The organism is Vibrio mediterranei, assembly GCF_013364395.1.
Lineage (GTDB): Bacteria > Pseudomonadota > Gammaproteobacteria > Enterobacterales > Vibrionaceae > Vibrio > Vibrio mediterranei.
The window spans coordinates 1091738-1322423 of sequence record NZ_JABXGK010000001.1 but is presented as its reverse complement, the minus strand read 5'-3'; the positions used below and the strand labels follow the sequence as shown (position 1 = coordinate 1322423).

Annotated in this window: 199 protein-coding genes, 1 tRNA gene, 1 pseudogene and 1 other annotated feature (2 of these 202 cut by a window edge); of the genes and pseudogenes, 63 read left to right on the top strand and 138 right to left on the bottom strand. The window is 44.3% G+C overall.

The features are described from left to right. Window positions 1–395: the 5' portion of a PfkB family carbohydrate kinase gene (locus tag HOP38_RS06260; RefSeq protein WP_088877095.1), read on the bottom strand. The gene continues 697 nt to the left of window position 1, outside the view; the window shows 395 of its 1092 coding nt (coding positions 1–395); it begins with the start codon at window positions 393–395; the stop codon falls past the left edge of the window. A gap of 231 nt (window positions 396–626) precedes the next feature. Here HOP38_RS06260 and HOP38_RS06255 point away from each other — a divergent pair, with 231 nt between their 5' ends. Beyond that, on the top strand, window positions 627–1769 hold the full coding sequence (locus tag HOP38_RS06255) for an HD-GYP domain-containing protein (protein ID WP_006072246.1): 1143 nt from the start codon (window positions 627–629) through the stop codon (window positions 1767–1769). Here the strand turns inward: HOP38_RS06255 and HOP38_RS06250 are convergent. Both HOP38_RS06250 and HOP38_RS06245 read right to left on the bottom strand, forming a co-directional pair. Next, window positions 1766–2530, bottom strand: coding sequence for a DeoR/GlpR family DNA-binding transcription regulator (locus tag HOP38_RS06250; protein ID WP_031493606.1), 765 nt, complete (start codon window positions 2528–2530; stop codon window positions 1766–1768). The two genes, HOP38_RS06255 and HOP38_RS06250, sit on opposite strands and share 4 nt — an antisense overlap. Before the next feature lie 63 nt (window positions 2531–2593). Further along, window positions 2594–3328 (bottom strand): glycerophosphoryl diester phosphodiesterase, encoded by a 735-nt coding sequence (locus tag HOP38_RS06245; protein ID WP_062461069.1) that lies wholly within the window; start codon window positions 3326–3328, stop codon window positions 2594–2596. A 241-nt stretch (window positions 3329–3569) separates the two neighbouring features. On the opposite strand from HOP38_RS06245, the gene ugpB reads away from it, so the two are divergent. Genes ugpB through HOP38_RS06220 form a run of 5 tightly spaced genes read left to right on the top strand, consistent with a single transcriptional unit; the run spans window position 3570 to window position 8579 of the window. Continuing rightward, entirely contained in the window at window positions 3570–4877 is a 1308-nt protein-coding gene (gene ugpB, locus HOP38_RS06240) for a sn-glycerol-3-phosphate ABC transporter substrate-binding protein UgpB (RefSeq protein WP_198557678.1), read from the top strand. Between the two features lie 60 nt (window positions 4878–4937). After that, window positions 4938–5819 carry a sn-glycerol-3-phosphate ABC transporter permease UgpA gene (gene ugpA / locus HOP38_RS06235; protein ID WP_006072238.1) on the top strand — a complete coding sequence of 294 codons (882 nt, stop codon included), beginning with the start codon at window positions 4938–4940 and terminating at the stop codon, window positions 5817–5819. Next, on the top strand, window positions 5819–6667 hold the full coding sequence (gene ugpE, locus HOP38_RS06230; protein WP_006072237.1) for a sn-glycerol-3-phosphate ABC transporter permease UgpE: 849 nt from the start codon (window positions 5819–5821) through the stop codon (window positions 6665–6667). The genes ugpA and ugpE overlap by 1 nt, the downstream gene beginning before the upstream one ends. Beyond that, window positions 6668–7774 (top strand): sn-glycerol-3-phosphate import ATP-binding protein UgpC, encoded by a 1107-nt coding sequence (locus HOP38_RS06225; protein WP_198557677.1) that lies wholly within the window; start codon window positions 6668–6670, stop codon window positions 7772–7774. Then, complete coding sequence (locus HOP38_RS06220; RefSeq protein ID WP_198557676.1) at window positions 7767–8579, top strand: HAD-IIB family hydrolase; 813 nt, start codon at window positions 7767–7769, stop codon at window positions 8577–8579. The genes HOP38_RS06225 and HOP38_RS06220 overlap by 8 nt, the downstream gene beginning before the upstream one ends. A gap of 84 nt (window positions 8580–8663) precedes the next feature. Here the strand turns inward: HOP38_RS06220 and HOP38_RS06215 are convergent, their stop codons facing one another. Further along, window positions 8664–10046, bottom strand: a complete 1383-nt coding sequence (locus HOP38_RS06215; protein ID WP_198557675.1) for a nucleobase:cation symporter-2 family protein — start codon at window positions 10044–10046, stop codon at window positions 8664–8666. A gap of 249 nt (window positions 10047–10295) precedes the next feature. Between HOP38_RS06215 and HOP38_RS06210 the strand changes: the two genes are divergently transcribed. Both HOP38_RS06210 and HOP38_RS06205 read left to right on the top strand, forming a co-directional pair. Next, window positions 10296–11435, top strand: a complete 1140-nt coding sequence (locus HOP38_RS06210) for an acyl-CoA desaturase (RefSeq protein WP_198557674.1) — start codon at window positions 10296–10298, stop codon at window positions 11433–11435. 90 nt (window positions 11436–11525) lie between these two features. Then, on the top strand, window positions 11526–12749 hold the full coding sequence (locus HOP38_RS06205) for an MFS transporter (protein WP_198557673.1): 1224 nt from the start codon (window positions 11526–11528) through the stop codon (window positions 12747–12749). Here the strand turns inward: HOP38_RS06205 and HOP38_RS06200 are convergent. From HOP38_RS06200 to HOP38_RS06190, 3 genes are all read right to left on the bottom strand, one after another. After that, complete coding sequence (locus HOP38_RS06200; RefSeq protein WP_006072227.1) at window positions 12746–13699, bottom strand: sensor domain-containing diguanylate cyclase; 954 nt, start codon at window positions 13697–13699, stop codon at window positions 12746–12748. The genes HOP38_RS06205 and HOP38_RS06200 overlap by 4 nt on opposite strands. Beyond that, entirely contained in the window at window positions 13696–14658 is a 963-nt protein-coding gene (locus HOP38_RS06195) for a response regulator (RefSeq protein WP_198557672.1), read from the bottom strand. The genes HOP38_RS06200 and HOP38_RS06195 overlap by 4 nt, the downstream gene beginning before the upstream one ends. Window positions 14659–14868: 210 nt before the next feature. Continuing rightward, window positions 14869–15123 carry a DUF1289 domain-containing protein gene (locus HOP38_RS06190; protein WP_006072224.1) on the bottom strand — a complete coding sequence of 85 codons (255 nt, stop codon included), beginning with the start codon at window positions 15121–15123 and terminating at the stop codon, window positions 14869–14871. Window positions 15124–15352: 229 nt separating this feature from the next. On the opposite strand from HOP38_RS06190, the gene HOP38_RS06185 reads away from it, so the two are divergent. Continuing rightward, a complete protein-coding gene (locus tag HOP38_RS06185) occupies window positions 15353–15808 on the top strand; it encodes an META domain-containing protein (protein WP_198557671.1) in 456 nt (151 codons plus the stop codon). A gap of 59 nt (window positions 15809–15867) precedes the next feature. Here HOP38_RS06185 and HOP38_RS06180 read toward each other — a convergent pair whose 3' ends face one another. The 3 genes from HOP38_RS06180 to HOP38_RS06170 all read right to left on the bottom strand — a co-directional run bounded on the left by HOP38_RS06180 (window position 15868) and on the right by HOP38_RS06170 (window position 18949). Then, a complete protein-coding gene (locus HOP38_RS06180) occupies window positions 15868–16800 on the bottom strand; it encodes a class I SAM-dependent methyltransferase (protein ID WP_038222543.1) in 933 nt (310 codons plus the stop codon). A gap of 26 nt (window positions 16801–16826) precedes the next feature. Beyond that, window positions 16827–17513, bottom strand: a complete 687-nt coding sequence (locus tag HOP38_RS06175; protein WP_006072220.1) for a TIGR01621 family pseudouridine synthase — start codon at window positions 17511–17513, stop codon at window positions 16827–16829. Between the two features lie 92 nt (window positions 17514–17605). Next, window positions 17606–18949 carry a sodium-dependent transporter gene (locus tag HOP38_RS06170; RefSeq protein WP_198557670.1) on the bottom strand — a complete coding sequence of 448 codons (1344 nt, stop codon included), beginning with the start codon at window positions 18947–18949 and terminating at the stop codon, window positions 17606–17608. A 509-nt stretch (window positions 18950–19458) separates the two neighbouring features. Here HOP38_RS06170 and cls point away from each other — a divergent pair. The 3 genes from cls (at window position 19459) to HOP38_RS06155 (ending at window position 22635) form a co-directional block, all read left to right on the top strand. Continuing rightward, entirely contained in the window at window positions 19459–20916 is a 1458-nt protein-coding gene (cls, locus tag HOP38_RS06165) for a cardiolipin synthase (protein ID WP_038228207.1), read from the top strand. Window positions 20917–21058: 142 nt separating this feature from the next. Further along, window positions 21059–22264 (top strand): cystathionine beta-lyase, encoded by a 1206-nt coding sequence (locus HOP38_RS06160; RefSeq protein ID WP_198557669.1) that lies wholly within the window; start codon window positions 21059–21061, stop codon window positions 22262–22264. Between the two features lie 56 nt (window positions 22265–22320). Next, window positions 22321–22635: a DUF6693 family protein gene (locus HOP38_RS06155; RefSeq protein ID WP_006072214.1), complete on the top strand. Its 315-nt coding sequence runs from the start codon at window positions 22321–22323 to the stop codon at window positions 22633–22635. A 69-nt stretch (window positions 22636–22704) separates the two neighbouring features. Here the strand turns inward: HOP38_RS06155 and HOP38_RS06150 are convergent, their stop codons facing one another. Continuing rightward, entirely contained in the window at window positions 22705–23340 is a 636-nt protein-coding gene (locus HOP38_RS06150) for an SDR family NAD(P)-dependent oxidoreductase (protein WP_198557668.1), read from the bottom strand. A gap of 150 nt (window positions 23341–23490) precedes the next feature. Between HOP38_RS06150 and HOP38_RS06145 the strand changes: the two genes are divergently transcribed. Beyond that, window positions 23491–24105 carry a DsbA family protein gene (locus HOP38_RS06145; protein WP_198557667.1) on the top strand — a complete coding sequence of 205 codons (615 nt, stop codon included), beginning with the start codon at window positions 23491–23493 and terminating at the stop codon, window positions 24103–24105. A gap of 61 nt (window positions 24106–24166) precedes the next feature. Here HOP38_RS06145 and gyrA read toward each other — a convergent pair whose 3' ends face one another. Continuing rightward, window positions 24167–26809 (bottom strand): DNA topoisomerase (ATP-hydrolyzing) subunit A, encoded by a 2643-nt coding sequence (gene gyrA / locus HOP38_RS06140; RefSeq protein WP_031494648.1) that lies wholly within the window; start codon window positions 26807–26809, stop codon window positions 24167–24169. Between the two features lie 312 nt (window positions 26810–27121). Between gyrA and ubiG the strand changes: the two genes are divergently transcribed. From ubiG to HOP38_RS06110, 6 genes are all read left to right on the top strand, one after another. Further along, window positions 27122–27832, top strand: coding sequence for a bifunctional 2-polyprenyl-6-hydroxyphenol methylase/3-demethylubiquinol 3-O-methyltransferase UbiG (ubiG, locus tag HOP38_RS06135; RefSeq protein ID WP_198557666.1), 711 nt, complete (start codon window positions 27122–27124; stop codon window positions 27830–27832). A gap of 488 nt (window positions 27833–28320) precedes the next feature. After that, the gene (gene nrdA / locus HOP38_RS06130) at window positions 28321–30612 is read left to right on the top strand and encodes a class 1a ribonucleoside-diphosphate reductase subunit alpha (RefSeq protein ID WP_006073933.1); all 2292 of its coding nucleotides are present in this window, start codon (window positions 28321–28323) and stop codon (window positions 30610–30612) included. A 74-nt stretch (window positions 30613–30686) separates the two neighbouring features. Then, on the top strand, window positions 30687–31820 hold the full coding sequence (gene nrdB, locus HOP38_RS06125) for a class Ia ribonucleoside-diphosphate reductase subunit beta (protein ID WP_006073932.1): 1134 nt from the start codon (window positions 30687–30689) through the stop codon (window positions 31818–31820). After that, window positions 31820–32095, top strand: coding sequence for a class I ribonucleotide reductase maintenance protein YfaE (gene yfaE, locus HOP38_RS06120; RefSeq protein WP_006073928.1), 276 nt, complete (start codon window positions 31820–31822; stop codon window positions 32093–32095). The genes nrdB and yfaE overlap by 1 nt, the downstream gene beginning before the upstream one ends. Before the next feature lie 325 nt (window positions 32096–32420). Then, on the top strand, window positions 32421–32633 hold the full coding sequence (cspE, locus tag HOP38_RS06115) for a transcription antiterminator/RNA stability regulator CspE (protein ID WP_006073927.1): 213 nt from the start codon (window positions 32421–32423) through the stop codon (window positions 32631–32633). A 282-nt stretch (window positions 32634–32915) separates the two neighbouring features. Continuing rightward, window positions 32916–33125 (top strand): hypothetical protein, encoded by a 210-nt coding sequence (locus HOP38_RS06110; protein ID WP_038222859.1) that lies wholly within the window; start codon window positions 32916–32918, stop codon window positions 33123–33125. Between the two features lie 193 nt (window positions 33126–33318). Here the strand turns inward: HOP38_RS06110 and HOP38_RS06105 are convergent, their stop codons facing one another. From HOP38_RS06105 to HOP38_RS06090, 4 genes are all read right to left on the bottom strand, one after another. Then, window positions 33319–34170 carry a sterol desaturase family protein gene (locus HOP38_RS06105; RefSeq protein WP_006073924.1) on the bottom strand — a complete coding sequence of 284 codons (852 nt, stop codon included), beginning with the start codon at window positions 34168–34170 and terminating at the stop codon, window positions 33319–33321. A gap of 24 nt (window positions 34171–34194) precedes the next feature. Further along, window positions 34195–35214: a DUF2804 domain-containing protein gene (locus tag HOP38_RS06100; RefSeq protein ID WP_198557665.1), complete on the bottom strand. Its 1020-nt coding sequence runs from the start codon at window positions 35212–35214 to the stop codon at window positions 34195–34197. Window positions 35215–35420: 206 nt separating this feature from the next. Next, the gene (locus HOP38_RS06095; RefSeq protein WP_006073920.1) at window positions 35421–35660 is read right to left on the bottom strand and encodes a hypothetical protein; all 240 of its coding nucleotides are present in this window, start codon (window positions 35658–35660) and stop codon (window positions 35421–35423) included. A gap of 193 nt (window positions 35661–35853) precedes the next feature. Beyond that, window positions 35854–37095, bottom strand: a complete 1242-nt coding sequence (locus HOP38_RS06090; RefSeq protein WP_124940975.1) for a CinA family nicotinamide mononucleotide deamidase-related protein — start codon at window positions 37093–37095, stop codon at window positions 35854–35856. 162 nt (window positions 37096–37257) lie between these two features. Here HOP38_RS06090 and HOP38_RS06085 point away from each other — a divergent pair, with 162 nt between their 5' ends. Then, a complete protein-coding gene (locus HOP38_RS06085) occupies window positions 37258–37827 on the top strand; it encodes a TetR/AcrR family transcriptional regulator (protein ID WP_006073917.1) in 570 nt (189 codons plus the stop codon). 45 nt (window positions 37828–37872) lie between these two features. On the opposite strand, the gene HOP38_RS06080 is transcribed toward HOP38_RS06085, so the two are convergent. From HOP38_RS06080 to HOP38_RS06040, 9 genes are all read right to left on the bottom strand, one after another. Then, window positions 37873–39375, bottom strand: a complete 1503-nt coding sequence (locus HOP38_RS06080; protein ID WP_423250082.1) for an arylsulfatase — start codon at window positions 39373–39375, stop codon at window positions 37873–37875. A gap of 17 nt (window positions 39376–39392) precedes the next feature. Beyond that, on the bottom strand, window positions 39393–39794 hold the full coding sequence (locus tag HOP38_RS06075; protein WP_198557664.1) for a DUF4345 domain-containing protein: 402 nt from the start codon (window positions 39792–39794) through the stop codon (window positions 39393–39395). 80 nt (window positions 39795–39874) lie between these two features. After that, on the bottom strand, window positions 39875–40342 hold the full coding sequence (locus tag HOP38_RS06070; protein WP_124940973.1) for a hypothetical protein: 468 nt from the start codon (window positions 40340–40342) through the stop codon (window positions 39875–39877). A gap of 4 nt (window positions 40343–40346) precedes the next feature. Beyond that, complete coding sequence (locus HOP38_RS06065; RefSeq protein ID WP_198557663.1) at window positions 40347–41588, bottom strand: anaerobic sulfatase maturase; 1242 nt, start codon at window positions 41586–41588, stop codon at window positions 40347–40349. A gap of 100 nt (window positions 41589–41688) precedes the next feature. Further along, complete coding sequence (locus HOP38_RS06060) at window positions 41689–43431, bottom strand: arylsulfatase (protein ID WP_198557662.1); 1743 nt, start codon at window positions 43429–43431, stop codon at window positions 41689–41691. Window positions 43432–43444: 13 nt separating this feature from the next. Further along, on the bottom strand, window positions 43445–43867 hold the full coding sequence (locus HOP38_RS06055) for a tetratricopeptide repeat protein (protein ID WP_006073907.1): 423 nt from the start codon (window positions 43865–43867) through the stop codon (window positions 43445–43447). A gap of 9 nt (window positions 43868–43876) precedes the next feature. Beyond that, window positions 43877–44284: a hypothetical protein gene (locus HOP38_RS06050; RefSeq protein WP_006073906.1), complete on the bottom strand. Its 408-nt coding sequence runs from the start codon at window positions 44282–44284 to the stop codon at window positions 43877–43879. A 63-nt stretch (window positions 44285–44347) separates the two neighbouring features. Then, a complete protein-coding gene (locus tag HOP38_RS06045; protein WP_198557661.1) occupies window positions 44348–45523 on the bottom strand; it encodes an iron-containing alcohol dehydrogenase in 1176 nt (391 codons plus the stop codon). 22 nt (window positions 45524–45545) lie between these two features. Next, on the bottom strand, window positions 45546–46961 hold the full coding sequence (locus HOP38_RS06040) for a coniferyl aldehyde dehydrogenase (RefSeq protein ID WP_198557660.1): 1416 nt from the start codon (window positions 46959–46961) through the stop codon (window positions 45546–45548). A 290-nt stretch (window positions 46962–47251) separates the two neighbouring features. On the opposite strand from HOP38_RS06040, the gene HOP38_RS06035 reads away from it, so the two are divergent. Next, window positions 47252–47767: a glycine cleavage system transcriptional repressor gene (locus tag HOP38_RS06035; protein WP_006073901.1), complete on the top strand. Its 516-nt coding sequence runs from the start codon at window positions 47252–47254 to the stop codon at window positions 47765–47767. A gap of 101 nt (window positions 47768–47868) precedes the next feature. Here HOP38_RS06035 and HOP38_RS06030 read toward each other — a convergent pair whose 3' ends face one another. Further along, window positions 47869–48549 carry a DNA-3-methyladenine glycosylase I gene (locus HOP38_RS06030; protein WP_031493125.1) on the bottom strand — a complete coding sequence of 227 codons (681 nt, stop codon included), beginning with the start codon at window positions 48547–48549 and terminating at the stop codon, window positions 47869–47871. 128 nt (window positions 48550–48677) lie between these two features. On the opposite strand from HOP38_RS06030, the gene HOP38_RS06025 reads away from it, so the two are divergent. Beyond that, a complete protein-coding gene (locus HOP38_RS06025; protein WP_198557659.1) occupies window positions 48678–49472 on the top strand; it encodes a fumarylacetoacetate hydrolase family protein in 795 nt (264 codons plus the stop codon). Between the two features lie 3 nt (window positions 49473–49475). Here the strand turns inward: HOP38_RS06025 and HOP38_RS06020 are convergent, their stop codons facing one another. The 6 genes from HOP38_RS06020 to HOP38_RS05995 form a co-directional block, all read right to left on the bottom strand. After that, window positions 49476–50081: a DNA-3-methyladenine glycosylase I gene (locus HOP38_RS06020; RefSeq protein WP_124941238.1), complete on the bottom strand. Its 606-nt coding sequence runs from the start codon at window positions 50079–50081 to the stop codon at window positions 49476–49478. 60 nt (window positions 50082–50141) lie between these two features. After that, on the bottom strand, window positions 50142–53243 hold the full coding sequence (locus HOP38_RS06015; protein WP_062460970.1) for an efflux RND transporter permease subunit: 3102 nt from the start codon (window positions 53241–53243) through the stop codon (window positions 50142–50144). After that, on the bottom strand, window positions 53243–54319 hold the full coding sequence (locus tag HOP38_RS06010) for an efflux RND transporter periplasmic adaptor subunit (protein WP_038222853.1): 1077 nt from the start codon (window positions 54317–54319) through the stop codon (window positions 53243–53245). The genes HOP38_RS06015 and HOP38_RS06010 overlap by 1 nt, the downstream gene beginning before the upstream one ends. A 1-nt stretch (window position 54320) precedes the next feature. After that, a complete protein-coding gene (locus HOP38_RS06005) occupies window positions 54321–55355 on the bottom strand; it encodes an efflux RND transporter periplasmic adaptor subunit (RefSeq protein ID WP_006073890.1) in 1035 nt (344 codons plus the stop codon). A gap of 167 nt (window positions 55356–55522) precedes the next feature. Then, a complete protein-coding gene (locus tag HOP38_RS06000) occupies window positions 55523–56290 on the bottom strand; it encodes a carbohydrate deacetylase (RefSeq protein WP_124940963.1) in 768 nt (255 codons plus the stop codon). Between the two features lie 21 nt (window positions 56291–56311). Continuing rightward, window positions 56312–57637, bottom strand: coding sequence for a 6-phospho-beta-glucosidase (locus tag HOP38_RS05995; RefSeq protein WP_198557658.1), 1326 nt, complete (start codon window positions 57635–57637; stop codon window positions 56312–56314). Window positions 57638–57739: 102 nt separating this feature from the next. Between HOP38_RS05995 and HOP38_RS05990 the strand changes: the two genes are divergently transcribed. Further along, entirely contained in the window at window positions 57740–58636 is an 897-nt protein-coding gene (locus tag HOP38_RS05990; protein ID WP_124940961.1) for a LysR substrate-binding domain-containing protein, read from the top strand. 82 nt (window positions 58637–58718) lie between these two features. On the opposite strand, the gene pspC is transcribed toward HOP38_RS05990, so the two are convergent. From pspC to pspA, 3 genes are read right to left on the bottom strand one after another with little or no spacing between them, the layout of a single operon-like run. Further along, complete coding sequence (gene pspC, locus HOP38_RS05985) at window positions 58719–59138, bottom strand: envelope stress response membrane protein PspC (RefSeq protein WP_198557657.1); 420 nt, start codon at window positions 59136–59138, stop codon at window positions 58719–58721. Continuing rightward, on the bottom strand, window positions 59098–59334 hold the full coding sequence (pspB, locus tag HOP38_RS05980; RefSeq protein ID WP_063605518.1) for an envelope stress response membrane protein PspB: 237 nt from the start codon (window positions 59332–59334) through the stop codon (window positions 59098–59100). Before pspB ends, pspC begins: the two co-directional genes overlap by 41 nt. 19 nt (window positions 59335–59353) lie before the next feature. Continuing rightward, window positions 59354–60022, bottom strand: coding sequence for a phage shock protein PspA (pspA, locus tag HOP38_RS05975; RefSeq protein ID WP_006073881.1), 669 nt, complete (start codon window positions 60020–60022; stop codon window positions 59354–59356). A 190-nt stretch (window positions 60023–60212) separates the two neighbouring features. On the opposite strand from pspA, the gene pspF reads away from it, so the two are divergent. The 6 genes from pspF (at window position 60213) to HOP38_RS05945 (ending at window position 66606) form a co-directional block, all read left to right on the top strand. Further along, complete coding sequence (pspF, locus tag HOP38_RS05970) at window positions 60213–61232, top strand: phage shock protein operon transcriptional activator (RefSeq protein ID WP_198557656.1); 1020 nt, start codon at window positions 60213–60215, stop codon at window positions 61230–61232. A 140-nt stretch (window positions 61233–61372) separates the two neighbouring features. Beyond that, window positions 61373–62992, top strand: coding sequence for an ABC transporter substrate-binding protein (locus tag HOP38_RS05965; RefSeq protein ID WP_006073878.1), 1620 nt, complete (start codon window positions 61373–61375; stop codon window positions 62990–62992). Then, entirely contained in the window at window positions 62993–63955 is a 963-nt protein-coding gene (locus tag HOP38_RS05960; protein ID WP_006073876.1) for an ABC transporter permease, read from the top strand. It abuts the gene before it with no gap. Beyond that, on the top strand, window positions 63942–64829 hold the full coding sequence (locus HOP38_RS05955; RefSeq protein ID WP_006073874.1) for an ABC transporter permease subunit: 888 nt from the start codon (window positions 63942–63944) through the stop codon (window positions 64827–64829). The genes HOP38_RS05960 and HOP38_RS05955 overlap by 14 nt, the downstream gene beginning before the upstream one ends. After that, window positions 64829–65824: a peptide ABC transporter ATP-binding protein gene (locus HOP38_RS05950; protein WP_006073871.1), complete on the top strand. Its 996-nt coding sequence runs from the start codon at window positions 64829–64831 to the stop codon at window positions 65822–65824. Before HOP38_RS05955 ends, HOP38_RS05950 begins: the two co-directional genes overlap by 1 nt. Then, window positions 65821–66606 (top strand): peptide ABC transporter ATP-binding protein, encoded by a 786-nt coding sequence (locus tag HOP38_RS05945; RefSeq protein ID WP_006073870.1) that lies wholly within the window; start codon window positions 65821–65823, stop codon window positions 66604–66606. The genes HOP38_RS05950 and HOP38_RS05945 overlap by 4 nt, the downstream gene beginning before the upstream one ends. A 97-nt stretch (window positions 66607–66703) precedes the next feature. On the opposite strand, the gene rluB is transcribed toward HOP38_RS05945, so the two are convergent. The 3 genes from rluB to rnm all read right to left on the bottom strand — a co-directional run bounded on the left by rluB (window position 66704) and on the right by rnm (window position 69361). Beyond that, a complete protein-coding gene (rluB, locus tag HOP38_RS05940) occupies window positions 66704–67636 on the bottom strand; it encodes a 23S rRNA pseudouridine(2605) synthase RluB (RefSeq protein WP_006073868.1) in 933 nt (310 codons plus the stop codon). 139 nt (window positions 67637–67775) lie between these two features. After that, complete coding sequence (locus HOP38_RS05935; protein ID WP_062460921.1) at window positions 67776–68396, bottom strand: L-threonylcarbamoyladenylate synthase; 621 nt, start codon at window positions 68394–68396, stop codon at window positions 67776–67778. A gap of 71 nt (window positions 68397–68467) precedes the next feature. Further along, a complete protein-coding gene (gene rnm / locus HOP38_RS05930; RefSeq protein ID WP_198557655.1) occupies window positions 68468–69361 on the bottom strand; it encodes an RNase RNM in 894 nt (297 codons plus the stop codon). Window positions 69362–69496: 135 nt separating this feature from the next. Next, window positions 69497–69599: a sequence feature (Trp leader region), on the top strand. Window positions 69600–69725: 126 nt separating this feature from the next. On the opposite strand from rnm, the gene HOP38_RS05925 reads away from it, so the two are divergent. The 12 genes from HOP38_RS05925 (at window position 69726) to HOP38_RS05870 (ending at window position 80794) form a co-directional block, all read left to right on the top strand. Beyond that, on the top strand, window positions 69726–71291 hold the full coding sequence (locus tag HOP38_RS05925; RefSeq protein ID WP_107306758.1) for an anthranilate synthase component 1: 1566 nt from the start codon (window positions 69726–69728) through the stop codon (window positions 71289–71291). 5 nt (window positions 71292–71296) lie between these two features. Beyond that, entirely contained in the window at window positions 71297–71902 is a 606-nt protein-coding gene (locus HOP38_RS05920; RefSeq protein ID WP_006073861.1) for an aminodeoxychorismate/anthranilate synthase component II, read from the top strand. Window positions 71903–71941: 39 nt separating this feature from the next. After that, entirely contained in the window at window positions 71942–72940 is a 999-nt protein-coding gene (gene trpD, locus HOP38_RS05915) for an anthranilate phosphoribosyltransferase (protein WP_006073858.1), read from the top strand. Between the two features lie 28 nt (window positions 72941–72968). Continuing rightward, complete coding sequence (gene trpCF, locus HOP38_RS05910) at window positions 72969–74333, top strand: bifunctional indole-3-glycerol-phosphate synthase TrpC/phosphoribosylanthranilate isomerase TrpF (protein WP_006073855.1); 1365 nt, start codon at window positions 72969–72971, stop codon at window positions 74331–74333. 46 nt (window positions 74334–74379) lie between these two features. Continuing rightward, the gene (trpB, locus tag HOP38_RS05905) at window positions 74380–75570 is read left to right on the top strand and encodes a tryptophan synthase subunit beta (RefSeq protein WP_006073854.1); all 1191 of its coding nucleotides are present in this window, start codon (window positions 74380–74382) and stop codon (window positions 75568–75570) included. Beyond that, window positions 75570–76388: a tryptophan synthase subunit alpha gene (gene trpA, locus HOP38_RS05900; protein ID WP_006073853.1), complete on the top strand. Its 819-nt coding sequence runs from the start codon at window positions 75570–75572 to the stop codon at window positions 76386–76388. The genes trpB and trpA overlap by 1 nt, the downstream gene beginning before the upstream one ends. Before the next feature lie 351 nt (window positions 76389–76739). After that, window positions 76740–77975 (top strand): dicarboxylate/amino acid:cation symporter, encoded by a 1236-nt coding sequence (locus HOP38_RS05895; protein WP_124941237.1) that lies wholly within the window; start codon window positions 76740–76742, stop codon window positions 77973–77975. A gap of 130 nt (window positions 77976–78105) precedes the next feature. Further along, window positions 78106–78771, top strand: coding sequence for a hypothetical protein (locus tag HOP38_RS05890; RefSeq protein WP_051647683.1), 666 nt, complete (start codon window positions 78106–78108; stop codon window positions 78769–78771). Between the two features lie 179 nt (window positions 78772–78950). After that, a complete protein-coding gene (locus tag HOP38_RS05885) occupies window positions 78951–79523 on the top strand; it encodes a septation protein A (RefSeq protein WP_038222399.1) in 573 nt (190 codons plus the stop codon). Window positions 79524–79608: 85 nt separating this feature from the next. After that, window positions 79609–80010, top strand: coding sequence for an acyl-CoA thioester hydrolase YciA (gene yciA / locus HOP38_RS05880; protein ID WP_006071599.1), 402 nt, complete (start codon window positions 79609–79611; stop codon window positions 80008–80010). A 73-nt stretch (window positions 80011–80083) separates the two neighbouring features. Then, window positions 80084–80380 (top strand): YciI family protein, encoded by a 297-nt coding sequence (locus HOP38_RS05875; protein WP_006071598.1) that lies wholly within the window; start codon window positions 80084–80086, stop codon window positions 80378–80380. Between the two features lie 9 nt (window positions 80381–80389). Then, the gene (locus HOP38_RS05870) at window positions 80390–80794 is read left to right on the top strand and encodes a GspS/AspS pilotin family protein (protein ID WP_124940956.1); all 405 of its coding nucleotides are present in this window, start codon (window positions 80390–80392) and stop codon (window positions 80792–80794) included. A 55-nt stretch (window positions 80795–80849) separates the two neighbouring features. On the opposite strand, the gene metE is transcribed toward HOP38_RS05870, so the two are convergent. Next, complete coding sequence (gene metE, locus HOP38_RS05865) at window positions 80850–83129, bottom strand: 5-methyltetrahydropteroyltriglutamate--homocysteine S-methyltransferase (protein ID WP_198557654.1); 2280 nt, start codon at window positions 83127–83129, stop codon at window positions 80850–80852. Between the two features lie 197 nt (window positions 83130–83326). On the opposite strand from metE, the gene metR reads away from it, so the two are divergent. Beyond that, entirely contained in the window at window positions 83327–84238 is a 912-nt protein-coding gene (gene metR, locus HOP38_RS05860) for an HTH-type transcriptional regulator MetR (RefSeq protein WP_006071594.1), read from the top strand. A gap of 75 nt (window positions 84239–84313) precedes the next feature. On the opposite strand, the gene HOP38_RS05855 is transcribed toward metR, so the two are convergent. From HOP38_RS05855 to HOP38_RS05845, 3 genes are all read right to left on the bottom strand, one after another. Then, window positions 84314–85810: an ArnT family glycosyltransferase gene (locus HOP38_RS05855; protein WP_198557653.1), complete on the bottom strand. Its 1497-nt coding sequence runs from the start codon at window positions 85808–85810 to the stop codon at window positions 84314–84316. 341 nt (window positions 85811–86151) lie between these two features. Next, window positions 86152–87525 carry a melibiose:sodium transporter MelB gene (melB, locus tag HOP38_RS05850; RefSeq protein WP_006071592.1) on the bottom strand — a complete coding sequence of 458 codons (1374 nt, stop codon included), beginning with the start codon at window positions 87523–87525 and terminating at the stop codon, window positions 86152–86154. 278 nt (window positions 87526–87803) lie between these two features. Next, the gene (locus tag HOP38_RS05845) at window positions 87804–89918 is read right to left on the bottom strand and encodes an alpha-galactosidase (RefSeq protein WP_198557652.1); all 2115 of its coding nucleotides are present in this window, start codon (window positions 89916–89918) and stop codon (window positions 87804–87806) included. A 319-nt stretch (window positions 89919–90237) separates the two neighbouring features. Here HOP38_RS05845 and HOP38_RS05840 point away from each other — a divergent pair, with 319 nt between their 5' ends. Beyond that, complete coding sequence (locus HOP38_RS05840; protein ID WP_198557651.1) at window positions 90238–91236, top strand: substrate-binding domain-containing protein; 999 nt, start codon at window positions 90238–90240, stop codon at window positions 91234–91236. Window positions 91237–91262: 26 nt separating this feature from the next. Here HOP38_RS05840 and HOP38_RS05835 read toward each other — a convergent pair whose 3' ends face one another. Then, complete coding sequence (locus tag HOP38_RS05835; RefSeq protein ID WP_198557650.1) at window positions 91263–91793, bottom strand: GNAT family N-acetyltransferase; 531 nt, start codon at window positions 91791–91793, stop codon at window positions 91263–91265. A gap of 194 nt (window positions 91794–91987) precedes the next feature. Between HOP38_RS05835 and HOP38_RS05830 the strand changes: the two genes are divergently transcribed. Beyond that, the gene (locus HOP38_RS05830) at window positions 91988–92227 is read left to right on the top strand and encodes an RNA recognition motif domain-containing protein (RefSeq protein ID WP_031495002.1); all 240 of its coding nucleotides are present in this window, start codon (window positions 91988–91990) and stop codon (window positions 92225–92227) included. 53 nt (window positions 92228–92280) lie between these two features. Here the strand turns inward: HOP38_RS05830 and HOP38_RS05825 are convergent, their stop codons facing one another. Further along, window positions 92281–92499 (bottom strand): VF530 family protein, encoded by a 219-nt coding sequence (locus tag HOP38_RS05825; protein WP_006071586.1) that lies wholly within the window; start codon window positions 92497–92499, stop codon window positions 92281–92283. Between the two features lie 185 nt (window positions 92500–92684). On the opposite strand from HOP38_RS05825, the gene HOP38_RS05820 reads away from it, so the two are divergent. Beyond that, window positions 92685–93182, top strand: coding sequence for a peptidylprolyl isomerase (locus HOP38_RS05820; protein ID WP_124940951.1), 498 nt, complete (start codon window positions 92685–92687; stop codon window positions 93180–93182). Window positions 93183–93269: 87 nt separating this feature from the next. Here the strand turns inward: HOP38_RS05820 and HOP38_RS05815 are convergent, their stop codons facing one another. The 13 genes from HOP38_RS05815 to HOP38_RS05755 all read right to left on the bottom strand — a co-directional run bounded on the left by HOP38_RS05815 (window position 93270) and on the right by HOP38_RS05755 (window position 107068). After that, window positions 93270–94487, bottom strand: a complete 1218-nt coding sequence (locus HOP38_RS05815) for a phosphopentomutase (RefSeq protein WP_198557649.1) — start codon at window positions 94485–94487, stop codon at window positions 93270–93272. Further along, complete coding sequence (locus HOP38_RS05810; protein WP_198557648.1) at window positions 94480–95619, bottom strand: YhfX family PLP-dependent enzyme; 1140 nt, start codon at window positions 95617–95619, stop codon at window positions 94480–94482. The genes HOP38_RS05815 and HOP38_RS05810 overlap by 8 nt, the downstream gene beginning before the upstream one ends. Before the next feature lie 63 nt (window positions 95620–95682). Beyond that, window positions 95683–96042: a hypothetical protein gene (locus HOP38_RS05805; RefSeq protein WP_006071582.1), complete on the bottom strand. Its 360-nt coding sequence runs from the start codon at window positions 96040–96042 to the stop codon at window positions 95683–95685. A 51-nt stretch (window positions 96043–96093) separates the two neighbouring features. Beyond that, window positions 96094–97398, bottom strand: a complete 1305-nt coding sequence (locus HOP38_RS05800; RefSeq protein ID WP_006071581.1) for a YhfT family protein — start codon at window positions 97396–97398, stop codon at window positions 96094–96096. Window positions 97399–97400: 2 nt separating this feature from the next. Next, window positions 97401–97763 carry a DUF2620 domain-containing protein gene (locus HOP38_RS05795; RefSeq protein ID WP_031494231.1) on the bottom strand — a complete coding sequence of 121 codons (363 nt, stop codon included), beginning with the start codon at window positions 97761–97763 and terminating at the stop codon, window positions 97401–97403. 18 nt (window positions 97764–97781) lie between these two features. Further along, a complete protein-coding gene (locus HOP38_RS05790) occupies window positions 97782–98666 on the bottom strand; it encodes a phosphotriesterase family protein (RefSeq protein WP_198557647.1) in 885 nt (294 codons plus the stop codon). A gap of 26 nt (window positions 98667–98692) precedes the next feature. Further along, window positions 98693–99601 carry a GntR family transcriptional regulator YhfZ gene (gene yhfZ, locus HOP38_RS05785; protein ID WP_198557646.1) on the bottom strand — a complete coding sequence of 303 codons (909 nt, stop codon included), beginning with the start codon at window positions 99599–99601 and terminating at the stop codon, window positions 98693–98695. A 197-nt stretch (window positions 99602–99798) separates the two neighbouring features. Then, window positions 99799–100530, bottom strand: coding sequence for a DUF3726 domain-containing protein (locus HOP38_RS05780; RefSeq protein WP_198557645.1), 732 nt, complete (start codon window positions 100528–100530; stop codon window positions 99799–99801). 10 nt (window positions 100531–100540) lie between these two features. Continuing rightward, window positions 100541–102259, bottom strand: a complete 1719-nt coding sequence (locus HOP38_RS05775; protein WP_242456512.1) for a hypothetical protein — start codon at window positions 102257–102259, stop codon at window positions 100541–100543. A 98-nt stretch (window positions 102260–102357) separates the two neighbouring features. Continuing rightward, window positions 102358–103926: a BCCT family transporter gene (locus HOP38_RS05770; protein ID WP_423250089.1), complete on the bottom strand. Its 1569-nt coding sequence runs from the start codon at window positions 103924–103926 to the stop codon at window positions 102358–102360. A 132-nt stretch (window positions 103927–104058) separates the two neighbouring features. Then, window positions 104059–105048 carry a membrane dipeptidase gene (locus HOP38_RS05765; protein ID WP_006071574.1) on the bottom strand — a complete coding sequence of 330 codons (990 nt, stop codon included), beginning with the start codon at window positions 105046–105048 and terminating at the stop codon, window positions 104059–104061. A gap of 82 nt (window positions 105049–105130) precedes the next feature. Continuing rightward, complete coding sequence (locus HOP38_RS05760; RefSeq protein ID WP_107306770.1) at window positions 105131–106591, bottom strand: aldehyde dehydrogenase family protein; 1461 nt, start codon at window positions 106589–106591, stop codon at window positions 105131–105133. Window positions 106592–106669: 78 nt separating this feature from the next. After that, window positions 106670–107068: a RidA family protein gene (locus HOP38_RS05755; RefSeq protein ID WP_006071572.1), complete on the bottom strand. Its 399-nt coding sequence runs from the start codon at window positions 107066–107068 to the stop codon at window positions 106670–106672. 155 nt (window positions 107069–107223) lie between these two features. Here HOP38_RS05755 and HOP38_RS05750 point away from each other — a divergent pair, with 155 nt between their 5' ends. Then, entirely contained in the window at window positions 107224–108105 is an 882-nt protein-coding gene (locus HOP38_RS05750) for a LysR family transcriptional regulator (protein ID WP_198557642.1), read from the top strand. Window positions 108106–108180: 75 nt separating this feature from the next. Here the strand turns inward: HOP38_RS05750 and fucO are convergent, their stop codons facing one another. The 7 genes from fucO to HOP38_RS05715 all read right to left on the bottom strand — a co-directional run bounded on the left by fucO (window position 108181) and on the right by HOP38_RS05715 (window position 115880). Further along, window positions 108181–109329 (bottom strand): lactaldehyde reductase, encoded by a 1149-nt coding sequence (fucO, locus tag HOP38_RS05745; RefSeq protein WP_006071570.1) that lies wholly within the window; start codon window positions 109327–109329, stop codon window positions 108181–108183. 39 nt (window positions 109330–109368) lie between these two features. Further along, window positions 109369–110016 (bottom strand): L-fuculose-phosphate aldolase, encoded by a 648-nt coding sequence (gene fucA, locus HOP38_RS05740; protein ID WP_006071569.1) that lies wholly within the window; start codon window positions 110014–110016, stop codon window positions 109369–109371. Between the two features lie 2 nt (window positions 110017–110018). Next, the gene (gene fucU, locus HOP38_RS05735; RefSeq protein WP_006071568.1) at window positions 110019–110459 is read right to left on the bottom strand and encodes an L-fucose mutarotase; all 441 of its coding nucleotides are present in this window, start codon (window positions 110457–110459) and stop codon (window positions 110019–110021) included. Further along, the gene (gene fucK, locus HOP38_RS05730; protein ID WP_198557641.1) at window positions 110452–111900 is read right to left on the bottom strand and encodes an L-fuculokinase; all 1449 of its coding nucleotides are present in this window, start codon (window positions 111898–111900) and stop codon (window positions 110452–110454) included. Before fucK ends, fucU begins: the two co-directional genes overlap by 8 nt. A 38-nt stretch (window positions 111901–111938) precedes the next feature. Then, complete coding sequence (gene fucI / locus HOP38_RS05725) at window positions 111939–113690, bottom strand: L-fucose isomerase (RefSeq protein WP_198557640.1); 1752 nt, start codon at window positions 113688–113690, stop codon at window positions 111939–111941. 29 nt (window positions 113691–113719) lie between these two features. Then, on the bottom strand, window positions 113720–115030 hold the full coding sequence (gene fucP, locus HOP38_RS05720; RefSeq protein ID WP_006071565.1) for an L-fucose:H+ symporter permease: 1311 nt from the start codon (window positions 115028–115030) through the stop codon (window positions 113720–113722). Window positions 115031–115109: 79 nt separating this feature from the next. Next, window positions 115110–115880 (bottom strand): DeoR/GlpR family DNA-binding transcription regulator, encoded by a 771-nt coding sequence (locus HOP38_RS05715; protein WP_198557639.1) that lies wholly within the window; start codon window positions 115878–115880, stop codon window positions 115110–115112. A gap of 306 nt (window positions 115881–116186) precedes the next feature. Here HOP38_RS05715 and HOP38_RS05710 point away from each other — a divergent pair, with 306 nt between their 5' ends. After that, complete coding sequence (locus tag HOP38_RS05710; protein WP_198558260.1) at window positions 116187–116978, top strand: HAD-IIB family hydrolase; 792 nt, start codon at window positions 116187–116189, stop codon at window positions 116976–116978. Window positions 116979–117061: 83 nt separating this feature from the next. Here the strand turns inward: HOP38_RS05710 and phnE (HOP38_RS05705) are convergent, their stop codons facing one another. From phnE (HOP38_RS05705) to HOP38_RS05675, 7 genes are all read right to left on the bottom strand, one after another. After that, on the bottom strand, window positions 117062–117865 hold the full coding sequence (gene phnE, locus HOP38_RS05705) for a phosphonate ABC transporter, permease protein PhnE (RefSeq protein WP_198557638.1): 804 nt from the start codon (window positions 117863–117865) through the stop codon (window positions 117062–117064). Beyond that, window positions 117865–118662 (bottom strand): phosphonate ABC transporter, permease protein PhnE, encoded by a 798-nt coding sequence (gene phnE / locus HOP38_RS05700; protein ID WP_006071561.1) that lies wholly within the window; start codon window positions 118660–118662, stop codon window positions 117865–117867. Before phnE (HOP38_RS05700) ends, phnE (HOP38_RS05705) begins: the two co-directional genes overlap by 1 nt. Continuing rightward, on the bottom strand, window positions 118650–119420 hold the full coding sequence (phnC, locus tag HOP38_RS05695) for a phosphonate ABC transporter ATP-binding protein (protein WP_006071560.1): 771 nt from the start codon (window positions 119418–119420) through the stop codon (window positions 118650–118652). Before phnC ends, phnE (HOP38_RS05700) begins: the two co-directional genes overlap by 13 nt. 127 nt (window positions 119421–119547) lie before the next feature. Continuing rightward, a complete protein-coding gene (gene phnD, locus HOP38_RS05690) occupies window positions 119548–120588 on the bottom strand; it encodes a phosphate/phosphite/phosphonate ABC transporter substrate-binding protein (protein ID WP_006071559.1) in 1041 nt (346 codons plus the stop codon). A gap of 240 nt (window positions 120589–120828) precedes the next feature. Then, window positions 120829–122046, bottom strand: a complete 1218-nt coding sequence (locus tag HOP38_RS05685) for a glycerophosphodiester phosphodiesterase family protein (protein WP_198557637.1) — start codon at window positions 122044–122046, stop codon at window positions 120829–120831. A 287-nt stretch (window positions 122047–122333) separates the two neighbouring features. Beyond that, entirely contained in the window at window positions 122334–123689 is a 1356-nt protein-coding gene (locus HOP38_RS05680; protein ID WP_107306778.1) for a sigma-54-dependent transcriptional regulator, read from the bottom strand. After that, complete coding sequence (locus HOP38_RS05675) at window positions 123686–125653, bottom strand: sensor histidine kinase (RefSeq protein ID WP_423250088.1); 1968 nt, start codon at window positions 125651–125653, stop codon at window positions 123686–123688. The genes HOP38_RS05680 and HOP38_RS05675 overlap by 4 nt, the downstream gene beginning before the upstream one ends. A gap of 225 nt (window positions 125654–125878) precedes the next feature. Here HOP38_RS05675 and HOP38_RS05670 point away from each other — a divergent pair, with 225 nt between their 5' ends. Next, window positions 125879–126922 carry an AraC family transcriptional regulator gene (locus HOP38_RS05670; protein WP_198557635.1) on the top strand — a complete coding sequence of 348 codons (1044 nt, stop codon included), beginning with the start codon at window positions 125879–125881 and terminating at the stop codon, window positions 126920–126922. On the opposite strand, the gene HOP38_RS05665 is transcribed toward HOP38_RS05670, so the two are convergent. The 4 genes from HOP38_RS05665 to HOP38_RS05650 all read right to left on the bottom strand — a co-directional run bounded on the left by HOP38_RS05665 (window position 126900) and on the right by HOP38_RS05650 (window position 132774). Further along, on the bottom strand, window positions 126900–127811 hold the full coding sequence (locus HOP38_RS05665) for an alpha/beta fold hydrolase (protein ID WP_198557634.1): 912 nt from the start codon (window positions 127809–127811) through the stop codon (window positions 126900–126902). The two genes, HOP38_RS05670 and HOP38_RS05665, sit on opposite strands and share 23 nt — an antisense overlap. Before the next feature lie 204 nt (window positions 127812–128015). Next, window positions 128016–129650 carry a GMC family oxidoreductase gene (locus HOP38_RS05660; RefSeq protein WP_198557633.1) on the bottom strand — a complete coding sequence of 545 codons (1635 nt, stop codon included), beginning with the start codon at window positions 129648–129650 and terminating at the stop codon, window positions 128016–128018. Next, window positions 129637–131199 (bottom strand): long-chain-fatty-acid--CoA ligase, encoded by a 1563-nt coding sequence (locus tag HOP38_RS05655; RefSeq protein ID WP_198557632.1) that lies wholly within the window; start codon window positions 131197–131199, stop codon window positions 129637–129639. The genes HOP38_RS05660 and HOP38_RS05655 overlap by 14 nt, the downstream gene beginning before the upstream one ends. A 93-nt stretch (window positions 131200–131292) precedes the next feature. After that, window positions 131293–132774, bottom strand: coding sequence for a coniferyl aldehyde dehydrogenase (locus HOP38_RS05650; protein ID WP_198557631.1), 1482 nt, complete (start codon window positions 132772–132774; stop codon window positions 131293–131295). A gap of 167 nt (window positions 132775–132941) precedes the next feature. Between HOP38_RS05650 and HOP38_RS05645 the strand changes: the two genes are divergently transcribed. Beyond that, window positions 132942–133970, top strand: a complete 1029-nt coding sequence (locus HOP38_RS05645; RefSeq protein ID WP_198557630.1) for an AraC family transcriptional regulator — start codon at window positions 132942–132944, stop codon at window positions 133968–133970. Window positions 133971–133989: 19 nt separating this feature from the next. Here the strand turns inward: HOP38_RS05645 and HOP38_RS05640 are convergent, their stop codons facing one another. The 13 genes from HOP38_RS05640 to HOP38_RS05575 all read right to left on the bottom strand — a co-directional run bounded on the left by HOP38_RS05640 (window position 133990) and on the right by HOP38_RS05575 (window position 145391). After that, entirely contained in the window at window positions 133990–134163 is a 174-nt protein-coding gene (locus HOP38_RS05640) for an RHS domain-containing protein (RefSeq protein ID WP_198557629.1), read from the bottom strand. A gap of 268 nt (window positions 134164–134431) precedes the next feature. Then, complete coding sequence (locus tag HOP38_RS05635) at window positions 134432–134572, bottom strand: RHS repeat-associated core domain-containing protein (protein ID WP_198558259.1); 141 nt, start codon at window positions 134570–134572, stop codon at window positions 134432–134434. 29 nt (window positions 134573–134601) lie between these two features. After that, complete coding sequence (locus HOP38_RS05630; RefSeq protein ID WP_198557628.1) at window positions 134602–134994, bottom strand: hypothetical protein; 393 nt, start codon at window positions 134992–134994, stop codon at window positions 134602–134604. A 141-nt stretch (window positions 134995–135135) separates the two neighbouring features. Next, a complete protein-coding gene (locus HOP38_RS05625) occupies window positions 135136–135921 on the bottom strand; it encodes an RHS repeat-associated core domain-containing protein (protein ID WP_198557627.1) in 786 nt (261 codons plus the stop codon). Between the two features lie 68 nt (window positions 135922–135989). Beyond that, the gene (locus HOP38_RS05620; RefSeq protein ID WP_198557626.1) at window positions 135990–136421 is read right to left on the bottom strand and encodes a hypothetical protein; all 432 of its coding nucleotides are present in this window, start codon (window positions 136419–136421) and stop codon (window positions 135990–135992) included. Continuing rightward, on the bottom strand, window positions 136399–137241 hold the full coding sequence (locus HOP38_RS05615; protein WP_242456511.1) for an RHS repeat domain-containing protein: 843 nt from the start codon (window positions 137239–137241) through the stop codon (window positions 136399–136401). The genes HOP38_RS05620 and HOP38_RS05615 overlap by 23 nt, the downstream gene beginning before the upstream one ends. Window positions 137242–137365: 124 nt before the next feature. Next, window positions 137366–137554, bottom strand: coding sequence for a hypothetical protein (locus HOP38_RS26070; RefSeq protein WP_242456510.1), 189 nt, complete (start codon window positions 137552–137554; stop codon window positions 137366–137368). Between the two features lie 97 nt (window positions 137555–137651). Continuing rightward, entirely contained in the window at window positions 137652–138011 is a 360-nt protein-coding gene (locus HOP38_RS05605; protein WP_198557625.1) for a hypothetical protein, read from the bottom strand. A gap of 42 nt (window positions 138012–138053) precedes the next feature. Beyond that, window positions 138054–138440 (bottom strand): RHS repeat-associated core domain-containing protein, encoded by a 387-nt coding sequence (locus HOP38_RS05600; protein ID WP_277950881.1) that lies wholly within the window; start codon window positions 138438–138440, stop codon window positions 138054–138056. Between the two features lie 284 nt (window positions 138441–138724). Continuing rightward, window positions 138725–139594 carry an RHS repeat-associated core domain-containing protein gene (locus tag HOP38_RS26140; protein ID WP_277950880.1) on the bottom strand — a complete coding sequence of 290 codons (870 nt, stop codon included), beginning with the start codon at window positions 139592–139594 and terminating at the stop codon, window positions 138725–138727. A gap of 392 nt (window positions 139595–139986) precedes the next feature. Then, a complete protein-coding gene (locus HOP38_RS26205) occupies window positions 139987–140724 on the bottom strand; it encodes an RHS repeat-associated core domain-containing protein (RefSeq protein WP_423250081.1) in 738 nt (245 codons plus the stop codon). A 54-nt stretch (window positions 140725–140778) separates the two neighbouring features. Beyond that, complete coding sequence (locus tag HOP38_RS05580) at window positions 140779–141027, bottom strand: hypothetical protein (protein ID WP_198557623.1); 249 nt, start codon at window positions 141025–141027, stop codon at window positions 140779–140781. Window positions 141028–141116: 89 nt separating this feature from the next. Then, window positions 141117–145391 (bottom strand): RHS repeat-associated core domain-containing protein, encoded by a 4275-nt coding sequence (locus HOP38_RS05575; protein WP_198557622.1) that lies wholly within the window; start codon window positions 145389–145391, stop codon window positions 141117–141119. Window positions 145392–145951: 560 nt separating this feature from the next. Between HOP38_RS05575 and HOP38_RS05570 the strand changes: the two genes are divergently transcribed. The 7 genes from HOP38_RS05570 (at window position 145952) to HOP38_RS05540 (ending at window position 151549) form a co-directional block, all read left to right on the top strand. Next, window positions 145952–146617: an amino acid ABC transporter permease gene (locus HOP38_RS05570; RefSeq protein WP_110165287.1), complete on the top strand. Its 666-nt coding sequence runs from the start codon at window positions 145952–145954 to the stop codon at window positions 146615–146617. 2 nt (window positions 146618–146619) lie between these two features. After that, window positions 146620–147291: an amino acid ABC transporter permease gene (locus HOP38_RS05565; protein ID WP_038228041.1), complete on the top strand. Its 672-nt coding sequence runs from the start codon at window positions 146620–146622 to the stop codon at window positions 147289–147291. Window positions 147292–147301: 10 nt separating this feature from the next. Next, window positions 147302–148036, top strand: coding sequence for an amino acid ABC transporter ATP-binding protein (locus HOP38_RS05560; protein ID WP_006071547.1), 735 nt, complete (start codon window positions 147302–147304; stop codon window positions 148034–148036). Continuing rightward, a complete protein-coding gene (locus HOP38_RS05555; protein WP_124940932.1) occupies window positions 148036–148992 on the top strand; it encodes a glycosylasparaginase in 957 nt (318 codons plus the stop codon). Before HOP38_RS05560 ends, HOP38_RS05555 begins: the two co-directional genes overlap by 1 nt. Beyond that, entirely contained in the window at window positions 148982–149776 is a 795-nt protein-coding gene (locus HOP38_RS05550) for a transporter substrate-binding domain-containing protein (RefSeq protein ID WP_006071545.1), read from the top strand. Before HOP38_RS05555 ends, HOP38_RS05550 begins: the two co-directional genes overlap by 11 nt. A 77-nt stretch (window positions 149777–149853) precedes the next feature. Beyond that, window positions 149854–150588 carry a copper homeostasis protein CutC gene (locus HOP38_RS05545; protein ID WP_063605575.1) on the top strand — a complete coding sequence of 245 codons (735 nt, stop codon included), beginning with the start codon at window positions 149854–149856 and terminating at the stop codon, window positions 150586–150588. Further along, the gene (locus tag HOP38_RS05540) at window positions 150578–151549 is read left to right on the top strand and encodes a LacI family DNA-binding transcriptional regulator (protein WP_006071543.1); all 972 of its coding nucleotides are present in this window, start codon (window positions 150578–150580) and stop codon (window positions 151547–151549) included. Before HOP38_RS05545 ends, HOP38_RS05540 begins: the two co-directional genes overlap by 11 nt. A gap of 157 nt (window positions 151550–151706) precedes the next feature. On the opposite strand, the gene aphA is transcribed toward HOP38_RS05540, so the two are convergent. From aphA to HOP38_RS05510, 6 genes are all read right to left on the bottom strand, one after another. Beyond that, window positions 151707–152414, bottom strand: a complete 708-nt coding sequence (aphA, locus tag HOP38_RS05535) for an acid phosphatase AphA (RefSeq protein ID WP_198557621.1) — start codon at window positions 152412–152414, stop codon at window positions 151707–151709. 198 nt (window positions 152415–152612) lie between these two features. Further along, window positions 152613–153464 carry an ABC transporter permease gene (locus HOP38_RS05530; RefSeq protein ID WP_006071541.1) on the bottom strand — a complete coding sequence of 284 codons (852 nt, stop codon included), beginning with the start codon at window positions 153462–153464 and terminating at the stop codon, window positions 152613–152615. Between the two features lie 4 nt (window positions 153465–153468). Next, window positions 153469–154713, bottom strand: coding sequence for an ABC transporter permease (locus HOP38_RS05525; protein ID WP_198557620.1), 1245 nt, complete (start codon window positions 154711–154713; stop codon window positions 153469–153471). A gap of 95 nt (window positions 154714–154808) precedes the next feature. Continuing rightward, a complete protein-coding gene (locus tag HOP38_RS05520; RefSeq protein ID WP_242456509.1) occupies window positions 154809–155864 on the bottom strand; it encodes an ABC transporter substrate-binding protein in 1056 nt (351 codons plus the stop codon). 22 nt (window positions 155865–155886) lie between these two features. After that, entirely contained in the window at window positions 155887–156972 is a 1086-nt protein-coding gene (locus HOP38_RS05515; protein WP_006071538.1) for an ABC transporter ATP-binding protein, read from the bottom strand. A 565-nt stretch (window positions 156973–157537) separates the two neighbouring features. After that, window positions 157538–158914, bottom strand: coding sequence for an aldehyde dehydrogenase EutE (locus HOP38_RS05510; RefSeq protein ID WP_038228030.1), 1377 nt, complete (start codon window positions 158912–158914; stop codon window positions 157538–157540). Window positions 158915–159352: 438 nt separating this feature from the next. On the opposite strand from HOP38_RS05510, the gene HOP38_RS05505 reads away from it, so the two are divergent. Beyond that, the gene (locus tag HOP38_RS05505; protein ID WP_198557619.1) at window positions 159353–160933 is read left to right on the top strand and encodes a diaminopimelate decarboxylase family protein; all 1581 of its coding nucleotides are present in this window, start codon (window positions 159353–159355) and stop codon (window positions 160931–160933) included. A 91-nt stretch (window positions 160934–161024) separates the two neighbouring features. On the opposite strand, the gene HOP38_RS05500 is transcribed toward HOP38_RS05505, so the two are convergent. Continuing rightward, window positions 161025–162728, bottom strand: coding sequence for a class I SAM-dependent methyltransferase (locus HOP38_RS05500; RefSeq protein ID WP_198557618.1), 1704 nt, complete (start codon window positions 162726–162728; stop codon window positions 161025–161027). Between the two features lie 527 nt (window positions 162729–163255). Further along, on the bottom strand, window positions 163256–163783 hold the full coding sequence (locus tag HOP38_RS05495) for an opioid growth factor receptor-related protein (RefSeq protein WP_198557617.1): 528 nt from the start codon (window positions 163781–163783) through the stop codon (window positions 163256–163258). Window positions 163784–164168: 385 nt separating this feature from the next. Here HOP38_RS05495 and HOP38_RS05490 point away from each other — a divergent pair, with 385 nt between their 5' ends. After that, entirely contained in the window at window positions 164169–165227 is a 1059-nt protein-coding gene (locus HOP38_RS05490; protein ID WP_198557616.1) for a hypothetical protein, read from the top strand. 111 nt (window positions 165228–165338) lie between these two features. Here the strand turns inward: HOP38_RS05490 and HOP38_RS05485 are convergent, their stop codons facing one another. The 20 genes and pseudogenes from HOP38_RS05485 to HOP38_RS05390 form a co-directional block, all read right to left on the bottom strand. Continuing rightward, the gene (locus HOP38_RS05485; RefSeq protein ID WP_198557615.1) at window positions 165339–171596 is read right to left on the bottom strand and encodes a DEAD/DEAH box helicase; all 6258 of its coding nucleotides are present in this window, start codon (window positions 171594–171596) and stop codon (window positions 165339–165341) included. Window positions 171597–171605: 9 nt separating this feature from the next. Further along, complete coding sequence (locus tag HOP38_RS05480; RefSeq protein ID WP_198557614.1) at window positions 171606–174980, bottom strand: STY4851/ECs_5259 family protein; 3375 nt, start codon at window positions 174978–174980, stop codon at window positions 171606–171608. 77 nt (window positions 174981–175057) lie between these two features. Then, complete coding sequence (locus tag HOP38_RS05475; RefSeq protein WP_198557613.1) at window positions 175058–175396, bottom strand: hypothetical protein; 339 nt, start codon at window positions 175394–175396, stop codon at window positions 175058–175060. Window positions 175397–175449: 53 nt separating this feature from the next. After that, complete coding sequence (locus tag HOP38_RS05470) at window positions 175450–176865, bottom strand: McrC family protein (RefSeq protein WP_198557612.1); 1416 nt, start codon at window positions 176863–176865, stop codon at window positions 175450–175452. Between the two features lie 2 nt (window positions 176866–176867). Continuing rightward, complete coding sequence (locus HOP38_RS05465) at window positions 176868–179375, bottom strand: McrB family protein (RefSeq protein ID WP_198557611.1); 2508 nt, start codon at window positions 179373–179375, stop codon at window positions 176868–176870. A gap of 54 nt (window positions 179376–179429) precedes the next feature. Continuing rightward, a complete protein-coding gene (locus tag HOP38_RS05460) occupies window positions 179430–180836 on the bottom strand; it encodes a restriction endonuclease subunit S (RefSeq protein ID WP_198557610.1) in 1407 nt (468 codons plus the stop codon). Next, window positions 180836–182422 carry an N-6 DNA methylase gene (locus tag HOP38_RS05455; protein ID WP_198557609.1) on the bottom strand — a complete coding sequence of 529 codons (1587 nt, stop codon included), beginning with the start codon at window positions 182420–182422 and terminating at the stop codon, window positions 180836–180838. Before HOP38_RS05455 ends, HOP38_RS05460 begins: the two co-directional genes overlap by 1 nt. A gap of 177 nt (window positions 182423–182599) precedes the next feature. Further along, a complete protein-coding gene (gene hsdR / locus HOP38_RS05450; protein ID WP_198557608.1) occupies window positions 182600–186163 on the bottom strand; it encodes a type I restriction-modification system endonuclease in 3564 nt (1187 codons plus the stop codon). Window positions 186164–186175: 12 nt separating this feature from the next. Beyond that, entirely contained in the window at window positions 186176–187324 is a 1149-nt protein-coding gene (gene csm6 / locus HOP38_RS05445) for a CRISPR-associated ring nuclease Csm6 (RefSeq protein WP_198557607.1), read from the bottom strand. A 107-nt stretch (window positions 187325–187431) separates the two neighbouring features. Continuing rightward, window positions 187432–189186, bottom strand: coding sequence for an EH signature domain-containing protein (locus tag HOP38_RS05440; protein WP_242456508.1), 1755 nt, complete (start codon window positions 189184–189186; stop codon window positions 187432–187434). After that, window positions 189179–189835: an OmpA/MotB family protein gene (locus HOP38_RS05435; protein WP_198557606.1), complete on the bottom strand. Its 657-nt coding sequence runs from the start codon at window positions 189833–189835 to the stop codon at window positions 189179–189181. Before HOP38_RS05435 ends, HOP38_RS05440 begins: the two co-directional genes overlap by 8 nt. Next, window positions 189835–191901 (bottom strand): chemotaxis protein, encoded by a 2067-nt coding sequence (locus tag HOP38_RS05430; RefSeq protein WP_198557605.1) that lies wholly within the window; start codon window positions 191899–191901, stop codon window positions 189835–189837. Before HOP38_RS05430 ends, HOP38_RS05435 begins: the two co-directional genes overlap by 1 nt. Window positions 191902–191903: 2 nt before the next feature. Continuing rightward, a complete protein-coding gene (locus HOP38_RS05425; protein WP_242456507.1) occupies window positions 191904–192248 on the bottom strand; it encodes a hypothetical protein in 345 nt (114 codons plus the stop codon). Then, entirely contained in the window at window positions 192248–193333 is a 1086-nt protein-coding gene (locus HOP38_RS05420; protein ID WP_198557604.1) for an HNH endonuclease, read from the bottom strand. Before HOP38_RS05420 ends, HOP38_RS05425 begins: the two co-directional genes overlap by 1 nt. Beyond that, the gene (locus HOP38_RS05415) at window positions 193330–194040 is read right to left on the bottom strand and encodes an OmpA family protein (RefSeq protein WP_198557603.1); all 711 of its coding nucleotides are present in this window, start codon (window positions 194038–194040) and stop codon (window positions 193330–193332) included. Before HOP38_RS05415 ends, HOP38_RS05420 begins: the two co-directional genes overlap by 4 nt. A gap of 2 nt (window positions 194041–194042) precedes the next feature. Then, entirely contained in the window at window positions 194043–195815 is a 1773-nt protein-coding gene (locus HOP38_RS05410) for a hypothetical protein (RefSeq protein WP_198557602.1), read from the bottom strand. A 551-nt stretch (window positions 195816–196366) separates the two neighbouring features. After that, window positions 196367–196615, bottom strand: a pseudogene (locus HOP38_RS05405) (IS5/IS1182 family transposase); the annotation flags it as partial. 464 nt (window positions 196616–197079) lie between these two features. Then, the gene (locus tag HOP38_RS05400; protein ID WP_198557601.1) at window positions 197080–197526 is read right to left on the bottom strand and encodes a hypothetical protein; all 447 of its coding nucleotides are present in this window, start codon (window positions 197524–197526) and stop codon (window positions 197080–197082) included. Window positions 197527–197915: 389 nt separating this feature from the next. Then, window positions 197916–198845 carry an integrase domain-containing protein gene (locus HOP38_RS05395; RefSeq protein WP_242456506.1) on the bottom strand — a complete coding sequence of 310 codons (930 nt, stop codon included), beginning with the start codon at window positions 198843–198845 and terminating at the stop codon, window positions 197916–197918. A 910-nt stretch (window positions 198846–199755) separates the two neighbouring features. Beyond that, window positions 199756–200463, bottom strand: coding sequence for a 4'-phosphopantetheinyl transferase family protein (locus HOP38_RS05390; RefSeq protein WP_198557599.1), 708 nt, complete (start codon window positions 200461–200463; stop codon window positions 199756–199758). Window positions 200464–200576: 113 nt separating this feature from the next. Between HOP38_RS05390 and HOP38_RS05385 the strand changes: the two genes are divergently transcribed. Beyond that, window positions 200577–201389 (top strand): AraC family transcriptional regulator, encoded by an 813-nt coding sequence (locus tag HOP38_RS05385; protein ID WP_198557598.1) that lies wholly within the window; start codon window positions 200577–200579, stop codon window positions 201387–201389. Here the strand turns inward: HOP38_RS05385 and HOP38_RS05380 are convergent. The 8 genes from HOP38_RS05380 to leuA all read right to left on the bottom strand — a co-directional run bounded on the left by HOP38_RS05380 (window position 201341) and on the right by leuA (window position 210929). Next, a complete protein-coding gene (locus tag HOP38_RS05380) occupies window positions 201341–202393 on the bottom strand; it encodes an iron-sulfur cluster-binding domain-containing protein (protein ID WP_198557597.1) in 1053 nt (350 codons plus the stop codon). The genes HOP38_RS05385 and HOP38_RS05380 overlap by 49 nt on opposite strands. Window positions 202394–202454: 61 nt before the next feature. Beyond that, window positions 202455–203345 carry a DMT family transporter gene (locus tag HOP38_RS05375; protein ID WP_198557596.1) on the bottom strand — a complete coding sequence of 297 codons (891 nt, stop codon included), beginning with the start codon at window positions 203343–203345 and terminating at the stop codon, window positions 202455–202457. Next, complete coding sequence (locus HOP38_RS05370) at window positions 203342–203830, bottom strand: SRPBCC family protein (protein WP_198557595.1); 489 nt, start codon at window positions 203828–203830, stop codon at window positions 203342–203344. Before HOP38_RS05370 ends, HOP38_RS05375 begins: the two co-directional genes overlap by 4 nt. Before the next feature lie 58 nt (window positions 203831–203888). Continuing rightward, window positions 203889–204371 (bottom strand): SRPBCC family protein, encoded by a 483-nt coding sequence (locus HOP38_RS05365; protein WP_198557594.1) that lies wholly within the window; start codon window positions 204369–204371, stop codon window positions 203889–203891. Window positions 204372–204430: 59 nt separating this feature from the next. Continuing rightward, the gene (locus tag HOP38_RS05360) at window positions 204431–207877 is read right to left on the bottom strand and encodes an amino acid adenylation domain-containing protein (RefSeq protein ID WP_198557593.1); all 3447 of its coding nucleotides are present in this window, start codon (window positions 207875–207877) and stop codon (window positions 204431–204433) included. A gap of 14 nt (window positions 207878–207891) precedes the next feature. Beyond that, the gene (locus HOP38_RS05355; RefSeq protein ID WP_198557592.1) at window positions 207892–208809 is read right to left on the bottom strand and encodes a diiron oxygenase; all 918 of its coding nucleotides are present in this window, start codon (window positions 208807–208809) and stop codon (window positions 207892–207894) included. Between the two features lie 38 nt (window positions 208810–208847). Next, window positions 208848–209198 (bottom strand): cupin domain-containing protein, encoded by a 351-nt coding sequence (locus HOP38_RS05350; protein WP_198557591.1) that lies wholly within the window; start codon window positions 209196–209198, stop codon window positions 208848–208850. Between the two features lie 39 nt (window positions 209199–209237). Beyond that, the gene (leuA, locus tag HOP38_RS05345) at window positions 209238–210929 is read right to left on the bottom strand and encodes a 2-isopropylmalate synthase (protein WP_198557590.1); all 1692 of its coding nucleotides are present in this window, start codon (window positions 210927–210929) and stop codon (window positions 209238–209240) included. Window positions 210930–212435: 1506 nt separating this feature from the next. Here leuA and HOP38_RS05340 point away from each other — a divergent pair. The 3 genes from HOP38_RS05340 (at window position 212436) to HOP38_RS26175 (ending at window position 215536) form a co-directional block, all read left to right on the top strand. Further along, a complete protein-coding gene (locus HOP38_RS05340; RefSeq protein ID WP_198557589.1) occupies window positions 212436–213686 on the top strand; it encodes a tyrosine-type recombinase/integrase in 1251 nt (416 codons plus the stop codon). A gap of 145 nt (window positions 213687–213831) precedes the next feature. Continuing rightward, on the top strand, window positions 213832–214737 hold the full coding sequence (locus HOP38_RS05335; RefSeq protein ID WP_198557588.1) for a hypothetical protein: 906 nt from the start codon (window positions 213832–213834) through the stop codon (window positions 214735–214737). Window positions 214738–214942: 205 nt separating this feature from the next. Beyond that, entirely contained in the window at window positions 214943–215536 is a 594-nt protein-coding gene (locus HOP38_RS26175) for a helix-turn-helix transcriptional regulator (RefSeq protein WP_340138496.1), read from the top strand. Window positions 215537–215592: 56 nt separating this feature from the next. Here HOP38_RS26175 and HOP38_RS05325 read toward each other — a convergent pair whose 3' ends face one another. From HOP38_RS05325 to HOP38_RS05310, 4 genes are all read right to left on the bottom strand, one after another. Further along, complete coding sequence (locus HOP38_RS05325; protein ID WP_198557587.1) at window positions 215593–216816, bottom strand: tyrosine-type recombinase/integrase; 1224 nt, start codon at window positions 216814–216816, stop codon at window positions 215593–215595. A gap of 313 nt (window positions 216817–217129) precedes the next feature. Beyond that, window positions 217130–217217 (bottom strand) — tRNA-Ser (locus tag HOP38_RS05320). 141 nt (window positions 217218–217358) lie between these two features. Continuing rightward, a complete protein-coding gene (locus tag HOP38_RS05315; protein ID WP_038223284.1) occupies window positions 217359–217808 on the bottom strand; it encodes an L-alanine exporter AlaE in 450 nt (149 codons plus the stop codon). Window positions 217809–218223: 415 nt separating this feature from the next. Beyond that, complete coding sequence (locus HOP38_RS05310; RefSeq protein ID WP_062463640.1) at window positions 218224–220428, bottom strand: hybrid sensor histidine kinase/response regulator; 2205 nt, start codon at window positions 220426–220428, stop codon at window positions 218224–218226. A gap of 111 nt (window positions 220429–220539) precedes the next feature. On the opposite strand from HOP38_RS05310, the gene HOP38_RS05305 reads away from it, so the two are divergent. After that, complete coding sequence (locus HOP38_RS05305; RefSeq protein WP_198557586.1) at window positions 220540–221109, top strand: UPF0149 family protein; 570 nt, start codon at window positions 220540–220542, stop codon at window positions 221107–221109. A gap of 39 nt (window positions 221110–221148) precedes the next feature. Here HOP38_RS05305 and HOP38_RS05300 read toward each other — a convergent pair whose 3' ends face one another. From HOP38_RS05300 to tolQ, 10 genes are all read right to left on the bottom strand, one after another. Beyond that, entirely contained in the window at window positions 221149–222093 is a 945-nt protein-coding gene (locus tag HOP38_RS05300; protein ID WP_242456505.1) for a hypothetical protein, read from the bottom strand. Window positions 222094–222103: 10 nt separating this feature from the next. Further along, entirely contained in the window at window positions 222104–223405 is a 1302-nt protein-coding gene (locus HOP38_RS05295) for a BamA/TamA family outer membrane protein (RefSeq protein WP_161493951.1), read from the bottom strand. 161 nt (window positions 223406–223566) lie between these two features. After that, on the bottom strand, window positions 223567–224598 hold the full coding sequence (locus HOP38_RS05290) for a potassium channel family protein (RefSeq protein WP_198557585.1): 1032 nt from the start codon (window positions 224596–224598) through the stop codon (window positions 223567–223569). Window positions 224599–224714: 116 nt separating this feature from the next. Further along, window positions 224715–225776 (bottom strand): quinolinate synthase NadA, encoded by a 1062-nt coding sequence (gene nadA, locus HOP38_RS05285; protein WP_006075300.1) that lies wholly within the window; start codon window positions 225774–225776, stop codon window positions 224715–224717. 371 nt (window positions 225777–226147) lie between these two features. Beyond that, entirely contained in the window at window positions 226148–226936 is a 789-nt protein-coding gene (gene ybgF, locus HOP38_RS05280) for a tol-pal system protein YbgF (RefSeq protein ID WP_107306187.1), read from the bottom strand. An 84-nt stretch (window positions 226937–227020) separates the two neighbouring features. Then, complete coding sequence (pal, locus tag HOP38_RS05275) at window positions 227021–227545, bottom strand: peptidoglycan-associated lipoprotein Pal (protein ID WP_006075298.1); 525 nt, start codon at window positions 227543–227545, stop codon at window positions 227021–227023. 30 nt (window positions 227546–227575) lie between these two features. Further along, a complete protein-coding gene (gene tolB, locus HOP38_RS05270) occupies window positions 227576–228904 on the bottom strand; it encodes a Tol-Pal system beta propeller repeat protein TolB (protein ID WP_006075297.1) in 1329 nt (442 codons plus the stop codon). A gap of 37 nt (window positions 228905–228941) precedes the next feature. Next, the gene (tolA, locus tag HOP38_RS05265) at window positions 228942–229964 is read right to left on the bottom strand and encodes a cell envelope integrity protein TolA (protein WP_124940909.1); all 1023 of its coding nucleotides are present in this window, start codon (window positions 229962–229964) and stop codon (window positions 228942–228944) included. Window positions 229965–229977: 13 nt separating this feature from the next. Then, the gene (locus HOP38_RS05260) at window positions 229978–230421 is read right to left on the bottom strand and encodes an ExbD/TolR family protein (protein WP_006075295.1); all 444 of its coding nucleotides are present in this window, start codon (window positions 230419–230421) and stop codon (window positions 229978–229980) included. Continuing rightward, window positions 230421–230686, bottom strand: the end of a protein-coding gene (gene tolQ / locus HOP38_RS05255) for a protein TolQ (protein ID WP_006075294.1). The gene runs 421 nt beyond the window's last position; only the last 266 of its 687 coding nucleotides appear in the window; its start codon lies beyond the right edge, outside the window — the gene reads right to left on this strand; it ends in the stop codon at window positions 230421–230423. The genes HOP38_RS05260 and tolQ overlap by 1 nt, the downstream gene beginning before the upstream one ends.

The following is a 230686-nucleotide window of genomic DNA, read 5'->3' as shown; positions in this document are numbered from 1 at the left end:
GCGTTTCGGCAAGAATCTAACAGCTGCTCGCCCCAAAGATCATCACCGATTGCACCAATAAACTGCACCTTACTGCCTAGTCGAGACAAGTTATCAGCAATGTTACGTGCAACACCTCCAGCTCCTGAAGTTAGTACACCAGGGTTAGAATCCCCCATCACCAAATCAGAACTTGAACGGCCACAAAGATCCATATTGGCACCGCCTATGACAGCGCTGAATCGTTCTGGAGCAATGACATAACCTTTGCCCTCAATGAAGCCTTTTTTAGTCAGGTTCATTATGTGGCCTGCAACGGCACTTCGACTTAAATCCAACATATCCGCAAGAGTATGCTGGGCTATCATTGGGTCTTGTTTGATTAACTCTAAAATCTGCTGCTCACGCTCAGTCATAAACACTTGTCCGGTTGTTCAAACTTTTGTTTGGATAGTAATTTGTCAAATTACTCGAAGCAAACGTTTTCCACGCTCAAAGATTCAACTTGATAACGTGATCACAGATCATTGCCACTAGGCGCATATTCACTCCTTTACACTTTCAATCGTGAAATCCGTCACTTGAAGAAGTCTCCTAGTAGTGGCTAATATTACAATAACCATATAAAAATTAATGATAAGAAACGTATGGATTATATTGATTGTATTGCCAGCACCAACCGAGCGTTAAGTTGTCGAAACGGCATTGATGAGCTCTTCAAAAGCCTCAGAAAAAAACACCCTTTTCTGTCGAGATTGTGTGTGTCCGTTACCAGTCACGACCATCTCGAAAACTTCCATGTCATTGACCATCAAGACACCAGCGATTACTTCGATGTCATTTCAATCCATGCAGAGCATTGCCAACCACTGACAAAAATCATAGATAATCAAGAAATTCGAGTAGTTGCAGACCTCAACGAGCTTAGCCCAAACACGAGAAATGAGCGGCTAAGGAAACTAGGACACCGAAGTAGCTTCACGATGGGATTAAAAATAGATGAGCGCCATGGGGCGGTGCTTTTCTTTAATGCTACTAAAGCCGACTATTTTAGCGACGGCGAGCTGCATGCGGACTTATTGTTTGTAAAAGAGGTGATCACAAGCTTACTTTGTCATGATAGGTACAAACATCAAATGTTTTTGCAGGCGTTGCAATTGGCACTTCGCATTAGTCATAAACGCGACCCCGAAACTGCAGACCATCTGCAACGTATGAGCCTTTACAGCAAGCTGCTGGCCGAATTATTAGCAGTAAAGTTACCTGTCGATCACCGTTTTATTCAATGGATTGAGCTCTATTCCCCTTTTCATGATATCGGCAAATATCGTATTCCTGACCATATTTTGTTTAGCCCTCATCGTTACACCCCTGAAGAAAAAGCCATCATGGATAAACACGTCGATTATGGTGTCGATATTATTGATGAAGTGTTGAACAACATTGATGTCATGACCGCCTCCAGCGCGGAGGTCGCATTTCTTAAGAATATTATTTACTGCCACCACGAACGATTCGATGGCAATGGTTATCCTTGCAAAATTATGGGGAATGACATTCCACTCGAAGCTCGCATCATCACTATCGCAGACGTGTTTGACGCCTTATTAAGCAAGCGTAGCTATAAGCACGCTTGGACAATGGACGATACTCAAAACTATATTCGCCAAGAAGCAGGAAGCTTGTTTGACCCTATCATTGTGCAAATGTTAATGGATAACATCGATAAGTTTAGAGCTATCTATGAGCGATTTCCGCCAGAGCCTTTGACATCAGGTCAAGTGGCTTAACTTACTCCTGAAGCCGAACCGAATATACGGTCAAAATAGCTAAGTGGCGCAACGCGGGCTCCGGCCTTCCGTTGCCATTTAGTACTGTTAGCCACTAGCCATTTTTGCTGCGAGCCGGCAATAATCGCTTGGCTGACAGAGGCTTCACGAAGCTGATGTTCCATGGCGTACTCTTCTTGTTTTAACTCTAGTGGTGAAATGTCGGCGCTCAATGAGACACTGGATGCGAGACTCACCGACGCACAACTCACTATCCCGATATCCGCGGAAAATTGGCCAAAGAAATGACCGATACTGTCACCCACAACATCACCATCGTTGGTTCTCAGTCGACCGCCTGGTATCCAAGTCTCTATATGGTCGTACTGAGACAATATATGAGCAGCCTGGAAGTTATTGGTCACAACTCTTAGCTCTTTCTGATTACCTAACTTTTCCGCGATGGCAGCTATGGTGGTGCCAATACCAAGAAACAAGGTACAGCCGTCCGGTATTAACTCAACCACTTGTTTTGCAATAATCTGCTTTTCACTCAAATTCGTTGCGCTGCGAGAGGCAAAGCTTCGGTTCGTTAATGTTGTGGGTAAACTGACGCCACCGTGATGACGTCTTGCCAGACCTAACGCACAAAGTTCGTTGATATCACGCCGAATGGTTTGTGTCGTGACATTAAAGTGAGCCGAAAGCTCTTCAATTGTGCAATATTCCTGATGCTGAATAAGTTCGATAACGTTTTGCTGCCGCAGGCTTAAATTATGCATTGTTTTTGGTTCTACTTTTTCAATATGTGTTATTCGATTTTAACAACTGAGTGTTAGCTACCACTACGAGAAAACCGTTTCAGCTTGCATCAAATAAGAATGAGGTTCGTCAGTGATCATCATATCAACCCCCCATTTCCAGTGCGCTTCCACCAATTCAGGGAAATTAGGGGTGTAACAATACAATTGGTATCCGGCAGTTTTTACATGTTTGGCGAGCTTTTCCGTCAAAAAACGATAATCACAATGCACACTAAACGCCTCTAGTTCATTTAATACACTTAAAGCATTCTCTGGGATTGATTGCCACAACTGTCCACGGCGAATACTAGGTATTTTAGCTTTCATTTCCATAAGTGCTTGGGTATTAAAGCTAGAAAACAACAATTGCTCATAGGAAACGCCAACCTCCGCTACGACTGCAGCTATCTGTTGACATAGCAATTCAATATCATCACCTGAGTAGACCTTTAACTCGATATTTAAGCTAATGTTATGTTGCTGTACAAAACACAATGTCTCTGACAAGGAAGGAATACGTTCATTTCTATATTGTTCTCCGAACCATAACCCAGCGTCCAACTCTTGCAGCTTTTTCAGTGACAGATCAGCTACCTTGCCACTGCCGTCAGTACAGCGGTTTACCGTTTGGTCATGAATAACCACAGGCACTTTGTCAGCACTCAATTGAACATCAATTTCAATCCACTCGACACCCTGTTGAGCAGCAAGTTGAAATGCTACTAATGTGTTTTCTGGTGCCAGACTCGATACACCGCGATGCGCTGTTGTTTTCATGTTTACCTCATATGTTCATTTATTTTCACATGCAGCATCCCAGCCTTTTATGACAAGCGTATTGCAGTTAAAACCATCTTTGATGAAAACAAAACCTTTCAAATAAGTTCATTTAACTGTCACCTAAGCGTCATTTTCGTCGTTTAACTTTCACTTGAACAAATGGAGCAGATAAAACAACACAAGCGAACATTCGCTCTTGTCTTGTTGAACAGATACTTAAAATCATAAGGGAAAAGATATGTCTATTAAGCACCTCACGGCAATTGCGGCAACAATGGCAGTTATCAGTGTTCAAGCACACGCGAAAACCGAGGTTGAATGGTGGCACGCCATGGGTGGCGCTTTAGGTCAAAAGGTCAATGAAATTGCAGCCGACTTTAACGCTAGCCAATCCGAATACGAGATTAAGCCAGTGTACAAAGGTAGCTACGCAGAAACCATGACCAGTGCCATTGCTGCTTTCAGAGCAAAAGAGCAACCAGCAATCGTACAGGTATTCGAAGTAGGTACCGCAACCATGATGGGTGCTAAGCAAGCTATCTACCCTGTTTATGAGCTAATGGCTGATACTAAAGAACCATTTAACGCAGATAACTACCTTGCCGCGGTAACGGGCTATTACACTACGAACGATGGACAGATGCTGTCTATGCCGTTTAACAGCTCAACACCTGTGATGTACTACAACAAAGACATGTTTAAAAAAGCAGGTATCAAAGAGGCACCAAAAACCTGGAAGGAAATGGAAGCGGTCTCGCGTAAGCTGTTAGCGTCAGGAGCGAAATGTGGCTTCACAACCACATGGCAATCTTGGACTCAAATAGAGAACTTCGGTGCACGTAACAACATTCCTGTGGCGACTGAGAATAATGGCTTCGGTGGTTTTGATACTGAGTTTAAATTCAATGACGCGCCTTATGTAAAACACATCCAACAAATGGGCGATTGGTCAAAAGAAGGCATCTTCAAATATGGCGGCCGTCAATCAGATGGCATGCCTCTTTTTTACACACAAGAGTGTGCAATGACTATGGGCTCTTCTGCTGGTCTAGCGGGGATTAAAGAGAACATGAAGGGCATTGATGTAGGCGTTGCGCAGCTTCCGTACGATGATGACCTAATTGCAAAGCCACAAAATACCATCATTGGCGGTGCATCACTTTGGGTACTTAGAGGCCATACGTCAGAAGAATACAAAGGTGTAGCTAAGTTCTTCACGTATTTGTCGAGCCCTGAAGTTCAAGCAGATTGGCACCAGTTCACTGGCTACCTACCTATCACCAAACAAGCCTACGAGCTGACTAAACAACAAGGCTTCTACCAAGCGAATCCAGGAACGGATACTGCGGTATTGCAAATGACATCAACAACACCAACAGCGAACTCAAAAGGCATTCGCTTTGGTAACTTCCTACAAACCCGCGACATCATTAATGAAGAGTTAGAAGCCGTGTGGGCAGGTAAAGCGTCCGCTAAGTCTGCACTTAACAATGCCGTTCGTCGTGGTGACGAGCAGTTGCGCCGCTTTGAACGCACACAAAAATAATTGTCTTTGTCTTTTCGCCGTCATTTTCTAATTGAGAATGACGGCTCTTTGGTACACCGTATGTCATCACAAGTTGTTTTTAAAAATAAATGGCTGCCCTATGCGTTAATTGCACCTCAGCTAATTATTACCCTTGTCTTCTTTATTTGGCCCGCAGGTCAGGCTGTATTTCAGTCTTCTCAGTTGGAGGATGCGTTTGGCATCAGCCGTGAGTTTGTTGGTCTGGAGAACTTTACTAAGCTTCTCAACGATAGCTATTACCTTGATTCCTTTTTCACTACGATCCAATTTAGTATCAGCGTTGCACTGCTGGCATTAGTCAGTGCGCTCATTCTCTCTGCTTTTGCTGAGCATATCGTTAGAGGTGCCACGGTATATCGCACATTTCTCATCTGGCCATACGCGGTAGCACCCGTTGTTGCAGGATCTCTATGGCTATTTTTGTTTGACCCAACCATTGGGGTTGTTACCGATATTTTGAATTGGTTTGGGGTTAATTGGAATCCAACATTAAACGGAAGTCATGCCATGTGGATGGTAGTAATAACTTCAACCTGGAAACAGATCAGTTACAACTTCCTCTTCTTCTTAGCTGCCTTGCAATCGGTTCCTAAATCGTTGCACGAAGCTGCTGCAATTGATGGTAGTGGTCCGGTGAAGCGCTTTCTAACGATTAGCTTTCCGCTTATTTCCCCAACCAGCTTCTTCTTACTCGTGGTTAACTTTGTTTACGCTTTCTTCGACACCTTCGCCATTATTCATGCAATGACACAAGGCGGTCCAAGTAACAGTACATCGACGCTGGTATACAAAGTGTATAACGATGGCTTTATCGGACTCGATCTTGGTTCATCAGCAGCACAGTCGGTAATTCTTATGGTTTTGGTAGCAATGCTGACCGTTATTCAATTCAAATACGTTGAGAAAAAGGTAGCGTACTAATGGTAGAAAGAAGACCTCTTTTCAATGTGTTTTGTCACATTATTCTTGTACTAGGCATTGTTTCTATTGCTTTACCGGTGTGGATCGCTTTGGTAGCGACGACACATGAGAACACAGAGTTTGCAACAGGCACACCGTTATGGTTTGGCGATCTGGGATTTAGTGTGTTCTCAGACCTGCTGAGCAATGAAAGTACATTTAATAACAACGCGCTTCCAATCACACACATGCTGACCAACTCTCTTATCATGGCGCTGTGTATCACCATAGGAAAACTGACTATTTCAATAACATCGGCTTATGCTGTGGTCTTTTTCCGCTTTCCTGGACGAATGATTGCGTTTTGGATGATCTTTTTCACGTTAATGTTACCGGTCGAAGTGAGAATCATGCCGACGTTCGAAGTCATCACTAATTTGAACATGCTTAACTCGTTTTCGGGATTAACCATTCCTCTCATCGCGAGTGCAACGGCAACATTCTTATTCAGGCAGTTTTTTATGACCGTGCCGAATGAGCTAGTCGAAGCGGCACGCATTGATGGCGCAGGTCCGATTAAGTTCTTTTTCGATATTCTGCTTCCTCTCTCACGCACCAATATTGCAGCGCTATTCGTGATCACTTTCATTTATGGTTGGAATCAATACCTCTGGCCATTACTCATTACCACTGATGCCCAGTACTACACCATAGTGATGGGTATTAAACAAATGCTTGGCGTCGTCGACGGCGTGATCGAATGGAACAAGATTATGGCCACCACCATCATCGCCATGTTACCGCCAGTCATCGTAGTTATTGCTATGCAAAAAGTATTCGTCAAAGGCTTGGTAGATTCGGAGAAATAAATGTCAACGCTTACTCTTTCAAATATCGCTAAATGCTACCCAAATGGTTACCAAGCGATCCCTAATATCAACCTCGACATCGATGACGGTGAGATGGTTGTCCTTGTTGGCCCAAGTGGCTGTGGCAAATCCACCTTGCTACGTATGCTAGCCGGATTGGAAGAAATCAGTTCAGGTACTCTGCGTATCGACGATAACATCGTGAACGAGCTAGAACCCGGTGAACGCGATATTGCAATGGTATTCCAAAACTATGCGTTATACCCGCATATGACGGTATACGACAATATGGCCTATGGACTACGCAATCGCAAAACGCCAAAAGCGGAAATACAGCGCCTTGTCAGCCAAGCTGCGGAAATGCTCGAGCTCGATGGTTTATTAGACCGAAAACCGAAGCAGCTTTCCGGAGGTCAGCGTCAGAGGGTGGCTATGGGCCGCGCCATTGTGCGCGAACCAAAAGTCTTTTTATTTGACGAGCCCTTATCCAACTTGGATGCCAAGCTAAGAGTTCAAATGCGGCTTGAGATAAAACGCCTACAGCGTCGCCTTGGCACTACATCGGTATATGTTACGCACGACCAAGTCGAAGCCATGACACTAGCCGATAAGTTAGTGGTACTCAATAAAGGTAATATTGAGCAAGTGGGCACTCCTTTAGATATTTATGACTATCCAGAATCTCTGTTTGTGGCAACCTTTATTGGTTCACCATCCATGAACATTCTCGACGCCAAAATATCCGCTGAAGGTATAGAACTAGGTTCATCGCTATTCAAGATGGATACCAAAGCTCTTAACCTTGGCTCAGTCAAACTAGGGCTAAGGCCTGAACATTTGACGCTAAACGACATTGACCCTTGGTTTCATGTAGAAGTTGAGCTCATCGAAGCATTAGGGGCTGATCTATTGCTCTATTGCATCACATCCGGAAGTGAGCCTCAAAAACTGGTCGTCCGTGTCGAAGGTCACTCTAAAATAGCCATTGGTGACCAACTTGGTATTGATGTTGATCGACAGCATCTTCATCTTTTCAGCAGTGAAACCTCAAAGCGCCTTCATTTCAACGATCACACTACTCTTCAGCAAGAGGTCATTAATGCCTAAGTCGTTATCTGCGTTATCGCCACATCAAGCGAGAAAGATCGAATGGCTGTTCACCGATGTGGACGATACATTGACTTGGGAAGGAGCATTGCCTCCCGAGACATTACTCGCCCTCAATAAACTAAGGTCGAGTGGGGTTAAAGTCGTTGCTGTCACTGGAGCTTGCGCTGGGTGGTGTGACCAAATCGCCAAGCTGTGGCCAGTTCATGGTGTCATTGGGGAAAATGGTGCATTTTGGATGATGAAAAACCAACAAGGGTTTCACGTCCATTCACTACAACCGATGGACGAGATGAGAAGCAACCAGAAAATACTGTTACAGCGTCTAGAAACGTTACTTATTCACTACCCTGGGATCGAGTTTGCTAATGACCAGAGCTTCAGATTTTGCGACGTTGCCATTAACCTCGGGCAAGACCGAGAACCTGTCGCAGACGATGTTAGCGCACGGCTACTCAATGAGATTCGCTCACTAGTCATTAACGGACAAAAAGTGAAAGCCACTCAGAGTTCCATTCACATCAATGTTTGGCTCGGTGAACACAGTAAACGGTTCAGCAGCGAAGAGTACCTTAAAGTAAGCGGTAACCAGAACGTATTTGCATTGGAAACACTGACCTACATTGGTGATTCACTCAATGACGAGTCGATGTTTGATTGGCTACCCATTACATTTGGCGTAAATAACCTAACGCCTTTGCTGTCAAAGCTGCGGGCGAAACCCAGTTATATAACTAGTGCTAATGGTGGATACGGATTTGCTGAATTGGCTCAGCAACTGGTCGAAGCTCGTCACAGTGCTTAATTTAACGATAACCAAAAGGCCGTCTATTAACGACGGCCTTTCTATCTCGACTAAATACCTGATTATGTTCGTTGCAGAAAGGTATTACGCCTCAGGTAAAGACTGAGATTTCAACACAGTCTCTTGCGGCTTATCTTTCACCAATGACAGCAATCCAGTAATCACTAACGCCGCGATGCCCGACATTGTCACTGGTGACCCCAATATAGTTTGTACCAGTTTGGGGGCTTCTTTTAGCAAATCCGGTACCAGCATAACGCCTAACCCTAGCCCCAGTGAAATAGCGATAGTCATAATTCGGCGTCTATCTAGTGTTTCGCTTGCGATGATTTTGATGCCTGCTGCAGCCACAGTACCAAACATTACCAAGGTTGCCCCGCCTAACACAGGCTTCGGTATCGTCATCAAGATAGCTCCAAGTATTGGAAACAGACCAAGTAAGAATAAGATGCCAGCAATGAAGTATCCAATGTAACGACTGGCAATTCCAGTCAGGTGAATCACCCCATTGTTTTGACTAAAGGTGGTATTCGGGAAGGTATTAAACACCGCTGCAATCATTGAATTTATGCCATCTGCCAACACGCCCGCTTTTACTCGTTTTATGTACTGCTTACCTTCAATCTTCTGCCTTGAAAACAGACAGTTGGCAGTTAGGTCACCCGTCGATTCAATAGCGGTAATCAGATAGATAAAAGCAATCGGTAGAAAAGCTTGCCAATCAAACGCGAATCCGTACTTGAAAGGGATAGGAATACTCAGAAATGGTTGCGATGAAAAGTCTGGCATGGTGACTTTTCCCAACATCATCGCCACTAACCACCCTATCAATAACCCAACTAGAATCGAAGATAATCTCACCATGGTATTGCGGCTCAAATTTAAAATCACTATGGTTGCCAAAACTACACCGCCTAGTGCTAAGTTAGATGCAGAGCCAAAGTCCTCGGCGCCGAAACCACCAGCGATGTCAGTAATACCCACTTTGATCAGCGAAATACCAATAGTCGTAATCACAATGCCCGTGACAACAGGAGTGATGACCGCTTTAAGTTTATCGATAAATCTCGACAAGATAATTTCAACAAAAGCACCGAAAAAACACACACCAAAAATGGTCGCGAGCATTTCATCCGGTCCTCCTCCGTTAGCCTTAACAAGAAAGCCTGCCCCCAAGACAGAGCCTAAAAAAGCAAAGCTTGTCCCTTGAACGCAAATCATGCCAGCACCAATTGGGCCAATTCGCTTCGCTTGTATAAAAGTGCCTACTCCTGAGACCATCAACGCCATACTAATAAGGTATGGGATATGGTCACCAAGTCCTAACACTCCTCCAATAATTAATGTCGGGGTAATAATGCCGACAAAACTCGCCAAAACATGTTGAAGTGCGGCGTAACTCGCGGCTTTGACCGAAGGTTTATCATCCAGTCCGTAGATTAAGTCACTGCTATGTTGCTGTTCCATGTGATTCCCTATGTATTTTTGATTGTATACAACTAAGACCACAAAGATTAAGCAATATGCATACCATTAATTAACCTTCTGTTTTCAAAAGATTTAGTCAAATTACATGCATCATATCGCACCACTTTCACCCGTCGATAGCTAGTATTGGTGCAATTTTCCGTTAAACACTGTAACAACTTATTCTTTGACTTACACGTGTACGCTGATATTCTAGCGAACAGTTGTAAGCTTAAATGGAGTTATTGTATGAACACGGCTCACAAGCCCCCGATAATTTGGTTAAATGTCACGATTTTTCTTGGCACTTTTATCCTAGCCACAGTAGGCACCACATGGTATGGCGTGACACACGGTTATACCCTTGCACACTGGGTTTGGTTACTCATTGCCTTTGTATTTTGTGGTATGTCCATTACAGCGGGCTATCACAGGCTGTGGTCACACAAGGCATACGAAGCACACAATTCACTGAAATACCTATATGCTATTGGTGGTGCCTTTGCTCTTCAAAATAGCGCATTGCACTGGTCTTCAGACCATCGTGTTCATCACAAACACGTCGACAATAACGACAAAGACCCATACTCAGCGAAGCGAGGCTTTTGGTACTCACATATCGGATGGATGCTTAGGGAGTATCAAGCCGCACGATACGATGATTATCGTAACTGCCGAGATCTTCAAAAAGACAAGGTGGTGATGTGGCAACACAAACATTATGTCGCCCTTGCCCTACACACCAATTTCGGTATCCCAATTGCTCTGGGAGCAATTTATGGCGATCTGATCGGTTTCATACTAATTGTTGGTGCACTACGATTGGTACTCAGTCATCACACGACCTTTTTTATTAACTCATTAGCTCATGTTTGGGGCTCTCAGCCGTACACCAGCAAAAACACGGCACGGGACAACGGGATTTTAGCGTTTGTTACGTTTGGTGAGGGTTACCACAACTTCCACCATATCTTTGAGCATGACTATCGAAATGGCATTCGTTGGTGGCAGTTTGATCCGACTAAATGGTTAATACGCTCTTGCGCTTATCTTGGGCTAGCTAAGGGACTAAAACGCGTGTCACCTTATCGCATTGAGAAAGCACGTCTGTTGCAAACCATGCAAACGGCCAAGGGCAAAATCTTCCAACTTCCCAACGCAGAGCAAATTCATTCGGTGATTGAACAAGAATTGCAACATTTGATCAGCAAACTGAATGAATGCGACGAACTAAAGACTCAACTTATCAAGTCGGCAAAATCCAATGTCAAAGAAAAGTATGAGCAAGCTTTATTGCGAGTGCGAATAGAGCAATTAGATTTAACGTTAAAAGAACAAAGACGTCGTTGGTACAGTATGGTTAATAACCCTAGGCTAGCGATCAGCTAATGTGGTAGTCAATTAAGTTGACACTGGGCGAGCATCATTGATGCTCGCTTTTTTTTATACTTTCTGCCGTATTTATCACATGGTTTTGCTATGAAAAAAAGCAACTTATGGCAGCTAAGCCAAGCGTCAATGGGCATTGTTCAATGGATAGGTCTCGCGATCATTGTTGCTCCTCTCATCCTATCCCGGACCAACAGCGCGCTACTCGTTGGTCAAGTGATGTTGATTTTAGGTTTAAGTGGCTTAACTGCTCCTTTGCTTGGTTCTATCGCCGATAAATACACGCTTCATAAACCTATGCACCTACTAGCACTCATATGTCATGCCAGCGCATTACTGCTATTACTTTTCGTTTCTACAACTCAATGGCATTACTGGGGTATTGCCTGTTTGATTGGTCTTGGCAGTAACCTCCTGCTTATTCTCAATCCAACGCTTGCTTTACGCTTAAATAGTTCGCCAGAAAGCCAGTCAAACGCACTGAAACACCTTTTCCAAATTCAAATGCTTGGGGTAGCCGTGGCTGGCGTAACCATTGCTTGTCTTGACTATTTGCAGCTACCCGTGAATATACAGTTGGGCACACTCTTTGCCTTCGACCTGTTGTTGGTCGTCGTTACAGCACTTTATCCACCGAAGACCCTGGTCTTTATTACTGAACCTCATGAATTAAACACGAATTCGGATCGTAGCCATTCTAAAGTTGTTTGGTTTGGATTCGTCGTTTGCGTATTGATGTCTATGTTTGTGGGTTCAAATATGGTGGAGATGGGACCAGTCATTATTGATAAAGGGTTTGGCGTTAACGTATCGAGTTCCGCATTCGGAATGGCTATCGCAGCACTTGTCACCCTCGTCGCACTTACACCCGCAGGAACTTGGATGGCAACTCATGGAGCCCACTCTCTTTGGTTCATCACCGTGATAGTAAACCTAATTGTAGGCATCAGTATCTGGTTTATGTTCGGCCACAATATTATGGCGCTTTTACCGCTCTCTCTGATATTAATCTCCATTATCAATGGTGCGTGGAACGACATTTCTATTGCCGCTCTTGCGGACGAAATTAGCCCTTATCGACCTGCAACAGCGCAAGGGTTTATGGCAGCCGCCGTATCCTTAGGGTTCTCTATTGGTACTTACATCGTGGGGGTTCTGTTAGATCACGATAAGATTGCCAACGTGATGGGCTTTTTGGCGTTAAGCGGTCTTGTTGTTGCCATGCTTGCAAGTTGGGTACTAGTTAAACTGCCAAAAACCAAAACGCTGCCTATTGAACAGCAGCGCTTTGAGTCAAAAGATAAACAGTGCTAGAGGATGGACGTGGCGTTACGACCAGCTTCTTTGGATTGGTAAAGGGCTTTATCCGCGCGCTTTAGCCAATCTACATGATTATTATCTTCAGCGCTGCACTCGGTGATACCTAAGCTAATGGTGTATTGGAGTGACTGACCATCGAACTCTAAACAGAGCTCCTCTACTCGTTTACGCAACCTTTCTGCAAAATACGACGCTTGATCTGCTGTCGTGTCGGTGAGTAAAACGGCAAATTCCTCTCCGCCGTAGCGACCACACACATCACTACCTCTCGCAGCCTTTAACAGCTGCTGAGCTGTCTCTTTGATCACGTTATCGCCAGTGGCGTGGCCATAGTTGTCATTGACACGTTTAAAATGATCAATATCGAACATTACCAGCGTTGACGTACGTCCCGTGGTCTGTACCGAATTAAATTCCTCAATAAACTGTGATTCCCAGTAAGCCCGGTTAAACAGTCCAGTAAGTCCATCTGTGCGACCTAACTCCGTCAACTTCTCATTGGAGCGCTTGAGGTGCATTTTACTCTTAGCAATATCCGACACATCTTGCAGCATAATAGCAAAATGCGTGACATCTCCTTGGGGAGACTTAAGTGGCGTAATCACCATGTTCTGGTACATGTTGAGCAAGCCTTGTGAAACAGGTGAGAAGTTTTTGAATTCAAAGATAATTGGACGATCTTCCCAGTTTGAAAAGCCCCGAGTTTTTAGAGTTCCAGTCGATTCCAGTTTCGCTCTTAACCACTTTTCAGGAAGATTGGGATAACTTTCAAACAAGCACTTGCCCATAATGCTGTCTGCATTAATACCGCTATAGTTTTGCATGAAACTATTCCATGCACAGACATTGTATTCACGATCTACCACAATAAGACCCGCATCTAGCGTATCCAGCAACTGCATCGTCCAATGAAAGTCGGAAAGCTCGAGTGTCATAGTGGTCATTGTAAAAGCTCCATTTGACGGTGGATAATCTCCACGGATTCCACATCAAACATAAACAACACGGAGCAGAATAAGTCTAATGCTTCTGCATCATAGGTATATTCAATCGTAAATACGTTTTCATTAGCATTGAGCATCGAGTTTTCGGGACTGAAATCTTCTATTCTTAACGGTTCACGTAACGAGAACTCTAACCCTAGTTGCTCCGATAACGATACTAAGAAAGAAGAAACGAGGACATTCACTAAATTGACAACAATTTCATCGTGGGAAATTTCACCATCGTCATACCCTAAACGTCGTCCCACTTGTGCAACCGACTCACCCTCGATACAAACTAGTGCCTCACCATGTAAACCTCCACCTACAAACCGCTGTGCCGCAGCGCAGCTATTGTCACGGTTTAGGGTATCTTGAATCATCATGGTGAGCTCACTAAACGTCAGCTCGCCGACTCTAGGAACCGGGAGTAGAATGAACTCTTTAAGCTGTTCTGAAATCGTTGCAGCACCTGCCCCCAAAGCGATATTCGACGTTTCTTGGAAACGTTCAAACATCTGCTGTTTGCTAAATGACTGCTTTGAAGAATGCACATGATGAATTGGGATCTGCAGATCATGAAATAGAGGGACTGCCGATTCTGCTTTTAACGGCTTCTCTATGAATGCATAAGCACCAAGATCGAAACAGCGTTGTTGAGCAATTTCTTGGATGTCGCCAGACACTACGACCACTTTGGTCTGATGGCTGAATTCTTGAAGAGCTGTGAGTACTTCAAAGCCATCCATTTCGGGCATCGTTAAATCAAGAAATAAAATATCAATGGTATCGCACTGCATTGTTTCAAGTGCTTGGCGGCCATTTTCCGCAAATATGATCTCACCATCAAAAGAGCTTGCGATAAAACCCGCTAGACTTCTTCTTGCTACCTTTGAATCGTCACATATAAGTATCCGCATGAATCCATTAATATTATTGATAATTGACTAACCTATAATAAACAGAATTCCATCTGGGATACCAGTATCAATTTGAACTAAGATCACATTTTCATTTTAAATACATCATACTGTTAAAGCATACAAAAACTAACTGAGCCAATGCGGAAGGTGCTGCGGTTTAGAGTTGGTCAACAGGGGAATATAATTAATCACGAGCATCAACAGTTATTAAAACAAATCTTGTTGAGGGCTGTCGTCGTCTTCCAGTATTGCGTTTGTCACCGGTATTTTGCCTTGCATTAGCTTGCGGCGATAACGTTGACGACATAATTTAATGATATGAAGTTGCTGTGCGGTGGTAAAGCTCAACCAATTAAAACGCTCATCACGCTTACGCATGCATCCTTGACAATACCCTTTCTCATCAACTGTGCATACACGTACGCATGGACTTGGTACGGTGAAAAACTCTAGTTGCTCCATCGACATCCTTTATTCATATATTTGGACTACACTCTTTGAGCGAAAACAAACTTGGATAGTAAGAATAGTCTGATTTATGTGGCTTTTGCGAATCCAATATCACTGTTACGCAATGGTTTACACTTATCCAATTAAAAAACCACTATACTAAACATAACCTACTCCTGACAAAAAACAGTGTTTTATTAGTTAGGCTTGTCAATAATTTCATTCAGTTGGAGCAAATTATATGAAGATTTTTTCTAAGAAGTTACTTGCCGCAGTTGCACTTCCAGTATTAATGACGGCTTGTGCCGCAAACGACACTAAAGAGGAAGCGATGAAAGCTGTAACCGCACAAGATCTTCAACACCACAATTGGAACTTGGTTCAAATTGACGGCAACGCTATTCAAGTTGATGAACAGAACCAAACACCTCGCCTAGAGTTCGGTGAAAAGATGACGGCAAACGGCAATGCTGGTTGTAACAACTTCTTCGGTCAAGGTGAGCTTAAAGATGGTCAATTCCGCATCGAAAAAATGGGGATGACTATGAAGATGTGTGCCGGCACAGCGATGGATATTGAACAAACGATGTCTAAGACGTTGTCAGATTGGAGCGATATCACCGTCACTAAAAACGGTCTTGAGCTAAAAGGCGCGGAGCACACACTTACGTTCGAATTGAAAGATTGGATGAACTAATTCCAATTACTTCCTACAGAAAACGGCACGCAACGTGCCGTTTTTTATTTTAAGTTTATTTAGCGAAAGAGTAATACCTTCAAACTGGCATCGTCATCTTTATCAGCAAACTCTGATGGATTAGCTAATCGCTCAATATAAGCAAGTGTTGGTGCTTCTTCTTTCATGCTGTCAATCAGAAAGCTTGGTGTAACACTAGGAGAGTTCACACACGCCATCACCTCACCTTGCTTATTCAACAGTTCAGGCAAACGTCGTAAGATCTTTTTGTAATCCTTAGTCAAGGCAAAACTCCCTTTTTGGAACGACGGAGGATCGATAACAATGATGTCATAGGGTCCGTGCTTTTTGATCTTCCCCCACGACTTAAAGATATCGTGCGCCATAAAGGTTACTTTAGACGTGTCATGGTCATTTAATCGGTGATTATCGCGTCCTTTATTTAACGACGCGCGCGCCATATCAACGTTAACCACATGTTCTGCCCCACCTTCAATTGCTGCAACGGAGAATCCACATGTGTAGGCAAAAAGGTTAAGGACTCGCTTTCCAGCAGCACGGTCTTTGACCCACTCCCGACCATTTCTCATATCAAGGAAAAGTCCAAAGTTTTGGTTGCGACCAATATCGAGTTGATATTTACAACCTAGCTCTGAGACAACTGGTCTTTGGTCAAGCTCACCCCATAAGACTTCTGTTGGTGCGCCATCACTGTACCGGTGCTGTAAGACAATCGACTTGCCTTGCACTTGTTGCCAAAGTTCGCTAGTTGATAAATCCTCAAGCCCTTGCGTGAGCACAGCCATAAACGTCTCATCAACGGGCTTGAACAAATTCACCAGCAACTGATTAGATGCCCAATCACAAGTTAATTGCTCCAAACCTGGCCAGCACTTTCCTCTACCGTGAAAAAGACGTCTTACCTCTGCATTGGATTGAGACAGCCCAATTGAGATTTGCTCAAAGAATACACCTAACTGGCTAGCTTGCATCGCCTCGTTTTCGCTGTTTGTCTGTTCTATTTTTTCGGCCATGCTAACTCCCACGGTTGTGACCATTTATCGATAGCGTCCTCAACTTCTGCTGAGCGCCATTTTTCCCCAAGAGAACCCTCTCGCGGGTCACACCTAAACTGAAACAACTCACCACTTAGCTCAAAGCGCAGCGCATAGGCATGTAAATAGCCACGATCAGAACTGTCACTCGTGTTATAGATAGCATCGCCTTTAATTGGAGAACCAATCGACTTCAATGCAACACGAATTTGGTGTGTTTTGCCGGACAGCGGCTTACACAAAAAGACCCGTTCACCGTTTTCTGCTGCAGCAGAAAAAAACTGTGTCACCGCTGGATTATTCTTTGAATTAACCAACTTCCAAGACGAGCGTCTTGAGCGCTCCATATCGCCAATTATCGTCCCTTGCTTTTTCTTTGGCTTTTTACTGCCTATAGCTAGGTAATACTTGTCTATGTCGCGTTGCTCAAATAAGCGTGAAAACTGTGCCGCGACTTCAGCTCGTTTGGCTAATATCAGTAATCCCGATGTCATTTTATCGAGTCGATGGACCAGATGAAGTGACGATGCGCCAATAGCAATTGCAACGTCCGACACCAACATAGTGTCGCCATCATCTTTATGAACGCTCACTCCTGGATATTTGTTGATGACAACAAAGTCCTCATTTTCATAATGAATATCGAACATACGATGCCTTATCGCTAAGGAATAATGGGCAGGGATAATACACAAAAGCTGCTCAATGAGCAGCTTCTAGTTTGCGATAATGTGTAGATTGCTTACAAGAATGGGTAAGCAAACACCATTATGATGGCGATAGGACAAACCACTTTGACGTAAACAGGCCAAATACGCCAAAACCAAGTTTTCTCGATCTCTGGGTTGCCTTGTTGAATTTCTTTAAGCAGAGCATTCCGACTCCAAACCCAACCAATAACCACAGCCCAAACCACTCCCAACAATGGCTGCATATACATGGTTGACGCTGTAGCTACCCAATCAAATAGCGTATCGAAATTCGCAGCGATGAGCACGCTGAACAAAAGAATAGCAGCACCCAGAATAATGGCTGACTTCTCTCGCTTGATTTTTAATTCTTCTTGCAAACACGATACTGGTACTTCCAACATAGCGATAGATGACGTCAAGGCAGCGATCACCATTAAAGCGAAGAAGGCGACACCAACCACCTCTCCCACTAATCCCATTGAGTCAAACAAACTTGGTAAGACCGTAAATACAAGATTTCCTGAACTGATCAGCTGACCTGTTTCACTGAAGATCTGCACACCATTTGCTTTTGCAACGAACATTGCAGGAAGAATTAGTAAACCAGCAAAAAACGCTACACCAGTATCAATTATGGCGACTTGACCCGCCGTTTTGGGAATATTGACATCTTTACTTAGATAAGAACCATAAACCATCATCGCACCAACGCCGAGCGACAGGGAGAAAAATGCTTGCCCCATAGCGTTAACGACCAATCCCCCATTTACATGCTCCCAGTTAGGAACGAGGTACATTCTTAACCCATCGAGAGCACCGTCTTGAGTGAAAATGTAGATAATGAGAACCAAAAACAGTGCAAACAAAACTGGCATCAATCGTGATGACCATTTTTCGATACCATCTGCGACACCACGGCGTACCACAAACACTGTCATCAACATAAATATGACGGTCAAGAGGACGTTGCGTCCTGTTCCAAAGGTGATTAACCATTCAGAAAACTGCTGTAAGCCAATTAACTTCATAATTGGAGAGATTCCAAAGCCAATTAACCAGCCAGCTAAGATGGCGTAAAAGCTCAAGATCATTGATGCAGTTAGCATAGCAGTGGTACCAAAAAACACCGCTAATAAACGATTATTTGTCCAAATCTTTCGTAGTGATCCGATGGGGTTAGATTGCCCATATCGACCAATTGTAAGCTCAGCGACAAGCATTGGGAAAGCAAGTAGAGCCATCATCAAAAGATAGATAAGGAGGAATGCGGCCCCGCCATTACTGGCTGTTTGTGTCGGGAACCCCCAAACATTACCTAAACCCACTGCTGAACCAGCAGCAGCCATAATAAAACCAAAGCGAGAAGAGAATTGGCCTCTATCGGAACTTGCCATCAGTATGTACCATATGTGTCTATTAACTAGACGAGTTTGCGGCTGTCCATGAGATGATTTTGGCGCACAAAAAAGCTGCCTTTGATTGGCAGCCTATCCCTGTGCTCACGATCTTTTGCTTTTAAACATATGAAGTGTAATCTTTAGTTTACACTTCATATGGAATTTATATCCAAGAGCGATATAGCAAGTAAAACAGCTTATCTTTAAAATTGGAAGCGCCAAACTTCCAACTGGCCATTTTCCATTCGCTTTGCCGATAGTTTGCGGTTTATTCCATCAACTGTAAACCCCTCAACTAAGCAACTCTCCTATTCTCTTACGACTTGGTATGCCGTGCTTCGATATTAATAACATCGTCATCAAAACAACGCCGATTTGTATAGAAATTACCTATTTCATTAATTTTTATGGCTTGTGTAACAGGTTGTATTTGACAGGCAACTAACTATTCCAAATACTTGATTCTGAGCTTATTATTTGCGAAAGCGTCTTTCTATCGAGGCATAATGGACAAGGTATACCACTTTCTTACTCTCGCAGGCATCGGACTTTATTGGGTTCTAGTGGCTGGTGTCACTTTGCGCGTTGTACTAAAACGCCGCGCCGTCAGCGTTTCTCTCGCTTGGTTAATGGTGATATACATCATCCCAGTCGTTGGGGTCTTATGTTACTTCATGTTTGGTGAGCTTAACCTAGGTAGAAAGCGAGCAGATCGAGCTAGGGAAATGTTCCATCCATTTGGTGACTGGTTTTATCAACTGAATGACTGCAACGCACATGTTACCGATGGGTTAGGCACTCATATTTCGAAAATCGACCATCTGTGTAACAACAGAATGGGCATTCCAGCTCTATGTGGTAATCAACTTCAGCTACAAACTACACCACAAGAGATCCTGTTATCAGTGATCAAAGATATTGAGCAAGCCAAAGAGAGCATTCGTATGGTGTTCTACATTTGGTATCCAGGTGGATTAGCGGATTCGGTTGCATCAGCGCTCATACAAGCCGCCAAACGCGGTGTAGACGTTAAAGTCCTTCTTGACTCCGCCGGTAGCCCCACGTTCTTCAAAAAGAGTCATTGGGCACAAATGATGCGTGATGCGGGTATTGAACTGGTCGAAGGGCTAGAAGTGTCTCCTTGGCGTATTTTCCTACGTCGCTTAGATCTCCGTCAGCACAGAAAAATCATCGTTATAGACGATGAAGTCGCTTACACCGGCTCAATGAACATGGTCGACCCCGCTTACTTCAAGCAAAACTCCGGCGTGGGCCAATGGATTGATATTATGGTCCGTATCGAAGGTCCTACAGTCAATGTGCTGTCTGCAATACATTGTTGGGACTGGGAAGTAGAAACAGGCGATCGACAGCTACCAGCTCAACCCGAATGCGCTATAGAGATCCCTAAAGACTCTAAACCAGTTCAGGTCGTACCGTCTGGGCCAGGTATGCCAGACCAGTTAATTGGGCAAGTCCTCACCCTCGCAATGCATCAGGCAGAAGAGTCGGTAAGAATCACCACACCTTATTTTGTACCTAGTGCTGATTTGTTGGAAACGATCAAAACAACCGCACAACGAGGGGTCAACGTTGAGCTCATTATCCCGAAGAATAACGACTCGATTATGGTGAAATGGGCATCACGCGCATTTTACACTGACTTACTTTCCGCTGGTGTCAAAATCTACGAGTTTGATGGCGGTTTACTGCATACTAAGTCGGTTGTTATCGACGAGCTCTTTTGCTTAGTGGGAACCGTCAATATGGACATGCGCAGCTTGTGGCTTAACTTTGAAGTGACCCTTGCTGTGGAAGATCCAAGCTTCACCAAAGAGATGCACCAGCTACAATCGAGCTATATTCAGCGCTCGGAGTTAGTCGACTACAGCGTGTGGAAGCAAAGAAGTATTTATCATAGATTTTTTGAAAGACTATTTTATCTCTTCAACCCACTGCTCTGACCTTAGATTTCACTCCTACCCGACAACGTTTTATGAAGGCTAAAGACTTGAAACTCTTTAGCCTTCGTGTTTTATTGCGTCTATCCTCTTTTAAAAACTCGCCTTCCTACACGAAAGTTCAAGGCTAAGACAGGGAATCTAAATGTCAGAAAGCAAGACCACCAAATTTGTAACTGCTGGCCGCAGTAAGAAATGGACTAACGGCGTAGTTAACCCGCCTGTACAACGAGCTTCTACCGTTGTCTTTGACACCGTGGCGGAAAAAAAGCACGCCACCATCAACCGAGCCAACAAGACACTGTTCTACGGACGCAGAGGCACTAACACACACTTTGCCTTTCAAGATGCTATGACTGAAATTGAAGGTGGTGTTGGATGCGCGCTCTACCCATGTGGCACGGCCGCTATCTCTAACGCCATTTTGTCGTTTGTTGAGACTGGTGATCATATCCTGATGGTGGATACTTGCTACGAACCAACGCGCGATTTTTGTGATTCAATCATGAAGAAAATGGGGGTAGAAACGACCTACTATGATCCGATGATTGGTGAAGGCATTCGTGAACTGATTCAGCCCAATACCAAAATTCTATTTTTGGAATCACCTGGCTCTATCACAATGGAAGTTCAAGATGTTCCTTTGATGGCTAAGATCGCACACGAAACCGATATTATCGTCATGCTTGATAATACTTGGGGCGCTGGTGTGAATTTCTCACCTTTTGAACACGGGGTCGATGTTTCTATTCAAGCAGCTACTAAATACATCGTTGGTCACTCCGACGTTATGCTGGGTACGGCAGTGACTCACGAAAAGTACTGGGATCAATTGCGTGAACAAAGCTATCTGATGGGACAATGTGTTTCTCCAGATGATGCCTACTTAGGACTTCGTGGCATTCGCACGCTTGATGTGCGGCTGCGCCAACATGCAGAGAACAGTTTGCAAGTTGCGAAGTGGTTAGCAACGCGTGCCGAAGTCGACCATGTGCGTCACCCTGCCCTAGATACATGCCCTGGCAGTGAATATTTCCACCGAGATTTCACCGGCGGCAATGGGCTATTTAGCTTTATCCTTCAGACCAGTAATACCAAAGCAACAACGGCATTTTTGGATGGTATGAAGCACTTTAGTATGGGTTATTCTTGGGGTGGATTCGAAAGCTTAGTGTTGGCAAATGAACCAAGTAGCTTCAATTCATTACGAACGGTAGCCAACCCTAATTTTGAAGGGACGCTAATTAGACTTCACATTGGGCTGGAAAGCATTGATGATCTGATTAACGATCTCAAGCAGGGCTTTGAGCGCTATAATTCCGTTATACAAGAACAAACTCTCACCCAATAAACCTCAAATGGCTTTCAGTGTTGAAAGCCATATTTAATTTACGATAAGGTACTCTTATGAGATTACGAGCAGATGTCGCTATCTTTGACATTCTAGGCCACTTGCTCATCTGGTTAATTCTCAGCATTGTCACGTTTGGCATCGCGCTGTTTTTCTTCCCTTATTCATTTTCCAAGTTCATCATTAATCGCACTTACGTCATTGATGAATCCGGCAGAGAGCGAAGAATGGACTGTGATATCGATCTATTTAGCGACTTAGGTCATGTATTGCTCTGGTTTGTTATTTCAATACTGACATTAGGGATCGGCTATGTATTTTACTTTTATCGTGTTTGGAATTACGCACTCAATCACACCCGAGTAGAGTAGCATTACAGATAATCAATGAAGCTCATCGACATGTTGATGAGCCTCGTGTATTTCTGTAGAAAATTTCCTTTAGTTATAATTCACCGTCGGATCAACACACTGGTATATCTGACCAATTGACGCCTCGTTCAACAAAATTTGATGTGCAAGGCGAGCGACTTCACTTCGAGTGATTGCACCATGTACTTCAACTCCTTGCGATAACTCCCCACAATTTGTCACCTCCCCGTCTTTCAATCCACCGGGTCTCAATACTGTGTATTCCAGTTGACTGCTGGCTAACCAAGCTTCAGCTAAGGACTTCTCCCTTACCGCTGCCCCAAAGCCTACCTTCGCTCGCTCCGAAAGAAACTTCCATGAATCTCCACATCCTAATGAAGTAACCAACAGGAAGCGTTCAATACCTTTTGTCTCCAGTGCGTCTATCAAGTGACGGTGTCCGAGATAATCGACAGGTACTTCGGCTCTAAAGCTGCCCATGGTTGACAACACTACGGTGTCTTTCGGAAGACATTCCACCGCTGCCTCGACATCCGGCTGTTTAGTTGCATCACAAGCAATTAATTGAACGCACAAGCTGGCCAGTTCGTCGGTCTTTTTCGGGTCTCTTGCAACGCCAATAACTTCCACTCCTTGACTTGCAAAATAGCGAACAGCAGCCAAGCCAAGGCCACTGCTTGCACCAAAAATAGTAATACTCTTCATTTCAACACCTCACATTGATAATGAGAATAATTTACACTATCAAAAATACCAGTCTAGGTGTTAAATCAAACAAGTGTGGGTTATAAGACAATTTTTCATGATAAGGTGAACAATTACACTCTTCGTTTAGCGAGAGACAAGGATGATCTTATGAGTAAAGCTGCGAAACTGTATTATGTTTATGACCCGATGTGCTCATGGTGCTGGGGTTATGCACCTACTTGGAATTTGATTAAGACACAGCTGGATGACCAACTAGACATTCAATACGTACTCGGAGGCTTAGCCCCCGACTCCAACGTACCAATGCCATCAGAAATGCAAACTCAAATCGCCTCTTATTGGCGCAAAATCGAAAGTTATTTAGGCACTGAGTTTAATCATGATTTTTGGACCTTAAATACGCCTAAACGCTCCACTTACCCAGCCTGCCGCGCGGTGCTGGCTGCACGTAAGCAGCAGTCCGAACAAGACATGTATCGTGCTATACAGCAGGCGTATTATCTTGAAGCAAAGAATCCGAGTGAGTCAGAAGTACTTTTCGACTTAGCTATACAGGTTGGACTAGATATTGAAGCATTTAGACATGACTTTCTTTCAGCTGAGATAAGTCAGCAGCTTTCGGAAGAGATAAGATTTGCTCGTAGCATTGGCGGTAACAGCTTTCCTTCTTTATTTTTAGCCCATGATGACATCCTTGTTGAGCTACCCATTGATTATAAAAATCCCAACACAACAATCGATTTAGTCAAACAGCAACTCTGAACGTTCTAGAGACGAAAAAAAACCTGTCTCATTGAGACAGGTTTTTCACTACAAATGTTGATTACTCTTCAGTAGCAGAATCGTCAGCCGCTGAGTCGTCAGCAGCTAAATCTCCAGATTCTGGCGCTTGAGTCTCTGCATTTGCTTCAACTTCTTCGCCCTCTGGCAACTCTAACTCTTCGACTTCATCAATACGCTGCAAACCAACGACTGACTCGTCAGACGCGGTGCGGATAAGCGTAACACCTTGAGTATTACGACCAACTTGACTCACTTCAGCAACGCGAGTACGAACTAGCGTTCCTGCGTCAGTGATCATCATCATTTCGTCGCCTTCTTCAACTTGAATCGCGCCAACGACTGGACCGTTTCGCTCAGAAACTTTGATAGATACAACACCTTGTGTTGCACGACCTTTCGTTGGGTATTCTTCAAGTTCAGTACGCTTGCCGTAACCATTTTGTGTCACGGTTAGAATGTCACCTTGGTTAGAAGGAACAATCAACGACACCACTTGGTCTTCATCTGCCAGTTTCATACCACGGACACCTGCCGCAGTACGACCCATAGCACGTACTTTGTCTTCGCTGAATCGAACTACTTTACCTTGCTTCGAGAACAGCATGATGTCACTTTGACCATCGGTAATATCAACGCCGATTAGCGAATCATCATCACGTAGGTTTACAGCAATTAGGCCGTTTGCACGAACGTTAGAGAATTGGTCTAGAGAAGTCTTCTTAACGGTACCGTCACCAGTCGCCATAAAGATAAATTTCTCTGGGCTAAATTCACTTACAGGAAGAATCGCCGTAATACGCTCACCTTCTTCTAGTGGAAGAATGTTAACGATAGGCTTACCACGAGCAGTACGACTTGCGAGTGGCAATTGATACACTTTCAGACGGTAAGTCTTACCGCGCGTAGAGAAGCACAAGATATTGTCGTGAGTATTTGCAACAAGCAGACGCTCGATGTAATCCTCTTCCTTCATCTTAGTCGCACTCTTACCTTTACCACCACGACGCTGTGCTTCGTAGTCGCTTAGGATTTGATACTTCACATAACCTTCGTGAGACAAAGTGACCACTACATCTTCACGAGCGATTAGCTCTTCCATATCAATGTCGTGAACCGCCGCTGTGATTTCACTACGACGCTCATCACCGTATGTTGCTTGAACTAGTTCAAGTTCTTCGGTGATCACTTCCATCAAGCGCTCTGTGCTTGCAAGAATGTGCATCAGTTCTGCAATTTCTTCTAGAAGTGCTTTGTACTCATCAAGAATCTTCTCGTGCTCTAGACCAGTTAAACGGTGTAGGCGAAGTTCGAGAATCGCTTGAGCTTGTTGCTCCGTTAGGTAGTACAGACCGTCACGAATACCGTATTGGTCTTCTAGCCAATCTGGACGAGCTGCATCGGTACCAGCACGCTCTAGCATAGAAGCTACGCTACCTAGCTCCCAACCGCGAGAAACCAGGCCTACTTTTGCTTCAGCTGGTGTTGGTGCGTTCTTGATAAGTTCAATAACTTCATCAATGTTCGCAAGTGCTAGAGATAGCGCTTCTAGAATGTGAGCACGGTCTCTTGCTTTACGAAGTTCGAAGATAGTACGACGAGTTACAACCTCACGGCGGTGATCAACGAAGCACTTCAGCATGTCCTTAAGATTGAACAGCTGTGGCTGGCCATTGTTTAGGGCAACCATGTTGATGCCGAATGTCGTTTGCAGCTGAGTCTGTGAGTACAGGTTGTTTAGAACCACTTCACCTACTGCATCACGCTTACATTCGATCACAATGCGCATACCATCTTTATCAGACTCATCACGTAGTGCGCTAATGCCTTCTACTTTCTTATCTTTAACTAGCTCTGCAATCTTTTCGATTAAGCGAGCTTTGTTCACCTGATAAGGGATCTCGGTAACAATGATGGTTTCTTTACCATTCTTGTCTTCTTCGATCTCTGCTTTAGAACGCATGTAGACCTTACCACGACCCGTCTTGTAAGCATCGATGATGCCTTTACGACCACTGATCAGTGCCGCTGTCGGGAAATCTGGGCCCGGGATGTAATCCATGAGCTCGTCAATCGTGATGTCTTCATTCTTGATGTATGCCAAACAGCCATCAATAACTTCGTTTAAGTTATGTGGTGGAATGTTTGTCGCCATACCTACAGCGATACCTGACGCACCATTAACCAAAAGGTTTGGAATTTTTGTCGGTAGTACGGCTGGAATTTGTTCCGTTCCATCATAGTTAGGAACGTAGTCAACCGTCTCTTTGTCTAGATCCGCTAGCAACTCATGAGCGATTTTCGCCATGCGGACTTCGGTATAACGCATTGCCGCCGCAGAGTCGCCGTCAATCGAGCCGAAGTTACCTTGACCATCGACCAACATGTAGCGAAGTGAGAAAGGCTGCGCCATACGAACGATGGTGTCGTATACCGCACTATCACCGTGTGGGTGATACTTACCGATTACATCGCCGACCACACGGGCAGACTTTTTATATGGTTTATTCCAATCATTACCTAGAACATTCATCGCGAACAAAACGCGGCGGTGAACAGGTTTTAGACCATCACGCACATCTGGAAGAGCACGACCCACGATAACTGACATCGCGTAGTCGAGATAAGAGCCTCTCAGCTCATCTTCAATGTTTACGGGCGTGATCTCTTTAGCTAGATCGCTCATAGAGCCAATATCCCTCTATATTTTGATCGTATACTCGATACGTATAAGGTGACAAAATATAACACATTAATACCGTGTTCGGCATCACTTTCCCTTCGCTTTTATCATGTTGTGACCTTGGTTGCGATTCAAACGTCCACAATTTGCACATTTCCAATCTATGACTCTGAAAATCGGCGAAAAAACCGTCAATTAATCAGATAAATAGTGTGCTGGATAAAGAATTCTGAGGATTCTGCCTACGAGAAGATATTTCCCAATCCAATTTGCGGTATACTGCGTCGCAACCTTGGAACAAAACTCTTGGCATATATGGATAAGCAACAAAACGTAGACCTCAACGAAATTAAGAAATTTGAAGAGATGGCAAGTCGCTGGTGGGATCTTGAAGGTGAGTTCAAACCACTACATCAAATCAACCCTCTCAGACTCAATTATGTTTTAGAAAAGGCCAATTGCTTGTTTGGTAAAACCGTTCTTGATGTAGGTTGTGGCGGCGGTATCCTTGCAGAAAGTATGGCGAAACAAGGTGCTGAAGTTACAGGGTTAGACATGGGTAAAGAGCCGCTTGAAGTCGCCAGGCTGCATGCATTAGAAACAGGCACCAAACTGACCTATGTGCAAAGTACAGTAGAACAGCACGCCGCTGAAAACGCAGGCAAATATGATGTCGTAACGTGTATGGAAATGCTAGAACACGTGCCAGATCCTGCATCAGTCATCGCATCATGTTCAAAACTGGTTAAGCCTGGTGGCCAAGTGTTCTTCTCCACCCTTAACCGCAACTTGCAGTCTTACTTATTTGCTATCGTTGGTGCAGAGAAGCTGCTTAAAATAGTTCCAGATGGCACACACTCACATGACAAATTCATCAAGCCTTCAGAACTTATCAAGATGATCGATAAAACTGACCTTACGGAGAAAGGGATTACAGGACTTCTCTATAATCCACTAACCGATAGCTATAAACTGGGTAATCGTGTCGATGTGAACTACATCGTGTTCACCGAAAAGTCGCTTTAAGTTCCTCTATATCTAGTGCCAATTTCCTTCGGTTAATTGGCACTCAGCTTCGTTAATTTTCACACACAAATCATTTACAAAAACAAGACACTTTCGCTGATTTTGTGTGCCGATATCGCAGTTTTATTGAGCTAAAGAATAACAACCAAAATTTGGCAAAGATCAAGGAATTTTTTTTCGTCTTTGTTTAAAACAAAACCAATCTGCTAGCACGCAAATTTCACTACTAAGTCAGGTCTATCTTCAGTGGTAAGTATCTACTAACTGAAATTTTTCTTTCCCCTAGTTATCCACAAGACATTCAATTTCTCAAACTTGAAAATCTCCCGCTATAGCACTATCTTGTAACTCGTAGTTAAGATGACCCCTATATCTTGTGTTGGAAGCCGAAACGTATAGGGTGACATTGATCACGAAGCTATCGCTAAGACTCAACAAAATTTCATAAAAGCGAAGCTTCATATTGTTTTGTTAGGGAACACCTCAGAATGAACCAACAACTTACCGTTACTAAGCGTAATGGCCGCAAAGAAAGTATCGATCTCGAAAAAATCCATCGCGTCATCGCATGGGCTGCAGAAGGGCTTAACAACGTTTCTGTATCTCAGGTAGAACTCAAGGCTCACATCCAGTTTTATGATGGTATTACTACGTCAGATATCCACGAAACTATTATCAAGTCTGCTGCAGATTTGATTTCAGAAGATGCACCAGACTATCAATATCTAGCTGCGCGTTTAGCTATCTTCCACCTTCGTAAAAAAGCTTATGGCCAATATGAGCCACCAGCGCTATTTGACCATGTTTCTAAAATGGTAGAGATGGGCAAGTACGATGCACATCTATTGGAAGATTACACTAAGTCTGAATTAGATGAGTTGGATAGCTATATCGACCACACTCGAGATCACGACTTCTCATATGCTGCCGTAAAACAGCTTGAAGGTAAGTACTTCGTTCAAAACCGTGTTTCTGGTCAGATTTACGAAAGTGCACAGTTCCTCTACATCCTGGTAGCGGCTTGCCTATTCGCTAAGTATCCAAAAGCGACTCGTCTTGACTATATCAAGCGCTTTTATGATGCAACATCAACATTCAAGATTTCTCTACCAACACCTATTATGTCAGGTGTTCGTACTCCTACGCGCCAATTTAGCTCGTGCGTACTGATTGAATGTGGCGATAGCCTAGATTCTATTAACGCAACAGCAAGCTCAATTGTTCGTTACGTTTCGCAACGTGCTGGTATCGGCATCAATGCCGGTCGTATTCGCGCGCTGGGTTCTGAAATCCGTGGAGGCGAAGCATTCCATACTGGTTGTATCCCATTCTACAAGTACTTCCAAACAGCGGTTAAATGCTGCTCGCAAGGTGGTGTTCGTGGTGGCGCAGCAACTGTGTTCTACCCTATGTGGCATGGCGAAGTACAATCACTACTTGTTCTTAAGAACAACCGTGGTGTAGAAGAAAACCGTGTACGTCACATGGATTACGGCGTTCAGCTGAACAAACTCATGTATGCTCGACTAGTTCAAGGTGGCAACATCACTCTATTCTCGCCTTCAGACGTACCAGGTCTATATGACGCGTTCTTTGAAGATCAAGATGAGTTTGAGCGTCTATACGTTAAGTACGAAAACGATCCATCAATTAAGAAAGAAACCGTTAAAGCGGTAGAGCTATTCTCTCTACTGATGCAAGAGCGTGCTTCTACAGGTCGTATCTACATTCAAAACGTAGACCATTGTAATACGCACAGCCCATTCGATTCGAAAGTTGCGCCAGTTCGCCAATCTAACCTATGTTTAGAAATCGCACTGCCAACTAAGCCATTGTCAAACGTAGAAGACGACTCAGGTGAAATCGCGCTATGTACACTTTCGGCATTTAACCTTGGTGCAATCAACGAGCTCGATGACCTAAAAGATCTATCGGACCTAGTGGTTCGTGCTCTTGATGCTCTACTTGATTATCAAGACTATCCATTACCAGCGGCTTATAAGTCTACGATGAATCGTCGTACGCTGGGTGTCGGTGTCATTAACTATGCTTACTACCTTGCGAAAAATGGTGTTAAGTACTCTGACGGTTCTGCAAATAACCTTACTCACCGTACATTTGAAGCGATTCAATACCACTTGCTAAAAGCGTCTGTCGAACTGGCGAAAGAGCAAGGTCGTTGCCCATCGTTCCATGAGACAAACTATGCGAAAGGTCTATTACCTATCGACACTTACAAGAATGATGTCGATTTAGTATGTGACGAGCCACTGCACTATGATTGGGATGCACTACGTTCTGAAATCATGGAATTTGGTCTACGTAACTCAACACTGACGGCGCTAATGCCATCTGAGACTTCCTCTCAGATTTCTAACGCGACTAATGGTATTGAACCACCTCGTGGCTACGTTTCAGTGAAAGCATCAAAAGACGGTATCCTGAAACAGGTTGTTCCAGACTTCGCTAATCTAAAAGAGAACTACGAACTACTTTGGAACATCGGCAACAACGACGGTTACTTGCATCTAGTAGGTATCATGCAGAAATTCGTTGACCAAGCGATCTCTGCAAATACTAACTATGACCCTAGCGTTTACGAAAGCGGCAAAGTGCCGATGAAGAAATTGCTTCAAGACCTGCTTACTGCGTATAAATATGGCGTGAAGACACTTTACTACCATAACACTCGCGACGGTGCGAAAGACGACCAAAGCGACAAATCTGTAGTAGTAGTTGAGCAAGATGACGATTGCGCAGGCGGCGGCTGTAAGATTTAATATCTCGCAGTAAACAAGTTAAGATTTTCTCGCCCTTCCCTTAAACGGAGGGGCTTAAAAAGGATTGCAGCACAATGGCTTACAGTACTTTTACCCAAACAAAGAATAACGCATTAAAAGAACCAATGTTCCTAGGTCAACCAGTGAACGTTGCGCGTTATGACCAACAAAAATTTGAGATTTTTGAAAAGCTGATTGAGAAACAGCTTTCCTTCTTTTGGCGTCCAGAAGAAGTAGATGTATCAAGCGATCGAATTGACTACAACAAATTGCCAGAGCATGAAAAACACATTTTCATCAGTAACCTGAAGTACCAAACGCTTCTAGACTCGATTCAAGGTCGTAGCCCGAACGTTGCTCTGCTACCGCTCGTGTCACTTCCAGAGCTAGAAACATGGATCGAGACATGGTCATTCTCTGAGACTATCCACTCTCGTTCTTACACGCACATCATCCGTAACATAGTGAACGATCCAGGTGTGGTTTTTGACGATATCGTTGAAAACGAACACATCCTAAAGCGTGCGAAGGACATCGCACACTACTACGATGATCTGATTCAAGCGACAAACGACTACCACCGCTTCGGTGAAGGTACGCACAACATCAAAGGCGAAGAAGTTAAAGTTAACTTGTACGACCTGAAGAAGAAGCTGTACCTATGTCTGATGTCAGTAAACGCACTAGAAGCGATTCGTTTCTACGTGAGTTTCGCTTGTTCGTTTGCGTTCGCAGAGCGTGAACTGATGGAAGGTAACGCGAAAATCATCAAGCTGATTGCTCGTGATGAAGCGCTGCACTTAACCGGTACTCAGCACATGATTAACCTGCTTCGTAACGGGCAAGACGATTTCTCATTCATGCAAATCGCTGAAGAATGTAAGCAAGACTGTTTCGACCTATTCAAAGAAGCGGCAGAGCAAGAAAAAGAGTGGGCAGAATACCTATTCAAAGACGGCTCTATGATCGGTCTTAACAAAGATATCCTGTGCCAATACGTTGAATATATCTCGAACGTTCGTATGCAGGCAGTTGGTCTTGATGCAGCTTATCCAGAAGCTACATCGAATCCAATTCCTTGGATTAACGCTTGGTTATCATCTGATAATGTACAGGTTGCACCACAAGAAGCAGAGATCAGTTCTTACCTTGTCGGTCAAATCGACAATGAAGTAAACGCAGACGACTTCGAGGGCTTCGAACTTTAATGCCAACCATTAAGATAAACTCTATCACCACTATAGAGTCTAACCCTTCAAACACAGTCTTAGAGACTATGGAGCAAGCAGGGTTAGAACCTGAATACAACTGTCGAGACGGGCACTGTGGCGCTTGCCGCTGTACACTGGTTTCGGGAGAAGTGGAATATGTAGGGTTTGCAATGGCATATACACAAGGTAATGAAATCCTGCCTTGTATTTGTCGAGCGAAAACTGATATCGAGCTCGACAATATTGCGCATCAAGTTAAGAAGCGAGCATAGCTCAAGTCATTCCCAAAACGGCTCTCCAGAGCCGTTTTTTATTGCTGCGGGTTTGAGCAGGTGTAGTCAGCGAGTGTGCAATTCCCTTCACTAAATCGTACAACATTAAAAATAACCCTTTACAAGGTGTTTTATAAGCCCCATACTGGCGCCGCTCTGTTGTTCAGAGTTATTAAATGAAATATCCAGTTGTAAAAGTAAAACTCTCAGAATCTCTTCGTTATTGTCGTCATCCTCAGTGTTTCCCTAAGCTTCATCGATACATTAAATAATTCCAGCCCATCAGCGCATCGCAACAATTTTAAATTTATATAAGGGACACATCATGTCTAACAAAGTAAACGGCACAGTAAAATGGTTTAACGAAGAGAAAGGCTTCGGCTTCCTAGCTCAAGAAAATGGTGGTGCTGACGTATTCGTTCATTTCCGTGCTATCGCATCTGAAGGTTTCAAAACTCTAGCAGAAGGCCAAAAAGTGTCTTTTGAAGTAGAGCAAGGCCAGAAAGGCCTTCAAGCTGCAAACGTTGTAGCTCTATAAGATTTTATTGATGAAAGCGGCATCATTAACCGCTTTCATCTTATCTTTTCACTTTGGATTTTAGAAAAAACTAGCAATAACCTCTCCTCTCAACGTTCTCGCTATACATTTCTCTATCAAGCAACACGCTCAAACATCCATCACTCTCTGATGGTATTAAATCTACAATTAGCATCATTATATTTAGGTAAATTATGTCTCGATCTATCGGCAGAAAACGCTTTTGGTTTTACCAAAACCGTGAATCCACTAAAAACACACAAAAATCCAAATAGGAGAAATATGAAAGTAACGTTTAAATCAATCAAAGATAATGTAACTTGGGTCTCTGAACCGCACCAACTAAACAGCGATATTTTGCTTAGACACTTTCTCACCAGAGCAAAAACCAAAGACCTAAATTTGGCGTTTAGTTACTGTGAATCTACTCATACTGGCACCATTACCAACGTCCATGACGAGCTAATCGGAAAGTTCTCACTACAGGCTTGATAATCAGTACCTTCACTACTAAGGCCAGTATCCATTGACCATCACTATAACTAATCATAAACACTATCCATCAACGTGCTTACCGCCTTCAGCACCTTGATAATATTGCGACTTTTATAGTGACTCTCTCGCCTTACTCTCTCTCGTCACAACACTCAACCTTTATCACAGCAGTAATTTGATCAATCTTAGGTTAATGCGTATCCGTTGGCGGAGATAAAATCATTTTGATTTTCGCTCTTAACGTCAGATCTTTGCGTGATAAGTCATTTAGCATATCTTTCCATTCGGCAAAAGTAACCGTGATTGGATTGAAGCTATTAACTGGCTTGCTGATTCCATAACGAACTTCTTCTACTTCGGGCTCAAAAGTCCCAAACATTCGATCCCAGATAATCAGAATTCCCGCGTAGTTTTTGTCTATGTATTGCGCGTTGACACCATGATGAACCCGATGGTGCGATGGGGTATTAATCACCCATTCAAGGGGCCCCAAGCGACGTATCCATTGTGTATGAACAAAGAACTGTAGACCTAGATTCAGCAGCACTACAAATACCACCCATTTAGGGTCGAAACCTATAATGACCAGTGGCATCCAAAACAGCCACATTCCCGCTAGCGGGTACATTAAGCTCTGTCTAAATGCGGTACTGAAGTTCATATTCTCGGAACTATGGTGGACAACGTGAGCAGCCCACATCCAGCGAATGCGATGACTCGCTCGATGGAACCAATAGTAGAAAAAGTCTTGTAATACCATTAACGCCAAAAACATGCTTAATGACATCTTAATATCAAAAAGTTTCCAGCCAAACACTAGCAGGTATAGTTTGGCGATAAACAGCCCCGCAACGAGATCGGTAAGTTGATGAAGCCCAGCCAACGAGAAGTTACATGCCAATTCCTTTAGAGAGTACTGGGCTGAGCTTGGCAGGCGGTTTCCCCGTTGACCAAGCCAATACTCGAGCACCATCATAATGACAAATAAAGGAGCTAATACAATTAACAACCACTCCGGGTTTTGAACAAGTTTATCCATCATATTCCATTGATTCTTTGTTTGTATTTACCACTTTGCAAAGTGGTCTTCGGTTAATCCCATTACTTGCGAAAGTTGATACTCGCGACCTTCTTCATCCTTTACAACACCAGAAAAGTGGCCAATGAACTGGCGAAAATTACTTTTAAGTACCCAAAGATTGAGTTTCTCTTTACGAGCATTAAGCGGTTGAAAGGTCAATTCAACTCGCCCTTGCTCATCATAAATGCGCCAGTCAGAGTCTGGTACTTGTCGGTCAAAATCAAACATTACACCCGCTAATAGACTACGCTTACCATTAACCCAAAGTACATTTTCAGTTACCCCCGTCTCGTTAACTCCAGCCGCGAGATTAAGACCAATTGTCACACCTTGAGCTTTGCCGTTAATACTCGCCCAGCGCCAACTTGTTTCACGCCTCATAAAACCTGCTGAAAAGTCATACCCCCCTAGACAACTTACCATCGGTTGCGTTTGACCACCTACCTTGAACTCTCCCCTCACATTCAATGCATTATGCTTTTGCGTATAAGTCCATCCGTTGTAGCCTGTAGGCGATGAAACCATTAGCGGTGTACTTTCTGCGTCTCCGGCATCAAGCAATACGTCCAATTCGAACGCTTTACACTTAGCTCGAACCCGCCACTCTCCCTCTTCAATATCAAAACAAATCTGCCCTTGATTGAACTGTGCTTTCCCTTTCCAAGGCGACGCTGTGAGTGAATACCCTAATCCTACGGGACGCATCCAACTCTCTTCGACGAGTTGTTTTTTTTCAATGTCATAGAGATAGCAAAAACTGGTTCCAAGGTAACGAATATCAGCGATCGCTATGCCTAAAACGTATTTGGGAGTAAAAATACTGACAAACTGAAACTGCTTGTAATGGAAATATTTAGCGAGTGAACTGCGTTCCCTATCCATTGTGGAATAGTAGCGAAAGCTGGCAATGTCTAGTGCTTCTGGAATGGATAAAAGATGACCGTAGTTAGGTTTACCATCTACTCCCATTAGCGATTTAATTTGTTGAACAGAAGGCGTGTTCATTCTAATACTGTCTCTTCTCATAGCCTTATTTAGGCCTTATTTTTGTTGGTTCACAAAGTGTGGGTTCGCAAAGTATGAGACAAGAATCAGCAACTGTGGACAAATTAGAGCAAAAGCACAAAATGGATCACAGAATCGTACAAATAAACATCAGAAAAAGAAAAGGCTGATCAAATTGATCAGCCTAAAGTAACTTGAATTGGGTCTCAGTCGACAGTCGACAATATGGAGTCTGCTGTACCCATAGAAACATGTTTGTCTGCAATGCGACGTCCACCATCATCGTAGAGCGAGATTCTAAAACCGTCATCAGACAGGATCTCTTCCATAGGAGCCTTCAACCACATAGCCGCTATATCACCGCATTTTTTGCTGAGTGCTTCGCCAAGCATAATCTGCTCATTGGCGATCTGATAAAACACTCTTATTCTTGATTGCTGGATCATATTTACCCCTCCTACACACCACCATTTTCAGGGTGAACATTGATTTTAATCAAATAAAAAGAAAGGGCTACTCTCAAAAATGAGAATTTGAAATTCCTGTTAGAGATCAGCTTATTGTGAGCTAGATCTAATTTTCATATATACATAACAAAATAGAATATAGGCACTGTGTTGAATATTTATCTTAGTAGGATCAAGTTAACTGATCCGTTGGTAGAAATATCTCTTCGGTACGAGTAAGAAAGCCATAATCAGGGAACATTGGCTTATTATCTAGGTAACGTCTAAGCATATCTCCCGCCACCGTACTAATGACAGTTTTTACACTTTGAGAGCTGTAGCTTCGTTGCAGTTTTAGCGTCTGCCCCCATTCACCTTTGGGCGTTGAAAGCGCCACGGAGAACTCTCCACCTTCAAGCTTTCCTGTGGACAAGGCAATATCTGAACTGCAGTTGCTTTTTGTCGCTCCTGCAAGCGCTAGAGTGGCCCCCAACCTTTCACTGTCTCTATCAAGCGGCGATGCCGTTTTAGAGCCAAGTACCCATGTTGCCCCGCAATATTGCTCAATCTGTTCATTGTCTTGAAGCCAAGAGGCTAGGTAACCCTTGGTACCATGTTCAGATATAGCAATGGTTGGTTTATGTAACTCAACCAAATGACCAATTCTGTCCAGCATAGGTTGATCGACACTGACAACATTACTATGCAAGAGCTTCTCTATCATCGAGAGCACTCTTGACCCTATTTCTAAATCGTCTGAAGGACCAAACAGTTTGACTTCGATAAAAGGAAGATAAGAACGATAGCCCAACTCATATTCCGGCGGTAGATTAAGACTTGAAAGCGTGTCTGCAATACCAGATTCCGATAGGCCAAACGTATATAAACGTCGGCATACCCTACCTTGTTGATTAGGGAATTCATGTTTTAAGTCAGGCAAAATCTGCTCAAGCGTCATTTTTTTGAATTCGCTTGGGACACCTGGAGTGAAGTAAAACAAGCAATCATTGATCATCATTTTGAAACCACATGCGGTGCCAATTGGGTTATCGACCACCACCGCGCCCTCTGGCAACATTGCTTGTTTGATGTTGCTGTCAGGCATGGATTTACCGCGTTGAGCATAGAAGGCTTTAAGTGTTTCCAACCAACCTTGGTTCAACACTAAAGATTGATCCGCGGCTTCCGCTGCTACTTCAGCAGTGAGATCATCAGACGTAGGCCCCAAGCCACCATTGACGATCACCACATCCAGATTCAAACTCAGCATGATCATTTCTTGTAGCAACTCAGCTCGCTGATCACCTACTGTAGAGCGCTTCGACATGGAAAACCCATGCTCATAAAATACACGGCTGAGCCACGCGGCATTGGTATCAACAATATCGCCATACAATACCTCTTCACCAGTACTCAACATTGCAATTTTAGGCATGATCTCTCCTTGTAGGTTTTTTCATAAGGATGACATGAGTTATTGAAATAGCAATAGCGATTTTGTGGCAAATCATCCGATTAACGATGTTAACGCTGCTAGACTGTACGGTCTGTTTGTTCAGAGTTACAATAGTCGCCGATTTCAACAAATGGCGGACTTATGGCTGATTTAAAACAAACACTTCTCGACGCTGGGTTTGACCTCATTAGCGAACATGGATTCGCTGGCATTGGTATTATGAAGATCATTCAGCAAGCGAACGCAACGAAGGGCTCGTTTTACCATCATTTCAAATCGAAGGAAGATTTCGGCCGCCAGTTATTAGAAGACTATTTTGAAGACCATCTAAACACGCTCAGTCAATATCTAGAAGACAGCTCCATTGCCTTTGAACAGCGCGCGTTACATTACTTCGAGTTTTGGTCAGATTCAAAGGTGACAGAAGATTTTCGGATTAAATGTTTAGTCGTGAAATTGTCTGGTGAAATATCTGGGACATCATCAAGTATGCAAGTCGAACTGGATAACGGCGCTGAAAAAGTCATTAATCGCATGGCGGATTATTTCGCATCTGGTAACGAGCAAGGTCTGCTAGCTATAGAAAATCCATACATGGTCTCGCGAACGCTTTATGCCAAGTGGTTAGGTGCCACATTACTTTGCGCGATGCAAAAAGACCGAACGCATTTAGAGCAAGCCATGATGGAAACCAAGTTACTGATAAAATAAGGGCTGCAAGCAGCCCTTTAGTAAATTGAGTTAATGAACCACCATTTAGCGCCCTATTCCGGACGCATCCACCGCATCCGGCTCAAAAGTGACAGGAGGCCACTCTTTAAAGGTTTCTAAGTGTTGTTGTACCGCTGCCTGAGCTGGGCCAAATGCCCACATTTTCTTGCCCATCCAGTTGATGTACATACCAGACTCCTCGGCAGCACGCTCATAAGGATCCCGGCGTAGGTTGAAGAGCAGCGGTGCATTAAGCTCTTCCTTCGGTCCACTCCAGCCATGATTTTGCACCACAAAATGAGCTTTCCAATCACCAACGCGAACCGCTTGAAGTCTGTCACGTTCGTAGTAAATGATTTCTTTACGATTTGACGGTGCTAGTTCAGTGAGCATCGATATTTGATTGTAACCATCTAAATGCGCTTTAAAGCCTTCATACCCTGTCAGCATTTGTTGTTTGAGATCGCTTGGTCCACCTGCGGCTTCAACCAGCGTAGGTAACCAGTCCATACCATCAAACATCCCGTTGTGTATTTTTCCTGCTGGAATTTTACCTGGCCAGCTCACCAACAGAGGCGCACGGACACCACCTTCCCAAGTTGAGCCTTTTTCACCATGGAAAGGCGTCATTCCGCCATCAGGCCAAGTCATGATTTCTGGCCCATTATCCGCCGTAAAGATCACAATCGTGTTATCCGCTACACCCAACTCTTCTAATTTGGCAAGCATCTCACCGACATGATCATCGAGGTCTTTCATCACGACTTCTTGCAAGCCCCAACCGTTTTGTCCGAGCATAGCTTCGTACTCTGGAGACAAGTGAGTCCAAACATGGCCTCTTGAAGGGCAATACCAGGTGAAGAAAGGCTTGTCTTGTTTCACCGCATTTTCGATGAAGTTGATGGCATGTTTATTAACCTCATCATCTAAAGTACGCATGCGTTCGATGGTCAAAGGCCCGTCATCTTTGATGGTTTGTCCACCCTTGCCATCTGACTTGGAATGAATCACATTTCTTGGTGCGAATTTCTGGAACGCTTCGCCTTTTGGCCAATCAGGATCTTCAGTGTATTCCATCGCATTAAGATGGTATAACCAACCCCAATATTCATCGAAACCATTCATTGTTGGTAGCACTTCATCTCGGTCACCTAAATGGTTCTTACCAAACTGGCCAGTTGTATAACCTAAGGTTTTCAGTATTTCCGGTAGTGTCGGTGTTTCAGCATTCAGTCCTACTGGGCTACCTGGAAGACCAACAGTATGCATGCCGGTACGAACGGGGAACTGTCCGGTAATAAACGCAGAGCGTCCTGCTGTGCAAGAAGGCTGTGCATAATAGTCCGTCAGCAACATTCCTTTTTCAGCAATACTATCAATATTGGGCGTCTCACTACTCATTAACCCTCGATGGTAAGCACTTAGGTTAGAGATACCAATATCATCAGTAAAAATAACAAAAATGTTTGGTGGCTTTTCATTCGCATTCGCAAGTGAACTCAAGCCTAATAAACTCAGCACTAACCATTTCATTAATATACGGTGCATCCTGCCTCCTAATATATTCACGCGACTCGTTTGGTTCCAAAATCATCTTTTTTGAGAAGCACAATCCCTACTACTCCAAACCCTATTTCGAGGAGAAGATAAACGACTAACAGCCCATTTGGTATCCCATCGACGACCATGCTAATAGCACGACCTAAACCCAGCCCCCACATAAACACAACCAGACTTTGTAGTGCAGAACGCGCCATTTGCTGCGTCCCGAAAGCCCCCATAAGCCAATAAACCGCCAATGCAAGATAAAGCCCCATTACAGCGCGAAAGATATGACTCACATTAATCGGTGATGCATCAATATCAAACAGGAAAGGTAAGGTAATGCTAGGAACCAAGCCATACATTAAGGCAATAGGGATTAATCCAAGGACCGCCAATAACAAGAACTTTTGTGTATGCGTCATGTTGCTTCTCCTGTTTATTCTTACAGACTAGTTGCTGGTATCTATAAAGCAAATTTTCAGATTTAATAGAGTAAGTTAGCTCAAAGCCCTATCTGACTAAGTAAGCCTTGTAAATTGAGATGTGTACTAAGATTTAATGCATTGACTAGGCTATAACTCAAACCGCTCCAACACAAAATAGACAATGAAAGTAAAATAAAGGTAGTAATGTGACTTTGTCTGAGGCGCCTAGCGATTAAGGTGTAGAGTGGAATGCCAACCAGAACAGGAGCAAGTGTGGCCATAGTCTTATTACCGTACCTTTTCCATGCGGTTACGAATCGCCTCAACTTAGGCCTGTAGGGCTGAAAATTCTTTCTCGCATAAAGGTAAAAGGAATATCGTCCTATAAACCAGCCGAAATAGCCTGCGATTAATGCCGGAACCACATTAAACAGCAACATCTCTGGATAACTAAAACCAACAAAACCTGCTAATGCGGGACCAGAATAGGTTTTCCAAATACTGAGCAGCGCCATGACCAAGCCGAGTAGTAAATAACTATCCATATTCTCACCCAATAGCTTTACATGTTATTTTCGCAATTCCATTTAGCTCAAGTATATGCGTAATCACTGGATCAACATGATGAAATATTTGTTGCCAACCTTGGCATAAGTAATTAAGTCCAGGGTTACCGTACTTATCTTTTATGATTCGGTTCTTTGGACACTCACCATGACAAGCAAACCTCATCTTGCACTCCAAACATTGTTTGGGCAACGCTCTTTGTTTCGCAAAACCAAAGGTCATTTGCTGTTTTGATAAAGCGATTGCCGCCAATGGCGTCTGCTCAATATTGCCAATTTTGTGTTCAGGATGAACATAGTGATCGCAGGCATAAACATCGCCATTAGGTTCGACAGCAATGCCCTTGCCGCATATATCGCTTAGCGTACACATCGAACTCGGTTTACCCATCCAAATTCCGAAAAAGTTTTCAAAGTAAGGAATATGAACTTTGCCAAAATCCTGCTTCATCCATTCATCAAAAATGGTCGTTAAGAAGTCTCCCCATTGAGTCGGAGCGACACTCCAACTTGTTGTTTGAGCGGATATAGGGATGATTGCAGCTTCAGAACACTGAGCCCATTTTATCTCTTCATCTCGGTCAACAACTGGGATAAATTGAATTTGTGATGGTTGAATCTCATCTCTTAAGAAGCGATACACCTCTAAAGGGTAATTTCCATTGACGTTGTTGACACAAGTCAGCGTCGCAAAGTGGATACCATGACGCTTTAGATGTTCGGCGGCTTCAATCACCTTGCTAAACGTCCCCTGCCCGCAGCGGTTCTTGCGATATGTATTGTGAAGCTGTTCTGGGCCATCAATACTCAAACCTACACTAAACGCGTGTTTCGCCAAAAATTGACACCATTTGTCATTGATTAACAGCCCATTGGTCTGAATATCATTCACTATCTTCACATAGGGTTTGGCGTATTTCGTTTGAAGCTCTACTATTCGTTCAAAATAACTAAGACCTAGCAGCGTTGGCTCGCCACCATGCCAAGAGAAGACGATCTCTGGCGTGTTTTGACCTTGAATGTACTGGTGAATATAACGCTCTAGCATCTCATCACTCATCTTGTACGAGCGATTCTTGGGATACTCTAGTAGCTGTTTTTTATCCAGATAATAGCAATAGTCACAGTTAATATTACACACCGCTCCAATTGGTTTCGCCAACGCCTGAAACTTAGCATGAGGCTGACCTTGGTACTGAGGTACATTAAGATGATAGTGGGACATGGTGTGTTCCTCTTAAGAAAGTATCCAAACTGTTCAACATTTTTAAATGGATGAACTCGCCTCAATACAAACCGGTCAGTTTGCATTGAGGCGAAATTTTTTACTTCACGTTTTCAAATGGATTCCATTGTTCATCCACTGGTACGATACCCATTGTTTTTTCGTACTCTTTGTAAGCAGCTAACATTTGTTGGAACTGCTCAGGACGTTGGTGTTTCAGGTCTATCATTTCAGCAGGGTCTAACTTGGTGTTGTACATATGCCACTCACTGTCCCCTCCCATCCCCTTCGAAATTCGAATGATCTTAAAGTCCCCTTGAAGAAGAATGCCGCTGCCGAATAACTCGAACGCGATAGCATTGTCTTCGCTATGGACAGTCTCTTGCTCACCTTGTAGATAAGGCATAATGCTTTGACCGCTCATTGGGGCCACTTTTCTGCCTTTATATTCACCGCCAGCGGGTTCAACATCGGCCACATCCAATATTGTGGCAGCGAGGTCTTTTACTTGTGCCAATTCATTAGTTTGAGTTCCGGCCTCCAGTGACTCCTTCTCTCCAAGCACACCTTTGGCAGGTTTGATGATCAGAGGAACACGTACTCCCCCTTCTGCTGTATACGCTTTAAACCAAGACAATCCACCAGTGGATGCACTTGCCCATTCTGGGCCCAATGAGACACTTGAGTCTGCGTTACCCAGATTTTCGGTACTATTGTCAAAGTGATAATCGGTCCAAGTACGAATCAGATCACTTACATTTTTCCCCGTAATATCCGTCGCTTCCGGACCGTTGTCTGCGAGATAGATAATATACGTATTGTCGTACTCACCTATCTTCTTCAAATAATCTGTTACCTGACCTATCTGCTGGTCTTGAAGCTCCATCATTCCCATAGCAATGGCCATTTTTTTGCCATACCATTGCTTTTGTTCATCTGACAGATCATCCCATGGTCTACTCAGTGAATTTCTATCGGACATCGTAGCGCTCTTTGGAATTACGCCCATCTGTTGCATTCGTTTAAAGCGGTCTTCTCGAACAGAGTCCCATCCGTGCTCTACGTAATAAGCAATCTTATCTTCAAACGATGCTTTAGGTGCTTGTAGTGGCAAGTGAATCGCTGTGAATGGTAAATAGGCAAAAAAAGGTTTTCCGGAGTCCTTATTACTATCAATCATGCTGATTAACTCTTCGGTATAACCTTGGTCTGAATACTCTCCCGGATACTTATCTTTTACTTGTTGACCATTTTGATAAGTCGGCTCGACCTCTACGCCGGGCATTTCACCTTTTTGCAACGCTTTTGCTGTTGCTTCATTTTTCGCCGGGAACATCATATCTCTATTGAAATGATTCGAACCGCCAGCCAAAATCCCGTAGCTCTGTTCAAAGCCACGATCATCCGGCAGGAAACCATCATCATGACCCAAGTGCCATTTCCCAGAAAGGTAAGTATGATAGCCATTATCACGAAGTAACGTCGCTACGGTTACGCCATCTTTAGTGAGGTAGCCTTCATAACCTGGCTTGCCAATAGCTGGCGGATAGACGGCATAGTCGAACGTGCCTAGCCCAACCTCATGACTGTTGGCACCCGTTAACATCATAGAGCGAGTAACAGATGACGTGGGTGAAGCGTGGAAGTTGGTAAATTTCACCCCCTCTTCAGCCAGTTGCATCAGGTTTGGTGTTGACACTTCAGAGCCATAAGGTTGCGTATCAGCAAATCCGACATCATCACCAACGATGAGTAAAATATTAGGTTTTTCCTGCGTAGCAAATGCATTTGGTGCACAAGAGGCTGCTATGGCCGTGCATAGGATAGTTTTGGAATTATTCATGGTTCACCCTTGTTTAGTGAGCACTTTGTGACATCCAATGGAGCATATCCAGTGCTCTAGGATGATTCTGTTCAGCGGCTTTGCCTATCCAGCTAACCGCTAGAGAATGATCTTTCTCGCCACCAGTCCCTGCTGCGTACATAAGACCAAGCTGTAATTGAGCGTCTGCATTCCCCTGAGTCGCTGCTCGTAATATCCATTTGCGTGCTTTTTCTTGAGTAGATTCAAGATATTCACCCTCAGATTCGACACCTTGCAGATAAAACATACCAATCTCGTACTGCGCCGCAGCGTCACCCGCATAACCGTTTTGAAACGTAGTACCAACATCACTAGATAAGGTATTTGGTGTGTCTGTTACGTACCCCAGGCATGTCGTCCCAATAAAAAGCAAACAGAGAAAGCTAAGCGACCAATTTTGAATGCGTTTATTCATAGTTTGACGCTAGTGTTGCAAGGTTGAGGCTTGTAAACGTATGGTTTTCTGCTCTTTCCAGTATGCTAACGTCCAAATCACAACGAACGTATCCATGGCTCCTGCAAGTAAAAAACCGGTAATATGCGGGCTGTTGTAGTTAAGCAGAAGAAGAATCACCATAAAGCCTTTCTCAACCGCAGAATAAAGCATGATGCTCTCTCTCCACTGAGGTTTGAAAGCCGCACCCACCATCATCACTCCCATCATGCCTACCATGACACCCCAGTGTTGATAGAACACAAAATCCTGATCCAAATAAGGTAATTGCCCGATGTGAGTAATGGCCCATTGTGGGAAAAATGCATAAGCGAAAGCCGCCGCGGTCCCAATACCGGTAACCAATAGCATCTTGTTGACGTGTTGAGTAAAAAACATAGTTGCCTCCTAGTATTCAAAAAGTGAGGCACATCCCTATGCCGCAATGAGTAAGTTGGAAAATTAACAAGTAGTCTCGAGTATTGCGGTGACCTTTTCTTGAGCAATCGGGTAGAACTGGAAACTGATGTCTTTTTCTATCCCAGAGACAATCTGCGCTTTTTTGTTGTCATCTAGGTTCCATTTGGCAAAGCTCTGCGTCGCATTCACTAACGCCTGGAAAGCACGTAATGAATGTACAACCTCTTGGTGTTTTTCAGCGTCTGTTAAGCTAGGTGATATACCAAACACCGCTGCTAATTTGTTAATGCTTGGGAGGTAAAACTCTGGAAGCGCCTCAATCACCACTGGTAGTAAGACACTATTGGCATCACCATGTGGGATATGCGCTACCGCGCCGAATGCGTGCGCGCAGTTATGGATCGGTATGCCACCTAAAGACGAATAGAAAGCAGAAATAGCCATGGTACTTGCTTGCAGGAGCTCACAACGAGCCGCTACATTTTGCGGAGACTGAAGTACTTGCGGTAGGTTATTCAGTATCAAGCGACACGCCTGCGTCGCATAAGCATCAGTGAAGGTATTACTTAAAGGCGATGCCAGTGCTTCAATAGCATGGGTCAATGCGTCCATACCTGTCGATACTGTTAACGCTGCTGGCAAATTCACTGTCAGCTCAGGGTCTAAAACAGCAATATCGCACTCAAGTCCAGAGACGACTAAACTCGCTTTAACCTGCTCTCTGTCATTATAAAAAACCGCGATAGGCGATGCTTCTGCACCTGTCCCCGCCGTTGTCGGTACGCCTATATGAGGAATTGAAAACGGTTTTACATCAGGACCAACTTCAAGACGCCCACCACCTTGAATCGCATCACGGATATCATCAAGCTTATGTTCTAAACCATATTTGATACCTTTTGATGCATCGATAACGCTCCCCCCGCCAAGCGCCAAAATACTGTCTGCATTCACCTGTTTTGCAAATTCCAGAGCGCGATTAATATCCAAACAGCTCGCGTCCGCTTCAATATCGGTGTAAATCCCCGCAAGCTTCACCTTCTCTTCTGTCGAAAGCAGCGATGCCAAACGCTCTACGAAACCCAATGATTCAAGGCCTTTATCGCTGACCAACAACACTCGCTGCGCCCCTTTCGCTTTAAACAGGGTTGGGATCGCTTCTATGGATGATGCACCAGAGTGAACGACGGTTCTAAGGTTGAAAGTAAAGTTATTCATAGTTGAATCTCCAATTAGTCAGTTATGCGCACAGTGTTTTTAGTACTGCACGTTTGAATTCGTTATCTTCAGGACCAAGTAATAAGCTGACATTGTGTTGCTCTGCATCGGTCGTCATCACCGTCTTGGCGTGAGAGAAAGTTAGGAAGCCTTCTTTACCGTGGTAAGCACCTTTTCCAGACTCACCAATACCTCCAAATGGCGCATCATCGACCGCTAGGTGGAAAACGCAGTCATTAATACACATACCACCAGAGTGCACCTGATTAGCAACTTTGAGTTGCAATGAGTCATCTTCGCTCATCAGATAAAGTGCTAGGGGCCTCGGTCTCTCAGTAATAAAGTTAATTGCACCATCAATGGTGGAATAGGTGATGATCGGCAATAAGGGACCAAAAATTTCTTGAGTCATAACCGCTGATTGCAGAGATGGATTAACAATTAAGTGTGTCGCCATCAGTTGTCTTTCAACATCGAGCGCTTCTTTATGACAGGCAGTAACAAGAGACTCTGCCGCCAATTCACTGGAGAGCAAATCATGAAGACGTTGGAATTGACGCTGATTAATCAGACTAGTCATCGAGTCGCTGTTTACCCCTTGGGGAAACAGTTTTTGATAATGTTCGACATATGCCTTAACAAAAGCGTGCTGCTTGCCGTCGGGAATCAATACATAATCAGGAGCTACACATACCTGACCATTATTCAAACTCTTGCCATAAATAATGCGTTCCACAGCCATCTCAATATCAGCGTCATCCGCGACAAGAACTGGCGACTTGCCGCCAAGTTCTAAGGTGATTGGCGTTAGGTTTTCTGACGCAGCTTTCATGACCTTACGACCAACTTCTGTCGAGCCAGTAAAGAGCAAATGGTCGAATGGTAAAGAGGTGAACTGAGCAGCAATATCGGCCTCACCTTCAATGACGACAACCTCAGTATCGCTAAAGCAGCTTGCAAGCATTTCACGAATGACCGAATTGGTGGCAGGGGTGAACTCACTCAGTTTGATCATCGCCCTGTTACCCGCAGCAATCGCAGATATCAAAGGACCAATAGAAAGCATGACAGGGAAGTTCCAAGGAGTAACAATGCCGACAACTCCTTTAGGTTGATACACCACCTCTACAGTTGAGCTTGAAAGTAATGGGCCCGCGTCTCTCGGACATGGACTCATCCATTGCGCTAACTGGGATAAGGTGTGGTCAATATTGCCAATACATGGCAAGACGTCAGCAACTAATGTGTCCTGTCGGCTTCTCTTTCCATAGTCTTTATCCAGAGCATCACAAAGCGCGTCACTGAATTGTTGCAACGACACTTTTAACGACGTAAGCACGGCAACACGAGCCTCATAGCTTGGCATTGGTTCACTTTGATAGTGCTTTTTTAATCGCTTGTGAATGAGTTTCAAATCATCAAAAGTCGTGTTTTGCATGGTTGTCCTCCTAAGAAAGTGATCACACAATAATCAAAACAAACCGGTCGGTCTAGCGATTAAATGTCAGAGAACTGTAAATTAGATCTGCGAAAGGGAGAGGTATTATGGCTAACTCTTTGTTGACCAAATAAAAACCATGAAAATTGTGCGCCTAACTACAGTTCAATAATCTTGTTTTGTTTTTAGAGTGAATACTTGACGTTCATCATGCGACCGACCTTTTTTAGATCTAAACTGGAGTTAACTATTCAAATAGTTGTTGGTTTTAAACCTGTGGAGGGAATCGTATGAGCAGCAGTACTTTCATTGTCAACTTTGTTGGCCAAGCTAGCCCAGCCACCATTAAAAACCTTGCATCAGTTACCCACGAAAACGGCGGTAAATGGCTGGTGAGCAAAGTGAATTTTATCGAAGACCATGTGGCCGCCGTCATAAAGGTCGAACTTCCTACGGACAATGTTCAAGCAGTCAAAAGCGCTTTCAGTGAACAGCAAGGATTATTAGTTCAAATCACCGATACCGAAGAGCATCGTCATGATCAAGAAAAGGTATTCCAGTTACGATTAGATGCTAACGACCGAGCCGGTATCGTTAACGAAATTACCCAGTTCTTAGATGGGCAAGATATCCGTATTCTAGATATGGACTGCCAGCGTGTATTTATCGCGGGGGGCGGTGGTATTGGTTCAAGCCTATTTACAGCAACAATGGCGCTCAAAATACCTGCAGCAATGCAAATTAAAGATGTGGCAAGTGAGTTAGAATCGTTGAGTGAAGATACGCGAGTGATTCTGGAATCATAAATAGATTTACTTAAGAGTTTGCCCTACTAAATCTTCCCCCCTGCGCAGCAGGGGGAACTTATGTCTCAAAGACATTGGAAGAGAAAGTCTCCCTTACCTAGCTAAACTCGATTATCGCCAAAACCATAAGCAATGATTTGGCTGATTTCTGAAAGTGACCGACCCGACTCTTGGTGCCATTCCATAAATGCTTTGTTTGCAGCATTCATCGCACGTTTTGTGCCTCTACCCGAGTCAATGATATTGGTATTACGTAAATAGCCTTCTACATCATTTGATAAAATAAAGGTGTCTACACCCAATTGTCTTAGCGCATAAGGTCCAGTATTTCCGCCGAGCCTTGCACCATGTTTTTTAAGGTGTGCCCAGAGTTCGACGATCGATTCTTTCGGCCAATCGGCAACCATTTGCGAAAAGGATTCGTGCTCGTAGCGAGCAGATTGGATCATCGAGGCATTAACTGGTATCGACATGACTTTAGTCATGTGACGAATGATTTTTGGGTCTTGGGCTTTTTGTTCCCACTGTTCTTCAGACAGCATCAGTAGCGGATCGATTCTGAACTGGAAAAAATGTTCCTCGAAGTTTGGCCATTTGTTTCTTACCACTTTCCACGATATTCCACTTTGGAACACTTTCATTGAAAACGCAGACAACCAACGATCTTCAGGAATAGCTGCCACTTCATCTCGGCTCAGAGGTTTGGAGACAATCGACTCAAGTCCTTGCTCACCACCTTTTCTATCTGCCGCTCTGGCGTAAATCGAATCGAATTTTTCCATATCTTTCCACTACCTACTAAGTTCTATTGAACCAGACATCTATTTTCACGTAATTAATAACTCAACACTATACTCTGTTGAGCACACTTTCATAGATGTATTCAGGAACCTATTCTAGGACGGCGGCAATGAGACTCTTACTGTTACTGATTTTTCTACCATTTCAATCGCTAGCGGCGCAATATGGACTCGTCGAGTATCAAAACAAACAACACTGGATACGCGTCTCACAACAAAACCCAAACCACTATGATCTGTTGTCTTCAAGACCATTTGATAATCCTTCTACCGTAAAAGTCATCACAGCCGATGAAGCAACGTTACTAGCCCCTATTACTCACGGTAGCGTTTACGCTGTCGGCCTCAATTTTCGCAGTCATGCAGGCAACTCTGGAGCTGCAAAGCCGGAGATTTTCTTCAAGTCTATCGACGCTGTTAGGTTGAGCGGTGCATTGTCATTTCCCGATGAGGCAAATAATGTTCATTTTGAGGGAGAGCTTGTCATTGTGATCGGCAAGACATGTCACGACACAAGCAATCAAAATGCGTTGAGTTGCGTCTTTGGGTACTTAGCGGGCAACGATTTGACGGAACGCAGTTGGCAAGGTCAAGATCTGCAGTGGTGGCGTGCTAAAGGTGCAACAGGTTTTGGTCCTGTATCTAACTTCATTACAACTAATGTCGATATCGGCAACCAACAAATCGTTACGCGTCTTAATGGCAAAATCATGCAACAAGAAACACTGGCAAACATGATTCACAATGTCCCAACAATCGTTAGTTATATCAGTAAATACATTACGCTACGACCTGGTGATATGATTTTTGCTGGTACACCAGGTCGAACAAGAGCACTTAGGTCGGGTGATAACGTGTCGGTCTCAATTGAAGGGATCGGACAGGTTTCCAACACCATAGAGTAGTCTCTAAACTAACTGGTATTCTAGGCCAAGCTTCTGATAGCTATCGATAACCTCTTGGCGTCGATAGCAAGAAACACTGTGATCATTGATTAGTCCCGCCGCTTGAAGGTGAGCGTAGATAATGGTCGACCCAACAAACTTAAAGCCGCGCTTCTTAAGGTCTTTACTTAACCGATCCGAGACCTCAGACGTGGCTGGATAATCTTCTAGCGTCTTAGGACTAGTTACTAATACCTTATTGTCGACAAACGACCAGATATAATTACAAAAGCTACCAAATTCTTCTTGTATCTCAATGAAATGCTGAGCGTTGGTGATAGTTGAGCTGATTTTCAATTTATTGCGAATAATCCCACTATCCTCCCGTAAACGACGTTCATCTTCTTGGGTAAAACGGGCTACTTTCTCTACATCAAAGTTAGCAAATGCGTTTCGATACCCTTCGCGACGTTTTAAGATGGTATACCAACTCAATCCTGCTTGAGCGGATTCCAACACTAGATACTCAAACATAGTTTGGTCGTCTAGTACGGGGACACCCCACTCCTTATCGTGATATTCCACATAATCTGGCTTGGTTTCATCAAGCCATGGGCATCGTTTGCACATCGAATTCATTTCTCCTTAATGGATAGAGGTATTTGGGAGCATTACGCTGCTCCCAAATATCTAGATTGGTTTAACTCTGTGGAAGATACGATACAGCACTGGAACGACAATTAACGTCAATACAGTCGCAAATCCTAAACCAAACATAATTGTTACCGCCATCGGCTTGAAAAAGATATCCGGTAATAACGGAATCATCCCCAAGATAGTAGTGATCGCTGCCATACACACTGGTCTCACTCGACTTAACGCCGCATCAACAACCGCTAAATACGGCTCTTTTCCGGTTTTAATTTCTATCTCAATCTGGTCAAGTAAAACGATACCGTTTTTTAATAACATCCCTGACAGACTTAGAAAACCCAATAATGCCATAAAACCAAATGGAGTATTTAAGGCAAGTAGTCCGGTGGTAACACCAATGACGGCCAGAGGCACAGTTAGCCAGACGATAAGTGCTTCCTTCACCGCATTAAACAAGAAGATAGTAATTAAGAACATGAACAGATAGCCCATAGGCATTGTTTGGAACAGAGACTCTTGCGCGTCCCCAGAAGACTCATATTCTCCCCCCCACTCTAATGAATAACCTGGCGGTAGGTCTATCGCCTCAATTTTAGACTGGATACGCTTTTGGAGCGTAGCAGCAGTTTCTTCGCCCAGTAGATCTGGATCTGCCATCACCGTCAGCATCCGTTTGCGATTCTTGCGGACAATGATCGGGTCTTCCCAGCGAGTATCATATCCCTGTGTGACCTGTTGGAATGGAATAAACTCACTCAGTGCGGGACTCCAAATCATCATCCCTTCTATGTTACGAATATCCACTCGCTCTTCGTCTGGTAGCCTTGCCACAATAGGCATCAAGGTTGTTCCATCTCGGTACAAACCAACAGACTTACCGGAGAAGGACATCATTAGCACATCATCCACATCAGATTTTGTAATACCGTAACGTCTAGCCTGACTCTCATTAAACACAGGCTCAAGAACTTTAGTGCGTTCGCGCCAATCGTGTCGAATGTTGTAAGCACCTGGGTCGGCATACAAAATATCCATAACTTGCGACGCAATACTTCTAAGTACCGTCGGGTCAGAGCCAATGATTCTCGCCTCAATCTTTGCACCACCTCCAGGACCGAGTTCAATTTGCTTAAGCTTGTAGTTGATCTCAGGGAAAGTTGCGTCTAGATAATCTCGGAACCGAGCCATTAGTGGCTGCAATGCCTCATAGCTAGTGACCCTAGTGGTAATTTCTCCATAAGCGGCATAACTCTTTTCCGGTGCATAAGTCAGCATAAATCGCTGCAACCCTTTACCCGCCGTTGTCGTGATATGGTCAGCTTCTGGTTGCTCAGAGATCCAAGTTTCAATTGCTTTAAGCTTGGTATTGGTCGCTCTAATGTCGGTTCCTTCTGGTAGCCAAACATCCACTTGGAACATCGGCGTTGTAGAGGCTGGAAAGAATGACTGTTTAACTTGAGTAAATCCATATAAGGCCGCCACTAGTGCCATAATTAATACGACCACCGTCGACCAAGCTCGATGCATACAAAACTCAAGGAACTTTCGGTAAGCAACAAAAACAAATCCGTTATAAGGATCATTGCCTTCCTCTCCCTCCTTCACCTTCATACCTCGGAAAAACAGATCGGCGAAGAAAGGCGTAAGAGATATAGCAGTAAACCAACTTAGCATGAGTGAAATTAATAGTACGGAAAATAATGTGCCGCAATATTCGCCTGTTGAGTCTTCGGACAAGCCAATGGGCGCAAAAGCAGTAACCGCAATCACAGTCGCCCCCAGCAACGGCCATTTCGTTTGCGTCACAATATCGGTTGCGGCTTGAAGCCGAGTCCTCCCTTTTTGTGTTCCTATTAATATCCCTTCAACGACCACGATGGCATTATCCACCAGCATCCCCAACGCTATGACTAGGGCTCCCAGAGAAATCCTTTGAAGATCGATAGCCATGTACTGCATGAAAATGAAAGTCCCAAGGACCGTAAGCAGTAAAATCAGTCCAATCAATAAGCCCGAGCGTAGTCCCATAAAGAACAGCAACACCACTATTACAATGGCAACGGCTTGCCCCAAGCTAACTACGAACCCACGAACTGATTTATCCACTTCCTTTGGTTGACTATAAACTTCGTTAATTTCGATACCAACTGGCTGTTGATATTTTAGCTCCGCTAATCGTCTGTATAACCTGTCACCAACTTCGACTACATTGACGCCACTAGCAAACGAGATTCCTACGTTGAGTGCAGTATCGCCATTATAAGTAATGATGTTCGATGGGACTTCGATAAACCCTCGCTTTATCTCTGCGACATCTTTCAAGAAGATCAGACCTTGAGCTCCACCTTCCGTAAGGATAAGGTCACCGAGCTCCGACACATCCGTAAACTCTCCGGTTGGTTGAATACGAATGTATTCATCACCAATTCGGGTTGCACCTGCGTTAGAAACAATGTTCTGAGTTTGAAGCAAATTGAAAATCGTGCTTGGCGCAATACCAAGAGCGCTGATCCGTTTTATCGAAATCTCAATAAATACTTGTTCTTGTTGGTCACCTGTTACCGAGACCTTACTGACTCCGTCTACCAGTTCTAATTCACGTCGCAGATAGTCGACATAATCTAGAAGTTCTTTGTAGTTGTATCCTTCTCCCGTTAAGGCAAACAACACGCCATATACATCACCAAAGTCATCAATTACCGATGGCTCATTCACCCCTGGAGGCAACGAGCCTTTCACGTCATTTACTTTACGACGCAGTTCGTCCCATATTTGAGGTAAGTCATCAGGGCCATAGTTGTTCTTCATAGTCACAGTTATCTGAGACAGACCACGGCTCGATATCGAGTTGATCTCATCCACATAAGTGAGTTGCTGAATAGCTTTCTCTATCGGATACGTAACTTCCTCTTCCACTTGTTGAGGCGTCGCACCAGGGTACGAGGTCACGACCATCGCATCTTTTATCGTAAATGCCGGGTCTTCCAATCGACCCAGTCCAAAGAATGCCGAAACACCACCTATCAGGAATATTAACGACACCATCCAACTGATGACTTTATTGCGAATAAAATACGCGGCAACGCCAGTAACCTCGTCATCCGATTGAGGCAATGACTGTTGTTTTTCTTGGTTCATCACTTCGCCTCCTGCGAGAGTACTTCCACTTTAATGCCGTCTCTGAGCCTTGCAATACCAGCAATCACTATCTGTTGCGTTTGCTCCAAGCCATCAACTATTTGAATCGTGGTTTGAGAAACTTTACCCGTCGTCACTTTCTGTTTAGTTACCGTACTGTCTTCGTTTAGCAGCCAAACGAACTTCTCATTGTCATTGAGCGAATCGCCATCTTGATTAAAGACAGCCTCTATTGGAACACTCACTCCTCGGGTCAAATTCAGACCAACATCTTTAGCTTTGGATGTCACGTCCACCGCCATACCATCTAGAATGTATTCGTTTTTCGGCATAGGCAGTACTAATGTAGCGGTAAAAGTACCCAAGGAGGGGTCAGGCTCGGTGGTAAACTCTTTCAGCCGTGCGGTATATTCATTACCAGAAGGCACGCGGACGAGAGTTTCAATGCTAGCTAGATCGCGATTCGTAGGTTGGTTTAGTGAAAAGCTGTCAGGGAGTTGAACAATCACCTCTACTTCATCAACGCTATGGATATTGACCACTTGCTGACCGATTTGAACGTTCTCAAATTGTTCTGCTGACACTCGCGATATTACACCATCCACCGGAGCAAGAAGCTCTGTAAAAGATAGTCGTAACTTAGCAAGCTCTAGTTCCGCTTTGGCATAGGCTCTTTGTGCTGCAATTTCATCGAATTGTGATTGCGCTAATAGTCCCTTTTTAACCAAAGGGCTTGAGCGACGAAATTGACTGTCAATGACGCCAAACCGTGCTTGCGCATTATCTACCGCCAATTGGTAATCTGTGGGTTCAAGCACTGCCAACACATCACCTTTTTTCACAAAATCACCTTCTTTAAGATCGATAGAGCTGATTTCTCCTGCGACTCTAAAGCTGAGGTGAGAGCGGTCCGCCGCCATAGCAAGAGCAGGAAAATAAAGACTATTTTTCAGCTCGGTTTTGCCAATCTCCGTGACTCTCACCTTAGGAACTTCCTCTCTCGTTCCCACTTCGGGTTTGCTACATCCTGATATTATTGCAGCAAGAACTAGAATACTTACTAAGCGACTATGCATATCAAAGCCCTCTTTCCTTGACCCACTCACGGACCTTAATACCTGATTCAATCCCTTGCACCCCAGAAACTACTATTTGATCGCCATCGTTTAGCCCACTAATAACCTGTCGCTTGTCGTTAAGCTCCACTGCTACTTTCTCGACAATTCCTTGTTCACTAACCCGCCAAACACACTTAGTATCCCCTTCCATAAACAGTGCTGACTGAGGGATTACCGTAGCGCCAGTGCTGCGAGTGACTACGCTTACCTGACCAGCCATTCCAGGTAGGATCCCCACGTCTGTCGGTCTCTCCATGATCATGGTCACTTTGTAACTGCCCGTCTTTGGGTCAGCCTCAGTATCAATTTCTTGAAAAGTTAGTTCGAAAGCACGTGATGGATAAGCATCAAAGACCATGGAAGCATCTACTTGATTTTTCGATTGGAATCGATTCAACAATAGATCAGGCAGCTGAAAAATAACCTTAATAAGTTGATTCGATTGGATATTCATAACCCCTTCTTTGGCTTGAATGTACTCGTAATTGTCTGCAGGGATTATGGAAATAGTACCGTCATACGGGGCAAGCAATTTGGTATAGCGTAAATTGGCCTTAGCTTGAGACCAATTGGCTTGAGCGGAATTCATGTTTGCCTTTGCTTGGTCAAAGTCTTGTTCGGACACGACTTTATCCTTGCGTAACTTAAGAGCCCTTTGATATTGAACATCCGCCAATTGGAAATTCGCCTTGGCTTGCTTCTCTAATAATTGATATTCGTCGGGATTGAGCTGAGCAAGTAATTGTCCCTTAGAAACGGGTTGGCCTGCGCGGACTACTATTTGCTCTAATTGCCCGGGAACACGGAAAGCGAGAACGGCTTTATCACCCGCTTCTGAAGTAGCAGGGAATGTGCGCTCAAATTTACTATTGCCGACAGCGACGTTAAACAGTTTGGCTGGACGAGAGTCCGGTTCAGGAATTGGCGGTGGTTCTTGTCCACAGCCACTTATAAGACTGGCGACTATCGCCAAAAAGGAAAGCTTGCTCTTCATTCTCAACTGCCTTGTTCTTAATGTACTTTAAAACATAGTCGAGAGAATCGTGCCTTGCCAGCAACTCATTAATTAATAATAGATTTATGCTAATTTTCTTAAATTTCACAAGCTAATGAGCAAGGTGAATATCCTCACCTTGCTCTATTGAATTTTCGTAAATGATTTTATACGTTCAATGCATCAAAGCCGACACACTCAATTCCTTGTTGCTGCAACCACAATGACATCTCTAAGTTGGTGAGAATTCGCCATTCTTCAACCCTTGAGTCGGTGTAACTTGAGAGTGCGACAAGCTCCTCACTAACCTTTCGAGCGGGATGGCACATGAGCTCTATCGTACCGCTCGGCTTTTGCTCTTGGTAAGCAAGAAGCATCGCTTTTAAGTGGTCGATCGTTGCTCCCTCAGCATAGAACCCCATGTCAAATACATCCGGTGTAGGGACAGCTAACAACTCTTGCCCTTGGATGATGTTATCGATTCTCCGCACAGGAAGTCCAACCTTGTTCACCGCTTGAGTAAAACCTTGTTTTAGGGGTCGATAGACGCCTCCGAAATGATGACTATCGATGTGATTAATATTGAATCCCATATCTAACGCAGCGCGGTACTGAGCCTTCAGCTCAACTTCGACCTCGTCACTCGAAACATCTGATTTGTTAAACAGTATCGTCTTATCAAAGAATTCTCCGTCATCATTCACCAAGCTAGGGATAAGATCAGGATCGGAGATCGGTCTACCTGCGGTAACGGTAAAGTGTAAGCCAACCTCCGATATAAGCCCTCGTCGATACAATTCAGCGGCATGCTCTACAGCAGGCTGATTCATCATAATCGTCGTCGACTTCACCATTCCAGCATGGAAGCAATCTGCTATCGCTAAGTTCACCGATTCAGTCAGCCCAAAGTCATCTGCGTTCAAAATAAGTTTCATAACTACTAACCTTGATTATTCTTATAAGAAGTGCGTAAACGCTGGCATAAAGTCTATATTCTCTCGAATCGTTTCTCTTAGCGCTTCGTCAATGTGTTGGCCACTATCAACAATTGGGTTAAGCATGAGCGCACGCTTGGCAAGATTAATATCGCCCGTGATTGCTGCTTCCACCGTTAACGTTTCGAACTCTTTCATCAGTTGAATTAGCCGTAATGTTCCGGTTTCAAATGGCGCGACGTTTAACGGAATAATCTCACTACTGGTAATAATAGAGCTCACCTCAACCGCACAGTCATCAGGCAAGCCTTGAATCGCACCATTATTACGAGTATTAACATGCATGATTGAACGTTTGTTGTTGTGAATACTGCTCATCAGTTCACAGGCTGCTTCAGAGTAATAAGCACCACCGCGCTCTTCAAGCAGTTTAGGCTTGGTATCCAACGTAGGATCTTTGTAGATTTCCAACAGCTCGGCTTCTACTTTTGCCACTAGATCAGCTCGATTACTCTTACTCGCTGAAGCAGCATACTCTTTATCAAGGATGTCACGCGATTGATAGTAGTAGCGAAGGTATGCGCAAGGCACCATACCTAAACTTTTAATGATACCTTCATCCCATTTAAAAGGAGGGATGTTCTTAGGCGTCATTCGGTCGTTACCAGCAAGTAGTTCATTGATGACCTGCTCACGCTTATCTTTGCCATCATGAAGAATTTTTCGAGCCCACACCAAGTGATTCAGTCCAGCGATTTGCATAGTGATATCTTTACGATCAACACCCAGCATTTCAGCAGCACCGCGCTCCATATTCACAGGGACGTTACACAGTCCGACGGTTTTTATTGTCGAGTACTTTGTCAACGCTTCAGTAACCATACCCGAAGGGTTGGTGAAATTAAGCAACCATGCGTTAGGACATAGCGCTTCCATCTCCTTCGCAATTTCTAACGCGATAGGGATCGTTCGACACGCGTTGGAGAACCCCCCAAGGCCATTAGTCTCTTGCCCAATAACTCGATATTTTAGCGCTATTCTCTCATCACGTAGTCGGGCTTCAATCCGGCCAGCCCGAAATTGAGAACAAACGAAATCCGCATCAACCAGAGCTTGTTGACGATTTGTTGTCAGGTGCACAGTGATGTCGCACTCGGCTTTAGCGATCATTCTTTTGGTCAAATCAGCAATCACTGTTGCTTTTTCCATTCCTTCGTCAATATCTACTAACCAAAGATCCGATATTGGAAGCTCTTGGTATCGAGCCAACAATCCTTCTACCAACTCTGGCGTATAGCTCGAACCACCACCAATTACGACTACTTTTAGCTTTTTAGTCTGCTTCATCACGTTTGCCCTTCCGATTTAAGATTACGTGTTGTAATTTATAGTCAAGAAAAACGTTAAACAAACCAATAAATCGAACCAACGCATTAGCTGGAGTAATCCATGAATCTAAACCACAATCGACAGCAGTTGTTATCACTCTTGCATACGTTTAATGTGGCGGCTCGACATCTTAGTTTCACTCACGCCGCACAAGAATTATTTCTTACTCAAGGAGGCGTAAGCCAACGCATTAAAAAGCTTGAAACACTGCTTAACTTTAACTTGTTCATTAGGAAAACGAGGAAACTCGAACTTACCCCAGAAGGACAGCGGGTTTTCAGTATTCTGAATACCTCATTTGAATCTATATTTTCCGAACTGTCAGACATTCAAACAGGTGAGTTAACGGGTGAGCTGTACATCGCGACCTCCCCCTATTTCGCATCATCGTGGTTAATGCCAAGACTGCCGGATTTTCGTCATCTATATCCGAATCTAAGCATCAAACTGGACACCAAACAAAATCAAAGTGATTTTCAGTTCGAACCATACGATGCTGCTATTTTTTACAGCGAAGGTCTTTATCCTAACCACTTTAGCCGGCGACTCTTTGCTGGTCAGCGTATACCGGTTTGCAGCCCAGAGTACGCTGAAAAACACCAACTTCACCTTGATGATGCTCGATTAAAAGATATCCGCTTTATTCACAACAGTGACAGCATTGCTTGGCAGCACTGGCTCAATGAGATGCAGCTCGACATCAACTGCCAGGTTAAGTGTGACTATTATAGCGATAACAGGATTGCCATTGATGCGGCCCAGCTCTCCTTGGGAGTCGCTCTCGGCAGAAAGGAGTTTATTGCACCGTTAATTAAGCAGGGAAAGTTAGTAGCTCCATTTGCCAGCGTGGAATCAGGTAAAGGCTATGATTTAGTCTGTCCAAAAGGAATGGAACAGCGGGCAAAATTTCAAGCGTTGTCAAACTGGTTAACAGAACAACTGCGCGACACGCATTAACAACAACTGTTTCTCATCTATTCTCCAGCAAATATAAAAAAGAGGTGCCACTGCACCTCTTTATTCATTACGCTATAAGATATTAAAGCTTGCTGAACTCTCGATTCACTTTGTATGCCTCTGACGTGACATACGCTTCCATATCTCTCACTTTATGCTCCATCGAGTCAAAATCGCGCTCTAACGTATTCAGCAAGTCTTTCGCGTTTTGCCCTTGTTGCCAAGGTTTACTCTTCAATGAATGCTCTTTCTTGGTTTTCATAGCTTCAACAAAGTTGTCAGGTTGCTTTTCTAGCATCAAGCTCATTGCCACGTACGCCAACAAGACTAAAAAGCTCCCCCCTAACAGCGCCGCCGAAATTACAAGAATTCGTATCAGCCAAACCTCAACACCGAAATAATTGGCTAAACCTGCGCACACCCCTGTCAACTTACCATTGACCGGATCTTTATACAGCTCTCTATGAGTCATAGGTTTGCCTCCAGTTTGGGGATTCCGCATCCAGAATTCGCTCTAGGTTATCCACACGTAGCTGCATTTTTTCTGCACGTTGAGACAGCGATTGCAGCTTTTGGAAGTCTTGCTGCGACAGACCACTCTCTGATTTACGCTTGCTGCGGTAGTGGAGAAAAAGCCACAGCGGTGCAACAAAAATCAAAAAGACAATTAATGGACCCGCAATTAAAAATGACGACATACTTTTCTCCTAATCCGCATTATTTTTCGTTATTCATTTGCTCTTTAAGCTTAGCGAGCTCTTTATCAATTTCGTCCTGTGCTTGCAGCTCAGCAAACTCTTGATCTAAAGACTTCGCGTTACCTGTTTTCGAATACAGATCCGCTTCCGCTTCTAGTTCATCAATTTTGCGAGAGTATTGTTCAAACTTCGCCATCGCTTCATGAGTGCGGCTGGTATGCAAGTGCTTCTGCACATCACGACGATTACTTGCTGCTTCCGAACGAATGATCAGTGCCTGCTGCTTCGCACGTGTCTCGGTAATTTTGGCTTCTAATTTAGCAATTTCATTAGTGAGCTTGTCGATGGTTTCTTCCACCAAAGTTTGCTCATCGTGCAGCCCTTTCACCACATTTTCAAGCTTCTGCTTTTCAATCAGTGCTGCTCGCGCTAAATCTTCACGCTGTTTTGTTAACGCGAGTGTCGCTTTTTGCTGCCACTCTATAATTTGCTCTTCAATCGCTTTCACTTTGCGAGCTAACTCTTTTTTGTCGGCAATCGCTTTTGCTGAGTTAGTGCGAACTTCAACTAATGTATCTTCCATTTCTTGAATGATCAGACGAATCATTTTCTCTGGATCTTCTGCCTTATCAAGTAAAGCGCTCACGTTTGAATTTACAATATCTGCAAAACGAGAAAAAATACCCATACTACTTCTCCTAATTGGATGAGCTCGCCAATGAACTCTGAATCGTTGCTACAGCTAATCCAATTACCGTGCCAATTTGTTAAACCCATAATATTCAATAAGATAGATATTACACTCGCTTAATCAGATTGACATGCTATGATGACTCTAGCCAACTATTGGTAATATTTACCAACCTAGAGGACTCACTATGGCGCAAAACTTAATTGGCGAATCTCCTGCTTTTCTAGCTGTACTCGATAAAGTATCTCGGCTCGCTCCCATTGACCGTCCTGTACTGGTTATCGGTGAGCGTGGTACAGGTAAAGAACTGATTGCTCAGCGTTTACACTACTTGTCTAAACGTTGGGATCAACCTTTGGTTTCTCTTAATTGTTCAACCTTGAGTGAAGGGCTAATCGACTCTGAGCTGTTCGGGCATGAATCTGGCGCTTTTACCGGTGCAAAAGGTCGTCACCAAGGACGATTCGAGCGAGCAGAAAATGGCACACTGTTCTTAGATGAGCTCGCTACTACCCCTTTATCTGTGCAAGAGAAGCTCCTTAGAGTGATTGAATACGGGCAGTATGAACGTGTAGGCGGAGCAAAAGCGTTGGAAGCAGACGTTCGACTGGTTTGTGCCACCAACGAAGATTTACCAAAACTCGCAGAGCAAGGAAAGTTCCGTCCTGACCTTCTTGATAGGTTAGCATTTGACGTGATCCATCTACCGCCTCTGCGCCATCGTCCCGAAGATATTCCACTATTAGCCGAGTTCTTTGCGATAAAAATGTGTCGAGAGTTGGGTCTACCGTTCTTTGTTGGGTTCACCGAACAAGCTTGGCAAAGCATGGCTGACTACCCTTGGCCAGGTAACATTCGTGAATTAAAAAACGTAGTTGAGCGTGCTGTGTATCAACAAGGGACCAATGAACAGGCCATTGAGTCATTAATATTCAATCCATTTGAAGGTCAATTCGGTGCACTCCCATCAATGAGAGCGGAACATAGTGAGAAGCCTTCTGAACAAGAGTCTCAGTCCTCTCAACCTTCAACTGAAGAAGCGTTCACCTTTCCACTCGATTTTAAAACATGGCAGGATGAACAAAATATAAAGTTGATTAATGAAGCACTTAAGCAAGCTCAATACAATCAACGCGGTGCTGCTAAGCTGCTAAGCTTGAGCTATGATCAGCTAAGAGGTTTAGTGCGAAAGTACAAACTGGTTTGAGCAGGGTCAGACAGTTGCCACACTTTTTAACCAATTGCACGATAAGTACTTGTGATTATTGGTTTAGCTGACGATTTAGTGGTAAATTACCCTGATCTCAATACAGATATTACGTTCGCTAAAATGAATGTAGCGTGTTTATGAAGGCATTAATCAATTTATCGCTTGGACTTTGCGGTCTCATCCTATTGACAGGTTGCGAAGAAAAAGTCGATCACTCGAAAGTTAGACAAGACGGATTCGTCTATTGCGACCAAGGTCGTCCTAGTACTTTTAACCCGCAATTAGTAGACGGTGGCATCACTGTCGAATCTATTGCGCCGCAGTTATTCGATACGCTACTGACGCTAAACCCGGGCACTCACCAACCCGTTCCAAACTTAGCGAAATCCTGGCAAGTTAACGAGGAAGGCACAGAGTACACGTTCACTCTGCGCAAAGGTGTAGAGTTCCAAACCACTGAATGGTTTACTCCCACACGTCCGATGAATGCGGACGATGTTGTATTTAGCTTCACGCGTATTATCGACCCTAACAATCCGTTCCACGACGTAGGCGGCAGTGTCTATCCGTGGTTCGCAGGCATTGACTTCGCAAATTTGGTCGAGAAAGTTGAAGCATTGGATGACAATACGGTCAAGTTTACTCTATCGAGGCCAGACAACTCGTTCCTTTCCAACATTTCGACGGCACACGCACCAATCTATTCTGCTGAATATGCTGATCAACTCGTCTTTTCCGATCATAAACTCGATATTGATATTTACCCTGTTGGTACTGGGCCTTTCTACCTAGACGAATACCAAGTCGCAGATTTAGTTCGCCTAAAGCGTCACGAAAACTACTGGCGTGGCAAAGTAGATATGGAACAAGTCGTATTTGATATATCTCATCGCGGAGCTGGCGCCTTAGCTAAGCTATTAAGAAATGAGTGCGATGTCCTGAACTCGCCTATTTCGAGCCAAATCCCTGTGATATTGAATGAAGAGTCCATCGTTCTACAAGCCAAACCAGCCATGAACGTGGCTTTTGTGGCTATCAATACTCAGCATAAAGCACTTAGTGACCCCAGAGTTCGTAAAGCCCTGAATCTCGCGATAAACCGCGACAACATTCTCGAAGCGGTTTATTTTGGCACCGGAGAGAAAGCTTATAGCCTTCTTCCACCAAGTTCTTGGGCACATCAGAAAGATGCCACTCAAATTCGCTACGACCGTAATTATTCAATGGCGCTGCTAAAAGAGGCTGGCTATGAGAAAGGTCTAGAGCTCACTATGGCAGTACCTCTTGAGCCACGAGTGTACAACCCGAGTCCACGTAAAACGGCAGAACTTATCCAAGCTAACTTAGCCGATGTGGGGATTACCCTTAACCTACTCACCGATGATCGAGTCGATCGCCAAGAGCTATCGAATATTGAGTCCGTTGATCTACTGCTCACAGGTTGGGTGGGAAATACTGGCGACCCAGATAACTACTTACGTCCTTTGTTATCTTGCACGTCAAAACGTGAAGGTTTGAATCTATCTATGTGGTGTAATGATGACTTTGACTTTCTGTTAGATCTGGCGCTTGAAGTGAGTCAACCAAGATATCGACTCAATCTATATCGACAAGCACAAAATATTTTGAATGAGGAAGTTCCTGTGTTGCCTATTGCACACGGTCAAAAATATCAAGCACATAGCGATAGCCTGACAGGTTTTAGAACCAGTCCATTCAACGCCCAACCGTTTGATCAAGTTGTGAGGTTGAAGTAGATGTTTTGGTATTCTGTCCGCAGACTAAATCTATTTGTCATTACGTTATTGATCCTGACTTTCGTCGGCTATAGCTTAGTCAGACTTGACCCTGATTCTTTCTGGACTACTCAAGCGTTTTTCCCTGGCTGGCTTGATTATGTCGCTCAATTGTCTCGTCTAGATTTTGGACTGACTAAAGCTGGTGTACCCATTACCCAAGAGCTTTCAGCTGTACTTCCTGCAACTCTAGAGCTGTGTTTTGCCGCGTTTATGATATCTGTGTTTGTGGGTATTCCAGCTGGCACCATCGCGGGTATGAGACAGGGTAAATGGTTGGATAACATCATTTCGTTCTCATCCATGGTGGGTTATGCCGCCCCATTATTCTGGATTGCGTTATTGATGATTATGTACTTCTCGCTGAATTATCAATGGTTCCCTGTTGCAGGACGCTATGACCTACTTTATGAAATTGATCATGTCACAGGGTTTGCACTTATTGATGCTCTGCTGTCGGACGCACCTTATCGCAAAGAGGCGTTACAAAGCGTTATTGAACATATGATTTTGCCGTGTTTAGTGCTAGCACTCTCACCAACAATGCAAGTTATCCGTATGATGCGTACTTCAGTAACCGAAGTAATGGGACAAAACTACATTCGAGCTGCTCGAATTAAAGGTTTGTCGAATTATGAAATCGTCATTGAGCATGTGCTACGAAATGCCATTCCACCTATTATTCCTAAACTTGGAGTTCAGCTCTCAAGTATGATCACACTTGCCATTATGACCGAGTCTATTTTTAACTGGCCGGGTATTGGACGTTGGCTGCTGGATGCGCTCTCCAATCAGGATTACGCATCAATTCAAGCAGGCGTCTTGGTCGTGGCTTCTATCGTCTTAGCAGCAAGCATTTTGTCAGATTTGTTGGGTGCGATGATCAACCCTCTAGTAAGGAAGGAATGGTATGCTGTCAGATAACGTCTACCAAGAAGAGCGCATTCCTACTCAGCTTGAGCGATTCTGGCGTAGTTACCGCTCGAATAGCCTATCAATGTTTGGCCTTTGGTGTTTGGTCTTTGTCATTATCATCACTATTGCATCGCCATTTATCACTCCCTACGACCCAATGGCGCAGAGCTCCTATTTGTTGATTCCACCATCTTGGGATCCTCAAGGTACCGTCGATTTCTTCTTTGGAACTGACGACTTAGGTCGCGATATTTTGTCGCGCATTATCGATGGCTCTCGCCTCTCTTTTGGCGCAGCAATTATCATTACCGCGATTGCAGCAGCAGTAGGATGCTTGATTGGTATATTAGCAGGAATGACACGTGGCCTGCTCTCGAGTACGCTGAACCACCTTCTTGATACCGTAATGTCTATCCCATCGCTACTACTAGCGATCATTTTCGTAGCATTTTTAGGTCCCGGTGAGTTCAACATTCTATTAGCGATATGTTTAGCGCTCATTCCTAGATTCATTCGCTCAATCTATGTTGCGGTTCATACCGAAGTTGAAAAAGACTACATCATGGCTGCTCGTTTAGACGGTGCGAACGACTTTTATCTGCTGTGGAACTCTATATTGCCTAATATACTAACGGTCATTGCAGCCGAAGTAACATTTGCATTATCCATCGCCATTTTAGACATTACCGCACTTGGTTTCCTTGGCCTTGGCGCACAAGCCCCAAGCAGCGAATGGGGAGCAGTGTTAGGTGATGCCGCCGAGTTGCTCTATTTAGCACCATGGACCGTTATCCTTCCAGGTTTAGCTATTCTGTTTACCGTTGTCGTGGTGAATATTGTTGGTGAAGGTGTGCGCAGCGCACTAAACGCGGGGATCGAATAATGCCAGTTTTAGATATTCGACACTTAACCATCGAAATCGAGACACCACAAGGTCTCGTCAAAGCGGTGGATCGCATGAGCTTCACCATTAATGAAGGTGAAATTCGAGGTTTGGTTGGCGAATCCGGTTCAGGAAAAAGCCTTGTTGCCAAAGCCATTGTTGGTGTCTGTAAGGACAACTGGCGCGTGACTGCCGATAGAATGCGGTTAGGTAATATCGATCTACTACAACTCACGCCTCGTGAGCGCAGACGTGTTATTGCTCGCGATGTGGCAATGATCTTCCAGGAACCTTCAACCTGTCTAGACCCGTCTGACGAAGTGGGCAAGCAGCTTATAGAGTCGATCCCTTCTCGTTCCTTTGAAGGCAAATGGTGGGAGCGATTTAAGTGGCGTAAAAAGCAAGCTATCGCGTTACTTCATAAGGTTGGCATTAAAGACCATACCCGTATCATGAACAGCTACCCCTACGAGCTCACTGATGGCGAATGTCAAAAAATCATGATCGCTATGGCAATTGCAACCAAGCCAAAGCTGCTGATTGCCGATGAACCAACCAACGACTTGGATCCAATTACTCAATCGCAAATATTGCGTCTTTTAAGTCGTATGAATCAGTTAAATAACACCACCATCATCCTGATTGGTCACGACTTAACAACGATTACTCAGTGGGCGACTCGAATTACGGTGATGTACTGTGGTCAATCTGTCGAATCGGCGGATACCGCAAAACTACTCGCGAAACCCAAGCATCCCTATACAGTGGCGCTGCTCAAGGCAATGCCGGATTTTGGCGATTGGATTCCGCACAAAGAGAAGCTGCAATCTTTACCAGGTTCTATTCCACCATTGCAGCACTTACCGATTGGTTGCCGCCTTGGGCCTCGTTGCCCCTATGCGCAAAGACAATGCGTGGAAATCCCTAGCGCTAAACGCATTAAGAATCATAAATACAGTTGTCACTTCCCTCTTAATACGGAGAAAAAAGCATGAGTGCGTTGTTAGAAGTCTCCGGATTAAAAAAGGACTTTGTAACTCGATCTAAGCTATTTAAGAAGAAAGTTCAGCACGCAGTTAAACCGGTGAGTTTTGACCTAGAGGCTGGGCAAACTATCGGCTTTATTGGCAAGAATGGCTCTGGTAAATCCACACTAGCTCGTATGCTTGCGGGTGTAGTTGAACCAACCGCGGGAGAAATTCGAGTCAATGGCGATTTACTTGAACACGAAGATTACTCAACCCGTTGCAAACTGATTCGCATGATCTTTCAAGACCCAAACACGTCTTTGAATCCAAGAATTCAGATTGGTCGTATTTTGGAAGGCCCGCTAAAACGGAATACCAATATGCCTCCAGAAGCGCGTATGCGACGAGTAAAAGATACTTTGGTTCGCGTCGGTTTACTTCCAGAGCACGCCTACTTCTACCCTCAGATGCTGGCAACCGGTCAAAAGCAGCGTGTCTGCCTTGCTCGTGCTTTGATTCTTCAACCTTCCATTATTGTCGCAGATGAAGCACTTAACGGGCTTGATATGGCGATGCGCTCGCAAATTATTAACCTATTCTTAGAGCTTCAAGAAGAGATGGGGGTTGCGTTCGTTTACGTGTCACAACACTTAGGCATCATCAAACATATTACCGACAAGGTCATGGTGATGCACGAAGGCGATGTAGTGGAATATGGCAACACGAACGAGATCATGACCAACCCACAACATATTGTGACTCAGCGTATGGTGGAAAGCCATTTCCGTAAAACCCCAATGCACAGGTAGAAGTTGTGTAGGTAAGACTTTGCACCGTTATAAGATACACGTTCTTAAGACGAAAAAAAGCCAGCTGTTTGAGCTGGCTTTTTGCTAACTGGAACGCTTAGCGTCGAGTCTTAGAACGAGCGCTTTGCTCGCCAGCAGACTTTTTGTTACGACGCTGCTGGTTGCTGCGACCTTTAGGTGCATTAGCACGTTCTTCATGACGACGTACCGCACGACGAATTTTCTGGCTACGAGAACGTTCACGTTGACGTGACGTGTTCTGGCTAAGGTCTAGCATGGTTTCTTTTTCAGGACGTAATTCAACGAGCTCACGAAGATAGTTCACCTCTTTCAGTGTCAGCTCCATCCATCCGCCACGTGGCAGTTTCTTATCAAGATAGATGTCACCATAGCGAACACGTTTCAAGCGGCTAACTGTCGTTTCTTGTGATTCCCAAAGGCGACGAACTTCACGGTTACGACCTTCGTTGATAACTACGTAGAAAGTATGGTTCATACCTTCACCACCAGCATAAACTACATCTTCGAAACGAGCCATACCGTCTTCAAGTTCTACGCCGTTTACCACATTGCGAACTTTCTTCTCGTTAATTTCACCAAATACACGTACCAAGTACTCACGTTCAACTTGACGGCTTGGGTGCATTAGACGGTTTGCTAGCTCACCATCAGTAGTGAAAAGAAGTAGACCTGATGTGTTGGCATCAAGACGACCAACAGAAATCCAGCGCGATCCGCGGATCTTAGGTAGGCGATCAAATACTGTGCGACGACCTTCAGGATCGTGACGAGTACACAACTCACCTTCCGGCTTATAATAGGCCAGCACTCGACAAACCACTTCTTCTTGTGCTTTGGCGGAAACAGTATGACCATCAATACGGATAACCGCATTTTCGTCTTCTAGACGTTCACCCAGTCTTGCTACCTGACCATTAACACTCACGCGCCCAGATTTAATTAGGGCTTCAAGTTCACGACGTGAACCATGGCCTGCGCGAGCAAGCACCTTTTGTAATTTTTCGCTCATTTACCTACCTATAATGTCGTCTTCACAGACGTCGAAACCAGATAATGCGACCTTAAAAATCGCGGTCGCACATTATCGCAAAGAATTCTGTTAGACGCACCAAGTTTCTTACCTTTATTAGTAAGAAAACATTGACCTATTATTGGAATGGCGTTGGGTCACCAGCCCCGGTTCTTAGGACCTTCGCGTCATCATCGCTGAAGTCGATAACTGTGGTTGGTTGCTCACCCAAATAACCACCATTCAATATACAGTCAACAGCATGTTCCAGTTGGTCACGAATCTCTTCTGGATCCGATTCTGTCACTTCGTTGCCTGGTAAAATCAATGACGTTGACATTAAAGGCTCGCCTAAAGCTTCTAACAGATCCAAAGCGATTTGGTTGTCAGGAACACGAATACCTATTGTCTTACGTTTAGGATTCATCAAACGACGAGGAACTTCTTTAGTCCCTTTAAAAATAAAAGTATAAGGGCCAGGAGTATTGTTCTTCAACAAACGGAAAGCTGTGTTGTCTACTCGAGCATAGAGAGATAGCTCGGACAAATCTCGACATAGTAAAGTGAAGTTGTGTTTGTCATCCAAACGACGAATTTGACAGATACGCTCTAGCGCCTGTTTGTTCTCAAGCTGACACCCCAATGCATAACCAGAATCGGTTGGATAAATAATCACACCACCATTTCGAACAATGGCAACAGCCTGATTGATCAAGCGTGCTTGTGGGTTTTCTGGGTGTACGTAAAAAAATTGACTCATTGTTATTCCTTCAAGCTTTTAGGATGCTCTCGGTACAACCTTCCATGTTGTTCGACTTCAAGAGCGATCTCTTAACTACTGCGTGCAGCATCCCCACTATCTAGTGTAGCGTTGTCCAGAGAGGTTGCTGTCTTTAATGATAATTGGTCCCATACTGGTTCTACTCCAGATGGAAGCCATAAATTCCTGCCTAACTCCATCCAGGGTGACGGGTAATGGAAATCCGACCCTTGTGAAGCTAATAGATTGTATTGTATCGCATAATCGGCAAGGTTGCGTCTTTCTTGAAGACTTTGTTGTGGCTGTGCTACTTCCATTGCATCACCGTTGGCCTCACAAAATGCAGCGAGCAGTCGCTTGAGCCACTTTGCGGTTAATTGGTAGCGCCCTGGATGAGCGAGAACTGCCATTCCTCCCGCACTATGGATCGCCGCAACAGCTTCTTGCATTGAACACCAGTTGGGCGGCACATAACCGGTATTATTGCGCGTCATATATTTCTTAAACACTTGTTGCATGGTTTTAGCATAGCCATTATCCACCAACCACTTTGCAAAGTGTGCTCGAGTGATTGGGGCATCTCCCGCGATAAGCTTTACTTCTTCGAGAACACCTTCACGAGTAGCCTTTTCTAACCTATGTGCAATGAGTTCGGAGCGCTCAACACGTCTTGCTTGCTGAGCTTCAATAAGCGCTAACAGTTCAGGAGAATCAAGTGACACACCCAGCCCCACAATATGAATGTCTTTGTTCTGCCAGACGGTCGAGATTTCAATGCCATTAACCAACTCAATCGGCAGTGACTGTTGCTCAATAAGTTCAAGCGCTTCGGGAATCGCATCCAAAGTATCATGGTCAGTAATAGCAAGAACCTTGACATCAAAACCAATAGCTCTGTCTAAAAGTTCGGCAACCGATAGTCGGCCATCTGAGGCTGTGGTATGGCTATGTAAATCTATCTTCATTTTTTCACAATTTCGGTTGACTTTCGCACCACGAACTAGTTAACTAGTACGCAGATACATTATTTGAGTTAAGCACGTATGTTACTAGATATTCATACAATCAAAAAACCTTTAAACCGTATGGTTAATTCTCTACAAGGTTGGTGGCGCACTTGGACACAATCCGAGTGGGCTTTTTTGCGTGCATAATCAAAACCTAATTTGATTAAAGCCCACTCAAACGAGTGGGCTTTTTTGTTTTTCGATTTAACTGATTAATTAAGCAACAAATTGAACCTATTCAACGTTGGGCAAACGTTTTAATTATGCGAGTATGTATCAAGATTGTTGCAAAAGCAGATTCAAAGAATTTAGAGGAGGTTTTGTGAACAAAGCCATTACCATCAAAAAGCAAGGTCGTTTGGAAGTACTGTCATTGCAAGTACCTTATACCCAAGATCCGACTCGACTGTTTCATACGCTATGTGAAAACAAAACAGACAGTCTGTTGCTTGAGTCTGCTGAGATTGACTCTAAACAAGATCTCCAAAGTCTGCTTATCGTTGATTCAGCGGTAAGAATTGTTTGTGAGGGTCACAAAGTTCGCTACGAAGCCCTAACCACAAACGGCGTTAACTTGCTCAATATCATTGCTCAGAATCTTGCTGAAGGCATTGAATTTACCCTACAAGAACGTGAGTTGGTCGTTCAGTTTGAGATGCCTGATGATACGCTTGACGAAGATTCTAGACTTCGTGAAGCCTCTTCTTTTGATGCACTTCGTCTTGTACAACACAGTTTCGACCTGACAGGCCAAGATAAAAATGCATTATTTATGGGTGGGCTTTTCGCTTATGACATCGTTGCCAACTTCGAACCACTAGGTGATGCTAAACAATCAAACCAATGTCCAGACTTCGTATTTTACGTTGCAGAGAGCCTACTTGTTGTTGACCACCAAAAAGAATCCTGCGACTTGCATACAACGTTGTTCAATCATGATGAAGATGAATTAGCTCGTATCCGAGGAAGGATTCTACAAATCAGTCAGCAATGCGATGACCTAAAACTTGTTCCAGAGGCGAAGAAAGTTGAAGGTATCGAAGAGAGCGTTAGTATCTCTGATGAAGATTTCTGCCAGATAGTAAGAGATTTAAAAGAGTACGTCGTTCGTGGCGACATTTTCCAAGTCGTTCCATCACGCCGTTTCACTCTGCCATGCCCTTCTCCGCTTGCAGCATACAAAGAGCTGAAGCAAAGCAACCCAAGTCCATACATGTTCTATATGCAGGACGAGTTGTTCACCCTCTTTGGTGCATCACCAGAAAGTGCACTCAAATACGGTTCTGACTCCAATCAAATTGAAATCTACCCTATTGCCGGCACACGACGTCGCGGTAAAAACGCCGATGGCTCCATCAACAAAGATCTCGACAGCCGCATTGAACTGGAACTGCGTAGCGACATGAAAGAGAACGCTGAGCACATGATGCTGGTCGACTTAGCTCGTAACGATGTTGCGCGTATCGCAGAACCCGGCACTAGGCATGTCGCCGATCTGCTTCAAACCGACCGTTATAGCCACGTCATGCATTTAGTGTCCCGTGTTGTTGGTCAGCTCCGTGGTGATCTTGATGCCCTTCATGGCTATCAAGCATGTATGAACATGGGAACACTTACAGGCGCACCAAAGATTCGTGCGATGCAGCTCATTCGTCAATTTGAAGGACAAACACGTGGTAGCTATGGTGGAGCAGTTGGTTACATGAATGGTGCTGGTGATCTTGATACGTGTATCGTAATCCGCTCCGCCTATGTGGAGGATGGTATTGCTCAGGTTCAAGCCGGCGCAGGTGTTGTATTTGATTCCGACCCGCAGTCTGAGGCAGACGAAACACGAGGCAAAGCACAAGCTGTTATTTCTGCAATCAAAACGGCGCACAAGGGGTAATCACGATGTCTACTACTATTTCCAGCAAAGCCAACATTGTGTTTGTCGACAACTTCGATTCATTTACCTACAACCTTGTCGACCAATTCCGTAGTTTAGGCCACAACGTAAAAATCTATCGTAATCATATTGCCGCAGACGTCATAGCTAACGCGGTGCTTGAATTGGACAATCCGGTGGTTGTACTTTCTCCTGGCCCAGGCGCGCCAGCAGATGCCGGGTGCATGCCAGAACTCATCAAAACACTGCGTGGCAAAGTCCCCATGATCGGTATTTGTCTAGGTCACCAAGCGATTGTAGAAGCTTACGGTGGTGTGGTAGCTGGTGCTGGAGAAATCATTCACGGCAAAGTCTCGATGATGGCTCACGATAACCACAGCATTTATCAAGGACTGCCGTCACCAATGGCCATCGCACGTTATCACTCCTTGGTCGCAACAACAGTGCCTGACAGCTTAAATATCACGGCAGAGGTCGATGGTTTGGTTATGTCTGTAGCGCATGAACAAGACCGCGTCTGCGGTTTTCAGTATCACCCAGAGTCGATCATGACGACGTATGGTGCAACGCTGTTAAGTAACGCTATTGCGTGGGCAACGAAACAGCTTTAATCATTCAAACAACTGAAACAAATTCAAGGAATCGTAATCATGGAAACTATTATTAATAAACTTTACGACCAACAAGACCTGTCTCAACAAGAGAGCCAGCAGTTGTTTGACACTATCATTAAAGGGGAACTTGACCCTATTTTGATGTCTGCCGCGTTAACCGCTCTGAAAATCAAAGGGGAAACCCCAGAGGAGATCGCAGGTGCAGCCAAAGCGCTATTAGCCAATGCTAATCCCTTCCCCCGTCCTGACTATGACTTCGCAGATATCGTGGGTACTGGCGGCGATGGAGCCAACACTATCAACATTTCCACAACCGCGGCATTTGTTGCCGCAGCTTGTGGTCTAAAAGTAGCGAAGCATGGTAACCGCGGTGTGTCGAGCAAATCTGGTTCTTCTGACCTGCTCGACTCTTTTGGTATCAACCTAGCGATGTCTGCCGAGGACACACGCAAAGCCGTTGATGATATTGGTGTTGCGTTCCTATTTGCACCGCAATATCACGGTGGTGTTCGTCATGCAATGCCGGTTCGCCAAACCATGAAAACTCGTACTATCTTCAATATTTTGGGTCCACTGATTAACCCAGCAAGACCAAACATCGAATTGATGGGCGTTTATGACGCGAAACTGGTTCGTCCTATCGCAGAAACCATGCTACAAATGGGGATGAAACGTGCAGCTGTAGTACACGGTAGCGGTCTAGACGAAGTAGCAATTCATGGCGAAACGCTAGTAGCAGAAATCAAAGACGGGAAAATTACCGAGTACACGTTAACACCAGAAGATTTTGGCTTAGATGCTCATCCACTTGAGGCTATCAAAGGTGGTGAGCCAGAAGAAAACCGCGCAATCATCACCAATATGCTGACCGGAAAAGGGACTGACGCTCAACTTGGCGCTGTTGCTGTCAACGTTGCATTATTGATGAAACTGTTTGGGCATGACGACCTTAAGTCCAATGCTCAACAAGCGATAGACGCAATGAATTCAGGTAAAGCGTATCAACTCGTCCAGCAACTCGCTGAGCGCGGATAAACCATCGACGACAACATAGGAAAAGAAAATGGAAACGGTATTAGCAAAAATCGTCGAAGACAAAAAAATCTGGGTTGCGGCTCGTAAAGAGTCTCAACCGCTAGAAAGCTTTAAGGCCGATCTAGTGCCATCAGATCGCAGCTTTTATGGAGCGCTGTCTACAGGAAAAGCTGCCTTCATTCTTGAGTGCAAAAAAGCGTCCCCATCTAAAGGGTTAATCCGCGACGATTTCGACTTGGACTACATAGCCTCGGTATACAACAACCACGCAAGCGCGATCTCTGTTTTGACCGATGAGAAGTATTTCCAAGGTAACTTTGACTTCCTACCCCAAGTTCGTCGTCAGGTTAAACAGCCAGTGCTGTGTAAAGACTTTATGATTGACACTTATCAGGTCTATCTTGCTCGCCACTACAATGCTGACGCTATTCTTTTGATGCTTTCAGTACTTAATGATGACGAATATCGTGAGCTTGCAGCCGTTGCAGAGTCTCTCGACCTTGGTATTCTCACCGAAGTAAGTAACGAAGAAGAACTAGAGCGAGCTATTGCGCTTAAGGCGAAAGTTGTCGGTATCAACAACCGCAACCTTCGTGACCTGTCGGTGAATCTTGAACGCACTAAGGAGCTTGCTCCAAAACTTCCTGAAGGAACCATCATCATTTCTGAATCTGGTATTTATAACCACCAGCAAGTTCGAGATCTTTGTCCGTTTGCTAATGGCTTCCTAATCGGTAGTTCGCTCATGGCAGAAGACAACTTAGAACTTGCCGTTCGTAAAGTGCTGTTCGGAGAAAACAAAGTGTGTGGCCTAACCCAAGCGGACGATGCGGCAAAAGCTTATCAAGCTGGCGCAGTAAAAGGTGGTTTGATTTTCGTTGAAAAGTCTCCGCGTTACGTCGATTTAGAATCAGCTCGCATGGTCATGAGTGGCGCTCCACTTGAGTTTGTTGGCGTATTCCAAAACCATAACCCTGAGTTTGTCGCAAATACAGCAAATCAACTGAAACTGTCTGCGGTACAGCTGCACGGTAACGAAGACCAAGCTTACGTAGATACACTCAAACCTCTTCTTAATGATGATATCAAAGTGTGGAAAGCACACGGTGTCACCGATGAACTGCCAGACCTAAACAGCATCAATGTCGACCGCCACTTATTGGATGCCAAGGTGGGTGAACAATCAGGCGGTACCGGAAAGAGCTTTGACTGGCAATTATTAAATAACACCACTGACATTATGCTAGCTGGAGGACTGTCTCCTGAGAATGTTAAGCAAGCTAGTGAGCTTGGGTGCATCGGCTTAGATCTCAATTCGGGCGTTGAGTCCGCACCGGGTAAGAAAGATGCCGAAAAACTCAACCAAGCCTTCGCATTAATTCGAGATTACTAAAACTTGCTCTAGTACGAGTAACAAGTTTCAACTTAAGGAATTTACCATGTCTAAATTAGATGCCTATTTTGGCGAATACGGTGGACAATTTGTTCCACAGATCCTTGTCCCAGCACTGGATCAATTAGAGCAAGCCTTTATCGACGCTCAGGACGACCCTGAATTTCGTTCAGAGTTTATGTCCCTACTGCAAGAATACGCAGGGCGTCCAACGGCGCTAACACTAACTCGCAACCTCACCAAAGGCACCAAAACGAAGCTTTACCTTAAACGTGAAGATTTACTTCACGGTGGTGCTCACAAAACCAACCAAGTACTTGGCCAAGCTTTGCTTGCCAAACGTATGGGTAAAAACGAAATTATTGCCGAAACAGGCGCTGGTCAGCATGGGGTTGCAACAGCACTTGCTTGTGCGTTGCTTGGACTAAAATGTCGAGTATATATGGGTGCAAAAGACGTAGAACGTCAAAGCCCTAACGTTTTCCGCATGCGTCTGATGGGTGCTGAGGTAATTCCTGTTCATTCTGGTTCAGCAACACTAAAAGATGCCTGTAATGAAGCTCTACGTGACTGGTCAGCCAGCTACGAAGATGCGCACTACTTACTAGGTACAGCGGCAGGCCCTCACCCGTTCCCAACAATTGTACGTGAATTCCAACGTATGATTGGTGAAGAAACCAAAAATCAAATCCTAGCACGTGAAGGGGTTCTTCCTGACGCTGTTATTGCGTGTGTCGGCGGTGGCTCAAATGCCATTGGCATGTTTGCAGACTTTATTGAAGAAGAGAGCGTTCGCCTAATCGGTGTAGAGCCAGCTGGACTAGGGATTGATACAGACCAACACGGCGCGCCATTAAAGCATGGTACTACTGGTATCTTCTTCGGCATGAAAGCACCACTTATGCAAGATCCACATGGCCAAATAGAAGAGTCTTATTCCGTATCTGCAGGTCTCGATTTCCCATCCGTTGGACCACAGCACGCTTATCTAAATAGTATTGGTCGAGCAGAATACGAGTCTATTTCTGACGACGAAGCGCTCGAATCATTCCAAGAGCTAGCGCGCGGAGAAGGTATTATCCCAGCTCTTGAGTCTTCACACGCACTGGCTTACGCGTTAAAGATGGCACGCGAAAACCCAGAGAAGGAACAACTTCTCGTTGTTAACCTATCAGGGCGCGGAGACAAAGATATATTCACCGTTCACGATATCTTAAAAGAAAAAGGAGTTATGTAATGAGCCTGAATCAAGATCGCTACAAAGAAATGTTTCAACGCCTAGGCGAGAAGAATCAAGGCGCTTTCGTTCCTTTCGTGACAATGGGAGATCCGAATCCAGAGCTGTCTCTGAAAATCATCGAAACCTTAGTTGAGTCTGGCGCTGATGCGCTAGAACTTGGCATGCCGTTTTCAGACCCTCAAGCTGACGGTCCTACTATTCAAGGCGCAAACATTCGTGCCTTGGACTCAAAAACCACACCGACTATATGTTTTGAGCTACTGGCAAAAATACGCTCAAAATACCCAGAGCTTCCAATTGGATTGCTCATGTACGCAAACCTCGTCTATTCAGGTGGCGTTGACACTTTCTATAAGAAATGCGCGGAAGTGGGCGTCGACTCAGTACTAATCGCTGACGTTCCAACTAACGAAAGCAAAGAGTTTGTTGAAGCGGCTCATAAGCACGGTATTCATCCTATCTTTATTGCGCCACCAACAGCGAGTGAAGAAACCATTCAGCAAGTGGCAAAACTAGGCGGCGGCTATACCTACCTGCTTTCGAGAGCTGGGGTAACTGGTACTGAAACTAAAGCTAATATGCCTATGAATACACAGCTAGATAAACTCACTAAACATGATGCTCCGCCATCATTACTTGGTTTTGGTATTTCTGAGCCGAAGCAAGTCTCTGAAGCATTGGCTGCTGGTGCTGCAGGAGCTATTTCTGGCTCTGCGGTCGTTAAAATCATCGAAAACAACTTGGCAGAGCCAGAAAAAATGCTAAACAAACTTGCTGAATTTGTTAAAGCGATGAAAGCAGCGACACAAAAATAGGCGTTTTTTTAGACAGTTTATTTTGCCCTTTCATAACAAAAAAGTTGCGCCAATTGCGCAACTTTTTTGTTACATCTCAACCTTCACAACTATTATCAATATCTTTCAATCCGTAAGTAATTATTAACCAAATTCAAAGCAAACGTTTGCTATCGGTCAATAGAACAGCATTCCTTCTAATATTCTTATCTAAATCACCTCTAATTGATTTCTATCTATTGCTAACAGTGCTAATAAAGTGTAAAAACTCCAACGAACATTAGTCTAACATTTGCCGTTCATCTGGAAGACTATGCTAGGATTTTATAATTTATTAGCACAGGAGTTAAGGAAGTGTTAAAAGAAAAGTTGATGCTAAACAATATTGGCGTCCAAGTCGTGATTGCAATGATCCTAGGTACCCTAATCGGGGCCGTAATGGGTGAATCTGCGTCTATGTTTGCCCCATTGGGTACTATCTTTATTAATTTAATTAAGATGTTAGTCATTCCTTTGGTTGCTGTAGCTCTGATTTCAGGTGCTGCAGGTCTTGGCAACAGTAGTAACGCAGGTAAAGTTGGTGTCACCACACTAGCTTATTTTGGACTAACTTCAGCTCTTGCAGTGGCGTTAGCGCTTGTTATGGGTGAAGTGTTCCAACCAGGTATTAATATCGATACAGCAGGCATCGAGGGCATGTTCTCTGCTGAATACGCTTCTAAGGGCGACCTACCTTCTTTCTGGGCAACCATTACAGGTATGATCCCGACCAACGTTTTTCAGTCCTTAAATGAAGCAAACATCCTACAGATCTTGGTGTTCTGCCTATTCTTTGGTATCGGCCTTTCTAAACTAGAAGAAACCCGTCGCAACCCTCTTCTTAATGGCGTGAACGCAATTGTTGATGTTATGGTGTGGATGATCAACAAAGTGATGATTATCGCTCCTATCGGCGTATTCGGCCTAATGGCAGAAGCCGTTGGCACCTTTGGTTTTGGTGCGCTAATGGTTGTGTTCAAGCTGTTCGTCGTCTACATCGCAGCCATTCTTATCTTCGGCTTTGTTGTATACCCTCTAATGATTCAAGTGTTTACAAAGACCTCAGCGAAGAAGTTCATTAGTGCCATGAAAAAGCCTCAAGCAGTTGCGCTTTCGACGGCTTCTTCAATGGCGACACTGCCTGTGACTATGGACACAGTAGAAAAAGAGTTAGGTGTTAAGAACTCGACAGCATCGTTCGTACTGCCACTTGGTGCGACCATCAATATGTCTGGTAACGCAATTTACTATGGTTTGGTAGCTATCTTCTTTGCACAGTTATTCAATATCGATCTTTCAATGGGCGCATACATTGCTATCATCGTGACATCGACATTGGGTGCGGTTGGTCAAGCCGGTGTTCCTGGTCCGTCATTCCTTGTCGTAGCGGTACTACTGGCGGCAGGCATTCCTATTGAAGGCCTACCTCTGTTATTCGCTCTAGACCGTATCTTCGACATGATTCGTACTGCTCTAAACATCACTGGTGATGCAGCTTGTGCGGTCATCGTTGATGCTCTGGTTGAAGAAGAAACACAAGAGGCTGAGTTACAAAAACAACAAGCGTAACTTTAGTCATTAAACAGATTTCAAGGGTTGTCACTTTATAGTGACAACCCTTTTTTATATAAAACTGTTTTAATATGTGTTTTTCTACTAGGTTATTTATGGTTACAAACAAAAGGAGTTTGACGTACCCATGGGAAAGATAATCTTTTATATGCCGACACCAACCTCTGACGCTCGAGCTTGGATGGAGTATGGTGAAATGACCGACGAGGATGGCAATTTCTCTGACAACATAATGCATCGCAAAAACCATCGCTGGATACAACATCTTGCTACGACCAAAGATAAAGAAGCCATTCAGATCTGGTATCAAAAAGGCGTTACCATTAATGAGCTAGTCAATATTTCTAATGATGATCAAATATATATCCGTGGACATGGATTCCCGGGGAAAGAACATATCACCATGGCTAAATGCTGGGGCACTGTCGTAGGCCACAGGTTTGTCGTCGACCGACTAAAAGAAAATGGCCTTCCAAAGACTTTTACAGGCAAAATCAAATGCTATAACTGTAACAGTGCCTCCTGGGTAAATGGTCAGCGAAGCTTCGCTCAAGCTCTTGCTGATTATATGTATGGCTGGGGCTACGATAAATGTACTTACTACGGTTACAGAGGAAAGCTCGACTCCTACTATAAAAACGGATTTGATGGCATACACAAGTACATCCGTGGCGGCAATTTCACCGATGGTGTGTGCCGAGCCAGTGATGCCAGGGTGCAAATAAAACCGCAGGATCTTAATCCCCCTCAGTACGCATCGATCTCTGGTTTAAAAAAACCTATCACCGAATAGTGTATTAGGAATAGAAGATTAACAAAGGCCCGACTTTTCGGGTCTTTCTAACTCGTCTCGTCACTGGCACACCTCCCTTGGTCCCGAGCATCTTCATCACCAATTTGTTCAAATTGTTTTGTATTGGCAAAGTTTTGGTTACACTGTCGTGAATCATCACTGAAAGGTTTGCGATAAACATGAAGCAACTACTTGATTTTATTCCACTGATTATCTTTTTCGCTCTATATAAAATGCAAGATATCTACGTGGCAACGGGCGCATTAATCGTCGCAACCGCAGTTCAAATCGTCATCACCTATTTCCTATATAAGAAAGTCGAAAAAATGCAGGTCATTACATTCTTAATGGTCGCTGTGTTTGGTGGCATGACGATATTCTTGCACGATGACAACTTCATAAAATGGAAAGTAACTATTGTTTACGTGATATTTGCGATAGGTCTAGCGGTTAGTCATGCGATGGGGCGAAGCGCTATTAAAGGTATGCTGGGTAAAGAAATCACCTTACCTGACGCGGTTTGGACCAAAGTAAACTATGCGTGGGTCGGCTTCTTTTCTTTCTGCGCGGGTTTGAACATTTACGTCGCTTACTCCCTTCCACTCGACGTTTGGGTCAACTTTAAAGTCTTCGGCCTATTGGCAGCTACCCTGCTCTTCACCATTCTCACTGGCGTGTATATCTACAAACACATTCCGAAAGATGAAGAAGGCAAACCTGCCAAAAATGAGAACCAAGATCATACATCTTGATTCAAGGCGGAAGTTTTGTATACTCCGCAGATAATTGAAAACAGCGACCTACGGGTCGCTGTCTTGTTTCAGGAAGACTATAACCATGACCAATACAACATCAAACACACCTAAAGGCCAACCTATAATTCGCACTCTAGCTATGCCTGAGAATACCAACGCGAATGGCGATATATTTGGTGGTTGGATTATGTCTCAATTGGACTTAGCCGGCGGTATCCTGGCGAAAGAGATCTCTCATGGCCGTATCGTGACGGTTTCAGTTTCAGGAATCACGTTCAAACACCCTGTAAAAGTTGGTGATGTAGTTTGCTGCTACGGTGAATGCACCAAAATTGGTAACACCTCAATGACTATCAATCTAGAAGTATGGGTTAAACCAGTAAGTCTAGAGGGTGTCGGTGACCGTTACCAAGTATGTGAAGCTACCTTCCATTACGTTGCCATTGATGCAAATGGACGCCCTCGTCCAATTAATCCAAATTAAAGCGGTTCTAGCGATGACTTTTCCGTGAAAAAATGACATCTTAAGAGGACATGACTATTTGAAGGAAACAAATATGTGGTACGTTATTTTTTCACAAGACGTTGAGAACTCGCTAGAAAAACGTCTCAGCGTTCGCCCACAACATCTGGAAAGACTTCAAACACTCCAAGATGAAGGTCGATTGCTCACCGCAGGCCCAATGCCAGCCATTGACAGTGATAATCCGGGAGATGCTGGGTTTACAGGCTCAACCGTTATTGCTGAGTTCGAGTCGTTAGCGGCAGCGCAACAATGGGCAGATGCCGACCCGTACATTGAAGCTGGTGTTTATGCTAACGTTATCGTTAAACCATTTAAGAAAGTATTCTAAAGGCGAACGATGAAAAAATCTCTTTGGATGGCTCTCACGGCAGTGACCGTGTTAGCGGGCTGTTCTAGCGCCAATGATGACCAACAGCGTCAGATAGAAATGCTAGCTCAAAGCCGCGCTAGCGTGTTGTCTTCTGGTTTGCCTATTGAACAAGGCCCGTTGTCCATCATGAAGGCCTCAGCCAACAAAGGCACGGTTGAAATTATGATGATCTACAATACCGATGCCAAAGGCGCTAAACCGCTTGATACGGTATTGCGTAACAGCATGAACTATTACTGTACCGATCGTGAAGTGAAATCAAATCTGGATATGGGTTTGGCCTACCGGATCAAAATTCGCAACTCGCGCGGTCAACTTATGGTAGACCAGCTTGTCACCAAAGACTATTGCGACAAGCCGCCTGCCAACTAACTCGAATCATCGAAAAAAGGCTTGCATCTGCAAGCCTTTTCTATTTTTCTACCGATTAACTTAGCTTTTTACGCAAGTTACTCGCAGCTTTCACCAAGTTGTTTAATGATGCTTCCGTTTCTTCCCAGTTACGTGTTTTTAAACCGCAGTCTGGGTTCACCCATAGTCTCTCTACAGGAATGCGCTCAGCCGCTTTCTCAATCAATTGCTCAATCCATTCAACGGTCGGGATGTTTGGAGAGTGAATATCGTAAACCCCCGGCCCAATCTCATTTGGATAGTTAAACTCTTCAAACGCATTTAGCAGTTCCATATTTGAACGAGAAGTTTCAATGGTAATCACGTCTGCATCTAACGCAGCCACAGATTCAATGATTTCATTGAACTCGCTGTAACACATATGAGTGTGTATTTGAGTTTCTGGTTTAGCACTTGCCGCGGACACTTTGAACGCTTTCACCGCCCACTCTAAATATGCTTTATGGTCACGCTGTTTTAACGGTAAACCCTCGCGAATTGCAGGTTCGTCAATCTGAATGATATTAATTCCAGCGTTCTGCAAATCATTAACTTCATCTTGAAGTGCTAATGCAAGCTGATTGGCTATCGTTTCTCGCGTCACATCCTCACGAGGGAACGTCCAGCATAAGATGGTCACAGGCCCCGTTAACATACCTTTCATTGGTTTTGAGGTTAACGACTGAGCATAGGTTGACCACTCGACTGTCATTGGCTTGTCACGTTCGATATCAGCAACCACGATGGCAGGTTTAACACAGCGCGATCCATAACTCTGTACCCAACCAAATTGAGTAGTTTGAAAGCCTGAAAGATTCTCTGCAAAATACTCCACCATATCATTACGTTCAGCTTCACCGTGCACCAAAACATCTAATCCGGTGGCTTCCTGTCGCTCTACCGTATCTTTGATAAACGCATGCATAGCAGTTTGATAACTTGGGAAATCAATGTCATTACGTTTGTACGCCGCACGTGTTTGTCGAACTTCAGAGGTTTGCGGGAACGAACCTATCGTCGTAGTTGGCAATAAAGGAAGCTTCAATACTTCTTTCTGATGATGGGCTCGCTCATCATAAGGTGCGCAGCGGTCACCGTTGGTATGGCCCAAAGCGGCAACACGCTTTTGAACCTCAGGCTTATTTACCCAAGTCGATAGCTCACGCTCTATAATGGGTTGACTGTATTGAGCACAATACTGTTTTGCATCTTCATCGCCATCTAATGCCTTAGCCAACCATTGCACTTCACTAACCTTCTGTTTGGCAAAAGAGAACCAGTTTTTTGTCCCTTCTGGAAGTTTGGTTTCCAGTTCTAAATCAACCGGACTGTGTAGCAAAGAGCATGAGGTGGCCACCCACAAGCGTTCACCAAGCTTTTCTTTTACTGGCTGCAATTGTTGGAGCTTACTGTGTAAATTTGCGCGCCATACATTTCGACCATTGATAGTACCGACAGATAACACCCAATCTTCTGGTAATTGATCAACCACGATATCTAGCTGTTCAGGAGCCGCAGCCACATCAATGTGCAGGCCATCAACACTTAGTTGCTTAATCACATCTAACGATTCAACAACCGAGTCAAAATAGGTTGTCAGTAGCACCTTCACATCACTTCTAATTACCTGATAAGCCAGCTTAAAACTACTTAGCCATGGCTTTGGAAGCTCAAGAGATAGTATTGGCTCATCAATTTGTACCCACTCTACACCCAGTTTTTCTAGCTTCGCTAAGATAGCTTGGTAGGCTGTCAAAAGACGTGGCAACAGCGTGAGTCTATCAAAACCGTCTTCGACTTCTTTACCAAGGTAAAGGTAACTCAAAGGGCCTAGAAGCACAGGTTTCACATTACTGCTGTTTTGCTGAGCTTCATTTATTTCATCAAATAACTGGGTCCAACTTACTTGAAAACTATCTTGAGAGGAAAACTCAGGAACAATGTAGTGATAGTTTGTGTTAAACCACTTCGTCATGTCTGACGCTGCTTCGCCACTGCAACCGCACTGAGCCTGTGACTGACCTCGCCCTACACGAAAAAGCGTATCAAGGTCAGGAAAGCCTTTAGCATGTCGCTTTGGCACATGGCCTAGTAGTAGGCTGGTACTAAGTACATGGTCATACCAAGCAAAATCACCCGCTGTCACGAAAGATAGTTCATTGTCGCGTTGCAGCGCCCAGTTATTCTGTTTGATGTTACTTGCAGTTTGCTTGAGAGCAGCTTGGTCGCTCTCCCCTTTCCAGTATTTTTCTAGAGCAAATTTGAGTTCGCGTTTTTCACCGATGCGTGGATAGCCAAGAATGTGCGTTACTGTCATGTTGATGTCCTTTATCTGAAGCAGTCTGGATGGCTAAACTATCCCCCAGCCAATAAATATGAACAATCTCAAATTATTCACATTGAATATGAAATTAATTCAACAACAGATAGAAAACACTTTTGGACGTCTAGATGTTTACACATCTTATAAATCACGTTAAGTTAATAGTTAAGGGAACAGGATGAGGGATATTCATGATAGAGCTAAAGCACTTAAAAACATTGGCATCGCTACGAGATACAGGATCACTAACTGCGACCGCCACATCGCTACACCTAACTCAGTCCGCCCTCTCTCATCAACTAAAGGACTTAGAAGCGCGTATCGGCTCACCGTTGTTTATTCGCAAGACACGCCCAGTTCGATTTACCTCAGAAGGTGAGATACTGCTCAACCTCGCGAACGAAATTCTTCCACGCATCGCGCAAGCAGAAGGTGATTTAGCGGGTCTCAAGGAAGACATCAACGGTCGTTTACACATGGCCATAGACTGTCATTCTTGCTTTCAGTGGCTGATGCCCGCTTTGAAAGAGTACCAACTCGCTTGGCCACATGTAGAGCTTGATTTTTCCTCTGGCTTTGGCTTTGAGCCTATTCCTGCTTTGGTTGCTGGAGAGCTAGATCTGGTGATTACCTCTGATATTCAGCCGCGATCTGAAATTCATTATGAACCCCTGTTCGATTTCGAGATGCGTTTAGTCACGTCCATCTCTCACCCATTAGCAGAAAAATCTGTAATTGAACCCGAAGATCTATCAGAGCAGACCTTATTGACGTATCCGGTTCAAAAGCAACGTCTTGATATAGTCAAACATTTCTTAACCCCAGCAGGGATAGAACCAAAGAAATGGAAGCAAGCTGACAACACCTTAATGTTGGTACAAATGGTTTCGGCGGGTTTAGGGGTCGCGGCTTTACCTAACTGGGCAGTGAGTGAGTTTTCTCGTCAAGGATTAATTACCAGCAAGCCACTGGGACAAGGGCTTTGGCGAAGACTCTTTGCTGCGGTGAGAAATGGAGAAAAGGATAAACACTATCTGCAGGCATTTTTCGGCACAGCAAGAACGCAATGTCAGCAACATCTGGAAGGTATCAAGATAGCTTAAGTTCTATTGTGATAGTCCAATTAAAAAGTAAGCCCTCCATAGTGGAGGGCTTACTTCGTTATAACGCAGTACTGCTTAAGAACGTGGACTCACGATTCCCAAACATACTGCTTGCTGTTTGTCCTGAGGAGACTCTTGATAAATCACTTCTTGCTGGATATCTGGTACAAACTGCGGCCATTCATTAGTAAAGCGAGCAAATACCCCTTCTTTACATCCTGCCCCCACATTACCCATCAACAACACACCTTGCTGCTCAATCGCCTCGGCTGTGATATGGCGGTTGTAAACATTGGGTAGCGTCTCATTGCTCCACCGATTCGTCATTTTTGGATGAGGTGCAATATAGAAGGTAAACCATTGAGAAAGCGGTGTTCCACCAACTAATGTCAACGGCTTCTCATTATGTTGATACCAAAACTGCTCTGCTTGGCTGCTTAACGTCTTAATCCCGCTAAAGTTCTGTCCCGCATTACGAACGTTAAAGAGCATCACCGAGGCATAGCCAGCAATCATAACCAATGCCATGACTGACAACACTTTAAATGGTCTCGATAGTTTACCTACCACATCTTTTGCTAGATAAGCGACCAACACAGCTGGCGCAGGCATGAAGAACGGGTGCAACCATTCTACAAGGCGATTACCTTTATGGAAGGTAAACCAAGCCATGATAAGTACCAGAGGAGCCAATAAAACAAACGTTGTTAACCATACTTTTTCAGGCACATCTTTAGTCAGTTTCAGCGCTCGTTTTCCCAGCAGCGCCGCTAACAAAACAAACGGATAGAATACCGACAACAGCGCTAACCAACTGCCAGGACTCAACTGCGCCGATACTTGACCACTCACCCACTTCACTGACGAGAAGTTGTTGGCGAACATCCAAAAGAAATTTGGCGTTACTAAAGCTAAAAATGCAACAATACCGGCATAGAAATACGGTTCTTTCCAAAAGCGACGCACGCTTGGCACCGTAAGGCTAAGTATAAATACCATCGCAACTGGTGCGAAGGTCGTGTATTTAGCCATTGCAGAGCAACCAGCTAACACACCAAACGGCAACCACCACTTCGCGTTTTCATAAACAGCTTTGACAAAAAACAATAAAATCCATGACCAAGAACCGAACAACAAATAGTTGTCGTTATATGGAATGGCTTCAAAGTTGATAACGCCTGATAAGTTCAGAGTTAGCAGCCCCAACCAAGCTAAGGCTATTGAGTCTGTGAGTTTGTAAGCGAGTCTGTAGCAACCCAGCATACCCAATGCGATAACAAAGAAGTGTCCTACGTACCAAAATGCTGACGCAAACTCTGTGGTATCTGAGACCAGTAAAATACGAGCAAAAAAGCCTACAAACCACGGATTGTTCGGACTTCCCCATTCACCATTACTGGCCCAGTTCAACGCTTCCACTGCGTCATAAGGTACGGTTGGATCTAGGTGATAAGACACCAAAGACCAAGCGACGGCATAGAAAAAACACCACATAAATGCAAAGCGATGCGAACGCTGCACATCTGTTGAACTCGTGGATGCTCGGTCAAAACTGAGAATAGTTGAAAACATTGGCTAAAAAGGGCTCCCCTAAAAAGTCAAAATAGAAGGTTTTGGCGATAGACTTTACTCACTTGAAGTGCATCACAAAATGGCTTCAAGTCATTTTTCTGTAAATATCTTAGTTATTAATAAGTTATATAAATTAATGATACTTATAATATGAATAGTCTATATGGATAGATAGTCAAGAGCTGTAATGAAATGTCAGCATCGAAGGGACAGAAGAGTACCTTCAGATCGGAAGAGTAAAACGAGAAGTGACTGATTCTATTTATGAATCACACCATTCAATACATTCTGTACAAACTGCATTAAACCGTGTGATTCATAATAATTAGAGAGATGTTGAATTATTGCGCGTTAACCGTTTGAGGTTCCACCTGTTCGATGTGCTTAACCGCACTCTCAGAAAACCCGTCGTGCAGATGATAATAGCGTTTATAAACAATGCCACTAATCGCCATTAAGATTGCAGGTAAGCCCACCATCATGAACTCAATGCCAAAAATTGTATCCGCAGTTTGTTCTACGTTCGGTACATAGCCGACTAATGACAGCCCCACACCAACGATGAAGCCACCAGCTGCACCCGCGAATTTTACCAACATGGTTTGAACTGAGAAAATAACGCTCTCGCTGCGACGACCAGTTTTATATTCACCATAGTCCACAACATCAGCAAGCATTACTGTTTGTAGTGCATTCGCAATACCGATACCAAATTTGATAGCTGCACCTGATAGACCGATAAGCACCACGTTACCCGGAGCCAAGCCACTCATCGCAAGTAACAGGCCACATGAGAGTATCGGGAAACCACAGGCGATAAACCACAAGTTCTTTCTAGGCAACTTAGCAGCAATGCGTGGGAACAAGAAAACACCCGCGACTTCCGCAGCACCAGCAACCATCATATAGATTGGGAAAAGTTCAGGATTTCCTAGCGCATAAGAAAAGTAGTAGATAGCAAATCCGCCCACTAACAAGTTAGCGATTTGGAAAGATAATACCGTGCCAATCAGTGCTTTTAGTTGGTCATTTTGACCAATAATTACCATGACATCTTTGAAATTAAACTTCTCCGCTGCATTTGCTTTGATGTTGGTATCTTCTTTTACGTTGCGAGCTACCAAGAAAGCACTTAACACAAATAGAATCGCGATTAGGATTGATAGATTGAAGAAACCGTCTCCTTGATTACCGTCTCCTAACGTACCAACAATATGCAAGCCGTAAGTACCGATGATAAACCATGCCAAGCTAGCGAATAGACGAGGCCATACGACCAACTTCTCTCGTTCTTGTCTAGAGCTAGACAGCGCTGGAATCATTGACCAATAAGGAATATCCATAATGGTATAGGTCAGTCCCCATAAGATGTACGCTGCCGCAGCATAGACATATAAGGTTGTACCCTCAAACATATGAGTACTAAACAACGCAATCAGCACAACCGCATTTAGAATCGTCCCAACAACAATCCACGGACGAAACTTACCCATTTTTGAACGAGTGTTGTCAACGATCACGCCCATAAGAGGGTCAGTCACAGCATCGAAAATTCGGGCCACAAGGAAGATTGAACCGACAAACGCAGCGGACAATCCTGCGACGTCTGTAAAGTAGAACATAAGGAAGATGTAGATAGGCGCACAGGCAAAGTCTTTACCTAAAGCACCTAGGCCATATGAGAGTTTGGTTTTAAGAGTCAGTTGTTCAGACATAGGTTACACTTAGTTTCTTTAATTTATTGGTCTGAGCGCAATCCTACTGACAGAAGCGTCGCCTTTCTGTGATCCATAACCACAACTGGAAACGTTTACACTGGCATATTTAAAAATGAGATCTAAAACAGTAAAAAATAACAATATGTAAATTAAATGTGATCAAATACATCTATTACTAGTTTTAAGGAGTGAAAATAATCCGGAAACGATTACAACCAAACCAATAAAAAAGGCTGCAAGATAAAGTCATGCAGCCTTATTGCAATCAGTACAGTTTAGAGTCGCTGTAACACCACTAGAACCGCAGATTCTGAGTCTAGTATCGGCATCGTCAGCCCAATCTCTTCGCACCATTCTCCGGTTAACTCACATCCTTCTTCCATCCAAGGCGGTTGGTAGTTAACGATGTCATCAAACAAAGCAGGTTTATCAATCACGGAAACTTTGTACCTTGCTTTAGGATCCAATCCTGGTATCCGTAGATGCCCACTTAACGAATTCGTTGGCATGGCCAACTGAGCGATCTGGATAACCGCTTGAGACTGGTCCTTGGCAATAACAGCTGAGATCTGATGAGCGTTATCATCGGTTTCAAGACGCCATGAATTCCCGCTGTGTAGCAACGATCGCAATGATTTATGCAACTTGATGTAGCGCTCAAATCCTTGCTTTTCAATGTCACTTTCTTTGACTGGATCAAGTTCGATTCCCATATGACCGAACAAGGCGGTGAGGCCCCTAAATTCAATAGAGTGACGGCGTCTGGTACTATGGCAATGGCTCGCTCCGATATGGCTCCCCATGACTTCCGGTGGGAAGAAATAGCTCATACCTCGTTGTATAGACTGTCGCTCCAGCGCATCATTATTATCTGATGCCCAGAAGCGATGGGTACGCTTCAACACTTCAAAATCGATTCTCCCACCACCTGCTGCACACGATTCAATTTCTACGTTAGGATGTTTTTCTCGCACTTTATCAACCAGCTGATAATAGCGAACCACTTGTTGATGACCGGCCGCTTTACCTCTGTGTCCGGGTTGCACCACTTCACGATTCATATCCCACTTGATATAGCCGATATTGTATGTGGATAGGAAATAATCCAAGCGCTCAAACAAGAATTCAAACGCTGCATCATTTTGAAGATCGATGACATATTGGTTGCGCCCAGTAGGCTGTTGATAGCCATCAACTGCCAGCAGCCAGTCAGGGTGACTACGATAAAGATCAGAATTCTTGTTGATCATTTCCGGCTCAAACCATAAGCCAAACTCCATTCCGAGACTGTTTACATGCTCAACAACAGGCTGCAAACCTTTAGGATATTTCGATTCATCTAAAAACCAATCCCCTAACGCAGCCTTGTCACCATCGCGGCCCTTAAACCACCCGTCGTCGATAATAAAGCGCTCAACACCCATCTGTGCTGCTTGTGTCGCCATAGACATAATGTAGTCAGGATCGTGATCGAAATAGATACCTTCCCATGTATTTAGGTGAATTGGACGAGGTTTATTCACAAACTCAGAAGGCAAAATTGAGTGACGGACGTGTTCATGGAATTGCTGGCTCATGCCATTCAACCCTTTATCGCTGTAACTGGCATACAGCCAAGGAGTAGTTAGACTTTCACCTTGTTCAAGAGTCACTTCCCCAGGCAGGTAGATAACTTCAGCCTGAGCATAACGGCGGCCATCAGCTTTCACATCAACTCTTAACCTGTGGTTCCCACTCCACGCAAAATGGAAACCCCACACATCACCAGACATTTCATCAAAATGGCTGGTACCCGCAATAATTGCTGGATAATGCTCATGAGAGGTCCGCCCACGACGGTTCTCTTGTTGGAAGCCTCCTTGCAATAATGGCTGGCGTACCGTTTGGAATTCATGGACCCAGCGCCCGAAGAAGCTCATCAACTCTTTGGCTCGTTCTGGCAACATCAAAGTATTGGCTAATCGGTTTACTTGATACGCACCCGCCTTGTTATTCGTGAGTGTATGGCGAACCTTAACCACATCGTACTTATCCAGATGCAGTTCACTGGTTAACGTTAGCCCCGCCGATGCATCTTCACTGACCAAAGTAAGCTGACCACCTTTGTGGAGTGTCTCTGAAATGGTAAAAACCGGAGCCCAATCTAAGCCATTGCGGTGTCCTTCTATCGCCGGACTGCTAAATAACCCGCGAGCTAATTCCGGAGTTAAAGACATAGCAATATCATCATCCAAGCGCCCATAAGGAACTGGACGATGCAACGCCAACCGTGATTGAGGGTGAGATACATCGATGTTCTTACCCCAGTGCAAAATCTCGGCTAACTCCCCGACTTCAAGAAGCATCTGTGTGCTGGTGCCCTTAAGTTCAATCAGCGTTTTATTTATCATTCACTCTAACCTCAGAAACGATTTGCTCTACATAATAGCTTCAAATCATAGAAATTCTGTGAGGCACTGCATAATCATGGAAACGTTTACAATTATAGTATGTTCAAAGCTCGTTTTCTGAGCGTAGGAGGATAAAGCGACGAAACGTAAAATTGTGTTCAAACAAGACGGTCAGATAGAGTTAAACTTTATTCACAGTGACATTTTTGGAAACGATTACTCTAATCGTTAAAAATGGGGGTTCACGCACACTAATAGCGTTTGTCATATTTGCTTAAGCATTGTTTAATAAAATGATTAATAAGATGTAGAGAGCGTCATGGCCACAATCAAAGAAGTCGCAAAAGAAGCTGGCGTTTCAATCGCGACCACATCCAGAGTCATAAACAACGCGCCCCACACCAGTGAGGCCGCTATCGTTGCAGTTCAAGCTGCTATGAAAAAACTTGGCTATCGACCAAATGCAAACGCGCGCGCGCTGGTTAGCAAATCGTCCAATACTGTAGGGATTCTGGTACACGACGTATCTGCTCCGTTCTTTGGGGCTATGGTTAAAGCCATAGATACTATTGCTGCAGAACAAGGCAAACAAATTCTTATTGGTAGCGGATACCACGATCCAGTCAAAGAGCGAAATGCCATCAACCTGCTCATTAGCAGTCGCTGTGAGTCACTTGTCATCCACAGTAAAGGACTGTCAGATGAAGAGCTCACCGAACTGGCCGACGAAATACCCGGAATGATGCTCATTAATCGCTCTGTTCCGGCAATCGCAGATCGCTGCATTGCACTCGATAATTTCAAAGGTTCGTATTTGGCCACTGAGTTTTTGATTAAAAACGGCCACGAGAAAATAGGTTATATCGCCTCCAGCCACGACATCGATGATGCTCATGATCGTAGAGATGGTTACCTAGCGGCACTCAAAGATCACAACATCGAACCCAATGAAGAATTTGTTGAGTATGGTGAACCGGATGAGATTGGCGGTGAACAGGCCATGGTGAACCTACTCGCCAAGAATCTATCGATTACAGCCGTTGCTACTTATAACGATGATATGGCGGCAGGCTGCTTAGCATTAATCCAAGAAAATGGTATTCGAATTCCGGAAGATATGTCGGTTATTGGATTCGATGATGGATTGATCGCTCGTTTTATCTACCCTCGACTGACAACTATTCGTTACCCAATTCAGGTGATGGCTAAACAAGCTGTATTAGAAGCATTGCAAAGAGCCAGCGGGAAAGACGTTGAAAGAGCACAAAACCTTTTTGCGCCAATATTAGTAAAACGCTCTTCGGTAAGCAGAAGATAACTAGAGTTAGCTCGGTGCTGCGCGACTCAAGAGCGCAGCAATCCGTAGACAGCGTGGTCAACAACCCTACCATTTAAGTTCTCGTTGCGCGTAATTATCCCTTCCAGCGAGAAGCCCAAACGCTCCGCCACATTTCTACTAGCCGAATTTTCCGTCGCAGCACACAGCTGAACCTTCTCCATACCAAGCTCGTTAAATGCATAATCGATAAGCTTACCGACGCTGCGCGTTACAATCCCGTTACCTTGTGCCTTTGATGACAGCCAGTAACCTAACTCCACCTTCTTTAGCGACAGGTTGATAGCGTTAAAACTAATGTTTCCTACCAACTCGCTACGATAGATCATGGCACACACCAAAGATTTACCATCCGCGTAATCGTGCAGTGACTGGCTAATAAATCGCTGGAAAAAAGCTTCTGAGTCGGCATGAGGTGGCCACGCTAACCATTGCGCTAAGTAGTCACGTTGCTCGTTAACAATCTCCAGATACTGTCTTGCAAAAGAAGGTTGTACCAACGCAAGCTCAATTTCGTTATCAACTTTTAGAGTGAACACCACAAGTCTCCCTTCAAGGTCTAACTAACAGATTAATCAGAATCTTTTCTTTTAGTCGTGGTCTAGTTATACCTGATTAATGAGATTTCACAATTATCAGATTTTTGCGCGACTGATATTTCCACAGAATCACTTGGTTTACACCGCATAACCTGAGACAATCCGCCGGTAATTCTTATATCAAATGGCTCATTATGAAAATCTTAGTTCGAAACCTTGACCGTGACACAATTGAACACGACGTACGAAAACTGTTTCTAGGCTACGGCCGCGTTGTTGAATGTACACTGGTGTTGGATAAGGAAACGGGTAAGTCCAAAGGCTTTGCGTTCGTAGATATGCCAAACGAAGATGAAGCGAAAGTGGCGATCAAAGAACTGAACCTTACCATGTTCAATGGCAGCAAGATTCGCGTGAAATTTGCAGGTCACTAATGTGCAGGTCACCAAGACCAATAAGGCCAGTCTATGACTGGCCTTAACATTTTCTAGCAAAACGTTTCAATATACAGACGCTCTACTTTGTCTCTTGCCCATTGCGTTTTACGTAGAAACTTGAGCGATGATTTAATAGAAGGGTCATTCGCAAAACAGTTCACTCGAATGATATCGTGTAACCCAGACCACCCGTAATGTTCCACCAATTGAGTAAGAATTTTCTCTAGCTTTAGGCCATGTAACGGGTTGTTTGGTTGTTCAGTGCTCATTAAAAGTTCCAAATAGTGTGTGGGTGGAATGCGGCGCTATTTCATCATAGGCTCTAACCAGAAAGCAATCGCATTTACTGTTGTCGCTCAATACATCGTCTTATGTCACTACTAGACTCAGTATTACAGCTACATTATCAATAGCAAACTTCTTACTTTTTAGAATGAAAACGCAGGACTTAACCATGACTACTATTACTTTGGAAACGAACGTCGGCAATATCGACATTGAGCTCAATATCGAAAAAGCCCCTGTTAGTGCCAAAAATTTTCTTAAATATTGCCAAGAAGGTTTTTACCAAGGAACAGTATTTCATCGTGTCATTGACGGGTTCATGATACAAGCTGGCGGTTACAACCAAAATCTCGAAGAAAAGCCGGGGCGCGCACCTATCGTCAACGAGGCCAATCGAGGACTTAAAAATGTGACAGGATCTATAGCGATGGCTCGTACCGAAGCTCCTCATTCTGCAACATCGGAATTTTTCATTAATTTAGCCGACAACGACTTCCTTAATCACACTGCCACCACAAACCGTGGCTGGGGCTATTCAGTTTTCGGCAAAGTGACCGCTGGCATGGATGTGGTCAACGCCATTGGAAAAGTAGCAACGCATTCCTACAAAGGGCATGATGACGTACCTTGTAAGTCAATTATAATTACTGATGTAGTAGTGAAATAACTACTGACGATTCAGTTTTTTTTGAATGGAAAGATTACTAGAGCGCCAACCAGTTTCAGCTCTCTAGCACACTTCATCTATACCACTTCAATCAAACGGCTTAAGCAATTCAATAAACGATTCTCCGCTCTCGGGTAAATCTGCCCCGAAATACTCCGCGACACTCGCCCCTATGTCGGCGAGCGTCGCACGCTCACTCAAACACGCGCCATTGATGCCGTTTTTATGAAGCAATAACGGCACTTTTTCCCTAGTGTGTTGCCCATGACCAATATAAGGGTCATTCCCGTGGTCGGCCGTGACCACCAAAACATCCTCATCGTTCATCAATTGCATAATTTTAGCGATTCCAACGTCGCTTTTTTCCAACACTTTCCAATATAAATCTGGATCTTGTCGATGCCCTGACAAATCGGTTTCCTGTACATTGATACAAATAAACCCATGTTTTCGCTTATCAACTTCCTGATAAGCAATAGATAAGATCTGCTCCGTATCCACTAATCCTTTGAAACTCACACCATGGTTGTTTTCTACAATGTCGGCCACCTTACCAACCAAAACAGTTTCACAATCAACATTGGCGAGTAAATGGGGAACTTGCACTAAATGGTTAACCCCGTACCCTAAGTGAGCGACCTGAAACCCTCTTTCATACACTTTAGATTTAGGTGCATTAACTCCAACGCACTCTCCACGGACTTCTATCGAATTAATAAGCTGTTCGGTCGCATCAAGTCGCCCTCCAAATACAATGTTTCTTGCTACATCATTATTTGCACGAACAATTCGACCGATATTCAATAAACTATCAAATTCAATACGATTTAAATCCGCAGCAACGTTATACACCTCACCTAATTCAGCTTCCAGATTGTCGCCAATCACTACAGATTGCTCGACCAAAAGTACAGCAAGCTCTCCTCTCTTTACCCGCTCAACGAAATACCCAGCCTCTTCAAGGGACTCTTGAATCGTATCAATGGAGTTATGAAATGGATTTACCCTTGGTAATTTAGGTAGCGCTCCCATAAGCTCTTGATGTCCAGCAAATGTGTCGCATCCTTGGTGTCGCAGTTTGATGGTACCGGTGTTGGCGTTAGGGTTTTGTCTAAGGCGCGATACGTTGCAATCAACAACATTATTAAGTCCCAATAACGCTAGAGTTGGTAAATCTCGATTGGGATAAGAGGCCAGTAGTTTGTATGCGGTATTCGCTCCAATATCTTTGGTTCGGCTTTCATAGACATCATCCATGGCACCAACACCGAATCCGTCCAAGACAATAACGATAAATCTACCCATCTATCGCCCCTCCCAATGAATCATAGCGCCCGATAACCCTTGGGTTCCCAGATTGAATACCATCAACTAAAACCACATCGGAACGAGTGACAAAGACCTGAGTTCGAAATGCCATGATTATCGGTGTACCTATTTTATGGATCCCAGATACTTTTAGGTGATAATCGATAGCGTTCACATCCTCATTGCTAACAGGGAACACCGAACCATCAATCAATGCATGTTCAAGTTGACCACGACGGTAGTAACCACCGCCATAACAATACGATGCACCTTGAAACTGATGAGAAATCTCTGATAAATACAGCATCGCAACTTTTTCAGGCTGACTGCCATCAATGTTAGCTGGGAATGTACCAGTCAAAGCATGACCCGGTTCACCATGAGTTCCCCCTAGCCGTTTAATCATGGTTAAAGTGTTAAAACATGTCGCTGAAGGCATATTGACTTGGTGAGGCCCCCCCTCCTCTGGCCAATGTTCGATGACTTGATGCAGCGTGTCGACATTCTCTGTTGCGGCAAGCTGCTCACCATCAAACAAAAAGCAAGGGAAATGAGTCACTCCTTCTAGGCGAATTCCCTTCATTTGACCAAGTGCCTCTAACACAGAGTCGAGTTCAGCAATCGGAAATCCTGCCTCTTGGTTGACATAAAGCCTGTCCTCGTCACCATAAAACTTCACTAGCACAGGTTGCACTCTGCCGCACTTGCACGCTGCATCTGAGATTTGACGTGCTTTATCTAGCGAATAGACGGTCATAACTTCTGGCTTCATCTCTGCCACGATTTGTTCCACCATAGCCGTCGGAGGCTGGACTAAATGACCCACGTGTTGAACCTGGACTCCCGCTAAATGCAGAGCTCGCGCTTCTTTGAAATCCACAGCAACAATACCGTCATAGCCTAATTCGAGAAGAAGCTGCGCTAAATATGGGTTACGCCCAAATTGTTTGGTCATGCCATACAGCTTTAACCCAAGGTCGCTAGCACGCTGCCTTATGACTTTGGCGTTTGCTGTAAATTGTTCGACATCAATGACGTACGAATCCGGTAACAGGTTCCCCTGCTCATAAAGAGCAAGGGTAGCCTGAATCAGTGCGTCGTTTTGATGTTGCAAAGCATTTAAATACATATACTTTTCAATCCACTCAATTTATTTTCATTTTTTTGAAGATTAATTTCCAAAAAAATCCAGTTACGACACACTCAGTTTGATTGCGTACAGATTGCTCAAAAGAAAACTGATTTCCGTCTCAGGCATCTCTGGTACGCCAGACGCCGAACATAACTGATTGTTCATACTGACAATGTCTGAAAATACGTCGTCATCTTGCATTTCTTTTAGAATCTCAGAGTCCAAGCCTTCTACAATAGGATTGCTTTGTAGTACTCGATCAATAGCACGTGCAAAATGAGTCATCGCCATCTGAAATTGTTCTGAATCCTCTTTCACATTCCATTCAATCATCAAGATTCCGACAGCCCTCATGGTCGCATCAAACGCGATTTGACTGATTACGTTATGCTCCAAAAGAAGAGACATTCGTTGTTTCATAATTTCTCCAAATCTCTGTACAGATAGGTATGAAAAAAGCTGTACACGTAATTATGCAGGAACAAAAAGCCCAAAGACGTAAAGTAGGTTTAACACCACACCGGTAAGTATTGCCGCTACTGCAGGCGCTGCAATTTTCAAAATTGGACGACCCATTACTTCGTTCAAGTAATACAACATTGCAAAGATCGTGAACCCGGTCGTGCTACCCATTTTCATCACTGCAAGCACACCCCCAATAAGCAAAGCAAATTCCATTAGCGTGTTCATGCTATTACGAATATTGTCTGAAGCATTTCGAATTGAAGGGAACTGCTCTAAGAAGCGACCAATACCACGAAGCAAGAAAATCTCGATGCAAATTGTAATCGCGCCAAGTACTGCTGCCACAGGTACATTTGGTGAGAGATAACCCACTACAAACACAAACGTAAAGCCAACAACGCCATAAACCCCAGTAGCAAGTGCCGTAGTGGCAATCAGTGGAATAAAGCCTAAACCACGCATCATTTCAGACAAAGCGACTTGGTTTAATGCTTCTTTTTGAGCAACAGGGTCTTCTATTTTGTAGGCATCTGCTAACGAGTAAATAGAGACTTCTGAACCCGCAAAGATCCCCGACGCAGCGGCGGCGGCTATCAGTGCACCGACAACAGCTAAGTAAGGCATGTTCTTGAAAATTCGCTTAGTTCGCTCTTCAAACAAGCTTCGCATACCACTCATATCTGGAGGGGTAATACCGTTCGCTTTATCTTGAACATCTTTACGAATCGCTATAGCCACAAGCATCACCATACCAACAAAGATCTGAATCGACTCAGGATAGATACCCGTAAACTTCATAACAAACAGTCGTGATAGAAGTATCACAACACCTGCAACAGCCCCTGCTTTCCATCCAAACTGGTAGAAAATAGCTAACAGTGGGAATAACGCAAACGCCGACATAACAGGTGTACCCAACTCACCCAAAGCACCCAGCGCATCAATTGGAAGACCTGTCAGAACCGCATTAACACCAGCCAGACTGGTAACCACTAATACGCCCCAAATGCCGCCCCCAAGCACCGCCATAATGCGGCTCGTTGCCATAACACCTATGATGTCCGTCGGTAAGAAAAGCAGCCACGGGTTAAGAAGGCCTGTCGATAAGGTAAAAGAAATACCCACAGACGCGACAAAACCGATAGACAAGCCAAAAGCAACGGAACCAGCATCTCGGCGTGTCATGTTGCCTTCAATCAACTGCGGCAATATGGGTCGTATCCCGTCGTGAAATACGGCGGCCGACATATGTGCGACTAAAGCAGTCATTGCACACAAGGTCGCAATTAGAGCAATGTTGGTGATATCCATAACTACACCTCTCTCGCTAGCAATGTCGCTAACATAGGAACGGCGTGGTCTACGTGCTCAATTGATAATCCAAATGCCTTTTTGCCTTCGGTAATAAATTGAGCAATTTGCTCTTCCTTAGCTTGAATAGCAGGCTTCGCAATCGTGCACGACTCATTGAAGCCAATAATAGCAATAGCCATGCTAAGTGCAGCGCCCGCACCTGTATTGCAAGCCCCGACGTAGTAATCAAGTTCTCCTGCTTTTACTTTCATCGCGGCATCCATGTCGTTGAGAATGTGGCACTCAAACTTTCCTGGTGCCGCCTCTTCTATCTGCGCTTTAATTTGTTCGCGTTGTAAACCCGCGATTGCGATCGTTTTCATTCTGCTTTCCTTTTATGTTTATCCGTTATTGAAAAATCGGTTTGGATTGTGTTTGAGCATAATTTCGACATCATTTTCGCTTACACCAGAAGCTGACAGTCGAGGAACAAACTCCTCCGTCAAGTAGCTAAAACCTAACCCGCCATTCGCTTTTAAATGCGAACGTCGAGTTATATCCATCGACAACATAAGTTGCTCGACGTATCCCCTATCGATCAGGGTATTAATCACTTCAATTCTCTTTTCATCTGGGTAGTAACTGTTCTTACCAATTGTATCGAGCTGCACGTAACACCCGTGATCCAACAAGTAGAGCAAGTCATCAAGGTTATCTCGAAGGTCGCAGTGTCCTATCGTCACCTTCCTAAGGTCGATACCTTCACCACCAAGTAACTGGATCTGTTGCTTCGCCATCGTGCTAAATGAGGTGTGCGTTGAAATAGGCGCGCCTGTTTCTTTGTGAGCAATGACCGCAGCCAAGAAGACGTTCTTTTCTAGTGGGGAGAATTGGTTTTCGCTGCTCCCAATCTCACCAATCACAGACGCCTTTAGAGAGGTGCCATCCAGAGGCTGTTCAATTTCGTCAATCATGGTTTGGGCAATATCTCGAATCGACAGATTCGCTAAGAAATCCGGAAAGAAACCCTCGATGTAATAGCCAGTCGACAAAACAACATTCATCTCTGACGCCTTAATTAAATCCTCAATAAATTGAGGATTTCTACCCATAAAACGATTAGTCACCTCAACGATATTCCGTACTCCAAGTTTCCTAAGCGAGATAAGCTCCTGTTTAATCAATTCAAATTGATCAAGTTTGCAATCAATATCTCCCTTCTGAGGAGATAAATCGATATGCAGATGCTCATGGCAATAGGTAAAACCGGTTGTGTCGAATGACATCTCATTTTCTCCTTGTTAGCTAGAACCTAATAAGTTGGAATCACTTTACCGGATATCACGTCCGTTTGATGCGCTAGTAACTTCTCGTTATTGACGAATTTCTTTAGCATGGCCTTTAGATAGTCCGAACCTTTTCTAACCATCAACACTGCAATCGACGCCTTTTCAAAATCCGGAATAGACGTGAGCGGCTCTTCGCTAAGGCCCATCGCCTCAATAGAATCTTCTCGTGAGGCATACCAGATTGCAGCATCGATCTCCCCTTTGACAATCTGTTTGAGACATTCGTTATAAGGTACTGGAACCACCTCAATTTCTTGATCTTTAAAGTAGATTTCAGTAAGCAGTTTTTGGTCTGGCGATTCAGCATCAACACCGATTCGTTTAATGTTATTACGCTCCGACTGCCTGTAAATCAATCGATGTTCTGGTACATAACTGTGCGCATCCAACTCTACTGCAATCTCCAAGTCGCCTTCTGCAACATACTTTTCTGACGCCAGTTTGGACATGATAGCGATATCGTAGATACCGTCACTAAGACATTCCGCCCTAACCCCTGCGCCTCTCATATGAGCAAAATACAGGGGCACGTTGTCTATCTGTTGCTTAAGACCAGAGGCCAATCCCTCGTAATGCTTTGTATACGGCAGCGGCATCGCACAAACGATATTACCAATCTCGGATATACCCACCAGCTTATTAAAATTTAGTGAAGAGATAATGGTGCCATTACGCCCTTGACGGCTTAGGTAGATCGCTTCTTCCTTTTCGATAAATTTAATCGCGTTTGCTACATATCCAACGGAACAACCGATGTCGATCGACAGCTCATCAATCGTCTTGAGTCTATCTCCAGCCTCAGTCGTTAATAAATAACGGGCGATATGAATAATGGCCGCTCCGTTTTTCTTTATATAGTTTTGACTACTCATTTTTTATTCTTCATTTTTTTGAGGATTTAATTTAACCATACCAGAACAATAAAAAAAGCAAAGCGCGTCACACTCTTATTAACTACTGACAAAAAGCATTAAAACTGGATTGCCAGTCACCAAAAATGAAAAAAGTGCCGGATTACTCGGCACTTTCATCTATTGCTAACTTTATAAGATCAGTGTGGGCTTGATTATCACTCCACTAATTCACCCGCTCCTTGCAGTGAGCGCTGACTGTTTTCTACTAAGAATCTCGTTGCCGTCTGCTTTAACATTGCCCACTCGGCATCATCAACAAAAATGCCTTCTACCCAAGCGGCTTGCTGCGAGCTAGAAAGTTCAGTGCTATCGATATGGGTGTTGTATTGGCCCGCTAATGCTGTCTGGTTAAAGTCCTCAATCGACAGTTCAATCGTCATCGAGTGAAGGTCGTCTTCAACAAGGTCGGTGTCAGAAAAATAGAGCTCAGGTGCAACACATCCTCGGTTGAGTACATAAAGAGTGCGTTTGGGCTGACTACCATTGCTCCAATATGCTCTACAAGCAATACCCTTCGCTGCCAGTTTTACCAATTCACTATACGCCAACCAGCGATTGTGACAGTTCAATAATGTCATTTTGAGCTGCTTCTGCCCAACCATCGACTCGAGTGCGAAATCTAAGATCACAGGCAGATGGCACGCTACGCTATTTTGGTGGAGGTCCACCTCCAGTAAACCTGGTTCAACCTTATTGATTTGAACTGCGCAGTCTTGTTCGAGACCTAGGTAGTTACATGCATTGTTAAAATGGCGAATCCCATTAAGCCCAACCATTTGCAGGTCCGCAACCATATTAGCAATCACGTCCGCTTCGCCACAGGAACGTTTCATTCCCAAAAAAGCTTTGTTTACTGCAGCGACTAATTCATTGTGAGATACGATCATACCAACGTCCTTATGGCGTAATAGAGTTAATGGAAGTCATAGATTGCTCACTAGGCAACAATGGAAAGATCCAATTATCTTGGTAATTCTCATCGCCGATTTCGTCTAGCAATGGGGCACCTTGGAAAAAGGTGACTCGGACCCAGCGGTCAGATCGAGGATCAAACTTCGTCGCCCCAAAGATGGCGAGTTTGCAACGCAATAAATGCATAGGTAGTGACTGTTTATGGAGAACATTCATTTGAATGTCTCCCATCACGCGATTACCTAGCGTCCATATCCTTCTTGCAATAGCTCGATATTGAGGAGAATGCAGCAGAAATTGCGCAATCGACATCTCTTGAGATTGTTGCTCTAACGCTCTGTACAGGTAATACGCTTGTCTACCAATATCAAGCGGTAGTTCTTTATCTGCACCTTGTTCTTCCTCACGAACACCTAAGCGTGGCTCTTCTTTGTCCTGTGACCGATACCAGAACCAATAGTTGTTTTCTGGCATCGAAAAGTTAGTACTAACTGCCCACTGATAACGAGTTTCCAATAACGAAATCAAATCACTGACTTTTTTACCCGTTGGCAGGTACAGCGTTTCATCCGTATTCATCTGATCTGCAAATACATCAACTTGTTCTGGGTAGAGCTCCATCAGACACGCAATGAGGATTTCTTGGGCTTCCATATTCATTAACTGATTTTGTTCGAGCAAATCACCCCAAGTTGAAGCATTTTCAAGATGTGTAGCTAGGTCGTCTACTAGTAAAGACAATTCATCAAGCGCCTGCTGATTTAAGCTGTTTTGCACCTCATTAATCGTTATTACTTGCGCCAAGTGCATAGTCGCTTTGCTAAGCAGAACTTTAAGTTGCGGCAACTTATCTTTATTAGTTTGCTGCGCCAACACCATCGCGAGTGCTTTTTCTCGTGACGTCATCCACTGGTCAACGATGCATGGGTGATTAATCAAATATGGCGCCATACCAAGCCCAGTCGCATTTCCAACACCCAAGTATCGCTGCAAACCGCGATCTAATGATATCGCTTTATCACCGCCTTGTTGCGTCGCCAAGTAATGCACCCAATCCAAACTGAATTCGCGTAGCAGATACACCGCGCACATTTGGGCGCTGAATGACTGACTAAAGTCATCGTTATCTTCCAGTAACTTAAAGTCAGCAATGCCGAACTTACCATTACCGTAAACTGCCGTTGTACGCAGAATATAACCAACCTCAGCAAGCTCTTTCGCGTCTGGTTGAGTGCCCTTGGCAAGGTGAGAAACAATATGTTCGAAGACTCGAACACTCTTATTGGCGCGAGCCAATACAAGAACATCGTTGGTATTGCGCCCCGCTTCTTGAAGCGGCACATTGGCACGCAGCTTTTCCAACAGAGACACATCAACATCTCCATACACTAGGGCGAATGTCACATCCCATTTCTCTGCAATCACGCGATCATTGCGCTCTTCATCAGCAATCTGGTCACAAAATACCACTAGATGATAAACGTGCTTAGGTGTTGCGAGACGGTAAATGACGTGTCCATACCCTTGTGGCGACAACTGCCATTCATGCTTATTCACCTGCCAATTTTGCTGTGCCATTTTGCGGATTAAGCTGCGCACAAAACTGATTCGATTTTGATGCATAGCGCCAAGTCGTTGTGGATTCATTACCACATCAACGCTACGAAGCGGAGTCTCAGTGTAAGTTGAACGATGTACATCCATTTTGCTCACCTGTTTTAATTATAAGAATGATTGGAGCTGCGTGGGGTGTGAACCTAAGCCCACACAGCATTCACGTTATTGAAGAACTATTGTTGTGTTTATAAGCCTTGTTCTTTCGCCAGTTTCATCGCGATTTGCGGAGCGTTCCATAGTGAGGGCAACAGCACTAAGGATACTGGTACCGCGGTTATCACGATAAAGGACTGCAGTGCCGAAATACCGCCCGATCCCAGTGATATTAAGATGATTGCCGTCACCCCCATCATTACTCCCCAAAAGGTACGGACGATGGCATTTGGCTCCGTTTCACCACTGATGACAACACTGATGGTGTAAGTCATCGAATCTCCCGTAGTGACGATGAATATGGTGGTAAGCACTAAGAACAAAATGGAAACTAGCATTGGCATAGGTAGCTGTTGTGTTACTGCGAGTAACGCTCCCGGAAGGTTAAACCCTTCGAATGCTTTACTAACACTACCAGGGTCAGCAATCTCGAACGCAAGTCCAGTCCCACCAACAATGGTGAACCAAAAACAGGTCGCAAATGGCGCCGCAATACTAATGATAGAAATGATTTGGCGAATGCTTCGACCACGTGAGATACGAGCAATAAAGATAGCCATTAATGGCCCATAACCTAAGAACCAACCCCAGAAGAATACCGTCCACCAGCTCAGCCATCCCTCATCGCCTCGATATGTCGCCATTGGAATAAAGTTATCCAACATGGTACCCATACCCTGGATATAGCCATTGAAGATAAAGTTAGTTGGACCAAACAATAGGATGTAAACCATCAGCGCAATAGCTAAGATGACGTTATAACGGCTCAACATCTGCATGCCGCGATTAAGGCCGCTGAGTGCTGATAGCGTGTATAGCACTATCGCAAACAGAATAATGATCAGCTGAGTGGTAAAGCCATCTGGAATATCAAACAGTGCGTTCAATGCATAGCTCACTTGCAGCCCCAGAAAACCAATAGGTCCGATGGTTCCTGCAGCAACTGCTACAATACAACATGCGTCAATCAGAGCACCGGTATGACCTTTCAACGCACGCTCTCCCAACACTGGATACAGTAAGGTTCGAGGTTTTAAAGGTAAGCCTTTGTCATAGTGCAAATGCATCATAACAATAGAGGTTAAGCTACCTACAATTGCCCATGACAAGAAGCTCCAGTGCATAAATGACTGCGATAAAGCATTAATCGCTGTTTGCATAACGCTGTCTTGGGGACCGTACAGAGGAGGAGGACTCACATAGTGCGCAATAGGCTCAGCTGCTGCCCAAAATACACCGCCCCCTGCCAGTAAGGTACAGAATAGAATAGCCATCCAGCGAAATGAGTCTAGCTCTGGTTTCACGTTACCGCCCAAAATCACTTTGCCTGTTCGCCCTGCTGCGAGACCAAGACCAATAAGAAAAGTGAGTAGTAGTAATATTTGCCAGTAAGGACCAAAAACTTTTACTGACCAGCTAAAACCAGCATTGACTAGAGAAGAAAGCAGCTCGCCATCATAAAGCGCAAGTGCAACAAACAGAGCGATAAAGCCACCACTGTACCAAAATGCAGGGTTACTCAACCCCAACTTATCCGATGAAGAGAGTTTACTTTGATGTTCTATCTCCGCGCTTGCAGAAGACGGTGGTGCTGTGTTCATGCTATTGGTTAGATCAGACATACTCTGACTCCAGAAGTTTGTGTTGCTCGCCTTGGGGAAAGCAACCTATGTTGTGTTTAACGCTCACCTATTGTTTTTGTATTGGCGAGCTCTTCCATGTTCGGGTGTACGCTATAGATTTGGCTCCAATCCTTGTTGTAAGAAGTCAAACCAATTAACACCCATAATTTTCCCCGCCTCGACTTCACTAAAGCCATGACGGACTAATCCGTTGTAGATGTTTTCCATTCCTTTGCTGCCGCTGAACCAAGGAAGAGCATCAGGCCAACCTGAGTTAGCAGCCGAGCCTTCGCCATAATCCATGGTTTTTGACCAGCGTCCGTTGCGCATCCACTCCAAAACTTGTTGAGGTTGATTCAGGCAAAGGTCGCTACCGATACCAATGTGGTCGATACCTGCAATATCCGCAGTTTTCTCTACCATTTGGCAGAAATCCTCTAATGAACACTCACTGCCATTGGGTAGATGAAATGGATAAAGGCTAAATCCAATCAGGCCGCCACGCTCGGTAAGGGATTTGATCACCGTGTTCGACTTGTTTCGCAGTGCATCATGAGCGAACGTTGGATTGGCATGACTGATACAAATTGGACGAGCAGAAAGGTCTATCGCCTCCAGCGTTGAACGTTCGGCGCTGTGTGACATATCGATGATCATGCCGACACGGTTCATCTCTTCGATGACTTGCTTACCAAAACGGGTGATGCCTGTGTCGTGCTTTTCGTAACACCCTGTCGCTAATAGGCTTTGGTTGTTGTAGGTCAGTTGCATGATGAGCAGCCCTTGACGGCGCATGACTTCAATTAAGCCAATTTCGTCATCAATCGGAGAACAGTTCTGCGCCCCCATAAAAATGCCAACCTTGCCCGATGCCTTTGCAAGCTCGACATCTGCCATGGAATAAACCGGCATAATGAGGTCGTCGTTTTGCTCGAAACGAAGGTTCCATTCGGCAAATCGAGTCAGTGTCTCACGTGCATTCTCGTGATAAGCGATAGTAACGTGAACAGCGGTAATGCCGCTGGCTTTGAGCGTTTGAAAATACTCTCTGTCCCAATTGCAGTATTGCAATCCGTCTATGACAATCCCTTGCTGGTACATACCCCACCTCTTGCTGTACTCATTGAATTGGTGTTCAAAATGAGTGACGTCACAACGTCACTCTCTCGGCGTCGTGTGATTATTAGTAAGGGCGTTGGTACGCTGTTTTTACTACGGTATAAAACTCTTTTGCATATTGACCTTGCTCACGAGGACCAAAGCTAGACTCTTTACGACCACCAAACGGCACGTGATAATCTGTGCCTGCTGTTGGCAAGTTCACCATGGCACAACCGGTTTGGATCTGTTGTTTGAAGATGGCACTGTTTCGCAGGCTTTGTGTGATGATGCCACCCGTTAATCCAAATCGTGTGTCGTTCGCTGTTGCGATTGCTTCGTCAAGGTCGGCAACTCGAATAACGCTCGCCATAGGCGCAAACACCTCTTCTTGGTTCACTTCCCACTCATTCTTAGTGTTCAAGAACAGTGTTGGTGACATGTAGTAACCCTCATGCGCAAGATTCAGACGTTCTCCGCCAAATGCTAGCTCTGCTCCACTTTGACGAGCTTTTTCAATCCACCCAAAGTTTGCCTCTAACTGGTTGCCATCGACGACAGGTCCCATAAAGATGCCTTCTTCAAGTGCGTGGCCTACTTTTAGTTCGCTCATGCGCTTAATGAGTGCCTCAACATATTGATCATGAATGCCGTCCATCACCACAAGACGAGAAGACGCAGTACACTTTTGGCCTGCGCCAGAGAAAGATCCAGCAATCGTCGCCTCTACTGCAATCTGAATATCAGCATCATCAGCAATGACCAGAGCATTTTTGCTACCCATTTCCAACTGGCAACGAACAAAATTCGGGGCGGTTGCGGCTGCCACTTTACGTCCCGTTTCTACAGAACCCGTGAAGCTGACGCCGTTCACGTCTGTAGAATTGATCAAAGTGTTACCCACTTCAGAACCACTACCTAACACCAAGTTAAACGTGCCAGCAGGTATGCCTTGACGATGGATAATTTCCGTTAAAGCCACTGCACTCGCTGGAGTAAGATTCGCAGGTTTCCAAATGACGCTGTTACCAAAAGCCAATGCAGGTGCAATCTTCCAAGCCGCCGTTGCTGTTGGGAAGTTCCAAGGGGAAATAATCGCAATCACACCAACGGCTTCACGAGTCACTTCCACCGAAACGCCCGGACGCACTGAATCAGCACTGTCACCTATCTGACGTAACACCTCAGCCGCGAAGTATTGGAAGAATTGACCAGCTCGATAGATTTCACCACGACCTTCTAAAAATGGCTTGCCCTCCTCGCGAGAAAGCAAGGTACCAAGTTCATCGCAGCGTGCTATCAGTTCGTCTCCAATTGCTTGAAGTACCGCTTGCTTGCGTTCAATAGGCGTTTTTTCCCACTCTGGCTGTGCATGTTTAGCTGCGGATATGGCTTGCTGAACCTGCACTTGGCTTGCTTGAGCAAAGTGACCTAGATTTTCAGAAATATCTGATGGGTTAATGTTGGCGATGGTGCTCACACCAGACTGCCACTCCCCTGCGATGTACAAGGCATTTTCAGTTGGAATAGTAAGTTGTTGAGTCATTTGTGCTTTCCTTGTTCTGTAGCTCGCTAGATGAGATCTAGCCGCCAATATTCTGCTTAGTTGATTAGTAAACTGTTGTTACTCTGGTTGCGGCGCGGCTGCGTACACAACAAACTCCACCAGCATTTCTTCTCTCGCTAACCCCGCCACGACCATAGCTGCGCGATTTGGATAAGGTGCTTCAAAATACTCTGCATAAACTTCGTTGACGGTTTTGAGGTACTCTCGGTCTGTCACGTAGATCAACACTTGCAGAACTGAATCTAGAGATGAACCTGCACATTCCAGTGTGTGAGAAAGGTTGCTAAATGTCTGACGGGTTTGTGCTTCAATGCCACCATCAACAACAGCTCCAGTATCATCGATAGGGATCTGCGCGGTATATAATGTGCCATTGTTGACGATCGCCCATTCAAGTGGCGCCTTTGAAGCAAATAGAGAAGTTTTAACTGGAGACTTTTGGGTTTGAAAATTCACGAGCAATCCACCATTTGTAACAACTATGTTTCTTAGTGGTTAAATAATGCTACTTGATATTTGATAAATCTAACGGTAAATTTTTTACATTTGATAAGTAAAATCTATCACCTTACAAAAGATACGGTGACAAAAGGGCTTAAGGAAGTGGTCTAATGAGTATCAAACTTCAACAATTGCGGCATTTTGTGATGGTGGTCGAAGAAGGTGGATTCAGAGCGGCCTCAAATAGAGCCAACCGCTCGCAAGCAGCATTATCCACATCAATAAAAGAACTTGAAAAGAACTTAGGTCAGGCGCTGTTTGAATCCGGGAACAAATCTAAACTCACACCATTTGGCGAGATATGTCTGCCCAAAGTAATCCAGTTCCTTAACGTCTATAGTGCATTAGATAATGATTTACGAGCCGCTGCCGCGGGACAACAGGGACGAGTCAGAATCGCCAGTGTCCCCTCTGTCGCTGCTAAGCTGATTCCCAGTGTATTGGGTGCTTTTTGCGAACAATTTCCCAATGTGGAGGTAAGTCTGATTGATGATAACGCCGCTGGTGTCGAAGCACGACTATTGTCAGGGGAAGTCGACTTGGCCCTAGGTAACAGCTCACACCTTGAGGATGGCGCTATCGAGTTTACACCGCTTATCTCAGATCCTATTGGTGTCGTCTGTTTGAAAGACAACCCTATTGCTTCTCAAAGCGAAGGCATCGAATGGCAAACTCTGTTACAACAGCCGTTTATCAGAAATGGTACTTGTAAACTCCTAGACCCAACACCAGCCAGAGCCCTCAGCGAGCAAGCTTTGTATTCCGTCGAAAATATCACCTCTCTTTTCTCTGTATTGGAGCTTGGTATTGGCATTACCACACTGCCAAAACTTGCCTTTCCCACTAATGAAACTCGATTAGTCTGGCTTCCTCTGATCGACCCACCTTTACAAAGGCAAATCGGGATATTTCGCCTTACTGAGCGAACGATTTCCCCTCAAGCACAAGCATTCCATGACTTATGTGTGACTTATTTGAATTATGACGAATAGCGGACATCAAGCACCTACGCAACATTCAAAAGGATGTTCAGAAAAACCTAGCATTGCGCTAGGTTTTTCATTACGTTACATAGCTTGAGCAAATAGCTTAAGGATTTCTTCTCGCGTCGGAACTCTAGGGTTGCCTCCAAGACATGGGTCAGCCAGAGTCTTATCTAACCAAAGAGCAAAATCACTTTCTTGAATGCCTAGCTCTGCTAAGCCATTTGGAATTTGCACGCGCTGTGAAAGCTGACGAATTCTCGCTATCGCAGCTTTCGCCGCAGATTCATCATCTAAGTCCGCAGTACTCGAACCCATAGCTTCGGCAATCGCTCTAAACGGTTGCGGACGTGTTTGAGCATTGAACTCACACACTTCCGGTAACAAGATAGCATTACAAACACCATGAGGAAGGTTATGCGTAGCACCTGGTTGATGAGCCATGGCGTGAACCAAACCTAAACCTGCGCTGTTAAACGCCATACCCGCAAGAAACTGAGCACAAGCTAATTGTTCACGCGCCTCTAGATTCTGGCCATCATCTACCGCAACAGGTAACCATTTATTGATGAGGCGAATTGCTTCTAAAGCCGTCGGTTTAGTTAGTGTATGTGCACCGGGTGTAACATAAGCTTCAATGGCATGGGTGAGCGCATCCATACCCGTGCTAGCGGTTACGCTGCTTGGTAATCCCAACATAAGCTCAGGGTCATTAACCGCCAAATCAGGGATCTGTTTGGCATCGATAATCACCATTTTCACTTGCCGTTCTTCGTCAGTAATAACCGAATTAGAGGTCATTTCTGCCGCTGTCCCTGCTGTCGTATTAACCGCGACAAAGTAGTCACCTACAACTCGCACTTTGCCTACACCTTCATAATCACAGATGTCACCGCCATTTGAGGTCACTATGCGTATAGCTTTAGCACAATCTACAGGGCTACCTCCACCTACAGCAATGAAACAGTCACACTGTTCCTTTTGGTACAGCTCGACCCCTTCTCTTACTAGTGCAGCCGTTGGGTTTGGTGTCACTTTATCGAACAACACATAATCAATGCTGAGCTGCTCCAATTGAGCCAGTAATGAATCAAGAATTCCCAGTTTAACCAGATTCGCATCTGTCACAATAAGCGCAGTGTTAATCGATTGAGCTTGGATCTCTTGTACCGCATCATTAATAGCGCCAGCCCCAGCTAAACTCAACTTGGGTAAATTTAAAGAAAAAGCCATGGTCATTTCCCTCTACATCTTCAATTAGGTTATTGGTAACTACTGCTCAACTCTCAGTCCATATGACTTGAACTTGCCCAAGACCTTTTGCATTTCAGCATCGTCAAGCACAGGGACATCTGGTGTAATCGCCATTGTTTTCAGATAGAGGTCAGCCAATACTTCGACTTCATGTGCTAGCCACAGTGCTTTTTCTAAATTAGCCTCACCCGCAATAAGTCCATGGTGTTGCAGCAAAATGGCTTTGCTGTTTGCCATCCCTTCTTTGACATAATCGGCTAGTTCGTGACTGCCAAAAGTAGCGTAAGGGACACAAGGGATCTCTGTCGCACCCGACGCAGCAACCATATAATGAATCGCTGGGATTGGTTTGTTCAGAATGGATACCGCCGCACAATTAATGGCGTGATTGTGAACTACCGCGTTAACGTCTTCACGAGTTTGATAACAAGTCAGATGGAAGTGCCACTCTGATGACGGTAACTTGCCTTCCTCAAAGAACCCATCATGAGTGACATACACAATATGATCGGGGGTGAGTTTGTCGTATGCGATGCCCGTTGGTGTGATCAACATACCGTTATCAAAACGAACACTGACATTTCCAGCAGTGCCTTGGTTCAACCCAAGTCTTGTCATTTCAAGGCAAGTGTCGATGATTTGTTGCGAAAGTTGTTGTCTGTTCATGCTTATAGTTCCTTAAATTCTGTTACGCCTTTCTTAAGAATGATGTTGCCGTATTTTGCCGTTTCGCCAGTAACGACGACGGCGGCGCAACTTCTCACGCGTTCATAAAAAGCAAATCGTTCGATACGCTCAATCATGGTTGCATCAATGTTGTTAGTGTTTATCGCGGTTAGATAGCGATCCTCAACCGAAGGATCTAACGTATCGCCTTCAACAGCCTGCATCATCGCCAAGGGCTGCTGAACATATTGGTCCAATTCAAATAGTGGGATGATGCCGCTTAGTAGCGTGCTAACTCGAATACCATCAGCCCTAATAACGTTGGAATTAAAGCTCGCAGCCGGAAAATGTGCGTCTGCAAGTAAGATTTCGTCTCCGTGTCCCATGCCTGCTAATGTTGCAATTAACTGCGGAGATAGCGCCGGATGAATTCCTTTAAGCATATTCTGGCTCCTTCTTTGTGCTCATTACGTGATTACGTGGTTCGACTCTCGTTGTCGGCGATTTCATGGCATTTTGAGCCTCAGATAACGAGTTAAAATGACCAACACCGTAAAACGCCACCATTGCAGCTCCAGTTACCGTCGCCTCTGCTTGGTCGACGATTAATAGTGGCTTTTGAATGGCATCGGCACGCAATTGGTTCCAGAGCGTATTCTTTGTCCCTCCACCTACGGCAATAACGGGTAAACTTCCTAAATGGCAACGCTCTGCAAGGTAATCAAAGTTACGTTTGAACTGCAGACTTAATCCTTCAAAAACAGCTCGGGTAATTTGTCCTCTCGTGGTGTGAATAGACAAACCTTCAATGGCACCGTTACCTTGCCCTCCAGCGTCGACAGAAAAATCTGGATTAAAGCGAACATTCCCTGCTCCAGGGCCGGCGGACTCAGCTTCTGAAATCATGATCTGATAAAGTTCGCTGCTGTCTTTTTCCGCTTGATAAAAGTGGTTAACAACCCACTCAATAACAGCACTGGACAACCATTGGATAGCCGGGTTGTATACCCCTTGAACCGCATCCAATTCGACTGTTAATCCTTTTTCAAGAGAGTCTCTATCCACCTTGGGCTTCGACGAACGAGCCATGAGAATTTCCCATGTACCTGAACTTAAAAACGCTTGGTCTTGTTCAGCACCAGAACCAATTAACGCAAACTGAGTATCATGTCCGGTAGAAACGACGGGAGTCGACTTTGGTAATCCCAACAGCTCAGCCACCTCATCGAGTACCAACCCAACCTGACAACCGGCATCTATTAGGTTCGGAAAGTGCTCAGCACTTAAATCTAGGTATGACAATGTCTTATCATCCCAATTACCATCACCTAGACTTGTTAGCATTGAGGTACCAGCCATGGTTCGATCTGTGGTCAGTTCTCCGGTTAACTTGTGAGTTAGCATCGAGGAAATGAACACAAACTTGTCCATCGATTGATAGATCTTCGGCTCGTTATCTTTAAGCCAACGAAGCTTGTAGAGCGTATTGAAGCTGTAGTCGCCAACCCCATTACTTTGGTAGAGGGCGAGTCTGTCGGTCTCTGTCTCTACTTGCGACATCACAGGTACCGTTCTCGGACATTTCCAAGAAATAATTGGATAGATTTGTTGAGCGCTTTTCGAATACGGTGCACCATCAACCCCGAACGTGGTTACTGTCACCGCCACTATCTGCTCTGCATTCAGTTGGCTAGTAACCGCGGCGCAGCACCTGACCAGCTTGCTCCATATCTCTGCAAAATCCCACACATGGTATTGGTTTTCAGAACCCGATAACTGAGTGTTGTTTTTGATGTAGTGCGACGCGAGTATTTGTCCGTTATCGGAGACGGCAATGGCTCTAATATTGGTAGCGCCACAATCCAAAACTATTACTACTGACATAACGCGATCCTATAGGCGGGTTTCCCCGCCTTACCTAGTTACTTATATAGAGGGCCAAAGTTGGCACAAGCTCGGTAGTCTTGACCTTCCGCATCCTGACCAAATGCGCTCCAAGTATGCGGGCGGAAAATCTCGCTCGACTCAACGTTATGCATAGACACCGGAATACGTAGCATGGAAGCTAAGGTAATGAGATCCGCCCCGATATGACCATGAGTGATAACGCAGTGGTTCGCACCCCAATTAGCCATGACCGAGTACACGTCTCTAAATGCACCAGTGCCAGTGAGTCTTGGAACAAACCACGTCGTTGGCCATGTTGGGTTGGTACGCTCATTCAACGTATTGTGAACATTTTCAGGAAGCGTGATGGACTGCCCTTCAGCAATTTGTAACACAGGGCCAACACCCTTAATGAGATTGATTCTGTGCATAGTGAATGGCATGTCACCATGTGTTAGGAAGTTCGAAGAGAAACCTCCTCCACGGAAGTATTCACTTATTGCAGGCGGCCATTGAGTAGCATCTAGGCATTGTTGCGCATCTTCAACCGTCATATCCCAATGAGGCTTGATAACAGGTTTGCCTTGCTCATCTTTTGCTTCGCCACTGCCGTCTAACGCAGCGGAACCGGAGTTAACAAGGTGAATGAAACCAGATTCTGGTTTGTAGCCACTCACTCGTTCTACCGCACTATCAGACCAATAGGTTCGAACATCGCAAAAAACCTGAGCTTGACCGGTAAGCATCTTGCCAAACAGCATGTTTACGCCGTTTAAACTGTCGTTCTCTGTAGCTAGAGCAAACGGTTCACGAAGTCCATTCCAGTCAAAAGACGAGTTAAGGATCGCTTCGCTAAAGTCACCGTTTGGCAAATGATCAGTCCAGTGGCGTTGACCTTGGAAGCCGCCCACTACGGCGTTGTGTCCCATTGCTTCTTCGCCAAAGCCTAACTGCGCTAGTTTAGGGTTACCTATCATGAGGTCGCGCATGATCATCGTCATCTTAACGACTGTTTCCCAATCTTGCTGCTTTTGCTCTTCAAGCAACGCTTCGCCGTTATAATCTTTGCCTTCTTTACAGTTTTCTTTTGTCCATGCTAATGCCAACTCAAACTCATCTTTATCGTAGACTTCACGATCCAAGCGTCGCTTAATTTCAGTCATGTCGACATATTCATTTCTCATTCCCAAATAACGTTGGAAGAAATCTGGATCGACCACCGAACCTGCAATACCCATCGAGACCGAGCCCATGGACAGGTATGACTTGCCTTTGATGGCTGCTACTGTTAAGCCAGCACGGCAGAAACGTAAAATCTTATCCTGAACATCTTGAGGAATAGATGTGTCATCAGCGTCTTGCACCTCTTGCCCATAGATAGAAAAAGCGGGTAAACCAAGCTGAGAATGCCCAGCCATGGCCGCGGCTAAGTACACTGCTCCTGGGCGTTCTGTGCCATTAAAGCCCCAAATCGCTTTTGGCATATGTGGGTCCATATCAATAGTTTCTGTACCATAGCACCAGCAAGGTGTAACAGTAATTGAAACCCCTACATTCTCGCGACGAAACTTATCTGCACACGCCGCTGCTTCCGCAACACCGCCTATCGTGCTGTCAGCGATAACACATTCAACCGCAGTGCCACATACATGCTTAATGTTTTCTTCAATGAAAGCAGCGAGGTTCTTCGCCATATTCATAGTTTGAACTTCTAGAGACTCGCGAACGCCCATTTGGCGACCATCAATGGTTGGACGAATACCAATTCTTGTTAGGGTTGTAGTCATAATTTTGTTCTCGTTTCCGTTAAATTGAATTACTGCTTAATTTTGTAGCCGTTAAGGCCGAAGTAGATAAGGTATGCAAAGCCAATTAGAGGGATAATGAAGGCAGCTTGAATACCCATCGAATCTGAAATCTGTCCCATAATGGCGGTGAGTACTGCGCCACCTAAGATAGCCATAATCAGACAGCTACCTCCGAATTTTGAATCACTGCCAAGGTCACGAAGTGATAGACCGAAGATGGTTGGGAACATCAATGACATACATGCTGAGATACCAACTAAAGCGTAAGCACCAACCACGCCACCAACAGTCATCAGCATTAGCACTAGAACAGAGGCTACCAATGCGAGTGCTGCTAATAGTTTCTCCGGTGCGATGTACTTCATTAAACCAACGCATACGAATCTAAAGACACTAAAAGTAATGATTGATACCAACAGGTAAGTGGATGCTTCCGCTTCAGTGCCGCCGACTTGAGTCATCACATAACGAATCGTCCACGACCAACAGCCAATCTGACAACCAACATAAAAGAACTGACCGATCACGCCTTTGACAAAGTGTTTTTTCTGCATCAGGCGACCAAATGTGGCGCGGATAGACATGTCTAAGTCGCTCTCAGCAACCGTGTCTTTTGCTGCCGGCATCTTAGTGAACGCAATCGCTAACCAAACAAAGACAATCACCGCCGCCACCATGAGATATGGCATCATTACTGCGTTCAGCTCAGATGTTTGAATCGCAGACAACTCTGCTGAACTCATAGCGGCGCGTTCAACATCCGTTGCCGGGTTCAATTGAGATAAGATATACACCTTACCGATCACTACCCCAGTAATAGAGCCCACAGGGTTAAAGGCTTGAGCAATGTTTAAACGTCGTGTTGCCGTCTCTTCCGGTCCCATCGCGATAATGTAAGGATTGGCACTGGTCTCAAGGATGGATAGACCACCCGCAAGCACAAACAGCGCCATTAGAAATGGTAGGTATTGCATTGCTTGGGCTGCCGGGTAGAACAGGATAGCTCCGCAAGCGAATAGACCTAATCCCAGTAGCACTCCCGCTTTATAACTATAACGTTGAATAAAAAGAGCAGCAGGAAGAGCCAGTACAAAATAGGCTCCGTAAAAGGCGGTTTGTACCAAGCCTGATTGCATATCGGTTAATGTAAAGACCTTTCTAAATTGAGCGATCAATACGTCGGTCATATTGTTTGCCAGTCCCCATAAAGCAAAACATGAGGTAAGCAAGATAAACGGTATTAAAATACTCTTAGGTATGACTTCAGAGTTTCCTTTCTTTGATCCACGGTCCGTGGTGGATATTAGTACGTCGGTCATTTTCTTTTCCTTTAGATATACTGTACCCTCCAAATTAATGTTGGATACTGTTTCACGTTATTGGATTAAACTAATTATTTTATATTGGTGTTATCGTGTGTTTATTTGGATTTGAAATTGAATTCATATCACCATGAATATCATTTTCAATTTCCGCATTGGAAATCAATATATCGATTTCACAAAAATCACATATTTTTAATAAACTTCGTTTCTTGTATTTATTTTTATCCGCAATAAGAATATTCTTGCTCGACACTTGGATGAGCGTCTTTTTTATCTCGTAATTGTATTCATTCGAATCCCACACACCACTATGTTCATCAAAGCCCACACACGAGATTACACTCAGGTCAAGCGCCATTTCCTGCAAAGTATTTTTGGCAATCAAACCATAGAATGATTTATATTTTTCTGAGTAGTGACCACCTAAGCTAATAATCGTTATATTCTTTTTCCCAGATAGGACACTAATATTATTCAACGAGTTGGTTACAATCGTACAACGAATATCAGGTAATGCTTGAGCAACTAGCCAACTTGAAGAACTAGCGTCTAAACCGATAACGGCACCTTCATAAATATGCTCAATAACCTGTTTAGCCAAATCTTGTTTGTCTTGCATATTGCTTGAGGCTCGATTAGTAAACGACGTTCCTTCATCAATATAACGCTTACTTATAGCGCCACCATGAGTACGAATTAATTCACCTTTTTTATCTAGCGTTTTAAGGTCTCGACGAATTGTTTCCACCGACACATTTAATTCCGATGCCAAGTCTTGAACTGAAACTTGACCAACCTTTGAAATTAAACCCAAGATAAAATTCGCTCTGGTAATTGCTTGCATCGTTTCCTACTACCAACTGCTTTGCTGTTATTAACAGATTAATCGAAAAGGCCAAAAAAACTACGACCCAGCTCACACTAGATTTTTCAGTGACCACTTTTGCCCGATTGTTTGGTTTACCACACAAAAAAACGGGCATTGACTGTGGGAAACGGGCATAAGCGGCGGAAACCAGACATACATTGTGACATTTGAGTGTGTTCCAACGCTTCAAACGTCATATAGGCATAGCTAAATCTACCTACGTCACTGCATAATTTTGCCGTTTTGGTACTATTGAAAACACGATAAAAAGTACAATTGAGAATAGAAAGTATGACCAATCCACTCTCTTCAGAATGGAAGCAGATCAACTGGGTTCTGACCGATGTTGATGACACCTTAACGTGGGATGGCTCCTTGCCTCCTGACACTCTCATCGCCCTACAGTCTCTGCGAGATAATGGCATCAAAGTGGTGGCGGTGACTGGTGCTTGTGCAGGATGGTGTGACCATATTGCTCAGTTGTGGCCAGTGGATGCGGTACTCGGTGAAAATGGTGCATTCTTGTTGGAAAAGAAAGATGGCGCGTTGCAAATAACCACCGAGCGACCTTTGAATCAGATTCGCGCAGATCAAGCCAAACTCAAACAGCAAGTGCTGGATATATTGAGCGGCTTTCCTGATTTAGCGTTAACTCTCGACCAATCCTATCGACTATGCGAAGTTGCCATTGATATTGGTCAGAACCGTGAGTCTGTGGATCCGAACATTGTTCAACAGGTACTGGCTCGGATCCATGCTTTAGGTGCGCATGCTACTGCAAGTTCTATTCATATTAATGCTTGGTATGGTGACCACTCTAAACGCCACTCATCTCTTAGCTTCCTGAAAGGCAAAGGCATTGAGGGCCATAAAGTTGACGAACATTGCTGCTACGTAGGGGACTCTCTTAATGATCAATTGATGTTTGAGCGCTTACCTCTCACCGTGGGTGTGGCCAACATTACGCACTATTGGGATAAGCTAGAACATAAGCCTAGCCTTGTGATGACTAAGCCGGGTGGCTTCGGATTTGCAGAGTTTGCCGAGAAACTGATTGCGCTCAAGCAAAGTTAATAGCAATAAAAACTAGTAGCGATAAATAGTTAATAGCAATAAAAAACGGCCATAACGGCCGTTTTTTATTGGGTATAAATCAACTAGATTAACTTGTTTCGAATGTGAATGACTAAGGCTTCAGCAATAATAACGACTGCGAAAATCGTCACTAACACCATAGAGACTTTCTGCCATTCGAATAGGTTTTGAGCATCGTTAAGAACTACGCCGATCCCCCCAGCCCCAACTAAGCCAAGCACTGCAGATTCACGTACGTTGATGTCCCAACGGAACAACACAATCGAATAAAAAGCGGGCATTACTTGAGGCCAATAGCCTTTGACAATCACGCTCATCCAAGACGCACCTGTCGCTCGTAATGCCTCGATAGGCCCCATGTTCACTTCAGCAATGGCTTCCGACAGCAGTTTCCCTACAAAACCGACGCTGCGAATCGCAATCGCCATAATGCCAGCCAGAACACCGGGGCCAAACAGCGCAATAAACAATAGCGCCCAAACCAATGAGTTCACTGAGCGCGAAGATACCAAGAAGAACTGAGCAATCCAGTTTAATGTTTTGCTTGGTGTAATATTCGGTGCATTAAGCAGCGCGAGAGGTATTGCAAAAATCAAAGTAAATAGTGTACCCAGTGTTGCGATATGCAGCGTTTCTATCATCGCCGCATGAATGGTTTGCGGGTAGAAAGCGTAATCCAAAGGCAGCATACGCTGAAACATGTCGGCAAATTGCGCTGGCGCGTCATACAAAAACTCTGGAATCACTTCCACCGTTTGCCATGACCAAACGATGGCAGATACGAGGCACAAATACACGGCGAAACGCGCAATTCGCTCATTGGGCGTAAAGCGTTGCCACTCTTTATCAATAGCTGCTGTGGTCATTAGAAGATTCTCCTCACGATATTAGACAAGAACTCGCCAACCAAAATGAGTGCAATAATGGTGATGAGAATGGCAGCAACGAAATCATAATCAAAGCGTTGGAATGCAGAGAACAAGGTACCACCAAGTCCACCAGCACCAACGATCCCGACCATGGTTGAGTTACGTAAGTTGGAGTCAAGCTGATAACTGGCAAAGCCGATGAAGCGAGTAAACACTTGTGGCATTACCGCGTATAGAATCACGCTGGCAAAACTTGCTCCGGTTGCTCTAATCGCCTCTACAGGCTTAAAGGAAATCTCTTCAATCGCCTCAGCAAATAGCTTGGCAATGAACCCTATTGACGCGAACACCAGCGTCAAAATACCCGCCAATGCGCCAAACCCAACCGCTTTAACAAACAAGATGGCAATAATGACTGGGTGGAACGAACGGCATAATGCGATAAAGCCTCGCACCGGAGTGGACACAATTAAAGGCATCAGGTTTCGTGCAGCTAGTAGACCCAAAAAGAGCGAAATAACGATGCCGAAAAAGCTCGAAATGATAGCTATCTGCAAGCTCTCCGCTAAACCACTCAATAACAAGTTAGTGCGAGAAAAATCAGGTGGAATCATACGAGAGATCAGTCGTTCACTCTCACCAAAACCTATGATTAATCGGTCAAATGTCAGACCCAACGTCGAGACGCTGTAAAACAGATACGCCACGACCGCAACAACAATCGCGCGACTTGTCCACGACGGTTTGAATGGGTTTTCAACATTGATTTTTGCATTCGGAGTTAGTCCAGCCATGACTCACCTCCGTAAATGATCTTCAGATCTTCTTCGGTAATTCCCTCAGGGCTGCCGTCATAATGTACCTTGCCGTTACACATGCCGATAATGCGTTTTGCAAATCGCTTCGCTAGGTTCACATCGTGGATATTAACCAGCACCGGAATATTCTTCTGCTCAGCAAAGGTCTCCATCAGCTCCATGATTTCCACAGCGGTTTTTGGATCCAAAGACGAAGTCGGTTCATCGGCAAGCAGAATATAAGGGTCTTGCATCACAGCTCTTGCAATACCAACGCGTTGACGCTGACCACCAGACAGGCTATCAGCTCGCTGGTTAGCAAAATCTTGTAAACCAACAAAATTGAGCAGTTCAAATGCTTTAGCAAGATCTTCTGAAGAGTATTTACGTCGCCACGCATTCCAAGCACTCATGTACCCCAAACGGCCGCTTAGTACGTTCTCAATAACCGTTAAACGTTCAACTAAATTGTACTCTTGGAACACCATACCTATGTGTCGGCGCTGCTTTCTCAACTCTTGACCCTTTAGCTTAGTTAGGTCTTCTCCTTCAAACAGGATTTCACCGGATGTTGGGTCGTTGAGACGATTGATGCATCGAAGTAAGGTACTTTTACCAGTACCAGATGGGCCAATGATCGCGATAATCCCCGGTTCATCGATATCAATATCGATCCCTTTTAGGATTGGCTTACCTGCGACATATTCATGGAATAGGTTATTGATTTTGATTCCGTCGTAGCTTGCTACAGCCATACTGCTTTCCTTGTGCTTACCCTAATTCGCTCTCGATTGTTCAGCGTCTTAGGCAAATTTTGAATGAACTATGCCCTACCCTTGAGGGCATAGTTAACAAAGATCTAATGGTTTAAATTAGGGGGAGTTATTGAGTGCTAGCTTGCTTTGCTAGTTCCGCAGCTTTCTTCTTAGCACGCTTCGCCGCATCTTTCTCAGCCAACTTCTTCAGACCCGCCTTGGTGTAAGCCGTACCCGTGGCATGTGCGATATCACGAATCACGCCCCACTCCTCTTGATAAGTGATTGGTGAGAAACGGTCAGCGCCTTTAAACGAAGCGCTCATTTCTGGGGTAAAGCGGTAACTAAAGAATGCCTCTTTGATTTTCTCAACCAGTTCTGGTTTCAGGTTATAAGAGTAACCAAATGCTGAAGTTGGGAAGCGAGGACTGCGGTAGATGATTTTTAGTTCTGAATCGTCAACACGACCCGCTGCAACCATGCGGTCATAGACGTCTGACGCGACTGGCGCGGCATCATAGTCGCCGTTGTAGACGCCAAGAATAGATTGGTCATGTTTACCTGAATAAAGCACTTTGTAGTCTTGGTCAGGTACAAGTCCTTCAGCAGGGAAAAGTGCGCGTGGTGCTAGGTTACCAGAGTTGGATGAAGCAGAAGTGTGAGCAACCTTTTTACCCTTTAAGTCAGACATGTCGTTAATACCGCTGTCTTTGCGAACAATAGTAATCAGGTTGTAGCCTTGGAAGCCAGCTTCGTCACCTTTTACTGCAATCGGGACATAGCCTGCCAAGTTTACTGCATAACCTGTAGGACCTGTCGAAAAGCCTGCGACGTGAAGTCGGCCAGAACGCATCGCTTCAACCTGAGCAGAGTTTGAGTGCACCGTGTAGTAAATTACGCGTTTACCAGTAATCTTGCTCAAATGTGCTTGGAAGTCAGCAAACGCATCTTTGTACAATGCCGGGTCTTCTACTGGAGTGTAGGTAAATACTAAGGTACTTGGGTCAATCCACTCATCGGCATTTTTCGGAGAGTCAGCGACCAAATCGTTGTTTTCATCACAGTATCTATCGTCAAGTACGCCGCGGCTAGAGCATTCATTTGCTAGAGCGAGGGAAGGTGCAAGCAGCGAGGTGGCGATTAACAGTCCTTTAACACTGATTTTCATATTCAAACCTTATTTTCACGTTGTTGTTGTAATCACGTCACATATTGCATGCGACGTGCCAACAATTTTATTCTTATTATTCAATTAGTTAAATTACACCATTCAAACACGTTAGCTAAATGGGTCAAAAGTGTCCATTAAACAAACCGTCATTTGAGTCAGTTTTGTCCCAACTTTTTTTTTGCAAAGATTAACGCCACTAAAAAAGGGCCCGAAGGCCCTTACTATACCTTCAAAAATCTACGATTCGATGTCCATACAGTTAGCGTAATAGGTCACTGTTGCCGGCCAATCACTAAACACACCCAACACACCTACATCTTTGGCTAGTACATCTAGCATGACCATCATGTCACCATCTTTCGTGATAGCTGGTTTGACTGATTGATAGTACCATCCACCGCCATTGTTCAATGGTCCAGAACGTTCCAGCGTCCAAGCGATAATGTCTAAATCAGCTTGCTTGGCCAGTTTGGCATAATCAGATGCCACTATTTGTCCTTTGTCATCAAGTTGCACTAACGCGAACAACGGTGGGGCGATAATATTGACGCCCTGCTTATGCAGATCTTTCATGTTCTCTAGAGAAGCAACAAAGTCTTTCTGCTCATAGACACGGTCATCAAGATACACTGCTTGCTCGCCAAACTCCGGAGTCTCGGCAATCCAATATTTCACGTCATCTAGGTTAAATGACTGAACGTAGGTATCGGAAGGCGCAAAACCCGCGGCTTTGAGTTCATCAATCAATTTTTGCGCGTACATTTCTTGGCTAAAGCCATCAAACGGCATTTCAACCGCTGCAGATTTTAGCTCCGGCGTCACTTTGACCCCATGCTTCTTAAACAGAGCAGCGCTCTCTGCATGGGTCATTAACGTACCACTTTGTGCATACAGATCCGTTCTCCAACTTGGCGTTCCCTGCATGTATTCTTCGATAGTGGTCGCTTTCGGGTTAGCGCCATCCATTTTGCCTTTCAAACGCTTAAACTCCGCCAGAGTAAAGTCTGATGTGCGGCACTCAACTTGTGCGTCTTTACCGGTAGATGGATCAGCTGGCTGGAACGGTATGGTGCATTTTTTTGCAAGATCTGGGTGTGCCAATACATCGGTTGTTGTGTGCAAATCACTTTGAGAGTGACGACAAACCAGTTGCTTGTCTTTGGTGAAGGTAACATCACACTCCAGTACACCCGCTCCCATCTCAATCGCCGCTAGATAAGACTCTTTAGTATGTTCAGGAAACTGCATCGCTGCACCACGGTGTCCGATAGAGAAATCACTGCGCTCAAACGCGCCATTACTGCAACTCAGTAGCTTATCTTTAAGAGGGCTATCATCCATGCTATTCACCAGATACGCCGGTCTTGGCCCCAAGTTGGCGGGCTCTTCAGCCCAAACACTTGTTGAGCTTACCGCCATCAGGACGCCTGCCACTGCTGTGAGTATGTGCTTCATTTAGTTCTCCTTTCATCTCGTTACTCTACGAGAATCAATCCTTGTTAGTGGTCACGGTTTATCGTTTATAGGAACGAAAACGTTGGTTTTCTACACCCTATTTTACCGTGAAGGATGTGACAAAATTATCACAAGCACGTGATTTGCACCCTTCATGCCAAAACAATAAAACTATTTAATTTCAGTTAATTAGAACTTCCACTTACAAAAATCACTGGCTATTGGGTCACTATTGTCCTTCACCACTCACTAAGCGACTTGCCATTATCTCGATCACTCTTCAAGCCTTAGGTCACTTTAAAATCGTCCTTATCCAAGTGGTGCTTTTTCATTTTCCGATAGAGCGTCTTACGCGGTAAGTTCAATTTGCTAGAGACATCATTTATGTTGCCAGCCGATTCAATTAACGCCTCAGTCAATACATTGCGTTCGTATTGTTCCATCTGTTTTTCAAATGCAAACTCAGTCTCACTGGCGTCTTGTATTGGCGTTTGCAAATCAAAGCCATCACCAACGATGCCTAATACAAAACGGTCCGCAACGTTACGTAGTTCCCTCACGTTACCCGGCCACTCATGACGCGATAGCTGTTGAATCTGTTCCGAATAAATCGTGGAAGGTCGAGTCTTGTATTTCTGACTCGCCTGGCCAACAAAATGCCTAAATAGACTCTGGATATCTTCTTTACGTTGACGCAATGGCGGCAGATTAAGACTGGCGATATTAAGGCGATAGAAAAGATCCGAGCGGAACTCGCCAGTATCACTTAATGCTGCAAGATCTGCCTTACTGGCCGCTACGACAACAATGTCCACTGGTATTAACTCATTCCCGCCCACACGCTCAATGACTCGCTCTTGAATAACGCGCAGTAGTTTTATCTGTACCGCTATGGGCATACTCTCTATTTCATCAAGAAACAACGTACCACCATTAGCCTGCTCAATTTTGCCAATGCGCTTTTTATTGGCACTGGTAAACGACCCCGCTTCATGACCAAACAGCTCACTTTCAATAATACTCTCGGTCATTCCACCACAGTTGATAGCGACAAATGGTTTGGCTTGTCGGCGACTAAACTTGTGAAGCGCTCTTGCTACGACTTCTTTTCCTGTTCCTGTCTCACCATTAATGATGGTATCCACCCCTGTGTTAGCGAGCGCGAGCACTTGCTTACGTATGGTTTCCATCGCTTTAGATTGACCAATAATCACGGATTCAATCGCTTCGCTGTCGGTCGACTCCAGAGATTGGGTACTAACGAGAGTTTGTTGCGCTTGTAACTGAGCTAAATCGAGCTTGGCGATCACCTCATCGGCATTAAGCGGCTTTTCGATAAAGTCGAACGCCCCCAACTTCATTGCTTCGATAGCCATCGGAATATCCCCATGACCACTCATCAATAAAACCGGCACTTGTGGCGCGCGATGTTGAATTGAGCTCAACAATGTCAGTCCGTCGACCGAGGGCATCCTGACGTCACACAACACAACCGAGCGACTGTTATTGGTAAGTGATCGTAGCGCTTTTCTTGGGTCAGTGAACGCCGTAACTGCGAAACCTTCAAGTTCTAGCATTTCACTTACTGCTTCTACTACGTCGTGTTCGTCGTCAATGAGGACGATGTGTTTTTGTTGTGTCATGATAGATTGCCTTGTTGCAGAGTCACAATAAACTCAGTGCCCTGATCAATCTCGGAATGGACGTGAATCGTCCCTCCAAAATCTTGAATAATATTATATGCAATAGAGAGCCCAAGTCCGAGCCCCTTACCTGAACGCTTAGTGGAGTAAAATGGGTCAAAAAGATAGGGTAACTCATCGGCAGGTATGCCTTTCCCATTGTCTTGGACGGAAACTGAAACTGTTTTGGTGTCGCTCCAAATGGAAACCACTAATTGTGGTTCGGCGCTCCCTTCCACAGCGTCTAAGGCGTTGCTGACCAAATTCACCAAAACTTGTTCCAATCTAATGCTGTTGGCTCGAACCAAACAGTCCGGCTGCTGTTCGAACACAATCGATACCCCCTCTCTTCGGTTATCAAAGAGTTCAAGAGAATCCTCCACTACCTTGTTTAACGGTACGTTTTCTAGCCTACCGTCACTTTTCCCAGCAAATGCTTTAAGGTGTCTGGTGATTGCTGCCACTTTCTCCAATAGCACTTCGATTTTTTGAAGGTTGGTTATAGCTTTATCGGGGCGCTCTTTTTCAAGCCACCGCTGTGCACTTCGGACATGGCTATTAACCGCAGTTAATGGCTGATTGATTTCATGAGTAATCCCGACACTGAGCTGTCCCAACGCCGCGAGCTTCCCTGCTTGAATCAATTCGTTTTGGGTGATACGTAATTTTTCCTCTGCGGCCGTACGCTCCACCACTTCCGCTTCCAAGCGTCGGTTGGTCTGCGTCACTACTTTCGCCGTTGACTGAAACACTTTGAGGTATTTAGCCATTTGCGTCACTTCATCATTTCCACGAATCGCCACTTCAGTATCTAAATGTCCCGTCGAGATAGCGAACATGTTGTGTTTCAGCTGCGTAAGTCGTTCAAGAATGTTTTTACGTACATAAAACCATGAGATACCCACCGCCGCTAACACACTAAACAGAGACAGCGCTAACGATAACTGTTGGTTTGAAAGCAATGACTGTTGAACTACAGCGATGGAGTTGTCGATGTTACGATTAACCTTATTGGTATTAGATTCAATTTGCACCGTTAACTGGTTCAAATGGTCGCGACTGTTCTGCAAGAAATACTGCTCTTGATATCGGTGATCCAGTGCTTTGTTTTTTAGGGTATACAGGCGGCTCGAGCTAGAAGACAAGTCGTAAATAATCGAGAGTTTTTGGTCGATCTCAGGAAACTGTAACTTCACGCCACTTTGTTGCCATAACGTCCACCACTCTTGACCAATTTGCTCAATTCGGTAAGTGGTGTAATCAAGCTCGTTAAAGCTAGCATCGCTATAGAGCTTTTCCACCAGCCCAAGTTGGTAGTACAGCAACGACTTCATCTGTGTGTATTGAATTTGAGCTTTGGCCGCAGTTGGCAACTGGTCCAGTGACTGAGTGGCTTGTTTCAATAGCGGGTAGAAGCCTTCCAGCAAATCTCGCAGCTCTAGATTGAGTTGCTGTGATTCGTTTTCGCTTTGATGCAATAAGCTCAAGCTATTACTGACCTGAGCAATCATTTCTTTGTAATACGAGTGATAATCCGGAAACTGGATCATAATCTGATCCATCTCATCAATGGCACGATCTATCTTCTGCATGGCCTGCTTTCGCTCTAAATTCGAGTCCGCTTCACTAAGCTGAGAAGAGGTGGTAATGATCGATCGAACTTTGTCATTGAGCAGAGCGGCCTGCTCCAAGGCTGGGATCTTGTTCTCTTTCAGAACAATAAGACGTTGGTTAAGGTCATTGAACGTATAAGTGGTAACCACAGATAGGATTAATGTAGTGAACGCGAGCATAGCGAGTGCCAGAATCAGGCGTAGTTCTATACCTCGCAATCTCATCCAGCGTTGTTGGCGCATCAAAGAAACCACACGACGAAATCTCGCCGCCACGCTTTGGTTAGAGTGTTCACGTAACTCACGTATCATTTCCATTGACTGATTTGCCCTCTACACCACCAAATCATTAACAATCCATATAAAACACCATAACAATAATTAAATAAAGGACATAGTCCGCTTTTTGAGAGAATGGTTGATAGGCACAATTAGCTAACATCTTATGAACTAACCATTTTTTACAAGCACTCTAGATTGATAGACGAGGAAAATTGCGATATTAGTTAGCTATAACTTAAAATTTTGGTAACACTCATGGCAGATAACTCTATCGAAAAATCCGTTTCATTCGCCTCTGTCATTGATTTGGTAAATGCCTATCCACTGTTGCCAGCCTCTTTGCGCGAACAGGTAGAAACATCCAATCACCTTGACGCTATTACGCTAAAGGCTATTCAAAATAGCGCCAAGCTATCGCCATCGGACCGGCTTCCAGAAAGCCAAATGGTTGCCTTGTGGTCACTGCTCGAACAGCACCATCCATCGCCCGACATTGGACTCATCATTGGGCGAACCATTTCCCCTGAATCAAAAGGTGTACTAGCAAGTTGGGTGAGTCAATGCGCGACGTTAAGAGGTGCCTTTAACACGTTTCAAAGTAATATTTTGCTGATGAATGCTTCGGAGAGTTGGCAAGTAGAAGACGATGGGCAGCAGTGCCGCTTAACCCTCTCCATTGAATCACTGCATAACTACCCTAGAGCCGCCATCGAACGTAGTATGAGTGCGATGGTGACGTGGGCGAGAATGCTGAGTGCCCAATCCTTCCCGCTAACCAAAGCTAAGTTTGGGTATTTGGCTCCGAACTATGTGGATAAATATCAACCAATCTTTGGAGAAGCCATTGAATTTAACTGTGCTGAACACCAGTTGATATTTGAATCGAAATGGCTCAACCTTCCCATTGTGACAAGTAGTGAGTATCTGAAAACGATGATGGCAAAAACCGCACAAAGTCATCTTGAGACGCTAACGAAAACTCAACCTGTCCAGCAGCAAGTCAGAACCATAGTAGTAAACGGACTAGAAAATGGAGAACTATTCAGCGTAGACAAGGTTGCGCAGCAATTACACATCAGCCGACAAACGCTCTACCGCAAACTGGAAAAGGAGCATACCTCCTTCCAGAGTATTCTTGATGATACTAGAAAGCAGCTAGCAGCCCGTTGGCTAACTCAAACCCCGCCTCCAAGCGTGACCGAGTTGAGCTATCGTCTTGGTTTTAAAGATACCAGCAGCTTCTACAAAGCGTTCAAGCGCTGGTATCAGGTTAGTCCTAAGGCTTACCTTTCGAGATAAACTGTTTAAATGCCTGTGCTGATCGTTCTGGGACCTCTTCCATCGGTAAGTGTCCCACGTCGTCATACACCACAGCATAAGAGCCCCGAATATCACGCTCAAACTTTCGCGCATTTTCAGCTGGAAAGTAACGGTCTTCCTTCCCCCACAGAATAAGAGTCGGCTTAGCAACTTGCGTTATCTTATCCGAGTCCTCATCCAGCGATGCCTTGACCCGACGTGTGAATCCCTGTCGATTTTGTTGGTAGGTGGTCAGTTCGTAGTATCGATCAATCAACGCCGCATCCACGAGCAGCGGGTCGAAGTAAACCTCTTTAAGCCCATCCTCGAACATAAACCTTGGAGTGACATGTTCCATTATTTTATCGATGACTGGCCACTGGGCCATTTCAATGCCTGGCGGCCACGATTGTTGCGGATACCCTAACGCGTTTATCAACGTAAGGGTTTTAACCTGCTCTGGAAGTTGCAAACTGTACTCCCACACGATGCGCCCTCCTAAAGAGCTACCAACAAAATGTGCCTGTTCGATGTCGAGTTCTCTAATAAAAGCGCTCAAAAAAGCAATATCGTCAGCTATTTCGTACTGGTTCTGAGGCAGATGCCCGGTCAAGCCAAAACCCGGTAAGTCCATACGTACGACGCGATAGTCTTGTTTGAGGATTTTCGTCCATTGTTCCCACGCGTGAAGTGACGATGAAGTGCCATGCAGTAAAATCACCACCTCACCCTGTCCTTCATCTCGATAATGCACTCGTTTACCTTCCACAGTGGTAAATTTCGAGGCGTGATTTGTGTATTTCTGTTCAATGGCTTGTGAGCTATTTTGTGCGCCACATCCTTGCAGCAACATGACCAAAGCCATCATTGGTGCCACATTCCAATTCATACTTCCTTCTCCCTACTTACTGCGCTTTCCATTCTAGAAGCTTGAGTGTAGAGACTATGGTGGTGAGAAATAGGTCGTAAGGTTGCAACATCGCGTTCTTAGGACTCATTTGACTTTAGTGAGAGAACAACAACGAAGGAGGTCAAAGGAAAGCGCGTTTTGATACACAGACCAAGCCATGACGGCTTGGTCTACGCTCACTGGTTAGCTGACTTTTGAAGCATCAGCAGGATGACAAATCGAGTATTTTGCTTTGATCACGTCAGCTATTTTTTCGGCGATCATGATGGTGGGTGCATTGGTATTGCCACCCACCAACGTCGGCATCACAGATGCGTCGACCACCCGCAGATTATCCATCCCATATACGGACAGTTCACTATCTACCACCGCTTTAGGATCATCCGAAGTCCCCATCTTACAGGTACCAATCGGGTGATACTGAGTATCGGCGCGATTGCGGATATCTTGCTCAATCGCGGCGTCATCGTCCGGGTCAACAGGATAGAAACTCGCTCCGCGAACGTCATCAAACGCCTCGCTTTGCAGCATCTGATACTGTTTTTTCCAACCTTTGATCATCACTCTCATGTCATCAGGTTCTTGGAAGAAAGCAGGGTCAATGCTTGGAACGTCGTAAGGATCGGCGCTGTTTAGGGTTACCGTGCCGGTACTTTTCGGTCTAAGTAGCGTTACGTGAGAACTGAATCCATGGCTCATGTGGATTTTTCGAGCATGATCGTCCACCACCGCTACGACGAAGACAAACTCTAAGTCAGGCACATCGACGTCGATATCGGAGTACAAAAACCCGATACCTTCGGCGAAATTACTACTCAGCTTGCCTTGACGCTGTTTGAACCATTGAGGCACTGCTTTACTGGCCTCCGACGCCATTTTTAGTGATACACCAAAGGTGTCAAGTTTGGCCGTAGTTCGGTATGAGTGCACCAAGTCGATATGGTCTTGCAGGTTCTTACCTACTCCCGCCAAGTCATGCACTTGGTCGATACCATGTTTGTCTAGCTCTTGCTTAGGACCGACTCCTGATAGCAACAGCACTTGCGGAGTACCAAACGCACCAGCGCTTAGAATGACTTCTTTATTGCAGTAAATTTGGAAACGCTGCCCTTTCATTCCATACTCTACACCAATCGCTCGCTTTCCATCGAACAACACCTTATGCGTGGTGGCTTTGGTGAGCACGGTTAAGTTCGGACGATTAAGGTTTGGCGTTAAGTAAGCTTTTGCCGCACTGCACCTCTCACCGTTTAATTGTGTCACCTGCGTTTGCATAGCACCGAACTGTTCAGCACCGTTCACGTCATGGTTGGTCGGCACGCCAATTGACTCGCACGCTGATAGGTATCTTTCCACCATTGGGCTAGGTGATCGCAAGTCGGCGACGTTCAGCGGCCCACCTTGACCATGAAATTCATCGTGATGAACTTCATTATTTTCTGCTTTTTTGAAATACGGTAGACACTCATCGTAGCTCCAGCCTTCATTCCCCAATGATGCCCAAAGATCATAGTCATAACGGTGACCACGTGCGTACATCATGGCATTGATTGAGCTCGAACCACCCAAGGTCTTCCCTCTGGGTTGATAACCCTTACGACCATTGAGTCCCGGCTGAGGAACGGTTTCAAACCCCCAGTTGTTGATTTTGGTTGGCATCATCACAACACAGCCAACGGGCGTGTGAATAAACGGACTGGTATCTTTACCTCCGGCTTCGAGCAAACAAACATTCACAGTAGGATCTTCCGATAGCCTTGAAGCAAGCACGCAACCTGCTGAACCACCACCGACAATAATGAAATCATAGCTGTCCATCGACTACCTCCATCACATCCAATGGATGCAGTTCGCGTTTCAAGATCTTTCCTGTTGCCGTCATTGGCAGTGATGCTCGAATAAATACACGGCGTGGATATTTGTAATCAGCAAGTTGACTACGGCACCACGCTACCAAGGTTTCGCTATCACTGGTGCAGTTTTCATGCAACACAACGTGAGCATGAATTTCCTCACCAAGTCGCTCATCATGCTCACCGACAACAGCCACCATTTCTACATCCGGATGACACATCAGTACTTCTTCAATCTCACGTGGATAGACGTTATAGCCACCGCGAATGATCATATCTTTCACTCTATCGACAATGAATAAGTTGCCGTGCTCATCAAGTCGTCCAATATCACCACTCCAGAACCAACCATCACGTAACGCTTCTGCACTGGCTTCGGCTCTGCCGTAATAGCCTTTCATAACACTCGGGCTCTTAATGCACACTTCACCCAACTCGCCAACAGGCAGCGCATTACCTTGAACATCAGATATCTTAATCATATGACCGCATAACGGCTGACCTACACTACCTGGTAAGCGGTCACCGTCGATATGATTGAAAGTAGCAACGGGCGCCGTTTCCGATAAGCCATAGCCTTCCAAGACAGGTAACTCAAAGCGCGATTCGAACTGACGAATCACCTCTACTGGCATGGACGCCCCACCAGAAACGCCCAGTCTCAAACTATGTTTAACCTGTTCAGATTGCTCTGGTAATTGCTCGCCCACCGTCAACAGAGCGATATACATGGTGGGTACCCCTGCAAAGACACTGACTTTGTGGTCGATGATTTGTTGAATAACCAACTTAGGGTCAAAGCGAGGAATGAGCACAATCGACGAGCCCGTAAGCACACTGGCGTTCATCATGACGGTTTGACCAAAACTGTGAAATAAAGGTAGGGTCGCCATCGTGGTATCGCTGTACTCTAGTCGCATTAAATACTGAGAGGACATTGCGTTTGCCAGCATATTTGAGTGAGAAAGCTCTGCGCCTTTCGGTTGTCCTGTCGTACCCGACGTATAAAGAATGACTGCAGTATCGTCCCCTTGCATTGCTGCAGATTCAAACACTTGCGGCGGTTGTTGCAACCACTGCTCTAATGAGTGTTCACTCTCATCAACTGTCATCATGGGTATGAAGTGTTCACAGCTGTCCACTTGAGAAAAGCCCAAACGTCCGTATTGCTCACTTGGATCCATGTCTTGATTTTCAAAACAGAAATACGCTTTAGCATCAGAGTCTTGCAGATGGTAGGCGATCTCCCGGTTCTTAAACAGCGTGTTGAGCGGCACGACCACGCAGCCTGCCTTTAAAATTCCGTAATAAGCGATGGGGAAGTAGGTAACATTCGGACACGAAAGCGCCACTTTGTCCCCTTGTTCCAAACCAAGTTGCTTGAGGTTGTGAGCAACAGTGCTAGCCGCACTCTCCAGTTGTTGATAGCTGATCTCCTCTGCGCCCATTCTGAGAGCAGTTTTGTCCGGGAAGAGCGCAGCACTGCGCTCAAGATTAACAGCAAGGTTATGCATCCTAGGTCTCCTTGTAGGTGTACCACGCCAGTAAATACTGGCGCGCCGAAGATTCTTAAAATGGTCCGTTGTTAGTGGATTAGGTTATTAGTGTTATTTTGAGGAATGGGTTTTGAGGTCTGGGTCTGGCTTACCAACAAATACGCGCAGCACCAACTTCTGAACAAGATTGCCGTAAGGCGGAGAAAAGATCTGGATAGGAAACCACTCTCTCATTTGCAACACTGTGCGTGCATGGCTCAACTCACGAAAACCTTCTTCGCCGTGGTAGTTACCAATACCAGAGTTACCCACACCACCAAATGGCACCGAATGGTTAAGTACATGCCAGCCCCAATCGTTTATGGTGACACCGCCACTATGAGTTTGATTTAGCAGCGCTTCTCGTTGCTGCGTGTTATGGCTAAATAGGTAACAAGCTAACGGTCTGGGGCGCTCAATAATGTATTGCACCACATCATCAATTGACCGATAACTATGAACTGGCAATAACGGCCCAAAGATTTCTTCTTGGCAAATACGCATACTAGGATTGAGGTTGGTGGCGACAAAAAGCGGCATTTTTCGGCCTTCTCCCAGCGATAAGCACTGAGTAATATTTGCCCCTTTGAGTCTTGCGTCTTCCAACAGAGCAATAAATCTTTGGTATTGTGCATCGTCCACTAATGACGTGTAGTCTGCGTTGTCTTTAATCTCCCCGTACATCTTGATGTGAGCTTGTTTTAGCGCTTCTACAAATGCATCGACCTTGCCTTCTGGAACAAACGCATAATCCGGAGCGATACAAATCTGTCCTGAGTTAAAGCCTTTGCCATGAGCAATACGGCTTGCTGCTTTCTCAATATCGTAGTCATCAAAAACCACCACCGGAGACTTTCCGCCCAACTCTAACGTCACGGGCGTTAGGTTAGCCGCCGCATTGGCCATTATGGTTTTGCCGCTATTTGGTGACCCGGTAAAGACCAGATGGTCAAACGGCAAGTGAGAGATTTCCATCGCTTCTGGATGCGTACCATCAACAATTCTGACGAGATCTGGCGCGTATATCTCGGCCAACATTTTTCGCAGAGCCTTTGTGGTTGCCGGACAGTTAGGCGGCATCTTAATCATGCAGCGATTACCTGCTGCCAACGCGGTAATCATCGGGCCAATAGAAAGATAAAGCGGAAAGTTCCAAGGACAGATAATCCCCACCACACCTTTTGGTTGATAGCGAACCTGTAACTTATTGCCTTTAAACAACCATTCCGTTGGGCGACTTTTCGATTTCATCCAGCTTTTCAAGTGGCGATTAACATGGTTGATATCGAGAATAGGTGCTAACACGTCAGCCATTAATGACTCGGTATGGCTGCGTCCGCCAAAGTCATCACTCATTGCCTCTGCTAATACCGATTGATATCGCGTTAGCTGTGTTTTGAGAGCCTGCAATCGCTGTTTTCGCACAGCAAGTGAAGGGTTGGTCTCTTGTTGGTATGCGGTTTGAAGCTCAGAAAACCAAGTATTAAGCTCGCTCACTTCGACACTTTCGCATTCAGAACTTACATCTTTCACCCAATCAATCATTTCGCTCATTTATTAATCTCGCATTGAAATTTGCCTCATTACAACATTCTGATAACATTGAGCACAGGTTACATTGAGACAAAAAGCGGTGAAATTCGGACATTGTTCAGACATTGAGAGCCCACAATCACGCTAACTTATTGAAAGTCGCCTATTAACCTTTTTGGAGAAGTTGGATGCAATACACGGCAGTTTATGAGCCAGATACTCAAGCTTGCGGGATTTTAGATCTTCAGCTTATGGCGCGTTATCTCGACAGTCGCTTTGCCACCGAATCATTATTTGAGGGTACGACCGTCACCTCTTCCCAACTCTATCAACCAGATACACAGCTCACTTTTGCTCAAAAGATGGCTATCTTCAGCAACGCACTCACTCAGACAAATGAAGCGGGTTTAGGGCTCCAAGTGGGTAAGCAAGCAAGGTTCAGTGATTTTGGAGTATTGGGCTATGCGGTGTTCAGCAGCAACACCATGCTCGATGCTCTTATGATGGGGTTTAAATACCTTCGTCTGGCCGGCCCTGTGCTTAAAAAGAAGATGTGGGTCGAAGGTAATGTCGGTTATTTTCGCGCCGAGCAACTTATCGATTTGGACGAACTGCTGCCGTTTTGCTCCGAGTACTGGTTCACTGCCATTCAAAATTTGTGTGAAGAGGTGATGCAGCAGCCGTTCCCTTCAACACTGATTAAATTCCCCTTCCCTGAGCCAGAATATGGTCACTTATACGAGCAAGTTTTTCATTGCCCCATTGAGTTCGATAGTGATTGTTTGGAATGGCAGTTTGACGCTACGGTACTCTACGAGCCTCTACCCGCCGCTAATGCAATGACGCTGAAAATGTGTTTGAAGTCTTGTGATGAAATGCTGGAAAAAGCCGAAGGCGGTACCAGTTTGCAAGAAAAAATCAGTCAGATATTTATCGAACGTCTGGGCAACTATCCATCCATTGAAGTCTTGTCTTCCGAGTTGGGCATGTCATCACGTACGCTGCGCCGTCATTTGAAAGCAGAAGGGACCAGCTATCAACAGGTACTTGATAATGTGCGCTATCGACTGGCCCGCCACTACCTGCTTACTACACAAATCACCATGGAAGAGATTTCAGAGCGAATTGGTTTTTCTGACAGTGCCAATTTTCGGCACGCATTTAGGAAATGGAGCGGGTGTTCGCCGAAGGAGTTTCGTAAGGCGGGTGAGGGTTAGTGCTCGGTTTTTGTTCGTCTTAAAGTCCCCAATATTTACCGAACGGGGAGTAACTAGCTTTCCATAACGTAGCGCTGGTTTCATCGGTCAATGCTTGCTGCGTACCCAAATGATCGTTATGGACGTGGTAAACGGTGCCATCCTCCAGGTAACTATTTAACTTTGGAATTCGTGAAAGATTAGCTGAGACCATCACTTTTCTTGGTTATTTCCTTTCGTCTCTCTCATGTGTCGTTCAATTCCTTTTTTTGCTTTAAGCAACGAATCGTGCTGCAAACTCCTAAAGCTAGGCATACCCCTCCCCAAACAGCAATCATCATAAAGATTCAGGATACCCGATCAATCTATACGCACCGTAGGATATGAGTCCCGTCATAACTCCCACTAAAGGGATCAGAATCAGATATATAGAAATCTCTGTTTTGTATGTCATATTTACTCTCCGTTACCTATTGGCATATTCACACCTCCAACTTTCCATGCACATACCCATAGGTATCCACCCCATCGAACAGGCCAAAGCGGTCTGATTGTAAGTAACGGCCAAGTGCTGGGTCACAGTAGCGATGCCAGTTGTAGTGAAGCCCAGTCAGTATCTGCATCACCCGACATATCCATCAGCAAAACACACCTACTCTGCAACCTTTTCTAGCCACAAAACTGCACTTTTGCGTGATTTCCTCATCTCTCTATCAAACTCAAGTGAGAATAAATTTCCATCAACCACCCATACATCGACTTCAAATGTCACTCCGTCAGCAAAACCTTTGAATCGGCACAATCTCTCTTCTCCCCGAGACTCGAATTTATTTTTTCTGCTCATATCAACACTCAATCCGGAGATTTTATAAAAACATATTTCCTCATCACCTCGATGCCTTTGAACATAATTTATCTCTCTTATTTGTGACTGGAGAATGTCTCCATTCCTCTTGCCTAATACTCGTTTCATCTCTCTAAAAAAGCTTTCCTCAAACTCTGTATATTTTGGGAAAATCCAGTTGAAAAGGTGTCTGATTTGCATTTTAGTCTCCACATCCACAATTACTGTTGTCAGAAGTTACACCATCATAGATGCGCCCCCCATTACTCCACCACCAGGAATCCACCCAGGAGTTCTAAGTGCTTGTTGGAAAAGTGGGTTCATCATAGGGTTAGATGCTTTTCATGTTCTACTCATAAATTTGTAGCGGTAAGAATCTGTCAAAGCGTGCGTTTCCTTTGAAACAAAATTCCCGTTAAATCTTGACTTAACGAAACTGCCTAAATATTTATCAACATTTGGCTTATAATGCTTGTTTATAGTTTTGCCACTTACACTAAATTTCCTGATGTATCTATCTGGAATCCAGTGAGACCACTCTTTTCCTGGTAATTTTCTAAATGCTTTACTAAACAACCCTCCGCCCAAGGCAGACAAACCTACGTCAACCCAATTAACACATTTAAAGTTGCCACCATTTTGATAAAGCTGCCACGCCAGATCCGCTCCAGCAAAAACTACCCCCCATGCAAACTCACCTGTAGGATCGATCCTTATTAGTGGATTTCCATGCACATATCCATAGGTATCCACCCCATCGAACAAGCCAAGGCGGTCTGATTGTAAGTAACGGCCAAGTGCTGGGTCATAGTTGCGATGCCAGTTGTAGTGAAGCCCAGTTTCAGCGTCGTAATACTGGCCGGGGAAACGCAAGTTGAACTTGATTTGTTCTGTCGTGACAGTCGCTTTGCCGAACGGAGAGTAACTGGCTTTCCATACCGTGGCTCCGGTCTCATCGGTCAATGCTTGCGGCGTACCCAAATTATCGTTATGGATGTGGTAAACGGTGCCATCCACCAGATAAGCCACTAGCTGGTCGTCAAGCCAGACATATTCTCGCTGGGTTTGCCCGGTTCCGGCATCCACCTCGGCCAATAACTCGCCATCGAGACCGTAAACATAAAGCACATCCACGCCACCAGCAGGCTTAACCCGCTGGTGGGCCAGTCAGCTAAAGAGAAATCCGACATTCATTATCAATTGTATATCCCAACTCTACAAATAAGCTCCTCAAACGATTTCGCCTCATATAAATGCTGAAAGACTTCACTTTCTGACTCACATGATGATTTCATCCATTTGTTTTTTTTGATTTTCGCCACCACCTCATTCTTAAAATCATCAAGATCTGTTTTTTTTGCATCGCTTAGCTCAATGTCAACCTTAACAATCCTGTACAACGGAAATATATTTAACAACCTAAATACCCGTTCTCTTTTCGAGATATGAGCACTGATCACTTTAAATTTATTGCCATCAGAATCGACAATGTAGCAATCGTTAAAACATCCTTTTCTAAGGTTCTGCTTGCCAACCGTCAACAACTGTCCTTCATTAAGAATTGACCCCATAATGAATTTTGGGGTTATCTGCATTACAGGAAACTTAATTACCGCATTTACAATCATCTGATAGTCCTTTTGTTAATCTCGCTCCCGCTGAAACCTGTGCAGCCTTGGCCCATTCTGGCGTACCATGCCACCATGCACTTACCGGATCGTACTTAGGTAAAACAGGATGATTGCCATGAATACGCTTGTGGACTGACTCTGGTATTGATTTCAGGTTCCAAGGGTGATTATTATTACTGTCCGGAACTCTTTTACCGATCTTACTGTTCCTTTCGATTGCCCAATGGTGAACCTCATGTGGATTACCACTTTTCTTCCCAGGGACATTGTGTAGTCTTCTGTAACGCCTACCAGCGTTACTCCATTTCATGGAGCCTTTTGTCAACTTGAATGCACCACTCGCAAATCCCCCATCGATTGCTCCAAAGGCACCTGCCGCAACGACTTGGCTCCAGCTGACACCAGACCAGTTCCCATCATTCAGTACTAATTGAAAGGCTAGATCTAAAGAGACTCCCAAGACGGCACCTACTACACCAAACTGCCCGGTGGGATCACTCCATACCAAAGGATTTCCATGCACATACCCATAGGTATCCACTCCATCGAACAAGCCAAGGCGGTCTGATTGTAAGTAACGGCCAAGTGCTGGGTCATAGTAGCGATGCCAGTTATAGTGAAGCCCAGTCTCTGCGTCGTAATATTGGCCGGGGAAACGTAAGTTGAACTTGATTTGTTCTGTCGTGACAGTCGCTTTGCCGAACGGAGAGTAACTGGCTTTCCATACCGTGGCTCCGGTCTCATCGGTCAATGCTTGCGGCGTACCCAAATGATCGTTATGGATGTGGTAAACGGTGCCATCCACCAGGTAAGCCACCAGCTGGCCGTCAAGCCAGACATATTCTCGCTGGGTTTGCCCGGTTCCGGCATCCACCTCGGCCAATAACTCGCCATCGAGGCCGTAAACATAAAGCACATCCACACCACCAGCGTCACCCGCCTTATGTTCCAGCGAAGAACTTCATCACTTCCGCTGGGTAATGGAATAGGTGCCCACCCTTGTCGAAGAACAAGAACCAAATAGAGAACGCGATTGCAAAAACTCCCACACCTACAATCTCAAAAACATTCTTGCCAAGACGATAAATGTCTGTCCCTTTGTCATACTTGATTTTTTTATGCTTTATCACACCTGCGATACCCACATAAGTAAAATTTATTCCCAACGGAATAAGAACCACAATTACCCCTATGAAGTAGGCTGTATATAGGTAAAAATCTACCCAATTATTGATTTCCAAAAGCTGTGCCTCCAGCAGCACCAATTGCCGCACCATGATTGCCATAGTTAAAAACCACTTCTGACCCAAGCGGCTCACCGATAATGTTTGGGGTTCTCAATACGTTTCTCCCAATAGCTCCGCCTCCGTAACCAAGTAAGCCTCCACCTCCTCCAAACAAAGCACTGCGAACTATTTGATCGATATCTAATTTAGCTATGTTAATTTCAGAGTCATTACATGACGTTTCCGAGCGGTCGATAATCTGGTTGTATGTGTTCTGAGTAGCTCCTGCTGTAGCACCAAATAGGATGGCGCGAAGAGGGGAACTCCCAAAGCCTCCAAGTGACCCCGTAGCACCAGCCACAAGAAGTCGCCCCGCATCAAACGAACCAGTTTGATATTGTCTCTATCCTTCAAAGCCTATGTTAACCATTGCCCCAATAATTTGCGGAACCCATAAACCAGTAGGGTCGGTGTAAATAGCAGGATTATTCAATGCATAGGCATAGGTGTTAATCCCACCAGCCAGCCCTATTGGGTCACTGGTGATATACATCCCTGTATTCGGGTCATAGTAGCGATGCCAGTTGTAGTGAAGCCCTGTCTCTGCGTCAAAATACTGCCCAGGGAAACGTAAGTTGAACTTGATTTGTTCTGTCGTGACAGTCACTTTGCCGAACGGAGAGTAACTGGCTTTCCATACCGTGGCTCCGGTCTCATCGGTCAATGCTTGTGGCGTACCCAAATGATCGTTATGGACGTGGTAAACGGTGCCATCCACCAGGTAAGCCACCAGCTGACTTAACCCGCTGGTGGCAGTGCTTACCCATTAGCATCTTTGTAGGCTTTAACTTTTTTGTTCAGTTTATATAAGTTAAATGCTCCCCTGGCACCAGCGTACAAAAACACGCCCCCCCAAGATATTACTGATACAGTCGTGACTGAATCACTCACCCCTCCTTTCGTTAATCCCACAAACATTGAAAATAGGTATCCTAACCCGCCACCAATTACAGGTAAGACGATAAGGTATATCAAGTAAGCCTTTAACGAACTAAATTTCATATATCTCCCAGTTTATTGGCAACCACATTGCCTACTTGCATCTATGTACGGCATGTTACTTACCGTGTTACCAATAGCGTCAACAGCTGACGTTGTTCCTCTCATTATTTCTGGACGTGGAATGCCGTGAAAAGCATTTGAATCAAAAAATGTTTTAATTTCCAATGGCAAGGCGTCATAACGTTTCTTTCCGATGCCCCTCAATACATCACTTACCCCTTTAGCGCTTGCAACACCTGCTAACCCAGCTACACCACCATTCAATGCAGCTATATCCAATCGGTTGCACTCGCCACCAATTTCATTGCGAATATATGCCGCCCCTGCACCAATAGCTGCATTACCAGCCATATTGGATACTGCTAACCATCCAAGTCGTGTGGATATAGAAGTAGTTACTGTTCCTAACCCTCCCCCCATAAATCCAGTTCCAGCGCTAGTAACTAGAGATAAATAGTTAAAATTATTAAACCCACCGTTTTCGTTGTATTGAACGAATACATCTATAGCAGCTGCTATTGCTGCCCCACCCAAACACCACGGACAAAGCCCAGTTGGATCACTCAAGCTCAATGGATTGCCATTTACATACCCATAGGTATCCACGCCAGCATGAAGTCCTAAAGGATCTGATTGCAGGTAACGCCCCAGGGACGGGTCATAGTAACGATGCCAGTTGTAGTGAAGCCCTGTCTCTGCATCGTAATACTGGCCGGGGAAACGTAAGTTGAATTTGATTTGTTCTGTCGTGACAGTCGCTTTTCCGAACGGAGAGTAACTGGCTTTCCATACCGTGGCTCCGCTTTCATCGGTCAATGCTTGCGGCGTACCCAAATGATCGTTATGGACGTGGTAAATGGTGCCATCGAATAGGTAAGCCACCAGCAGGCTTAACCGCTGGTGAGCCTGTCAGCTAAAGAGAAATCCGACACCAACACTTACCAATATCAAACTGCCGATGGAACAATGCCAGAGCCTGAACCACACCATCAACTGCCTAAAAAAAATGTCATTACTTCCATTGGATAGAGAAATAAATTTCCGCCTTTAGCAAAAAACAAATACCAAACAGAAAAAATAGCGGCCCCCCCCCAGCAATACATACTTCAAGTACGTTTCTTGCCAAGAAATACTTGTAATGCTTTCTTTCATATTTAGGTAGTCTCATTTTTATTAGGTTCTTCAATGTTAACCAAAGAAAAATAGCCCCTACAGGTAGGATAATCACCACCACCCCAAAAAAATAAATTGTGTATATAATAAAATCGAACCAACTATTGATTTCCATAAACAGTCCCCAGAGCTACACCAATTGCAGAGCCGTGGCTCTCATAATTAAATTCAAGCTGTTTGCGTAGTGGTTTTCCGATAATCTCGTGAGGTCGGTATATTCTTGCCCCTATAGCCGCCCCGTAATAACCAAAAAAACCACCGCCAGCGCCATAAACGGCTGAACTTACAATCTTTTCATATTCTAGCCTTGATAAACTATCTCCTCTAAAACCACATCCTAAATCCATCATTTGATTTAAGGTACTCTGAGTTGCACCAGCTAACGCTCCCACCCCCAAAGAGCGAACGAGAGTGCTTCCAAAGCCTCCAAGTGACCCCGTAGCACCAGCCACAAGAAGTCGCCCCGCATCAAACGAACCAGTTTGATATTGTCTGTATCCTTCAAAGCCTATGTTAACCATTGCCCCAATAATTTGCGGAACCCATAAACCAGTAGGGTCGGTGTAAATAGCAGGATTATTCAATGCATAGGCATAGGTGTTAATCCCACCAGCCAGCCCTATTGGGTCACTGGTGATATACATCCCTGTATTCGGGTCATAGTAGCGATGCCAGTTGTAGTGAAGCCCAGTCTCTGCGTCGTAATACTGACCGGGAAAACGCAAGTTGAACTTGATTTGTTCTGTCGTAACAGTCGCTTTGCCGAACGGAGAGTAACTGGGTTTGCTCGGTTCCGACCTCCACCTCGGCCAATAACTCGCCATCAAGGCCATAAACATAGAGCACATCCACGCCACCAGCAGGCTTAACCCGCTGGTGGCAGTGGGGTGCAGCTAAAACACACCTAGTTTCTTCAACTCCACAACATGTCTGTTCTTAAACACCATCAACCCTGGAATAAATGAAAGCGCATAACATATTAAATAAAACGTCATGTAGAGTTCATTCTCGTCAAACAGCTCTTTCCAACTGGGGTTTATCTTAAAACCAACCGAGAAAACCGCTACTACACATATTGAGCAGGTAACAAATGCAATCAATGAAATGCTTAGTTTTACTAGGTCCGTTTGCCTACCAGACATTCTCAACACTTTTCCGTAGACATCTAACACGCAACCCATCAGGAGCATTGCAACAAAAAAGTAAATTATTGTCTCAACCCAGATATTCATTATCTAATCCTCTGTCCCGCAAATTCACCAGTACCAACCACAATACCTTCCGCCAATGATGATGTGGCATTTCCGGGAACCCTACTCAGCCCCGGTTTATCTATTTGTCTGCCGATTATGTTATATCTGAAAGGAGGAATGTACCGTCCAATCACTTTACTTACTGGTCCTGCGACGGCTCCACCTACACCAGCGCCAATAGCTGCACAATGGTCGTAATTTTCTATTGCAACAGCATCCTTATTTGAAACTACAAGACCTGCATATTGCCCTAAATAGCTCGCCGTTATCGCGCCAACCGATGTACCAACCCATGTTGATGCCTTGGGAGCGACAAACCCAACTACAGCCCCAGCTATCCCTCCAACAATGAAGCCCGTCCTACCGCCAGAGATGTATCCCCCAACAGCTCCAGATAAAGCACCATAAATAGCCCCGGGGATACCGTATTCGCCTGTTGGATCACTCCACGCGAGCGGACTCCCACGCACATACCCGTAGGTATCCACTCCATCAAACAAGCCAAGGCGATCTGATTGCAAGTAACGGCCTAGTGCTGGGTCATAGTACCGATGCCAGTTGTAGTGCAGCCCAGTCTCAGCATCAAAATACTGGCCGGGGAAGCGAAGATTGAAAGTGACTTGCTCTGTCGTGACACTGGCTCGGCCAAATGGCGTGTACTGGGCTTTCCATACGACTTCGCCCAGTTCGTCCGTCAGTGCCTGCGGTGTGCCCAGGTGATCATTATGAACGTGGTAAACGGTGCCATCTACCAAGTAAGCCACCAGCTGGCCGTCAAGCCAGACATATTCTCGCTGGGTTTGCCCGGTTCCGGCATCCACCTCGGCCAGTAACTCGCTATCGAGACCATAAACATAAAGCACATCCACGCCACCAGCTGACTTCCTCACTCGTTGATGAGCGCTGTTATAGTGGTAGGTTGATGTTTCGCCATTGACCGTAGCCTCAGTCAATCTATTGAAAGCATCATAGACAAAGACATCCGTTCCTCGGTCAATCGTGTTTCCGTTTGCATCATAGCTGTAGGTGATCGAGCCAATACTTGTTTTGGTTAGGCGATTGCTGTTGAACACAATGCTATACGAATCTTTCACGCCGTCGCGGTAGATAGCCGTCCGGTTGCCGTTGTAGTTGTAGGTGTACTCTCGGGTCCCGTAACCACCAGTAGCATCAATCAAGCGGCTCAGCTTGTCGTAATTGAAAATTTGGCTATAGCCACTATCCATTAAGTCTGTAATTGAATCGACATTGCTATTGGCCGTATAGAGATAACTGCGGTGCATTGCACCAGCAACCTGTACAGACTCCAATTGATAGTTCATGTCGTACTGGCGCTCTTCCCAAAGCCCATTTCCATGAGTCAGATCAGTTACAGGCCCAAAAGGTTTCCGTACCAAGTCAGAGACTAATGTTCTGCTGTTAACACCATTCTTCAATGTAACGCCAATGACCTCTCCAGCTATATTGCGCTGATATACCGCTTTGCGGCCACTCGGGTACTCGATACTCGCCAACTGCCCTGCACCATCATAGGTGTAATTGGTTAACAAGGTGCGGCCATTCACAATTAGTTCTTGGCTGGCTAGCTCACCACTGGCTGTGTAACTATATTTTGATACGCCAGAAGCGTCTGTAATGGAAGTAAGCTGCCCTACCCCATACACCGCTTCTGGTTCATCGTAGCGGAATGTCACACTAGCATTAGGTTGACCATCCACAGTAATTGAAGAAAGGCGATTAAGCGCGTCGTAGTGATAAGTGAAAACCTGACCGTTGGCATCTGTTTTACCGATCAGGTTTCCAACATTGTCATAAGTGTAATGAGCCGTGCCTGTGTCTGGGCTTTGTACTGAGAGAACATCGCCATATCCGTTGTATGAATAGTAAGTTCTCCGCCCTCTAGGATCAGTGACTCTCGTTACTAACGCATTATCGTTATACTGCATTGCAGTGGCGCGGTTAACAGGGTCAATGGATTGGAGCAGGTTGCTAAAACCGTCATAGCGGTAGGCATAAGCATTTCCTGAAGGATCAACTTTGCCCGTCAGGTTGGCTGTCTTGTCATAGGAATAGGTATACACATTGCCCGTTCCAGTTGTTGTTGATGAAAGCCAACCATTCAAAGTGTAACTATGCAGTTGCTTCCAGTGAGCAATACCACTGTTATCTTTCAGCTCAACTTGCTCAATATTTCCTAGTGAATCTCGATTGATACTTTGTCGATTTCCATTTGCATCAATCACGGCCATCAGCTGCTGAGCAGCATCGTACTCATAAGTGAAAGTGCTATTGGTTGGTAAGGAGATAGATACCAAGAGTCCTGATTCATCGTAAGAGTACAATGTAGTTCCATCTGGACCAGTAGAAGCAATCAATTGACCTAACGTGTTGTAGTTAAGCGAGTAGCTTACTCCATTGGCATCTGTGACGCTCTGAGCCCTTCCATGAGCATCGTAATTGTCAAATGACACTATGTGCCCAAGAGAGTTGATAACACGGCTTAGGTTGGCTTGAGCGTCGTATTCAAAGCGCGTTACATCATCAACATCCACCCGTGGACCATCCACTGATTTCAGTTGTCCAGGAACCCCCAGAGAGTCTGGATAATATTCAAATGCCCACTGCCTGACATCTGAGTTGGTTCGGTCAATCAATTTAAGCGTTAACAGCCGCTGGTGGTCGTCATAGGTAAATTCTTGGACCAAGTATGACGATGTAATTTTGGTTGGTTTTGGGAACTCTGAATGCCATTGTGTTGTGATCGTATCACCAGCCGAGCTTGTCCTCGAAATTTCAAGCCCTCTTTGGTCATATTGGTAAGAGAATGATTGGCCTTCTTCATTGATAATGGACTTCAATTGACCAATAGTATCATAGTCAAAAGTCTTGGTTCCGCCAGAAAACCCTGTGCATGCTGCACCACGAATACTACTTAGCTTCAATTTCCCATTTTGATAACGGTAAACGTAATGTCGTTGATGACCCAACGCGTTAGTTATCGTGGCAGACTCCTCTGAGTTATACGCTATGCTTGTTCTATCATAACCATTATGATGCTCACTTGAAATCGCACGTCCCTGCTCATCATAGGACCACGTTGCGTATCGATGACCTCGTTCATCCGTTACACCTGTTAACAATCTCCGATTGGAGTTTTGTTCGTAGTGGTAACGGTATCGTGTAGTATCGGGTTTGATGACGTGGCTTAATAGTTGATCTTCGAAAAGGTAGGTATATACCTGCTCACCTGGTGCTGTTACCTTCCAAAGCCGTCCCCATGAGTACGTAAACCTTAAAATTCTTCCGTAGCTATCTGACACAGAAGCCACACGGTCGAACTCATAACTTATACTAACTCGATTTCCCGACGGGTAGTCTATGTTGGTCAGTCGTCCCTGTTCATCGAACTGTTCAACAACACCGTTGGCTTTTCGGTATTTCCAACCTGAATCTTGGTACAAACGGTCTTCACTCACCCAAGTTGGTAACCAACCTTGTGCAGTTTGATAAAAAGCGAGTTCTTTACCATCTGGACGAACAAGAAGTACAACATTTCGACCATATTTCTTGTTATCTATAGAAATATAGCTCGCGTAGTTGTGGCTCCAACCTTGCCCCAACCCTATATCGATTTTAAGGTCTGCGGTTCGCTGACTATTATAATACCGAGTAAAACCCAAAGGCTCATAGCCTCCACTAACGTAATCCATTTCTTCTTGATATTTATTGCCCGTCGACAAGTTGATAGGATTGCCTACACAGAGTTCACCTTCCGGTTTACCTAAGTCCCGATTAAGCAAAGGCTCTCGCTTGGATAAATAAGGGGAAGGTATATAATCAGGTGCGCAACTAGTAACAGAGCTAGTTTCGGCGGTACAAGTATGTTTACTCCACGCCCCAGAATACGTCCAACCACTTTCGGTTTTTGCGACTACAGAGTGGTCTAATCCTATTTGGATACTACTCACCTCTATAGCTGTTTCAAACGCGTTAAAGAATGCTGAATGTATGGTTGCGCCTTCACCAGTAAGAGACCGACCATGGCCTCCCGTTGACGGAGGTCGTGGTAGATACACAAAGAAATAGGAACCTTGAAGTGGAGATATCGCATTTAGATTATCGCCGTCCAGTTCACTGACTGGGGGGTAAGCAATATTGAAATCGCCCATCAAAATCGTAGGTGGTTTTGATATTGCCAACAAGGGGACAAAAGCGCTTAATGCTGCGAAAATTTTAACCAGTGTGTTAGACATTAAACAAACTCTAAAGGCCCAATAAGCCTCTTTTATTCAAAGAATTGTGGTGACGTAAGCCGATAATCTCTAGGGGTTGTTTGTCGAATCGGAACACGAGAACCACGCATCTTAACGCCCCTCAATGACATCGAGCTCAAACGTAGCTATGACCTTAAATTCTAGGGCCCAAAATGACGAATAATGTTTCAACACAAAACATAATTATTCAACGTTCCATAAGCTAACAGCCTAATTAACTTCACTTTATTGACCGATACGTTCTCTTATACTTACATTCAAATGGAATGATTCCCGTTATCGAAAGCCATGACTGAAATTTCCATCTAATAGCTTGGGACACGAGGTATTTGGAACCTGCTCGATAACAGGAATGACGTGCACTTGAAGCAATTTCTAGTATGAAAAACACCCTCATTAATGCCTTCTAGACCACCAAACCTCTAATTAAGCATGTTGTTATTAACAATGTGATACCGGTTTCAATTTTAACTAAATGGCATTGCGTAAAAAAGAATCAGCACGTAAATTGAAACTAGTTTCAATTAGAAGGAGCTTCCGTGTTTGATATCTCGATAATGTATCGATACTTAGACTCGTTTATAGAAGGATTTGCGATAACCGCTAGTATTAGCGTCGCTTCTATTATTGGTAGTTTTTGTATTGGTTTGCTGGTGATGTTTGCGTGTATTAGTCAGTCGAAAGTGCTGTCTAAAACGGGCTATACCTACATAAACGTGTTTAGGAACATTCCCTTTATTGTTCAGGTGTTCTTTATTTTTTATGGCCTACCTGAATTACGCATTTTCATTGATCCCTACACCACGGGAGTGTTGGCGCTTTCTATTGCAGTTGGTGCTTATTGTGCTGACGTGCTGCGCGCAGCAGTTCAGCAGGTTGATCGAGACGTGATCGAAGCAGCTCAATCTTTCGGCTTAAAACGCTTAACTATCTATAGAAAAATCATTCTTCCTATCGCGTTGCGCAACTCGATCAAACCGTTAGGTTCGATCTTCGTGAACCTAATTTTGACCACCTCTATTTTATCGACAGTAACACTTAACGAACTCACAGGAACCGCAAAAATCATTGCGGCGGAAACATTTAGACCATTTGAAGTCTACTTCTTCTTATTACTGTTCTACTGCGTGCTGACGTACATCTTATCCATTCTTATCACTTTAGCGCACAAGCGACTAAATCGATTTTCTGAAGCGGGAGCATAGCAATGTCTAGTAATGAATTTGTCCCCTATGACCTTATTGTTCTGCTTAGTGGCATCAGCGTGTCGTTAAAGGTGTTCTTGGTTTCAAGCTTGTTTGGCGGTCTATTAGGATTAGGGCTCGCGCTCTTTCGTCACTATCGATTCCCTCTATTGAGCCAGCTTTCTGTTTTTGTGAGCGAGTTTCTTAAAAACTCTCCAGTTCTGGTTCAGCTGTTCCTGATCTACTTCGGCCTGCCGATTTTCCTCTCCATGGACATGTCAGCGGAACTAGCCGCCACAATCACGCTGACTGGCAATACGGCTGCATTTGTCTCCGTCATTATTGTTACCGCAATGGCAGCGGTTGATAAAGGTCAGATTGAAGCTGCACGCTCGTTTGGAATCTCCGAGATGGTAATTTTGAAGAAAATCATCACGCCTCAAGCACTGCTAGTTGCCATTGCGCCACTCGTCGGTCTTGCGGTGAACCAACTTCAGGTAACGTCACTGGTCTCCGTTATCGGGGTTATGGACATTACCAAAGTCGGTGCCATTTTGAACCAACGTACGTGGCAGCCATTTATTGTTTGGCCTGTCATCGGGCTGACCTACTTCGCCATGTCGATGGCCATCTCCAAGCTGGGCAGAAAGCTCGAGCTCTACTTACGAAAACATCAAACTTGGTCTTTAGCATAAGGTGAACCCCATGATTTCAATTAACAACGTAAAGAAGTCGTTTGGAAGCAACGACATATTAAAAGGGGTCAGCCTAAATATTGAGCAAGGCGATGTGGTCTCTATCTTAGGTGCAAGTGGCTCTGGAAAATCTACCCTACTGCGCTGTATCAACGGACTAGAAGCGATTAATGACGGTGACATCACCTTCCGCGACCTCTCGGTCTCCAACAAAGCGGAGCTACAAAAGATCCGAACGTCAGTGTCGACGGTGTTCCAACACTTTAATCTTTACCCGCATTTGAGCATTTTAGACAACATCACCCTCGCACCTATTGAAGTGCTAGGGCAAAGCAAAGAGCAAGCTGAAAGCACCGCGCGAGAACTGTTGCAGCTTGTTGATTTAGCGGACAAAGAGACCAGCTTCCCAGCTCAACTCTCTGGCGGACAAAAACAGCGTATCGGTATTTGTCGCGCTCTAGCGATGAAGCCGGAGTGTTTGCTACTAGACGAAGTAACCAGTGCACTTGATCCAGAGATGACCTCAGAGGTGCTTGACGTGCTCGCTGACCTTGCCAAATCAGGCACAACATTAATCTTTGTCACTCACGAAATTGCCTTCGCGAAAAAGATCTCCAATCGCATTGTTTTCCTCGACGAAGGGGTAGTAAGAGCTGACATGGACAAAGATGCTTTCTTCTCCGACGAAGGCGGTAAGCAAGACGAAAGAATTAGACGATTTTTAGAGAAAATGGATAGCAAGTAATGATTGTATTATCAAATTCAGAAGCCTGGCCGGGAATCGACGACACGGTAAATATGCTTAATAACGGCGACAATGGTCTCGATGCGATCATTTGTGGTATTGAAAAAGTCGAAGCAGAACCAAGAATTCGCAGTGTTGGTTACGGTGGCTGGCCTAACCTATTGGGTGATATGGAATTTGACGGTGCGGTAATGGACGGCAACACGCTTCGAACCGGTGCCGTTGGGGCCGTCAAAGATCATTTTCACGTCACGCGCATTGCCAAAAAAGTGATGGAAGAGTTGAACCACGAGATCCTCGTAGGTGAAGGGGCGACACGCTTTGCCTATGAGATGGGTTTTGAGTGCCCTAACCCTCTACTAGAAGACTCTAAAGAGGTGTGGTTTAAGAAGCTTCAAGAAATTACTGGCGAAGACAACCCCGATATGTCGACTCGTCCGCTTGCACACCTCAACTCAATGATCACTGACCCAGAGAAAGTCCGTGATACCACCGTCTTTCTCACCAAAGACAGTACAGACAGTATTTATGCAGCCACTAGCACCTCGGGGTGGGCATGGAAATACCCAGGACGCCTTGGCGATTCACCTATTGTCGGCGCTGGCTTTTATGCCGATAGCCGATATGGCGCGGCGGCCTGTACTCATACTGGCGAAATGACCATCAGAGCCAATACCTCCTACTCCATCGTAATGGCGATGCGTCTTGGCTTTTCGCTCGATCAAGCGGTGGATATGGCCATTGAAGAACTAAATTCGCTTAGAACAGGCTTTTTGGCTGGCGTTGTCATTCATGCGATCGACAAAGATGACAACTATCGAGTAATCAATTTTGGATGTGAAGAGGACATCAAATACTGGGTTTACAAATCTGGAATGAGTAAACCTGAACAAAGAATAGCGGAAAGACGCTATATGGATAAACGAAATGAAATGGAGAACCACAATGAAATTTAAGGCATTGGTTGCCACCATATTGGCAAGTGCACTCGCAATCAGCTCCACCTCAGCGTTTGCTGGCAAACTCGAAGACATTCGAGAGCGCGGCTACATCAAAATCGGTGTATCACTTGGTGGCGAACCTATCGGATTCCGTGATCAAAAGAATAACCCAGCAGGTTATGACGTTGATCTAGCGAAACGCCTAGCAGAAAAGCTTGGCGTTGAGGCACGCTTCACTGATGTACATGGTGACGCTCGTGTTTCAATGCTGTTTTCTGACCAACTAGATGCGGTCATTGGTAACATGTCAGCGACCTTAGAACGTGCTAAATCGGTGAATTTCTCCATTCCTTATGCACGTGCTGGTCTTCGTATTGTTCATCAAAAAGACCAAGATATTAATTCACTGCAGGATCTTGCAGGCAAACGCGTTGTTGTAGGACGCGGTTCAACAGGCGAAGCCTTTTTGAAACGTGAAGTGCCAGAAGCTGAATTAGTTTATACCGATAACTTCGCACCAGACGGTGTATTGTTGCTTCGTCAAGGCCGTGTAGATGCGGGTATCGAAGACAGCTCTCTGATTGATTACCTAGCCACCAACAACCCAAATCTTGTGACTCTGCCAGGCTTACACTCTAATGACCCTATCGCTATTGGAGTTAGAAAAGGCGACGCCGAGTACTTACGCTGGATGGATATGTTTGTCTCTGACTACATTAACTCTGGTGCTTATGAAGCGTCTTACCACAAATGGTGGGGTGCGGATGCTAACCCACCTAAACTAGCGGGTACTTGGTAAACCGATAACTCAAAGGCCCTTTCCCCCGGGCCTTTTTTTCCTCTCTATCTTTCCATAAGTTTCAATGAGCGAGCTGTATGAAAATTGAAGTCTGTATCGATAATATTGAATCACTGCACACTGCCATCGAGGCAGGCGCCGACCGAATCGAATTGTGTAGCGCTCTGTCACTGGGCGGCCTAACGCCTTCATTAGGGTTAATAACTCAGGCTGTCGCGGTTTCCTCCATTCCTATTTACGTGATGATTCGCCCTCGTGATGGTGACTTTGTCTTCAGTGAAGAAGAAATCCACTTTATGGAGCAGGAAATACTCAGCTACAAGTTGCTTGGCGTTGATGGCGTCGTTATTGGTGCACTGAATCCCGACGCTACCATCAACGAAGATGCCCTGCGTCGATGGACAAACGCCGCTCAAGGTATCGGAATCACTTTTCATCGCGCATTTGATTTAGTTGCCAACCCGATAGAGAGTTTAGAGCTCCTCTGCCATTACCCGATTGAAAGAATTTTAACTTCAGGTCTCCAGCCGACTGCGCCAGAAGGTAAAGCGATGATTAAACAGTTAGTCGACACCGCTCAGGGTCGCCTATCCATTATGGCGGGCTCTGGAGTAAACGACAGCAATGCGCTTTCACTGGCTGACACAGGCATCACCGAGCTGCACCTTTCTGGTAAAGGTCAGCGCCCTAGTAATATGATTCAACAGTCCTCACAAATCTCCATGGGAACAGAAAGTTGCGATGATTGGGTCTCGGTAACAGACTATGATAAAGTGAAGAAAATCGTGAGGTTATTTGTGAATGAGTACTAAAACGCTACCTACATTGCAGGATGTAGCAGACCGAGCAGGCGTATCAAAAGCGGTTGCTTCTCGGGCTTTTTCGAAAGAGAAAAAACCCATATCTGAAGTAAAAAAGCAGCGCGTGTTGCAAGCCGCCGAAGAGCTCGGTTACGTCATGAATCCCTTCGCGCAAAGTTTGAATAGTAATACCACTGGACTCGTCGCCATTGTGGTCAACCACATTAGTGATTTGAGCGACCTTGAGCTGTTTGATCATTTACTACGAGGACTGCAATCAATAGGCAAGCTGCCGATCTTCATTCGCATCAAAACCGAGCAGGATATTGCATCAATTACCGACAACGCGTTCGTTCATCGCGTAGACGCTGCGATCATTTTCTCGGATCTCATTGAACCTAAAGACATGCCAAAGCTGTTTCTTACTCCGCGAGTGATTAACCTTAACGGGCAAAACTGGGACAATACATGGTCGGTGTTACTCGACGAAGAACAGGCCATTCAGGATGCGGTGAATTATGCAGTTCAATCCGGCGTTAAAGAAGTTCATTTACTTGCCGGACGACAAAGCTCTGCCGTTGAAGAACGTCGACTTGCTCTCTACCAAGACAACCTCGAACGCCACGATATCTCCCTGAAAAACATCGCCTATTGCAACTACAAGTACAATGAGGCGAAGCAGTATCTCATCGGCAATTCAAACGACATTGTTCAACCAAACAACGGTGTGATTTGTACCTCTGATGCCATGGCGATGGCAGCGGTGGACAGCTTTGGTAACCAAGATGACCGTCCAGTAATTATTGGGTTTGATAATACTTTCTTCTCTCATTTTGGCTCTTACCAATTCCCAAGTATTGGTTATTCAAAGGAAGAGCTGATTGATATTGTGTTGGAGTTGATTTCCTTATCGTCGGATAAGGAGAATCTCTCTGGTGAAAAGTACATTCGTAACTTTTTTAATTGTCATTGAGATTGGGATTGAGTGCCACACTTGAGGGCGGTAGGCGCTTTGAGTAGATTCCTGCTCGGGGGCAGGAATGACGGGCGCCTTTGAGGACGATATATAAGAAGACTAAGTGTTTGAGGGCGCGGCTTTTGGCTGCGCCCTTTTGTTTAAGTGTGACTAACTAGTAGTTAGAGCCAATCAAAACAGGTTCTCCGTATTTGCCTGCTTGCGGCATAGGGACGTAGGTTGACTGTTCGTTGCGAAGGAAACGGATTGCTTTGATGCCCACATGCATTGAGCTAGTGATATCGGAGTCTGAGTCACCGTAGTACTGCTCAACACCAGCTTGTTTGAGTTGTTTCTCTTTTTCTAAGCCACCAGCGAAGACCACAGATTTGATTTGGTCACGGCGATCTTTAGGGAACAAATGGCGGATGGTGCTGGTTAATGTTTCTTTGCCTTCTGGAGCGTTACGACCGGTGATGAAGTAAATAGTGTCACCGTGCGCTAGGTGCATGTTAACTAAGGCAAGCGCTGAATGCTTAGGTAGGGAGAAATCATCCCAGCCTGTGCTTGCTTCGTTCCAGAAGTCTTGATTCTTAAGATACGCATTCGATCCCGGAGAATATTTTTGCTGGCCGCGATAGAACACTGGTGAAGAGAACAGCATGGTGTCGTCGATATCCAAACCGACAGTAATTGGATGGTCAGGAAGCTGCTTTTGAATGTCAGATACTGACACCCAATTGATGTCTTTATAGACTTCCATTTGTGGCGCTTGATGGCTGACAGCCTGCATATCGGTGGTGGTGTAGACTTTAGCGAATGACAGTGGAGAGGCAAGAAGTACAGAGAGAGTAATAAGCTTCAGCGAACTTTTAATGTTCATCTTAGGGTCCTTGATACTTGGATTAAACAAACGAAAAACCCAACTACGGTACACCCGCCGCTATCGTTCTGAAAGTTAAAGATAATTCACAGTTTTCAAGCAAGTACAGACCCAAAATCAACACACAAAACAAGGTGAAGAAAGCAAGGTAATGAGACAACAGCCTATCGTTCAAAGATAGACTGCGATAGAAATGGATTACCAACTATTGATCTTGATGCGCTCCGATCTGGCGCGCAAATATTCAATAGTAAACAATAAGATAGCCGACAAGACGACCAACAAGGTAGCAACGGCCAGTATGGTCGGATTGATTTGCTCTCTTAGTCCCGAGAACATCTGTCTCGGAATTGTTTTTTGCTCCGGTCCTGCCAAAAATAGTGCGACTACTACTTCATCAAACGAGGTCACAAAAGCAAACAACGCCCCCGAAATCACTCCAGGCCTGATTAGCGGCATAATGATCTTAACGAAGGTATAAACCGGTCTTGCGCCCATTCCCAGCGAGGCTTGCACAAGCGAATAATCAAAGCCCGCTAATGCCGCGTTCACTGTGATGATAACGAATGGCGTCCCTAGAGCTGCGTGTGCAATCACCACCCCCCAGAACGTGCCCGCCAAGTTGAGTTGGGTATAAAAGAAAAACATACCCGCAGCGGTAATAATCAAAGGCACAATCATCGGAGACAACAAGATCGCCATTATGATGCGCTGCATTGGCATCGCTGAGTTACTTAGCCCTATTGCGGCTAATGTCCCTAATACTGTGGCGATAATCGTGGCGCAAATACCTATTAAAAAGCTGTTTTTGATGGCGAGCAGCCAGTTATCATCATGCCAAATCTCAGCGTACCATTCGAGCGAATAGGCTTCTTTTTCAAATGCCAGCATCCCTGGCGTAAAACTAAAATAAGGCTCGGCATTAAATGAAAGCGGGATGATCACCAAAATCGGCATCATCAAAAAAAACAGAGTCAAATACGCACTAGCAGAAAGAGACAGTGAGCCCAGTTTTTGCAGAGGCGTAAAATAGCTTGGAAATCTCTTCATACTGTTAACCTAACTTAATGTTGTTCACGCCTACCCAGCGGTCATATAACCAATAGAGCGCCAAAATCAGAACCAGTAGCAAGCTGCCTAGTGCTGCTGCTAACTCCCAGTTATTGGATGACTGCATATGGAACGCAATGATATTACTGATCATTTGCCCGTCCGTACCCCCGACCAGCGCGGGCGTAATGTAGTAACCAATAGAAATAATAAACACCAGCAGAGCTCCTGCACTTAAGCCGGGTAATGTCATTGGGAAATAGATTTTAAAAAACGCTGGCATGGGTTTAGAACCTAGGGACAGCGCCGCACGATAATAGCTTGGGTCAATGTTCTTCATTACGCTGTAGAGCGGCAGAATCATGAAAGGCAGCAAAATATGAGTCATTGAAATGATGGTCGAAAACTCGGTGTATAGTAGATCAAGTGGCTCATCAATAATGCCTATCGCTTTTAGGGTACTATTCACTACCCCGTTGGTTTGCAAAAGCGCGATCCATGATGTGGTTCGAACCAATAATGAGGTCCAAAACGGCAACAATACAAACACCAGTAGTTTATTGGCTTTGCTCGGTGAGGCTGTAGACAAATAGTAAGATAATGGAAACGCAATAATCGCTGTGAGCAAAGTAATGTACAGGGCGATTTTCAAGCTTTTCCAGTACAGTTTGATATAGATTTTTGTGTCTCTGGCTTCGATGTCGCCTTGCAATGATTTTTTCAGATCCAGAGCTGTTAAATAGTAACGTTCAGTCCATTTGTTGCCCGACACTTTAATCGCTACCCACACGTCGGGGGAGCGCCACTTTTTATGTTTATCTAATAGAATATCGGTTCCTTCGAGACGCAGTTCTTCGATCGACATTCTTTTGATTTTTCGTGCCGTGGATTTGATAAGACTTGAAGAGCCCGGCAGTGAGCGATTGATTTCCTCGGCCAACTTTCCGGAACGGCGTTCCTGTGCGAGTCCATGAAGCTCTAACGTGAATACCTGAATAACTTCATCAGGCGGCATGGCTCCGGTTGACTCATCCCATGATGCCATCGCCTCTAAGGTGTTTGGTACCAATTGAGCAACCGTCGGATGATAAACACTGCGATAAAGCATGGTGGTGATCGGCGCTAAAAAGGAAAGAAACACAAACAGCAGCAGTGGCAAAGTAAACAAAAACAGCATTAACTGTTTGCTGCGATGCTTCTTCTTACTCTCAGAAAGCTCTGTCAGTGTTAGCGTATTTTCACTCGCCATTCTGTTTTCATCCTTGAATCTAAACGCTTAAAAACTCGATTAAATGGGCTATCTAATACTTTTAGATAGCCCAACTTTTGTTTATAGGATTGAGGCTATTGAAGTAACCACTCGTTAAACTTCTCACCCAGTGATTCACCGTAATCAGCCCAGAAATCACCCGATGCTTTTACCCCTTCATCTAGGTGAGACGATGGCAGCTTTGGAATAACCGCAGGATCCACATACTGATAAGCGGATTTACGAGTTGGACCATACGCCACTTCAGGCATACCACTCAGTGGTTTTGAACCCGTTGCAAAGCGAATGAACTCTTCCGCTAACGCTTTCTTTTTAGTGCCTTTTACAATCGCCCAAACATCGAGATCGTAAACGTGCGAATCCCAGACCATTTCAAACGGTTTACCTTCACGTTGAATGGCATCGAAGAAGCGACCGTTCGCCGACTGAACCATGACCGCGCCACCATCGTTAAGTAGTTGAGGCGCTTGCGACCAGCTGTCGAACCAGACAATGTCGTCTTTGATAGTATCGAGTTTCGCGAACGCACGTTTTTGGCCTTCATCGGTACTTAGCACGTCATACACGTCTTCTTTAGCAACGCCATCAGCCAGTAGTGCCCACTCTAGGTTCACTTGAGGACGCTTACGAAAAGCACGTTTACCTGGATACGTTTTAGTGTCGAAAAGATCTTGAATCGAGCTTGGTTTGCCCCCCTGAATGGTGTCGTGGTTGTAGGCGAAAAGGACAGTCCAAACGATGTTACCTACCCCACACTCATTAGCGAGCGCCTCTTTGCTGAAGTCATCTTTGGCTGGCGTACCGTCATCACCCGGAGGCAAGGTATCCATTGGGAATACTTCTAGCAAACCTTCTGAACAGGCTCGCTCAAGGTCGATAACCTCAACGTCAATCACGTCCCAAAGCACGTTGCCACTCTCTACTTGGGCTTTAAGCTCTGCGATACCGCCTGAATAGTTTTCAGACAGCACCTTGTGTCCGGTACTCTCAGTAAACGGATCAAGCATGTGTTTCTTTTGGGCATCGCCGTAAGCACCACCAAACGACACTGCCGTTAGTTGGTCCGCCATTGCTGCGTTGCTCAGTCCAAGCGCAAGAGCAATAGGAAGCCACTTTTTCATTTTCGTCATCATATATCCTTTCTTTCCTTGACTAAGGGTGATCAAGCGCTAACCCATCAGAAATGGACCACGTTAGGCTGGCTACATCACCGGCCTTGAAGGTCGGTGCTTGTTGGTCATTGAGGAGCTTCACCATCACGTCTCTGCCGTCTTGCAACTTAAAGAAGTAACGAATGAAGTCACCAACGTACAATCGGGTGACAAAGGTAGCGGAGACTTGGTTACTGTTCACTTCGTCCTTGTCTCCGATAAAGAAGTTTTCTGGGCGCACTGCCAACATACAGCGCTCTCCAATTTCAGGAACATTGATTGCCGTCGCCACAACTTGAGTCCCATCGCTCAATTCAACATGAGCGTGGTCGCCGTCAATTTTGGTTAAAGTCCCCGGAAGATGGTTATTCTCGCCGAGAAAATCGGCGACGAACGCATTGGCTGGACGCTCGTACAGCGTAGAAGGGTCCGCACACTGCTGAACTACGCCGTCCTCAAACACTGCAATACGGTCAGACATAGTAAGTGCTTCGGTCTGATCATGGGTAACATAGATGGCGGTAAAACCTAACTGTTCGTGCAAGCGCTTAATTTCAAATTGCATCTGCTCGCGAAGGTTTTTATCCAATGCACCTAAAGGTTCATCCATAAGAACAATCGAAGGCTCAAAAATCAGCGAACGCGCCAGTGCCACACGCTGCTTTTGACCGCCGGAGAGCTGACCCGGATAGCGGTCACCAAAGTGTTCGAGCTCCACCAGTTTTAAAAACTCTTGAACCTTCTGTTTGATTTGCTCTTTGGGTAGTTTGCGAACATTAAGGGGATAAGCGAGGTTTTCTGCCACCGTCATATGAGGGAATAATGCGTAGTGCTGAAATACCATGCCGATGTTGCGATGATAAGGCGCAACGTTAGTGATGAGTTCTCCGTTGACTTCTATCCCACCGCTGGTTACATCTTCAAACCCAGCGAGCATCATTAAGCATGTGGTTTTGCCAGAGCCAGAAGGCCCCAACAGTGTCACAAACTCCCCTTTAGCGATGTCGAGGCTAAAGTCTTTCACCACAAAATTGTGTCGGTCATAACTCTTTTTTACATTCTTGAATTGTACGTAACGACTGTCCATTTCTACTGCCTATCCCTCTGCTTCAAGCTCAACCTTAAAAACTGAGCGCTATTCAAAAACCTAGTTTTGATTAACAACTGAGCAACATTTGATTTTAGAAAGTGTGATTTATCCTTTGTTTTTCAGACATAAAGAGGGATTACGAAATGTTGCAACTTGTACGAAAATTAAGCTCAGTTCGAATGAAGGTTTGAATTAGGAAGATCTACTAGATAAAAATATCAGTATCATAGAAATAAATGGAAGGAACTGCTTATTTGATAAATCAGTCGTTAAATTTGATCTTCGTATCAACACGCCCTCTTAGAACAAATTTAGCAATATCAACGTGCTACAAGCACTGTTACATTGTGGTACTTAATTGGAATATGGGCATAATCAGTATTCAAATTGACTTCATAAAATCGTTAACCTATTAAAATGACAGCGTTATTCTGGTTAAAGCCGTCGATGTCTACTGCCCGCGCATCTCTCAGAGGAAACGTTCCTGCGGCAATCAAACAAAAAAGCCGAAGCAAACGCTCCGGCTTTCAACTCATCTCAGGACGGGTCATCACACCATCGATTAAACGATACGCAGACCACCTTGAGCGATAGCAAAACGACGAGCACGAGTAAACGATAACGCGTTAGTAATACCCTCACCCGTTGGACCCGCGATAGTGAACGTAGACGTTCCTTCTGCGTTATAACCCACACCAGACAGCGTTGGGCCGTTGTGCGCAAAGATAGTGGTGTTGATACGAGCACCAAACTTAGTCACGTTCTCGATGTTACCCGAGTAGATACATGCCGAGTGCTTATTGGCACGCTCAGCCGCCACTGCGCGGTCGATGGCTTCATCGATATCTTTACAGATAACCACAGGAAGCACTGGCATCATTTGCTCTACGTGAACCAATGGGTGGTCGTTTTCTACCAGCATTACTGCAAGGCGAGTATCAGACTCAACACCGATTGATTTTAGAATCTCACCTGCATCTTGACCGACGTGTTTCTTCACCGGGTGCCAAACACGAGCAATCTCATGGGCTGTGCACGGCTTCGCGCCTTCAAACTCATCTAGCGTCAGAATTTGCTCAGTTAACTGCTCTGCTTCTTCTGCTGTTAGCACGTAAGCGCCAACTTCTTCTAGCTTATCAAGGAATGCATCTGCTACGGCCTCTTCAACGAAGACTTCCTTCTCGCCAATACACAGTAGGTTGTTATCGAAAGAGGCACCGCCGTACACGCCCGCCGCTGCTAGATCTAGGTTAGCGGAAGCGTCTACGATTACTGGCGGATTACCAGCGCCTGCGCCGACACCTTTCTTACCAGATTGTAGGATAGCCTTAACAAGACCAGGGCCACCTGTACCCACAAGCATATTAATCAGTGGTGACTGAGCAATTTCGTTTAGTGTTTCTAGTGTTGGCTCTTTTACCATGGTCACTAGGTTCTCTGGGCCGCCTGCTTCTACGATGGTTTTGTTTAACAAGTCAATCATCACCGCAGAAACCACTTTAGACGATGGGTGAACGTTAAACGTAACCGCATTACCACCAGCAAGCATCGAAATTGCGTTGTTCACTATGGTTTCTGTTGGGTTAGTCACAGGCGTTACCGCACCGATAACACCATAAGGTGCGCGCTCACCAAGAGAAATACCGTTGTCACCAGACCATACTTTAGTATCCAGTACTTCCGTACCCGGCGTTTTCATTGCCGTAAGATGGTGCTTAGCGATTTTGTCTTCCACGCGGCCCAGTTTTGTCTCTTCACGAACCATTTTTGCGAAGTCTTCTGCTCGCGCTAATACTGCTTCACGAATAGCAGTTAGGATGGCTTCGCGACCTTCTTTGGTACAGTTTACGTAGAACTCTCGTTGAGCTTTATGAGTAGCTTCAATCGCAGCGTCCACTGTCGCGAATACACCTTTAGCGTTGTTAATATCAAAAGACATAGTGATTACCTCGTAAAATTGGGTATTGTGAAGAGCTAGGCGTTATGCCAGTTCTTTTCGACATGTTTAGTAAGGCTAATTCCTCACCTAGTATGGCTATAATTTAACCCAGACACTCATCAACACGATGTCACTGGGTGTCAGCTTATTTGACCCATTAACGCAAATAACCCACAGCAATAACTTGACTCATTACGTAGCCCCTCACTATCTCTCGCCTCTTAGCAAACAATACGTTAGTTCACCCACAACCGTAGTTTGTTAACCTATCAGCCCAATCCCAACCTCTGCTTTCTGACAAAAGCAACATTAATTCAATACGTTAACACTAGGTGTAAAATAAATTGACCCTCAGTGACATGCTGCATTTTTGACCTCCAGATAGACTAGCGTTCATCAAATCGATACCCAATTACGAACACTTCGTGAGGAATGAATATGAAAAATCAAGCGCTTTTAGAAGAGTCTGTAAAGCAACTGAGCACTATTTTAGAGACACAGCAACAGCTTCTAGCAGAGCACAAAGCTAACCAGAACTATGCTGAGCGTCTTGAGAACATTCTGACTCCAACCGACGAGCTAACCACTCAAGGTGACGACTTATTAATTGGTGGTTGCAAAGCCACTGATCTTATCGAGCAATACGGTAGCCCGCTATTCGTGTTGAGCGAAGACACGCTTCGTAACAACCTGCGCCGTGTAAAAAACGCGTTTGGCAACTACTGGCCAAAACCAGTCAACGTGATGTTTGCTATCAAGTCGAATACCAACTTCGCGGTTCGAGCTATCTGTAACGAAGAAGGCGTGGGCGGTGATTGCTTTGGTCCAGGTGAAGTTGAAGCGACATACATTGCTGGCGCAGACCCAAAAACCATCGCACTGAACGGTACCGTTAAGCCTGAACTTGCTATCCGTAAAGCAATTGAATACGGCTACGCGATTCACCTAGATTCTTACGAAGAGATTGAAATCGTTGAGCGTATCGCTCGCGAAGTGAAACCAGCGGAAAAAGTACGCATTGCGGTTCGTCTAAAAGTTATCCCTGAAGATTTCTTCAATGACTTCGAACCAGATGCTTATCCGTTCCCTAACTTTATCGGCGCGATGAAGTGGATCAAATTCGGCTTGCTAAAAGAAGAAGCGAAGAAAATCATCAACCGCGTAAAAGAAATCGACATGTTCGAATTCTACGGTTTCCACACTCACCTAGGCCGCTTCTCTAAACAGCCTGAAGGTTGGGATGCGCTATACCGCGAATACGCACGCAACATTATCGAAATATCTCGTGAGTGTGGCGTTCAACCTTTCCAAGTTGATCTAGGCGGCGGCTGGCCACGTGAGCGTGAGCCTGAGTGTCGTAGCAAAGAAAACATGATGAACCCGAACACCATCGAAGACTACGCAAAAGTAGTGTGTGGGGGCATGCTAGAAGAGTTCACTAAAGAAGGCTTCGAAGTACCACAACTATGGCTAGAACCAGGTCGTTATATCGCAGGCAACATCGGCACGCTACTTACCTCGGTATACGTTGTGAAAGACGACCAAGAGATGGATTACACCTACACCATGGTTGATGCATCGACTTACCTAGCTACATTGGTCGAGTCTCAAGAATCGAAGAACCCAGTTCTTCCAGCAAACAAAATGACCCAACCATTGGTAGAGAGAACCACTGAAATCGCAGGCCCAATCTGTATCCCATCTATCTGGGAAAGCGGCGCGCGCATGCCAGTTCTACAACCAAAAGACGTGCTAGCGATTATGGATGTCGGTCACTACGCAGAGTCTCAAGCGAGCCAGTTCAACTCACTACCACGCCCAGCAACGGTGCTAGTGAAAGACGGCGAAGCAGAGCTCATCAAACGCGCTGAAACGGTTGAAGATGTATTCGCAACGCAAATTCTTCCAGAGCGCTTTGTAAAAGCAAAAGCTGAAATTGAGAAGAAAATGGCGAAGCCAGCTGGTAAAAAAGCAGCAACTAAACGCCGCGTGGCAAGAACGCCGAGTTATTCGAAATAAGCAGGTTGCTGAGTTTTGGGCTTGGTGGTTTGAATTGAGAATTGGTAATTGGAAAGCTCCCGTAGGGAGCTTTTTTGTGTTTGGTCACTCACTACCATTCATTGATAAGCAGACGACTCTTCACACCCCGAATCTGTAGCCCCATCGCATCAAAAACTTCTTCAAAATCCTGACATCTAGGAGGAAGGTTAGGTAGCGACAGAGTGGCCTCAGTGAAAAAACGCTGTCTATGTTGGTCTTGTTCTCCCCAAGCAAGATGCCACCAGTTCACGATACGATTTCTAGATTCGACTAACCGCTTCTTGCTTGGCAAACGGTCACTTTTACTAGTATTTTCGTTTTCGGTCGTGGGGAGCAAGTTCCACATATCATTATTTGGCCAATAAGCGAAAGGCAAACAATGATCAACATGAAACGACTTAGTTAGTTTGGTATTGCTCCAAACGCTCGACACGCGATGTTTCTCTCGCTGCAACTCACCCACCCTTTTCCGCACTTCTCGTGTATCGTGATCCTTATCCAACCAAACCAGACAGTCATGGTAGCTTTGCAGCGATATATTGTTTTTCCGGTTCAACTCAAAACGCTGCATTTGCATCACCCACTGATTGACTACCAACGGTTCTATCCAAGAATTATAGAGCCTGAAGCACTCCCAAAGGCTCTGCTTAAGAACAAAGAAACCATAACTTTCGAAAAACTGAGTATCTAGATACACATTACTTTGTGTTCTACGCCGTTTGGCTGGCGCTAAGGTTGAGAACTCGTATTTCTTGTCTTGTTTTGTTCCGGTAAAGATATGGGCGATTGGCCCTTCTTTCATGGCTTTAATCGACGCCTGAATTGTTTTCTGCAACGCTTTCGCTTCGTCTCCCCAAAACAGGCTACCAACAGCAAGATCATCCGCTGATAAATGTTTGAGCTGATGCCAACCCTCTTCTGTCACAAAACTCAATCCACTATTGGGGTTGCTATTCTGCTGTAATTTTCCGATATCGATTAGACGCTTAAAGGCTTTAACCCAATATAACGCCACCAATCCCAAAGGAATGGCAACTTCACCGCCAGTTCTATCTGACACGCATCCAGGGTGAGCATCGGCTATACGTAAAAGTACTCGCAGTAGCGCCAATTTATAGGTTGCGCTCTTACTGTCATTGACGATGATATGTCGTACCTTACTTAGGTCGCCAGAGCCATCGTCGGGTAAGCTTAAGACCACGGTTTGCCAAGATACACGGCTACGCCCTAATGAGTCACCCGAATCACACACAGCTTTAACAAGTAAAGCCGTGTCTTTGGCAAATTGCTCCAATTCTGATGCTGAAACTGGGTAGCCAATTCGCTCATCGTCAAAGGGGCCATGACGTAGAGTGATGATCAGTCTTCCATTAGGAGCAAGGAGGTTTGATAGCTTACGAAACGCTCGACTTCTTTGACTCGGCGGGACATGCATCCAAACAGCACTCACCAAAATTAAGTCAAACCGAATTCCAAGGCTCTGTGCAGCTTTTAAACTAGGTAATTCATCTTGTAACCACGTTACGTCATCACCAGTGTTCGCCTTACCTATTTCTCTCATTGCTAGCGACGGTTCCAACGCAAAAACCTCCGCTCCTTGTTGCGTCATCCATTTTGCATCTCGGCCCGATGACGCACCTACATCCAAAACCGTATCCCCTTCAATAGGCCAATATGGTTTCCAAGAGGAGTGCACTTCCTCAAACTTTAGTGAGTTATATTGTTTAGCCAACGAGTCTGCATTTTTGTCGTAGAAAGAGGATGTTATGGACATTGTGAGAGCCTGTTATTGGGTTGGTCCCATAATATAAGGCAGAGTTGCATAATGCTAGGAGGTCTTAGAATAGTGTTAGATGGTTTGAGGTGAATCACGGTTAGAGGATTTAGGTCTTACTAGTCCTAATCTTTCGCTCAATTAGATGAAATGAAAAAGCCCCAGCATTTCTGCTGAGGCTTAGAATGTGGCGGTGAGTGAGAGATTGCCATAAATGTATAACCGCATGTTTTTAAATAGAAATTCATTAAAATTCAAATTCCCTATACATATGCATATACTTTTTATCTTTGTTTTCGTTACGTGACATACATCCCAAATCGCTTTGGATTTTAGGGTCTAGGACACCTGCATCCGATACTGCGAAATTCGTCTTTGGCAAAGTACCACATGCAGGTGTTTAATATGAGCATCATTGACATCACTTTGACGAATCAAGTATCACGTTAGTAAACGACTGTTATCGTACATTGCAGTAAAAATTAGCGAACTCAAAAACAATTAGTCACTCAAGCTTCAGGCCTTCGTCAATTGACCACACCCAAACCGTGTCCTGCTTTCAACCAATAAGCCAATGACTCTTCACTGACTTCACCATGTTCTTGCGCAGCCTTAACTATCGCCTGTTGAAACTTGAAACTTAATTGGGGCTGTCCACATAGCGCAAGGCTGCGAATTATTCGTGAGATTCGAAGATGGTTGTGGCCACCACGTTTTAGCCAGATATGGTCACGGATATTTAGCTGGGTGGTTGGTACGATTTCTTCCCCCTCCCAGTGTAGGCCAAAAAAACGAAGCATCAGTTCTAAGGACTTTCTCTGCGTTTTCTGAAGCATTTCCGACGAAGAAAACTCTGCTCTATCGTTCTCGGTCAGAATCGGAGCATGCTTGTTAAACTTTGTTTGTATATCAATTGGAAACAACCACTGAATGTACTTGTGGTCGTGCTCTAGCCAAAACTCGTTAAACTCCCATATGTCGCTAATTAGCCTTCCTTGATGATCAGTGCCCTCTCCCAGCTGAAAAGATAGCAGTGTAGAGTGATTATTTGTCATAAATTACGTCCAAAACTAAGAATTGAAGGGTAAACTACATCCCCTTACCTGCGAAGCACCTAAAGCCAGAATCTAGGACATTCTATTGTCACTATCAACCGCAAAAATCATCTGCTACCACGCAGTCGAACGCCTAATTACAAATAATAAATAAAACGTGTATCGTTTTCTCACGAAAGGCATGACTTCTATTAAAGTAATAACAACAAATACCAAATGGACGTAAGTTCGTAGTAACACGAATTATTAACCATGTGTATCTCACTCATATAGTTCAAGCCCTAAGCTCACGACTTATCCATCCAAACAAGTTGTAGCCAACTATCACCCCTCTTTATATATTGATATTATTAACACCAAAAGATATCCGAAGTAACTATGACTCATGTACACATATACACCAAAGAATTACCCATCCGAACTTAAGTCTACTCAAAACTCTATCACCGCCTACAGAAACCTAGTCGATTGCAGTGATAAAACCCCGACACAAATGGAAAATGAGTCATTCCATGCACTCGATAGTTGTTTTGAAGACATTTTCTTCGTTGAATTAGAAGGAACAAAAAGCTTCTTAAGGAACACTAGTCGTGCACTCGGGGCTATTACCTCCCTTGGTGGCGCTTATGTTTTTGCTCTTCAGAAAAAACATTACTCAGACATTTATGATGCACTCTATCAACCTGGACTCAATGAACTAGAAGATTTACAGAAGCAAACAAACTACATTTTGGATGAAATCGGTAGTTTACTAGCACACTATAGTTACACAATGAAGAAAGCAGAAAAGGTGTTAAAAACTAATTCTAGCTATCAGTTCAAAAATTCATCAAAGCAAGCAACTCCACACTCTCAAGTACGAAAGTTCAATACAAAATATAATTCTATTTTAACCAATGGCTTTGGCGGCTTAGTTGGTGGAAGCACCGCAATTGGCGCTTGGAGCATCGTATCTATTATAGGGAGCGCGTCCACTGGTACAGCTATTTCCTCTCTTTCAGGAATCGCAGCGACAAACGCCACTCTTGCATGGTTCGGTGGAGGCTCTCTCGCGGCCGGTGGTGCAGGGATGTCCGGTGGCTTCTGGGTACTTGGAGGAATTGTAGCTGCGCCACTAGTGTATTTTTCTACAAAAAGTTCGTATAAAAAGGCGAAGCAAATCAAAGCTGAAAAACACAAACTAGTAACAGAACTTGAGAAATTCAGAAAGCTAAAAGTTGAAGCCTCTCACCATCTGAAAGAAGTCAGAGCCCAACTTATAAAGGTTAAAAGTGTTGTTAGCACCACTGTACCTGAAATTGAAAAAGAACTATCTTCGTTCAAGTCTGCTAGTTCATTTACCTATCGAGTTTTCGGTGGGCAAATGAATCCAGCACAACTTTCATCAATCAAATCTATCGAGACTTTATGCGTAGAAAGCATGACCGAACTTGGTTTTGCTTGAATAGACTATGGCACCTAGCCTGTATTTCTCGATACTAGGTGCCTAGCTTCGTTTTCTCTATAGCTAATGAAAAGCGTGCGCCTCTCTTCAATCTACCGAGAAACAATACCGCTAACTTTTAATTTGGAAAGTCACATCGGTCGACCAAGACTCACTATTGCTCACAACCAGGTTTGACTCTTTACTCCTCAAGTCTCGCAGTTGTGGGCCTAGGTCTGAGTGAAAGCTGTATTTCACTGTATCGAATCTCGAAGTCGTATCTGAAATACGCCAGTACCCTACCCCCTGATCAAACTTGAAGATTAGCTCTCTGCCAGACTCTAGTTTAAGGGTTAGCAATCTTCGGTGGGCGATAGAGCTGCGCTTTTCGTGACATTTCACACTAGGTTTCACACCTAACTTCAACTCACCCCAAACCTCATAAGCCTCGATAAACTCTCCCTTATCTTGCCAATCATGATGAAGGTAGTGACCTACTGTTTGCTTTTCGTGATAAAGCGTATTAATCGTGACTGTTCTAATGCTATCAAAGCCTCGGCATATGTAGCCAAGCAGCTCACAAATCATCAACATTGAAGATGGGCTTTGTATATATCGATCACTGTATTCAACTTCAAAGAGGCTTTCGCTCTTTAATAACTCAGCAAGTTTAGGGTTGGTTTTGAACATGGTAATCCAGAATGCTTTTCCGAACATACTCAATGAGCCATTCAGCTCTTCAACCAACTCTATTGACTCTATCTGTGGAGCTTCCCCCTTCTTACTGATTGACAGTTCAAAAGGACTTATTGGGTGAAGTTTAGTGCTTTCGCAGCAAATCGATATACCACCTTGCTGTAACCATAATTTTCCAGGGATCGTGTTTTCAGCTACAGTGTTGGCAATCGTTGATATTTTATTTCCATCGCTCAATTGTGCCATTAAGTGAGGTGATACCTCATCTGCTCTTGAAATCTGAACACCCAACTGCTGGAAGGTCCACAGCTCCTCTTCAAACTCCTGGCTTAACTTGGAAGAGGTCAAGACTAAGGCCACACCTATCTCATCACTCAAGAGGTATCCAGCAATAGTTCGCTTGAAGTCTGGGTGAGTCAGATCCCATTCATCACAGTCAGGATTCAGAAATAGAGTTAACGATTTAGCACCTAAGTTTATCTGCTTGCGAATTGTTCCAAGAACTGAATAGGGCTGGTACTCACCTGGACTATACTCGGCTAATGACTCTGGAAGGCGATTATAGTAATTGAAGTCATTCCCTACCCAATCCCTTGCCAGTGCAGTGTCAATCTCATCTATATCATGACGAGTGTCTGATTCTAACAAACAATCACTACAACCAGAGACGCAGTTAGGGCAAGTAAGCCCAGAAATCATATCCGCCAGAATTGTCTGAATATATTGACTTGCTGAACTTGCGAAGCCAGCTCCACCAGAAATAACATCATACAACTGAATCACCATCGCTGATGTTGTTCCCTCGATGATAGTAGGTCTAATCGCATACCCCATTTCAGATGTCGATATGCCTAGCTGTTTTGCGAGTGCCGCGCGAAGCGAGACTGCTAATGTCATTGCGACGGTACGACCATCATTGTCACAGCTAATATACTCATTTCTAACTGGATGCCTCAGTACTAACTCAAACACGTCCGTTTTCGAGTGGCACCCAAGATGAACCCCTTTCATCAAGGTAGCCGAACCATCACAGGTGACATTTCCTTCACCTGATTTGTCTTTCTTAACCGCTTTTAACGGTTTATGAGCTGTACTTGGGTTTAGCGCGGCTGGATAGTCTCCGTTTTTGTCCAACGACTCTGCGCGACCGCAAGACATACACAAGGCATATCCTTTACCATATTCTCCCGAGCTGTGGTTAAAGACAGTACCTTCTGCCGTTGAAACCATGAACCCCATCGCTCTGTTCGGAAGATCTATGTAAGGAGCTTTTCCTGTTGAAACCCAAGCATCTTCCACTGGAATGAACTTTTGTGTCGATATGTCATTTGAAGGAGCATGATAAAAGTCTGTCGCAAAGCCTGTAGGTTGTAATACTTGTCTAATGTGTTGTCCCTTGATAGGAGCTCCACACGCCGAGTTAGTACAATTCATGTTTAGTGATGATGCAGAAACAGACTCTTCATATCCTGTTTGTCCACAACTATCGCAGCGCCAAGCCAAGTCGAATTTTTGAGCTTCATTAACTCCAGAGTCAGATACATTGTGCCAATGCAATGTAACACCACCAGAGCGAAACACTCGTCCATCAAGAACCACTTCAGAACCCGGAGAGTACTCTCTTATTGCAATCGCTAGGTTGCGACTTGGAAGTCCTCTAAAGCGCGAGACATTGTCCTCTCGTTCATTAGACTTCTTTTCTTTACCTTGTTTCTCACGGATAAAGTCTTCAATATTGTTGTTGTCAAAATTAACAACATCAGTAGGGAAACCGTAACCAGGCAGGAATGCCTTGGATGAAAGTTCTCTAAGCAAATACTCTTGTCCCAGCCTACTTTTTTCAAGTCCAAGCCGATAGGCGCAAGGACTCTCGGCATCAGCTCCAAGCAACTCCTGCTCTAAATAATTGAACTCATTAAACCATTTGCCTTTCAGTTGCTGGATAACTTTAGATGCGGATGCGCGCAATGCAGAAGGTTGACTGCCTGCTAACCCCGTTCCACGAACCAAGGCACTTACATCAGAGTCCCAGTCTCTCGCATCGCTCTCAAGCCAATTGAGAAAGCTATCACAAACAGCATTGCCTTCAGGTAAATAAAACCACTCTAAGTTCAAAGAGGTTTTTTCTTTGTTAGTTGAGCCAATCTGTGTCTTCAAAAAGATTGAAAGCAACAACGAGTTCACATGTCGCTGAATCAACCTTTGAGAGTTAAACGCGATATACGGCGCTGGAATTTTGGTTACAAATGGCCACTTTGGCTGTTGGAACACTTGCTGATCGTGGGGGTTTCCTTTGCATAGTGTGTATGAAATAGCACGAGACTCTTTACTTCGCCCAGCTCGACCCGCTCGCTGCAAATAATTTGCTGGGTGTGGTGGTACATTGTTCATTACAACCGCACTGATACCGCCAATATCAACACCCATTTCCATTGTGGTTGAGCAATTGAGAACATTGATCTTTCCTTTTTTGAACAGATCTTCATATTCATTTAGGCGGTCAGAGCTTTGTTGCGCAGAGTGCTCCGCTGTACGGTAGTAAAGTCCTCCTTCGACAGCACGATCGTTGATATCCGTCCACAGATTGTGCTCTCTTAAATATGCTACCTTCGAGTCTTTACCAACTACCTCGCGTATGTGTTTCAGCCCTTTCTGATAGTCATGTTGAGTTGCTTCAACCTGCCAAATACACGGAAATTCCACTTCCACGCATTTGTATAGACTAATATCTTCTACCTTGCGTGGAAGATAAGGTGAAATCCCCTTAAAGGTCGTATCAATAAGCTTATTAGTGACTTTACAGATATACACTTTATCAACGAAGGAGAAAGTAATCTTGTTACGATCCAGAGCAAAACGGTTGTTGTCAGGCGACAATATCCGAGTGTTTACAGTAAGCTCATGCCATGCACTAGCCAGCCAACCATTGATGATATCCTTACCGACGGTAGAGTCCGCGTCTATGCTTGAGGTCGCTGCTAACAGTTTGACAAGGCGATTGTGATTGCCACTGCGGATTTGTGGCCACTTTTTCACTCGTCCTTCATTCGCTTCTTCAGAGTCAGGATTACGCAATGATTTAGAAGCAAAACGGCTACCAATCCATTTCAACCACCCAGCATCTTCGAGGCGTAAGAAATTGTTTTCACGAATATAAAAGTCGAGAGATACTTTTATGAAATCTAACCAATCATCGAGCTTGTAGCCATACTCTTCCCAGTGATCAGGACAGGTTTTGATTTTATCGAGACCTGCATAACTAACCTTGACCATGCCTTGGGTTTCTGAACTATTTTGTCGTTTAGGGCGGCGTGCAAACTCTCGGAATAACAGCATGTCCGCGAGCTTCGCACTACCGTCAAATTGCTTGAATATTTCTGGCGACAAATATTGGTTGTACTGAAGCATTGCACCATTTAAATCACTCTTTTTTGCAAGCTCTGTCACCATGTCATTCCAGCTCAGCTTAGCCAGAGTTAAATCGACGCCACCGCTTTCAATTGCGCTCGCCTGAGCCTCCAGCATTTCGGCCGGACCATTCATCCCCATTGCTCTTAACTCTTTAGCTTTAGCAAGAAGATCTTGTGCTGATACTCCCTCGGAAGGTGTATCATCATTCTGAGGCTGAGAGAGTTGTTTCTCTCGCAATACTTCAATCACAGCACCGCGTAGCTTGGAGCGCTCAGCTTCTTGCTGCATTCTTACGGACAAGCGAGCTGTACCCTGACGGCTATCGGTGAAAGTGATTAATCGTCTACCACGTGCGGGTAAAGATTGTGGTCCCTCGGGGCCATCAGCAACAATATCAGGGCAAAACTCTAATAGTGTTGGCACAACATTGGCGATATAAAATGGCGCACCTAACATGGCACGACGAAACGGAGAACCATGGTTATATCCCTCAAAATTACAGGAGCAGCAGGTTTGTTTCTTCGCAGTATCCATCATGAGTTCATAGCCTGGCTTTACTGAACCAATGAGACCATCTTTGCCAATATTGATAGCTGCATAATGCTCGTGGTCATCTTGCTTGGCACCAAACATTTCCGGATAGCGAGCGGTATCATCCAACTGCTGAACGTCTTGATCATCTTCATCAAGTCTTTCTTGTTGCAGTGAGAATTCATCACCAGCACTACCATTCCACTGCAGGAGCTTGCCTTTTTTATCTAGCCCCATCAAATGAGGCTCATTACACTCTAAACAAAAACTGAGTTCTAAAACGGGTGCGCCACAATCACAAGCTTGCCTTTGCACCGCGTAAACACTGCCAAATGGCCATTCTTGTTCGAGTTTAGTCCCTTGCTTACAAGAACAGTTTCTATCGATACATGCCCACAACCCACTCGTCATTCGTTGAAAAAAGTGAGCTCGCAGCTTTAAAAACGCCTCCGAGTATTTATCTCGTTTTGTTCCGGTCAATAGATCTAACCAGCGTAACAAGTCTCGTTGACTTAACTGTGGTTGATTGGATAAAACACTCGACTTCTCATTGATCTCACTGAGCGTCAGTGGCGCATCACTTTCGACAATGACTTTTCTCAAGATATGTGCATAGGAAGAAGCTTGAAGTGCAGCGAATCGCTCCTTTGATATCTCAGGGTTTGGTTTTTTACTAGGTTCACCACCAGGTTCTATATTCTCTAAGTCGTCCAAAGTGCGTTCAACGGTTTCCACAAAATCCAGTTCCGGAATAACACGACGCCCACCAATCACTTTAATCTGCTCTTTGGGTACATCCGCTAGTTTCGATAGATACTCGGTCAGTTGCTCCGTTGCATTGGCATCGGCAATGGTTGCTGAGGTGGCAACAAAACGAACATTTTTAGCCTCTACACCAAAGGCATGCAGAACTCGACGCAACTGCAATGATAGCTCAGCGGCTTGTGAGCCTACATACGTATGAGCCTCATCAAGAACAATCCAGCGTAATGACTTTTCTTCTCTTGAACGTTCGATTATCGGCGCATCAATTTGCCTTACTAACATATATTCAAGCATGGTGCCGTTAGTCACAAGTATTGGTGCAGGCTCTTTACGCATAAGCTCACGAGAATGAACTTCGTTACGATGTTCTTGCTGTAATTTGCGAACCTTGTTCTCACTGTTTTCAGTATTTCCGTTGTACAAACAGTAACGAATGCCGTCGCCGAAATGCTGAGTCCACGCATCTAAACGTTCTTGCTGCGAATTAATCAACGCATTTAATGGGTATAGGAAAAGGGCTCTTACTCCCACTAATGGCGACTGTTTCTGTTGGTATTCGCGGTAAAGGTCTTCCAAAACTGGAACCATAAAACATTCCGTTTTACCCGAACCTGTACCGGACGTGACAACTACAGATTTTGGAGGATCTTCAAGAAGAGTACCCCATGACTCAAGCTGGTGTTGAAATGGATTGAATTTTGCCTCAAATCGGTATCGACCATTGCTTTTGTCATCAAGAGCATCAATCACCGCTTTAGAGAGTAGATCCCCCTCCAATTCAGAAACCTTTGGTTCAGCGTACTCCCAACCGAAAGTATGCTCGAACAAAGGCGGAGCAAGGAACGCATCCTCTTGACCACAATCAACAGACATAATGTCACTCAAGTGATTGCGTAAACTGGGGTCTGTTATACCAAGAACACTTAGTGTTGACTCTTTACTACGCGAGATAGACTGCTCAACTAAATCAGAAAAATAACGGGTCATAACAGTTCCTTATTGTGCTTCGTTGGCAAAGTAATTGATAAACAAGCGATAGACTGGCTCGAACCAATCGTGGTCGAAGTCGCGCAGTTTGCGTAAATGGAAAATTGTCCCTGACAGAAAAGCGTTCGAGATCTCACTTGGAACTCTATTGCTGGCAAGTGCCGCGGCGAAAATAGGCCAATAGATCACACCTGATTGAAACGGTCTGTTAACAGTAAACTCAACCGGCAAAAGATCGAGGTGCTGACACCAATGCTTCAACTCATTGCCCATCTCTGTCGGCCAATCATTGTCTTCACAGTGGGTATGCAATAGGTCTTGATGCCAACCGTCCATCATCTCTTTCATCAAAGGTAGTGGTATTTGACGCGATTTTTGCTTAAGCAAGATCGATTTAATTTCTATATCGTTTAATATTGAGATAGCAAGGCTCAACTTAGATACTTGCTGCTCAACCATGCTTGTTACTAAGGCAGCCTCAAGCCCTATTGCCTGAAGTGTTTGAGTCAACAACGATATTGCATGCTGCCAATGAGATATCTCAATTGTCTCCCATAGTAATGGGAGTTCTGCATCCATTTGAGACAGGCATTTGTCATCAAACTCTAAACGGAACACAGCCACAGCGAGAGCACGCTCATTTCTTACTAAGTGGCGCCATACTTCAAACGTAGAGAGAGGTAAGTGGTCATAGTTCAAGTATGTCTGCTTCAGATATTCCCAGCCACTATGCGACCAATCTTCCGCCATTTGTTCAATCACATCAGCAATCACATTAGGTTCAAAGCGTGGATGAAACAACTCTGAGGCCTTTTGCAATGTTTTTACTTCGCCATTGCGCTCATGAGTTTCTCCCAGAAAAAACTTCGCTCGAAAAAACACTTCAGAGCCTTTTTCTGGGATGACTAACCAAGGTCCACCGCGATGAATCATCTCGGGCAACTCATACTCCCCAGTTGCCACTCCTTCGCTGTGGCAAGGGGTCAATACAAAAGTTGACTGCTCTGGATTTGCAAGTGACATCAATACCGGTTTAACTTGGCTCGCTTCAGAAATAGCCGTCGAGCGCACTGAGACCGTATGGTTATGTCTATCATGCTCTAGCATTGTTGAGTAGTGGCTGACTACGAAGGTCAAAGTGCGCCCTGGGCCGGTGAGGCGCAGTTCCACCTCACTATCGAGCATCTCTGATAAGGACAACAATTCTAATATTTGACCTTTCAAGCCATATAAACTGATCTCTACTGGCTTATCTGTAACCTTGTATTGCCAGCGAAAGTAAGGTGGTACATGGAACTTTGAGTGCGCTTTTGCTCGTAATTCAGCCTCAAGTTGAAACGTCGCTGGTATGCCTCGAGTCGAGAATAAGAATAAGCGACTGCCTAACAAATCCTCTACCGAAAGTCGCTGTGAGAGTGTTCCACCAGCTTTATTGTAGGCTACTGCTCCGCGCGCTGGAAAAGGAACCTCTATAGTGATTGGTTCAGCTAAAATATTTGCTTGAATTGCGAAGCGTACAGAAGCTGGCGGCTTATCATTAGCCATCAAGCGAACTTCTTTCACGCCATCATTATTGGTAAAAGATTCAACAGTAACCGTATCGCTAACTAACTTCCAAGTGCAAGGTGACGTTGTTAAAAAGCGGATAACCCCCAGCTTTGGCTGACCTCCATTTTCAAATTCAACCTCAAAATCCTTGGGCAAAATACCAACCCGCTTTTTCAGTTTTACGAGCCCTTGCTCATCTTTCACCGTCAGTAGTTGCCTACCATTAAACTCACTCGCACTCAGAGCACGCAATGGCCTATTATCAAGGAATATGTTCAACTGTTCTTCTACAGACAGCGGCGATTGCGAGTGTTCTTCAACCACATTTGGGATGCCTTTAAATACCATTGCAGGTTGAGTCGGGAATTGAACTTGCTCACCTTTTAACACATAGCCCTGTGCCGAGAAGTCATCTGAACCCGACGTCACAATGTACCTCTCATCCGAGCCAATCTTGATCTCACATTGCCCGTTTAGATGATAAATAGGTAAATCATTAAATTGAATCGTCGCTAATTCAAGGTCACCATAAACCGGTTGTACGGTGGCGTTCTCAGGCAACAAAAGGGCAACTTTCGATCTACGGGTTGAAAATGTAGACTGACTCATGACTGCCCACTTGTCACCGTCACTAGATAGGGTCAATGGTGATTCCCCAATATCTAACGAACTATTGGGAAGTGCAATATCAGCCAATTTACGACCAGATTGCATAGCAACGACATAAAGCTCACTGCTTGGCTTTCTTCTGCGAACTTCAATGGTGGGGTTTCGCATCCTGACTGATACACCACTCTCACATGTTTGAGCAAACCCAGTACCTAACGATGCTATTTGCTCCGCACCTTCAAATACTGCTAACTCCAATCGGCTAGAGGTAAGCGCGGTCAAAGACAGTTCAAAAACACACTGATGCGGTAACGAAACCAAGGAATAGATCGCCTGTTGCCCTACCGATACTGAATGTCGGCATTGCAGATATTTTCTAACCACTCGAGCCTTATTTACCTCTCTGGAGGCTGTAGACAGCAGTTGACTCAGAAACGCAGAACCAGTCTCATTTTCAAGAGGTAATGGGAAACTCTCGCGCCATCGAGGGAACTGCTTGTCCAAGTACTGAGCAGGGTTCGTTTGTGTTTCAAGACCAAATTGATAAACCAAACTATCCAGCTTATCTATCATATTGGTAATGAGCCTTACGGTACGAGCAGTCTGCAAGGTTTCAGGAAAACCTGTAATTCGAGAGCGAATCAGTGCATCAATGGCGTGACTGCCCAAGCCCTTAGCATCTTGATAACGTTCAAAAATCGCAAAGAAGGCATTTTGATAGTGATTAGATTGCTGCGAGCTAACGTCGTTGGATAATAAGTTGGAAGGCAACCCACCCTCGCTAAACACCGAGCCAATATAATCATTGTGACCATTGTTAAACTTAGCCAGTGGTTTCTTCCAATGCCCAACCAAGCCTCTTACAACAATGTCACTGATTTGTGAGTGGTTTAGCTCTAAGCCCAAGCTTTGAAAAATAGGTAACCAACTCCAGTCTCGGCTGTACTCACGACGAAACCATTCAGCGCCATACAAAACAAACGCAGCGCACCACTTATCAGAGAATCGGCTTTGAACCGAAAAATTGGCACCATTAGCCAGAGTTTTTCTCAGCATCTGATATTCTTGCTGCGTCATGTGATATTGGAATAAACCCTCACTCGCGCTGATATTCTTATTGGTGCGTGTCTTAATAAAGTTATCTAACCAGTGGCTGATCGATTGAGTTCGATCAAGCGATAGCGTGCTGCGGCTAGATAAATCACTTGAGTTAGTTTGAATAGTCATAAAGCAACCTATTACCTATGTTAACCGACGTTGTTAATTGGCTGAAATTACTGCGTTGTTATTTATAGTTAGTGCCGTTACTTCGGCAATAAATACCCCAAAAACATTTCAATATGCTCTAAGGTCTGTACTTTGATTTTAAGCGCCGACTCCCCTCGCGTTAGACCTGGCGTGCTGTATGTGTTGCTGTGACGACCTTTATCTTCGGGGTAACGCGTTGTTGGGATCTCTGGTAATGTCACATCACCAAATGGTTCAGGTAGCCAGACATTGGCATACGAGCCATCTTTTGGCGTATCGACCTCAATCACGATGCCGAACTGGCTGGTGATATGCCATGCATTTACCTTTTTAGTGACGCGTGCTGGCTCACCAAATTCGAGTAAAAGCCTGTCTAATAGTTTGTCTCTAATCATTAGCGGTTCATTCTTATTACAATTCTGAGCATTACAATAACTCAGAGCTTAACTCACAAATGCGAGAGGTCACTCTTCATAAGCTTGTGAAAGGGGTGATAGTCTCTGGTAATCAATCGACTAAGCCCGCCCAGCTCTATTTCAAACGGGACAACCCACAACCGTAGGTCTTTGGTAAACTCAAATGAGAACTCTATCGGCTCTTGGAACCCATCATGTCGTGGGTAAATCAGCACAAGGTCACCGGCTCCACCTTGGTAATTCTGCCCGTAGGCCAGCATTTGATAAAAGTCAGACTGAGCCAAGCCATAATTGTTAGCTTGGATATCAATCAACTTCCATTTCGTATCCAGCACCAGTTTTATTCCCTCTGAGCTTGTACCTTCTCGGTAAGTGATAAGCAAATCAGGTCTTAACTGGAACTGGCGGCGATTTTGATGTTGAACCAAATACTCACTGGTCGTTTGGGTATGCAGTTTTGCTTCGGGTATGAGTTGCTCGTTTAGCACTGAGGCAACGTAGCTTTCGAACACTGATTCCATTGGAAACAGTAACGATTGCGCGCTCGATGTGCCTTTCATACTCAGCGGAGAAAAACCTTCAAGGATCAAACGGGCCCAAGCCAAAGGCGCTTGGTAATAGCTCATACTTCGGTCCAATTTCACTCGCGCAAAATCTTGTTTAGCGTTAAGACTTGCGGGTACCTCATCGAAAGCAAAGTCGAGTTCTCGCAATAAACGCTGGTTAACATTGGCTCTGGTGTACGAGGCAACCTTTTTTAACGCAGCCCGAATTAGACGGTTTGCAGGTCGGTCTTGAAGATACTCGTCATACTCAACAAAAAACTTATGTTTGTTCACCACATTGTGACGAAGCTGCTTCGATATTTTGAGCTTGCCCTTTTGAAACGCTAAATTGTCTTCACAGCGCACATAATCACTTCGCAATCCACGTTTGACCAGTTGATTTACGCTATCCAAAAACTGCTTAATAAACACTTCAAGGAGCGGCATCTTTAACGTATCGACGCTGGCAGAATCGGTGGCTAGGTGCCGAAATTCGCCTAGGTGTCTGAGCATCATTAACAGTTTGCTTCGTGACTCAGTAACACCCAGTTCAAAGTCTTCCGCCGTTTTGGCTATTTTGGGCAACACCTCTATATGCTGGCCATGTGGCGTAAAAATGACACCAACGTAGTTCTTTACTTGTAGAACCTTGTAACCAAAACGGGTTCTCAATTGCAGAAACTGAGATACGTTACTGTCTCTCTGCGCTAGCTCGTACTGGCTGGCACTTTGCTCATTGAAGAAAAGTGACTCGAGGTATTCAAAAGAACGTTTGGAGACATGGCAAAAGCCGTACTGAATCGCAGCGTCTTTGTCACTACAAAGAAAACCAAACTCAAATACAACTGGATGATCGCTCGCTACCCCGTTGCCCTTGTGTAATGGACTGTTGTTAGCGCCCATGATTAATCACTCGACGCTTGGCCCAACGAATAGATCCCAATGTAGGCAGAAGGATTATCCCAGACACTGTCGGTTTTATCTTTTAGTGTGAATTTCTGTTGTTCCTCACCGTACTGGTTTAAGCCGTGGTTGTGGCCAAACAGAGTTCCCAACGCCTCTGTGGTAAGCTTTTGTTCAGAAATAAACTGCAAGCCCTCTAATTGGGAATTCTCGGCTTTCTGATTGTCCGCTAGCACCAAACGGATCTTGTTCCAATCTTCAAAGAAGTACTCTTCGAACAAAGGGATGATTTTGTTTTGAAAGACCGACTTCAACACGATAAAGGCCTGAGTATCATCACCTTGCTCAACACATTCCTTGACTGGCATAAAGAATGCGTGCCCCAAGGTGTGTTCACGGTCGTAAAGTACTTCAATACGTTGGTTTAGAGTTTCTAGGAGCTGCTCTAGCTCAATGCCTCTCACTGTTACGCCACTTAACAAGCTTGGCTTTGGCATCATCTCGATAAACTCGAAACGGCGTCGCAATGCGGTATCCATCATAGCCAGTGAGCGGTCAGCGGTGTTCATTGTGCCTATAAGGTAAAGATTGTCAGGCACCGAAAAAGTATCGCCAGAGTGAGGCAGAACGACTTCGATTGACTCTGTCTGCCCTTTTCCAGAGCGCTTGGAGTCTTCTATTAAGGTAATCAGTTCACCAAATATCTTTGAAATGTTGCCTCGATTGATTTCGTCGATAACCAGAACAAAGTTCTTGGCATTTTTTGCAGAGATCGCCGGCTTTGCTGGTAGCTTATATTTGGTGACTAAATGCTTGAGTATGGCTTTTACGTATGAAGGGTTATAGAACTCCCTTACATTTGCTCCTCGATAGAGCTTACGAATACTGTCTATGGCAACAGGGTAGCCGTTACCCAGATCTTCATGACTTGTCTCATGAGGAAAGGCTCTGAAGGTCGTATTACCGTGATATTGAATGTCGAACGCTTTACCTCTTTGCGTTGATAAAGACAGTGAAGTGCCTTCTTCTAGTTCTTCTTTGAGATTGGTAATCGCAATTTCCAGCGGGTCATTGTCTTGCTCAACCCCTTGTGTCGCCTGCTCGCAAATACGTTTAAAAACACCTGATTTGACATCATAAGAGACTTGTCCATCTGTTGAGCTTGCACTTAATCCTTCAACAAACTCCTCATAGCCATAGCTTTGATGAAAAGTGACAAAACGTATACGTCTCGCATCACAGAGCTCTTGATATTTGCTTTGAAGCGCCGCACGTTGTTCTTTAGTAGCACCAGTCTGCGGTTTGATATTAAGATCAAAATAATACTCTGGCTCGGCTACTTTCACTGCCGCTTCGATCGTGTGGTACGTTTTACCGGTTCCTGGCGGACCGTACAGGATCTGGTTGAGAGGTTTGACAATATAATTGTTCATCGCTGCGCTCGCTTTATAATTAGCTTCATTGTCTCTTATTCGACTATTTTCTTCGGTTTCAGCACTATTATTTGTGGCTTTCCACTCGTATAAACTCCATAAAAGAATATTTCGAGCTTGTGCATCGATGCCTTCTGGAAGAAACTGATTAGTACACTCGAGTAGTCTTGTGTTGTCATCCAGCCATGTAGTTTGGCGTCCAGCATCAATTTGATATTGTTGCTTTAAGCATGAAAAGACTTCTTTAATATAATCAGGCGCGACTATGCTAGTGTATTGCTCGGGTGCGGCAGCGGCAAAGACTCTATGTATTACCCCCCATAGAACTCTAGTGAAACGTCCCTCTGTCTTCCAGCCATCTAGAATGTAACGATACGTTTCTTCAGTTGGCTTTGCGAGAATAACGCTAGTCAACGTTTCTAAATACTCTCTGTTTGAATCAAGTTCCTTTTTATACATGAAACCCTGTCCAACACCGGCAATGCCGTTGCTCGAGTCATACCAGAGCTTTTTAATGTCCTCTTGGGTTATTTCTTTGCCGTTTTTAATTTGGTTAGCTAGTTCGCAAGTTTCCAAATAGCTTTTGTACCAACCTTCCGGATTAAACTCGCTCGTTGAGTACCATCGAAAGAATTGTTCAACAGAGTGCTGTCCTTCACCACTCTCCCACAAGTTGTGTAGTGTCTCTCTGTATCCATTTTTTATTTCAATACCGGATGTTTGAGGACTCCATTTCTGATTAGACATGGCACCTTGAAGCAACATCATAGGCAGCAAGCCTTGCTCACAATTTGAGCGCAACTCCTCTAGTTTGAAATCGATGTATCGTTTTTGTTTTGATGCATCTGACCAATGTTCGGCTAAATAACTATCTTTGCTCACCGTTCCTTTCGCAACGATTCCTCTCGGTTCGACGCCGACTTTAATCAAATAAACAGTATCACCAACTTTTGGCTGCTGGCTGTGGCATGACCATCGAACATTCTCTCCAATGGTATAGTTTAATGTTCCAGATTCAGAACCATCTCCTCCCGTAGAGAAGTTCTTTGGATTCCATGTTAATAGATATACTGACATTGAGATTTACCCACAAAAAAAGCACGCTGTTGTGCGTGCTAATAAATTTATAAATTAGTTATTTTCAGCAGCCTTTTTCGCCGCACGCTTTTTCGCGTTCTCTGCTTTTTTAGCAGTTTTAGCGAGCGCTTCGGCCTCTTTGCGGGCTTCGGCGATTCGCTCTAAAAGTTTGTCTGCAGGCTCGTCGTTTGGATCTTGTGGAACCAGTTCGCCACGGAAGGCTTTTGCTAGAATGCTTTGGGTTAGGTTATCTACCCTCGCCTGTGCTTTTTTCACTTGGGCTTCGATGGTGTCAGCGAACGCGAAGTATTGGTCGACTTGGCGGACGATTTCTTTTTGTTCCTCAACAGGCGGAGGGATTAGCTCCAGCGATTCAATCATACTTTTAGTTAGAGCTTGTCGAGTAGCCCCATAATTCTCCCCCTCTATCCATTTTTGCATTTTTGGCGATGCTAAGTAGATATGTAAATAACGTGGAAGCAATATACTTGGGTTACAACGAATTATGGAAACGTGCTGATTGACTCTACCGCCAACAAAGCACTCAGGAGCTAGGTTAACCCTGCCAATAGAAGCTCCCGTGATATTCAGTAAAACATCATCAAAATCTATTATTACGTTTTTCAATTTCTCTGCTTGTGCTTCATCTATGAACGCTAAGTCATCATACTTAATGAAAGTACTATGAATATTCATCGATCTAACTAGAGGGATACCCTCAGTTTTATACGCAGCCTGACCTCCTTTAGGAGTCGAGCCAGAGCCAATTTTGGTCGTCATGGACTTCAAGCTCATAGCCATTCTATCATTCTTATCGCCAGACCACTCTTCCGTCAACTTCCCCGACACCGCAGAAGCGAGTACCGATTGGCGGAAGCGTTTTAGCAAATCGGGGATACCGTCTAGGCGGGCTTTGATGGTGTCGACCTGTGCCAATACGTCATCGAGTTTTTCGACGATGCGTTTTTGCTCGGCTAGTGGGGCAATCGGCAATGGAATTTCTTTTAGTTCCTTAACTGCAGCTAAGTTCTGTATTGCTCCTCCTACCGACTTGTTGAGTACAAGGCTCTGCACCTGAGGAGATTTGAATAATCTTAAAAAATAATCTGAATCGATAAATTTATCTTGTAATCGAATTCTCAATAAAGCTTGGTTGATAACGCCTTTAGGAGCTTCTTCAGGAACAAATGTTATTTTCCCCATAGTTCCAGAGCAACTAATTAAAAAATCACCTCCTTGTACTTGGAAGCCACTCAACTCTTCATATTTTTCCGTTGTAATAAAATATCTAAAAGAGCTACAGTCATTGTTTATTGGCGCATATTGTTCATATACAGCAAATCCTTCATCAACAAAACAAGATTTTTTAAGATTGCCACCAAACGGTCCTCGACGAAAACCATCAATCCCAGTGATATCATTCCACTTAACTTCTTTCCAGTTACTTGGCAGCTCACTCATTACTCAGCCTCCGGCTTTTCTTCCAAGCCAAACGCTTCTTCAAGCAATTGCTTCTGTGCCTCAGCCTCATCATTAGCACCTAATGATTGCATAAGTTGGTAAATTTCTGACATTGCTTCCGTCAACTCTGCCATCGCTTCCCCTGCTAGCACTTCTGGCTCTGGCAAGTTTTCTGCACTGGTCGCTTCGAGGTCTTTAAGCCAAGAAATATCTAAGCTATCGCCTTTTTGGTCGCGAATATGTTCACGGCTGAACTTGCGGAAACGCGCATTTTCGATGGTGTGCTCGACTGAGTTTTCTCCTTCTGCAAACACATTACCTAATGTCTCGTATACACCTTCAACACGGTCAGATTGACCATTCGCATCGCTGTCGTAGGCGTTTACAAACGCATCAAAGTGTTTGTCCGTTAGTGGGCGGCGTTTACCAAAGGTGTTCATATTAGTTCGCATATCAAATACCCAAGTCTCCTTGGTGCAACCTTTGTCCTGAGCTGGATTCTCTGGTGTGCCTTTTTGGAAAAACAGCACATTGGTCTTCACGCCTTGCGCGTAGAAGATGCCAGTTGGCAGACGAAGAATGGTGTGCAGGTTACATTTGTCCATCAAGTCACGGCGGATTTCTGTGCCTTTACCGCCTTCAAACAAGACGTTATCTGGGATAACAACGGCTGCGCGACCACCTGGTTCTAGCGCATCGTAAATATGCTGCATGAAACAAAGCTGTTTGTTCCCCGTAGGGTGAACAAAGGTGCGAGTAATGTTGGTGCTTGCAGCACTGCCAAATGGAGGGTTAGTCAAAATCACATTGGCTTTTGGCAAGCTTTCACCCGCACTGCCAAGTGTATTACCAAGGCGAATTGCCCCTTCGTCTTCATCGCCTTCAATGTCATGCAGCAAGCAGTTCATAAGTGCTAGACGACGGGTCTCTGGCACTAGTTCTAAACCCACAAAGGCTTTGGTCATTTGGAATTCTTGGTCATCATCGTCGAGGTCATCGAGGTCGTTTGTCTGCGCTTTGATGTACTTATCAGCTTCAATCAAAAAGCCTGCGGTGCCCGCTGCTGGATCTTGAATGATTTCACGCGGCTGCGGCTGCATAAGTTTAACGATGGTGCTGATAAGCGAACGCGGCGTAAAGTACTGACCAGCACCTGATTTGGTCTCGTTCGCGTTCTTTTGCAGTAGACCTTCATACATGTCACCAAAGTCATCACGGCTCTTGCCCTTATCACCTTCGAACCATTCAAGGCTGTCCATATTGTCCACCAACTCGGTAAGCTGAGCTGGTTGCGTGATAGTGGTGTTGACGTTTTGGAAAATAGCACGAACAATCGCGTGATCATCTGCGCCCAGCTGTACCAGCATATTGCGGTAGAACTGGTGTTGGTCTTGGCCGATTTTTGCTTTCAAATCCGCCCAGCGGTAACCCTCTGGTAACAGGTCATCTTCCTGACCCGTTTCTTCACACATTTTAAGAAACAGCAGTGAGGCCAGCTCGTTAACGTAGTTTTGGTATGACACCCCACCATCACGTAGGTTGTCACAGAGTTTCCAGAGTTTGGCGACGAGATCGTTGTTGTTCATAATAAGTCTCTTGATTAATGCAACACCTTCATTGGTGATGCGAAGACGCGGTTACGGCGCGCCTTTTAAATTTGCTCAGGAGTTCTCACTGTCAGCAACGCGTATCTATTCACTCATTAAACGCTGACAGCGAACCCCGTTTTTACGGGTAGGCGGAATGACGGGGATTCTACGTGACTACGCCGGTTCATCCCACATGTATTCGTTGAATTGGGTGAGTATGCTGTCTAAATCATCATTAAAGACTTTCATAAGCTTGCGTTTTCCACCTTTGCGCTTGTAGTTGCCAGTTTTAAAGGTGTCATCATCGAGTATGACCTTGTCTTTGATGGATTGTGCCAACCTATCGAGCCATGTCAGCTGCTCTGCATTCCAATCATTAGCCGATTTTATTCTCTCTAGAGCGAGCTCAACACGCTTTTCAAACGGAAGTAGTGCATCCCCGATAGAAGCTCGTCGAATATGACCGATAAGCTTAGCGGCAATATCTTGGTTCTTAGCGGCCCTCCATGCACTGCGAAGATTCGCTTCGTTGAAGTCTTGTGCATCGAACCACTCTTGCAACTCAATCAAGCCTTTGCGAGTTAGGTCTCGTGGGCGATTAATAATGGCGTCCAACGCTTCCTGTTGATTTGCGGAAACGTCTACTAGCTTATCGAAGGCCTCTAAGAAGTCTTCAGGGTTATCAAAGTCTCCGTACGCCTGGGTTACCTCAACCACTTCATCGTGAATATCCGTGAAGATTGGCATGTCTCGCATAGCGTTAATATCGTTTTTAAGCTGCTCTAAGCGGCCTACCATATTCGGTACTTTGTTGAAAATTTCAGCAGACCACTTTGGTCCCTTGGTTTTGAGTGTTTTTGCGAGGCTTGCAAAGTCACATCCTGCTGCATTGCTGCAGATTTCATCTAAGCGTTTCACTTGAGATTCTATCTCTTTAGAGCGATCACGGTTGAATTGCGCGTGGCTAATAATACGCTGCATTTTCGCCACTAACTGCTCATGACTATGCTCGGCAAAGCTGCGTTCGTCAGCTTCTTTGATTTTGTAGGTTTCGGAGTCGGTGATCTCGTTAACCAGTGTTTGCAGCTCTACTTGTGGACGAACCACTACTGGTCGCATGGTGTCTACACTTTGTAGTGTCGAGTACAAATCCACGGCGTCAAAAATTCGGAATGAGCTTTTACCAACTGCAGGACATAGGCGCGTTGCTCTGCCTTTCATCTGCTCATAGAGAATTCGGCTGCGTACTTTTCGCATGAATACTAGGTTGCAGATACTCGGGATATCTACCCCTGTCGTTAGCAAATCAACGGTGACAACGATGTTAGGTAGTCGCTCTTTTTTGTAGCGAGTGATCATTGATTGGACTTTGTTGGCGTCCTTGTCGGCATCGCCTGTGATCTTGATGATCGCGTCGTGTTCAAGGTCTGGATATTTCGCCTTAAACGCAACGCGAAGCTCTTCAACTACCGTATCTGCATGAGTGTTGTTGACACAAAATACCAATGTCTTTTGGGCACTTGTTGGGTCGATATGCTGTACTAGCTCCTCACACACGACCTTATTAAAGTTTGAAACAATAAGGTTACGGTTAAAGTCTGCGACTTCAAACCCTTGCTCATCTTCTAATGTGTCGTTAATGAGTTCGCCTTGATTAGACAGACGCACGACCTCTGCCCCTCTTGATAAGTAGACACCTTCTTCACTCAATTTGGTCTTGATTTTGATTGGCGGCTCTTGGTCACAAAGGTAACCATCAATGACCGCTTTTCTATAGCTATAGCGGTAAACCGGCTTTTTCTCGGTGTCACCCAGCGTGCCACCACCAAAGATATCAATGGTATGCAACGCTGGAGTCGCGGTGAGTGCAATTTTAACCGCATCAAAATGGTCGATTATACGGCGATAAGAAGAGATAAAATCGAGCTGATTACGGAACTTCAGTTCCCCTTCCGTCTGCTCTTTATCGAGGATGTAACCACGGTGCGCCTCATCAACGATAATGCAGTCATAACGACCAACAGGCATCACTTCATCGCTTTGAAGTGTTCGTTTAACCAACGACTGTACTGTTGCTACATGAATCTTGGTACTGTCTTCTGGGAAGCGATCCGTTAATCCTTTTATGTTGAAGATAGCGTTAAAGGTATCGCCTTTGATATTGGTATCTTCAAACGAATCCAATGCTTGCTTGCCCAATGAAGTTCGGTCGACTAAGAACAACACACGTTTAAAACGCTGTGACTGAATAAGACGATACATTAGGGCGATAGCTGTGCGCGTCTTACCTGTACCAGTTGCCATAGCAAGCAAGATATCCTGCTGTCCTGCGATAATCGCTTTCTCGACCGCTTGCACCGCTTCTTCTTGGTAGTAATACAAGCTAAGGTCGCTCATATCAGCATTGTCGGCAAACCATCGGTTTTGGAGCTGCAGGTCGTTCTCCAGTTTGGCGACAAGCTCTTCTGGGCGGTGCCACTCTGGCAACGCCTTTGGCATATTGGTGTTATGTCTTACGTCTCGATACCAAATGCCGCTTTTGGTTTTCATTGCAGCTCGGTAGTCACGACCATTGGCGGAGAAACAAAATGGAATTTTGTAGCTTTCTTTTCCACTGGCGTCAGGCCAAGTAGGTGCATAGTTCGGGAAAGTTTCGGCAATTTGGTCCAGCAGTTCGTCGTCGTTAACTGCTTGTTCTAACTCTTGCTTCAAGAAAGCCGAATCAAAGTATTTGCTGTAACGATAAGCTTCATTGAGTTTCGCGGAGACATCAGTGTTCGCTTTTTTGGCTTCCACGACACCAATGGGACGTAAGCCAACAAACAAAACGTAGTCTGCAAACCCAGTTTTCCCCGTCTCATCTTTACCCGTTGGCCACTCAGCGATAGCAATATTACGGCCTACCTGGGGACGAGTTCCATTAGCAAACGTGAGCGTTTTACTGTCGGCATCCCAACCCGCTTTACGAAGTTGTGAGTCGATCAAGAAGCGAGTTTCGGCTTCGCTAAGCTCGAGGCTTCGAGATGCCGCTTCTTTGGTGATTTGCTGCTTGTACGCCTTACGCTCACTCTCTGTCTTCTTGGACAGCTCCTGCTCTTTTTCTTTTAGTTTGGCTTCTAAGGCTGCAATTCGAGCTTGAGACTGCTCTTGAGTTTCCTCTTGTTTACTCTCTAGAATGGAAATGTAACCGTTGAGTGACGTGAGCTTCGCTTGTTGTGCTTCTAACTCAACTTTGGTTAGCGTCTCGGCTTGACGTACTCTTTCGTTCGCACTGGCAAGCTCTGCTTTTAATGACAAAACTTCTTGCTCGAAAGCAGGGCTGTTATCGGAAGTTGGTAATTCAAACTGTGGAACGGGAAAGTCGTACTGCTTAGTAACGAGTCTGTAGTACCAAACTGCAACTCTAAACGCTAGGCGCAAACACATCTCTGCGTCTTGCAGATCGTTATGATACTCATGAACGGCCTTGTTTCCGGTCTTTCGAAGCTTATGGAAGACGCTCAGTATGCTGTCATCAACAAAAGGGATTTTGCCCAATTCACGCAGTAGGTCGTTTTGATTTTCCGGAACCTCAATGTCGAGCAATTTTGCTAAGTGCTTTGCCGTCGACTCCCCGAAAATTCTGAGTTTTACCAGAGTTGTGTTCGGGTCATCCGGATAATTTTTTTCTGCGGCACGAGCGATAGCAAATAGAAAATCGTTAACGCCTTTCAGGAACTCAAAGTTAGATTTGGCCATAGTATCTTTCCTTTAACCCTCTGATTCACAATGCTTGTTGATGACAGACACTTCGATATCTGGACGACAAAGTGCAACTGAGTAACGCTGGTTTACGCCTTCTGGAATCGACGTTACCTCCAACATACCTGCTGTTTGAGTTGGTAAGGCTTTTTTAAGCTTGCGATTTATGGTCGAACAAATGGGCTGCAGGAAGTCTTTGCTCATACCGGATAATGATGAGTAATCGCTCTCTGAAAAATCTTCTGGTGTGGTGCCAAAGCTGCCAAATACCCTTGGGTCACTTGCAAACTGGCGGTAAGTGTTCAGAAAGTCGATGCTGTGCATCTGCTGGTCTTCAAAATATCGATCAACAAGCAGCCCGTCAGTACCTTTGTCTAAAAGCCAAAGATAGAATGCCAGCTCTTTGGCTGTCAGTGAAACATCTATGCCTAATGTGGAAATCAATTTGGATGAGCCATCGATGGTAACGGACAGCTCTCCCTCTTGAGAGGAGTTCAACATGCCTACCGTTTGACTAAAAGAGAGATTAGCCATAGTGGATAGCACTGTTGGGTCAACGGCATTTCTCATCCTAACAAATGGAATGTCTGCCAATGTTACCGTCGCCTGACTTACATCGACTTCACCTTGGCCATTTTTACCCGTAACCCACTTTTGATTCTTGGTCGGATACCAAAAATCTCTAACAAATTCGTAAGCATCATCGACAAACACGTGACTCAATGTGTCCTGCGAGCGCCCGAACATGGACATCGCATAACCAAAATAGAATGCCATGGTTTTTCGTCCACCAGCTAGCGACGCATGAATTGCCGTGTTGTCATCTTGAGTCAAATCAAACACTTTTTTGGTAATGAAATCAGCCATGAAGGTTTGGTCTTCGATGGATTTGGCATCGTCAATATACTCGCCTTTATCATTTTCTATCAACCAAACATGGCTTTCATCAAAGCTGAACTCTGGCAGTTGATACTCGCTTTTGAGTGCTTCTAGATGACCGTCACGGATTAGGCCATTGAGCAAAACATCTTTACTGCTTTGTGTGGTGATGACGTACACTTCATCTGGAAATGGTCGACCGCTCTTTGCTATGGCAAAGAGCGTCTCTGTTAAGACTTGGGGACTAGTTCCTGTAGTTGAAAGAAGGATGTTTTTCATTCTATTCTTTGTTTTTAGTGGGTTACATTGAGCTACATAGTCTGATATTACACTAGATGAATATCCACACATACCTTAGGTGATCTCAGAATGACATAATTTTTGACCTAATAAGCAATTCTAAAGCGATTGGCCGTCTCAACCGCTTCTTTATGTCCTTGCGCTGCTGCTTTAGAAATCCAATCTTCTCCATATTTTCGGGTTCTCGCATCGCTGTTTGAGCCCAAAAGCATATTCTTGCCAAGCTGCCACATAGCTTCTGGATTACCTTGATTAGCCGCTTTCTTTATAAACAATTCGTAATCAGCTTGATTTCCGAGTTGCTTAGCCATGATCGCCTTCGATAGATACAAAGTACTTTTCTGAGCTAAACCACGTAACTCTCCAAACTTGCCAGTTTTAACTTCTGCGTCCCAAAATCTTTCAATCCACGTTTCTAAACTCGCCTTACGTTTCTGAACCATCCCTTCGTCTGGTTTGGGTAGACCTCTGCTCTCGGAGTACTGGCCTAGTGCTTTCGATAACCCTTTGAAGGATTTAGTGCCATTATTTGGAAGGACTTTAAACTTGGTTCTAAGAAGCTTTTCACAATAGTGTTGCCAAAAATCAAGATGGTCATGTACTTCAAGCTGAGTCATAGTGCGAATGTCTTCACTTGTCAGAGCTTCGCTATCAAACAACTTTTGTGTATTCCAGTCACTCTTTTTATAAAATCGCGTTTCTGCAATGGTTCCTCGAAGAAACTCAACAACAAGCAAATTATCTAGTTCAAAGATATAGATCTCACTGTCTGTATTTGTGGAGTTTGGCAACACATGTACGAATTCGGGCAGGCCCCCATTTTGAGACTCAACCCAGTTATAGCTCTCGCTCGGAAGTAAAACCCTGACTCGTTCAAATCGACTACTGTAATTTGACCAGAACTTGGAACGACTTCTAATCTGGCGGGTTTGGTAATCGTTAAAATCAAGCTGAATAGCCGCCTCTTCAGAGTAGAGGGCAGCAGAAATTGCATGCAAATCAAAGTAACTTGTTAAACCAAATTTCTTTTTTAACAATGCTTTTGATGCGCCACCAAGTTGAGGCCAATAGCTGTTTTTCTTTAAGGGAAAACAGTGCTGCTCTATGATCTCAGCACACTGTTCACCGTAATCAAACTGCCCAAGTTTACGGATGAAGCCTTCACAAAAACTCACTCTCTGATGGGTGGTATCCAGAGCGTAAAAGTTTTTCGCAAGCCAAACATCATCAAAACCTGACAAGTCTCCTTCCGAGATTGGGCTTAATAGACAATTAGCCAGCTCTGCCTTGTAACTATTGGCTTGAGGTAGCCTCAGATATTTAATATAGCCACCTAAAGTTTGCTCTTCCTGGTAGCAAAGTGATGCCATCTCATCAAAGTCTTTTTCTTTTAGCGCCAACAGCCAATCCAGTTTAGCTTGATCTATCTCACTCCAAATAGGCACGGTTCGAGCGATATCAATAGATTCAACAAGATCAGCGACGACACTCGTTGGTTTTCCATCTAACGCTAATCCCATTTTGAACAGCGCAATATCTCCAAGAACCAATTGACTGCCCACCCCAGTCCATACAGCAATACAAGCTCGCTCTCGTTCTTGGTCATCTAACATGTTCCACTGAACGACGTTTTCAATGGCTTCTAACCATTCAAAAATATGAACTTCGTCTGTCCTTTGTGCAGAAACGAGCTCAACTATCTGCCTAAGAGTTTTAGGCGGAAAACTCGGTGTTCTATCGTCAGTGATTCCGAGCTCTAAAAACTCATCGAATGAATGGCTAGTTAACTTGTTTGCACTTGGCAATCTTGGTTGTGCGAACGAAAAACCCGAGCTACTCAACTTTCTTCACCTCTGAGAAATTGCCAAGAAACTCTTCATCTTTGAACTGGAAGCGGAACTTCACCTTTCGGTCAGCAGCATCAGCTACGTCTTGTCGAGCTTCAATAGGGCCTCGACCAGAAATAACCGCCTTGTCGAAGAAACGCTGTTTATCACTAAATTCCATTGAGTTAACGAAAGCGATAACACTGTTCGCGCGTAAAACACTCAGTTCCATATTCCTGTCAAACGCACCCTCGGAACTCGAATGTCCCTCAATCACAACCCGGCTAACTTCGTCAGCGGTTGCTTGAGACTGAAAAATTGCATCAGAGTAAATTGGAATGAACTTTTCCAAAAACTCTTGCCCTGACGGTTTCAATTTATAGTCGTTAAGGTCAAATAAGATAGAGTCCGTAATTGAGATATCACCCGTTTCAGGATCTGCTTGGACGCCAATTCCCTCCGCATTCAACTTATCGTTGATATCTTTGATAATCACTATTCGAGTATTTTGGCTCTCTTCATATACCTCAGAAATTTGAACCAAAGCACTGATGAGCAGCAATGCGAAGATCATCAGCAAGACTGACATTAGATCCCCGACCGAGAGCCATACACCAGACTCTTCTGCATCTGCAGTTCTTGGTGAGTGGGATAAACTCCTCATCAAGCCTCCGCTCTATCTGCTTCAAATTCTCGATTTTGAACTTGAGCGTTAATCAAGTAGCCAGCTGCTTGTGACAGTTTATTATGGATCGTGCTTGCCGATTGGTCGAAATCATTGAAGAAAGTTTCAAAGCTCTCATTTGCTCGCGAGAAGTATTCGTCCATGGCTTTCGGAAGGTTCTCTGTCACATCGGTAAACGACGCAGAAGCCGTTGCATACTCTTTCTTCAATAGTGCGATTTGTCTTCCCATTGTTTGTGCAGCATCTTGAAGCTCTGCCATTCTCGACGCTTCATTTAACCCAATAGCCTTCGCTACACGCTCAACTGTTTGAGCTGATGCTTCTAGCTTTTGATACTGAGCGGTGAGTTCTTGAAGCAGATTGTGGCGGGCTTGGTATTCGCTCTCAAAGACTTTACGGAAATTCTCTACAACCTCATTGAGACCATTACGCTGCTTGCTCAAGCTGCCTTCTAGAAGCGAGTTCTGCTGCTCGAAGTACGATGTTAGATTCTGTTGATACTGCAGTCGGAAAGCTTCTAGTTCTTTTTGAACAGTTGTCGACATCGACTTAACTTTTTCATCAATGTCACCTAAGCCTGACTCTAGCTCCTGCTTCGCTGAAGTCATTAAACTACTTGCTTGATCGCCTACAGCTTCCAACACATCTGTTTGTTGTTTGAATGCAGCACTCGAACCTTCGATGAGGGCATTGATTCGAGTCTCCACACCATCGAACAGTGCTTGTTCTTTTTGTTGCCTTTCGTCTAGCGCCCCATCCATTGACGTTTTGATTCCTTCGAAAGCTGCAGAAGCTCTTCCCGCACTGAGCTCAAAGGCATCCCTCTGCTCTTCCAGACCTTTCGAAGCGCCATCAAGCAATGTTTGGACTTCTTTCGCGATTGTAGACATCGCTCCTTGAGTGTCGTCTTTAAAGCTCGCGAGAATTTGCTTTAGTGATTCAGCAAACTGTTGCAACTTGTCCATTGTATCTTTCTGGAACTCGTTGATTGTCTCTACAGTTTGCGCAGTGCTGGTCACCACTTTCTCAACATTAGCATTAAGCTGAGCGGAAACTTCATTACTCTGAGAGACTGCTTCACTTGTTTTCTTAAGCTCTTCTGATACGGGGTCAATCAACTCTGATTTCATCTTATCTACAAGCAACTCCACTAGCTCTTTCTGCGATTGCTCTTTTATGTCTCTTAGAGCCGAAAGCTCACTTGTTATAGCTTGCACGGCTGGTGTAAGTTGGTCTTCTATTGACCCCTTAACAGCCTCTGATACTTTGTCAGCAATCGCATCACCATTGAACGAATCTCCGAGCTTATTTAACGAAGCTGCCGTATCCCTAAATTGTTGGCTCATATTTTCTATGGCTGTAGCTGAGCGTAGCTGTGCAGCAACCACTTCCTGCTGCCCTTCATTCGACATATTTTTCAGATAGTGAATTGCACTTGCTTCATAGTACTCGCTCGAAATCGCTTTTAAAAACTTGGCTTGAGCTTTCGATAGGCAGCTTGAAGACACTTTCATCAAAGCCATAAATAGAGCAGAGCTGCTTAAACCAGCTAAAGATGTATAGAAGGCCGTTTTCATACCTTCCAAAAGCTCTGCAGCTGAGGTCAACAATGCTTTAGAGTCACCAGCCATACTAAATTGGCTCAATCCAAGCGTGATACCTAAAAACGTACCAGTGATACCAATGCTGGTTAGCAGTGCTGGGACTAGCTTATATCGGGTCGAATCACAAGGTGGTAGCATATGTGAGAGAGGTGACTTTGTTAACCAAAGCCCCTCTTTACTATCAACTTTTAAACCATTTTCTGTTGGTGTATAGACTAAGTGCTCTACCAGCCATTTAAATTGAGGCTCTGATACTTTCTCACGCTCCACTACATCTGATGTATGACCACTTTTTAGACTAGCGATGCTTTTAAGTTGTGAGATTGCTTTCCACGTTGCGTTGACTTCGCGTCCGACGAAGAAGAAGAACAACACTAACGTTGTGATGATGATAATGTCTGTTACCCCATCCCCCGATATTATGGCGACTCTGTCTAGCATATTTAACTATTCCTTAAAAACTTACTTATTTCACTTGAAGTAAAAATTTGTTCGGCAATGCGTGCTGGCAGGTGCTCTGCATCTTCTCGAACCACACCGTTGACCAATACTTTGTCTCTAAGTCTCACGCTATACAAGGCTTCTTCGTGATCATCACTATCAGAGGCGACTTTCAGATAGACCTCTTCAGGAAACTCCCGAAGAAGCGTTGCTTGTAGTGATGACTTTGTGTCTCTCAAGGAGTTTGTAGCAATGAAGTCGGCTCCAAACTCCTCTTTGGATAGCTTCCAGGCGTGGTTGACTGAAATAATTCGCTCCAACACTTGATCCAATCGCATCTTCATCATCAATGCCTCAACGTGTGAGCCTGGCTTCTGTAATCACTCAGAAACTCATTTGCTGTTATTACTTGCCAACCTTGTTTTAGTGCATCATTGATATCATTTGGTGAAATCGCCACACCAAATCGACGTTTAGGCCAAGCTAGCTCAATACGAGAAGCTATATCCCCCAAACTATCCTTCACATAGTAGTTAACCTCAGGCAGCGAAAGGTGTACTTCGCGACAAGCATGTAAAACACCATGAACTCCTGGGTCTGATAACTCGAAAAGCTCTTGCCATCCTCCAAGATCATCCAATAGACCTTGCTCTTTGCGAAGATCGTTAATCAATTGTCTTTCGCGATGACTCAGAACCATATGCTGATGTTTTGGTTGCTTACTGTGACAGTCGATACATAGTGCTTTTAGGTTCTTCTCACTATTATCTGACTTAACGCCATTGATATGATGCACATGCAGCAGTGAACGGTTCGTGCGCAAGTTTACCTTACAGTCCTCACATTCAAAGTTCTTGTCTACGCGATAACGTGAAGACACTCTCGACCAATCGTTGGTGTATCCTGTCTCAGCTGTTTCTGCGTTTCTAGAAGGCATATGAGGGAAAAACGAGCTATATGTCGCAAAGAATTCTGCCATGTTAAATTCAGCTACTATTGAGCGAATGTCGTTGGAAGAGTTACAGCCTTTATAGTTAAGCTTTCTCAAACAGTTCTGGCAGACTTTCAGTCTAGCTTTAGTTTCCCCATAACCAGAGTCAACAACAAACTCCCCTGAGGTATTGTTCGTCACTACATAGCGTTCAAAACGTCCATTGGCTCTCATTGATTGAAGAGTTTTACAATCAGAGACGTGGAAACGAGCACTAGAGCCGTTAGCTTTGATATACAAGCTGACATTCCGTCCTTGGTAACTTAATAGACCAGACTCTATTTCTACATCTTTGAGCTCTACATCTTTACCTTGCTCCAGTTCTTTATCGACTTTCGCTATATGCGTTTCTTCATAGGCCCATTTGAAAGAACCTTTTTTCTCGGGTTGCATGGTATTGATAGCTGTCATCAAGGAGCCCAAGTTGAGAGTCAACTTCATTCTGCCCCCAAAATCTTGAGTATCTGTTGTTCGGCATTGGTAATGATTCGGAAAGACACTCTACGTGAACGCTTTTCATCTTCAACACCAGCCTCGTCTAATGCAAGTTTTGAAGATGAGTAACCAACTGCCGCTACGTTACCTTTAACCCACTCATAATAGTCATTCTTAACTGGTTCCAAGGCCATCACGTACCCCAAAACAGCTCGGGTACGTGACTGAGAGAGTCGCATATTATTGAAGTAGGCTTCATAGTCTGTTGAATCATGATTCCAACGACTTGAGGTGTGACCTTCAATTTTGATTTCCTGGATAATTGGCTGGTATTTTTCAAGAACAGCTAAATAGCGAGGGAAAAAATCATCCAATATTGATTGAAACTGGTCGGTTAGATTAGCCTTACCATTAGCAAACAGTACATCTGGAGCGGTAAAGTTGACACTCAGAGTATCACGGTCGATCTCTGCTCCCCAGTGATCTAAATCCTTAGCGAACTCCTCAAGGAGCGCGATATAAATAGCTTGCTGAGTTTGCTTGTAGGTTTCAGCAACATCTTTGATCTTGTCGCGTTCAACCATAGCATCACGCATCAGAGCAACTGAAATGAATAGGAAAACCATCATGAGTCCAGCCATAAGGTCGGACACAGACATCCAATGTTCACCACTTCCTTCTTTGGGCTTTTGAGAGCCAAACAATTTTTCCATCGTTAAACTGTTGCTCCAGCGTTGACCACATTAGACATTTCTCGAACAAGCTTCTGATAATCTCGAGTGAACTGCTGCGTGATCGTTGCCAAGGCCTCACCCATTTCGTTCATAGTGCGGTTAATCTCTTGCTGCATTTGGATATCAAGCACTTCAACTTGTTTCTCTACCGCGTTACCAGTTTTACCAACTGAATCAACAATTTGGTCTTCCAAACTATCAAATGTACGCTTGACAGCTTGAGCCTGGATCTGGAAGACATCTTCGAGTGTGGTTTCTAAGCGATCATGAAGTTTTGTAATCGCTTGAGTCGTCTCAGTTTGAATCTCACGCGTGCTTGATAGCAGCTCTTGGTTAGCAGACTTAAGTACGCTACCCGTTTCTTTAGCATCGTCTTTGATGTCAGCAACGAGAACACGTAATTGAGAGTTTAATTCTGTAATAGCATCTTCAAGCTGTTCTTTGATTCGGTCTGAGTTATCGGTTAGATAAGAAGCACTGTTTTGAAGCGCACCAGATGCACTGGTAACATTATCCGTGATGTCATTTGATGCCTCTGCAAGACGCCCACCAATTTCAACCGCTCTAGTCTCGAGTTCACTCGATACTTTAACAGCTCCTTCTTCCAAGTTGGTGCGCATAGTCTCAACGCTCTGATTGGCTGTGGTACTAAAGTTATCAATGATTTTCTGAGACTCGACTAACATCGACTCATAGTGCGTAGAAGCGGCCTTAACTGAATCACCAATCACTGCCATAGTACTGTCCATTTGCTCACGAATCTGAGGCATTGCTTCAACAGCCTTGTCACGCAAGTCCTTAAATGCCTCAAGGCGGTGTTCCAGTTCCGTAACTTGACCATGACCCAGTTCCATTACATGGTGAAGTTTTTCCATCGTCTGTGGAATGGACTCTGCTCGTTCATTAATGCTAGCTACAGATTTCTCTGTTGAAGAGATCGCGTCTACACCAAGCTGATACTTATTTGCCATATCTTCTAGCTGAAGCTTGTAGTTTTCTTGCCAGTCCACTAATTTTTTCACCGACTCATCTAGACGTTTGAAGTTCTCTCCAAACTGCTCGGTGAGCTTATCGTTAAACTCGACAATGACTTCTTTCAGCGCGTTAATAACTTGCTCTGTTGCAGACTTCGAAAGTAGCTCGCCAAATTCATCCATTTTAACCCATAGCTCGGCTCTAAACTTCTCATTTGATTGAGAAAAGTTTTCCAAATGACTATTGAGTTGTCTGTTACCGTCGGTAACATCTGTTCGTAGATTCTTGATTTGAGATGTTAGAGATGAATCACTGTCTCCCCTTATAGCCGATAATAACTCTGAAGAAGATTCTAGCTGCTTATTTGACGCCTCTAATTGCTGAGACATAACGGTGTAGATTTCATCTGGCCCTACCGATTTCTCAACTGACTCTTCTCGTTTAGGCAACACACCTAATATGGCTTTGTAGACTATCGATCCCGCCATACCAACTAAGCTTGTTAAAAATGCAGTTTTAAGACCCGAGAGCAAAGATTCGATACTGCCGTCAATGTTCTTAGGGTCAAAGTCCATCAAGCCGACCACAATGCCCGCAAAAGTACCCAAGATACCAAGAGAAGTTAAGAGGTTAGCCGTACTAGCGGTCAATCGTGGAGCTTTTCCAATAGCAGAAAGTGCAATAGAAACAATCATTAATGCAGCAATGATCAGGATAAAGGCATCGGATATCGCATTTGCAGTAAATGATGCAATGAAAGAAGCTATCTGGTCGGTCATAGGAGTTTTCTATAGATTTGAGTTTAAACGCGCGGAATTCTACATTTACAACACAGCATTCTGCAATAGATTTATTGTGTCATTTATCGACAACATCGATGGTGATTATATGCATTTAAGGTAGTATTAAGAAATCGTAAGCTTACAAAAGCATGACATAGGTCAACCACCGCCTTCACGCCATTCAGCGCAGTTATATTTCACAATATCAAATCGCCCTTGCAAATAATTACCTTATTTTCCATATCTTGAGTTTTTACAATAATCGGCGCTTTAATGACGCCTTAAGACAGAATACAGAATATGGGGCTAAAGTTGAGTCTCACATTGAGGACACTTTATATTGGTAGGCTGCAACGGCATTGTGGCATGGTATGTCCAGTACTCTCCGTTTTTTATGAGTCGATGATTACACGAATAGCAATGGTTGTAGACAGTAAACAACTCACATTCATATTGATACCACACTTTGCTTGTGTTTCTTTGGTTGTGGTCAAGGCTTTGTTGCTTAATTTGGAGCGAAGGCGTGGCAACCCCATTGCGGTTGATTTTTAAACGATATACTGAGTTTTAGTCATACCCAGCCCCATAAGCTTATTAAGAGCTTTGATCATTGCGTAAGTCCCCACTGTAATAACGAAAGCTGAGCTTCCCACCCGACAACTGCTTCACTCGATACATTGTAGTCTCTGATAACGAACGCTTGTGATAGCCATAATGCTTTTCCACTTCTTGTTGGAGCCGTAAAGTTTCTGACAACCTACCGCTAAATTGCGAGAATACCCTCGTACACAGAAGGCTACGACGATTAATGGGTGTAACCGATCAAATCGTAGCTTCTTGATTTAGTTCCATCGATTTAAGCAACAAAGCCACGACAATATACAAATATACGTAAAACACTTTCTCCTATTACGTATCATCTATTGTGGTATCAAGACAGAATTGGCATCAAAAACTAAAACCCTATATTTGTGATACCAATATGACAGAAAAATAGCTGGTATCAACATTCAAGTGTTTTTTGATACCAGCTGTAAATAGAACATCATCCAAATAAGTTATCGATCTACCCTTGTCGACAATAGGTCGTTTTACTGCATCTCATTATGAATCCCTCACTAATTCTTCAAAATGAATGCACATGTCAATTTTGCCTCAACATGTTGATAACTCAAGTGAGGGGAAGACCATTTCAACAGTCTTTCTGGAGTAGAACAGATGTATCCTCCGAGGCATCTGTTCTTTCTAGCACTCACTCACTTCAACCTTGAATGAAAAGTCGATCCCACGGCCAAAGCTCTCGAAGGTGTTCTTCTTTCAGCACTAAACCTCTGTGACCATCAGAGTCTAGAGAATCTTCAACTTCATGCTCTTTTAGCATAATGGTTGTATGGAACACACTCAAAACCAAAGAAAAAAGAACTAGATCATTTAGAGCAAGTTTAGTTTCGCCGCACGCACTAAAAACGATTGCGTTGACGATTTCCTCTGCCTCTTCTGGCGTTAGTAGTCTTAAATCAAACTGAGCGCCATGAGCATCTTTTCCGATAACCCAGAACTTTGTCGCTATCCGCTCAATCGCTTCTCTGGCTCGGTAGTCTGCATCAAGACCATCAGTGACTACCCAATTGAAAAAGCCATATGCTTCTTCCATTTGCTCAATGATCAATGAGTAGCGGCTATTTTCTGAGCCTATACTTTCATACATAACTTTACCTCCACGTTTTAGTTATACATGTCGTATGGTCAACTATCGAATTGCGTCAGGGTGTTGAGTTTTTTTTCTGCTTAACTTACAAATCCAGCTTAGGAAATGGCACTCTACCCCTTAGGTGCGCTTGCTCAAAGAACAGCTTTAGAATTGCATATTTTTCTTTTCGGGTTTGGTTTGATTCATGTTTAGTCCTCTCCCAGTACCCAATTATTTGACGCCTCCCAACTTTGTGGAGTTGCTCGCCTAAGTACTTCTCGTGCTGAAAAATATCCTCCAGTATCGAAATTAATCGTCGGATTTGTTTCTGGCGGAAAGGAATGCCTTTTTTACGATACGGAGCCATGATCGTCATTACTTGTGAAAAAGTGTTTTTGTTCACGGCATTATCCTAGGTAGGCGTTTGTAATCTCAACGCGATGATGTCCAAGGAGTTCTGACAACTCTAACCGAACTATACGGTCTAAGCTCTGCGCATGCTCGATTGGAATAGCAAGTTCTTTGGCTATGAAGGCAAAGTGGTCTTTACCATGTGATATCCCTGATTGCACTGGACATCGAACACCGATTTTTCTTACGTAAAATTCAGTGGCGAAGAATTTTCTTTCCCCGTGAGTAAGGTACATAGGATCTATTGCTTTTGTTTCACGCCACGCATAACTTTGGAAGCTTTTAAAACTGCGGCCGTCAGGGATCAGAGTGTGTGTCTTATGCTCTTTTTGGTAAGCTGCCACTCGGACGAGCAGGTTGTATTGCTCAGTGTTTTCAACAGGCATCGACCTAGACTGGCCTCCTTTCGTGCCCCTAGAGATAGTGGGTATTTCGTTCTTTGCTAACGCTCGTAACGATTGTTGGGCATCGTGCAGGCAAGCCTCTCGAAATCGCATGCCGAATTTTCGTTGCAACTGAATAATTAAGCCTAATTCTTCACTAACACCATGGAGTACGCGCTGATGCATACGTTCAGCTATGGAACCATCTGTTTGCGCAACCCCTGATTTGGGCACGAATCCTAAATCTGCAGTAGCTCTAACAACGCAAGTTTCATCACCTCTCGCCTGCGCTAAGGTTCTATTTATATGACTAAGATAGTCTCTTGCCGTCACAGGGCTAAGAGTACCAACTTCATAACGTTCCTGAAGCTGTTCTCCATATTGAAGCACGGTTGTTTTGTCTATGTGATTCAACCTCTTAATTCTTGTATTAACCTTCAAAAAAGCTGAAAAATCACGAATTGCCGCCAACCTGGACCTGTGGGTATTATTCTTAACTCCTCCTTGCTGTTCTAGTGAAGCATTGATCAATGCTTTCTCCATGTCTCGAGATCCCAACGAAAAGTTGGGTTTTGTAAAATCTCGCACTCGGTTCAGAGTATGCCCTGAGTATTTCCTGTTCATTTGTATTTTTCTCCTGTATTCCGTTGATATTCTCCTGTATCTGACATAGCTGATTGCGCAGCCATTCGGCTGTAGCGATAAATGATATACGTCGACCTTTGATGCTCCCTCATCGCGAGGTCGAGGGCTTATTGCATCCTCATCAAATGGTACCGTCTCTACTAGACTAATCCCGATGGCGCCGTCGACAGCGGCTTTAGGCGTTGCTTCCACCATCAGTTTGCTATGTATTGTGTTGTGCAAATTTACGTCATGCATCGAATTTGCGTGATTAGTGGTAGCGCCTAGCATCTGCTGCCTACCACAGTTATCGATCACCTAATGACGCTCGAACTTCCTTTAACTTCTGTGTCGAATGTTCCGCACCTCCCGCCTCCCTAAACGAGCTAGATTTATTTTCTCTTCGTCTAATTTCTACAATGAAATTAGACGAAGAATGCTGGCACCAATATGTGCTGGATAGATTCCTCCATTAATGCCTTAGTAGGCAAAAAGCTCAGCCCTGAAGTGGGCTATCGTATGTGTGTATGGTAGAAGTTCAGTAACATTGACTGTGTTGTGAATTATTTTTGACTCGCTTAATAGCCTCATTTTAATCATGCATATGAGTACCCATCTTTTCGCTAAATAATCTCTAACAAAGTTTTTATAATAAGTTTTTATTAACCCAGTAACATAATTCTCTGTGCCATTTAACAGAAAAGCGCTGGAGTAAGGTTAAAAACCTACTGGATAACACTAGAACGTATTGTGCATTATCCTTGGATAAATTAGACTTTTGGTGACATTACTAGCGCTATCATAAAAACTCATTTCACCAAAATAGTAATCAATCAAATATCAATGTAAGTATATACCCTCCCGTAAAAATATATTTCCCATAAAATTCCCTCCCTTTTTCAAAGGTTTCGTTTAAATCTACATTTAAAGATATTTTAAATATTTTTTCGCTTGTACTTATATAGGTAAGAGTTGCTGAATCAAAATCAAAATAGTAGTTAACTTCAGGAAAAATGGCTTTAAACAGGCTCTCTTTGGCCGAGAAAGCTAAAGAGAATGCAGTTGACTTAACAAAACCACATTTATTTAATAGATTTATTTCGGACGGGCTTATAATTGATTGTTTCAAGCTTTCCGAAACTTCCACATTCAGCGATTCGATATCAATGCCTATTCGTTTATACAAACTGTCTCTACAAATAGCGCAAACTGCTACTTGGTCGGCATGGCTTATGGACCCTTTTACACTTTCAGGCCATACAGGGACTCTTTGATTACCAATATCAACTATCGTATTCGTATGTTCGAGCTGCTTTAGTATGGAAATGGCCAGTACCCTACCAGCCAAAAATTCTGCCTTTCTTTTATGTACTGAGCCTGATACCTTCTTGTATAAGCCCCTCCCTAACAGTTTTACTGTTAAGGTATCCGAATAATAGATCGGGTCAAAATGACATTTAAGACAAACAATAGGAATGCCATCGAACTCTAAAGTTTCGACAGCAGTAATAAATGGAAATATGGGCGTGCATTTCATAGATTTGAAAATTCCATTACTTTGATTTAGTTATAGCAAAAGTGAATATAAATCATCTTGCGTATCCAAAACCCTTTTTTTAAGATGAATTTTATTTTCTGATTGAATTAAGTATGTTTTACCAAAATGACAGACTCAAAGAACCAATTCGGGCGATTAAGTACACCTACCAAAACGGTATTAAAGAGCCTGTTCATGACCATCAGGTTGTTCAGGTTTTACACATACTGGAAGGAGTAATTCGAGTCTATGCCAAAGATAATTGCTGGGTCATTCCTCCATCTCGGGGCCTGCTGATTCCAGCAGGGGTACCTCACAGCTTAATCGCGGTAGGCCGAGTTGAAGTACGAACTCTTTTCATAGATCCCTTAGCACGTGCTGATCTTGGTAATGAGTTAGGTATATTTCAAGTTAACCCGCTGCTTAGAGAGCTAATTAATGCAGCTTCTGATTTCTCTGATAATCTTACAACAGGATCACGCGAAGAACGTATCAACGAACTTATTCTTGATGAGTTGCGCTTAATTCACCTCACAGACTTTAATGTACCCATGCCTTCATCAAAAGAACTTAAATCTTTCTGTAGACGTGTGACCGCTCATTTAGAGCGCCCCTGGGAGCTAGCCGATGTTGCGCTCTCACTGAATGTGTCGGCACGAACTATTTCCCGTAAATTCCACTTAGAGACTGGTTTGAGCTTTGGAGAATGGCTCAGACATTTTAGGATACTTAAAAGTATGGAGCTACTGGCTAGTGGCTATTCTGTTACAGATGCAGCAGTAACAGTTGGTTACGATAGCCACAGTGCTTTCAGCACAATGTTTAAGAAGCGTATTGGCATTTCACCAAACTCATTCGTTGCCTTCCCAAGTCTGGTTCAAGAAAGTGACGTATCACTGAACACAGAACAATCATCAATTGGATAAGTGCAACAAGCGAGCCTTATCCCTTTCTCGATACTATGCGTGTCTAATACGTCGGTACATCCTCCTCGAGTATTCCCTTCTACCCTAACCACACATGCACCGCATAAACCATTCCTACACACTGAGTTGATGTAAGCACCAGCATCTTCGGCCAACTCCAGTATTGACTTTTCGCCATTTGCTTTATCACAAATCACTTCATTATCTAGATTAACTTTAATTTGGGTTTCCTGTCCCAAAGGAGTTTGACTTATAAGTGAAAAATGCTCTGTGGCAATGTCACTCGGCTCTACTTTCAGAGCTAGAAGGTGACTGGTCATATTAGCAACATAGTTTCCTGAACCACTAATAAATGCTTTGAATCGTCCAATATCTGGACATTGATCAAGTATTCGGTTTGTATGCAGTCGATAGGTATCAACGTTAGGACAGTTTGAACGTTGAGTGTAATTTATATGTAAATATGAATTCTCCAATTTTTGTACCAGTTCAGTGAATTCACTTTTGAAAATATAATCGTCAACTGAACTGAAGCTTAAGAAAATGTGCAATGGTTGTTTAAAGTTGTTTGTATGTAAAAATTGTATCATCGGCAATAAAGTGGTTACCCCACTGCCAGCACCGAATAGAACTAACGGATATTCCAGATGGGATGGAGTTATGATAAAGTCTCCTTTAGGTTGGGATAACAAGCATCTCATACCTATGAATGCTTGATTGAAGAGCCAGTTTGATACCAGCCCTGATTCTACTTTTTGAATGGTTATCCTGATAATCTTTGTTTTAGTACCAAAAGCTGATATTGAGTAATAACGTGAATATATAACACCATTAATTTCAATCGAGAGATTTACAAATTGACCAGGTTTAAATCCGAACTCGCATGATTCTAGTAGTTCCATTTCTAATGATACTGTTCGATGTGTTTCGTTGGTTCTGTTTTTTACTCGGCATTTATATTGTTTTTCTTCTAAAGTATTATCTAACTGAATTTTCGAGTTCACAATCATTCCTTTTTTAAACATAGCGAGAAGGCAGATACAACAATGCCTTCCCATCATATCGCTACTTTGAAATCGCCGCTGGTTTAGAGAATTGATTATTTTTCAACAAATTATGACCAAACTGAATAATTGCAATTCCAGCTACGGTGATAATCGCTCCGATCCAGTTAGCAATCGTGACCTTTTCATCCAAAATCACAATGCTTCCCAACATAGCGAAAAATGGCATTAACAAGCTAAATGGTGTTATTTTATCCACGCTAAACTTGGCCAACAGCTTGTACCATAAAATAAATGCCAATACGCCACCAAAAATGGCGGTATAAAGAAGCGCTCCCCAAGCCTCTAGGGATGCGTTATATAGTGAGCTAATTTGACCTTGTTCGGTCATGAATGATAGTGCTAACAAGGCTGGGAATGCTGTTAGGGCAACGGTTGCATTCAACCCAACTGGGTCAAATTGGCCAAATTTTCTTACGCAGACATTTCCGACCGCAAACATTAAGGCAGAAGCAGTGATGATCAATAGACCATATATATTGGTGTTTTCCTGTGGCATACCAAGAATGAATGAGACGCCAAGGATGCAAACTAGGGTTCCAGCCAGCCCATGCTTTGTTAAAGTTTCACCAAGAATGATTGAGCCAAGAAATAGCGTAAAAATCGCGTTTGTCTGGTAGACAATCATTCCTGATGTTACATCTGAATACTTAAACCCAATATACAGTAAAGCAAAATGCATCACTCCTTGCGTCAGGCCAATTACCGCCGCCTTACTAAAGTACCCTTTCATACGCATTAGGAACGGCGACAGAATGATAAACATTAACAAAAATCGCAATGACACCATAAAAATTGGTGGAAACTCACCAATTCCGAATTTCAGCATTACTCCCTGAATACCCCAAATACAAGGTACCCCAATGGCAGCTAAAAACCATAAAGTGTTCATGAACGGACCTCATTTAACCTTTCACTGCAAATGCTTTCGACATTAGCTAACGCAGCATTAGCAAAGTCCGATAAAAATACTTCCAGTTCCTGTTGAGCCCCTGTTTTTGGCTCTCCTGCCATTTCCCACACTACCTTGCAACACGAGTCAGTAAGCTCTTCAACTCTCATGAGCTCCCAAAGGTTTCTGAGGTTTAGAGAAGTCGAAATTATATTGAAGTGCATTTTCATGTTGGAGTTATCTCTAAAGGAGATTTGGTCAACAACATAATCACCCGAATCGAATGTCTTAACCCTAACCTGACCTAATCCTTCACCTATCATCTGGCATTTATTTAACCCGTCAGTGAATCGATCAAATCTTGAAAAGTTTCCTACAACATCCCAAACAACACCGGCTGGAGCATCGATTTTTTTTTCCATTCTTAAGGTTTTTGTTTGAGGAATGGCAGGATAGAAGTGTCGATGACATATAGTATTTTCCATGTTTTCTCCCTACCAGACGGGTATAGAACCCATCTGGTTTTTTATTTTTTGGCTTTTGTTATGCTGCTTTCGTGGATTCAGCGATTTCTTTAACGTTATTCAAACAGCTTCGGGCAAAGCCTTCGACAAACGATTCAAAATCAGTTTGGTTGGTTTCGTTATTGTAAGGTTCACCGGCGATATCCCAGATAGCCTCACAGTGGTCATTATCGATCTGATTAACACGCATTGATGACCATAGATTTCCAATATCCATATTCGTGTAAATCAAGCTCCAGTCCATTAGCATACTTTGTTCATCACGGTGATTGAGCTGCTCTATAACGACATACCCATCTTCAAATAACTTTTTACGAACGGAACGTTCACCTTCGCCAGTCATTTCAATTCGTTCTAATCCATCAACAAATTTATGAAAACCAGAGAAATCCCCCACAATTGACCAAACCTCAGCAGCCGACGCTTTAATAGTAACGGGAGTACTAATGGTCTTTGTATTTGGAACATTAATTAGTGTTGAGCGTTTTTCTGAATAATTCATCTATATATCCTTAAGGTATTAAAGCTGCAAAATATCTGAAAATTACAGGTTATTTGGGTTTATGAAGTTACTAATTTGGTGTTTACTGTTTTTCCAATAAATCCGCTTGAAATGAGATACCCTAAATTGGCATCAATCAACTTGTTGTCTTTTTCTGGATAATCCAATCCAGATTGATTTAAACGGTTTAAGGTTTTTGTGTAATCTATATTTGAGATGTCACCAATATCCTCTGAATTTTCATCGAGATAAAATGACACTACTTGATATAAAGCATTTGACTCATCTAGTGTTAGCAGCATGCTTCTCCACTTATCATCCGATATAAATTTAATTGCTATCCCATGATGATTTAACCGACCCACATATTGTTTCCAAGTTAGTGGTTTCGGGTTATGAAAGTGAAGAACAGGTGTATGTTTAGCTTTATCTAATGAACCTTCCACAAGACCTTGGGCGATAAAGTCAACGGGGCACAGATCGAACTGTAAATCCCAATTTGGGGCGACCCCCATTTGTGCTGCCCCCTTTAATAGCAACAAAATTCGATTCTGGTCAGGGAAACAATGGCCAGTTTGAGAATGCCCAGTAATGTTCCCTGGTCGAACAAGTGTTATTGGAACACCTCGTTCATAAGCTTGCCAAACCAATTGTTCAGAAACCCATTTGGTAAGGTTATATCCATTGTTTACGAAAGCCGGTAGTTGCCCTGAAGGCCCCTCTTCGACAATGTGTCCTTGTTCATTTAGATTACTTGCAGCACTCAATGTTGAGACATAGACCATTTGCTTCTGCTGACCAGTACAAGCCATATTCAATAGCTCGATGGTCGAGCGAACGTTAGCATTGTAAAGATAGGTGTAATCATAGATATGATTCACTTGCGCACCGTTGTGATAAATGACATCAACCTTTCCGCATAGCATTTGGTAGTCGCTGTCAGATAGACCTAGCTTCGGGGCAGCTAGATCACCACATACCACTTTGATTCGAGGGTTCTTATTAAGATCATTGACCCCGAATTTTCTATAATTTTCAGCCAGTTTCTTGAGTGCATATTCTTGAGAGCTTGCTCGGATATGGCAATAGATAATCGCATCAGTCTTTTGAACCAATTGCACCAAAATATGAACGCCTAAAAATCCTGTCGCCCCTGTTAATAAAACTGCACGGGGATTAAATGCGTTAAGATTCTCTCCAGTACAGGGGGCGATTTTTTGATCCAGTACCAAATCTGCATATATTCGGTCTGAAATCTGCGCCCCTTTCGTTAGGTGGTCCGATGTTAAAAGTTTGCTTAGTGCTTCGATCGTTGGGTTTTCCATGAAGCGAGCTAATGTAAAGCTTCCTTCGTAGGTATTCCTTACCGTGAGGAGCATTTTTGATACAAGTAATGAATGACCTCCCATTTCAAAAAACGATGAATTCAGAGCTAGGTCCTCAGGGTCAACTTCGAGTGATTCAGCCCATATTTCTCTCAATTCCGTTTGTAATTTAGTCCAAACTTCATCTTTGGTGGTACCAACCGAACGCACTTTGAATTCTGCAAGTTTTTTACGGTCCACTTTACCGTTGACCGTGTAAGGAAATTCTGGGAGCTCTTTGAATAATACTGGCATCATATAATCTGGTAAGCATTCGCCCAACTTAACACGTAATTGGTCGGTAGAAACATTAGATTTCGGACCTTTAACAAAAGCTCTGATCTGTTTTTTATCGTCGGCTATAACTACACACCCTGTGTAAAGGTCTAATTGAAGAATCGTGTTTTCTATCTCACCAAGCTCAACTCGAAATCCTCGAATTTTAAGCTGGTTGTCCCGACGACCAATAAAGTTAATTTCACCATTTTTGTCCCAAAAGCAAATATCACCTGTACGATACGTTTTGCCTGCTTTTGAATTCGATTCAATCGGGGCAAATCGTTCATTAGTTTCTATAATATCTCGTACATACCCAGGTCCAACTCCTTTCCCTGCTATATACAGCTCACCTTGCTCCAGAGTCTGGCAAGGATCGCCTTTTTCATTAATCAGGTAAACCTGAGTATTATTGATTGGCTGTCCAATGACTTTGTTATTGCAGCCTTGATCTAGTCGTTTAAAGGTAGCCAGCACAGTACATTCAGTAGGCCCATATATATTGACCAAATTTGACTCTCCGGACCAATGATCGATCGCTGCACTGTCGCAGACATCGCCACCGGTGATGATGTATTCCATAGATGGCCATGAATACTGCGGCATTGCCGATAACATTGCTGGTGGTATGAAACAGTGTGTGACTGACTCTTCTAAGATTAAATTGTTTAGTTGTTCGAAGTCATGTCGCTGCTCAGATGAAGGGACAATAAGTGTCCCCCCAGTGGTAAACGTAGGGAAGATATCTAATAGAGATGCGTCGAATGAAACTGTTGTGAACTGAAGACAACGAGAATCATATGATAGATTCGTTTCTGTGATATACCAGTGACAGAAATGAGCCACATTTTGATGAGTGAGTTGCACGCCTTTTGGAACGCCCGTTGAACCTGACGTATAGATCATCACAGCATTTTGATTTGTGTTTTCTTCGTATTTAAGCGACGTTGCTGTTGTTCCGATATCGATATTTTGCTCTAGGGCATCTATTGAAGTAGCTGGCGTTTCTGTCTCAAAATTTAACGCCCCAATTAATAATTGAGGTTTAGAGCCTTTCAATATGTTCTTAATTCGGTCTTCTGGGTACTCGGGGTCGATGGGCACATAACAAGCATTTAGTTTTAACACTGCCAGAATCGTTGCATATAATTCGATTGACTTTGGTAATGCGATTGCTACGACTCGCTGTTCTGCACTACTACCAGAACACAGTAGATTTTGAATATTTGACGCATATCTTTCAATCTTACCTTCCAGCTCTTTGTAAGAGATCGAGGTATCACCAAATTTGACCGCAGCCTTTTTTGGGAAAAACCTAACCGTATTTTCAAAAGCTTCGTATAAATCTTGATAATACTTTCCGTTCTCTATCGTCTCATTAGACTTGTGCCAGAATTTTAATTCATGAAGGTCAACCTCTGAATAGTGCACTAATTCATCACTAGGAGTTGTGTTATCTTTGGTTAAACCTTGTGATAAGCGTGTTAGCGTCAAAGAAACACACTGTTCTACCACTGTACAAATTTCTTTGTGAATATCTGCTCCATTATGTGTGAATCCGTTCTTTATGACTAACTTAGTAATTAGCACCAACTGCCCGTCAAATGGTGCTAATGTAGAAACAATGTATTGTTCATTATCACTCCCATGAGCCACGCTAATATACACTGACGACCTTGAGCCTAAATCGATGTCATCAGGATGATAACGCTTAAGAGTGAAATCGACCTTCATAGAGTCTTTAGTTTCAGAAACAGTTTCGCCGGGTTCTGATGAAATAATGTTATGACCAAGCTCGTAAATAAGATTGGCTAGTTCATGCGAGTAAGGACACTTGCTATCAAGTGCAATAGAATAAAGTTTCATTGTCTTTCCATGATCTATGAATATTGGGCAAGAAGATTTCGGGTCGGAGCGTGGTCAAAAATGCCTGACGCGATTAGGAATCGCCGGATATTTGTAACCATAGGGTGCTGTCCAGTAATAGGGTACCCACCAACAAGGTTTTCAAGTACTTTAGCTTTAACTACATCTGGAAGGGATAGTTGGTTGATCAACGCTGTATCAAACTCTTTCTGGATATCATTTGTAAGATATTCTTCAAGAAATTTTGGCAATGCAGACCCAATAGCCAATCGAGATGATTCATCAATCTCGGCCCAGTAAATCTTGACTAGCTCTGTCCAAAACTTTGAGTGGCGACCTTCGTCTGCAAGATGATCTGCCATAATACCTTTAATTGAACGCTTAACACTGTCGTCACTAGCAAAAGCAGCAACGTCAGAAGTGACAGTGTTCTCAGAGATGGCCACAGCAATCAGTTCAACGCCGGCTTTATGGTTAGCGTCATCTAATGAGGCGATTGCTTTCGGGATTGCTCGACTAAGCTCAATTTCATTAAATACCTGAAAGGGCTTTGAACCAGTTTGTTGTTCCATCTGATTCTGGAAATCCATTGCAACAAATGCGTGGTAGTCTTCATCAATAACAACTGACATTGCGTCATATCTAGCCTCGAATGAAAACTCAAAAGGAAAACGACCTTTAGCAATATCTAGTGCCGTTTTGTTAACGATTTCAGTCTCAAAAATCACAATATCATTGATATATTTGTATAGGCTTTGAAGCAAAATCGTGTTTTTTACCTCTAAACCCAACTTCTCAATTACCGGATCAAAGCACAATGGCTGTCTTTCCTTTGGGTAGAATGAAAGTTCATCATCCTCAATAATACGTCTTGGTCTTGTCCGGATTGTCGCTCGTTGTTCCCATGAATTTGCGTGTGATTGATAAGCCATTTTATGTTCCCTTTCAACTGCCTTGTTAGTTTATTTGTTTAGTAATAATGAATTTCTAAAAGGACACACCCATCGTAACTTGTAAACGGTCCATGATGAGTACCTGCTGATCTTATAAAGTATTCACCTGCTGTGTATTTATGCTTTAGTTCTAAGGTGTCTTTATCCAGAAGAATTTGGTCACCCGAAACCAGATATACCTCTTCATGGTAATCATGAAGAAATACTTCCTTGGTCCCAGCACCAGGGTTAAAGCGAACAAAGCGAGTTCTTATCCCAGTTTTCTTTTCAGTATCTAGGGTGTCTTCGATAATGATCTGTTCGATGCCAGGGTCAAAACCAGTAGGGCTAGTCCAATTCTCTGAAGGTATATTTAAGATTTTTTCCATAATTCCCAAACTCAGTGTGTATAAAAAGGAAGGCTTTACTTAGTCCAGCCGATTAAAGGATTCATACTGATCCAAAAATGAAGAAACCGCATTTAGAGTCGCCTGCAGAAGAGCTTTTAATGAATCACTATTAATTGAGACGCCAAAGTAACTCAGCTGTAAATTGGATTGGATCTCAACGTAAGTGACAGCTCTACTTTCAGTACTAAGCCCCAATGTATGCTCAGAATAATCTTTGATATTTATATCGATATCGAAGGCTTGTTTTATGCCATTGACCAAAGCACTCATGATTCCAGAACCAAGCCCTTCAACATCAATTCTGCGCCCCTTGTGATTTAAAGTTGAACTGATGCATAGCTCACCCGATTCAGACTTGCTTTTATAATCTATCAGTTGAATATCTGGTTTATCTAAAACGCCATATGACTCTCGGAATAGCTGCCAAATTTCATTCAGGTTCATTTCGCAACCCGAGTGGTTAGTAAATGATTTAACCTTTTCGCTGAAGTCGATTTGTAGTGGCCTAGGAAGCTTCAATCCATGGTTCTGCTCTATGAGCCAAGCTGCACCACTTTTTCCTGATTGGTTATTTACCCGAATTACCTCTTCATAAGCACAACCAATATCAATGGGATCAATTGGTAGATATGGGACTTCCCAAATGACTTGCCCCGTTTCAAACCGCTTTGCAAACCCTTTTTTAATGGCATCCTGATGTGAACCTGAAAATGCCGTAAAGACCAACTCACCCGCATATGGGTGCCTAGGATGTACCGGAATTCGATTACAGTATTCAGCTACTTCTACGGTTTTCTTGATATTTTCAAACTTAATGTTTGGGTTAACACCTTGGCTATATAGGTTCATGGCCAGTGTTACTAAATCAACATTCCCTGTTCTTTCACCATTGCCGAACAAACAGCCTTCAATTCTCTGAGCGCCACCAAGAACACCAAGTTCAGCTGTAGCAACACCAGTACCGCGGTCGTTGTGTGGGTGGATACTGATAGTTACATTATTGAGATCGCTAAAGTTTCTAATGAATAGTTCGATCTGGTCAGCAAACACGTTCGGAGTGTTGACTTCAACCGTAGTCGGCAGGTTTAGTATTAATTGTCTGGATTCATTAGGGCACCATAAGTCTTTTACTGCTTCACAGATCTCTAAGGCAAATTCAAGCTCTGTAAAGCAAAAGGTTTCCGGAGAGTATTCCAAACACCATGTAGTTTCCGGTTGTTCCTCACATAGCTGCTTAATCAATTCAACAGCGTCTAAAGCAAGCTGAATGGTTTTTTCTTTTGAATTTTGAAAAACCACATCCCTAAATACGGGAGCGGTGGCATTGTAGACATGAACAATTGCCTGTTTTACTCCCCTCAAAGAATCCATCGTCATTCGAATCAGATCCGGACGTGCCTGAGTAATGACTTGAACCCAAACATCATCAGGTATGTGGTCCTTTTCTATTAGCTTACGGACGAATTGAAACTCAGCATCTGACGCAGAAGGAAACGCGACCTCGATTTCTTTGAAACCACATTGCACAAGATGGTCGAAATACATGAGTTTTCTATCGTGATCCATAGGGTTAGCTAGGGCCTGATTTCCATCCCGTAGGTCGGTTGAGCACCAACGAGGTGCTGATTCAAGTCGCTTGCTAGGCCATACTCGTTGCGGATTAGATACAATAGATGCTGGCGTATATTTTTGAGATGGTTCAGAAATCATGTTTGCTACCTCGCTTAGTTCATTTCATTTTAAAGTTAAGAACTGAATTTGCTTTCGCGTGAGGGACATGAACTTTGTCTTAATAGACAAAACTTATTTTATAAAACTTGAATTACCCTAGAAGTATCGACATCGATTTTTAGTTTGGTGTCTTACTAGCAGTAGATATCCGCTACAGATATATGAATTGATAGAGCTAGAAATCCCCCTTATGAGCAAGTGGAGTTCTCGTATTAATTATGAGAGAACTCATACATCAACACTTATCGTAGAGCAGTGGCTGAAAGATTTATAAAAGCGTGAGATCAAAATAAATCAGTTGGATAAAGAGTTGTAGTTTTTAAAAGATAGCCGCAGTTATATTAAAACAGTTGTAGACCTTTGTGTGTAAAGTAAATACCCCCTTAGTTGAGTACAACATAGTAAAATTCAACAGTGTCTGATTTTCACACCACATAATTATATTAGACTTGCATGATACTAGAGATGTTTACTCGCGTCAGATACCTCATAGACATAAAGTCTAGTTGAACCTATTCAATATCTGTTAACGACGCATCTTCATTAGAGAAACGAACAAAGACTCTTTACCTTTGCCACCGCCAGAAGATGCCTTCCATTCAACGTTGTCCGTTCGACACGCCCTCGGAAGGTAGGTTCCGTTTATTCAATCAGTACCTGAAATAGTGCTCTCATTGAGTTTGTGCCGCTATTGGCATACATCAATATATACTGCAACCATAAGGGAAAGTTGTGCAATTATCTGGCTATATTATTCTCGGTTTTGTTACGCTAACTCGGGATAGGGCAATTTTGAGTTACGAAGCGTCGACTTCCAAGGTTTCTCGTCAGCATTTCTGGTAATGGCTTGCGGTTGCTACGTTTCAATGCGGTAGTGATCTTACTAACAGCAGCACCAATGCAATATCTACCAATGAACTAGAATGCGAAACAGCTTGCTGCTCAACTCCATCTTTATACAAATTAATATCCAGAGACTGTCTGGATTCATTTTGCTTTGCTTACGATAGGTCAAGCATGCTGGCACGCCACGAGCATCACTCACACTATGTTATAGGTGGTCAGCATGCTTGTTTATTAAGTGTGGTTTATGACGAGGATGAAGAACAATTTTGAGATCGTCTCCAGGTTAAAATCGATAGACCTGCAAGAGCATAGGCTTTGGTTTATGGCAGGTTGTATTCGTTAATGTACTAAGTGCTCAACAAAATGACCATGCGAGTTTGAAAAGTCGCTTATGTATCGAACTCCTTATGATCTGGGAAAAGTAACACGGCTAGAATAGAGGTACATTTCTCCTCCAACGGGAAATAAGCAACTCAACCTCTCCATTTATAGAAGTGCACTAACCCCTACAAACTTGGAACCTAAATAGCATTTCACACTCAGATTTCAATCTACCTTCTACATAGACGTCATTGGTAGCTTTATCTCAAATAAACAAACATTTAGCCTCTCTTACCAATGCAGTACATAGGAGGCTAAATGAAGCAAAGGCTAACTGTCACAAAAGTAAACAATTTAAAGTGTCCAGACGGCGTGAAAATGATTCGAATATGCGATGGTGATGGGTTGTATCTTGTCATAGAAGGACACTCTAAGCGGTGGGAGTCACGTATCAAGACGCTTGCGGGAAAAGATACATACTTAGGGTTGGGCTCGACCAAGTTCTTATCTCTCAAGGATGCTCGACAAATAAATTTAGAAGTAAAAACAGCAAGAGAGCGAGGAATTGAACCTAAGTTTTATTTGAGGCGCCTTAGAGGGAAAGATACACCTAAATTTCAAGATATCGCAGAAAAATGGCTTGAAGTTCAAGAGAAACGATTAAAGGCGTCTACTTACTTAGACATGATGAAGCGCTACAGATGTCATATTGTCGGTTCATCATTAGGCTGTACTCCAATTACCTTAATAACGAGCGAACATATTTACGAATTTTTAGATACTTTCAATCAAAAAGGACAAATACCCACATTAAATAAATTCCACTCAATGATCACAGGCATTTTGGGTTACTCCGTAACGTTTGAATATAGTAAAGCAATAGATATTAGTAATATGAAACAGTTGTTTAGTCGGCACCGTTCTAAACCTCATGCAAGCATAAAGGTTAATCAGCTCGACAACCTAATCAGTTTAGTTGCCTCTTCAAACTTATCTCTAATCGTTAAGCTGATGTTTGAGTTACAAGTTTTATTGGGCACACGTTGTTGTGAAACCCTGAAGATGAAATGGTCTGACATTTGTCAAACAGATTGGATATGGACGCTTCCATCGCAAATATGCAAAAACGGTTTAGAACACAAAATCCCACTTTCACCCCAAGCGATCTGCGCATTAAAACTAGCGAAGCAACTTTCGGGGGACAGTCAATACGTTTTTCCATCGCCTCACAAAAAGGCTGGGGATAAACCAAGAACGACTTCGACTCTTAACACAGCGTTTGCCAAGCTCGGTCTAAAGAGCCAAATGAGTGGTCATGGAACCCGAGCTGTGTCTGAAACAGCAATGCATGAGCAACTGGGAGCAGCAGAAACTTTGATCATTGAAGCCATCCATTCTCACACTGACAATAACACGATTCGCAAAGTATATAACCGATCGACTTTTTTTAATGATCGTCAACGAATTCTTAACTGGTGGGGTAATCAATACTCGAAATTAGTTCACGATAAAACCTGTAGTTATTACGTTAAACAAGAGCTTGACAAATTACAGCAACCTCAATTCTGAAAAATAAGGTAAGCATCTCTAGGCAAGGCATTTGGCCAATATGGTACTAACTATGCTGAAACAACTTTTATAGCTCTGAGTAAACAGATAGCTGTATTTAGTTGCGAGAATGTTTTCATCGGTGAAATAAATATGGAGAAAAACAATGGAAGTTAAACTACTAACTCTTGAGCAATATATCTCATATTTCTATGGGGAACACAAAGGCGCTCCGGCAGCATTCGCAAAAGCCGCAGGTGTGACAGAGCAACAAGTTACGAAATGGATCAATGCTGATTTTACCGTGTCAGTCTCAGACCGCGACCATCAACTGCAATCGCCACAAAAAGAATTGCCAAAAGTGTTGAAGGCATACAACGCTTTTACAAAGTCACTCGATGCATTAGACGATTATCCCTTCTTTCATCACTTTGATTCGCAGCACGAACCGCAACCTGCATTTATCACACTAGACATAGAATCGGGAGCAGTAAATGCAGGTTACTCTAGTGAAGTTGGCCCCGGCGGCCCAGCTGAAGTTTTTTATAATCTGGTATTGCGTTTTTATCTCAACTCTGCCTTGGTACACAAAAATGACGTTAACGACTTCATCGATCAGAATCTATCGAAGTTTCAGCAGGTTTTGAGTGTATTCAAAGCTCAGTGGGGTGATTCAAATTTAGTTGGACGTTATGTAAGTGGTTTTCAGGATTCTGACATTATTCAGGATCTAGGGCATTACATTGATTCTGAGTTACATGAAGATGATGAACCAAAGCTTACGAGTGTCGGTCATATAGAATTTGACTATGAAATATTGAACGAGCCATTATCAAGAGTTGGTGAACTGGAAGATCGTGTTCAGGAATATTGCGAGGAGTTCAATTTAGCTGGCGTTAGCGTGGATGATGTCATGCACGCTGCAATTGAGTATCTAGCTCAAGAGCTTTATAGCAACCACACACTACCTGTGATCGAGGCAAAAGAACTAAACCGATTCGTTGTTGAAGGCGATTTTGACATCGGAGTTTACAGAGAGGAGTTAGATGATGCATTGAAGCCAAGCAGCTAAGCGTCAAAGATCTCTACTGGCTAGTAACAAGTAACTATAAAAAATGGCGAGTTATCACCATTTTTAGCACCAAATTAGCCAAACGCCTTGTTGTCTGCTTCCTTCTACTTCACAAGCAAATCAACTATACACAGCCAAACACCCCACCAATACCTCACGAAATTCCATATTGTACACCTTATACAACACCACTAAGCAGTTATTGATGCAAAAGTCACTAGGGGAAAATGTAAGTATTTCGCTTGTGGGAAATGTTTCCACAATCCTAAAAAAAACATCATTCTTTAATTGGCATGCAGCTCTAAGGCACTTACTCTCCCATCAAAGCCTTGTAGATACTGAACGCTTAGAAGCACCAGGAAACAAGGACATTAATCAACAAAACTACATTGATGAAAGAGGTAAGATGCTCATCAAAAAAGCAAACGTCGCGAGAAAACTTTCTGTCAGCGCCCATTCACTAGACAATTGGGATGACCTTCCTGAACCAGTTTCGTCCGCAGTATTAGGCAAGTGCCGCTACTATTTGGAGGAGGATATAAATGACTGGCTCTTAGCGAAAATTAATCAGCGCCAAACCACTCAAGGTTACTGCGGCGACATAAAAAAAGACCAGTGCATACGAATGAGCGAACTTCTTGTAATGACGGGATTGTCACGCTCTAAAATCTATGCGCTGATAGCTGACAAGAACTTCCCTCGTCAAGTCGTTATAGGGCGGCGAGTATCCGTTTGGCTAAAAAGTGAAATCGATTACTGGCTCTTAAGCCATGAGTGTTTAGTAACTAACAAGTATTAGACGTAGACCTGTTAGGTTGGTCTGAGAAACAACATACTCCGACCAACCTACACTGCCTATATTTCTATCAGAGAATAGCTCGTTAGGCCTTTCGTCAACGAAACGATGTGTTTACTCCACCACTCCAACGCCACCTTTCGCTTTTGAAAAAATTTGTTCCGGTTGTACGCATCCCGAATACCATCTCGATCAGTATGTGATAGTAGTGCTTCAATCACAATGGAATCAAAATCAGTACGCTCATAGAGCGTCGTACTGCCCAAAGAGCGGGTCCCGTGTGACGTCATTTTGCCGCCCAATCCCATTCGTTTAAAAGCCGCATTGAGCGTTTCTGGATGCACTTGTCGTCTCAGGCTATTTCTAGCCGGAAATACAAACTCACTCCCTCTGCCTAAGTGTTTTGCTGCCGTTAAAATCGACATGACTTCGGGCGTCAGCGGAATTTTATGCATCAATCGATTTTTAGCTCTCTCTGCCGGTAAGTACCAAACTTTTTCTTCAAACGAGATCTCTTCCCAGCGAGCCCCAGTAGACTCCTTTGAACGTGTGAGAGTGTGCAACTGGAACTCAAACAAAAGCTTATTGGCTGGGCGCATTGTAGATTGCACTACCATCATTAGAAGATCCGGTAATTCATTTATATCAACACAAGCGAAATTTCGGCGCTGAGGTTTGGGGAAAACGTCACGCATACTCCCAATTGGATTATGGTCTATGTACTCGTGATTAACCGCGTACTGCATAACCCGACGAAATAGAGCAATTGTTCGTCCAATCGTCTCTAACTTTCCATCACGCTCTAAAGGCTTCATCGCTTCAATAAGCATGGAGGCTTTGACCTCTTGAATTGGTAGACGCCCCAATTTTGGATAGATGTGAAGGCGTAGTTTTTGACGAAATCCAGTCGCTGTTTTGGTCGCGACACGCGATGATGCCGTCTCCAGCCATAACTCTGCGATTTGCTGTACCGTATTGTGTGCCTCGCGCTTTATATCAAGCTTTCGTTTCCGTTGTTCGACCGATGGATCTTTACCTAGTGCTCTGAGTCGCCGGAACTCAGCTGCTCGTCTTCTCGCCTCAGTAAGCGTGATTTGAGGATACCGGCCTAACCCTAGGTTTGACGGCCGTCCATTTGGCTTAACAAAGCGAAACTCCCAAGATTTTGCACCCGACTTTCGAATGACGAGAACCAGCCCTTCTCCATCACTCACCCGGCGAACATTTTGCCCTTTATTTACTGTTAGTTGCTCAACCTGCTTAGCGGTCAATTTTGAACGCATAACACCCTCCATTTTATCCAAAATGTATAGTTTTTTTAGCCCCGTTAGAGCCCTTCGAAGGGGTATACAGTTTTGAGCATTAAACTTCATAAAAACATATAGTTAGTCATAGTCAATGACGATACAAAACGTATACTGTTTGTATTCGTTTCTTGTCTCAAAACTGTATGGCGTGCCGGCAAAATGATTTAACTATACATTTTGCTATACATCAAATGCGTGGATGTTACTGAAGAATCAGGACATCGTTGGATGATAACCAACTGATTTAGATACAAAAAAAGACGTCCAAGGACGTCTTTCTTCTTAAATGTGGCGGTGAGTGAGAGATTCGAACTCTCGATACGTTGCCGTATACACACTTTCCAGGCGTGCTCCTTCAGCCACTCGGACAACTCACCGCATTGTATGTTAGCGCTGTTGGCTAACGAGGCGCTAATTTAATGATTATCCTTGATGGGGTCAAGTGCAAATCGGGAAAAAAGCGCTCTTTTTTAATTGTTTGCTTACTTTGTGATTAATTCGATCAAATGATCGGCAAATCAGACGCTTTGGTAGTAACCCGGTACTCGGAACCAGCGGCGACATAGGTCTAGAAAGTAGCCGTAAAGTACGCCCATTCCGCATGATACTACTGCGTTACTCGATACTGCGGTGATGATTTGGTCAGTCGATGCGCCTACAGTAAATAGAATCGCTGCGTATACTGGCGACTGAAATGCTACATAGGCGATCAGGTCTGAAATGGCCTTCATGGTGCCTGAACCTGATACTTTCGCGCCTTGTCTTAGTGCCCAGTCACGGAAAACGCCATATGGCCATGCAATTGCAATATTAACGGGGATCGACAGTAAACGTGATGCCAGTGACTGTTCGAACGTCATGCCAGATACTAATACTTCGATTAGCATGCCAGAGACGAAACAGAAGACGACCATAGCAAAAGTGTCTGCTGCGGCGTTACGAATACAAAAAGGAGCTTTAGGTTTCAATTCAGGAATCTCACGGAATAATAAACTATCAAAAAATGCTTTTGGCAATTCATATAACTAAATATCTTTTACTATCTAGATTTCGTCGCTATTAGAACACCAATTTGGTAGTTTTACATACCGTATTTAAAGTCACTTGGTAAATTAATCACCAATTTTAAAGTTCAAACTAGATAAACTCGCTATTTGTTGTAATTTGATTACATTTATTGACTATACCACTGATATTCAGTGAGTTAGTGGCACGTTATGTACAATAGTTACAGCTCTAAACAATTAGATGCTCTTGGCTAAGCAGAGTTTACTCAGGCTTACGGGGTGGATGGTGCCGAAATGGGTGTTTTATGAAATCTAATGAGTTGAATAACAAGCTAGGACGATGCAGTGACGCCAATAACAGCGTCACTACGAAGGTTTAACGCAGAGGCTCTACGTTCGAACGGCGTTTGCTTGAGAACTGGAATAGCTTGTTGGCGTATTGATACAGAGCGTCGTCTAATACTCTTTCATCAATGGGCTTACCAACAATAAAGTCGGCGCCAGCGCCTAACATGCGCTCTCGAGTCTCTTTAAAGACATCGGCGGTACAACCAAAGATCAAGGTATCTTTTTCACGGCCGAGCATATTACGGATACCCGCGATAGCCTCTACGCCATCCATAACCGGCATATGGTTATCCATTAAGATAAGATCAAACTGTTGGGTTGAGACGGCTTTTAGTGCCAGTTCGCCGTTTTCTACCGAAGAAGTGATAAAGCCTTTACGCTTCATAAAGGTCTCGATAATGATGGTGTTGGTGCGATTATCCTCGACGATAAGCGCTTTGAGTCCACGATAGTCGAGGTGACGTTCAATATGGACATCTAACGCTTTTGGTTTGCATGGTTCAAGTTGGACGCGAACCGTAAACTCAGATCCCATCCCTTCCTGACTGGTGAGCGTTATGTTGCCTCCCATACAGTGAGTAATCTCTTGCACTATCGCAAGACCAAGCCCAGTACCTCCAAAGCGGCGCGTGGTGCTCGATTCGGCTTGCTCAAATGGCTTAAACACTCTCGCTTGCGCGTCGGGTGAGATTCCTATTCCAGTGTCTTTAACTCGGATAACGAGCGCCGTCACTCCATCATTCACTTCTTCAGACAAGTAGACTTCCACCATTCCTTGCGAGGTAAACTTAACCGCGTTGTTGAGCAAGTTAAATAGGATTTGACGAAGGCGCGCTTTATCGCCGGAATACCAGCGAGTTTCATCAACTTCCGAGAATACGCTAAAACGTAGCCCTTTCTCATTGCATAAGGTGTGATAAACGCTGTGCATACTGCCAATGATGGAGCTCAGCGGGAATGGACGATTTTCAAGCTCAAGGTGACCTTGCTCAATCTTCGAGTAATCCAATATCTCGTTCAACAGAGACATCATATGATCACCCGAATCATAAAGGGTTTTGAGTAGTTTACGCTGCTCTAGATTAAGGTCGGTTTTAAGCAATATTTGAGCGGTGCCCAATACGCCGTTCATCGGCGTTCGGATTTCATGGGAGAGCGTGGCTAGGAACGCCGTTTTTGCTTTAGTGGAAGCCTGCGCTTTGACGCGTTCTTGGTCTAAATAAATGGTTTTTTCATTGAAGGTGTCGATTAGGTAGCGAATCTCGTCCGGGCTTTGATAGTTAATATCGATACTGCCGCCCTCTTTGGACTCATCGACTTTCTTAGCAATATCCGTAATCGGCTTAATGAGATATTGGCTAATAAGGTAATAGCCAAACATCAAACAAAGCAGCATGACCGGCACGATACCCAACTCGACCGCCATTACAATGTCTGACACTTGATCAGATACCAGTCGTCTCGCATTGACGACTTCTAGACTCCAATCAAAATCACCAAATTGACGTTGACTGACGTAAATATCACGCCCTACTCGGAAGTTGTGCTCGGTAATCACATGATTGTTGGTGTCGCGCACGATCACTCCAAGATCGTGCTCTCTTGCTTTACTTTTGACGAATTTCACTAGGTTTTCCAATGAAAGATCGACGGTAGCAACTCCGGCAAATTGACCATTTAAGTAATAAGGCGCTGAAGCCGTGATCATTTGCACGTGGGTATAAGGATCGATGTACACCTCAGACCATGTAATAGTATTCACAGGCTGATTTTTTACTGAGGTGTACCACGGCTCTAAGTGATAGCCGTCGGCTTCGGGGTTGTTCCAAAGATCAATTTTATCTACCGTTCCGTCACTGGTACGGTTATAAAACAGGCTGGTGAGTTTAACGTTGGGGTCTACCGAATACGGTTCAGGCCAAATGCCACCACTCACGGCGATGCCATCATTGAGCTTAAATACCTGACAGAGTGCTTCATCGAGTGCGGTGCGGTTTTCAATGGACTGCGCCATAGCGACGATACTTTTCAATACACCCACAGAGCTGGAAAGTGGCGCAGAGATCTCGGCGGCGAGAAACTCGTTTTTGATATCGAGGTTTTCTTCTAGCTTGGCACGAACTGGAGACTCCACCACCATATAGGTGATGCTTCCGAATACCGCGATAAACAGAGCTAGGTACAGCGCTAGCGCGACGACACTTTTCTTTTTGAGAGACTCGTTGATAACCATAACTAGAGAAGCGATCCTTTTCTTCTTGTTCGACTCAGATAATTTCGTCTATTTTATTCGTCTGTAGCTTGTTACTATTAAGCATCATTTTCGCCTTTACGGTAAAGCATTTTGACATTAAAAGACATACTTTCCCTTCCTGAGTTAGAAGGCAAACTTCTTAACGAAGCGCAAACACAAGGCTTTGTCACCTCGATGGCCGCTGCGCCACATACGTTACCACCTGAAGAGTGGTTGCCGTTTCTGTGGGGTGGTGAGGAAGTAGCACCATTCACATCCGGTGAGCAGTTAGAAACTTACGCACAAGCAATTATTGGTTTATGGAATGATTTTCGCCCTGCTCTATTAGACGGCGAATGGCAGTGGCCGGAAGGTTGTGATCTAGATGAAGAAGAGATCGTGACGTTGGCAACCAAAGACTTCTGTGAAGGTGTCCTTCAAGGTTGGCAATTAGCTAGAGATGACTGGGAAACCATCATGCCAGAGCACAGTGAAGACAACGCTCTGTTAGGCGGCGTGCTGCTGTCATTGAGCATGCTTTACGACCCAGAGACATCTATCGCAACGCTACAAGCACAAAGTATTGAAGGTTTGGAGCAGTTTGCTGAAATCTATAATGCCATGCCAATGATGCTTTGTGGCATTACGCAAAAAGGCGCGGTACTAGCTGAGCAGCAGTAATGCAAAAAGCTCCTCATAATGAGGAGCTTTTTATTATTTTTAGAAACGATAACCCATCGACACAATCAGCTGATTCCAGTTCAGGAAGCTGTATTCCGCCATCAAGTTCCACTCTTTGTCATAGCCAAAGTCGTAGACTGCTGCGAGTGACATGTTGGATGTTTCTTTGCTTTTTAGGTTTACGTCAAAGCGCAGTTCATCAGCAAGGTTCAAACCACCAACTTGCAAGTCGGTTAAGCTACCTGTCACGTTCTGCTCAATGCTCTGATACTGATAACCCAATAACATCGTTAGCTTACCGTAAGGTACGTCATAACGCTGACCAACTCGCACCGCACCGATTTTGGTTAAAATGGTACTGTCTGTCGTGGTGGTCCAAGCATTGGTTACAGCACCCGCTGCCGTGACAATAATTGGGTTGAATCCATCGATCACTTCAAACTGCGTCGCAAGTACCGCACCAATACCTAAGTTGTAGGCTTCATATTCGATGTTGATTGGTATGGTCGCTGGTACAGGAAACGGTTTGCCATTACGTGTTGCATTGGAAAGATCGGCGCTGATCTCCTTATTTCCTTCGGTATAGCCTGCTAAACCATAAACATTTAGGAATGGAAATACCCATGCGTCAAGTCTAAGCTGAACACTCTTATCAGACCCTTTAATCGATACATCATCTGCTGGTACGACATAGTGATTAGGCTTGTTACGACCGCCAAGTAGCCCGCCTGTTGCGTCAATTTTGAAATCATCCGTCGCCACATACTCAACATCTTGAGAGTTCATATAGATGCCAAAACCAACGGGAATCGGTAACTCATAACCTAGGTCACGAGCCTGCTCACCCCAAACCGGTAGACCACTCCAGTGCGCTTGGTTCTTCTCTCTTTCTACTTGTTGTTTCAGTTCATCACTCGCTGCATATACAGTATTTAATACCATATAAAGGGATGTAAGAACGAGTATGGTTAGTAATCTAATCAAAACGGTTTACCTAAAAAGCTTCAGTAAAGTTGAAATAAAATGCCGAGCCATGTTTACCCATCCCTAAATCAAGGCGGATATTCATGCGCGGTTGAAGTTCATAGCGATAGCCAATGCCATAAGACAAAATAGCGTGTCCCGATAAATCTTCGACAGACTCTCCCACCGAGCCCACGCCCGTCCATGCGGTAATGCCATGGTTAGATAGCGCGCCTGAGCTACGACGGAATGTATGTCGGTATTCAGCGGTTACTTCTGCCGTCACCTTGTCACGATATTGGCCTTGATAGTAACCGCGCATCGAGTTTGCGCCGCCTAGTTCAGGCATGTCGTAATATGGCGTATCGCCAAAAGCTTGTTGGAATCGACCAAGCACTGCCAGAACTCGACCTTTCTGGAAACTGTGGAAAGTTCGATATTCCACATCCAGTTTCTGGTACTCAGCTTGACTGCCTAGTGCTTCGCTATACAGCAGCACCTCTGTTCTAAACAAAGAGCCACTCCAAGGGTTAACGGCAACATCACGAGAATCGTATTGAATGCTGCCACCTAGACCCCATGTAAAAGGTTTATCTTTGAACTCGTTAAAGTTCTCATCCAATATCGCCGAATCAGGTTCGGTGGTTGGACTAAAGTAATTCAGCTTAATTGCGGGGCCTGCAAACCAGTTGTCGACAATTCGAAAGATCAAATTGCCTTTATAATTGTTGGTGTTGGCTTTGTATTGAGTGACATCGCCAAAATCAAACTGCTGCGCGGCATCATAGCCGATGCCCCAATAGTGTTTGCCTTGAGTACCTGCGTTCCATGCACCTTGGAATTGAATATCATCGTTATTCCAAAACAGGTCATGTTTAGCTCGTAAACCATAACCTACTTCCGAATCAACATAGTTACCGATGATAAATGCCGAGACACTTGAGCGTTGCAGTTGTTGCTGTTCACGGTCGGTTTTGAATGAATACAAACCACCTACCGCAACAAGTACACCTTGTTCCGGAGTAAATGCAGGTCCACCTAGGAAGCTGAACATGGGTAACCCATTCACTTCACGGTAGTATTTTTTTGCGTACTTTAGATCTGAGATGGTCTCTGAATAGCGGCTATCGGTGTTGTCGTCTTTTAGTTTTGAGATAGCGTCATCGTATTCGTCTACCTTAGCGTCTGCTTTAGTAACGTCGTGTTCGAACACCATGTCTTCTTTCTTGGTTTCAAGTTGAGCATAGCTAGGTATAACGACATCTTCTTTCGCGGCCACAATAGATGGTGCAATAGCAGAAAGGACAAGTAGCGACAGCAAATTTACGCGCATGAATTGTAAGGTTCCCATAATCAATGAATGAACGTTCATTCATTTTTTCAAAAAAGCGCGCGCATAATAAACAGAACACATTTCCGTATCAAGATATTTTTCTTTCTCAAATTATTCACATTCCGAATATCGATGAACAATTTGATGACATAGGCTTGTGGCTAGAGGTTTTTCCAAGAAAAATTGTCAATTCGCTCGTCGGCGATATAGAACAATTTATTGCCAGCGGAAATGGATTGTTCGAGATCTGGGTTAAGAATGATGCCATTTCCTACATCCACTGCGATTAAAGTCGCTTGGTACTCTACTTTCATCCAGTTGAACAAGGCTTCGACCGATGAGTCTGGAGCATCGCTTGGGTAGTGAACCGAGTATTGCGTCATGCCTCGTGTTGAGCTTAATAGCTCTTGATGTAAGGCACTTGAACCAGGATCAACCGCAGCCTTAGCAAGCATTTCCGCTCCTACAGCTGGGATACATTCAGAGTTTGGACAGTGTTGATGTAGAAGGTCGCTCAGCGCTTCGTCTTTGAAATAAACCAGCAGGTGAGCATTAGGGTTGCGGTTTGAGCAATAAAGGGCCGCAGAGAGGGTTATATCATCTTCGGGATTATCAATAAGAATACAACTAGCGGTTTCGATGTTGGTTTTTTCCATTTCTCGTCCGTCGGTGTAGCTGTTCACTTTGACAAAAGAAATCTCACCGGGAAGCGGGTTTTCGATATCCGAACGACTGCACAACACTATAGGTCTGCGACCTGTTTCTTCATGTTGCAACATACGAATAAGATGAATAGTACGCTGACCATTCCAACCCAACATTAGAATATGATTTTCCACAGTTACTTTCCTTTTACCGAGTTGTCCAGAACGCCAAGAATCGAGCCCGAGTGTTGCTAAACGGCCAAGTAACGCCGCAAACAACATCAGTCCCCCAGGGATGACAAATAAGATTGCTACCCAACGACCTGCTTCTGTCGTTGGAGATAAGTCGCCATAACCAACCGTTGAAGCGGTAACGACAATAAAATAGATGAATTGAGAAATAGGCACCGTCAGGTCTGTTTCGCCACTGGCTCTGAGTAATACCCATGATAAGCCAGCATAAAGCAAAATGGCGGCCGCTAAGCTTTTAAACCTGAGTTCGAACAGATGAGAATGAAACCATTTTCTGAGTTGTAACCAAATCGCCACTGACTTCCCTATTCGTAGACGGATTATTTGTTAAGCATATATGAAAATGGCGAACAACATATACGAAAAAACCAGTCCGAAGACTGGTTTTTTGAGAACGGCGTTAACTTTGGTGGTTACGCGTTGCCTTTCACTTTAATTTGCAGTTGCTCAGCAAAGTCCAACATGCGATTTAAAGGAATCAGCGACTTAACGCGTAGCTCGTCATCTACAAAGATTTCGTGCTCTTCACCGCCGTCTTTCAGTGCTTTTTCAATGGCACGTAGACCATTCATCGCCATCCAAGGACAGTGTGCACAGCTGCGGCATGTTGCGCCAGCGCCTGCTGTTGGTGCTTCGATCAGTTCTTTCTCTGGCACCATTTGCTGCATTTTGAAGAAAATGCCTTTGTCGGTCGCAACAATCATCTGCTTGTGCGGTAGCTCTTTGGCTGCTTTGATTAGCTGGCTGGTAGAACCAACAGAATCCGCCAGTTCAACTACGCTAGCCGGAGACTCCGGGTGTACTAGAATTGCTGCATCTGGATAAACTGACTTCATGTCTTTCAATGCTTTGGCAGAGAACTCGTCATGGACGATACACTCACCTTGCCATAAAAGCATGTCTGCACCAGTTTGGTTCGCGATGTACGAACCTAGGTGACGATCTGGCCCCCAAATAATTGGTTTATCTTCAGCGTCTAGGTGCTCAACGATTTCAAGGGCGATACTTGATGTCACAACCCAGTCAGCTCGTGCTTTTACGGCTGCAGAGGTGTTGGCGTAAACCACAACCGTGTGGTCAGGATGCGCATCGCAGAATTCAGTGAACTTGTCCGCAGGACAGCCAAGGTCTAAAGAACATTCCGCTTCTAGAGTTGGCATCAGAATGCGTTTTTCTGGCGTTAGGATCTTTGCTGATTCGCCCATAAAGCGAACGCCAGCAATGATCAGCGTCGACGCATCGTGGCGGTTACCGAACTTCGCCATTTCAAGAGAATCACCCACGAAACCACCCGTCTCTTCTGCAAGAGCTTGGATTTCAGGATCGGTGTAATAGTGTGCAATCAAAACCGCGTCTTTTTGTTTTAATAGCGTTTTGATGTTGGCAATGTATTGCTGTTTCTCGTCATCACTTAGAGGAACAGGCTTAGGGGGAAACGGATATACCGTATCAATAGTGTCTAAGATGTGGCTCATAGCGCATGCTCTATGCTACTTCCAAATAGTCCGAGCATTGTACACGGATATTCCTACAAGGACAAAGGCAGGCCTGAGGTAATCGACCAAAGTTGAATAGAAAGTGGCCGCATCGGGCTAAGAGTGTGATGGGTTATAAAGAAGCGTTGAGGTTGGTAGAGAAAACAATTGCATCCACAACTCGCACAGCAGCTACTTTAAACGTCACCCCTGCGGAGGCAGGGATCTTATTCCAGCGAGTACTGAACGCGCTTTTAGTAGATTCCTGCCTACGCAGGAATGACTAGCCTTGTGTGGTTGGGATCGCTTTAGGTGAACGCCCGCCAATGCAGGCGCCCGGCTATAAAAGCGACAACGCACTTGTCTGATTATTACTTCAAATTAGACTGAGCAACTTTCGCAGAAGAACTACCTGGGTACTCAGCAATTACTTGCTCGTAGTACTTTTTCGCTTCTGCTGCTTTGTTGCCACGCTTCGCTAGATCGCCCAATTTAACCAGTGCATCTGCACGTTTGTTGGATTCTTTAAAGCCTAATACCGCTTTAAAGCTCTTTTCTGCTTCTGAATCTTGGCGTTTAGCAAAGTAAAGCTGACCTAACCAGTAATGCGTGTTCGGCATAAAGGTTGAGTTTGGATAGTCTTTTTGGAATTGCTTGAATGCTTCGATAGCACCTGCGTAGTCACGTTTTTTCAGGATAAGGTCTACAGCATTTTGATAGGCAGTTTGCTCATCAGCGTCTGTGCTGAATTTGCCTTGAGGTGCTGTGCTGTCTTTTGCTACAGGAACTGGGACTGCGGACGTGCTTGCTTGAGAGCGAAGTTTGTCGATCTCAATGAATAGTTCTCTCTGACGCTGCAACATTTGCTCCATATCGTAACTGTTGCGTTCTAACTGACCACGTAGAGTTGCGATTTCTTGCGTCATTTCATCGAGCTGTTGCTGCATTTGCAACTGAACTCGGTTTCGGTTTTGAAGCAGGCGTTCTAAGCGTTGAACGTCAGTTTCATTGGTTGCAGCATGGGCTGCTGAAATAGAGGCAGCAGTTGCCGAGGAAGATGTTGCGCTCAAGTCGGTAACCGGTGCTTTTGTCGCGTAAGCTGTGCTTGCTGCGCCGGCTAGTAACGTAAGCGTAACAACGCGCTTAATGTTACTGTTCATAAAGGTTATTACCTCAATTGCCGTGGCTTAAAACAATGAGTCGCAGCGCAAGGGCTGCGACTCAACAATCTTAAGCAGATTGAATTAGTAAACTAGAACTGCGCGACGGTTTTTCGCGTACGCGTCTTCAGATTGACCTAGTACTAGTGGTTTCTCTTCACCGTAGCTTACGATAGAGATTTGGTCAGCTTGTACGCCAAGAGCTTGGATGTACTTAGCTACAGCTTGTGCACGACGCTCGCCTAGTGCGATGTTGTACTCAGGTGTACCGCGCTCATCAGCGTGACCTTCGATAGTCACTTTTAGTGATGGGTCTTTGCTTAGGTATGCTGCGTGTGCTGCAAGCATATCTTCGTAGTCACCAGCAATTGTAGAGTTATCGAACGCAAAGTAGATAGTTTGGTTTTCACGAAGCGCTTTTTCTTTTAGCTCTTGCTCAGAAAGTTGTGCATTCTCATCGATTGGAGTAGCAACAACAGTTTCTTGCTGTTGTTGGTTAGAAGTTTCTGCACCTGTTGATGACGCAGCGTCATCAGTTGAGCTACATGCTGTCATCGCAAGAACTGGCAGTGCGATTAGCAACCCCTTAAAAACTTTGTTTAATTGCATTGTTATTTCCTTAACCTAAAAATTTAATTGCTATAAAAACGGTGACCATGCTGGGGCTCTTACACGCCCATTTGTAGCCGGTAATCTAGCTTTAAATCGTCCATCAATGGAGACCATAGAAAGGACGTTAGTTTTGTTATAAATAGAGCTGTATATCACCATGCCACCATTTGGTGCGATGCTTGGTGACTCATCTAGCAGTGTTTTCGTGAGGATTTGCACTGAACCTGTCTCTAAGTCTTGTTTTGCAAGGTTAAATCCAGAGTTCGAGCGATTTACCATCACGAGGTAGCGACCGTCAGGGGTGATCTGCCCACCGAGGTTTTGTCTACCCTGCCATGTGATACGTTTGGTTTTACCGTCGGACAAATTTACTTCATAAATCTGAGGGTTACCACCCCTATCCGACGTAAAAATAAGGGATTTGCCGTCTGGTTTCCAGAACGGTTCTGTATTATTTGACCTACCGCTAGTAATTTGACGTAGTTTTCTTGTTTCAAGATTTAACGTATATACATGCAGTTGCCCAGTCTTTGATAGTGTTAACGCTAACGTCTTGCCATCAGGAGAAAATCTTGGCGCACCATTATGACGTGGGAATGACGTAATTTTTTCACGCTTACCGGTGTAGATGTTCATGATGAAGATTTCAGCTTGCCCGTTTTGGAAACTTACATAGGCAAGTTTTTTCCCATCTGGAGACCAAGCCGGAGACATTAGTGGCTGCTTAGAACGTAGAACAAGCTTCTCGTTATAGCCATCATAGTCAGCAATACGCATTTGATACGGGTACTGATCTTTGTCATTAACAACGACATAAGCAATTCGAGTTAAGAATGCGCCACGCTCACCAGTTAGTTCTTCATAAACAAGGTCAGAAATGCGGTGAGCATATTCACGTAGGCGATTACCTGGAACGGTTGCTTTCTTCTTGAATAGGACGTGATCGTTCGACAGAACCAGTTGGCCATCATCACTTAGAGCCTTTGATTTGCCCCCAGTCAATTGACCGCGTACTACATCAACCAGTTGGTAGCTTACTTCGTAGTTACCTTCTGCGTTTTTCACGATGGTACCCGTTAGCAACGAATCAACACCAATTGATGTCCACGCCTCGAAGTTTATGTCTGACGCATCGTAAGGCGTTTGCGGCATTTTGCTGGTTGCTACAGGACTAAACTTACCACTTCGTTGTAAGTCTGATGCAATCACGGCCGAAACATCATGAGGAAGTTTTCCCTCACCTTCCCACTTAAATGGGACAATGGCGATAGGTCTTGCGGAATCAATACCGTCGGTAATGACAAGTTCTAAAGCGGCATTTGCAGTCTGAGCAGCGAAGCTCAGCACTAATGCCATTCCTAATAGTATTCGCTTAATCACGAGGTCTTCCTTTTTACTCTGGAACTACGGTCAGATTAATATTTTTAAGTTGTTGGTTCACATCCGCTTCTTTTGAAAGCGGGAAGGTTCCAACCTGAGCTATCGCACGCTTAGTCGCGGCACAAAGTCTGCTATCTCCATCGAGTACCGCAACTTGACCAGCGATAGCGCCGTTACCCGCAGGTATCAGTTTCAAGTTAACTCGACATTGCTTTCCCCGAAAGCTGTCCTCTAGAAGCAGCTTTTGTTGAATCAGCTGAGTGTAGATTGCGCCCATACGTTGTACTTCTGATGCAACGTGTTTAGAGCGCGCACTAGTATTCAGAGCTGCTTCACTTTCAAGGCCAGAGAAAATGTTATCTAGCGCGGCTTCTTGCTCCTTGCGCTCACGCTCAAGTTGCTGCAAACGCTCCTTTTCTATTCTGGCTTTTTCTGCTGCTTCTTTAGCGGCTTTCTCTTTAGCAATACGTTCTTTTTCGGCACGTTCAGCGGCTTCTTTCTCACGCAGGGCTTTTTGTTGTGCTTCTTTGATCGCTCGTTCTTTTTCTAAACGTTCTTTCTCTGCCTTAGCTATCGCCGCTTCTTTAGCGACTCGTTGTTGCTCAGCAACACGAACAGCTTCTTCTTTGGCTTTACGTTCAGCTTCAGCTTTTGCAGCGCGCTGCCTTTCCACTTCACGGCGTTTCTCCGCCTCACGCGCTGCTTGAGCATCTTTCGCTTGTTGCTGTTTTAACTTGCGAATGCGCTCTTCTTCTGCTTTGCGATTACGCTCCAGTTGCTCACTTTCACGGCGTAACTTATCAAGGCGGTCTTGTTCTTTTTTAGCTGCGGTTTCGCGCTGCTTGCGAATCTCTTGCGCTTGTTGGCGCACTCTAGCAGGGTCGATGACCACCGCTTGCACCATGCCTGTTGGTTCCGCTTTATTCATTGTGAAGTCTGTCCCCCACAATAAAGCAACAACCAGCATCAAGTGAGCAAACAAAGAGATCGCTATTGGCTTTCCGTAGCTAGAGTTATTCTTCTTATTGCTTTTCATACCGTTGCGATGACTATTCCCTGATATCGGTTAGTAGGCCTACTTTTGGGATACCGGCCTGACTTAACTCATCTAACAACAACACTACCTCTGCGTAAGGGGTAGCTGCATCACCGCCTACTGCCACTGGCGAGTTTGGATTGATCGACAGCTCAGCTCGAACGCGAACAATAATGTCTTGTAAGCTAAGGCCTCTTTGCATGTCTTCGTTATTAACGCTCAAACCAAAATTCCCATCACGGTCGACTTCAACAATGATAAAACTTGCGTCGCTGTCACCGGCTAGCTCTGTTGCTGGTTTAGCGGTGGACGTTTTTGGTAGTTCTACATCCACCCCTTGAGTGACGAAGGGTGATGTCACCATAAAAATGATAAGTAGAACTAGCATAACGTCGATATAAGGAACGACGTTGATTTCACATGTCAGCTTGCGTTTCTTTGGTTGGTAGCCAGCCATTACTGCTCCCTACCCGCCATTGCTTGTCTATGCAGGATACTGTGGAACTCTTCTGAGAAGGTCGCATAGTTGTGCTCCAACTTGCCTACTTTATTGCTGAGTCGGTTGTACGCCATTACTGCTGGGATAGCTGCGAATAAGCCCATTGCGGTTGCAATCAGTGCTTCGGCGATACCTGGTGCTACCATCGCTAGTGTTGCTTGTTTTACTTCACCCAGTGCGATGAACGCGTGCATGATGCCCCAAACCGTACCAAAGAGACCGA

Excerpts from the sequence above, each read along its gene's own strand:
- HOP38_RS05840 (WP_198557651.1), top strand. The coding sequence starts at position 90,238 with ATGGCCACAATCAAAGAAGTCGCAAAAGAAGCTGGCGTTTCAATCGCG.
- pal (WP_006075298.1), bottom strand. The coding sequence starts at position 227,545 with ATGCAATTAAACAAAGTTTTTAAGGGGTTGCTAATCGCACTGCCAGTT.
- HOP38_RS05645 (WP_198557630.1), top strand. The coding sequence starts at position 132,942 with ATGCAATACACGGCAGTTTATGAGCCAGATACTCAAGCTTGCGGGATT.
- HOP38_RS06255 (WP_006072246.1), top strand. The coding sequence starts at position 627 with ATGGATTATATTGATTGTATTGCCAGCACCAACCGAGCGTTAAGTTGT.
- HOP38_RS05680 (WP_107306778.1), bottom strand. The coding sequence starts at position 123,689 with ATGACACAACAAAAACACATCGTCCTCATTGACGACGAACACGACGTA.
- HOP38_RS05495 (WP_198557617.1), bottom strand. The coding sequence starts at position 163,783 with ATGACAAATAATCACTCTACACTGCTATCTTTTCAGCTGGGAGAGGGC.
- rluB (WP_006073868.1), bottom strand. The coding sequence starts at position 67,636 with ATGAGCGAAAAATTACAAAAGGTGCTTGCTCGCGCAGGCCATGGTTCA.
- HOP38_RS06200 (WP_006072227.1), bottom strand. The coding sequence starts at position 13,699 with ATGACCACTATGACACTCGAGCTTTCCGACTTTCATTGGACGATGCAG.
- HOP38_RS05670 (WP_198557635.1), top strand. The coding sequence starts at position 125,879 with ATGGCAGATAACTCTATCGAAAAATCCGTTTCATTCGCCTCTGTCATT.
- HOP38_RS05435 (WP_198557606.1), bottom strand. The coding sequence starts at position 189,835 with ATGAGGAGTTTATCCCACTCACCAAGAACTGCAGATGCAGAAGAGTCT.
- HOP38_RS05550 (WP_006071545.1), top strand. The coding sequence starts at position 148,982 with ATGAAATTTAAGGCATTGGTTGCCACCATATTGGCAAGTGCACTCGCA.
- HOP38_RS05760 (WP_107306770.1), bottom strand. The coding sequence starts at position 106,591 with ATGACTCAACAACTTACTATTCCAACTGAAAATGCCTTGTACATCGCA.
- yciA (WP_006071599.1), top strand. The coding sequence starts at position 79,609 with ATGACCAATACAACATCAAACACACCTAAAGGCCAACCTATAATTCGC.
- HOP38_RS05620 (WP_198557626.1), bottom strand. The coding sequence starts at position 136,421 with ATGATTGTAAATGCGGTAATTAAGTTTCCTGTAATGCAGATAACCCCA.
- trpB (WP_006073854.1), top strand. The coding sequence starts at position 74,380 with ATGTCTAAATTAGATGCCTATTTTGGCGAATACGGTGGACAATTTGTT.
- HOP38_RS05830 (WP_031495002.1), top strand. The coding sequence starts at position 91,988 with ATGAAAATCTTAGTTCGAAACCTTGACCGTGACACAATTGAACACGAC.
- pspF (WP_198557656.1), top strand. The coding sequence starts at position 60,213 with ATGGCGCAAAACTTAATTGGCGAATCTCCTGCTTTTCTAGCTGTACTC.
- HOP38_RS05660 (WP_198557633.1), bottom strand. The coding sequence starts at position 129,650 with ATGGACAGCTATGATTTCATTATTGTCGGTGGTGGTTCAGCAGGTTGC.
- HOP38_RS06210 (WP_198557674.1), top strand. The coding sequence starts at position 10,296 with ATGAACACGGCTCACAAGCCCCCGATAATTTGGTTAAATGTCACGATT.
- HOP38_RS06185 (WP_198557671.1), top strand. The coding sequence starts at position 15,353 with ATGAAGATTTTTTCTAAGAAGTTACTTGCCGCAGTTGCACTTCCAGTA.
- HOP38_RS05295 (WP_161493951.1), bottom strand. The coding sequence starts at position 223,405 with ATGCGCGTAAATTTGCTGTCGCTACTTGTCCTTTCTGCTATTGCACCA.
- fucP (WP_006071565.1), bottom strand. The coding sequence starts at position 115,030 with ATGACCGACGTACTAATATCCACCACGGACCGTGGATCAAAGAAAGGA.
- HOP38_RS05485 (WP_198557615.1), bottom strand. The coding sequence starts at position 171,596 with ATGACCCGTTATTTTTCTGATTTAGTTGAGCAGTCTATCTCGCGTAGT.
- pspC (WP_198557657.1), bottom strand. The coding sequence starts at position 59,138 with ATGCGGAATCCCCAAACTGGAGGCAAACCTATGACTCATAGAGAGCTG.
- cspE (WP_006073927.1), top strand. The coding sequence starts at position 32,421 with ATGTCTAACAAAGTAAACGGCACAGTAAAATGGTTTAACGAAGAGAAA.
- trpCF (WP_006073855.1), top strand. The coding sequence starts at position 72,969 with ATGGAAACGGTATTAGCAAAAATCGTCGAAGACAAAAAAATCTGGGTT.
- HOP38_RS05640 (WP_198557629.1), bottom strand. The coding sequence starts at position 134,163 with ATGGTCTCAGCTAATCTTTCACGAATTCCAAAGTTAAATAGTTACCTG.
- HOP38_RS05950 (WP_006073871.1), top strand. The coding sequence starts at position 64,829 with ATGCCAGTTTTAGATATTCGACACTTAACCATCGAAATCGAGACACCA.
- HOP38_RS06150 (WP_198557668.1), bottom strand. The coding sequence starts at position 23,340 with ATGAAGAGTATTACTATTTTTGGTGCAAGCAGTGGCCTTGGCTTGGCT.
- HOP38_RS05775 (WP_242456512.1), bottom strand. The coding sequence starts at position 102,259 with ATGGATGTACATCGTTCAACTTACACTGAGACTCCGCTTCGTAGCGTT.
- HOP38_RS05310 (WP_062463640.1), bottom strand. The coding sequence starts at position 220,428 with ATGGTTATCAACGAGTCTCTCAAAAAGAAAAGTGTCGTCGCGCTAGCG.
- HOP38_RS05920 (WP_006073861.1), top strand. The coding sequence starts at position 71,297 with ATGTCTACTACTATTTCCAGCAAAGCCAACATTGTGTTTGTCGACAAC.
- HOP38_RS05385 (WP_198557598.1), top strand. The coding sequence starts at position 200,577 with ATGTTTTACCAAAATGACAGACTCAAAGAACCAATTCGGGCGATTAAG.
- HOP38_RS06205 (WP_198557673.1), top strand. The coding sequence starts at position 11,526 with ATGAAAAAAAGCAACTTATGGCAGCTAAGCCAAGCGTCAATGGGCATT.
- metE (WP_198557654.1), bottom strand. The coding sequence starts at position 83,129 with ATGACAGTAACGCACATTCTTGGCTATCCACGCATCGGTGAAAAACGC.
- HOP38_RS06250 (WP_031493606.1), bottom strand. The coding sequence starts at position 2,530 with ATGCATAATTTAAGCCTGCGGCAGCAAAACGTTATCGAACTTATTCAG.
- HOP38_RS06075 (WP_198557664.1), bottom strand. The coding sequence starts at position 39,794 with ATGACGCATACACAAAAGTTCTTGTTATTGGCGGTCCTTGGATTAATC.
- HOP38_RS05870 (WP_124940956.1), top strand. The coding sequence starts at position 80,390 with ATGAAAAAATCTCTTTGGATGGCTCTCACGGCAGTGACCGTGTTAGCG.
- HOP38_RS05420 (WP_198557604.1), bottom strand. The coding sequence starts at position 193,333 with ATGAAGTTGACTCTCAACTTGGGCTCCTTGATGACAGCTATCAATACC.
- HOP38_RS06030 (WP_031493125.1), bottom strand. The coding sequence starts at position 48,549 with ATGGAAAAATTCGATTCGATTTACGCCAGAGCGGCAGATAGAAAAGGT.
- HOP38_RS05675 (WP_423250088.1), bottom strand. The coding sequence starts at position 125,653 with ATGATACGTGAGTTACGTGAACACTCTAACCAAAGCGTGGCGGCGAGA.
- ugpB (WP_198557678.1), top strand. The coding sequence starts at position 3,570 with ATGTCTATTAAGCACCTCACGGCAATTGCGGCAACAATGGCAGTTATC.
- HOP38_RS06180 (WP_038222543.1), bottom strand. The coding sequence starts at position 16,800 with ATGCAAGCTAGCCAGTTAGGTGTATTCTTTGAGCAAATCTCAATTGGG.
- HOP38_RS05355 (WP_198557592.1), bottom strand. The coding sequence starts at position 208,809 with ATGGCTTATCAATCACACGCAAATTCATGGGAACAACGAGCGACAATC.
- HOP38_RS05565 (WP_038228041.1), top strand. The coding sequence starts at position 146,620 with ATGTCTAGTAATGAATTTGTCCCCTATGACCTTATTGTTCTGCTTAGT.
- HOP38_RS05505 (WP_198557619.1), top strand. The coding sequence starts at position 159,353 with ATGAAAAATCAAGCGCTTTTAGAAGAGTCTGTAAAGCAACTGAGCACT.
- HOP38_RS06035 (WP_006073901.1), top strand. The coding sequence starts at position 47,252 with ATGAGCAGCAGTACTTTCATTGTCAACTTTGTTGGCCAAGCTAGCCCA.
- gyrA (WP_031494648.1), bottom strand. The coding sequence starts at position 26,809 with ATGAGCGATCTAGCTAAAGAGATCACGCCCGTAAACATTGAAGATGAG.
- ugpA (WP_006072238.1), top strand. The coding sequence starts at position 4,938 with ATGTCATCACAAGTTGTTTTTAAAAATAAATGGCTGCCCTATGCGTTA.
- HOP38_RS05460 (WP_198557610.1), bottom strand. The coding sequence starts at position 180,836 with ATGAGTGAGCTGCCAAGTAACTGGAAAGAAGTTAAGTGGAATGATATC.
- HOP38_RS05520 (WP_242456509.1), bottom strand. The coding sequence starts at position 155,864 with ATGACGAAAATGAAAAAGTGGCTTCCTATTGCTCTTGCGCTTGGACTG.
- phnE (WP_198557638.1), bottom strand. The coding sequence starts at position 117,865 with ATGACCACAGCAGCTATTGATAAAGAGTGGCAACGCTTTACGCCCAAT.
- HOP38_RS05995 (WP_198557658.1), bottom strand. The coding sequence starts at position 57,637 with ATGAAGCAGACTAAAAAGCTAAAAGTAGTCGTAATTGGTGGTGGTTCG.
- HOP38_RS05945 (WP_006073870.1), top strand. The coding sequence starts at position 65,821 with ATGAGTGCGTTGTTAGAAGTCTCCGGATTAAAAAAGGACTTTGTAACT.
- melB (WP_006071592.1), bottom strand. The coding sequence starts at position 87,525 with ATGTCTGAACAACTGACTCTTAAAACCAAACTCTCATATGGCCTAGGT.
- HOP38_RS06055 (WP_006073907.1), bottom strand. The coding sequence starts at position 43,867 with ATGAATAAACGCATTCAAAATTGGTCGCTTAGCTTTCTCTGTTTGCTT.
- HOP38_RS05575 (WP_198557622.1), bottom strand. The coding sequence starts at position 145,391 with ATGTCTAACACACTGGTTAAAATTTTCGCAGCATTAAGCGCTTTTGTC.
- HOP38_RS06245 (WP_062461069.1), bottom strand. The coding sequence starts at position 3,328 with ATGAAAACAACAGCGCATCGCGGTGTATCGAGTCTGGCACCAGAAAAC.
- HOP38_RS05650 (WP_198557631.1), bottom strand. The coding sequence starts at position 132,774 with ATGAGCGAAATGATTGATTGGGTGAAAGATGTAAGTTCTGAATGCGAA.
- HOP38_RS05475 (WP_198557613.1), bottom strand. The coding sequence starts at position 175,396 with ATGATTAGAGACAAACTATTAGACAGGCTTTTACTCGAATTTGGTGAG.
- HOP38_RS05800 (WP_006071581.1), bottom strand. The coding sequence starts at position 97,398 with ATGGATATCACCAACATTGCTCTAATTGCGACCTTGTGTGCAATGACT.
- HOP38_RS05530 (WP_006071541.1), bottom strand. The coding sequence starts at position 153,464 with ATGAAGAGATTTCCAAGCTATTTTACGCCTCTGCAAAAACTGGGCTCA.
- HOP38_RS05350 (WP_198557591.1), bottom strand. The coding sequence starts at position 209,198 with ATGGAAAAAATCTTAAATATACCTTCAGAGAATTGGACTAGCCCTACT.
- nadA (WP_006075300.1), bottom strand. The coding sequence starts at position 225,776 with ATGAGCCACATCTTAGACACTATTGATACGGTATATCCGTTTCCCCCT.
- fucU (WP_006071568.1), bottom strand. The coding sequence starts at position 110,459 with ATGCTTAAAGGAATTCATCCGGCGCTATCTCCGCAGTTAATTGCAACA.
- HOP38_RS05425 (WP_242456507.1), bottom strand. The coding sequence starts at position 192,248 with ATGATGAAGATGCGATTGGATCAAGTGTTGGAGCGAATTATTTCAGTC.
- tolA (WP_124940909.1), bottom strand. The coding sequence starts at position 229,964 with ATGAAAAGCAATAAGAAGAATAACTCTAGCTACGGAAAGCCAATAGCG.
- phnC (WP_006071560.1), bottom strand. The coding sequence starts at position 119,420 with ATGGCTGTAGCAAGCTACGACGGAATCAAAATCAATAACCTATTCCAT.
- fucO (WP_006071570.1), bottom strand. The coding sequence starts at position 109,329 with ATGGCTTTTTCTTTAAATTTACCCAAGTTGAGTTTAGCTGGGGCTGGC.
- HOP38_RS05470 (WP_198557612.1), bottom strand. The coding sequence starts at position 176,865 with ATGGGCGCTAACAACAGTCCATTACACAAGGGCAACGGGGTAGCGAGC.
- HOP38_RS05375 (WP_198557596.1), bottom strand. The coding sequence starts at position 203,345 with ATGAACACTTTATGGTTTTTAGCTGCCATTGGGGTACCTTGTATTTGG.
- HOP38_RS05965 (WP_006073878.1), top strand. The coding sequence starts at position 61,373 with ATGAAGGCATTAATCAATTTATCGCTTGGACTTTGCGGTCTCATCCTA.
- HOP38_RS05990 (WP_124940961.1), top strand. The coding sequence starts at position 57,740 with ATGAATCTAAACCACAATCGACAGCAGTTGTTATCACTCTTGCATACG.
- HOP38_RS06025 (WP_198557659.1), top strand. The coding sequence starts at position 48,678 with ATGAGACTCTTACTGTTACTGATTTTTCTACCATTTCAATCGCTAGCG.
- HOP38_RS05885 (WP_038222399.1), top strand. The coding sequence starts at position 78,951 with ATGAAGCAACTACTTGATTTTATTCCACTGATTATCTTTTTCGCTCTA.
- HOP38_RS05955 (WP_006073874.1), top strand. The coding sequence starts at position 63,942 with ATGCTGTCAGATAACGTCTACCAAGAAGAGCGCATTCCTACTCAGCTT.
- HOP38_RS05515 (WP_006071538.1), bottom strand. The coding sequence starts at position 156,972 with ATGGACAGTCGTTACGTACAATTCAAGAATGTAAAAAAGAGTTATGAC.
- HOP38_RS06045 (WP_198557661.1), bottom strand. The coding sequence starts at position 45,523 with ATGAATAACTTTACTTTCAACCTTAGAACCGTCGTTCACTCTGGTGCA.
- phnE (WP_006071561.1), bottom strand. The coding sequence starts at position 118,662 with ATGGCTGGACTAACTCCGAATGCAAAAATCAATGTTGAAAACCCATTC.
- HOP38_RS06100 (WP_198557665.1), bottom strand. The coding sequence starts at position 35,214 with ATGAACACGCCTTCTGTTCAACAAATTAAATCGCTAATGGGAGTAGAT.
- HOP38_RS06090 (WP_124940975.1), bottom strand. The coding sequence starts at position 37,095 with ATGCCTAAAATTGCAATGTTGAGTACTGGTGAAGAGGTATTGTATGGC.
- HOP38_RS06070 (WP_124940973.1), bottom strand. The coding sequence starts at position 40,342 with ATGGATAGTTATTTACTACTCGGCTTGGTCATGGCGCTGCTCAGTATT.
- HOP38_RS05875 (WP_006071598.1), top strand. The coding sequence starts at position 80,084 with ATGTGGTACGTTATTTTTTCACAAGACGTTGAGAACTCGCTAGAAAAA.
- HOP38_RS05655 (WP_198557632.1), bottom strand. The coding sequence starts at position 131,199 with ATGCATAACCTTGCTGTTAATCTTGAGCGCAGTGCTGCGCTCTTCCCG.
- HOP38_RS05510 (WP_038228030.1), bottom strand. The coding sequence starts at position 158,914 with ATGTCTTTTGATATTAACAACGCTAAAGGTGTATTCGCGACAGTGGAC.
- HOP38_RS06225 (WP_198557677.1), top strand. The coding sequence starts at position 6,668 with ATGTCAACGCTTACTCTTTCAAATATCGCTAAATGCTACCCAAATGGT.
- HOP38_RS05500 (WP_198557618.1), bottom strand. The coding sequence starts at position 162,728 with ATGTCCATAACATCCTCTTTCTACGACAAAAATGCAGACTCGTTGGCT.
- rnm (WP_198557655.1), bottom strand. The coding sequence starts at position 69,361 with ATGAAGATAGATTTACATAGCCATACCACAGCCTCAGATGGCCGACTA.
- HOP38_RS05780 (WP_198557645.1), bottom strand. The coding sequence starts at position 100,530 with ATGATCGTATCTCACAATGAATTAGTCGCTGCAGTAAACAAAGCTTTT.
- HOP38_RS05935 (WP_062460921.1), bottom strand. The coding sequence starts at position 68,396 with ATGAGTCAATTTTTTTACGTACACCCAGAAAACCCACAAGCACGCTTG.
- HOP38_RS06195 (WP_198557672.1), bottom strand. The coding sequence starts at position 14,658 with ATGCGGATACTTATATGTGACGATTCAAAGGTAGCAAGAAGAAGTCTA.
- HOP38_RS05635 (WP_198558259.1), bottom strand. The coding sequence starts at position 134,572 with ATGCAGATACTGACTGGGCTTCACTACAACTGGCATCGCTACTGTGAC.
- HOP38_RS06085 (WP_006073917.1), top strand. The coding sequence starts at position 37,258 with ATGGCTGATTTAAAACAAACACTTCTCGACGCTGGGTTTGACCTCATT.
- HOP38_RS05715 (WP_198557639.1), bottom strand. The coding sequence starts at position 115,880 with ATGCAAGCAATTACCAGAGCGAATTTTATCTTGGGTTTAATTTCAAAG.
- pspB (WP_063605518.1), bottom strand. The coding sequence starts at position 59,334 with ATGTCGTCATTTTTAATTGCGGGTCCATTAATTGTCTTTTTGATTTTT.
- HOP38_RS05370 (WP_198557595.1), bottom strand. The coding sequence starts at position 203,830 with ATGGAAAATACTATATGTCATCGACACTTCTATCCTGCCATTCCTCAA.
- HOP38_RS05415 (WP_198557603.1), bottom strand. The coding sequence starts at position 194,040 with ATGGAAAAATTGTTTGGCTCTCAAAAGCCCAAAGAAGGAAGTGGTGAA.
- yhfZ (WP_198557646.1), bottom strand. The coding sequence starts at position 99,601 with ATGAGTAGTCAAAACTATATAAAGAAAAACGGAGCGGCCATTATTCAT.
- HOP38_RS05465 (WP_198557611.1), bottom strand. The coding sequence starts at position 179,375 with ATGTCAGTATATCTATTAACATGGAATCCAAAGAACTTCTCTACGGGA.
- HOP38_RS05790 (WP_198557647.1), bottom strand. The coding sequence starts at position 98,666 with ATGTCATTCGACACAACCGGTTTTACCTATTGCCATGAGCATCTGCAT.
- HOP38_RS05855 (WP_198557653.1), bottom strand. The coding sequence starts at position 85,810 with ATGTTTTCAACTATTCTCAGTTTTGACCGAGCATCCACGAGTTCAACA.
- ugpE (WP_006072237.1), top strand. The coding sequence starts at position 5,819 with ATGGTAGAAAGAAGACCTCTTTTCAATGTGTTTTGTCACATTATTCTT.
- HOP38_RS05795 (WP_031494231.1), bottom strand. The coding sequence starts at position 97,763 with ATGAAAACGATCGCAATCGCGGGTTTACAACGCGAACAAATTAAAGCG.
- HOP38_RS06060 (WP_198557662.1), bottom strand. The coding sequence starts at position 43,431 with ATGAATAATTCCAAAACTATCCTATGCACGGCCATAGCAGCCTCTTGT.
- HOP38_RS06005 (WP_006073890.1), bottom strand. The coding sequence starts at position 55,355 with ATGAAGAGCAAGCTTTCCTTTTTGGCGATAGTCGCCAGTCTTATAAGT.
- HOP38_RS05340 (WP_198557589.1), top strand. The coding sequence starts at position 212,436 with ATGAAGCAAAGGCTAACTGTCACAAAAGTAAACAATTTAAAGTGTCCA.
- HOP38_RS06155 (WP_006072214.1), top strand. The coding sequence starts at position 22,321 with ATGAGATTACGAGCAGATGTCGCTATCTTTGACATTCTAGGCCACTTG.
- HOP38_RS05895 (WP_124941237.1), top strand. The coding sequence starts at position 76,740 with ATGCTAAACAATATTGGCGTCCAAGTCGTGATTGCAATGATCCTAGGT.
- HOP38_RS05665 (WP_198557634.1), bottom strand. The coding sequence starts at position 127,811 with ATGAATTGGAATGTGGCACCAATGATGGCTTTGGTCATGTTGCTGCAA.
- hsdR (WP_198557608.1), bottom strand. The coding sequence starts at position 186,163 with ATGGCCAAATCTAACTTTGAGTTCCTGAAAGGCGTTAACGATTTTCTA.
- leuA (WP_198557590.1), bottom strand. The coding sequence starts at position 210,929 with ATGATTTCTGAACCATCTCAAAAATATACGCCAGCATCTATTGTATCT.
- HOP38_RS05960 (WP_006073876.1), top strand. The coding sequence starts at position 62,993 with ATGTTTTGGTATTCTGTCCGCAGACTAAATCTATTTGTCATTACGTTA.
- HOP38_RS06095 (WP_006073920.1), bottom strand. The coding sequence starts at position 35,660 with ATGATCCAGCAATCAAGAATAAGAGTGTTTTATCAGATCGCCAATGAG.
- HOP38_RS05390 (WP_198557599.1), bottom strand. The coding sequence starts at position 200,463 with ATGAAATGCACGCCCATATTTCCATTTATTACTGCTGTCGAAACTTTA.
- HOP38_RS06010 (WP_038222853.1), bottom strand. The coding sequence starts at position 54,319 with ATGCATAGTCGCTTAGTAAGTATTCTAGTTCTTGCTGCAATAATATCA.
- HOP38_RS05560 (WP_006071547.1), top strand. The coding sequence starts at position 147,302 with ATGATTTCAATTAACAACGTAAAGAAGTCGTTTGGAAGCAACGACATA.
- fucA (WP_006071569.1), bottom strand. The coding sequence starts at position 110,016 with ATGAACAGACAACAACTTTCGCAACAAATCATCGACACTTGCCTTGAA.
- HOP38_RS05395 (WP_242456506.1), bottom strand. The coding sequence starts at position 198,845 with ATGGAGAAAGCATTGATCAATGCTTCACTAGAACAGCAAGGAGGAGTT.
- HOP38_RS26175 (WP_340138496.1), top strand. The coding sequence starts at position 214,943 with ATGCAAAAGTCACTAGGGGAAAATGTAAGTATTTCGCTTGTGGGAAAT.
- HOP38_RS05480 (WP_198557614.1), bottom strand. The coding sequence starts at position 174,980 with ATGACTATTCAAACTAACTCAAGTGATTTATCTAGCCGCAGCACGCTA.
- pspA (WP_006073881.1), bottom strand. The coding sequence starts at position 60,022 with ATGGGTATTTTTTCTCGTTTTGCAGATATTGTAAATTCAAACGTGAGC.
- HOP38_RS05365 (WP_198557594.1), bottom strand. The coding sequence starts at position 204,371 with ATGAATTATTCAGAAAAACGCTCAACACTAATTAATGTTCCAAATACA.
- ubiG (WP_198557666.1), top strand. The coding sequence starts at position 27,122 with ATGGATAAGCAACAAAACGTAGACCTCAACGAAATTAAGAAATTTGAA.
- HOP38_RS06190 (WP_006072224.1), bottom strand. The coding sequence starts at position 15,123 with ATGGAGCAACTAGAGTTTTTCACCGTACCAAGTCCATGCGTACGTGTA.
- HOP38_RS05545 (WP_063605575.1), top strand. The coding sequence starts at position 149,854 with ATGAAAATTGAAGTCTGTATCGATAATATTGAATCACTGCACACTGCC.
- cls (WP_038228207.1), top strand. The coding sequence starts at position 19,459 with ATGGACAAGGTATACCACTTTCTTACTCTCGCAGGCATCGGACTTTAT.
- phnD (WP_006071559.1), bottom strand. The coding sequence starts at position 120,588 with ATGAAAATCAGTGTTAAAGGACTGTTAATCGCCACCTCGCTGCTTGCA.
- HOP38_RS05750 (WP_198557642.1), top strand. The coding sequence starts at position 107,224 with ATGAGTATCAAACTTCAACAATTGCGGCATTTTGTGATGGTGGTCGAA.
- HOP38_RS05685 (WP_198557637.1), bottom strand. The coding sequence starts at position 122,046 with ATGAAGCACATACTCACAGCAGTGGCAGGCGTCCTGATGGCGGTAAGC.
- HOP38_RS05805 (WP_006071582.1), bottom strand. The coding sequence starts at position 96,042 with ATGAAACAACGAATGTCTCTTCTTTTGGAGCATAACGTAATCAGTCAA.
- yfaE (WP_006073928.1), top strand. The coding sequence starts at position 31,820 with ATGCCAACCATTAAGATAAACTCTATCACCACTATAGAGTCTAACCCT.
- nrdA (WP_006073933.1), top strand. The coding sequence starts at position 28,321 with ATGAACCAACAACTTACCGTTACTAAGCGTAATGGCCGCAAAGAAAGT.
- tolB (WP_006075297.1), bottom strand. The coding sequence starts at position 228,904 with ATGGCATTAGTGCTGAGCTTCGCTGCTCAGACTGCAAATGCCGCTTTA.
- HOP38_RS06160 (WP_198557669.1), top strand. The coding sequence starts at position 21,059 with ATGTCAGAAAGCAAGACCACCAAATTTGTAACTGCTGGCCGCAGTAAG.
- HOP38_RS05490 (WP_198557616.1), top strand. The coding sequence starts at position 164,169 with ATGTACACATATACACCAAAGAATTACCCATCCGAACTTAAGTCTACT.
- HOP38_RS06105 (WP_006073924.1), bottom strand. The coding sequence starts at position 34,170 with ATGATGGATAAACTTGTTCAAAACCCGGAGTGGTTGTTAATTGTATTA.
- HOP38_RS05430 (WP_198557605.1), bottom strand. The coding sequence starts at position 191,901 with ATGCTAGACAGAGTCGCCATAATATCGGGGGATGGGGTAACAGACATT.
- aphA (WP_198557621.1), bottom strand. The coding sequence starts at position 152,414 with ATGAACATTAAAAGTTCGCTGAAGCTTATTACTCTCTCTGTACTTCTT.
- HOP38_RS05455 (WP_198557609.1), bottom strand. The coding sequence starts at position 182,422 with ATGAACAACAACGATCTCGTCGCCAAACTCTGGAAACTCTGTGACAAC.
- trpA (WP_006073853.1), top strand. The coding sequence starts at position 75,570 with ATGAGCCTGAATCAAGATCGCTACAAAGAAATGTTTCAACGCCTAGGC.
- fucI (WP_198557640.1), bottom strand. The coding sequence starts at position 113,690 with ATGACTACAACCCTAACAAGAATTGGTATTCGTCCAACCATTGATGGT.
- HOP38_RS06000 (WP_124940963.1), bottom strand. The coding sequence starts at position 56,290 with ATGAAACTTATTTTGAACGCAGATGACTTTGGGCTGACTGAATCGGTG.
- HOP38_RS05815 (WP_198557649.1), bottom strand. The coding sequence starts at position 94,487 with ATGGGTAGATTTATCGTTATTGTCTTGGACGGATTCGGTGTTGGTGCC.
- HOP38_RS06145 (WP_198557667.1), top strand. The coding sequence starts at position 23,491 with ATGAGTAAAGCTGCGAAACTGTATTATGTTTATGACCCGATGTGCTCA.
- HOP38_RS05765 (WP_006071574.1), bottom strand. The coding sequence starts at position 105,048 with ATGTACCAGCAAGGGATTGTCATAGACGGATTGCAATACTGCAATTGG.
- HOP38_RS06170 (WP_198557670.1), bottom strand. The coding sequence starts at position 18,949 with ATGGCAAGTTCCGATAGAGGCCAATTCTCTTCTCGCTTTGGTTTTATT.
- HOP38_RS06080 (WP_423250082.1), bottom strand. The coding sequence starts at position 39,375 with ATGCACCGTATATTAATGAAATGGTTAGTGCTGAGTTTATTAGGCTTG.
- HOP38_RS05770 (WP_423250089.1), bottom strand. The coding sequence starts at position 103,926 with ATGAACACAGCACCACCGTCTTCTGCAAGCGCGGAGATAGAACATCAA.
- HOP38_RS05335 (WP_198557588.1), top strand. The coding sequence starts at position 213,832 with ATGGAAGTTAAACTACTAACTCTTGAGCAATATATCTCATATTTCTAT.
- HOP38_RS05825 (WP_006071586.1), bottom strand. The coding sequence starts at position 92,499 with ATGAGCACTGAACAACCAAACAACCCGTTACATGGCCTAAAGCTAGAG.
- HOP38_RS05820 (WP_124940951.1), top strand. The coding sequence starts at position 92,685 with ATGACTACTATTACTTTGGAAACGAACGTCGGCAATATCGACATTGAG.
- HOP38_RS05325 (WP_198557587.1), bottom strand. The coding sequence starts at position 216,816 with ATGCGTTCAAAATTGACCGCTAAGCAGGTTGAGCAACTAACAGTAAAT.
- HOP38_RS05410 (WP_198557602.1), bottom strand. The coding sequence starts at position 195,815 with ATGACCGACCAGATAGCTTCTTTCATTGCATCATTTACTGCAAATGCG.
- HOP38_RS05400 (WP_198557601.1), bottom strand. The coding sequence starts at position 197,526 with ATGTATGAAAGTATAGGCTCAGAAAATAGCCGCTACTCATTGATCATT.
- HOP38_RS05525 (WP_198557620.1), bottom strand. The coding sequence starts at position 154,713 with ATGGCGAGTGAAAATACGCTAACACTGACAGAGCTTTCTGAGAGTAAG.
- nrdB (WP_006073932.1), top strand. The coding sequence starts at position 30,687 with ATGGCTTACAGTACTTTTACCCAAACAAAGAATAACGCATTAAAAGAA.
- HOP38_RS06020 (WP_124941238.1), bottom strand. The coding sequence starts at position 50,081 with ATGTGCAAACGATGCCCATGGCTTGATGAAACCAAGCCAGATTATGTG.
- csm6 (WP_198557607.1), bottom strand. The coding sequence starts at position 187,324 with ATGAAAAACATCCTTCTTTCAACTACAGGAACTAGTCCCCAAGTCTTA.
- HOP38_RS06220 (WP_198557676.1), top strand. The coding sequence starts at position 7,767 with ATGCCTAAGTCGTTATCTGCGTTATCGCCACATCAAGCGAGAAAGATC.
- metR (WP_006071594.1), top strand. The coding sequence starts at position 83,327 with ATGATAGAGCTAAAGCACTTAAAAACATTGGCATCGCTACGAGATACA.
- HOP38_RS06175 (WP_006072220.1), bottom strand. The coding sequence starts at position 17,513 with ATGTTCGATATTCATTATGAAAATGAGGACTTTGTTGTCATCAACAAA.
- HOP38_RS05360 (WP_198557593.1), bottom strand. The coding sequence starts at position 207,877 with ATGAAACTTTATTCTATTGCACTTGATAGCAAGTGTCCTTACTCGCAT.
- HOP38_RS05580 (WP_198557623.1), bottom strand. The coding sequence starts at position 141,027 with ATGTCTGGTAGGCAAACGGACCTAGTAAAACTAAGCATTTCATTGATT.
- ybgF (WP_107306187.1), bottom strand. The coding sequence starts at position 226,936 with ATGAACAGTAACATTAAGCGCGTTGTTACGCTTACGTTACTAGCCGGC.
- HOP38_RS06040 (WP_198557660.1), bottom strand. The coding sequence starts at position 46,961 with ATGCAAAACACGACTTTTGATGATTTGAAACTCATTCACAAGCGATTA.
- fucK (WP_198557641.1), bottom strand. The coding sequence starts at position 111,900 with ATGTCAGTAGTAATAGTTTTGGATTGTGGCGCTACCAATATTAGAGCC.
- HOP38_RS05260 (WP_006075295.1), bottom strand. The coding sequence starts at position 230,421 with ATGGCTGGCTACCAACCAAAGAAACGCAAGCTGACATGTGAAATCAAC.
- HOP38_RS06050 (WP_006073906.1), bottom strand. The coding sequence starts at position 44,284 with ATGTTTTTTACTCAACACGTCAACAAGATGCTATTGGTTACCGGTATT.
- HOP38_RS05555 (WP_124940932.1), top strand. The coding sequence starts at position 148,036 with ATGATTGTATTATCAAATTCAGAAGCCTGGCCGGGAATCGACGACACG.
- HOP38_RS06110 (WP_038222859.1), top strand. The coding sequence starts at position 32,916 with ATGAAAGTAACGTTTAAATCAATCAAAGATAATGTAACTTGGGTCTCT.
- HOP38_RS06215 (WP_198557675.1), bottom strand. The coding sequence starts at position 10,046 with ATGGAACAGCAACATAGCAGTGACTTAATCTACGGACTGGATGATAAA.
- HOP38_RS05890 (WP_051647683.1), top strand. The coding sequence starts at position 78,106 with ATGGGAAAGATAATCTTTTATATGCCGACACCAACCTCTGACGCTCGA.
- trpD (WP_006073858.1), top strand. The coding sequence starts at position 71,942 with ATGGAAACTATTATTAATAAACTTTACGACCAACAAGACCTGTCTCAA.
- HOP38_RS05810 (WP_198557648.1), bottom strand. The coding sequence starts at position 95,619 with ATGTATTTAAATGCTTTGCAACATCAAAACGACGCACTGATTCAGGCT.
- HOP38_RS05540 (WP_006071543.1), top strand. The coding sequence starts at position 150,578 with ATGAGTACTAAAACGCTACCTACATTGCAGGATGTAGCAGACCGAGCA.
- HOP38_RS06065 (WP_198557663.1), bottom strand. The coding sequence starts at position 41,588 with ATGTCCCACTATCATCTTAATGTACCTCAGTACCAAGGTCAGCCTCAT.
- HOP38_RS05630 (WP_198557628.1), bottom strand. The coding sequence starts at position 134,994 with ATGCAAATCAGACACCTTTTCAACTGGATTTTCCCAAAATATACAGAG.
- HOP38_RS26205 (WP_423250081.1), bottom strand. The coding sequence starts at position 140,724 with ATGTTTATGGCCTTGATGGCGAGTTATTGGCCGAGGTGGAGGTCGGAA.
- HOP38_RS05845 (WP_198557652.1), bottom strand. The coding sequence starts at position 89,918 with ATGATAAATAAAACGCTGATTGAACTTAAGGGCACCAGCACACAGATG.
- HOP38_RS06015 (WP_062460970.1), bottom strand. The coding sequence starts at position 53,243 with ATGAACCAAGAAAAACAACAGTCATTGCCTCAATCGGATGACGAGGTT.